The organism is Mycolicibacterium chitae (assembly GCF_900637205.1).
GTDB lineage: Bacteria > Actinomycetota > Actinomycetes > Mycobacteriales > Mycobacteriaceae > Mycobacterium > Mycobacterium chitae.
In genome coordinates this window covers 2910707-3133672 of record NZ_LR134355.1, presented here as the reverse complement: position 1 = coordinate 3133672, position 222966 = coordinate 2910707, and the positions used below count along the sequence as shown (strand labels likewise).

Annotated in this window: 236 protein-coding genes, 4 tRNA genes and 1 pseudogene (2 of these 241 only partly in view); 141 read left to right on the top strand and 100 right to left on the bottom strand. The window is 69.6% G+C overall.

The features are described 5' to 3' along the window. Positions 1-437, top strand: partial view of a DUF1707 SHOCT-like domain-containing protein gene (locus EL338_RS14860; RefSeq protein ID WP_126334453.1) — the 3' portion only. The gene continues 151 nt to the left of window position 1, outside the view; the window shows 437 of its 588 coding nt (coding positions 152-588); its start codon lies beyond the left edge, outside the window; the stop codon is at positions 435-437. A gap of 3 nt (positions 438-440) precedes the next feature. On the opposite strand, the gene EL338_RS14855 is transcribed toward EL338_RS14860, so the two are convergent. Further along, entirely contained in the window at positions 441-752 is a 312-nt protein-coding gene (locus tag EL338_RS14855; protein WP_235666528.1) for a PaaI family thioesterase, read from the bottom strand. A gap of 156 nt (positions 753-908) precedes the next feature. Here EL338_RS14855 and map point away from each other — a divergent pair, with 156 nt between their 5' ends. The 3 genes from map to EL338_RS14840 all read left to right on the top strand — a co-directional run bounded on the left by map (position 909) and on the right by EL338_RS14840 (position 3062). Then, complete coding sequence (gene map / locus EL338_RS14850; protein ID WP_126334452.1) at positions 909-1766, top strand: type I methionyl aminopeptidase; 858 nt, start codon at positions 909-911, stop codon at positions 1764-1766. After that, positions 1763-2425, top strand: a complete 663-nt coding sequence (locus EL338_RS14845) for a hypothetical protein (RefSeq protein WP_163792181.1) — start codon at positions 1763-1765, stop codon at positions 2423-2425. Before map ends, EL338_RS14845 begins: the two co-directional genes overlap by 4 nt. 73 nt (positions 2426-2498) lie before the next feature. After that, positions 2499-3062, top strand: a complete 564-nt coding sequence (locus tag EL338_RS14840) for an alpha/beta fold hydrolase (RefSeq protein WP_126334451.1) — start codon at positions 2499-2501, stop codon at positions 3060-3062. Positions 3063-3073: 11 nt separating this feature from the next. Here EL338_RS14840 and ngg read toward each other — a convergent pair whose 3' ends face one another. Together ngg and EL338_RS14830 are read right to left on the bottom strand one after the other, a co-directional pair. After that, positions 3074-4849: an N-acetylglutaminylglutamine synthetase gene (ngg, locus tag EL338_RS14835; RefSeq protein WP_126336875.1), complete on the bottom strand. Its 1776-nt coding sequence runs from the start codon at positions 4847-4849 to the stop codon at positions 3074-3076. A 2-nt stretch (positions 4850-4851) separates the two neighbouring features. Then, complete coding sequence (locus EL338_RS14830; RefSeq protein WP_126334450.1) at positions 4852-6666, bottom strand: N-acetylglutaminylglutamine amidotransferase; 1815 nt, start codon at positions 6664-6666, stop codon at positions 4852-4854. 182 nt (positions 6667-6848) lie between these two features. Between EL338_RS14830 and EL338_RS14825 the strand changes: the two are divergent. After that, positions 6849-6989: pseudogene (locus EL338_RS14825) on the top strand (gamma-glutamyl-gamma-aminobutyrate hydrolase family protein); the annotation flags it as partial. 13 nt (positions 6990-7002) lie between these two features. Then, positions 7003-7344, top strand: coding sequence for an ArsR/SmtB family transcription factor (locus tag EL338_RS14820; protein ID WP_126334449.1), 342 nt, complete (start codon positions 7003-7005; stop codon positions 7342-7344). A gap of 6 nt (positions 7345-7350) precedes the next feature. Here EL338_RS14820 and EL338_RS14815 read toward each other — a convergent pair whose 3' ends face one another. The 4 genes from EL338_RS14815 to EL338_RS14800 form a co-directional block, all read right to left on the bottom strand. Beyond that, complete coding sequence (locus EL338_RS14815) at positions 7351-7551, bottom strand: zinc transporter Slc39a7 (protein WP_126334448.1); 201 nt, start codon at positions 7549-7551, stop codon at positions 7351-7353. A 27-nt stretch (positions 7552-7578) separates the two neighbouring features. Continuing rightward, positions 7579-7887 (bottom strand): ArsR/SmtB family transcription factor, encoded by a 309-nt coding sequence (locus EL338_RS14810; protein ID WP_145965905.1) that lies wholly within the window; start codon positions 7885-7887, stop codon positions 7579-7581. 105 nt (positions 7888-7992) lie between these two features. Then, on the bottom strand, positions 7993-9408 hold the full coding sequence (gene mtr / locus EL338_RS14805; RefSeq protein ID WP_126334447.1) for a mycothione reductase: 1416 nt from the start codon (positions 9406-9408) through the stop codon (positions 7993-7995). A 1-nt stretch (position 9409) separates the two neighbouring features. Continuing rightward, positions 9410-10426, bottom strand: coding sequence for an alpha/beta hydrolase (locus tag EL338_RS14800; protein WP_126334446.1), 1017 nt, complete (start codon positions 10424-10426; stop codon positions 9410-9412). Between the two features lie 209 nt (positions 10427-10635). Between EL338_RS14800 and mqo the strand changes: the two genes are divergently transcribed. The 7 genes from mqo to EL338_RS14765 all read left to right on the top strand — a co-directional run bounded on the left by mqo (position 10636) and on the right by EL338_RS14765 (position 20490). Then, positions 10636-12108, top strand: coding sequence for a malate dehydrogenase (quinone) (gene mqo, locus EL338_RS14795; RefSeq protein WP_372940116.1), 1473 nt, complete (start codon positions 10636-10638; stop codon positions 12106-12108). Positions 12109-12110: 2 nt separating this feature from the next. Continuing rightward, the gene (locus EL338_RS14790) at positions 12111-12593 is read left to right on the top strand and encodes a GNAT family N-acetyltransferase (RefSeq protein WP_126336873.1); all 483 of its coding nucleotides are present in this window, start codon (positions 12111-12113) and stop codon (positions 12591-12593) included. Continuing rightward, entirely contained in the window at positions 12565-14421 is a 1857-nt protein-coding gene (locus EL338_RS14785) for a magnesium chelatase subunit D family protein (RefSeq protein WP_235666152.1), read from the top strand. The genes EL338_RS14790 and EL338_RS14785 overlap by 29 nt, the downstream gene beginning before the upstream one ends. Before the next feature lie 12 nt (positions 14422-14433). Then, on the top strand, positions 14434-15819 hold the full coding sequence (locus tag EL338_RS14780) for a cobyrinic acid a,c-diamide synthase CobB (protein ID WP_126334443.1): 1386 nt from the start codon (positions 14434-14436) through the stop codon (positions 15817-15819). Continuing rightward, a complete protein-coding gene (gene cobA, locus EL338_RS14775; protein ID WP_126334442.1) occupies positions 15816-17066 on the top strand; it encodes a uroporphyrinogen-III C-methyltransferase in 1251 nt (416 codons plus the stop codon). Before EL338_RS14780 ends, cobA begins: the two co-directional genes overlap by 4 nt. An 83-nt stretch (positions 17067-17149) precedes the next feature. Further along, complete coding sequence (locus tag EL338_RS14770) at positions 17150-18718, top strand: MFS transporter (protein ID WP_126334441.1); 1569 nt, start codon at positions 17150-17152, stop codon at positions 18716-18718. A 29-nt stretch (positions 18719-18747) separates the two neighbouring features. Further along, on the top strand, positions 18748-20490 hold the full coding sequence (locus tag EL338_RS14765) for a proline--tRNA ligase (protein ID WP_126334440.1): 1743 nt from the start codon (positions 18748-18750) through the stop codon (positions 20488-20490). 4 nt (positions 20491-20494) lie between these two features. Here the strand turns inward: EL338_RS14765 and EL338_RS14760 are convergent, their stop codons facing one another. Next, the gene (locus tag EL338_RS14760; protein ID WP_126334439.1) at positions 20495-20968 is read right to left on the bottom strand and encodes a ferritin-like domain-containing protein; all 474 of its coding nucleotides are present in this window, start codon (positions 20966-20968) and stop codon (positions 20495-20497) included. Continuing rightward, positions 20965-21486 carry a hypothetical protein gene (locus EL338_RS14755; RefSeq protein WP_126336872.1) on the bottom strand — a complete coding sequence of 174 codons (522 nt, stop codon included), beginning with the start codon at positions 21484-21486 and terminating at the stop codon, positions 20965-20967. Before EL338_RS14755 ends, EL338_RS14760 begins: the two co-directional genes overlap by 4 nt. A 143-nt stretch (positions 21487-21629) precedes the next feature. Here EL338_RS14755 and rimP point away from each other — a divergent pair, with 143 nt between their 5' ends. The 7 genes from rimP to EL338_RS14720 all read left to right on the top strand — a co-directional run bounded on the left by rimP (position 21630) and on the right by EL338_RS14720 (position 29277). Continuing rightward, complete coding sequence (gene rimP / locus EL338_RS14750; RefSeq protein WP_235666150.1) at positions 21630-22169, top strand: ribosome maturation factor RimP; 540 nt, start codon at positions 21630-21632, stop codon at positions 22167-22169. Next, entirely contained in the window at positions 22169-23212 is a 1044-nt protein-coding gene (gene nusA, locus EL338_RS14745; RefSeq protein ID WP_126334437.1) for a transcription termination factor NusA, read from the top strand. The genes rimP and nusA overlap by 1 nt, the downstream gene beginning before the upstream one ends. A 59-nt stretch (positions 23213-23271) precedes the next feature. Next, positions 23272-23631 (top strand): YlxR family protein, encoded by a 360-nt coding sequence (locus EL338_RS14740; RefSeq protein ID WP_308213140.1) that lies wholly within the window; start codon positions 23272-23274, stop codon positions 23629-23631. Between the two features lie 101 nt (positions 23632-23732). Continuing rightward, positions 23733-26486, top strand: coding sequence for a translation initiation factor IF-2 (gene infB, locus EL338_RS14735; protein WP_126334436.1), 2754 nt, complete (start codon positions 23733-23735; stop codon positions 26484-26486). Positions 26487-26491: 5 nt separating this feature from the next. Continuing rightward, entirely contained in the window at positions 26492-26992 is a 501-nt protein-coding gene (gene rbfA, locus EL338_RS14730; protein WP_126334435.1) for a 30S ribosome-binding factor RbfA, read from the top strand. Continuing rightward, positions 26967-27980: a DHH family phosphoesterase gene (locus EL338_RS14725; RefSeq protein ID WP_126334434.1), complete on the top strand. Its 1014-nt coding sequence runs from the start codon at positions 26967-26969 to the stop codon at positions 27978-27980. Before rbfA ends, EL338_RS14725 begins: the two co-directional genes overlap by 26 nt. Then, the gene (locus EL338_RS14720; RefSeq protein WP_163792179.1) at positions 27964-29277 is read left to right on the top strand and encodes an MATE family efflux transporter; all 1314 of its coding nucleotides are present in this window, start codon (positions 27964-27966) and stop codon (positions 29275-29277) included. The genes EL338_RS14725 and EL338_RS14720 overlap by 17 nt, the downstream gene beginning before the upstream one ends. A gap of 28 nt (positions 29278-29305) precedes the next feature. Here the strand turns inward: EL338_RS14720 and EL338_RS14715 are convergent, their stop codons facing one another. The 4 genes from EL338_RS14715 to EL338_RS14700 form a co-directional block, all read right to left on the bottom strand. Then, positions 29306-30118 (bottom strand): ABC transporter ATP-binding protein, encoded by an 813-nt coding sequence (locus EL338_RS14715; RefSeq protein WP_126334433.1) that lies wholly within the window; start codon positions 30116-30118, stop codon positions 29306-29308. A gap of 17 nt (positions 30119-30135) precedes the next feature. Continuing rightward, a complete protein-coding gene (locus tag EL338_RS14710; protein WP_126334432.1) occupies positions 30136-31170 on the bottom strand; it encodes an ABC transporter substrate-binding protein in 1035 nt (344 codons plus the stop codon). A 30-nt stretch (positions 31171-31200) separates the two neighbouring features. Continuing rightward, positions 31201-32070 (bottom strand): ABC transporter permease, encoded by an 870-nt coding sequence (locus tag EL338_RS14705; RefSeq protein ID WP_126334431.1) that lies wholly within the window; start codon positions 32068-32070, stop codon positions 31201-31203. Positions 32071-32238: 168 nt separating this feature from the next. Next, positions 32239-33261: a LacI family DNA-binding transcriptional regulator gene (locus EL338_RS14700; RefSeq protein ID WP_126334430.1), complete on the bottom strand. Its 1023-nt coding sequence runs from the start codon at positions 33259-33261 to the stop codon at positions 32239-32241. 188 nt (positions 33262-33449) lie between these two features. Between EL338_RS14700 and EL338_RS14695 the strand changes: the two genes are divergently transcribed. Genes EL338_RS14695 through EL338_RS14680 form a run of 4 tightly spaced genes read left to right on the top strand, consistent with a single transcriptional unit; the run spans position 33450 to position 37718 of the window. Further along, entirely contained in the window at positions 33450-34616 is a 1167-nt protein-coding gene (locus EL338_RS14695; RefSeq protein WP_126334429.1) for a Gfo/Idh/MocA family protein, read from the top strand. A gap of 44 nt (positions 34617-34660) precedes the next feature. Then, complete coding sequence (locus tag EL338_RS14690) at positions 34661-35812, top strand: dihydrodipicolinate synthase family protein (protein WP_435404935.1); 1152 nt, start codon at positions 34661-34663, stop codon at positions 35810-35812. Further along, a complete protein-coding gene (locus EL338_RS14685) occupies positions 35809-36636 on the top strand; it encodes a sugar phosphate isomerase/epimerase family protein (RefSeq protein ID WP_126334427.1) in 828 nt (275 codons plus the stop codon). Before EL338_RS14690 ends, EL338_RS14685 begins: the two co-directional genes overlap by 4 nt. Beyond that, entirely contained in the window at positions 36633-37718 is a 1086-nt protein-coding gene (locus EL338_RS14680; RefSeq protein ID WP_126334426.1) for a glycerate kinase, read from the top strand. Before EL338_RS14685 ends, EL338_RS14680 begins: the two co-directional genes overlap by 4 nt. An 89-nt stretch (positions 37719-37807) precedes the next feature. Here the strand turns inward: EL338_RS14680 and EL338_RS14675 are convergent, their stop codons facing one another. After that, on the bottom strand, positions 37808-38566 hold the full coding sequence (locus EL338_RS14675; RefSeq protein ID WP_126334425.1) for an enoyl-CoA hydratase: 759 nt from the start codon (positions 38564-38566) through the stop codon (positions 37808-37810). 47 nt (positions 38567-38613) lie between these two features. Here EL338_RS14675 and EL338_RS14670 point away from each other — a divergent pair, with 47 nt between their 5' ends. Further along, the gene (locus tag EL338_RS14670; protein ID WP_126334424.1) at positions 38614-38886 is read left to right on the top strand and encodes a DUF2277 domain-containing protein; all 273 of its coding nucleotides are present in this window, start codon (positions 38614-38616) and stop codon (positions 38884-38886) included. After that, positions 38883-39428, top strand: coding sequence for a DUF1802 family protein (locus tag EL338_RS14665; protein WP_126334423.1), 546 nt, complete (start codon positions 38883-38885; stop codon positions 39426-39428). The genes EL338_RS14670 and EL338_RS14665 overlap by 4 nt, the downstream gene beginning before the upstream one ends. A 171-nt stretch (positions 39429-39599) precedes the next feature. On the opposite strand, the gene EL338_RS14660 is transcribed toward EL338_RS14665, so the two are convergent. Both EL338_RS14660 and EL338_RS14655 read right to left on the bottom strand, forming a co-directional pair. Further along, positions 39600-41249: a CocE/NonD family hydrolase gene (locus EL338_RS14660; RefSeq protein ID WP_235666526.1), complete on the bottom strand. Its 1650-nt coding sequence runs from the start codon at positions 41247-41249 to the stop codon at positions 39600-39602. Between the two features lie 24 nt (positions 41250-41273). After that, positions 41274-41849, bottom strand: a complete 576-nt coding sequence (locus EL338_RS14655) for a DUF3558 domain-containing protein (RefSeq protein ID WP_126334422.1) — start codon at positions 41847-41849, stop codon at positions 41274-41276. A gap of 121 nt (positions 41850-41970) precedes the next feature. On the opposite strand from EL338_RS14655, the gene pptH reads away from it, so the two are divergent. From pptH to EL338_RS14635, 4 genes are all read left to right on the top strand, one after another. Next, on the top strand, positions 41971-42930 hold the full coding sequence (pptH, locus tag EL338_RS14650) for an ACP phosphodiesterase PptH (protein WP_126334421.1): 960 nt from the start codon (positions 41971-41973) through the stop codon (positions 42928-42930). After that, the gene (pptT, locus tag EL338_RS14645) at positions 42927-43589 is read left to right on the top strand and encodes a 4'-phosphopantetheinyl transferase PptT (RefSeq protein ID WP_126334420.1); all 663 of its coding nucleotides are present in this window, start codon (positions 42927-42929) and stop codon (positions 43587-43589) included. The genes pptH and pptT overlap by 4 nt, the downstream gene beginning before the upstream one ends. A 50-nt stretch (positions 43590-43639) precedes the next feature. After that, positions 43640-44482: a tRNA pseudouridine(55) synthase TruB gene (gene truB / locus EL338_RS14640; protein WP_126336869.1), complete on the top strand. Its 843-nt coding sequence runs from the start codon at positions 43640-43642 to the stop codon at positions 44480-44482. 86 nt (positions 44483-44568) lie between these two features. Continuing rightward, positions 44569-44988 carry a CBS domain-containing protein gene (locus EL338_RS14635; protein ID WP_126334419.1) on the top strand — a complete coding sequence of 140 codons (420 nt, stop codon included), beginning with the start codon at positions 44569-44571 and terminating at the stop codon, positions 44986-44988. 23 nt (positions 44989-45011) lie between these two features. Here the strand turns inward: EL338_RS14635 and mntR are convergent, their stop codons facing one another. Next, entirely contained in the window at positions 45012-45716 is a 705-nt protein-coding gene (gene mntR / locus EL338_RS14630; RefSeq protein WP_126334418.1) for a manganese-binding transcriptional regulator MntR, read from the bottom strand. Positions 45717-45839: 123 nt separating this feature from the next. On the opposite strand from mntR, the gene EL338_RS14625 reads away from it, so the two are divergent. The 6 genes from EL338_RS14625 (at position 45840) to EL338_RS14600 (ending at position 52619) form a co-directional block, all read left to right on the top strand. Then, the gene (locus EL338_RS14625; protein ID WP_126334417.1) at positions 45840-46814 is read left to right on the top strand and encodes a bifunctional riboflavin kinase/FAD synthetase; all 975 of its coding nucleotides are present in this window, start codon (positions 45840-45842) and stop codon (positions 46812-46814) included. 137 nt (positions 46815-46951) lie between these two features. After that, positions 46952-47221 (top strand): 30S ribosomal protein S15, encoded by a 270-nt coding sequence (gene rpsO, locus EL338_RS14620; protein ID WP_126334416.1) that lies wholly within the window; start codon positions 46952-46954, stop codon positions 47219-47221. 14 nt (positions 47222-47235) lie between these two features. Next, positions 47236-47730 (top strand): LppU family putative lipoprotein, encoded by a 495-nt coding sequence (gene lppU, locus EL338_RS14615; protein WP_435404934.1) that lies wholly within the window; start codon positions 47236-47238, stop codon positions 47728-47730. 291 nt (positions 47731-48021) lie between these two features. Continuing rightward, a complete protein-coding gene (locus tag EL338_RS14610; RefSeq protein ID WP_126334415.1) occupies positions 48022-50292 on the top strand; it encodes a polyribonucleotide nucleotidyltransferase in 2271 nt (756 codons plus the stop codon). After that, on the top strand, positions 50270-51598 hold the full coding sequence (locus EL338_RS14605; protein WP_126334414.1) for a M16 family metallopeptidase: 1329 nt from the start codon (positions 50270-50272) through the stop codon (positions 51596-51598). Before EL338_RS14610 ends, EL338_RS14605 begins: the two co-directional genes overlap by 23 nt. A gap of 4 nt (positions 51599-51602) precedes the next feature. Beyond that, entirely contained in the window at positions 51603-52619 is a 1017-nt protein-coding gene (locus EL338_RS14600) for a nitronate monooxygenase (RefSeq protein ID WP_126334413.1), read from the top strand. Here the strand turns inward: EL338_RS14600 and EL338_RS14595 are convergent, their stop codons facing one another. Next, positions 52620-53174 (bottom strand): DUF4334 domain-containing protein, encoded by a 555-nt coding sequence (locus tag EL338_RS14595; protein ID WP_126334412.1) that lies wholly within the window; start codon positions 53172-53174, stop codon positions 52620-52622. A gap of 64 nt (positions 53175-53238) precedes the next feature. On the opposite strand from EL338_RS14595, the gene EL338_RS14590 reads away from it, so the two are divergent. Next, positions 53239-53616 (top strand): YchJ family protein, encoded by a 378-nt coding sequence (locus EL338_RS14590; RefSeq protein WP_126334411.1) that lies wholly within the window; start codon positions 53239-53241, stop codon positions 53614-53616. Positions 53617-53619: 3 nt separating this feature from the next. On the opposite strand, the gene ald is transcribed toward EL338_RS14590, so the two are convergent. Further along, complete coding sequence (ald, locus tag EL338_RS14585) at positions 53620-54735, bottom strand: alanine dehydrogenase (protein WP_126334410.1); 1116 nt, start codon at positions 54733-54735, stop codon at positions 53620-53622. A 143-nt stretch (positions 54736-54878) separates the two neighbouring features. Between ald and EL338_RS14580 the strand changes: the two genes are divergently transcribed. Beyond that, the gene (locus EL338_RS14580) at positions 54879-56438 is read left to right on the top strand and encodes an acyl-CoA synthetase (RefSeq protein ID WP_126334409.1); all 1560 of its coding nucleotides are present in this window, start codon (positions 54879-54881) and stop codon (positions 56436-56438) included. Here EL338_RS14580 and EL338_RS14575 read toward each other — a convergent pair. From EL338_RS14575 to EL338_RS14560, 4 genes are read right to left on the bottom strand one after another with little or no spacing between them, the layout of a single operon-like run. Further along, entirely contained in the window at positions 56399-57655 is a 1257-nt protein-coding gene (locus tag EL338_RS14575; RefSeq protein WP_126334408.1) for a PucR family transcriptional regulator, read from the bottom strand. The genes EL338_RS14580 and EL338_RS14575 overlap by 40 nt on opposite strands. Positions 57656-57700: 45 nt before the next feature. Continuing rightward, positions 57701-59068, bottom strand: a complete 1368-nt coding sequence (locus EL338_RS14570) for a flavin-containing monooxygenase (protein ID WP_126334407.1) — start codon at positions 59066-59068, stop codon at positions 57701-57703. Beyond that, positions 59065-59967, bottom strand: a complete 903-nt coding sequence (locus tag EL338_RS14565; protein ID WP_126334406.1) for an alpha/beta hydrolase — start codon at positions 59965-59967, stop codon at positions 59065-59067. The genes EL338_RS14570 and EL338_RS14565 overlap by 4 nt, the downstream gene beginning before the upstream one ends. Next, positions 59964-60746: an enoyl-CoA hydratase/isomerase family protein gene (locus EL338_RS14560; protein WP_163792177.1), complete on the bottom strand. Its 783-nt coding sequence runs from the start codon at positions 60744-60746 to the stop codon at positions 59964-59966. Before EL338_RS14560 ends, EL338_RS14565 begins: the two co-directional genes overlap by 4 nt. Positions 60747-60857: 111 nt before the next feature. On the opposite strand from EL338_RS14560, the gene dapB reads away from it, so the two are divergent. Together dapB and EL338_RS14550 are read left to right on the top strand one after the other, a co-directional pair. Further along, the gene (gene dapB / locus EL338_RS14555) at positions 60858-61595 is read left to right on the top strand and encodes a 4-hydroxy-tetrahydrodipicolinate reductase (RefSeq protein WP_126334404.1); all 738 of its coding nucleotides are present in this window, start codon (positions 60858-60860) and stop codon (positions 61593-61595) included. Further along, positions 61595-62047, top strand: coding sequence for a hypothetical protein (locus tag EL338_RS14550; protein WP_126334403.1), 453 nt, complete (start codon positions 61595-61597; stop codon positions 62045-62047). The genes dapB and EL338_RS14550 overlap by 1 nt, the downstream gene beginning before the upstream one ends. 5 nt (positions 62048-62052) lie before the next feature. On the opposite strand, the gene EL338_RS14545 is transcribed toward EL338_RS14550, so the two are convergent. Beyond that, positions 62053-62799, bottom strand: a complete 747-nt coding sequence (locus tag EL338_RS14545) for an SDR family oxidoreductase (RefSeq protein ID WP_126334402.1) — start codon at positions 62797-62799, stop codon at positions 62053-62055. Between the two features lie 274 nt (positions 62800-63073). Between EL338_RS14545 and EL338_RS14540 the strand changes: the two genes are divergently transcribed. Further along, a complete protein-coding gene (locus EL338_RS14540) occupies positions 63074-63475 on the top strand; it encodes a flavodoxin family protein (RefSeq protein WP_163792365.1) in 402 nt (133 codons plus the stop codon). A gap of 63 nt (positions 63476-63538) precedes the next feature. On the opposite strand, the gene EL338_RS14535 is transcribed toward EL338_RS14540, so the two are convergent. Next, on the bottom strand, positions 63539-63709 hold the full coding sequence (locus tag EL338_RS14535) for a CsbD family protein (RefSeq protein ID WP_126334400.1): 171 nt from the start codon (positions 63707-63709) through the stop codon (positions 63539-63541). 117 nt (positions 63710-63826) lie between these two features. Between EL338_RS14535 and EL338_RS14530 the strand changes: the two genes are divergently transcribed. The 3 genes from EL338_RS14530 to EL338_RS14520 all read left to right on the top strand — a co-directional run bounded on the left by EL338_RS14530 (position 63827) and on the right by EL338_RS14520 (position 69908). After that, the gene (locus tag EL338_RS14530; protein WP_126334399.1) at positions 63827-64279 is read left to right on the top strand and encodes a hypothetical protein; all 453 of its coding nucleotides are present in this window, start codon (positions 63827-63829) and stop codon (positions 64277-64279) included. Positions 64280-64416: 137 nt separating this feature from the next. Continuing rightward, complete coding sequence (locus tag EL338_RS14525) at positions 64417-65577, top strand: CynX/NimT family MFS transporter (RefSeq protein ID WP_126336867.1); 1161 nt, start codon at positions 64417-64419, stop codon at positions 65575-65577. 71 nt (positions 65578-65648) lie between these two features. Beyond that, on the top strand, positions 65649-69908 hold the full coding sequence (locus EL338_RS14520; RefSeq protein WP_126334398.1) for an adenylate/guanylate cyclase domain-containing protein: 4260 nt from the start codon (positions 65649-65651) through the stop codon (positions 69906-69908). 1 nt (position 69909) lies between these two features. Here EL338_RS14520 and EL338_RS14515 read toward each other — a convergent pair whose 3' ends face one another. Beyond that, on the bottom strand, positions 69910-70647 hold the full coding sequence (locus EL338_RS14515) for a dienelactone hydrolase family protein (RefSeq protein ID WP_126334397.1): 738 nt from the start codon (positions 70645-70647) through the stop codon (positions 69910-69912). Positions 70648-70687: 40 nt separating this feature from the next. Between EL338_RS14515 and EL338_RS14510 the strand changes: the two genes are divergently transcribed. The 6 genes from EL338_RS14510 to EL338_RS14485 all read left to right on the top strand — a co-directional run bounded on the left by EL338_RS14510 (position 70688) and on the right by EL338_RS14485 (position 76561). Next, positions 70688-71488: a thymidylate synthase gene (locus tag EL338_RS14510; RefSeq protein ID WP_126334396.1), complete on the top strand. Its 801-nt coding sequence runs from the start codon at positions 70688-70690 to the stop codon at positions 71486-71488. Beyond that, positions 71485-71964, top strand: coding sequence for a dihydrofolate reductase (locus EL338_RS14505; RefSeq protein WP_126334395.1), 480 nt, complete (start codon positions 71485-71487; stop codon positions 71962-71964). Before EL338_RS14510 ends, EL338_RS14505 begins: the two co-directional genes overlap by 4 nt. After that, positions 71964-73166 carry a winged helix-turn-helix domain-containing protein gene (locus EL338_RS14500; protein ID WP_126334394.1) on the top strand — a complete coding sequence of 401 codons (1203 nt, stop codon included), beginning with the start codon at positions 71964-71966 and terminating at the stop codon, positions 73164-73166. Before EL338_RS14505 ends, EL338_RS14500 begins: the two co-directional genes overlap by 1 nt. 25 nt (positions 73167-73191) lie before the next feature. Then, on the top strand, positions 73192-73941 hold the full coding sequence (gene thyX, locus EL338_RS14495) for an FAD-dependent thymidylate synthase (RefSeq protein WP_126334393.1): 750 nt from the start codon (positions 73192-73194) through the stop codon (positions 73939-73941). Positions 73942-74028: 87 nt separating this feature from the next. Further along, entirely contained in the window at positions 74029-74877 is an 849-nt protein-coding gene (dapA, locus tag EL338_RS14490) for a 4-hydroxy-tetrahydrodipicolinate synthase (protein WP_235666525.1), read from the top strand. 7 nt (positions 74878-74884) lie between these two features. Continuing rightward, positions 74885-76561: a ribonuclease J gene (locus tag EL338_RS14485; RefSeq protein ID WP_126334391.1), complete on the top strand. Its 1677-nt coding sequence runs from the start codon at positions 74885-74887 to the stop codon at positions 76559-76561. Positions 76562-76571: 10 nt separating this feature from the next. Here the strand turns inward: EL338_RS14485 and EL338_RS14480 are convergent, their stop codons facing one another. The 6 genes from EL338_RS14480 to EL338_RS14455 all read right to left on the bottom strand — a co-directional run bounded on the left by EL338_RS14480 (position 76572) and on the right by EL338_RS14455 (position 81206). Next, positions 76572-77237, bottom strand: a complete 666-nt coding sequence (locus tag EL338_RS14480; protein WP_126334390.1) for a response regulator transcription factor — start codon at positions 77235-77237, stop codon at positions 76572-76574. After that, the gene (locus tag EL338_RS14475; RefSeq protein WP_126334389.1) at positions 77222-78694 is read right to left on the bottom strand and encodes a sensor histidine kinase; all 1473 of its coding nucleotides are present in this window, start codon (positions 78692-78694) and stop codon (positions 77222-77224) included. Before EL338_RS14475 ends, EL338_RS14480 begins: the two co-directional genes overlap by 16 nt. A 37-nt stretch (positions 78695-78731) precedes the next feature. Then, a complete protein-coding gene (locus tag EL338_RS14470) occupies positions 78732-79121 on the bottom strand; it encodes a hypothetical protein (protein ID WP_126334388.1) in 390 nt (129 codons plus the stop codon). A 68-nt stretch (positions 79122-79189) separates the two neighbouring features. Next, positions 79190-80023, bottom strand: a complete 834-nt coding sequence (locus EL338_RS14465) for an SAM-dependent methyltransferase (protein WP_126336866.1) — start codon at positions 80021-80023, stop codon at positions 79190-79192. 47 nt (positions 80024-80070) lie between these two features. After that, on the bottom strand, positions 80071-80892 hold the full coding sequence (locus EL338_RS14460; protein WP_126334387.1) for a mycofactocin-coupled SDR family oxidoreductase: 822 nt from the start codon (positions 80890-80892) through the stop codon (positions 80071-80073). Beyond that, positions 80892-81206 carry a putative quinol monooxygenase gene (locus EL338_RS14455; protein ID WP_126334386.1) on the bottom strand — a complete coding sequence of 105 codons (315 nt, stop codon included), beginning with the start codon at positions 81204-81206 and terminating at the stop codon, positions 80892-80894. Before EL338_RS14455 ends, EL338_RS14460 begins: the two co-directional genes overlap by 1 nt. A gap of 181 nt (positions 81207-81387) precedes the next feature. On the opposite strand from EL338_RS14455, the gene EL338_RS14450 reads away from it, so the two are divergent. After that, on the top strand, positions 81388-83979 hold the full coding sequence (locus EL338_RS14450; protein WP_179967209.1) for an FtsK/SpoIIIE family DNA translocase: 2592 nt from the start codon (positions 81388-81390) through the stop codon (positions 83977-83979). Between the two features lie 3 nt (positions 83980-83982). Here the strand turns inward: EL338_RS14450 and EL338_RS14445 are convergent, their stop codons facing one another. Further along, positions 83983-84528 carry an amino-acid N-acetyltransferase gene (locus tag EL338_RS14445; RefSeq protein WP_435404906.1) on the bottom strand — a complete coding sequence of 182 codons (546 nt, stop codon included), beginning with the start codon at positions 84526-84528 and terminating at the stop codon, positions 83983-83985. Positions 84529-84596: 68 nt separating this feature from the next. Here EL338_RS14445 and pgsA (EL338_RS14440) point away from each other — a divergent pair, with 68 nt between their 5' ends. The 4 genes from pgsA (EL338_RS14440) (at position 84597) to pspM (ending at position 87355) form a co-directional block, all read left to right on the top strand. Next, on the top strand, positions 84597-85166 hold the full coding sequence (pgsA, locus tag EL338_RS14440) for a CDP-diacylglycerol--glycerol-3-phosphate 3-phosphatidyltransferase (protein WP_372942308.1): 570 nt from the start codon (positions 84597-84599) through the stop codon (positions 85164-85166). Positions 85167-85216: 50 nt separating this feature from the next. Further along, positions 85217-85549 carry a transcriptional regulator ClgR gene (clgR, locus tag EL338_RS14435; protein ID WP_126334382.1) on the top strand — a complete coding sequence of 111 codons (333 nt, stop codon included), beginning with the start codon at positions 85217-85219 and terminating at the stop codon, positions 85547-85549. 119 nt (positions 85550-85668) lie between these two features. Beyond that, on the top strand, positions 85669-86496 hold the full coding sequence (gene pspA, locus EL338_RS14430) for a phage shock protein PspA (RefSeq protein WP_126334381.1): 828 nt from the start codon (positions 85669-85671) through the stop codon (positions 86494-86496). 31 nt (positions 86497-86527) lie between these two features. Continuing rightward, on the top strand, positions 86528-87355 hold the full coding sequence (gene pspM / locus EL338_RS14425) for a phage shock envelope stress response protein PspM (protein WP_126334380.1): 828 nt from the start codon (positions 86528-86530) through the stop codon (positions 87353-87355). Between the two features lie 41 nt (positions 87356-87396). Here pspM and EL338_RS14420 read toward each other — a convergent pair whose 3' ends face one another. Next, positions 87397-87813 carry a DUF5313 domain-containing protein gene (locus tag EL338_RS14420; RefSeq protein WP_126334379.1) on the bottom strand — a complete coding sequence of 139 codons (417 nt, stop codon included), beginning with the start codon at positions 87811-87813 and terminating at the stop codon, positions 87397-87399. Between the two features lie 66 nt (positions 87814-87879). After that, a complete protein-coding gene (locus tag EL338_RS14415; protein ID WP_126334378.1) occupies positions 87880-88332 on the bottom strand; it encodes a limonene-1,2-epoxide hydrolase family protein in 453 nt (150 codons plus the stop codon). 34 nt (positions 88333-88366) lie between these two features. Here EL338_RS14415 and EL338_RS14410 point away from each other — a divergent pair, with 34 nt between their 5' ends. From EL338_RS14410 to recX, 5 genes are all read left to right on the top strand, one after another. Continuing rightward, on the top strand, positions 88367-89530 hold the full coding sequence (locus EL338_RS14410) for a glycosyltransferase (protein ID WP_126334377.1): 1164 nt from the start codon (positions 88367-88369) through the stop codon (positions 89528-89530). Between the two features lie 10 nt (positions 89531-89540). Then, positions 89541-89735 (top strand): DUF3046 domain-containing protein, encoded by a 195-nt coding sequence (locus tag EL338_RS14405; RefSeq protein WP_126334376.1) that lies wholly within the window; start codon positions 89541-89543, stop codon positions 89733-89735. 13 nt (positions 89736-89748) lie between these two features. Next, entirely contained in the window at positions 89749-90432 is a 684-nt protein-coding gene (locus tag EL338_RS14400; protein ID WP_163792171.1) for an alpha/beta fold hydrolase, read from the top strand. 146 nt (positions 90433-90578) lie between these two features. Next, on the top strand, positions 90579-92723 hold the full coding sequence (gene recA / locus EL338_RS14395; RefSeq protein ID WP_126334374.1) for an intein-containing recombinase RecA: 2145 nt from the start codon (positions 90579-90581) through the stop codon (positions 92721-92723). Next, positions 92695-93249, top strand: coding sequence for a recombination regulator RecX (gene recX, locus EL338_RS14390; RefSeq protein ID WP_126334373.1), 555 nt, complete (start codon positions 92695-92697; stop codon positions 93247-93249). Before recA ends, recX begins: the two co-directional genes overlap by 29 nt. On the opposite strand, the gene EL338_RS14385 is transcribed toward recX, so the two are convergent. After that, on the bottom strand, positions 93246-93680 hold the full coding sequence (locus tag EL338_RS14385; RefSeq protein ID WP_126334372.1) for a MarR family winged helix-turn-helix transcriptional regulator: 435 nt from the start codon (positions 93678-93680) through the stop codon (positions 93246-93248). The genes recX and EL338_RS14385 overlap by 4 nt on opposite strands. A 51-nt stretch (positions 93681-93731) precedes the next feature. Between EL338_RS14385 and EL338_RS14380 the strand changes: the two genes are divergently transcribed. Further along, positions 93732-94349 carry a TIGR03086 family metal-binding protein gene (locus EL338_RS14380; RefSeq protein WP_126334371.1) on the top strand — a complete coding sequence of 206 codons (618 nt, stop codon included), beginning with the start codon at positions 93732-93734 and terminating at the stop codon, positions 94347-94349. Here EL338_RS14380 and EL338_RS14375 read toward each other — a convergent pair whose 3' ends face one another. The 4 genes from EL338_RS14375 to EL338_RS14360 all read right to left on the bottom strand — a co-directional run bounded on the left by EL338_RS14375 (position 94350) and on the right by EL338_RS14360 (position 97485). Continuing rightward, the gene (locus EL338_RS14375; RefSeq protein ID WP_126336865.1) at positions 94350-95156 is read right to left on the bottom strand and encodes an amino acid ABC transporter permease; all 807 of its coding nucleotides are present in this window, start codon (positions 95154-95156) and stop codon (positions 94350-94352) included. A 65-nt stretch (positions 95157-95221) separates the two neighbouring features. Beyond that, complete coding sequence (locus EL338_RS14370) at positions 95222-95902, bottom strand: amino acid ABC transporter permease (protein ID WP_126334370.1); 681 nt, start codon at positions 95900-95902, stop codon at positions 95222-95224. 24 nt (positions 95903-95926) lie between these two features. Continuing rightward, on the bottom strand, positions 95927-96739 hold the full coding sequence (locus EL338_RS14365) for a glutamate ABC transporter substrate-binding protein (RefSeq protein ID WP_126334369.1): 813 nt from the start codon (positions 96737-96739) through the stop codon (positions 95927-95929). Between the two features lie 17 nt (positions 96740-96756). Further along, positions 96757-97485 carry an amino acid ABC transporter ATP-binding protein gene (locus tag EL338_RS14360; RefSeq protein WP_163792363.1) on the bottom strand — a complete coding sequence of 243 codons (729 nt, stop codon included), beginning with the start codon at positions 97483-97485 and terminating at the stop codon, positions 96757-96759. A gap of 124 nt (positions 97486-97609) precedes the next feature. On the opposite strand from EL338_RS14360, the gene miaB reads away from it, so the two are divergent. Further along, the gene (miaB, locus tag EL338_RS14355; RefSeq protein WP_126334367.1) at positions 97610-99136 is read left to right on the top strand and encodes a tRNA (N6-isopentenyl adenosine(37)-C2)-methylthiotransferase MiaB; all 1527 of its coding nucleotides are present in this window, start codon (positions 97610-97612) and stop codon (positions 99134-99136) included. After that, a complete protein-coding gene (locus EL338_RS14350; RefSeq protein ID WP_126334366.1) occupies positions 99133-99720 on the top strand; it encodes an Rv2732c family membrane protein in 588 nt (195 codons plus the stop codon). Before miaB ends, EL338_RS14350 begins: the two co-directional genes overlap by 4 nt. 15 nt (positions 99721-99735) lie before the next feature. On the opposite strand, the gene EL338_RS14345 is transcribed toward EL338_RS14350, so the two are convergent. Next, positions 99736-101091, bottom strand: a complete 1356-nt coding sequence (locus EL338_RS14345) for a DUF349 domain-containing protein (RefSeq protein ID WP_126334365.1) — start codon at positions 101089-101091, stop codon at positions 99736-99738. Between the two features lie 101 nt (positions 101092-101192). Here EL338_RS14345 and EL338_RS14340 point away from each other — a divergent pair, with 101 nt between their 5' ends. From EL338_RS14340 to EL338_RS14290, 11 genes are all read left to right on the top strand, one after another. Continuing rightward, positions 101193-102065 carry a DMT family transporter gene (locus EL338_RS14340; RefSeq protein ID WP_126334364.1) on the top strand — a complete coding sequence of 291 codons (873 nt, stop codon included), beginning with the start codon at positions 101193-101195 and terminating at the stop codon, positions 102063-102065. 10 nt (positions 102066-102075) lie between these two features. After that, on the top strand, positions 102076-102756 hold the full coding sequence (locus tag EL338_RS14335; protein WP_126334363.1) for a class III extradiol ring-cleavage dioxygenase family protein: 681 nt from the start codon (positions 102076-102078) through the stop codon (positions 102754-102756). Beyond that, positions 102753-103661, top strand: a complete 909-nt coding sequence (gene miaA, locus EL338_RS14330; protein ID WP_126334362.1) for a tRNA (adenosine(37)-N6)-dimethylallyltransferase MiaA — start codon at positions 102753-102755, stop codon at positions 103659-103661. Before EL338_RS14335 ends, miaA begins: the two co-directional genes overlap by 4 nt. A 4-nt stretch (positions 103662-103665) precedes the next feature. Beyond that, positions 103666-104535 carry a diaminopimelate epimerase gene (dapF, locus tag EL338_RS14325; RefSeq protein WP_126334361.1) on the top strand — a complete coding sequence of 290 codons (870 nt, stop codon included), beginning with the start codon at positions 103666-103668 and terminating at the stop codon, positions 104533-104535. Positions 104536-104584: 49 nt separating this feature from the next. After that, on the top strand, positions 104585-105997 hold the full coding sequence (gene hflX / locus EL338_RS14320) for a GTPase HflX (protein ID WP_126334360.1): 1413 nt from the start codon (positions 104585-104587) through the stop codon (positions 105995-105997). Positions 105998-106074: 77 nt separating this feature from the next. After that, entirely contained in the window at positions 106075-107280 is a 1206-nt protein-coding gene (locus EL338_RS14315) for a thiolase family protein (RefSeq protein WP_126334359.1), read from the top strand. Between the two features lie 5 nt (positions 107281-107285). Beyond that, positions 107286-107702, top strand: a complete 417-nt coding sequence (locus EL338_RS14310) for a Zn-ribbon domain-containing OB-fold protein (RefSeq protein ID WP_372943467.1) — start codon at positions 107286-107288, stop codon at positions 107700-107702. 13 nt (positions 107703-107715) lie between these two features. Beyond that, positions 107716-109944 carry an acyl-CoA dehydrogenase family protein gene (locus tag EL338_RS14305; RefSeq protein ID WP_126334358.1) on the top strand — a complete coding sequence of 743 codons (2229 nt, stop codon included), beginning with the start codon at positions 107716-107718 and terminating at the stop codon, positions 109942-109944. Then, positions 109941-110534 carry a TetR/AcrR family transcriptional regulator gene (locus EL338_RS14300; RefSeq protein ID WP_126334357.1) on the top strand — a complete coding sequence of 198 codons (594 nt, stop codon included), beginning with the start codon at positions 109941-109943 and terminating at the stop codon, positions 110532-110534. The genes EL338_RS14305 and EL338_RS14300 overlap by 4 nt, the downstream gene beginning before the upstream one ends. An 84-nt stretch (positions 110535-110618) precedes the next feature. After that, the gene (locus EL338_RS14295; protein ID WP_126334356.1) at positions 110619-111779 is read left to right on the top strand and encodes an acyl-CoA dehydrogenase family protein; all 1161 of its coding nucleotides are present in this window, start codon (positions 110619-110621) and stop codon (positions 111777-111779) included. Positions 111780-111984: 205 nt separating this feature from the next. Then, entirely contained in the window at positions 111985-114210 is a 2226-nt protein-coding gene (locus EL338_RS14290; RefSeq protein ID WP_126334355.1) for an LGFP repeat-containing protein, read from the top strand. A 28-nt stretch (positions 114211-114238) separates the two neighbouring features. Here EL338_RS14290 and lexA read toward each other — a convergent pair whose 3' ends face one another. Continuing rightward, entirely contained in the window at positions 114239-114955 is a 717-nt protein-coding gene (gene lexA, locus EL338_RS14285) for a transcriptional repressor LexA (protein ID WP_126334354.1), read from the bottom strand. A gap of 216 nt (positions 114956-115171) precedes the next feature. Here lexA and EL338_RS14280 point away from each other — a divergent pair, with 216 nt between their 5' ends. Both EL338_RS14280 and nrdR read left to right on the top strand, forming a co-directional pair. Then, positions 115172-115684 carry a LysM peptidoglycan-binding domain-containing protein gene (locus EL338_RS14280; RefSeq protein WP_235666148.1) on the top strand — a complete coding sequence of 171 codons (513 nt, stop codon included), beginning with the start codon at positions 115172-115174 and terminating at the stop codon, positions 115682-115684. Between the two features lie 107 nt (positions 115685-115791). Beyond that, entirely contained in the window at positions 115792-116253 is a 462-nt protein-coding gene (gene nrdR / locus EL338_RS14275; protein ID WP_126334353.1) for a transcriptional regulator NrdR, read from the top strand. Positions 116254-116265: 12 nt separating this feature from the next. Here the strand turns inward: nrdR and EL338_RS14270 are convergent, their stop codons facing one another. After that, on the bottom strand, positions 116266-116961 hold the full coding sequence (locus EL338_RS14270; protein WP_126334352.1) for a PhzF family protein: 696 nt from the start codon (positions 116959-116961) through the stop codon (positions 116266-116268). Positions 116962-117005: 44 nt separating this feature from the next. After that, a complete protein-coding gene (locus EL338_RS14265; RefSeq protein ID WP_126334351.1) occupies positions 117006-117974 on the bottom strand; it encodes a proteasome assembly chaperone family protein in 969 nt (322 codons plus the stop codon). A 246-nt stretch (positions 117975-118220) separates the two neighbouring features. On the opposite strand from EL338_RS14265, the gene EL338_RS14260 reads away from it, so the two are divergent. After that, on the top strand, positions 118221-119276 hold the full coding sequence (locus EL338_RS14260; RefSeq protein ID WP_126334350.1) for a DUF4192 domain-containing protein: 1056 nt from the start codon (positions 118221-118223) through the stop codon (positions 119274-119276). Positions 119277-119286: 10 nt separating this feature from the next. Here EL338_RS14260 and EL338_RS14255 read toward each other — a convergent pair whose 3' ends face one another. The 3 genes from EL338_RS14255 to EL338_RS14245 all read right to left on the bottom strand — a co-directional run bounded on the left by EL338_RS14255 (position 119287) and on the right by EL338_RS14245 (position 121646). After that, positions 119287-119979, bottom strand: a complete 693-nt coding sequence (locus EL338_RS14255; RefSeq protein ID WP_126334349.1) for an iron-dependent transcriptional repressor DtxR — start codon at positions 119977-119979, stop codon at positions 119287-119289. Positions 119980-120113: 134 nt separating this feature from the next. Then, on the bottom strand, positions 120114-121073 hold the full coding sequence (locus EL338_RS14250) for a sigma-70 family RNA polymerase sigma factor (RefSeq protein ID WP_126334348.1): 960 nt from the start codon (positions 121071-121073) through the stop codon (positions 120114-120116). 150 nt (positions 121074-121223) lie between these two features. Continuing rightward, positions 121224-121646, bottom strand: a complete 423-nt coding sequence (locus EL338_RS14245) for a DUF3099 domain-containing protein (protein ID WP_179967208.1) — start codon at positions 121644-121646, stop codon at positions 121224-121226. 78 nt (positions 121647-121724) lie between these two features. Here EL338_RS14245 and EL338_RS14240 point away from each other — a divergent pair, with 78 nt between their 5' ends. Then, positions 121725-121961, top strand: a complete 237-nt coding sequence (locus EL338_RS14240; protein ID WP_126334346.1) for a DUF3039 domain-containing protein — start codon at positions 121725-121727, stop codon at positions 121959-121961. Here the strand turns inward: EL338_RS14240 and EL338_RS14235 are convergent. Both EL338_RS14235 and EL338_RS14230 read right to left on the bottom strand, forming a co-directional pair. Then, positions 121951-122931 carry a YihY/virulence factor BrkB family protein gene (locus EL338_RS14235; RefSeq protein WP_126334345.1) on the bottom strand — a complete coding sequence of 327 codons (981 nt, stop codon included), beginning with the start codon at positions 122929-122931 and terminating at the stop codon, positions 121951-121953. The two genes, EL338_RS14240 and EL338_RS14235, sit on opposite strands and share 11 nt — an antisense overlap. A gap of 60 nt (positions 122932-122991) precedes the next feature. Continuing rightward, a complete protein-coding gene (locus EL338_RS14230; protein ID WP_126334344.1) occupies positions 122992-123183 on the bottom strand; it encodes a DUF7455 domain-containing protein in 192 nt (63 codons plus the stop codon). Positions 123184-123311: 128 nt separating this feature from the next. Between EL338_RS14230 and EL338_RS14225 the strand changes: the two genes are divergently transcribed. Further along, entirely contained in the window at positions 123312-123671 is a 360-nt protein-coding gene (locus EL338_RS14225; RefSeq protein ID WP_126334343.1) for a DUF952 domain-containing protein, read from the top strand. A gap of 22 nt (positions 123672-123693) precedes the next feature. Here EL338_RS14225 and EL338_RS14220 read toward each other — a convergent pair whose 3' ends face one another. The 3 genes from EL338_RS14220 to ppgK are packed head-to-tail and all read right to left on the bottom strand — an operon-like array spanning position 123694 to position 126106. Continuing rightward, entirely contained in the window at positions 123694-125145 is a 1452-nt protein-coding gene (locus EL338_RS14220; RefSeq protein WP_179967207.1) for an RNA polymerase sigma factor, read from the bottom strand. Then, positions 125111-125275: a hypothetical protein gene (locus EL338_RS26180; RefSeq protein WP_163791832.1), complete on the bottom strand. Its 165-nt coding sequence runs from the start codon at positions 125273-125275 to the stop codon at positions 125111-125113. Before EL338_RS26180 ends, EL338_RS14220 begins: the two co-directional genes overlap by 35 nt. A gap of 54 nt (positions 125276-125329) precedes the next feature. Then, on the bottom strand, positions 125330-126106 hold the full coding sequence (gene ppgK, locus EL338_RS14215) for a polyphosphate--glucose phosphotransferase (RefSeq protein ID WP_126334341.1): 777 nt from the start codon (positions 126104-126106) through the stop codon (positions 125330-125332). Positions 126107-126164: 58 nt separating this feature from the next. On the opposite strand from ppgK, the gene EL338_RS14210 reads away from it, so the two are divergent. Continuing rightward, positions 126165-127052 (top strand): inositol monophosphatase family protein, encoded by an 888-nt coding sequence (locus EL338_RS14210; RefSeq protein ID WP_126334340.1) that lies wholly within the window; start codon positions 126165-126167, stop codon positions 127050-127052. 4 nt (positions 127053-127056) lie between these two features. Here EL338_RS14210 and cei read toward each other — a convergent pair whose 3' ends face one another. Then, positions 127057-127710: an envelope integrity protein Cei gene (gene cei, locus EL338_RS14205; RefSeq protein ID WP_126334339.1), complete on the bottom strand. Its 654-nt coding sequence runs from the start codon at positions 127708-127710 to the stop codon at positions 127057-127059. Between the two features lie 189 nt (positions 127711-127899). Between cei and EL338_RS14200 the strand changes: the two genes are divergently transcribed. Then, the gene (locus tag EL338_RS14200) at positions 127900-128202 is read left to right on the top strand and encodes a DUF4193 domain-containing protein (protein ID WP_126334338.1); all 303 of its coding nucleotides are present in this window, start codon (positions 127900-127902) and stop codon (positions 128200-128202) included. Positions 128203-128212: 10 nt separating this feature from the next. On the opposite strand, the gene EL338_RS14195 is transcribed toward EL338_RS14200, so the two are convergent. Next, positions 128213-128695, bottom strand: a complete 483-nt coding sequence (locus tag EL338_RS14195; RefSeq protein WP_126334337.1) for a DUF3093 domain-containing protein — start codon at positions 128693-128695, stop codon at positions 128213-128215. A gap of 25 nt (positions 128696-128720) precedes the next feature. On the opposite strand from EL338_RS14195, the gene dut reads away from it, so the two are divergent. Together dut and EL338_RS14185 are read left to right on the top strand one after the other, a co-directional pair. Beyond that, positions 128721-129185 (top strand): dUTP diphosphatase, encoded by a 465-nt coding sequence (dut, locus tag EL338_RS14190; RefSeq protein WP_126334336.1) that lies wholly within the window; start codon positions 128721-128723, stop codon positions 129183-129185. Continuing rightward, the gene (locus EL338_RS14185; RefSeq protein ID WP_126334335.1) at positions 129185-129928 is read left to right on the top strand and encodes a DUF3710 domain-containing protein; all 744 of its coding nucleotides are present in this window, start codon (positions 129185-129187) and stop codon (positions 129926-129928) included. Before dut ends, EL338_RS14185 begins: the two co-directional genes overlap by 1 nt. Here the strand turns inward: EL338_RS14185 and EL338_RS14180 are convergent. Next, positions 129925-130629, bottom strand: coding sequence for an alpha/beta hydrolase (locus EL338_RS14180; RefSeq protein ID WP_126334334.1), 705 nt, complete (start codon positions 130627-130629; stop codon positions 129925-129927). The two genes, EL338_RS14185 and EL338_RS14180, sit on opposite strands and share 4 nt — an antisense overlap. Before the next feature lie 143 nt (positions 130630-130772). Here EL338_RS14180 and EL338_RS14175 point away from each other — a divergent pair, with 143 nt between their 5' ends. Further along, entirely contained in the window at positions 130773-131144 is a 372-nt protein-coding gene (locus tag EL338_RS14175) for an OB-fold nucleic acid binding domain-containing protein (protein WP_126334333.1), read from the top strand. A 58-nt stretch (positions 131145-131202) separates the two neighbouring features. Beyond that, entirely contained in the window at positions 131203-131814 is a 612-nt protein-coding gene (locus EL338_RS14170; RefSeq protein ID WP_126336862.1) for a DUF3159 domain-containing protein, read from the top strand. Between the two features lie 3 nt (positions 131815-131817). On the opposite strand, the gene EL338_RS14165 is transcribed toward EL338_RS14170, so the two are convergent. Together EL338_RS14165 and EL338_RS14160 are read right to left on the bottom strand one after the other, a co-directional pair. Then, complete coding sequence (locus EL338_RS14165) at positions 131818-132483, bottom strand: potassium channel family protein (protein ID WP_126334332.1); 666 nt, start codon at positions 132481-132483, stop codon at positions 131818-131820. Next, positions 132480-133163 carry a potassium channel family protein gene (locus tag EL338_RS14160; protein ID WP_126334331.1) on the bottom strand — a complete coding sequence of 228 codons (684 nt, stop codon included), beginning with the start codon at positions 133161-133163 and terminating at the stop codon, positions 132480-132482. The genes EL338_RS14165 and EL338_RS14160 overlap by 4 nt, the downstream gene beginning before the upstream one ends. A gap of 95 nt (positions 133164-133258) precedes the next feature. Here EL338_RS14160 and EL338_RS14155 point away from each other — a divergent pair, with 95 nt between their 5' ends. The 3 genes from EL338_RS14155 (at position 133259) to nhaA (ending at position 137826) form a co-directional block, all read left to right on the top strand. Next, positions 133259-135253 carry an APC family permease gene (locus tag EL338_RS14155; RefSeq protein WP_126334330.1) on the top strand — a complete coding sequence of 665 codons (1995 nt, stop codon included), beginning with the start codon at positions 133259-133261 and terminating at the stop codon, positions 135251-135253. Next, complete coding sequence (locus EL338_RS14150) at positions 135250-136431, top strand: class I SAM-dependent RNA methyltransferase (protein WP_126334329.1); 1182 nt, start codon at positions 135250-135252, stop codon at positions 136429-136431. Before EL338_RS14155 ends, EL338_RS14150 begins: the two co-directional genes overlap by 4 nt. Before the next feature lie 96 nt (positions 136432-136527). Beyond that, on the top strand, positions 136528-137826 hold the full coding sequence (gene nhaA, locus EL338_RS14145) for a Na+/H+ antiporter NhaA (RefSeq protein ID WP_126334328.1): 1299 nt from the start codon (positions 136528-136530) through the stop codon (positions 137824-137826). Here the strand turns inward: nhaA and EL338_RS14140 are convergent. Further along, positions 137810-139039, bottom strand: a complete 1230-nt coding sequence (locus EL338_RS14140; protein WP_163792167.1) for a polysaccharide pyruvyl transferase family protein — start codon at positions 139037-139039, stop codon at positions 137810-137812. The genes nhaA and EL338_RS14140 overlap by 17 nt on opposite strands. A gap of 180 nt (positions 139040-139219) precedes the next feature. Between EL338_RS14140 and dxs the strand changes: the two genes are divergently transcribed. Then, complete coding sequence (gene dxs / locus EL338_RS14135) at positions 139220-141133, top strand: 1-deoxy-D-xylulose-5-phosphate synthase (RefSeq protein ID WP_126334326.1); 1914 nt, start codon at positions 139220-139222, stop codon at positions 141131-141133. 19 nt (positions 141134-141152) lie between these two features. Beyond that, complete coding sequence (locus EL338_RS14130) at positions 141153-142334, top strand: alpha/beta hydrolase family protein (protein ID WP_179967205.1); 1182 nt, start codon at positions 141153-141155, stop codon at positions 142332-142334. Here EL338_RS14130 and EL338_RS14125 read toward each other — a convergent pair. Together EL338_RS14125 and EL338_RS14120 are read right to left on the bottom strand one after the other, a co-directional pair. Continuing rightward, positions 142331-143602, bottom strand: a complete 1272-nt coding sequence (locus EL338_RS14125; protein ID WP_126334325.1) for an HRDC domain-containing protein — start codon at positions 143600-143602, stop codon at positions 142331-142333. The two genes, EL338_RS14130 and EL338_RS14125, sit on opposite strands and share 4 nt — an antisense overlap. A 1-nt stretch (position 143603) precedes the next feature. Further along, entirely contained in the window at positions 143604-144140 is a 537-nt protein-coding gene (locus EL338_RS14120) for a DUF3000 domain-containing protein (RefSeq protein ID WP_235666524.1), read from the bottom strand. 158 nt (positions 144141-144298) lie between these two features. Between EL338_RS14120 and hemE the strand changes: the two genes are divergently transcribed. The 3 genes from hemE to hemQ are packed head-to-tail and all read left to right on the top strand — an operon-like array spanning position 144299 to position 147437. Then, positions 144299-145360: a uroporphyrinogen decarboxylase gene (gene hemE / locus EL338_RS14115; protein ID WP_126334323.1), complete on the top strand. Its 1062-nt coding sequence runs from the start codon at positions 144299-144301 to the stop codon at positions 145358-145360. A 10-nt stretch (positions 145361-145370) separates the two neighbouring features. Next, on the top strand, positions 145371-146723 hold the full coding sequence (locus tag EL338_RS14110; protein WP_126334322.1) for a protoporphyrinogen oxidase: 1353 nt from the start codon (positions 145371-145373) through the stop codon (positions 146721-146723). Between the two features lie 21 nt (positions 146724-146744). Beyond that, complete coding sequence (gene hemQ, locus EL338_RS14105) at positions 146745-147437, top strand: hydrogen peroxide-dependent heme synthase (protein WP_126334321.1); 693 nt, start codon at positions 146745-146747, stop codon at positions 147435-147437. A gap of 4 nt (positions 147438-147441) precedes the next feature. Here the strand turns inward: hemQ and msrB are convergent, their stop codons facing one another. From msrB to EL338_RS14085, 4 genes are read right to left on the bottom strand one after another with little or no spacing between them, the layout of a single operon-like run. After that, positions 147442-147876, bottom strand: coding sequence for a peptide-methionine (R)-S-oxide reductase MsrB (msrB, locus tag EL338_RS14100; RefSeq protein WP_126334320.1), 435 nt, complete (start codon positions 147874-147876; stop codon positions 147442-147444). Continuing rightward, a complete protein-coding gene (aftC, locus tag EL338_RS14095) occupies positions 147873-149168 on the bottom strand; it encodes an arabinofuranan 3-O-arabinosyltransferase (RefSeq protein ID WP_126334319.1) in 1296 nt (431 codons plus the stop codon). The genes msrB and aftC overlap by 4 nt, the downstream gene beginning before the upstream one ends. A gap of 36 nt (positions 149169-149204) precedes the next feature. Next, a complete protein-coding gene (locus EL338_RS14090) occupies positions 149205-150764 on the bottom strand; it encodes an alpha/beta hydrolase (RefSeq protein WP_163792165.1) in 1560 nt (519 codons plus the stop codon). A 29-nt stretch (positions 150765-150793) separates the two neighbouring features. Then, entirely contained in the window at positions 150794-151567 is a 774-nt protein-coding gene (locus EL338_RS14085) for a pyrimidine reductase family protein (RefSeq protein ID WP_126334318.1), read from the bottom strand. A gap of 35 nt (positions 151568-151602) precedes the next feature. On the opposite strand from EL338_RS14085, the gene zapE reads away from it, so the two are divergent. Then, entirely contained in the window at positions 151603-152643 is a 1041-nt protein-coding gene (gene zapE / locus EL338_RS14080) for a cell division protein ZapE (protein ID WP_126334317.1), read from the top strand. Positions 152644-152682: 39 nt separating this feature from the next. Here zapE and EL338_RS26570 read toward each other — a convergent pair whose 3' ends face one another. From EL338_RS26570 to EL338_RS14070, 3 genes are read right to left on the bottom strand one after another with little or no spacing between them, the layout of a single operon-like run. Next, positions 152683-153279, bottom strand: a complete 597-nt coding sequence (locus EL338_RS26570) for a GNAT family N-acetyltransferase (RefSeq protein WP_235666147.1) — start codon at positions 153277-153279, stop codon at positions 152683-152685. Then, complete coding sequence (locus EL338_RS26565) at positions 153267-153773, bottom strand: DUF1942 domain-containing protein (protein ID WP_235666146.1); 507 nt, start codon at positions 153771-153773, stop codon at positions 153267-153269. The genes EL338_RS26570 and EL338_RS26565 overlap by 13 nt, the downstream gene beginning before the upstream one ends. Positions 153774-153829: 56 nt before the next feature. Further along, positions 153830-154543 carry a Clp protease N-terminal domain-containing protein gene (locus tag EL338_RS14070; RefSeq protein WP_126334315.1) on the bottom strand — a complete coding sequence of 238 codons (714 nt, stop codon included), beginning with the start codon at positions 154541-154543 and terminating at the stop codon, positions 153830-153832. 74 nt (positions 154544-154617) lie between these two features. On the opposite strand from EL338_RS14070, the gene EL338_RS14065 reads away from it, so the two are divergent. Further along, positions 154618-155328, top strand: a complete 711-nt coding sequence (locus EL338_RS14065) for a hypothetical protein (RefSeq protein ID WP_126334314.1) — start codon at positions 154618-154620, stop codon at positions 155326-155328. Positions 155329-155339: 11 nt separating this feature from the next. On the opposite strand, the gene EL338_RS14060 is transcribed toward EL338_RS14065, so the two are convergent. Continuing rightward, positions 155340-155951 (bottom strand): peptidoglycan endopeptidase, encoded by a 612-nt coding sequence (locus tag EL338_RS14060; protein WP_126334313.1) that lies wholly within the window; start codon positions 155949-155951, stop codon positions 155340-155342. Positions 155952-156340: 389 nt separating this feature from the next. Between EL338_RS14060 and EL338_RS14055 the strand changes: the two genes are divergently transcribed. Next, positions 156341-156748 carry a DUF4267 domain-containing protein gene (locus tag EL338_RS14055; protein ID WP_126334312.1) on the top strand — a complete coding sequence of 136 codons (408 nt, stop codon included), beginning with the start codon at positions 156341-156343 and terminating at the stop codon, positions 156746-156748. Between the two features lie 204 nt (positions 156749-156952). Here EL338_RS14055 and EL338_RS14050 read toward each other — a convergent pair whose 3' ends face one another. The 4 genes from EL338_RS14050 to EL338_RS14035 all read right to left on the bottom strand — a co-directional run bounded on the left by EL338_RS14050 (position 156953) and on the right by EL338_RS14035 (position 159628). Continuing rightward, on the bottom strand, positions 156953-157942 hold the full coding sequence (locus EL338_RS14050; RefSeq protein ID WP_126334311.1) for an LLM class flavin-dependent oxidoreductase: 990 nt from the start codon (positions 157940-157942) through the stop codon (positions 156953-156955). Between the two features lie 80 nt (positions 157943-158022). Next, on the bottom strand, positions 158023-158322 hold the full coding sequence (locus EL338_RS14045) for a hypothetical protein (protein ID WP_126334310.1): 300 nt from the start codon (positions 158320-158322) through the stop codon (positions 158023-158025). Positions 158323-158736: 414 nt separating this feature from the next. After that, entirely contained in the window at positions 158737-159027 is a 291-nt protein-coding gene (locus EL338_RS14040; RefSeq protein ID WP_126334309.1) for a hypothetical protein, read from the bottom strand. Between the two features lie 13 nt (positions 159028-159040). Continuing rightward, entirely contained in the window at positions 159041-159628 is a 588-nt protein-coding gene (locus EL338_RS14035; RefSeq protein WP_126334308.1) for a hypothetical protein, read from the bottom strand. A 457-nt stretch (positions 159629-160085) separates the two neighbouring features. Here EL338_RS14035 and EL338_RS14030 point away from each other — a divergent pair, with 457 nt between their 5' ends. From EL338_RS14030 to EL338_RS13970, 14 genes are all read left to right on the top strand, one after another. Continuing rightward, positions 160086-161267 carry a tyrosine-type recombinase/integrase gene (locus tag EL338_RS14030; protein ID WP_126334307.1) on the top strand — a complete coding sequence of 394 codons (1182 nt, stop codon included), beginning with the start codon at positions 160086-160088 and terminating at the stop codon, positions 161265-161267. A 265-nt stretch (positions 161268-161532) separates the two neighbouring features. Further along, positions 161533-161712 (top strand): helix-turn-helix domain-containing protein, encoded by a 180-nt coding sequence (locus tag EL338_RS14025; RefSeq protein ID WP_126334306.1) that lies wholly within the window; start codon positions 161533-161535, stop codon positions 161710-161712. Between the two features lie 354 nt (positions 161713-162066). Next, positions 162067-163329 (top strand): AAA family ATPase, encoded by a 1263-nt coding sequence (locus tag EL338_RS14015; RefSeq protein WP_126334305.1) that lies wholly within the window; start codon positions 162067-162069, stop codon positions 163327-163329. After that, positions 163326-163667, top strand: a complete 342-nt coding sequence (locus EL338_RS14010) for a hypothetical protein (protein WP_126334304.1) — start codon at positions 163326-163328, stop codon at positions 163665-163667. The genes EL338_RS14015 and EL338_RS14010 overlap by 4 nt, the downstream gene beginning before the upstream one ends. 2 nt (positions 163668-163669) lie before the next feature. Then, positions 163670-163852 (top strand): hypothetical protein, encoded by a 183-nt coding sequence (locus tag EL338_RS26175; RefSeq protein ID WP_163792163.1) that lies wholly within the window; start codon positions 163670-163672, stop codon positions 163850-163852. Beyond that, on the top strand, positions 163849-164106 hold the full coding sequence (locus tag EL338_RS26170; RefSeq protein ID WP_163792161.1) for a hypothetical protein: 258 nt from the start codon (positions 163849-163851) through the stop codon (positions 164104-164106). The genes EL338_RS26175 and EL338_RS26170 overlap by 4 nt, the downstream gene beginning before the upstream one ends. Continuing rightward, complete coding sequence (locus EL338_RS26165; protein WP_163792159.1) at positions 164103-164603, top strand: HNH endonuclease signature motif containing protein; 501 nt, start codon at positions 164103-164105, stop codon at positions 164601-164603. Before EL338_RS26170 ends, EL338_RS26165 begins: the two co-directional genes overlap by 4 nt. After that, the gene (locus EL338_RS14000; protein ID WP_126334302.1) at positions 164600-166066 is read left to right on the top strand and encodes a terminase large subunit domain-containing protein; all 1467 of its coding nucleotides are present in this window, start codon (positions 164600-164602) and stop codon (positions 166064-166066) included. The genes EL338_RS26165 and EL338_RS14000 overlap by 4 nt, the downstream gene beginning before the upstream one ends. Beyond that, positions 166063-167373, top strand: a complete 1311-nt coding sequence (locus EL338_RS13995) for a phage portal protein (RefSeq protein WP_126334301.1) — start codon at positions 166063-166065, stop codon at positions 167371-167373. The genes EL338_RS14000 and EL338_RS13995 overlap by 4 nt, the downstream gene beginning before the upstream one ends. After that, positions 167373-167951 (top strand): hypothetical protein, encoded by a 579-nt coding sequence (locus EL338_RS26560; protein ID WP_235666145.1) that lies wholly within the window; start codon positions 167373-167375, stop codon positions 167949-167951. The genes EL338_RS13995 and EL338_RS26560 overlap by 1 nt, the downstream gene beginning before the upstream one ends. Beyond that, positions 167948-168415, top strand: coding sequence for a hypothetical protein (locus tag EL338_RS13985; protein ID WP_126334300.1), 468 nt, complete (start codon positions 167948-167950; stop codon positions 168413-168415). Before EL338_RS26560 ends, EL338_RS13985 begins: the two co-directional genes overlap by 4 nt. Positions 168416-168429: 14 nt before the next feature. Then, positions 168430-168627: a hypothetical protein gene (locus EL338_RS13980; protein WP_126334299.1), complete on the top strand. Its 198-nt coding sequence runs from the start codon at positions 168430-168432 to the stop codon at positions 168625-168627. A gap of 102 nt (positions 168628-168729) precedes the next feature. After that, positions 168730-169575: a phage major capsid protein gene (locus EL338_RS13975; RefSeq protein WP_126334298.1), complete on the top strand. Its 846-nt coding sequence runs from the start codon at positions 168730-168732 to the stop codon at positions 169573-169575. Further along, positions 169575-169886 carry a hypothetical protein gene (locus EL338_RS13970; RefSeq protein WP_126334297.1) on the top strand — a complete coding sequence of 104 codons (312 nt, stop codon included), beginning with the start codon at positions 169575-169577 and terminating at the stop codon, positions 169884-169886. Before EL338_RS13975 ends, EL338_RS13970 begins: the two co-directional genes overlap by 1 nt. A 75-nt stretch (positions 169887-169961) precedes the next feature. Here EL338_RS13970 and EL338_RS13965 read toward each other — a convergent pair whose 3' ends face one another. The 5 genes from EL338_RS13965 to EL338_RS13945 all read right to left on the bottom strand — a co-directional run bounded on the left by EL338_RS13965 (position 169962) and on the right by EL338_RS13945 (position 171215). Then, positions 169962-170333 carry a hypothetical protein gene (locus EL338_RS13965; protein ID WP_126334296.1) on the bottom strand — a complete coding sequence of 124 codons (372 nt, stop codon included), beginning with the start codon at positions 170331-170333 and terminating at the stop codon, positions 169962-169964. A 102-nt stretch (positions 170334-170435) separates the two neighbouring features. Then, positions 170436-170510 (bottom strand) — tRNA-Val (locus EL338_RS13960). A 12-nt stretch (positions 170511-170522) separates the two neighbouring features. Then, positions 170523-170596: transfer RNA gene (locus EL338_RS13955), tRNA-Cys, on the bottom strand. A gap of 27 nt (positions 170597-170623) precedes the next feature. Next, positions 170624-170696 (bottom strand) — tRNA-Gly (locus EL338_RS13950). A gap of 108 nt (positions 170697-170804) precedes the next feature. Further along, complete coding sequence (locus tag EL338_RS13945) at positions 170805-171215, bottom strand: DUF6636 domain-containing protein (protein WP_126334295.1); 411 nt, start codon at positions 171213-171215, stop codon at positions 170805-170807. A 111-nt stretch (positions 171216-171326) separates the two neighbouring features. Here EL338_RS13945 and EL338_RS13940 point away from each other — a divergent pair. Continuing rightward, a tRNA-Val gene (locus EL338_RS13940) sits at positions 171327-171398 on the top strand. Positions 171399-171454: 56 nt separating this feature from the next. Here EL338_RS13940 and EL338_RS13935 read toward each other — a convergent pair. The 4 genes from EL338_RS13935 to EL338_RS13920 form a co-directional block, all read right to left on the bottom strand. Further along, positions 171455-172798: an NAD-dependent succinate-semialdehyde dehydrogenase gene (locus tag EL338_RS13935; RefSeq protein WP_126334294.1), complete on the bottom strand. Its 1344-nt coding sequence runs from the start codon at positions 172796-172798 to the stop codon at positions 171455-171457. Between the two features lie 13 nt (positions 172799-172811). Continuing rightward, on the bottom strand, positions 172812-173039 hold the full coding sequence (locus tag EL338_RS26940) for a Rossmann-fold NAD(P)-binding domain-containing protein (RefSeq protein WP_179967204.1): 228 nt from the start codon (positions 173037-173039) through the stop codon (positions 172812-172814). A 17-nt stretch (positions 173040-173056) separates the two neighbouring features. Beyond that, a complete protein-coding gene (locus EL338_RS13925) occupies positions 173057-173536 on the bottom strand; it encodes a DUF4383 domain-containing protein (RefSeq protein WP_126334293.1) in 480 nt (159 codons plus the stop codon). Positions 173537-173609: 73 nt separating this feature from the next. After that, positions 173610-174512, bottom strand: a complete 903-nt coding sequence (locus tag EL338_RS13920; RefSeq protein WP_126334292.1) for a hypothetical protein — start codon at positions 174510-174512, stop codon at positions 173610-173612. A gap of 91 nt (positions 174513-174603) precedes the next feature. On the opposite strand from EL338_RS13920, the gene EL338_RS13915 reads away from it, so the two are divergent. The 11 genes from EL338_RS13915 (at position 174604) to pdxT (ending at position 184717) form a co-directional block, all read left to right on the top strand. After that, entirely contained in the window at positions 174604-175245 is a 642-nt protein-coding gene (locus tag EL338_RS13915) for a PaaI family thioesterase (protein WP_126334291.1), read from the top strand. Continuing rightward, positions 175242-175658, top strand: a complete 417-nt coding sequence (locus EL338_RS13910; RefSeq protein ID WP_126334290.1) for a TIGR02611 family protein — start codon at positions 175242-175244, stop codon at positions 175656-175658. Before EL338_RS13915 ends, EL338_RS13910 begins: the two co-directional genes overlap by 4 nt. 88 nt (positions 175659-175746) lie before the next feature. Further along, complete coding sequence (gene thrS / locus EL338_RS13905) at positions 175747-177822, top strand: threonine--tRNA ligase (RefSeq protein ID WP_126334289.1); 2076 nt, start codon at positions 175747-175749, stop codon at positions 177820-177822. Next, a complete protein-coding gene (locus EL338_RS13900) occupies positions 177819-178391 on the top strand; it encodes an ATP adenylyltransferase (protein ID WP_126334288.1) in 573 nt (190 codons plus the stop codon). Before thrS ends, EL338_RS13900 begins: the two co-directional genes overlap by 4 nt. After that, the gene (gene pgsA / locus EL338_RS13895) at positions 178388-179086 is read left to right on the top strand and encodes a phosphatidylinositol phosphate synthase (RefSeq protein ID WP_126334287.1); all 699 of its coding nucleotides are present in this window, start codon (positions 178388-178390) and stop codon (positions 179084-179086) included. Before EL338_RS13900 ends, pgsA (EL338_RS13895) begins: the two co-directional genes overlap by 4 nt. Beyond that, positions 179086-180054: a phosphatidylinositol mannoside acyltransferase gene (locus tag EL338_RS13890; protein WP_126334286.1), complete on the top strand. Its 969-nt coding sequence runs from the start codon at positions 179086-179088 to the stop codon at positions 180052-180054. The genes pgsA (EL338_RS13895) and EL338_RS13890 overlap by 1 nt, the downstream gene beginning before the upstream one ends. Further along, entirely contained in the window at positions 180054-181214 is a 1161-nt protein-coding gene (locus EL338_RS13885; protein ID WP_126334285.1) for a glycosyltransferase family 4 protein, read from the top strand. Before EL338_RS13890 ends, EL338_RS13885 begins: the two co-directional genes overlap by 1 nt. Next, positions 181211-182263: an NUDIX hydrolase gene (locus tag EL338_RS13880; RefSeq protein WP_126334284.1), complete on the top strand. Its 1053-nt coding sequence runs from the start codon at positions 181211-181213 to the stop codon at positions 182261-182263. Before EL338_RS13885 ends, EL338_RS13880 begins: the two co-directional genes overlap by 4 nt. A gap of 155 nt (positions 182264-182418) precedes the next feature. Beyond that, positions 182419-183267: a pyridoxal 5'-phosphate synthase lyase subunit PdxS gene (pdxS, locus tag EL338_RS13875; RefSeq protein ID WP_235666523.1), complete on the top strand. Its 849-nt coding sequence runs from the start codon at positions 182419-182421 to the stop codon at positions 183265-183267. A gap of 11 nt (positions 183268-183278) precedes the next feature. Then, positions 183279-184133 carry an acyl-CoA thioesterase II gene (tesB, locus tag EL338_RS13870; RefSeq protein ID WP_126334282.1) on the top strand — a complete coding sequence of 285 codons (855 nt, stop codon included), beginning with the start codon at positions 183279-183281 and terminating at the stop codon, positions 184131-184133. Next, on the top strand, positions 184130-184717 hold the full coding sequence (pdxT, locus tag EL338_RS13865) for a pyridoxal 5'-phosphate synthase glutaminase subunit PdxT (RefSeq protein WP_126334281.1): 588 nt from the start codon (positions 184130-184132) through the stop codon (positions 184715-184717). Before tesB ends, pdxT begins: the two co-directional genes overlap by 4 nt. A gap of 1 nt (position 184718) precedes the next feature. Here the strand turns inward: pdxT and EL338_RS13860 are convergent, their stop codons facing one another. Further along, positions 184719-185288: a TetR/AcrR family transcriptional regulator gene (locus tag EL338_RS13860; RefSeq protein ID WP_235666144.1), complete on the bottom strand. Its 570-nt coding sequence runs from the start codon at positions 185286-185288 to the stop codon at positions 184719-184721. A 195-nt stretch (positions 185289-185483) separates the two neighbouring features. Here EL338_RS13860 and EL338_RS13855 point away from each other — a divergent pair, with 195 nt between their 5' ends. Further along, positions 185484-186338 (top strand): SDR family NAD(P)-dependent oxidoreductase, encoded by an 855-nt coding sequence (locus tag EL338_RS13855; protein ID WP_126334279.1) that lies wholly within the window; start codon positions 185484-185486, stop codon positions 186336-186338. Positions 186339-186344: 6 nt separating this feature from the next. Here the strand turns inward: EL338_RS13855 and EL338_RS13850 are convergent, their stop codons facing one another. Beyond that, positions 186345-187556, bottom strand: a complete 1212-nt coding sequence (locus EL338_RS13850; protein ID WP_126334278.1) for an acyl-CoA dehydrogenase family protein — start codon at positions 187554-187556, stop codon at positions 186345-186347. A gap of 105 nt (positions 187557-187661) precedes the next feature. On the opposite strand from EL338_RS13850, the gene EL338_RS13845 reads away from it, so the two are divergent. The 6 genes from EL338_RS13845 (at position 187662) to EL338_RS13820 (ending at position 192791) form a co-directional block, all read left to right on the top strand. Continuing rightward, positions 187662-188417, top strand: a complete 756-nt coding sequence (locus tag EL338_RS13845) for a YebC/PmpR family DNA-binding transcriptional regulator (RefSeq protein WP_126334277.1) — start codon at positions 187662-187664, stop codon at positions 188415-188417. A gap of 107 nt (positions 188418-188524) precedes the next feature. Further along, on the top strand, positions 188525-189097 hold the full coding sequence (ruvC, locus tag EL338_RS13840) for a crossover junction endodeoxyribonuclease RuvC (RefSeq protein WP_126334276.1): 573 nt from the start codon (positions 188525-188527) through the stop codon (positions 189095-189097). Continuing rightward, positions 189094-189687 carry a Holliday junction branch migration protein RuvA gene (ruvA, locus tag EL338_RS13835; RefSeq protein ID WP_126334275.1) on the top strand — a complete coding sequence of 198 codons (594 nt, stop codon included), beginning with the start codon at positions 189094-189096 and terminating at the stop codon, positions 189685-189687. The genes ruvC and ruvA overlap by 4 nt, the downstream gene beginning before the upstream one ends. Continuing rightward, positions 189684-190754, top strand: a complete 1071-nt coding sequence (gene ruvB / locus EL338_RS13830) for a Holliday junction branch migration DNA helicase RuvB (protein WP_126334274.1) — start codon at positions 189684-189686, stop codon at positions 190752-190754. Before ruvA ends, ruvB begins: the two co-directional genes overlap by 4 nt. Positions 190755-190799: 45 nt before the next feature. Next, the gene (locus EL338_RS13825; RefSeq protein WP_126334273.1) at positions 190800-192077 is read left to right on the top strand and encodes an HNH endonuclease; all 1278 of its coding nucleotides are present in this window, start codon (positions 190800-190802) and stop codon (positions 192075-192077) included. A gap of 36 nt (positions 192078-192113) precedes the next feature. After that, positions 192114-192791, top strand: coding sequence for an MFS transporter (locus EL338_RS13820; protein ID WP_235666143.1), 678 nt, complete (start codon positions 192114-192116; stop codon positions 192789-192791). Positions 192792-192810: 19 nt separating this feature from the next. On the opposite strand, the gene gabT is transcribed toward EL338_RS13820, so the two are convergent. Beyond that, the gene (gene gabT, locus EL338_RS13815; protein WP_126334271.1) at positions 192811-194151 is read right to left on the bottom strand and encodes a 4-aminobutyrate--2-oxoglutarate transaminase; all 1341 of its coding nucleotides are present in this window, start codon (positions 194149-194151) and stop codon (positions 192811-192813) included. Between the two features lie 198 nt (positions 194152-194349). Here gabT and yajC point away from each other — a divergent pair, with 198 nt between their 5' ends. The 6 genes from yajC (at position 194350) to EL338_RS13785 (ending at position 202480) form a co-directional block, all read left to right on the top strand. After that, positions 194350-194673 carry a preprotein translocase subunit YajC gene (yajC, locus tag EL338_RS13810; protein WP_126334270.1) on the top strand — a complete coding sequence of 108 codons (324 nt, stop codon included), beginning with the start codon at positions 194350-194352 and terminating at the stop codon, positions 194671-194673. A gap of 89 nt (positions 194674-194762) precedes the next feature. Beyond that, entirely contained in the window at positions 194763-196586 is a 1824-nt protein-coding gene (gene secD, locus EL338_RS13805; RefSeq protein WP_126334269.1) for a protein translocase subunit SecD, read from the top strand. 25 nt (positions 196587-196611) lie between these two features. Continuing rightward, the gene (secF, locus tag EL338_RS13800) at positions 196612-197874 is read left to right on the top strand and encodes a protein translocase subunit SecF (protein ID WP_126334268.1); all 1263 of its coding nucleotides are present in this window, start codon (positions 196612-196614) and stop codon (positions 197872-197874) included. A gap of 8 nt (positions 197875-197882) precedes the next feature. Further along, entirely contained in the window at positions 197883-199538 is a 1656-nt protein-coding gene (locus tag EL338_RS13795; RefSeq protein ID WP_126334267.1) for an ABC transporter substrate-binding protein, read from the top strand. After that, positions 199535-200065, top strand: coding sequence for an adenine phosphoribosyltransferase (locus EL338_RS13790; protein WP_126334266.1), 531 nt, complete (start codon positions 199535-199537; stop codon positions 200063-200065). Before EL338_RS13795 ends, EL338_RS13790 begins: the two co-directional genes overlap by 4 nt. A gap of 48 nt (positions 200066-200113) precedes the next feature. After that, positions 200114-202480: a RelA/SpoT family protein gene (locus EL338_RS13785; protein ID WP_126334265.1), complete on the top strand. Its 2367-nt coding sequence runs from the start codon at positions 200114-200116 to the stop codon at positions 202478-202480. A gap of 42 nt (positions 202481-202522) precedes the next feature. Here EL338_RS13785 and EL338_RS13780 read toward each other — a convergent pair whose 3' ends face one another. Then, positions 202523-202873 carry a DUF4190 domain-containing protein gene (locus EL338_RS13780; RefSeq protein ID WP_235666142.1) on the bottom strand — a complete coding sequence of 117 codons (351 nt, stop codon included), beginning with the start codon at positions 202871-202873 and terminating at the stop codon, positions 202523-202525. A 2-nt stretch (positions 202874-202875) separates the two neighbouring features. Further along, positions 202876-203760 carry a peptidylprolyl isomerase gene (locus EL338_RS13775; RefSeq protein WP_126334264.1) on the bottom strand — a complete coding sequence of 295 codons (885 nt, stop codon included), beginning with the start codon at positions 203758-203760 and terminating at the stop codon, positions 202876-202878. A 111-nt stretch (positions 203761-203871) separates the two neighbouring features. Here EL338_RS13775 and EL338_RS13770 point away from each other — a divergent pair, with 111 nt between their 5' ends. Both EL338_RS13770 and hisS read left to right on the top strand, forming a co-directional pair. After that, a complete protein-coding gene (locus tag EL338_RS13770) occupies positions 203872-204474 on the top strand; it encodes an MBL fold metallo-hydrolase (RefSeq protein WP_126334263.1) in 603 nt (200 codons plus the stop codon). Between the two features lie 13 nt (positions 204475-204487). Beyond that, positions 204488-205753 carry a histidine--tRNA ligase gene (gene hisS, locus EL338_RS13765; protein WP_126334262.1) on the top strand — a complete coding sequence of 422 codons (1266 nt, stop codon included), beginning with the start codon at positions 204488-204490 and terminating at the stop codon, positions 205751-205753. Between the two features lie 108 nt (positions 205754-205861). Here hisS and EL338_RS13760 read toward each other — a convergent pair whose 3' ends face one another. Continuing rightward, entirely contained in the window at positions 205862-206386 is a 525-nt protein-coding gene (locus EL338_RS13760; protein ID WP_126334261.1) for a hypothetical protein, read from the bottom strand. Between the two features lie 316 nt (positions 206387-206702). On the opposite strand from EL338_RS13760, the gene EL338_RS13755 reads away from it, so the two are divergent. Further along, positions 206703-207761: an IS110 family RNA-guided transposase gene (locus EL338_RS13755; protein ID WP_126332096.1), complete on the top strand. Its 1059-nt coding sequence runs from the start codon at positions 206703-206705 to the stop codon at positions 207759-207761. Positions 207762-207787: 26 nt separating this feature from the next. Here EL338_RS13755 and urtE read toward each other — a convergent pair whose 3' ends face one another. The 5 genes from urtE to urtA are packed head-to-tail and all read right to left on the bottom strand — an operon-like array spanning position 207788 to position 212550. Then, positions 207788-208483, bottom strand: a complete 696-nt coding sequence (urtE, locus tag EL338_RS13750; RefSeq protein ID WP_126334260.1) for an urea ABC transporter ATP-binding subunit UrtE — start codon at positions 208481-208483, stop codon at positions 207788-207790. Next, positions 208480-209238 (bottom strand): urea ABC transporter ATP-binding protein UrtD, encoded by a 759-nt coding sequence (urtD, locus tag EL338_RS13745; RefSeq protein ID WP_126336857.1) that lies wholly within the window; start codon positions 209236-209238, stop codon positions 208480-208482. Before urtD ends, urtE begins: the two co-directional genes overlap by 4 nt. 38 nt (positions 209239-209276) lie before the next feature. Beyond that, positions 209277-210392 carry an urea ABC transporter permease subunit UrtC gene (urtC, locus tag EL338_RS13740; RefSeq protein WP_126334259.1) on the bottom strand — a complete coding sequence of 372 codons (1116 nt, stop codon included), beginning with the start codon at positions 210390-210392 and terminating at the stop codon, positions 209277-209279. Beyond that, a complete protein-coding gene (gene urtB, locus EL338_RS13735) occupies positions 210389-211273 on the bottom strand; it encodes an urea ABC transporter permease subunit UrtB (RefSeq protein WP_126334258.1) in 885 nt (294 codons plus the stop codon). The genes urtC and urtB overlap by 4 nt, the downstream gene beginning before the upstream one ends. Before the next feature lie 8 nt (positions 211274-211281). Next, positions 211282-212550: an urea ABC transporter substrate-binding protein gene (gene urtA / locus EL338_RS13730; protein ID WP_126334257.1), complete on the bottom strand. Its 1269-nt coding sequence runs from the start codon at positions 212548-212550 to the stop codon at positions 211282-211284. A 306-nt stretch (positions 212551-212856) separates the two neighbouring features. Here urtA and EL338_RS13725 point away from each other — a divergent pair, with 306 nt between their 5' ends. Next, positions 212857-213174 carry an Rv2576c family protein gene (locus EL338_RS13725; RefSeq protein ID WP_494337273.1) on the top strand — a complete coding sequence of 106 codons (318 nt, stop codon included), beginning with the start codon at positions 212857-212859 and terminating at the stop codon, positions 213172-213174. 3 nt (positions 213175-213177) lie between these two features. Here the strand turns inward: EL338_RS13725 and helR are convergent, their stop codons facing one another. The 7 genes from helR to EL338_RS13690 all read right to left on the bottom strand — a co-directional run bounded on the left by helR (position 213178) and on the right by EL338_RS13690 (position 220804). Then, entirely contained in the window at positions 213178-215367 is a 2190-nt protein-coding gene (helR, locus tag EL338_RS13720; protein WP_235666522.1) for an RNA polymerase recycling motor ATPase HelR, read from the bottom strand. A gap of 53 nt (positions 215368-215420) precedes the next feature. Continuing rightward, entirely contained in the window at positions 215421-215897 is a 477-nt protein-coding gene (locus tag EL338_RS13715; protein WP_126334254.1) for a hemerythrin domain-containing protein, read from the bottom strand. Positions 215898-215915: 18 nt separating this feature from the next. Beyond that, complete coding sequence (locus tag EL338_RS13710) at positions 215916-216350, bottom strand: ketosteroid isomerase family protein (RefSeq protein ID WP_126334253.1); 435 nt, start codon at positions 216348-216350, stop codon at positions 215916-215918. Positions 216351-216385: 35 nt separating this feature from the next. Beyond that, complete coding sequence (locus tag EL338_RS13705) at positions 216386-217648, bottom strand: acyl-CoA dehydrogenase family protein (protein ID WP_126334252.1); 1263 nt, start codon at positions 217646-217648, stop codon at positions 216386-216388. After that, entirely contained in the window at positions 217645-218793 is a 1149-nt protein-coding gene (locus tag EL338_RS13700) for an acyl-CoA dehydrogenase family protein (protein WP_126334251.1), read from the bottom strand. Before EL338_RS13700 ends, EL338_RS13705 begins: the two co-directional genes overlap by 4 nt. Continuing rightward, positions 218790-220019, bottom strand: a complete 1230-nt coding sequence (locus EL338_RS13695) for an amidohydrolase family protein (protein ID WP_126334250.1) — start codon at positions 220017-220019, stop codon at positions 218790-218792. Before EL338_RS13695 ends, EL338_RS13700 begins: the two co-directional genes overlap by 4 nt. Before the next feature lie 128 nt (positions 220020-220147). Continuing rightward, positions 220148-220804 (bottom strand): TetR/AcrR family transcriptional regulator, encoded by a 657-nt coding sequence (locus tag EL338_RS13690; protein ID WP_126334249.1) that lies wholly within the window; start codon positions 220802-220804, stop codon positions 220148-220150. A gap of 128 nt (positions 220805-220932) precedes the next feature. Between EL338_RS13690 and EL338_RS13685 the strand changes: the two genes are divergently transcribed. Beyond that, entirely contained in the window at positions 220933-221805 is an 873-nt protein-coding gene (locus EL338_RS13685) for an LLM class flavin-dependent oxidoreductase (RefSeq protein WP_126334248.1), read from the top strand. Further along, positions 221802-222683, top strand: coding sequence for an acyl-CoA thioesterase (locus EL338_RS13680; protein ID WP_126334247.1), 882 nt, complete (start codon positions 221802-221804; stop codon positions 222681-222683). Before EL338_RS13685 ends, EL338_RS13680 begins: the two co-directional genes overlap by 4 nt. Here EL338_RS13680 and ypfJ read toward each other — a convergent pair. Next, positions 222680-222966: the final stretch of a KPN_02809 family neutral zinc metallopeptidase gene (ypfJ, locus tag EL338_RS13675; protein WP_126334246.1), read on the bottom strand. It continues 604 nt past the right edge of the window; 287 of the gene's 891 nt are visible here — the last part of the coding sequence; its start codon lies off the right edge, out of view; it ends in the stop codon at positions 222680-222682. The genes EL338_RS13680 and ypfJ overlap by 4 nt on opposite strands.

The window sequence follows — 222966 nt, the reverse complement described above, 5'->3', positions numbered from 1 at the left end:
TGCGCAGCGAACTCGACGTGCTGGTCGACGACCTGCCCGGGCCCGGCGCGATCGTCACCTCGGCCACCGACCGCGTCGAGTTGCGCGGCGTGATGGGCTCGCTGAAGCGGCACGGCGAATGGGCCGTGCCCACCCGGCTGGCGCTGGTCCGGCGGATGGGCACGGTGAACCTGGACCTGACCCGCGCGCGGTTCGCCGGCCCAATCGTGGTCATCGAACTGGATCTGAAGTTCAGCTCGCTGGACCTGCGGCTGCCCGAGGGCGCGTCGGCCTCCATCGACGACGTCGAGGTCATCGTCGGCAGCGCGAACGACTACCGCACCGACGCCCCCGGCGAGGGCCGCCCGCACGTCGTGCTCAGCGGCAAGGTGGTGTGGGGTTCGGTGGACATCCGCGGTCCGCGCACCCGGTGGCGCCTGCGGCGCGGGGCGCGCTGACGCTCACCGCCGATCCAGCACCGCGAAGCTCAGCGTGGACCGGGCGGCCAGGCGCTCGCGCGCCACGTCCGTGACGTCGACCCCGGTCACGATCAACCGCCGTCCGGCGCGCACGATCGTCGCCTCGGCGCGGGCCGGACCCTGGACCACCGGGGCCAGATAGTGGATGTTGAGGTCGGCGGTGGTGACGTCCTGGTCGGCGCCGACATGGCGACCGGCGAGCACGCCGCCGGCGATGTCGATCAGGGTGGCGATCAGGCCGCCCTGCAGCGCGCCCCGGACGTTGACCAGATCCGGCCGATTGTCCAGCTCCATCACCACCCGCTCGTCGGTTTCCACCACGGTGCGGTAGTCGAGCAGGTGGAGCAGATGCACAGTCTCGGTCACGCGCCAACGCTAGCAGCGTTCTCGTTGCCGGAGATTGCCACTCTCGCGGCGGCAACCCGGTCGCGGCCCGACTACCCTCTGGGTATGTCTGTTCGCGCTGCCCTCCGTGCCGGCGAGGTCTCGCCGACCCTGCCCGTGCCCAAGTCGATCCCGCGTCCCGAATATGCCTGGCAGCCGACGGTGCAGGAAGGCACCGAACCGTGGGTGCAGACCCCCGAGGTGATCGAGAAGATGCGGGTCGCCGGCAAGATCGCGGCCGGCGCGCTGGCCGAGGCCGGCAAAGCCGTTGCCCCCGGGGTGACCACCGATCACCTCGACCGCATCGCCCACGACTTCATGCTCGATCACGGCGCCTATCCCTCCACGCTGGGATACAAGGGCTTCCCGAAGTCGTGCTGCACCTCGCTCAACGAGGTCATCTGCCACGGCATCCCGGACTCGACGGTCATCGAGGACGGCGACATCGTCAACATCGACGTCACGGCCTACCGCGACGGGGTGCACGGCGACACCAACGCCACCTTCCTGGCCGGTGACGTCGCCGAGGAGCACCGCCTGCTGGTCGAGCGGACCCACGAGGCGACCATGCGGGCCATCAAGGCGGTCAAGCCCGGCCGGCAGCTGTCGGTGGTCGGCCGCGTGATCGAGGCGTATGCAAACCGGTTCGGCTACAACGTGGTTCGGGACTTCACCGGTCACGGGATCGGCACCACGTTCCACAACGGCCTGGTGGTGCTGCACTACGACCAGCCCGCGGTGGAGACCGTGATCGAGCCCGGCATGACGTTCACCATCGAGCCGATGATCAACCTGGGCTCGCTGGACTACGAGATCTGGGACGACGGCTGGACGGTGGCCACCAAGGACCGCAAGTGGACCGCCCAGTTCGAGCACACCCTGGTGGTCACCGACGACGGCGCCGAAATCCTGACCCTCCCGTGAGGGCGATCCCGGCGGTGCTCGCGGCGGTGCTGGTGGCCGCGTGCGCCCCGGTGCTCGACGGCACCCCCACCTGGCCCGGGGCGAAGCTGGACCGGGCCATCCTGACCGAGGCGGACTTCCCGACCGGCGTGCGGTACTCGAGGCTCGTCGAGGACCCGGGCCGCGCCGACGGCGCCGACTCGCCGCCCTCGATGGTCAGCATGCCGCCGGGGTGCTCGGACGGGCTGACCAAGGTGATCGCGGGCTCCGCCGAGCGCGGGCCGGGCAGCGCCGCGAAGTACGACGCCGTCTACGACGGCGCCCGCATCGCCATGACGGTGCTGTCCTGGCCGTTGGATTTGCCGGCACTCGAGCGGACCGCGGACCGCTGCACCACTTTCGAGGTGTTCTTCGACGACTCCTCGCCCGGGATCCCGATGACCACCACCCGGCTGACGGCCGACGAGCAGGACGGGGTCGATGCGCTGTTCTACCAGCAGACCATGACCCTGGCCGGCGAGGAGAGCAGCGTGTACATGGCCTTCGCCAACGTCGGCTCGATGGCCACCTTCGGCCTGGTGACCGCGGAGCCGAACACCGGGGTCACGGTGAAAGCGTCACTGCCGCAGACCTTTCTGGACGTGATGGCCTTGCAGATCGAGCGGCTCCGTGAGCTCTGAGGCCGGGCCCGCGGCGCGGGCAAAGCCGACAAAACCGGCACCGGCCGAGGAGAGCGCCCTGTACGGTGGCCGAATGCCTCCGACGACGATGACCGTCGACGGCTTCCCGATCCCGGTCGATGTCTCAGGGCCGGAAACGGGGCCGGTCGTGGTCCTGCTCGGCGCCGCCCAACAGGCGACCGCCGCGTACGAGGGTGTGTGCCAACGATTGCACAACGCCTCGCTGCGCACCGTGGTCATCGGCCTCGATCCGCGGCTGCGGTCCGATTCGGTGCTCGGCATCCTCGACTGGCTGGAGGTGCCGTGGGCCGTGCTGGTCGGCGACCGCGCGGGTGCGGACCTGGCGTGGGACCTGGCTGCGCGCCGACTCGACCGGTTCACCGCGCTCGTCGTCGTCGATCGGGGGCACCCGCGCGCCGCGGATGCCGACGGGCAGGTCCGGGACGCGGACTGCCCGCCCGTCGAGATCAACACCACGGCTCTGGTGAGCACCGCGGCCACGCGTGCGGTCGCCGTGGCCAGCCAGCAGTTCGTGTTCGGGGACTTTCGGGTGGTCGACCTGCTCGGGCGCCGCAACGCCGCGGAGTCGACGGCCCAGCTGGCCAGCGAGATCGTGTTGCGCACCAGCACCTGGTGAGCGCCGGGCGGCTATTCGGGGACGGTCGCCGCGGTCCAGGCCTGGGGGAGTCCGGGGTGGCCCGGGAACAGGAAGTCGACGAAGGCCGCGGCGGTGGGCTGCGGCTCGTGGTTGGCCAGCCCGGGACGCTCGTTGGCCTCGACGAACACGTACTCGTCGCGGGTGACGTCGGGGACCAGCAGGTCGATCCCGGTCACCGGGATGCCGATGGCCGCAGCCGCGGTGACGGCCACCCGGCACAGCTCGGGATTGACCTGATCGGTGACGTCGTGAATTGTCCCGCCCTGGTGCAGGTTGGCCATCCGGCGGACCCGGAGTTGGGTGCCCTCGGGCAGCACGTCGTCGAAGGACCAGCCGGCCTCGGCGACGGTGTCCTTGGTGATTGCGTCGATGGGGATGCGGGATTCGCCGCCGGTGGCCGCCGCGCGCCGGCGGCTCTGGGCCTCGATGAGCTCGGCCACGGTGTGGGTGCCGGTGCCGGTGATCTCGGCGGGCTTGCGCAGCGCCGCCGCGACCACCTTGCCGTCGATCACCACCAGTCGCAGGTCGTCGCCGGTGGCGCGCTGCTCGATGAGCACCTCGGGGTGCTGTTCGCGGGCGCGGGCCAGCGCGGCGTCCAGTGCCTCGTCGCTGCTGATGCCCACCGTGATGCCCTTGCCCTGCTCGCCGCGGGTGGGCTTGACCACCACATCGCCCACGTCGGCCAGGAAGGCGTGGTCGGCCTCGTCGAAGGTGGCCAGCCGTCCGCGCGGCACCACCACGCCGGCCTCGCCGACGATGCGCCGGGTCAGCCGCTTGTCGTCGCAGCGGCTCATCGCCACCGCGGAGGTGAACTCCGACAGCGATTCCCGGGTGATCACGCTGCGCCCGCCGTGGGTCAGCAGCATCTCGCCGGTCTCGGCGTCGAGCACCTCGACGCGGATGCCGCGGCGCATCGCCTCGTCGGCGATGATGCGGGCATACGGGTTGAGGTCGTCGACGGTCTCCGGGATGGGCGTGAACAGCGGCTCGTTGATCGCGTTCTTGCGCTTCACCGCCAGGACCGGGACCCGGGTGAAGCCCAACTTCTCGTAGAGGGCGATCGCGGCCGAATTATCGTGCGCCACCGATAGATCCATGTAGGAGCGGCCGCGTTCGCGGAACAGCGCCGCCAGCGCCTCGGTGAGCGCGGCGCCGATGCCGGGCAGCCCCGCGGTCGGGTCGACGGCCAGGGTCCACAGGCTTGAACCGTCCTCCGGGTCGGCGAACAGTCGCCGGTGGTCGACGCCGGTGACGGTGCCCACGATGGTGTCGTCGTCGCGCACCGCCACGAGGTAGTCGACCGCATCGGCATGGAGGTGGTTGTCCCAGATCACGTCGGTGGGGGCGGGCACCATGCCGCAGCGCACGAAGACGCGGTTGATCTCGTCGGCCTCCGCCGGGGACTGCAGCGCGCGGATGGTGAAGCCGTGGTGTGCCCGGGGTTCGTCGTGCGGTTCGGAGAAGCGCAGGCGGTAGGTGTGGCTGGGATCGATGAACAGTTCGTTGGGTGCCCGGGAGATCAGCACGTGCGATTCCCGGGCGTAGATGCAGATGTCGCGGCGGCCGGGGCGCTCGTGGGCCAGGGTGTCGGCGAGCACCCCCGGTTCGGCGAAGGTCTGGCCGAAAATCAGTCGGCCCCAACCCAGCTCGAGCACCACGTCGGAGGCCATCGCGTCCACCAGGTGCTGCGGGGAGGCGTCGTGCAGGCCCAACGTGATGGGTTCGCGGGCGGGGTCGCCGGGCGTGGTGGGCTCGACGGCGTTCATCGTCACGCGGCCGGTCCGCTGATGCCGTGGCGCTGCAACCAGAGTTCGAGCAGCGCGATCTGCCACAGTTCGTTGCCGCGCAGCGGCGTCAGCCGGCCGTTGGGGTCGGCCAGCAGGCGGTCCACGGCGTCCTGGGCGAACAGGCCGCGTTCCTTGGCGGCCGGGGCGTAGAGGGCATCGCGGACCATGTCCAGGTACGGACCCTCCAGGTGGGTCAGCGCCGGCACCGGGAAGTAGCCCTTCGGCCGGTCGATGACCTCGGACGGGATCACCTGGCGGGCGGCCTGTTTCAGCACGCCCTTGCCGTCATGGGCGGTCTTGAGCTCCGGCGGGCAACTCGCGGCCAGTTCCACCAGCTCGTGATCGAGGAACGGCACGCGACCCTCCAGGCCCCACGCCATGGTCATGTTGTCGACCCGCTTGACCGGGTCGTCGACCAGCATCACGGTGGTGTCCAGCCGCAGCGCGCGGTCCACGCCGGTCTCCGCACCCGCGCGGGCGAAATGCTCGGTGACGTAACGGCCGCTGGGGTCGTCGGCCGACACGACGTCGCCGGGCACGCCGCCCACCAACCGGTCCATCGCCGCCTGGTCGCGATCGAAGAACGCGCCGCGGTAACTGGTCACCGCGCCGTCGAGGGTGGCCGCCGACGGGTCGGCCATCGGCGGGTACCAGTGGTAGCCGGCGAACACCTCGTCGGCGCCCTGCCCGGACTGCACCACCTTGACGTGCTTGGACACCTCCTGGCTGAGCAGATAGAACGCCACGCAGTCGTGACTGACCATCGGCTCGCTCATCGCCCCGATGGCGCCGTCGAGGGCGGGCAGCATGCGTTCGGTGTTGATCCGGATCTGATGGTGGTCGGTGCGGAACCGCTTCGCGATGATGTCCGACCACTTGAACTCGTCGCCGGCCACGCCGCCGACGGATTCGAAACCGATGGAGAACGTCTGCAGCCCGGTCTGCCCGGCCTCCGACAGCAGGCCGACGATCAGGCTGGAGTCCACGCCGCCGGACAGCAGGCAGCCGACCGGGACGTCGGCGACCAGGCGACGCTCCACCGCGCGGCGCAGCGAATCCAACACCGCGTCTTCCCAGTCCTTTTCGGTCCAGTCGGAGCGGTCGTCGTGGCGGGTGAAGTCCGGGGTCCAGTAGGTGGCGGTGGTGCGGGTGCCGTCCGGCTCGATGGCCAGCAGGGTCGCCGGCGGGACCTTGCTGACCCCGCGCAGGATGGTCAGCGGCGGCGGCACCACGGAGTGGAAGCTCAGGTAGTGGTGCAGCGCGACGGGATCGATGCGGGTGTCGACGCCACCGCCGGCCAGCAGCGCCGGCAGCGAGGACGCGAACCGCAGCCGCCGGGAGTCCTCGGTGACATACAGCGGTTTGATGCCCAGGCGGTCGCGGCCGAGCAGCACGCGGCCGCTGTCGCGCTCGACGATGGCGAAGGCGAACATGCCGTGCAGGCGTTCGACGAAGCGGTCGCCCCAGTGGTGGTAGGCCTTGAGCAACACCTCGGTGTCGCTGTGCGAGAAGAAGCGGTAGCCGACGGAGATGAGCTCGTCGCGCAGTTGCTTGTAGTTGTAGATGCAGCCGTTCCAGGCGATCGCCAGGCCCAGGTCGGAATCGATCATCGGCTGGGCGCCGGCCTCGGAGAGGTCGATGATCTTCAGGCGTCGATGCCCCAGCGCGACGCGCCCCTGGGACCACACGCCCGTACCGTCGGGACCCCGGGGCACCATCACGGCGGCCATGGCGGCGACGGCTGCCACGTCAGGTGTCCTGCCGTCGAGTCTGACCTCACCGGTCGCTCCACACATCGGTTCGACCCTACCCCGATCCGCTTGTTTCTCCAGTTTTGCGTGCGCTCACCAGCCGGTTGGGACCGCTGATGCTGGTGATGTTTACCCGGGAAGTCGGGGTTCAAACCGCTTCCCGACCGGGTGCCGGGAGATGCTCGTCACATCGGGTTGGCGCGATGAAAATGGGCGCGCCGATCCTCGGGCTGATCGCCGCCGCGCACGCCGAGGACGGGGTCATCGAGGCCGTCGAGGTGCTGTGGCACCCGGAAGAACGGCTCGACGATCTGCGGTTGTTCGCCGCGGTGGTCGAGGCGGCCCGGGCGCGCGCAGTCCTGGATTAGATTGGTCACGACCATGGAACACGAGCACGAACACGAATCGGGACCGCCGCAGGTGCTGCTGGCGACCTCGGCGTTGGCCGATGTGGACATCGCCGGCTGGACGCAGCGCTTCGACCTGCTCTCCGATCCCGGCCGCCTCGAGATCCTGTTGGGCCTGCACCGCGCCCCGGGGATCTGCGTGGGTGACCTGGCCAACGCGTTGAACCGCTCGGAGAACGCCGTGTCGCAGGCGCTGCGCGTGCTGCGCCAGCAGGGCTGGGTGACCTCGACCCGGATCGGCCGGCAGGTCAGCTATCGCCTCGAGGACCCGACCGTGCACGACCTACTGCACTGGATCGGCGCGGCGCACGGTTGAGCCGCCTCAGGCGTGCTGGTGGGCGTGGTCCTCGACGAGGTCGCTCTGGTGGGCGTGCCGGTGCGTGTGCGCCTGACCGTCGTGAGTGTGGCTGTGCTCGTGCTCCACGTGCTCGTGATCGTGGCTGGTGTGCGCGTGGCTGTGTGAGTCCGGCCCATGGGTGTGGGCGTGCGCGTGCGGTTCGGCGTGGGTGTGTGGCTCGGACATGTCGGCTCTTTCCGTGGTGGGGCGCGATCAGGCCGGATCGCCCGGTAACGCGCGCATCGCGGGGTCGTGGCGGTGATGGCCCGGGATTCCCGGACCGGCGTGCTCGGCGTTGAAGACCGCGTCGACCACGAGTTGCCGCACGTGGTCGTTCTCGAGTCGGTAGATCACCTGGGTCCCCTCCCTGCGGGTCCGCACGAGGCGGGCCATCCGCAGCTTGGCCAGGTGTTGGGACACCGACGGCGCGGGCTTGCCGACGTGATCGGAGAAGTCGTTGACCGACCGCTCGCCACGCGTGAGCGCCCAGAGGATCTGGATGCGGGTGGGGTCGGCGAGCATGCGGAACACCTCGACGATGAGGCTGGCCTCGGTCGTCGGGTAGTAGGGGATTTCGGTGCGTCTGGTGGCGATCACCGCAACCAGACGCACCGAAATCGCACGAAGTCAGTGCCGCTTGGGCGACGGCCAGGTGGGTTCGCCGCACAGCGCCAGCAGGGCGTTCTCGATCACCTCCGGCAGCGCCGGGTGGATCCAGTACTGCCCGCGCGCCATCTCCTGCCCGCCCAGGCCGAAGCTCATCGCCTGGATCAACGGTTGGATCAGCGTCGAGGCCTGATGCCCCATCAGATGCGCGCCGAGGATCTGGCCGGTGTCGGCCGCCACGATGATCTTGCACACGCCGGTGGTGTCCTCCATGGCCCAGCCGTAGGCCACGTCGCCGAAGTCCTGCAGCTTGACCTTGATGTCGAGATCCATTGCGCGGGCCTCGTTCTCGGTCAGGCCGACGTAGGCGATCTGCGGATCGGTGAACACCGCCGAGGGCACATAGCGATGATCGGCGGCGGCCAGCGCCTCGACGTCATCCCAGTCCTGCAGCAGGTTGTGCCGCACCACCCGGGCCTCCAGGTTGGCGACGTGCTTGAGCTGATAATCCGAGGACACGTCGCCGAGCGCGAAAATGCCGCGCGCCGTGGTGCGTTGGTGGTCGTCGACCACCACCTGCCCGCTCTCGGTGACCTCGACCCCGGCCAGGTGTGCGTCGAGCAGATCGCCGTTGGGGCGCCGGCCCGTGGCGACCAGGACGGCGTCGGCGCTCAGCGTCGAACCGTCGTCGAGTTCCACGGTGGTGCCCGTGTCGTCGGTGCGTCCGCCGGTGACCGTGCGGCCGAACAGCACCTCCCACTTGCGGGAGGCGAGGTCGGTGAACCGCTCGCCGATGTCGTCGTCGCAGTGCGACATCATGGTGGCCCCGCGCAGCACCAGCGTAACCCGAGATCCCAACGCGGAGAAGACATGTGCGAACTCGGCGGCGATGAAGCCGCCGCCGATGATCACCAGGTGCTCGGGGAGCTCCGGGATGCGCATGATGGAGTCACTGGTGTGCCAGGCGATGTCGCTGGCGGCGATCGCCGGCGGGATCACGGCGCGCGCCCCGGCGGCGATCACCACCTGATCCGAGGTGAACTCGACACCGGACTCGGTGCGCAGCAGGTGGCGGCCGTCCGGGCGGGTGGGCCCGAACCGGGTGTGGCCGTCGAAGACCGTGACGTTGGGGGAGGACCGGCGATAGCGCTCACCGCCCAGGGCGATCGGATCGATGCGACCGAACACCCGCGAGACGATGTCGCGCCACCGCACCCCGTCGATCCGGGCGTCCACGCCGAAACGGGCGCTGTCGCGGATCGTCGCGGCCACCTCGGCCGCGTAGACGAACATCTTGGTCGGGATGCACCCGACGTTGAGGCAGGTGCCGCCGAAGGTGCCCTGCTCACAGATGGCGACACGCTTGGACTCGTAGCGCTCGTCCAGGATGGTGTTGCCCGAGCCGGTGCCGATGATGGTCAGATCGAAGTGGTCCACGTCAGCCCTGTCTGGTGTGTTCGGAGGAGTCGGGGGAGAAGGTCCCGAGGTAGCGGTCCAACCACCGGTCCAGTTCGGCGTAGGCCGCCGCGCGCGGCTCCGGCAGCGACAGGAACACGTCGTGCTTGGCGTCGGTGATCGGCGCGACGGTGGTGTGGTTGCCCACACAGCCCGCCCACCGGGCGATCTGTCGGACGTCGAGGACGGCGTCCCCGCGCTGCATCGCCTCGGCATCGTCGCGGGATTCGGCCACCGAGTGGTCCGACCGCAGGATCAGGTTGGGCACACCGACATCCAGCCCGCGGTGCAACCGGGCGTGCCCGCGCCGCACGGCGTTGAGCCAGCCGACCGTCACCGGAAAGCCACCCAGCGGCTTCCACTGCAGGTTGTAGTCGAACTCGCCGGAAAAGTCGCGGTGCAAGGTGGTGCCGTAGCCGCCCTCGGTCGGTTTCCGCACGACGCGGAGCTTGCGCAGCCGGGCCAGCGTCCGCAGCGCCGCCGAGGTGGGCGCGGCCCGCAGGATCGACGGGCCGTGCAGATCGAAGAACGGGCTGTTGAGCACCAGGCCGCCGACGCCCAGGGCGGCCGTCAGATCCCGCTGCCGCAGTCGATCGAGCCACAGCGTCACGATCAGCCCGCCCGCGGAGTGCCCCGACACGCACACCTGCGCGCCGTCGGTCTCGGCGGCGATGACCGCCAGGGCGCGCTCGAGTTCCCGGTCGTAGCGGGCCAGGTCGGTGGTGAAGTGCGGGGTCTGGCCGGACCGCCAGGATCGACCGCATTTGTGCAGGTCCAGCGCGTAATAGGTGAATCCGCGGGCCGCGAACCGATCGGCGGACTCGGTGTTGAAGAAGTAGTCGGTGTAGCCGTGCACACCGAGGACCGCGTGCCGGGCCCGCCCGGCCGGCCCACGGCGGACCAGGGTCGCGACGAGGTCGCCCTCGCCGTCGGGATCGGCGCCGAGTTCCAACGTGTGTTGGTGGTAGCCGGGCAGGACGTCGGCCTCCCATACCGTCACGCGTTCACCTTAGCCGCGCGAGCTGTCTGCCAGATCACCTGACTCGCCCGATTAATCGGCCGGGCGGCGGGCTAACCTGAGATCGAAGACAGGAGACCGGGACGCGCGAAGTACCTCGGTCAACCGACGACACGAGCGCGAAGGACCAACATCCGGTGTCAGACGCCAACGTAACCAAAACCGACGTAGTGCTGGTGGGCGCCGGCATCATGAGCGCCACCCTGGGGGCTTTGCTGCGTCTCGTCGAGCCGGACTGGTCGATCACGCTGATCGAGCGGTTGGACGGCGCCGCGGCCGAGAGCAGCGACCCCTGGAACAACGCCGGTACCGGTCACTCCGCATTGTGCGAGCTGAACTACACCCCCGAGCAGGCCGACGGCTCGATCGACATCACCAAGGCCGTCACGGTCAACGAGCAGTTCCAGGTGTCGCGCCAATTCTGGGCGCACGCCATCGAGAACGGCGTGCTCGCCGACGCGCGCAGCTTCATCAACCCGATCCCGCACGTGAGCTTTGTGCAGGGCGCCGAGCGGATCGACTACCTGCGTCGGCGCCGCGAGGCCCTGGTGCACAACCCGCTGTTCGCGGGCATGGAGTTCATCGATACGCCCGACGAGTTCGCCCGGCGGCTGCCCTACATGGCCGCCGGCCGCGACTTCTCCGACCCGGTCGCGCTGAACTGGGCCACCGACGGCACCGACATCGACTTCGGTTCGCTGTCCAAACAACTCATCGGCTACGGCGTCACCAACGGCACCACGGCGCTGTTCGGCCACGAGGTCCGCAACCTGTCCAAGCGCTCCGACGGCGGCTGGACGGTCAAGGTGCGCAACCGTCGCACCGGCGCCGACCGCAAGATCGAGACCCGCTTCGTGTTCGTCGGCGCCGGCGGCGACGCGCTGCCGCTGCTGCAGAAGTCGGGGATCGCCGAGGCCAAGGGCTTCGGCGGGTTCCCGGTGGGCGGGCAGTTCCTGCGCACCAGCAACCCCGCGGTCACGGCCGGGCACCAGGCCAAGGTCTACGGCTTCCCGCCGCTGGGTGCCCCGCCCATGTCGGCCCCGCACCTGGACACCCGCTTCATCAACGGCAAGCAGTGGCTGCTGTTCGGACCGTTCGCGGGCTGGTCCCCGAAGTTCCTCAAGCAGGGGCACTTCACCGACCTGCCGCTGTCGATCAAGCCCAACAACCTCGCCTCGATGGTGGGCGTCGGGCTGACCCAGATGAGCCTGGTGAACTACCTGCTCAGCCAGCTGCTGCTGTCGGAGGCCGACCGCGTCGACATGCTGCGCGACTTCGCGCCCACCGCCGTGGATTCCGACTGGGACCTGTCGGTCGCGGGTCAGCGGGTCCAGGTGATCAAGCCGGCCAAGGGTAAGGGTGGCACGCTCGAGTTCGGCACCACGGTGCTCTCGGCGGCCGACGGCAGCATCGCCGGTCTGCTGGGCGCCTCGCCGGGCGCCTCGACGGCCGTGCCCGCGATGCTCGAGGTCATGCAGCGCTGCTTCGGCGATCGCTACGCCGGCCCGTGGCAGAGCAAGCTCAAGGAGATGATCCCGTCCCTGGGTACGCCGCTCTCGGACAACCCGGCCCTGTTCGACGAGGTCTGGGCGTGGGGGACCAAGGTGCTGGGCCTCGAATCCGATTCGACCGCAAGAGATCCCGAGCCGGTGACCTTGTCGTGACGGTGGTGGTGCCGCGGCGGGTCTGGGCCAAGGATCTCGACGCGCCCACGCTGTACGAGCTGCTCAAGCTCCGGGTCGAGGTGTTCGTCGTCGAACAGGCCTGCCCCTACCCGGAACTCGACGGCCGTGACCTGCTCGCCGAGACGCGGCACTTCTGGCTCGAACAGGCCGAGGGGCCCGAACCGGGCACCGTCGTCTGCAATCTGCGCCTGACCGAGGAACACGCGGGCGGGGAGAAGGCCTTCCGGATCGGGCGCGTGTGCACCAAGCGCGAGGCCCGCGGGCAAGGCCACACCACCCGGCTGCTGCAGGCCGCGCTGGCCGAGGTCGGCGATTACCCATGCCGGATCAACGCCCAGACCTACCTGCAGGGGCTCTACGCCCGGCACGGCTTCCTGCCCGACGGCGAGGAGTTCGTCGAGGATGGCATTCCGCACGTGCCGATGCTGCGGGCGGGTGTGGCCCGAGTCGAACAAGCGAGGTAGCGACATCACCAGTTCATTTCCATTCAGCGCGATCGTCGGCCACGACCAACTGCGGTTGGCGCTCGTGTTGTGCGCGGTGCGCCCGGAGATCGGCGGGGTGCTGATCCGCGGCGAGAAGGGCACCGCGAAGTCGACGGCCGTGCGCGCGTTGGCCGACATCCTGGCCCAGATCGACGACGCCCGGTTGGTGGAGCTGCCGATCGGGGCCACCGAGGACCGGGTGGTGGGATCGCTGGACCTGCAGAAGGTGCTGCGCGACGGCGAACACGCGTTCTCGCCGGGGCTGCTCTCGCGCGCGCATCGCGGCGTGCTCTACGTCGACGAGGTGAACCTGCTGCACGACCACCTGGTCGACGTGCTGCTCGACGCCGCGGCGATGGGCCGGGTCCATGTCGAGCGCGACGGCGTCTCGCACTCCTACGAGGCGCGCTTCGTCCTGATCGGCACCATGAACCCGGAGGAGGGCGAGCTGCGCCCACAGCTGCTGGACCGCTTCGGGCTGACCGTGGACGTGCGGGCCTCCCGCGACGTCGACGTGCGCACCGAGGTCATCCGCGCGCGGCTGGCCTACGAGGCCGATCCGCAGGAATTCGCGGCGCGGTTCGCCGCCGCCGACACCGAGGTGGCCCAGCGGATCGCCGCCGCGCGGGCCCGGGTGCCGCAGATCACGCTCACCGACGACGACCTGCGCCGGATCGCGGCGTTGTGCGCGGCCTTCGACGTCGACGGGATGCGCGCGGATCTGGTGGTGGCGCGCACCGCGGTCGCGCACGCCGCCTGGCGGGGCGCCGATGCCGTCGAGGTGGAGGACATCCGGGTGGCCGCCGAACTGGCGTTGCCGCACCGACGTCGACGCGACCCGTTCGACGACCCCGGTCTGGACCCCGGCGTCCTGGACGAGGCGCTGGAAGACAGCGAGCCCGAGCCGGACCCGGACCCGCCCGGCGGCGGCAGCCCCGAACCCGGCGCGGACTCCGAACAGCCACCGGCCCAAGGAGAGTCACCGGCGGCCGGCCCGCCGCCGAGCAAGCCCAGTGCGCCGCCGGCGCCGGTCTTCCGCACCCGCGCGCTGCGCGTGCCCGGGGTGGGGGAGGGCGCGCCCGGACGGCGCTCGACCGCACGCAACCGCACCGGTGGGGTGGTCGGGGTCAGTCCGACCGACCGCGGCGACGGCCTGCACGTGTTCGCCACCATGCTGGCCGCGGCCGCCCGGTCGACGGGTCCGGGCCGGATCCGGCCCGCGGTCGACGACGTGCGGCAATCGATCCGGGAGGGTCGCGAGGGCAACCTGGTGATCTTCGTCGTCGACGCCTCGGGCTCGATGGCCGCCCGCGACCGGATGTCGGCGGTCGGCGGCGCGGCCCAGTCGCTGCTGCGCGACGCCTACCAGCGCCGGGACAAGGTCGCGGTCATCACCTTCCGCGGCGCCGACGCCCGGGTGCTGCTGCCGCCGACCTCGTCGTCCTACATCGCCTCGCGGCGCCTGGCCCGGTTCGACACCGGCGGAAAGACGCCGCTGGCGCAGGGTCTGCTGCGCGCCGCGGAGGTGGTGCGCCGGGAGAAGGCCCGCGATCGCACCCGGCGACCCCTGGTCGTGGTCCTGACCGACGGCCGCGCCACCGGCGGGCCGGACCCGTTGGGCCGCACCCGGATCGCCGCGGCCCGGCTGGTGGCCGAGGGGGCCGCGGCGGTGGTGGTCGACTGCGAGAACTCCTACGTGCGGCTGGGTTTGGCGGCCGAGTTGGCGACCGCGCTGGACGCGCCGGTGCTGCGGCTCGAGCAGTTGCGCGCCGACACCCTGACCGACGTCGTCCGCGACGCCGCCTGATCCGGATATTCGATGCCGCAGACTCCGCGCACCGCGCCGGCGGTGGTGATCGCCGCTCCCGCCTCGGGTAGTGGAAAGACCACGGTCGCAACGGGATTGATGGCGGCGCTCAAGCGCGCCGGGCACCGGGTGGCGGGGTTCAAGGTCGGACCGGACTTCATCGACCCCGGCTACCACGCGCTGGCCACCGGCCGGCCGGGACGCAACCTGGATCCGGTGCTGGTGCCGCCCGCCCAGATCGCGCCGCTGTACGCCCACGGCGCCACGGGCTGCGACATCGCGGTCATCGAGGGCGTGATGGGCCTGTTCGACGGCCGGATCGAGCCGGGCGTCACCGGGCCCGCGGCCGGATCCACGGCACAGGTCGCCGGGCTGCTCGGGGCGCCGGTGGTCCTGGTCGTCGACGCCCGCGGGCAGAGCCACAGCATCGCGGCGCTGCTGCACGGCTTCTCGACGTTCGACCCCGGCACCCGGCTCGCCGGGGTGATCCTGAACCGGGTCGGCAGCGCCCGGCACGAGCAGGTGCTGCGCCAGGCCTGCGATGCGGCCGGCGTCCCGGTGCTCGGCGCGATCCCGCGGGTGGCGGAGCTGGCGGTGCCGTCGCGGCATCTGGGCCTGGTCACCGCGACCGAACACGGCGGGCAGGCGCGCGCCGCGGTGCAGGCCATGGGCGAGCTGATCGGCCGCCACGTCGACCTCGCCGCGCTGCTGCGGGTCGCGGAAACCTCGGTGGCCACCGAGCCGTGGCGGGCCACCGACGCGATCTGCGACCCGGTGGCGGGCAACCCCGTGGTGGCCGTGGCCGCCGGGCGCGCGTTCACCTTCTCCTACGCCGAACACGCCGAGTTGCTGCGGGCGGCCGGCGCGCACGTCGCCGAGTTCGATCCGCTCGTCGACGCGCTGCCGGCGCACACCGCTGCGCTGGTGCTGCCCGGCGGCTTCCCGGAGCAGTACCCGGGCGAACTGTCCGCCAACGAGGCGCTGCGCCGCGGGGTGGCCGAACTGGCCGCGCGCGGGCCGATCTACGCCGAATGCGCGGGCCTGACCTACCTGATGAGCGACCTCGACGGGCACCAAATGTGTGATGTGCTGCACGGTTCGGCGCGGTTCACCGAGCGCCTGACCCTGGGTTACCGCGACGCGGTCGCCGCCGCGGACTCGGTCCTGCACGCCACCGGGGCTCGCGTGACCGGCCATGAATTCCACCGCACCGCAGTCGAATTCAATGCCGAGTACCCCGCGGCGTGGATGTATCGCGGCACCGACGGCGCCACGGTGCGCGACGGCGCGGTCCACGGCGGCGTGCACGCGTCCTACCTGCACACCCATCCCGTGGCGGAGCCGGCCGCGGTGCGTCGCTTCGTGGCCCATGCCGCAGCGTCTAAGCTCGGCGGGTGACCGATAACGCCTACCTCGTCGGCCTGCGACTCGCGGGCAAGAAGGTCGTGGTGGTCGGCGGCGGCACGGTAGCCCAGCGCCGCCTCGGCCTGCTGGTGTCCAGCGGCGCCGACGTGCACGTGATTGCCCGCGCCGCCACCCCCGCCGTCGAGGCGATGGCCGGCGCCACGGTGATCCTGCGCGACTACCGCGACGGCGACCTGGCCGACGCCTGGTACGTGATCGCCGCCACCGACGACGCGGAGGTCAACGCGGCCGTGGTCGCCGAGGCCGAGCGTCGACAGATCTTCTGCGTGCGGGCCGACATCGCCCGCGAGGGCACGGCGCTGACCCCGGCCACCTTCGAGTACGACGGGCTGGCGGTCGGGGTGCTCGCCGGCGGGGAGCACCGCCGCTCGGCGGCCATCCGCACCGCCATCCGGGAGGCGCTGCAGGCCGGCGTCATCGGCGAGGCCCACGACCCGGAGGGCCCGACGGCGCGCAAGGGCACGGTCGCCCTCGTCGGCGGCGGCCCCGGCGACCCCGAACTGGTCACGGTGCGGGGACGGCGGCTGCTGGCCCACGCCGACGTGGTGGTCGCCGACCGCTTGGCACCGGCCGAACTGCTGGCCGAACTGCCCGCGCACGTCGAGGTGATCGACGCGGCGAAGATCCCGTACGGCCGGGCGATGGCCCAGGACGCCATCAACGAGTTGCTGATCAGCCGGGCCCGCGCCGGCAACTTCGTGGTCCGCTTCAAGGGCGGGGATCCGTTCGTCTTCGCGCGCGGCTATGAGGAAGTCATCGCCTGCACCGAGGCTGGGATCCCGGTCACAGTCGTTCCCGGCGTCACCAGCGCCATCGGGGTGCCCGCGATGGCGGGCGTGCCCGTCACCCATCGGGGCGTCAACCACGAGTTTGTGGTGGTCAGCGGCCATCTGGCGCCCGATCACCCCGATTCGCTGGTGAACTGGCCGGCGCTGGCGGCGATGTCCGGCACCATCGTGCTGCTGATGGGCGTCGAGCGGATCGAACTGTTCGCCGAGGCGCTGCTGCGCGGCGGTCGGGCCGCGGACACCCCGGTGATCGCGATCCAACACGGCACCACCTCGGCCGAGCGGGTGGTGCGCGCCCGGCTGGACAAGATTGCCGAAACCGTTCGGGCAGAGGCCATCCGGCCGCCGGCGATCATCGTCATCGGGCAGGTCGTGGGGGTTCCGGAGGCGGCGGACGCGGCATCGAACTCGGCGTCTGACACGGCATTCTGAGCGGCCCGCGGAGGTCTCAGTTCGGTGTCACCCCGAACGCGCGAGCTTAAACTGCTCTTAATATTACTGTAGGGTAGCCGATTATGACGGCTCTCAACGATGCAGAGCGTGCGGAGTCTGCCAAGGCTGAAGGTCGCGCGCTCCCGGCGCGGGTGGGTTCGGCCCTCGAGCGGACCGGAAAGTCCCTGCCGACCTGGCTGCCGTCGCGTCGGTTCATCTACGCGGTGATCGCCATCGGTGGCATGCAGCTGCTGGCCACCATGGACAGCACCATCGCCATCGTCGCGCTGCCGCAGATCCAGGACGAGCTCGCGCTCTCCGATGCCGGCCGCAGCTGGGTGATCACGGCCTACGTGCTGACCTTCGGCGGTCTGATGCTGCTCGGCGGCCGACTCGGCGACACGATCGGGCGCAAGCGCACCTTCATCGTCGGCGTCGCGCTGTTCACCATCGCCTCCATCCTGTGCGGCATCGCCTGGGACGAGGCCACGCTGGTGGTCGCGCGGCTGCTGCAGGGTGTCGGCGCGGCGATCGCCAGCCCCACCGGCCTGGCGCTGGTGGCCACCACCTTCCCGAAGGGACCGGCCCGCAACGCGGCCACCGCGGTGTTCGCGGCCATGACCGGCATCGGCTCGGTCCTGGGCCTGGTGGTCGGCGGCGCGCTGACCGAGGTGTCCTGGCGGCTGGCCTTCCTGGTCAACGTGCCGATCGGCCTGCTGGTCATCTACCTGGCGCACACCACGCTGCGCGAGACCCAGCGCGAGCGGATGAAGCTCGACGCGGCCGGTGCGCTGCTGGCCACGCTGGGCTGTACCGCGGCGGTGTTCGGCTTCTCCAGCGGACCCGAGCACGGCTGGATCACCCCGATCACCATCGGCTCGGGGCTGGCGGCGCTGGTCTTCTTCGTGGCGTTCGTCATCGTCGAGCGCTCGGCGGTTAACCCCGTCGTGCCCTTCGAGCTGTTCAAGGACCGCAACCGGCTGGCCACCTTCGGCGCGATCTTCATGGCCGGCGGCGTGCTGTTCACGCTGACCGTGCTCATCGGCCTGTACGTGCAGGACATCCTGGGCTACAGCGCGCTGCGGGCCGGTATCGGCTTCATCCCGTTCGTGATCGGCATGGGTATCGGCCTGGGCGCCTCGTCGCAGCTGGTGCGGATGTTCCCGCCGCGCGTGCTGGTCATCGCCGGCGGCGTCATCGTGCTGGGGGCCATGCTGTACGGCTCGACGCTCAACGCCGGGATCCCGTACTTCCCGAACCTGGTGGTGCCCATCACCGTCGGCGGCATCGGCATCGGCATGATCGTGGTCCCGCTGATGCTGTCGGCGATCGCCGGCGTCGGATTCGACCAGATCGGTCCGGTCTCGGCCATCGCGCTGATGCTGCAGAACCTGGGCGGTCCGATGGTGCTGGCCATCATCCAGGCCGTCATCACCTCCCGCACGCTGTACCTGGGCGGTACCACCGGCCCGGTGAAGAACATGAACGACGCGCAGTTGGCGGCGCTGGACACCGGCTACACCTACGGCCTGCTGTGGGTGGCCGCCGTCGCCGTGCTGGTCGGCGCGGCCGCGCTGTTCATCGGCTACACCGCCAAGCAGGTCGCCCACGCGCAGGAGGTCAAGGACGCCCTCGACGCCGGGGAGCTCTAGCCCCGGCGCACTCAGTAAGCTGGCCCGCTGTGATCACCCGTATGTCGGAGCTGTTCGTGCGGACGCTTCGAGACGACCCCGCCGATGCCGAAGTCCCCAGCCACAAGCTGCTCATCCGAGCCGGCTACGTCCGGCCCATCGGGCCCGGGCTGTACAGCTGGCTGCCGTTGGGGCTGCGGGTGTTGCGCCGCATCGAGCAGGTGGTGCGCGACGAGATGGCCGCCATCGGCGGGCAGGAGATCCTGTTTCCCGCGCTGCTGCCGCGCGCGCCCTATGAGACGACGAACCGGTGGACCGAGTACGGCGACACCCTGTTCCGGCTGCAGGACCGGCGCCGCAACGACTACCTGCTGGGGCCCACCCACGAGGAACTGTTCACCCTGACGGTGAAGGGGGAGTACAGCTCCTACAAGGACTTCCCGCTGATCCTGTTCCAGATCCAGACCAAGTACCGCGACGAGGCCCGCCCGCGGGCCGGAATCCTGCGCGGCCGCGAGTTCGTCATGAAGGACTCGTACTCGTTCGACGTCGACGACGACGGGCTCCAGCGGGCCTACGACGCGCACCGCGCGGCCTATCAGCGCATCTTCGACCGCCTGGACGTGCGCTACGTGATCGTCTCGGCGGTGTCGGGGGCCATGGGCGGCAGCGCCTCGGAGGAGTTCCTCGCCGAGAGCGAGGTGGGCGAGGACACCTTCGTGCGCTGCCTGGAATCCGGCTACGCCGCCAACGTCGAGGCCGTGGTGACCACGCCGCCGGCGCCGATCCCGTTCGAGGGTTTGCCCGCGCCGGTCGTCCACGACACCGGCGATACCCCGACGATCGCGACGCTGGTCGACTGGGCCAACACCGCCGGCCTGGGCCGCGAGGTCACCGCCGCCGACACGCTGAAGAACGTGCTGCTCAAGGTGCGCCAACCCGGCGGCGACTGGGAACTGCTGGCCGTCGGTGTGCCCGGGGACCGCGAGGTCGACGACAAGCGCCTGGCGGCCGCGCTGGAGCCGGCCGAGCACGCGATGCTCGCCGACGAGGACTTCGGCCGGTACCCGTTCCTGGTGAAGGGCTACATCGGACCGAAGGCGTTGTTGGACAACGGTGTTCGCTACCTGGTGGATCCGCGCATCGTCGACGGCACCGCGTGGATCACCGGCGCCGACGCCCCCGGCAAGCACGTGGTCGACCTGGTGGCCGGGCGCGACTTCACCCCGGACGGCACCATCGAGGCCGCCGACGTACGCGACGGGGACCCCTCCCCGGACGGCGCGGGGGCCCTGGTCAGCGCCCGCGGCATCGAGATCGGCCACATCTTCCAGCTCGGCCGCAAGTACGCCGATGCGTTCTCCGCCGATGTGCTCGGCGAGAACGGCAAGCCGGTGCGCCTGACGATGGGCTCCTACGGCATCGGGGTCTCCCGGATGGTCGCCGTGCTGGCCGAACAGCACCACGACGAGCTGGGCCTGCGCTGGCCCAGCAGCGTCGCCCCGTTCGACGTGCACCTGGTGATCGCCAACAAGGACGCCGCCGCGCGCACCGGGGCCGGCGAGCTGGCCGCCGAACTCGACGGGCTGGGCCTGGACGTGCTGCTCGACGACCGGACCGCCTCACCCGGGGTGAAGTTCAAGGACGCCGAGCTGATCGGCGTGCCCTGGATCGTGGTGGTCGGCCGCGGCTGGTCCGAGGGCGCGGTGGAACTGCGCAACCGGTTCAGCGGCGAGACCCAGCAGATCGCCGTCGACGGTGCGGCCGCCGCGATCGCCGCGGCGCTGGCCTGACGCGCTATTCGGTGCCGCCGGGGAACGCCGTCGTCACCGGCCAGATCTTCAGCGTCTGCTTCCAGAAAGCGGCGTTGACCGCGCACTGGGTCAGCGCCGAGACCGCGTAGGCGCGCTCGTCGTGGTCGTCGGTCTGCTCGACCACGGCCCGCCACGCCACGGCGGCGTCGTTCTCCATGCGCACGGCCAGGTTGGCGGCGTCGATCGGCCCGTCGACCGCCATGGGGAGCTGATAGCCCGCGGCCACCAGCGGCGGGTCCACCGATCGGCGCGCCAGCATGTCCAGCAGCGCCTCGCGGTGTTCGCGGTGCGCGCCGATGGCCTTGGCCACCAGGTAGTTGTCCTCCGGGGTGGAGCGCGCCGACACGATCCCGTAGCCGTAGACGGTGGCGTGTGCGGTCACCAGGGCGTCGAACAGGGCCGCCGCGGGCGGTTCGGTCGGCCGCTGCGGTTCCGGCGAATTGACCGGCGAGGTCATGAGGCCCCTCCCGGGGTCGGCAGGGTGACGGTGACCGAGGCGGTGCAGGCCGCGGCGATCGAGGCCAGCAGGCCCGCGCGATAACCCGACAGGTCCGCGGCCACCCGGGTGGCCTCCTCCGCCGAGACGCGCAACGCGTCGACGACCTCGGCGACCGTGGGCGCGGGCGTCGGCGCCGCCGTGGCGTCCGGGGCGGCGGTGGCGGAAGTTGTCGTGGTCGGGCCGGCGTGGCCGGCCGTGCGGGCGATCTCGTCGGCCAGCGCCTCGGCGTGCTGGGCGCGCTCGGCGGCGATCTGGGTCAGCGCCGGCGCCAGGGCGGGTTCCGCAGCGGTCGCCGCGGCGCGGGCCAACTCGGCGTCCGCCTGGGCCATCTCCTGGGGTTTCTGCAGCGGATCGACCTCGGGTTCCCGCTCGGCGCCGCACGCCGTCGCGGTCCCGGCGGTCGCCGCGATCAGCGCCAGGCCGAGAACTCCGCGGCCGGCGCCCACCAACACGTCACGCCTGCGCACGCACCACATCCTGCCATCACCGCGGCGCGGGCCCGGGCGGAGGCGGCCGCCCGATCCGGTCAAGGGTCGGCGAATCCTGGCGTATCGTGGGGCATTGGTGTCGCGGGCAGCCGCGACTGCTGGCCGCACAACTCAAGATGAGGAGCCTTGCCGTGACGCAGCGCACCGGATCGACCGGGGGGCTACCCGCGCCGTCGCAGGTAATCGATCTCCTCGGTGCGGAATTCGAACGCGCGGGCTACGAGGTCGAGGACGTCGTCGTCGACGCCGCGGCCCGGCCGCCCAAGATCGTCGTGGTGGCCGACGGCGACACGCCCCTGAATCTGGACACCGTCGCCGAGTTGTCCCGGGCTGCTTCGGAACTGCTCGACCCCGTGACCGAGGCGAGCGTGCCCTACATCCTGGAGGTGACCTCGCCCGGCGTCGACCGCCCGCTGACCGCCCCGAAACACTTCCGCCGCGCGCACGGCCGCAAGGTCGAACTGACGCTGGCCGAGGGCTCCGCGCTGGTGGGCCGCGTCGCCGAGGTGGACGACGGCGTGCTCACGGTGGTGGTCCGCGCCCGCTCGGACTTCGAGCTGCGCCAGATCAAACTTGACGACATTGCCAAAGCCGTTGTCCAGGTGGACTTTTCCTCACCGAGCAAACGAGAGTTGGAGCTGGTGGGCCAAACCGGAAGAGGGGCCGATTAATGAACATCGACATGGCCGCACTGCACGCGATCGAAGTGGACCGTGGAATTCCGGCGGGCGAACTCCTCGAGACCATCAAGTCGGCGCTGCTGACCGCCTACCGGCACACCGAGGGGCATCAACCCGACGCGAGCATCGACATCGACCGCAAGACGGGCGAGGTCAAGGTCATCGCGCGCGAGCACGACGACGAGGGTCGCGTCATCAGCGAGTGGGACGACACCCCCGACGGGTTCGGCCGGGTCGCGGCGACCACGGCCCGGCAGGTCATGCTGCAGCGCTTCCGGGATGCCGAGAACGAGAAGATCTACGGCGAGTTCTCGGCCCGCGAGGGCGACATCGTCGCCGGGGTCATCCAGCGCGATGCGCGCGCCAACGCCCGCGGCGAGGTGGTGCTGCGGATGGGCAGCGAGACCAAGTACTCCGAGGGCGTCATCCCGTCGTCGGAGCAGGTGCCGGGCGAGTCCTACGAGCACGGCGACCGGCTGCGCTGCTTCGTGCTCGGTGTGACGCGGGGCGCGCGCGAACCCCAGATCCGGCTCTCGCGCACCCACCCCAACCTGGTGCGCAAGCTGTTCTCGCTGGAGGTGCCCGAGATCGCCGACGGCTCGGTCGACATCGTCGCCGTCGCGCGGGAGGCCGGCCACCGGTCCAAGATCGCGGTGACCTCCCGCGTGTCGGGGCTCAACGCCAAGGGCGCGTGCATCGGGCCCATGGGGCAGCGGGTGCGCAACGTGATGAGCGAGCTGTCCGGCGAGAAGATCGACATCATCGACTACGACGAGGACCCGGCGCGGTTCGTGGCCAACGCGTTGTCGCCGGCCAAGGTGGTCTCGGTGTCGATCATCGACCCCAACACCCGCGCGGCCCGCGTCGTGGTGCCCGACTTCCAATTGTCGCTGGCCATCGGCAAGGAGGGGCAGAACGCGCGGTTGGCCGCCCGGCTCACCGGCTGGCGCATCGATATCCGCAGCGACGCCGAAATCCCTGCTGAGGAGGCCGAACGTCCCGATTCCGCGCGCGGTGCGGCGCGCGAGGGTTAGCCGGCGAACCGCAAGCGACGCTGGTTCAGGGCACTGTTGCGGTAACGGTAGACTGAGCCGTGATCCAGCGCGAGAATTCGGTCCTCATCACACGGAAGCATCGCCGTACCGCCGGTCCGGTGCGGACGTGTGTCGGGTGCCGGAAGCGAGAGCTGGCCGTCGATCTGGTTCGGGTAGTGGCCGAGCTCGACAATGATGACCAACGCCAGCATGGCGTCGCCGTCATTGTTGACACGGCAGGTAATCTTCCTGGTCGGGGTGCGTGGTTGCATCCCGATCCGCAGTGCCTGCAGGAATCGCTTCGACGGCGAGCCTTTGCACGAGCACTGCGTATCACCGGTCCACCGGACACGTCCGCGGTGGTCGAGTACTTCGAGCACATCGAAGCACCCGATGACCTCGGTGAGAAGAACAGGTAGCGAAGAACATGAGCACACCGTGAAGTCCCGATGACCATGCGTCATAGCTAGAACCGAGGCGTCGGCCGACCACCGCTGCCGCCTCCAGATGAGGAGAAGTAGTGGCAAAGGCCCGCGTGCACGAGTTGGCTAAGGAACTCGGTGTCACCAGCAAGGAAGTCCTCGCTCGCCTGAGTGAGCAGGGCGAATTCGTGAAATCGGCGTCGTCGACGGTGGAAGCACCCGTCGCGCGTCGACTCCGGGAATCGTTCGGGGGCGGCAAGGCGGCCGAGAAGGCGCCGCAGAAGTCCGCCCCGGCACCCGCAAAAGCCCCGGCGAAGGCCGCCCCGGCCCCGGCTCCGGCGGCTCCGGCCGCGGCGGCGCCGGCGACCCCCGGCCCCAAGCCCGGCGGCCCCAAGCCGGGAGCCCCCAAACCCGCGGCTCCGACCCCGCCTCCGGCGGCCACCCCGCCCGCGGCGGCGACCCCGCCGGCCGCGGCCGCGCAAGCCCCGGCCGCCCCGACCCCCGGAGCCACCCCCGCGCCGCCTCGGCCCGCGACCCCCGGTCCCAAGCCGGGTATGCCGCGTCCGCCGCGCGTGGGCAACAACCCGTTCTCGACGCAGCAGCCGGTCGAACGCCCGGCCCCGCGTCCCCAGGGCCCGCGGCCCGGCCCCGGACCCGGCGGTCCGCGGCCCGGCCCCGGCGCCGTGCGTCCCGGCATCACGCCGGGCAACATGCCGCCCCGCCCCGCCACCGGTGCCCCCGGCCGCGGTGGCCCGCGTCCGGGCCCGCGGCCCGGTGGCGGTCCGCGTCCCGGCCCAGGTCAGGGCGGTCGTCCCGGCGGTGGCGGCGGCGGTAACTACCGCGGCGGCGGCCCCGGTGCAGGTGGCGCCGGTGCGGCGGCCGGTGGCTTCCGGGGTCGTCCCGGTGGCGGCGGTCGCCCCGGTCAGCGCGGCGGTGCCGCGGGTGCGTTCGGTCGGCCCGGCGGTGCGCCCCGACGCGGTCGCAAGTCGAAGCGGCAGAAGCGTCAGGAATACGACTCGATGCAGGCGCCGGTCGTCGGTGGCGTGCGGTTGCCGCACGGCAACGGCGAGACCATCCGGCTGGCCCGCGGAGCTTCCCTGTCCGACTTCGCCGAGAAGATCGACGCCAACCCGGCCGCGCTGGTGCAGGCGCTGTTCAACCTCGGTGAGATGGTCACCGCCACGCAGTCCGTCGGCGACGACACCCTGGAGTTGCTCGGCAGCGAGATGAACTTCAAGGTCCAGGTCGTTTCGCCGGAGGACGAGGACCGCGAACTGCTGGAATCCTTCGACCTCACCTACGGCGAGGACGAGGGCGGCGAGGAGGACCTCGAGTCCCGTCCGCCCGTGGTCACGGTCATGGGTCACGTCGACCACGGCAAGACCCGCCTGCTCGACACCATCCGCAAGGAGAACGTCGGCGAGGGCGAGGCCGGCGGCATCACCCAGCACATCGGTGCCTACCAGGTCACCGTCGAGCACGAGGGCGCCGATCGTCCGATCACCTTCATCGACACCCCGGGTCACGAGGCGTTCACCGCCATGCGCGCCCGCGGCGCCAAGGCCACCGACATCGCGATCCTGGTGGTCGCCGCCGACGACGGCGTCATGCCGCAGACGGTGGAGGCGATCAACCACGCGCAGGCGGCCGACGTGCCGATCGTGGTGGCGGTCAACAAGATCGACAAGGAGGGCGCCGACCCGACCAAGATCCGTTCGCAGCTCACCGAGTACAACCTGGTGGCCGAGGACTTCGGCGGCGAGACCATGTTCGTCGACATCTCCGCCAAGCAGGGCACCAACATCGAGAACCTGCTCGAGGCGGTCCTGCTGACGGCCGACGCCGCCCTGGACCTGCGGGCCAACCCCGACATGGAGGCCCAGGGTGTGGCGATCGAGGCGCACCTGGACCGCGGTCGCGGCCCGGTGGCCACCGTGCTCATCCAGCGCGGCACCCTGCGGGTCGGCGACTCGATCGTCGCCGGCGACGCCTACGGGCGTGTGCGCCGGATGATCGACGAGCACGGCGACGACGTCGAAGAGGCGTCGCCGTCGCGGCCCGTGCAGGTCGTCGGGTTCACCTCGGTGCCGGGTGCCGGCGACAACCTGCTGGTGGTCGACGAGGACCGGATCGCCCGCCAGATCGCCGACCGGCGCAGCGCGCGCAAGCGCAACGCGTTGGCCGCGCGCTCGCGCAAGCGGATCAGCCTGGACGATCTGGATGCGGCGCTGAAGGAAACCAGCCAGCTCAACCTGATCCTGAAGGGCGACAACTCCGGCACCGTCGAGGCGCTGGAAGAGGCGCTGCTGGGCATCGAGATCGACGACGAGGTGGAACTGCGCGTCATCGACCGCGGCGTCGGTGGGGTCACCGAGACCAACGTCAACCTGGCGTCGGCCTCGGATGCGATCATCATCGGCTTCAACGTGCGCGCCGAGGGCAAGGCCACCGAGTTGGCCAACCGCGACGGTGTGGACATCCGCTACTACTCGGTGATCTACCAGGCCATCGACGAGATCCAGAGCGCGCTCAAGGGCATGCTCAAGCCGATCTACGAGGAGAAGGAACTCGGCCGCGCCGAGATCCGGGCCATCTTCCGGTCGTCGAAGGTCGGCAACATCGCCGGCTGCCTGGTCACCTCGGGCATCATGCGGCGCAACGCCAAGGCGCGGTTGCTGCGTGACAACGTCGTGGTCGCCGAGAACCTGACGGTGTCCTCGCTCAAGCGCGAGAAGGACGACGCCACCGAGGTCCGCGAGGGCTACGAGTGCGGTCTGACGTTGACCTACAACGACATCAAGGAAGGCGACGTCATCGAGACCTACGAGCTGGTCGAGAAGGACCGCGGGTAGAGCAGATGGCAGATCCGGCACGGGCCAAACGGCTGGCCAAGCGGATCTCGACGATCGTCGCCTCGGCGATCGAGTACGAGATCAAGGATCCGCGGCTGGCGGGCGTGACGATCACCGATGCCAAGGTCACCGGTGATCTGCACGACGCCACGCTGTACTACACGGTGCTGGGCCGCAACCTCGACGAGGAACCCGACTACGTCGGGGCGGCGGCCGCACTGGAGCGCGCCAAGGGCGTACTGCGCACGAAAGTCGGTGCGGGGACGGGGGTTCGGTACACCCCGACACTGACCTTCGAGCGCGACACCGTGCCCGATGCGGCGCATCGGATGGAGGAGCTGCTGGCCCGGGCCCGGGCGGCGGATGCCGACCTGGCGCGGGTTCGCGAGGGTGCCAAGCCGGCGGGGGAGGCCGACCCGTACCGTGTCACTGGGGTGGAGGGCAACGAGGGGGCCCAACATACCGACTCCGAGGACACCGGTGACGGCGATCGAACCGACGACTGAGACCGCACCAGTAGGCGCCCGCGTCGACGCGCACGGGGCCGCCGACGCGCTGTCGCGTGCCCGCAGTGTCGTCATCGTCGCGCATGTCTATCCCGACGCTGACACCATTGGGGCGGGCCTGGCCCTGGCCCAGGTGCTCGAGCAGGCCGGCAAGCTGGTGACGGTGAGCTTCGCCGCGCCGGCGCTGCTGCCCGAGTCGCTGCAGAGCCTGCCCGGCGGTCACCTGCTGGCGCGCCCGGACCAGGTGGATCCGCACCCTGATCTGGTGGTCACGGTCGACATCCCGAGCGTGAGCCGGCTCGGGGGGCTGCAGGTGTTGCTGGGCCCGGACTCCGACGGCTCCCGGCCCGAGGTGCTCGTCATCGATCACCACGCCTCCAACCACCTCTTCGGCAGCGTGAACTACGTGGACCCGTCGGCGGATTCGACGACGCTGCTGATCGCCGAGTTGCTGGATGCCTGGGGCAAGCCGATCGACAAGTTCGTGGCGCACTGCCTGTACGCGGGCCTGATCACCGACACCGGATCGTTCCGCTGGGCCAGCGCGCGGGCGCATCGGCTGGCGGCTCGGCTGGTCGAACTCGGCGTCGACAACGCCTCGATCAGCCGCACGCTGCTCGACACCCACCCGTTCTCGTGGCTGCCGATGCTGTCGCGGGTGCTGTCGTCGGCGCAGCTGATCCCGGACGCGCTGGACGGCCGCGGGATGGTGTATGCCGTCGTCGCGCACCACGAATGGTCGGATGCGCGGCCCGAGGAAGTCGAGAGCATCGTCGACATCGTGCGCACCGCGCAGCAGGCCGAGGTCTCGGCGGTGTTCAAGGAGATCGAACCGGAGCACTGGTCGGTGTCGTTGCGCGCCAAGGCCTACGACTTGACCACGCTGGCAACGGGTTTCGGTGGTGGCGGGCATCACTTTGCCGCCGGCTATTCGACGAACGGTCCGGTTGCCGAGGTGGTCGAGGAGTTGCGTGTCGCCCTCGGGTGATCCGGAAGCGCCCTCGAGTCGTACCATCGCCGGACTGGCGCTGCCCGCCCTGGGCGTGCTGGCCGCCGAGCCGCTGTACCTGTTGTTCGACATCGCGGTGGTGGGCCGCCTCGGTGCGCTCGCCCTGGCCGGTCTGGCCATCGGCGGACTGATCCTGGCGCTGGTCGCCTCGCAGGGCACGTTCCTGTCCTACGGCACCACCGCGCGCTCGGCCCGGCACTACGGTGCCGGCGACCGGACGGCCGCCCTCGGCGAGGGCGTTCAGGCCACCTGGCTCGCCGTCGGCGTGGGATTGCTGATCATCGCCGTGGTGCAGGCTTTCGCGGCCCCCATCGTGACCGTGATCGCCGGCGCCGAGGACATCGCCGACGCCGCGCTGCCGTGGCTGCGGATCGCCATCCTGGGCGCCCCGGCCATCCTGATCTCGCTGGCCGGCAACGGCTGGATGCGCGGCGTGCAGGACACCGTGCGCCCGCTGCGGTACGTCATCATCGGCTTCGGGCTCTCGGCGGTGCTGTGCCCGCTGCTGGTCTACGGCTGGCTGGGGATGCCGCGGCTGGAGTTGGCCGGGTCCGCGGTGGCCAACGTGTGCGGTCAGTGGCTGGCCGCGGCGCTGTTCTGCCGCGCGTTGCTGGTCGAGCGGGTGCCGCTGCGGCCCAATCCGGATGTGCTGCGCTCCCAGGCGGTGATGGGCCGTGATCTGCTGTTGCGCTCGTTGGCGTTCCAGGCCTGCTTCGTCTCCGCGGCCGCCGTCGCCGCGCGGTTCGGCGCGGCGGCAGTGGCCGCGCACCAGGTGGTGCTGCAGCTGTGGAGCTTCCTGTCGCTGGCGCTGGATTCGCTGGCGATCGCCGCGCAGGCGCTGGTGGGCGCGGCGTTGGGCGGGGGGCGCGCCGCGCACGCCAAGGCCGTCGCTGGCCGGGTGACGCTGTTCTCCACCGCGGCCGCGGTGGGCCTGGCCCTGGTGATGGCCGCTGGCTCTTCGGTGTTCCCCAAGGTGTTCACCACCGATCAGGCCGTGCTGGACAGCATCGGGGTGCCGTGGTGGTTCCTGGTGGCCCAATTGCCGGTCGCCGGTGTGGTTTTCGCGCTCGACGGGGTACTGCTGGGCGCCGGGGACGCGAAGTTCATGCGCAACGCCACCCTGGCCAGTGCGCTGCTGGGCTTCCTGCCGCTGATCTGGTTGTCGCTGGTGTTCGACTGGGGCCTGTGGGGGATCTGGGCCGGGCTGTCGACGTTCATGGTGCTGCGACTGGTGTTCGTCGGCGCGCGGACGCTGTCGGGCCGCTGGGCGGTCTAGAGCGGGGGATCGGCCCGCGCGCGAAGGGTCAATCCGCGGCGGTGGGGCTGCCGAGCAGATCGCGCACTCGGTTGGCCACCCGGATGAATTCGGGCCGCTCCATTGTCTCCCCGTAAGCGCGCTCCGCCGGGAGGTCGACGTCCTGGATCTCGACGATGCGGCCGGGCCGGGGGCTCATCACCACGACGCGGTTGGCCAGATATACGGCCTCGGCCACCGAGTGGGTCACCAACACCACCGTGGTGCCGGTCTCGCGCCAGATGCGATGCAACTCGACGTTCATCTTCTCTCTGGTGAGAGCGTCCAGCGCACCGAACGGCTCGTCCATCAGCAGGACCCCGGGTTCGTGGAGCAGCGCGCGACACAGCGAAACGCGTTGCTGCATACCGCCGGACAACTCGTGGGGTAGGGCGCTTTCGAATCCAGTGAGTCCGGTCATCTCCAGCAGGTAATCGCAGCGCTGCTGGGCGGCCTTGCGGGGCATGCCGCGCATCTCCGCCTGCAACAGCACGTTCTTGCGCACGGAACGCCACTCCAGGAGCGCGGCGCGCTGGAATACGTAACCGATCCCTCGTTGCGGCCCCTGGACTGGTTTTCCGCGCAGCCGCACATCGCCGGCGGTGGATGCCGTGAGCCCGGCGATGACCTTGAGCAGCGTCGATTTTCCGCAGCCCGACGGGCCCGCGATGGAGACGAACTCACCGTCGGCGACCCGCAGGTCGATGTCCTGCAGCGCGGTCACGGTGCCGCGCTTGGAGGAGAAAGTGACGGTCAGATCGTCGATCGCGATGGCGTTTTCGGTCACGGCGGTTTCCGGTGGGGACAGTGTCGCAGCGGTCATGTCGTTGCCCTCTCTGTCTACTGATCGGTCTTGGGGGCGAACGACGATTCCCAGTATGCACCGGGCTCCTTGGCCGACTCCAAGAGTCCGGCCTCGGTCAGCGTGCTGATGGTGGTGGTCCAGTCCTCCGCCGAGTTGGCGCCGGGGGGCAGGTCGGCGGTGGCCGGAGTGGACAACAACGGAATGGTCTGCTGCCACTGCTCCAACAACACCTCACGCGGCGGCATCTGCGGGTCCTTGCCCACCATCGCCTCCACCGCGGCCTCTGGGTCGGCGACGGCGGCGGCGAACGCCTCGCTGGTGGCGTCGACCATCGCCTGCACCAACTCGGGCTCGTCGGAGATGGTGGCGGTGTGCGCGATCAGGCCGTTGCTGAAGAAGTTCAGGCCGGCATCGGAATAGCGCAGATAATGCACGGCGCGTCCGCTCTTGTCGGCGATGGTCGGTCCCTGATCGTGGGAGAAGCCGATCAGGCCGTCGACCCGGCCGGACATCAAGGCGGACATCTTGCCGGCCGCGTCCAGGCTCTGTTGGGTGACCGCGTCGGCGGGCACGTCGACCTTGTCGAGATAGATCGGGAAGGTGGTGGTGGGGGCGTCACCGGCCGATACCGCGATGGTCCGGCCGACGAGGTCCTGCGGGGTCTCGATGCCGGAGTCGGCGAACACCTGCACGGCCGACGGTGTGGTCTGCAGGAAGACCCCGGTGCTCTTGATGTCGACACCCTTGTCGATGTTGCTCAGGACTGCCGGTGCGTCGGCCCAGCCGAAGTCCACCTTCGAGGTGCCCACGGCCTGGGCGGTCTTGGTGGAGCCTTGGCCGGCGTCGATCTGGAGGTCGATGCCGTGCTCGGCGAAGATGCCCTCCTGGACGCCGTAGTAGAACGGGGCGTGCTCACCGTACGGGTACCAGTTCAGCATCAGCGTGGACGACGAGGCTGAACCGTCTGCGGCAGGGGCATCTTCGGTGCTGCTGCCGCAGCCGGCGAGGGCCAGCATGGCGGCCGTGGCCGTGGCCGCGGCGACGGCGATGTGGGTTCGGTTGACGGACATGGCGAAGCTCCTATTCGGTGGGATCGATGGTCAGGCGGTGGCCGAATTGACCACGCGGCGTGACGAGTGCCAGGGGATGAGCAATTTCTCGGCGATCTCGATGATCGCGAACAGGACGATGCCGAGTGCCGACATGATGATCAACGCCGCGAAAAGCATTGCCGTGTCGATATTTCCGTTCGCCTGCAGAATGACGTAACCCAAACCTTCGTTGGCCCCGACAAACTCGCCGACGACGGCGCCGGTGACCGCAAGGGTGGCGGCCACCTTCAGGCCGGACATCAGCTGGGGCAAGGACGCGGGCAGTCGGATCTTCGCGAAGGTCTTGAACCGGCTGGCGCCCATCGTCGACGTGAGCTCGAGGATCTCCGGATCGACCGAGCGCATGCCGGCCAGCCCGGAGATCACGATCGGGAAGAACGCCATCAGCACGGCGACCAGGATCTTCGGCGATGGTCCGAAACCCAGCCACACGATGAACAGCGGCGCCACGGCGATCTTGGGGATGACCTGCGCGAAGAGGATGAGCGGATAGACCGTCTTCTCCAGGTTGGCCGAGTACACCATCACCACCGCCATGAGCACGCCCAGGACGGTCGCGATCACGAAGCCGACCAGAGTCTCCCAGGTGGTCACCCAGGTGTGTTGCACCAGGTAGGCCGCGTTGTCGGCGGCGGCACTCCAGGTATCGGCGGGCGACGGGAGGATGTAGGGCGCGACCAGGTCCGCCGCGGTGACTGCCCACCAGCCGGCCAAGAGCGCGACGACGAGCGCCAGGGGACGCCAGACAGAGGCCGCGGTGCTGCGCGGGGAGAAGATCTTTCGCGCGGGTGGTCGGGTGCGCGTGGAGGCCGATCCGGCGTCCGGTTTGCGGGCGCGGGCCGAAGTGGTTGCCGCCATGGGGATGTCCTCAAGGTCGCAGTTGCACGGGTCGAACATGCTGCAAGAGCTCGTCTCGTCCCGATTGGGAATGCGCTTTCCGAAGCCGGACCGACGATAACGTGATGTCGCACACACTGTCAACCACATTGCGAGGTGCGCCGCCGGGCGAGGCCAGCGGGACCAGGCTCAGTCCAGTCGCGTGCTGTCGCGCAGGATGACCCGCCCCGGCGCACTTTCGCGCAGGTCGGTCGCGGTATCCAGTGCCAGTTCGACGGCGCGGACGCCGATCTGTTCGAGTTCGAGTGCGACGGTGGTCAGGCTGGGGGTGTGGTCCCGCAGGGTCGGGATGTCGTCGAAGCCGGCGATGCACACGTCCTGGGGGACCCGGAGGTCGAGTTCGCGCCAGGCGGCGATGGCCCCGATGGCCATCACGTCGGTGACGGCGTATACGCAGACCGGCGGGGCCGCGGCGCCCGACTCGAGTTGCAATGCCGCCGCCAGGCGCCGGGCCGCGGAGTACCCGCCGTCGCGGGTGAACTCTCCGGATACCTCGACCGCCGTGTTCAGCCCCAGCTTGCACAGCGCGTCGACGAATCCGTTGCGCCGATCCACCGCGGTGCGGATGTTGCCCGGTCCGCCGATCACGGCGAACTGTCGGTGACCTTCGGCTACCAGGGCATCGGCCAATTCGGCTGAGGCGGCATAGTTTTCGGGCTCGACGGCACCGCCAAAGGCGAGCGGCTGGCCGATCACCACCAGGCGTCCGCCGTTGGCGCGATAGCGGTCGAACTCCACCTCCAGTTCCCGATCGAGGTCGCCACTTTGCCGGGAGCCGGCCAGCACGATCGCGTCGGCGCGGTGGGCGATGAAGGTACTCACCGAGTCCCGTTCGATGTCGAAGTCCCGGCCGGTGCTGGCGAGCAGTACCTGTTTGCCCGCGACGCGAGCCGCGGCCTGGGCGCCGCGCACGATCGAGGAGAAGTAGGGGTCGGCGATGTCATGGACGACCAGGCCGAGCAGGCCGGTGGAGGCGCGGGCCAGCGCCTGCGCCTGCGCGTTCGGAACGTAGCCGAGTTCGCGTGCGGCGGCGCGGACGCGGTCGGCCACGCCCGCGCCGGGAACCCGCGACGAGCCGTTGAGCACGCGCGATGCCGTTGCTTGGGACACGCCTGCGCGCAGCGCCACATCCTGCAGTGTTACCGCCGCCATCGTCGCTCCCGGTCCAGTTCGATCGCTCCGTGGTTGACCGGAGCGTGTTTGCAGTTTACCGTGGAAAGCGCATTCCGAAGTGCTGACACCGCCGCGCACGCCTCGCTCGAGGTGCTTGCGCCGCGCCCCACCAGACCGCACTCGCCTCGGCCACGATCCGCCGGGCACACCAGACAAGGAATCTGCACATGTCTTCATCTCCCGGCGCCGGCCGGCCAACACTGCGCATTGCGATGAACGGCGTGACCGGCCGAATGGGCTACCGGCAGCATCTGCTGCGGTCGATTCTCCCGTTGCGGGACACCGGCCTGCGGCTCGACGACGGCACCCGGGTGACGGTGGAACCCATCCTGGTGGGCCGCAACGCCGACAAGCTCGCCGAGTTGGCCGCCGAACACGGTGTCGAGCACTGGACCACCGACGTCGAAGCGGTGATCGCCGATCCCACGGTGGCGGTGTATTTCGATGCGCAGGTCACCTCGCGTCGGATGGCCGCGTTGAGCGCGGCGATCAAGGCCGGCAAGAACGTCTACACCGAGAAGCCGACCGCGGAAACTCTCACCGAGGCAGTCGAACTCGCGCGGTTGGCCGAGAACGCCGGCGTGGTCGCCGGCGTCGTCCACGACAAGCTGTACCTGCCGGGCCTCGTCAAGCTGCGACGCCTGGTCGACGAGGGCTTCTTCGGGCGGATCCTGTCGATGCGCGGCGAGTTCGGCTACTGGGTCTTCGAGGGCGACGGCCAGCCCGCCCAACGCCCCAGCTGGAACTACCGGGCCGAGGATGGTGGCGGCATCACCGTGGACATGTTCTGCCACTGGAACTACGTCATGGAGGGGCTGCTGGGCCCGGTCGAGGCCGTCACGGCCCGGACCGTCACGCACATTCCCACCCGCTGGGACGAGCAGGGCCGGGAGTACGCAGCCACCGCCGACGACGCGGCCTACGGCATCTTCGAGATCGAGGGTGGCATCGTCGCGCAGATCAACTCCTCCTGGGCCGTTCGCGTCCATCGCGACGAACTCGTCGAGTTCCAGATCGACGGCACGCACGGTTCTGCGGTCGCCGGGCTGCGCGGCTGCGTCGCCCAACAGCGCGCGCACACGCCGAAACCGGTGTGGAATCCCGATCTTCCGGTGACGGAGAGGTTCCGTGACCAATGGCTCGAGGTACCCGCGAACGCCGATCTGGACAACGGATTCAAGCTCCAGTGGGAGGAGTATCTACGCGACGTCGTCACCGGGCGACCGCACCGCTTCGGCCTGTTGTCGGCGGCCCGCGGCGTCCAGCTCGCCGAGTTGGGGCTGCAAAGCTCGGCGGAGGGCAAGCGCATCGCCGTCCCGGAGATCGTGCTGTGACCGCCGCGACCGAGTCCGCCGTCGGTATCTCGCTCACCCTGCCGATCGGCGGTGTGCTGCGCGAGCACCAGCTCGGCCGGCCGGGGCCGTGGCGCCGCCCGGAAGCGCCGATCACCTCTCGAATCGCCTACGCCGCAGCCCATGTCGTGCCTAAGGTACTCGCGGACAACACGCCCGGCGCGCCGGCGGACCTGGATTGGGACGCCACCTTGGCCTATCGGCACCAGCTGTGGTCGTATGGCCTCGGCGTGGCCGACGCGATGGACACCGCGCAGCGGGGAATGGGACTGGACTGGGCAGCCACCCGGGAGCTGATCCGGCGCAGTGCGCGCGAAGCCGACGCCGTCGGTGGCCGGCTGGCCTGCGGCGCGGGTACCGACCACCTGGACGTGGCCGACCTCGCGGGCGGCGCTCGCGGTCTCGCGCAGATCACGGACGCCTACCGGGCCCAGATCGACGTGGTGCGTAGCGCCGGTGCGCAAGTCATTCTCATGGCGTCCCGGGCGCTCGCCCAGGTAGCCGGCTCACCCGCCGATTACCTGACGGTCTACGGCGCGCTGCTCGCCGAGGCGGACCGCCCGATGATCCTGCACTGGCTGGGGGAGATGTTCGACCCCGCGCTCCGCGGGTACTGGGGCGATACCGACATCGACGGCGCCACCTCGACGTTCCACCGGCTCGTCGAGGAGCACGCCGCCACGATCGACGGAGTGAAGGTGTCGCTTCTGGACGCCGAGCACGAGGTGGCGTTGCGACGGGCGCTGCCCGCGGGAGTGCGGCTCTACACCGGCGACGACTTCAACTATCCGGACTTGATCGTCGGCGACAGCACCGGCTACTCCGACGCGCTGCTGGGCATCTTCGCGGCGATCTATCCGGCGGCCTCCACCGCGCTGCAGGAGCTGGACTCCGGCGACGGCCCGCGGGCAAAGGAGATCCTGGAATCCACCCAGGCTCTGGGCCGGCACATTTTCGCCGCGCCGACGCGCTACTACAAGACGGGCATCGCCTTTCTCTCCTGGCTCAATGGCCACCAACCGGGCTTCGCCATGGTGGGTGGGCAGTCGTCGGGCCGCTCCGTCGCCCACCTCGCTGAGCTGTTCGTGCTCGCCGATCGCGCCGGTCTGCTCACCGATCCGGATCTGGCCGCCGGTCGCATGCGCAGCTTCCTCCTGGTGAACGGTGTCGTTCGATGACCGCGTTTGCCCGGCTGTCGCTCAACACCAAGACCACCAATTCCTGGACGCTGCGCGAGGCTGTGCAGGGTGCCGCCGACGCCGGCCTGCCGGCCATCGGTCTCTGGCGGGACCGGGTCGCCGAAGCCGGCCTGGACGTGGCTGCGAAGCTCGTGCGCGACAACGGACTTCGAGTGTCGAGCCTGTGCCGCGGCGGCTTTCTCACGGACGCCGGGGATGGCGCCGCGGCGTTGGACGACAATCGGCGCGCCCTCGACGAGGCCGCCGCGCTGGGCACCTCGGAACTGGTGCTGGTGGTCGGCGGGGTCCCGGACCGAGACCTGGTGGCCGCCCGCGCCCGAGTGGCCGAGCGGATCGCCGAACTGGTGCCCTACGCCGTCGAACGCGATGTCCGGCTGGCGCTCGAACCGCTGCATCCGATGTTCTGTGCGGACCGTGCGGTCATCTCGACCCTGGGGCAGGCGTTGCAGTTGGCTGCCCCGCATCCCGCGGCGGCCGTCGGGGTGGTGATCGACACCTTCCACGTGTGGTGGGACCCCGACCTGGCTGCCGGCATCGCGACGGCGGGTCGCCAGGGGCGGATCAGCTCCTTCCAGGTGTGCGACTGGCTGGTGCCGATGGCCGCCGACCCGCTGCTCTCGCGCGGCATGATGGGCGACGGCGTCATAGACTTCGGTGCCATCGCCACGCTGGTCGCGGAGGCGGGCTACGACGGCGACGTGGAGGTCGAGATTTTCAACGAGGCCGTGTGGGCCACCGATGGACGGGCCGTCATCGACACGATGAAGCGCCGATACGCCGATCTGGTGTTGCCCGCGTTGTGAAGATCCTGATCGCGCCCGATTCCTTCAAGGGCTCCGCGTCGGCGACCCAGGTGGCGGCCGCGCTCGCCGAGGGCTGGCGCTCGGTGCGCGCCGACGACAATCTCGTGACACTGCCGCAGGCCGACGGCGGGGAGGGCACGCTGGAGGCGATCGCCGGGTCGGCGAACTGGCAGTGGCGGCAGACCCAGGTGTGCGGGCCGCACGGACGGCCCGTGTCGGCGCGCTGGCTGCTGCACGACGACGGCCGCGCCGTCGCGGAACTCGCCGAATCCTCGGGCATCGCCCTGATGCCGCGCCTGGATCCCTGGGGTGCGACCAGCCGCGGGCTGGGCGAGGTGATCGCGGCGGCGTTGGCCGCCGGGGCGACGTCGGTGCAGGTGGGTTTGGGCGGCTCGGCGAGCACCGACGGCGGCGCCGGCCTGCTGATGGCGCTGGGGCTCGAGGCCTTCGACGCCCGCGGCAACCCGATCGGCGACGGCGCCCGCGGGCTGGCCGAGATGAAACACATTGACCCCGTGGGGCTTCCACCCCTACCGCGCGATGGCGTCGAGATTCTCGTCGACACCGAGGCGCCGCTGTACGGACCCCGCGGAGCCGCGGCCGTGTTCGGCCCGCAGAAGGGCGCGACGGCCGAGGACATCTCGTCGCTGGACGAGGGCCTGCGGCGGTGGGCGCGGCTGCTCGCCGAGGCGGGCTTCGCCGCCGACCCGGAGCAACCCGGCGCCGGTGCGGCCGGCGGGGCCGGATTCGGCCTGCTCGCCTGGGGTGCGCAGGCCGTGTCCGGATCCCAACGGATCGGCGCGCTCACCGGACTGCACGAGCAGCTGTCGGCCGCCGACGTCGTCGTCACCGGCGAGGGGCGCTTCGACGACACGTCGCTGGGCGGCAAGCTCGTCGGCCACGTGCTCTCGGCGGCGCGGGGCGCGGACGTCGCCGCAGTGGTCGTCGCCGGTCAGATCGCCACGACCGCCGCCGTCGCGACGGTGTCGCTCACCGAGCTCGCCGGCACCACCGAGGCCGCGATCGGTGACCCGCTGCGCTGGCTGCGGGCCGCGGGTGCGGTTGCCGCGCAGCGGGTTTGACCCCCGCGAACGTGCGCAGAATACGAGAATCCCTCGGCCTGTCGGCCGCGGACGCGCACGCTCGCGCTCGCGCTGGAAGGGATGGGTATCTAGCGGACCTGGCTGCGGCCGCGGTCCATCACCGACGCGCGGCTGGCGGCGACGTCGTCACCGCTGGTCGACCGCATCCAGGCGCGTGCGGCCTCGGCCTCGAGCCACAGCGCGCCACTGGTCTGCGCGGCGTCGATGCGGTGATACGAGTCCAGCAGCGCCCGCACCGCCTTCTGGTTGTTGCCCACGATCGAGGCGGCCACGGCCCGCGCCGCGTCCAGCAGCCCGTCGTGCGGCACCACCTCGGTGACCAGCCCGGCGCGCAGCGCGTCCTCGGCCGACAGGTAGTCGCCGGTCAGGCTCATCCGCCGGGCCAGCCCGACGCCGACCTTCTGCGGCAGCCGCACCGACAGCCCCCAGGTGGGCAGCAGCCCCACCCGGGCGTGGGTGTCGGCGAACGCGGCCTTCTCCGAGGCGATCAGCACGTCGCAGTACAGCGCGATCTCCAGGCCACCGGTGACCGCGGCGCCGTTGATCGCCCCGATCACCGGCTTGTCCATGTCCGGCCACTTCGGGGAGATGTCGGGCAGCTCGGTGGTGTCGCCGAGTTCCTTGAGGTCCAGGCCCGCGCAGAACACCGGGTCGGCGGCGGTCAGGATCACCACATCGACGTCGTCGTCGGACTGGGCGGCCGCCAGGGCGCTGAACAACTCGGTGCGCAGCGCCTTCGACAGCGCGTTGCGGGACTTCGGCCGGTTCAGCGTCAGGGTCCGGACCCGGTCGGTGGTGTCGATCAACAGGACGTCGGAGTCACTCATGGCCATCACGGTAGCCACCGACCCGGCACCGGCCTACGTTGGAGTCCATGTGCCGGAACATCACCGAACTTCGCGGGCTGCAGCCGGCGGCCACGCCCGCCGAGATCGAGGCCGCCGCCCGCCAGTACATCCGCAAGGTCAGCGGCATCGCCCGCACCTCCGAGGCCAACGCCGCCGCATTCGAGGCCGCGGTCGCCGAGGTCACCGCCACCACGACGCGGCTGCTCGCCGCACTGCCGCCGCGCCGTCAGCCGCCCAAGACACAGCCGCCGTTGCGCCGGCCGGAGGTGCTGGCGCGCATCGCCGCGGCCAACCCATGACCCCGGCCCTGAAGGAGTGGAGCGCGGCGGTGCACGCACTGCTCGACGGCCGCCAGCGGGTGCTGCTGCGCAAGGGCGGCATCCACGAGAAACGCTTCGAGGTCAGTGCGCAGGAATTCCTGCTGTTCCCGACGGTGGCGCACAGCCACGCCGAGCGGGTGCGCCCCGAACACCGCGACCTGTTGGTCCCCTCGGCCGCCGACAGCACCGAGGACGCGGTGGTGCTGCGCGCGGTCGCCACCGTCGTCGACGCGATCGCGGTGGATCGGCCCGAACGCCTGGCCGAACTCGCGGACCTGCACATCTGGACCGACGAGTCGGTGCGCGCCGACCGCCTCGACTTCCGGCCCAAGCACCGGTTGGCGGTGCTGGTGGTCGACGTACGCCCGCTCGACGAGGCGGTCACCGTGCCGCGCTCCCCGGAGTTCGGCGGCTGCAAGAGCTGGATCGAGCTGCCGGTGACCGGGCCGCTGGGCGGCCCGGTGCACTCGTCGGCCGAACTCGCCGAGGTGGCCGCGCGGGTCCGCGACACGGTCGGCTGAGCCGTCGGCCTCGTCGATGGCCTCCGGGGATCGGCTCCTCGACCGCAACCCGTCACCTGGGGGTGACGGTTACACACAGCCTGGGGCGAGTCCGGTGACCCTGTGGATAGTCGTCACTCCAAGGTGACGGCATTTGATCGAGAGGCCGCCGGAAACAGCCCTGACCCCCACCTAGGCCGGCCCCGCGGGCAGCAGCAACCGGGACGCGCCGCGCAGGTACACGGTGTGGGTCGCCGGGGCGGTGCGGGCCCCGTGCGCGGCGTCCTCGCCGGTCCCCAGGTTCGGGGCGTAGCGCGGGAACGAGCCGCCCGCCACCAGCACCCGCACGCGCGTGCCCGCCGCGAAGCGGTGCGCGATCTCGTCGAGTTCGATCCGCACCACCGGGTCGTCCGCGGTGCGCACCAGCCGGCGGTAGCCGTCGCTGATGTTGCGGGAGCGTCCTTTTCGGTCCACCTCGCTGACCCGGACGAACAGGTCGACGTGCGGGTTGTCCGACTCGTGCTCGAGCTCGATGACCGGCGCGCCGTAGACGTGCAGGTCGGCGCCCAGCGGCGCACTGGTGAAGCTGAGCACGTCGGGCCGCGTGGCGAGCTTGTCGTCGCGGCGCCGGCCCGCGCCGGGGGCCAGCAGCCGGCCGCCGACGGTCGGCGTGGGTCGACGCGGATCGAACGTGAACGACCGTGCGCCGGAGGTGGATTCGGGTGCCTCGTCGGTGAGCCCGGCGAAACCCAGGTGCAGCACGCGATCGCGCGTCGGCACCGGCGGCCACTGCGCAGCCTCGCGCCAACCGCCGCCGCCGGTGACGAAGTAGCGCACCGGCGCGCGTTCGGCGCCCGCGGCGTCACCCAGATGGCGCCCCAGCCAGTCCAGGCTCTCGCGTAGCACCTGCCCGGCCGCCCGGCCCGTCATGTGCGTGTGCGTCCATGGGCCCAGCGTCAGCGCCACCTCGACCCCGCGGTCGTGCAACCGGTGGTACTGCTCGATGGTCTGCTCCAGGAACAGGTCCTGCCAGCCACCAACGAGCAACACCGGCACGGTTGCGCGGTCGAGCCCGCCGTAGAACTTGTAGCGATCCCAGAACGGGTCGTCGATATCGGGGTGTTCGATCCATTTCTCCCACCACGGCGCGCCGCCGGCCAGCAGCGTGCGGCCCGAGGCGGCCAGCGGGGGTCGGCCGATGGCGCGCGCGACCTTGCGGCCCGCCCGCAGGTGGCTCAGCAGCAGCCGGACCCGGTTCGGTTCCTCCTGGTGGCTGATCATGTTGCTCCAGCCCAGGAAGTCGTTGGCGGCGAACGCGCCGGTGCCCCACGAGGAGGCGGCGAAGTTGTGCACGCCGACCACCACGACCGCGGCCGCCATGTCTGCGGGCGGATCCTCGAGCAGCGCCCACTGCGTCTGCCCCAGGTAGGACAGCCCGACGGTGCCGAAAGATCCCGTGTACCAGGGTTGTTCGCGTAACCAGGCGGCGGTGTCGGCGCCGTCGGCGGCCTCGTTGACGGGCGGCTCGAACTCACCGCCGGAACCGAACGTGCCGCGCACGCTCTGCAGGATCACGTGATAGCCGCGGGCGGCGTAGGTCTTGGCGTACAGGTTGGAGAACGGGAACGCCCGACCGTACGGGCCGCGCACCAGCAGCGTGCCCGCCGGCGTGGCGGTGTCGGGGGCGTAGTGGTCGGCCAGCAGTTCGACGCCGTCGCGCATCGGCACCGGCACGCGGCGTTCCACCTGGTAGGCGGTGGTCCGGGCGGGCACGCCCAGCAGTCGGGCGACCAACCCGCGGGCGTGCCCGCGGACGGTCAGGGTGGACGAATCCGAGGAGATCGGGGACACCCGGTCAGGTTACGTTCAGAACTTGTAGTGCGGCGTGAGTTGATGGGCCCGCATCAGGTTCTCCTGCATGCAGTCCGGCCGGCTCGGGGAGTGGATCGGCGAGTAGAACAGCGACTGCTGGATCACGCCGTAGTCGGTGCGGAAGGTGATCATGCAGGTGATCCACCACCGGTTGTTCCAGTCGGTGGGCTTCATCACCCAGAACTGCGCCGCGCGATGGCCGTTGATGTCCAGTTCCACGGCATCCGGCGGCAGCGACTTCTCGTAGGTCCGCCAGATGATGGCCTCGACGGCCATCTGGTACGGGCCGGCGTCGTACTTGCAGCGCAGGCTGTTCTCCTGCTCCGGCGGCGCGAACCCCAGGCCCAGACCGTTGATGACGTCCAACGGGATGTCTGTGCAGGGGTTGAACGGCTCCGGGTCGGTGAAGTCGATCACCGGGCTGCGGGGCGTGGAGGTGATCGGCGCGTCGGTGGACCGCAACGCCACCTCGGTGGGCGCGGGCCCGGCGGGCAGCGTGGTCTGCACGGCGACCAGCGCGGCGGTGAACACCGCCCCCAGCGCTGCGAACAACCGCATCTTGGCGACCATCACACCCCCTTCCTCGGCGACCGACCCTGCGGGGGAGTGTACAAGGAACAAACAAGAACCTGTTCTAGTTCGTCCCTATGGGCCGCGCCCCGCCCGAGACGGATGACTAGGCTGGATTGTCGTGACACCTGAGACTGCGACCAGATCGCGCCCCACGCTGTGGGCAGTCAGTGATCTGCACACCGGTCACACCGGGAACAAGCCGGTCACCGAGTCGCTCTACCCGTCCTCGCCCGACGACTGGCTGATCGTCGCGGGCGACGTCGCCGAGCGCACCGACGAGATCCGCTGGTCGCTGGACCTGCTGCGGAAGCGGTTCGCGAAGGTCATCTGGGTGCCCGGCAACCACGAGCTGTGGACCACGGGCAAGGACCCGGTGCAGGTGTTCGGGCGGGCCCGGTACGACTACCTGGTCAACATGTGCGACGAGATGGGGGTGATCACCCCCGAGCATCCCTATCCGGTGTGGACCGACGAGGGCGGCCCGGCCACCATCGTCCCGATGTTCCTGCTCTACGACTACACCTTCCTGCCCGCAGGCACGGCCACCAAGGCCGAGGGGCTGGCCGTCGCCAAGGAGCGCGGCGTGGTGGCCACCGACGAGTTCCTGCTCTCCAGCGAGCCCTACGCCACCAAGGACGCCTGGTGCCGGGACCGGCTCAAGCACACCCGCGAGCGGCTCGAGGACCTCGACTGGATGACGCCGACGGTGCTGGTGAACCACTTCCCGCTGGTGCGCGACCCCTGCGACGTGATGTTCTACCCGGAATTCTCGCTGTGGTGCGGCACCACCGAGACCGCCGACTGGCACACCCGCTACAACGCGGTGTGTTCGGTCTACGGCCACCTGCACATCCCGCGCACCACCTGGTATGACGGCGTGCGGTTCGAGGAGGTGTCGGTCGGTTATCCGCGGGAGTGGCGGCGCCGCAAGCCCTATCGGTGGCTGCGCCAGGTGCTGCCCGACCCGCAGTACGCGCCCGGCTACCTCAACGAGTTCGGCGGCCACTTCATGATCACCCCGGAGATGCGGGCCGCGTCCGAGAAGTTCCGGGACCGGTTGCGCAGCAGGCGATCATGACCAAACGCATCGCGGCGATCGTGCCCGATTCGGTGTACGCCGCCGAGGTCTTCGCCGACCCGCCCGGGCTGGTCCCGCTGCCCGAGGAGGAACCGCTGGTCGCGACGTCGGTGGCAAAGCGGCGCAACGAGTTCGTCACCGTGCGGCACTGCGCGCGCCTGGCGCTGAGCGACCTCGGGGTGGGCCCCGCGCCGATCCTCAAGGGGCCCAAGGGGGAACCGTGCTGGCCCGACGGCGTGGTCGGCAGCCTCACGCACTGCGAGGGCTACCGCGGCGCGGTGGTCGGCTCGAGCACCACGGTGCGGTCGGTGGGCATCGACGCCGAACCGCACGACGTGCTGCCGGACGGCGTGCTGGGCGCGATCAGCCTGGGCGTCGAACGTACCGAGATCTCGGCCCTGCCCGGCGGACTGCACTGGGACCGGATCCTGTTCTGCGCCAAGGAGGCCACCTACAAGGCGTGGTTCCCGCTCACCGAGCGCTGGCTGGGTTTCGAGGACGCTCACATCAGCTTCGACGTCGACGCCTCGGGGCGCGCCGGGGGGTTCACCTCCAGGATCCTAATCGACCCGGCCGCCAAGTCGGGTCCGCCGCTGACGACGCTGCGGGGCCGCTGGTCGGTGACCGACGGGCTGGCGCTGACGGCGATCGTGTTGTGAGCAAACCAGTTCCGCCGCCCGGGCTGGTCGTCGTCGACAAGCCGGGCGGGATGACCAGCCACGACGTCGTCGGGCGCTGTCGCCGCATCTTCGGCACCCGCAAGGTCGGCCACGCCGGCACCCTGGACCCGATGGCCACCGGCGTGCTGGTGATCGGCGTCGAACGGGCCACCAAGATCCTGGGCCTGGTGGCGGGGGCGTCCAAGACCTACACCGCCACGATCCGGCTCGGCCGGTCCACCTCGACCGACGACGCCGAAGGTGAACTGCTGCAGGAGATCTCCGCCGCGGACGTCACCGACGAGGCGATCGAGACCGCGGTCGCCGCGCTGCGCGGCGACATCGAGCAGGTGCCGTCGGCGGTCAGCGCCATCAAGGTCGACGGCAAGCGGGCCTACCAGCTCGCCCGCGAGGGGGAGACGGTCGAGTTGGCCGCGCGCCCGGTGCGCATCGACCGGTTCGACGTCACGGCGGTGCGCCGCGCCGGGACGGTCGTCGACGTCGACGTCGTGGTGGATTGCTCGTCGGGAACCTACATTCGCGCGCTGGCCCGCGACATCGGCGTCGCGCTGGGCGTCGGCGGGCATCTGACCGCGCTGCGCCGCACCCGCGTCGGCGGGTTCGGCCTCGATCAGGCCCGCACGCTCGAGCAATTGGACCAGGCGCCGCAGCTCAGCTACTCCCTCGACGAGGCCTGCCTGCTGGCCTTTCCCCGCCGTGACCTCACCGACGAGGAGACCCTCGACACCAGCCACGGCCGGCCGCTGCCGGCGGCGGGCATCGCGGGCACCTACGCCGCGGTCGCCCCGGACGGCCGGGTGATGGCGCTGCTGGAGGACCGCCCGAGCGGGCGGACGAAATCCGTCGTGGTGGTGCGTCCCGCAACGCTGTGAGAACGTCGGCTCAGGTCTCTTAGGTCCTCCCGGCCGACGACGTTGGTCCCTGCTCGGCGGGCGTCCGAACTGGCAGGATGAGCGGTATGACAAGCATTCCGGCCGCAGGTTCGATCGTCATCGCAGATATCACCGGGGACGCGGTGGTTCGCATCCCCACCGGGGCCAGCGTGCTCGCGGCGGCCGAGGCGCTCGTCGCCCACGACGTCGGCGTGGTCGTGGTCGGTGACGAGGTCCGACCGGTGGCGTTGATCAGCGAGCGCGACATCGTCCGGGCGGTGGCCGCCGCCCGCGATCTCGCGACGACCCCCGCGACCGAGGTGGCCAGTTCGAACCTGGTGTGGTGCGCGCCCGACACCACCGTCGAGCAGGCGGCGCTGCGGATGGCCGACAAGCACATCCGGCACCTGCTGGTGGGCGACGAGGGCGCCGTGAGCGCCATCGTCTCCGCGCGTGACCTGCTGGGCGTCTACGCCTCCGAGGCCGTGCGGGCCGACTTCGACTGACCGATTTCGACTGACCAGAACGGTCAGGCCACCACCCAGATGGCCTGGGCCGCAGGGCTGCCCAGGTCCACGGTGGTGTTCTCCCCGGCGTGCGACTCCACGGCCACCGAGATCATCCCGGCGAAGTCGCGACGGGCCAGCACCCGCAGTCGGGCGTCCAGGTTGATGCCCACGGTGTCGAAGTAGCGCAACATCTCGGGGTCGGAGTCGGAGATCCGGGCCACCGTGCCCTCGTCGCCGTTGTCGCAGTCCGAGAGTTGCCGCGCCGGCGGGGTGGGCACCTTGCCGTCGGCGGCCGGGATCGGGTCGCCGTGCGGGTCGCGGGTGGGGTAGCCGAGCTTGGCGTCCATCCGGTCGAGCATCCGATCGGACACGGCGTGCTCGAGCACCTCGGCCTCGTCGTGCACCTCGTCCCAGCTGTAGCCGAGTTCGTTGACCAGAAAGGTCTCGAGCAGTCGGTGGCGGCGCACCATGGACAGCGCCGCCGCGCGCCCCCGTTCCGTCAGCGTCACCGCACCGTACTTCTCGTGGTGGACCAGGCCCTGATCGGCGAGCTTGCGAATGGACTCCGAGGCGGTGCTCGCCGAGACGCCGAGGCGATCGGCCAGCAGCTTGGTGCTGATCTTCTCCGGCGCCCACTCCTGCACGGTCCAGATGACCTTCAGGTAGTCCTGAGCGACCGTGGTCAGGTCACTGGCACCACTGTCGAGACCATCGTTGGGACTCACGGCATCGAGTTTAGGCAATGGTCACCTCATTCGGGTCTTCAGTGTGATCCGCGTCGCCGCCCGGCGGGCCCGGACGGGTGACCCGAGCAGACGGCCGAGGCGTCGCACCGTAGGCTTACCGGCGTGCAGCGGTGGCGGGGACAAGACGAAATCCCCACGGACTGGGGCAGGTGCGTACTCACCATCGGTGTGTTCGACGGTGTGCACCGCGGACACGCCGAGTTGATCGCGCGTGCGGTGAAGGCGGGGCGTGCCCGCGGCGTGCCGGTGGTGCTGATGACGTTCGATCCGCACCCCATGGAAGTGGTCTTCCCCGGCAGCCATCCGGCGCAGCTGACCACGCTGACCCGGCGCGCCGAACTCGCCGAGGAACTCGGCATCGACGTCTTCTTGGTGATGCCGTTCACCGCGGACTTCATGAAGCTCACCCCGGAGCGCTACGTGCACGAACTGCTGGTCGAGCGGCTGCACGTCGTCGAGGTGGTGGTGGGCGAGAACTTCACCTTCGGCAAGAAGGCCACGGGCAACGTCGAGATGCTGCGCGACGCGGGGGAGCGGTTCGGCTTCGCGGTCGAGGCCATGTCGCTGGTCGCCGAGCACCAGAACAACGGCGTGACGTTCTCCTCGACCTACATCCGCGCCTGCGTGGACGCCGGCGACATGGCCGCGGCCACCGAGGCGCTCGGCCGTCCGCACCGGGTCGAGGGTGTCGTCGTCCGCGGTGACGGCCGCGGCAAGGGACTGGGTTTTCCGACGGCCAACGTCGCCCCGCCGATGCATTCGGCGATCCCGGCCGACGGCGTCTACGCCGCCTGGTTCACCGTGCTGGGCCACGGGCCCGTGATGGGGACGGTGATCCCGGGCGAGCGGTATCAGGCCGCGGTCTCGGTGGGCACCAACCCGACGTTCTCCGGACGGACCCGCACCGTGGAGGCCTTCGTCCTGGATACCGCCGCCGACCTGTACGGCCAGCACGTCGCCGTGGATTTTGTCGCCCGGGTCCGGGGCCAGGAGAAGTTCGACTCCGTCGAGGACCTGATCCAGGCCATGCACCGCGACACCGAGAAGGCCCGCAACATCCTGCGGGAGTCGCGCTAGGCGCCGGAATCGTCGTTTCGAGACCCCCGCTGTTAAACTCTGCGACGACAATCGGCGTGCGCTGCAGTTCGCGGTGGCCGCGCCGGATCCCGCAGGGGATATCAATGTTCGCGGACTGAAATAGATGGAGTGATTCCGTGGCGCTTACCGCCGAGCAGAAAAAAGAGATCCTGACCAGCTACGGGCTGCACGAGACCGACACGGGCTCGCCCGAGGCGCAGGTCGCGCTGCTGACCAAGCGCATCACCGATCTCACCGAGCATCTCAAGAAGCACAAGCACGACCACCACTCGCGGCGCGGACTGCTGCTGCTGGTGGGTCGTCGTCGCCGGCTGCTCAAGTACGTCGCGCAGGTCGACGTGGCGCGCTACCGTTCGCTCATCGAGCGGCTGGGTCTGCGGCGCTGACCCATCGCCGCGTCATCCCCGCCGTGATAGCGATCGCGGCGGCATGGGTGACCGGCTGCGCCGAGGTCCCGCCGGCCAACACGCGGGCCAACGACCTGGAAATCGGTGACTGCCTGCGGGTCGGCGGCGCCATCGACCGCCCCGAGGCCCACGAGGTGGCCTGCGGCAGCCCGGAGTCCAACTTCAAGGTGGTCGCCACGGTCAACGGTCCGGGGGGCGATCAGTGCCCGAGCGACGTCGACTCGTTCTACTCCCAGCGCGGCGGGCTGTCGGACAACGTCAGCACCGTCTGTCTGGACATCGATTGGGTGGTCGGCGGCTGCATGAGCGTGCACCCCGAGCATCACACCGACCCGGTGCGGGTCGACTGCGCCGATCGGGCCGTCCCGCACCGTCAGCGCGCCACCCAGATCCTCACCGACGTCGCCAATGTCGACCAGTGCCTGAGCGGGCAGGGCTACGCCTACGAGGAACGCCAATTCACCGTCTGCGTCGAGAACCAGCGTTGACGCGGCCCCACCTGCGGGTTTGACGGGATCGGAAACCTCGCGGTGTAGAGTAGGGCTGTTCCGCGCCCGTACCGGCCCGGGACTCGGTGCGGTTCGCGCAGACCGCGCGCACCGTTCCAGCGCGTCACTACATCCCCTGAAGTGGGAGGGGTCGCCGATGTTGGGCGGTCTTCGGTAGTGGCTGCCGGGGGAATTCCGGCAGCTTCGATCGACGGCCGCAGCCGCATCTGGGTGCCCTGACGCGTGACGACGCAAAACAGCTGAATTACCAGAGAGGGCATGCGGACATCTATGTCTGTTGCTGAAATTGACGAAGGCGTGTTCGAGTCGACCGCCGTCATTGACAACGGGAGCTTCGGCACCCGCACCATTCGTTTCGAGACCGGTCGGCTGGCCCAGCAGGCCGCCGGCGCCGTCGTCGCCTACCTGGACGACGAGACCATGCTGCTCAGCGCCACCACCGCGAGCAAGGCGCCCAAGGACCACTTCGACTTCTTCCCCCTGACCATCGACGTCGAGGAGCGGATGTACGCCGCCGGGCGCATTCCCGGATCGTTCTTCCGTCGCGAGGGTCGCCCCTCGACCGACGCGATCCTGACCTGCCGGCTCATCGACCGGCCGCTGCGTCCCACGTTCGTCAGCGGGCTGCGCAACGAGATCCAGGTCGTGGTGACCGTCCTGAGCCTGGATCCCAAGGATCTCTACGACGTGCTGGCCATCAACGCCGCGTCGGCCTCCACCCAGATCTCCGGCCTGCCGTTCTCCGGCCCGGTCGGCGGCGTGCGCGTGGCGCTGATCGACGGGCAGTGGGTCGCGTTCCCCAACGTCGAGCAGCTCGAGCGGGCCGTCTTCGACATGGTTGTCGCCGGCCGCGTCGTCGCTGACGGCGACAAGGAAGACGTCGCGATCATGATGGTGGAGGCCGAGGCCACCGACAACGTCATCGAGCTGATCGGCGGGGGCGCCGCGGCGCCGACCGAGACCGTGGTGGCCGAGGGCCTTGAAGCCGCCAAGCCGTTCATCGCCACCCTGTGCAAGGCCCAGCAGGCGCTGCACGAGGCGGCCGGCAAGGAGACCGTCGAGTACCCGCTGTTCCCCGAGTACGGCGAGGACGTCTACTACTCGGTGGCCTCGGTGGCCACCGACGAGCTGTCCGCCGCGCTGACCATCGCCGGCAAGAACGAGCGCAACGACCGCACCGACGAGATCAAGGTCGAGGTGCTCGAGCGTCTGGCCGAGACTTACGCCGGTCGCGAGAAGGAGATCGGCGCCGCCTATCGTGCGCTGACCAAAAAGCTTGTCCGCCAGCGCATCCTGACCGATCACTTCCGCATCGACGGCCGCGGCATCACCGACATCCGGGCGCTGTCCGCGGAGGTCGCGATCATCCCGCGCGCCCACGGCAGCGCGCTGTTCGAGCGCGGCGAGACCCAGATCATGGGTGTCACCACGCTGGACATGATCAAGATGGCGCAGCAGATCGACTCGCTGGGGCCGGAAACCTCCAAGCGCTACATGCACCACTACAACTTCCCGCCGTACTCGACCGGTGAGACCGGCCGGGTCGGTTCGCCCAAGCGTCGCGAGATCGGCCACGGCGCGCTGGCCGAGCGGGCGCTGATGCCGGTGCTGCCCAGCGTGGAAGAGTTCCCGTACGCCATCCGTCAGGTCTCGGAAGCGTTGAGCTCCAACGGATCCACCTCGATGGGTTCGGTGTGCGCCTCGACCCTGTCGCTGCTGAACGCCGGTGTGCCGCTGAAGGCGCCGGTGGCCGGTATCGCGATGGGTCTGGTGTCCGACGACGTCGAGGTGGACGGGGCGGTGGAGCGACGCTTCGTGGCGCTGACCGACATCCTCGGCGCCGAGGATGCCTTCGGCGACATGGACTTCAAGGTCGCCGGCACCAAGGACTTCGTGACCGCGCTGCAGCTCGACACCAAGCTGGACGGGATTCCCTCCCAGGTGCTGGCCGGTGCGCTGTCGCAGGCCAAGGATGCCCGGACCACCATCCTGGAGGTCATGGCCGAGGCCATCGACGCCCCGGACGAGATGAGCCCGTACGCGCCCCGGATCACCACCATCAAGGTGCCGGTGGACAAGATCGGCGAGGTCATCGGGCCCAAGGGCAAGGTCATCAACGGCATCACCGAGGAGACCGGCGCCTCGATCTCCATCGAGGACGACGGCACGGTGTTCGTCGGTGCCGCCGACGGGGTTTCGGCGCAGGCCGCGATCGACAAGATCAACGCGATCGCCAACCCGCAGCTGCCCAAGGTTGGCGAGCGGTTCCTCGGCACCGTGGTCAAGACCACCGATTTCGGCGCCTTCGTGTCGTTGCTGCCGGGTCGCGACGGCCTGGTGCACATCTCGAAGTTGGGCCGCGGCAAGCGGATCGCCAAGGTCGAGGATGTCGTCAAGGTCGGCGACAAGCTGCGTGTCGAGATCGCCGACATCGACAACCGGGGCAAGATCTCGCTGATCCTGGTCGACGAAGAGGACGCAGCGGCAGAGGCACCGGAGGGTACTCCGGCGTCCGCAGATGTTGCGACCGCCGACGCCTAGAGCCGACGGGGCGGCGCGCGACCACACGGCCGTGCGCCGCACCACCCTCCCGGGTGGTCTGCGTGTCGTCACCGAATTCGTGCCGTCGGTGCGGTCGGCATCGGTCGGGGTGTGGGTCGGCATCGGCTCGCGCGACGAGGGCCGCACCGTCGCCGGTGCGGCGCATTTCCTAGAGCACCTGCTGTTCAAGGCCACCCCCACTCGCACGGCGGTCGACATCGCCCAGGCCGTGGACGCGGTCGGCGGGGAACTGAACGCGTTCACCGCCAAAGAGCACACCTGCTATTACGCGCACGTGCTCGACAGCGATCTGGCACTGGCCGTCGACCTGGTGGCCGACGTGGTGCTCAACGGCCGGTGTGCCGCCGAGGACGTCGAACTCGAGCGCGATGTCGTGCTCGAGGAGATCGCGATGCGCGACGACGACCCCGAGGACACCCTGGGCGACGTGTTCATGTCGGCCATGTTCGGCGACCATCCGGTGGGCCGACCCGTGATCGGCAGCGTCGACTCCATCTCGGCGATGACGCGCTCCCAGCTGCATTCCTTCCACGTGCGCCGCTACACCCCGGAACGCATGGTCGTCGCGGTGGCCGGCAACATCGACCACACCGAGGTGGTCGAGCTGGTGCGCGAGCATTTCGGCCGGCGCACCGTGGCGGGCCGCATCGCGGCCACGCCGCGTGTCGGTGGCGGCCGGGTGCCCGGTGCGCCGCGGTTGGAAGTCGTCGGCCGGGACGCCGAACAGACGCATCTGATGCTCGGTGTGCGCGCCCCGGGGCGCAACTGGTCGCACCGCTGGGCGTTGGCCGTGCTCAACAACGCGCTGGGCGGCGGGCTGAGTTCTCGGTTGTTCCAACAGATCCGGGAATCGCGCGGGTTGGCCTACTCGGTGTACTCGATGGTGGACACCTTCGCCGACACCGGCGCGTTCTCGGTGTACGCCGGGTGCCTGCCGGAGCGCTTCGACGAGGTGGTAACCGTGGCCACCGACGTGTTGACGCAGGTGGCCGAGGACGGCATCACCGAACAGGAGTGCCGCATCGCCAAGGGGTCGTTGCGCGGGGGACTTGTTCTGGGCCTGGAGGATTCGGCCTCCCGGATGAACCGGATCGGCCGCAGCGAGATCAACTACGGCGAGCATCGCAGCCTGGACGATACGTTGGCGCACATCGACGCGGTGACCCTCGACGAGGTCAACGCGGTGGCCAAGAAACTGCTCACGCAGCCCTTCGGGGCCGCGGTGCTGGGCCCGGGCGCGTCCCGGAAGACACTGCCCCGGCGACTTGCGGCGATCCCCGGGTAGGGCGATGTCGTTCGCCCTGGCCGACCTCGCGGTGCCCCTGATCGGGGCACCGATGGCAGGTGGGCCGGGCACACCCGCGCTGGCCACCGCGGTGTCCGGCGCGGGCGGGCTGGGCTTCCTGGCCGCGGGATATCGCAGCGCGCAGCAGGTATCCGAGGATCTGCGCGCGGTCCGCTCGGCCGGCGCCGGCCCGGTCGGACTCAATCTCTTCGTGCCGCAACCCAGCACGGCGGACCCCGCCGAAATCGACCGCTACCGCGCCGAATTGGCGACGGTGGCGGCCCGCTACGGCGTCGAGTTGGGCGTCCCGCGCTGGGACGACGACGGTTGGACGGACAAGCTCGAGGTGGTCGCCGACCTGCGCCCGGAGGTGGTGTCGTTCACCTTCGCGCTGCCGGATCGCGCTGTGCTGCAGCGCCTGAGCGAGCTGGGCATCTGCACTCTGATGACCGTGACCACCGTGGCCGAGGCCCGCGCGGCCGTGGCCGGCGGTGCGGCCGGGCTGGTGGTGCAGGGTCCCGAGGCCGGTGGACACCGGGGGAGCTGGCGGCCCGACGAGCGCCCGGCGACGCAGCCGTTGGGGGATCTGGTCGCGGCGGTGCGCCACGTCGTCGACGTGCCGATCGTCGCGGCGGGCGGACTGGGCACGCCCGAGACGGTGGCCGCGGTGCTGGCGCGGGGAGCCGATGCCGCGCAGCTGGGCACCGCGTTGTTGCTCAGCGACGAGGCCGGCACCAATGCGGTGCACCGCGCGGCACTGAGCTGCGGGGAGCCCTCCGAAACCGCGGTGACGCGGGCCTTTTCGGGTCGCTACGCGCGTGGGCTGCACAATGCGTTCGTCGATCGCTTCGACGCCGTCGCGCCCGGGGGCTATCCCGAAGTACACCATCTGGCGGCCCCGCTCCGGCGCGCCGCGGTCGCCGCGGGCGATCCGGACTGGACGAACCTGTGGGCCGGTACGGCGTTCGCCGCCGCCGAGGCAGGCCCGGCCGCGGCGGTGATCGCCGCGCTCACACCCTGATCAGCGCACCGGCAGCGACTCGTCGCGGCGGAGCACGAAGAAGTACGGCCGCGCGACGCCCCGCAGGTCCATGGCGCCGATGACGGTCTGCTCGTCGAGCCGGCGGAAGACGTCGTTGATGGGCAGTTGGTCATAGATCATGGTCGCGGTGTCCACGTCGCGGTACCGGGTGGTGCGCAACCGCGCCTTGGGGCCGCGGGCGTGCAGCACTGGCCGCGCGGTGATGATGGTGTTGGTGAAGTTGCGTCGCTTGAGGGCGGGGAGCTTGCGGGCCAGGCCGAGGCCGCCGAACGCCAGCGCCGGGTTCAACGGCCACAGCGCGGTGCCGTCGGCCGTGCGGAACAGCAGCGGGTGCACGGTTTCGGCGTCCCCGAACTGCTTGCCCCACCAGCCGCTGGCCGCCAACAGGCCGTCGAGGGGGTGCCCGGTGGGCAGTTCGGCGCCGTGCCAGGTGCCGATCATGAACTCCGGGTCCACCGCGGGAGCGGCGTCGAAGACTGCGAGCGCGCCGTCGGTGCTGGTGGGGGCCTCGGGCAGGACATCGGAGAGCAGCATGGCCCCCACCCTACTTGACAGGTGTCAAGTATGAACAGTTCTGCCGGTCGGGCACACTGGGACGGTGCGTTCGACCGATCCCTGCCCCTGCGGCAACGACAGCGTCTTCGGCCACTGCTGCCTGCCGCTGCACGTCGGTGAACACCAGGCCGCCGGCGCCGAGGAACTCATGCGCGCCCGGTACAGCGCCTACGCCACCGGCAACCCGGACTACGTCTGGGCCAGCTGGCATCCCCGCACGCGACCCGCGCAACTCGACATCGACCAGGGCCCGCAATGGCTGGGCCTGCGGATCGTCGACACCGTGGCCGGCCGCCCCGGTGACGACCAGGGCGAGGTGGAGTTCATCGCGCGCCACGACGAGGGCGTGCTGCACGAGCGGTCCCGGTTCAGCGTGCGCGCCGGTCGGTGGTTCTACGTCGACGGCGACCTGCTGCCCTGAGGGTCAGGCCAAGAGTGTTGCGGGATCGGTGAAGGACAGCCCCAGGTCGTCGGCCACCTGCTCGGACAGCATCGCGCCCCGGTGGGTGGACAGGCCGTGGGCGAGCGCGGGATCGTCGCGGCACGCCTGCCGCCAGCCCTTGTTCGCCAACTCCAGCACGTAGGGCAGGGTCGCGTTGCCGAGCGCGAACGTGGCCGTGCGCGGCACCACCCCGGGCATGTTGGTCACGCAGTAGAAGACGCTGTCGTGCACGGTGTAGATCGGGTCGTCGTGCGTGGTCGGGTGGGAGTCGGCGAAGCAGCCGCCCTGGTCGATCGCGACGTCGACCAGTACCGCCCCGGAGTTCATCTGCTGGACAAGGGAATTGGACACCAGCTTGGGTGCTCGCGCGCCCGGGACCAGGACCGCCCCGATCACCAGGTCGGCGTTCTCGACCGCGGCCTGCAACTCGAGCGCCGAGGAATACCGGGTGTGGATTCGGCCGCAGAACTCGGCGTCGAGGGCACGCAACCGGGTGAGGTTGACGTCGAAAACCGTGACGTTGGCGCCCATCCCGGCGGCGACTCGCGCGGCGTTGTGTCCCGCGACGCCGCCGCCGATCACCACCACCTCGGCCGGCGCGACGCCGGGGACCCCGCCCATCAGCACGCCGCGTCCGCCTTGCGCCTTCATCAGATGATAGGCCCCGACCTGGGCGGACAGGCGGCCGGCGACCTCGCTCATCGGGGCTAACAACGGCAGGGCGCCGTCGGACAACTGGACGGTCTCGTACGCGATCGAGGTGGTGCCGGCGGCCAGGAGCGCCTCGGTGCACGGCGCGGACGCGGCCAGGTGCAGATAGGTGAACAGCGTCTGGTCGCTGCGCATGCGGACATACTCGGCCTCGACGGGTTCCTTGACCTTCAACAGCAGGTCGGCCTCGGCCCACACCGCATCGGCGTCGGCGACCAGCCGCGCGCCGGCGGCCGCGTAATCGTCGTCGGAGATCGCCGAACCCAGTCCGGCGCCCGACTCGATGAGCACCTCGTGGCCGTGCCGGGTCAGTTCGGCGACGCCGGCCGGGGTGATGGCCACCCGGAACTCGTTGTTCTTGATCTCGGTCGGTACTCCGATGCGCATCAGCCCACTTTAGTGACGCGCTTGTGCACGCGACCAAACTCTCGCTCCGCGAGCGGGCAGCTGCCACAACGTCCTGGACACGGGCTGCAACCCGATTAGGTTCGGGTTCAGGGGTTTTGCGATCCAGCGATGGTAGGAGCGGCATGTACGTGACCCAGGGACTGCACCGCGGAATGCAACAGACTCCCGATGTCACCATGACGATCTGCGGCGGGCGCAGCCAGAGCTTCCGCACCGTCGCCGAACGGGTGGCCCGGCTGGCCGGCGGGCTGCGCGAGCTCGGCGTCGCGGCCGGCGACCGGGTCGCCATGCTGGCGCTGAACTCGGATCGCTATCACGAGTACCTGCTGGCCGTGCCGTGGGCAGACGCGGTGCTGGCCCCGCTGAACACCCGGTGGAGCGCGGCCGAACTCGGTTATGCGCTGCGCGACTGCGAGGCGCGGGTGCTGATCGTCGACGACGCGCACCGCGGCCTGCTCGACGCCATCCGCGCGGAGTGCGCGCAGCTGGACGTTGTGGTGCACTGCGGGGACGCCGCGGCGCCGGCGGGGACGATCGACTACGAGGACCTGATCGCCGGGGCCGCCGCGATCGCCGATGCCCGGCGCGGGGGTGACGCGCTCGCCGGGATCTTCTACACCGGCGGGACGACGGGAGCGCCCAAGGGTGCGATGCTTTCGCACACCGCGCTGGGGACGTCCTGGCTCGGGGCGCTGGCCTCGGGTCATCTCTTCGGCGCCGGACGGGACACCCGGTATCTGCACGCCGCGCCGATGTTCCACCTGGCGGATCTGGCGGCCTGGGGCGCGGTGACGCTGCTCGGCGGCACGCATGTGATCGTGCCGCGCTTCGAACCGGGGGAGTTGCTGGGCGCCGTGGTGTCCCACCGGATCACCGATATCGCCCTGGTGCCCACCATGATCCAGACGGTGCTCGACCATCCGGGCCTCGACGCGCACGACCTGTCCAGCGTGCGCTCGATCCTCTACGGCGCCTCGCCGATGCCGCAGGCGCTGCTCGAACGCGCCGCGGCGGCCCTGCCGCGGGCGGCGTTCACCCAGGCCTACGGCATGACCGAGCTGGCCCCGATCGCCACGCTGCTCGGCCCCGAGGAACACCGGGACGCGACACTGCGGCGCTCGGCGGGCCGCGCCGCGCCGCACTGCGAGATCCGCGTGGTCGACGAGACGGGCGCCGAGGTGCCCCGCGGGACCGTCGGCGAGATCGTGGTGCGCGGCGCGAACATGATGACCGGCTACTGGAAGCGGCCCCCCGAGACGGCCGAGGCCATCCGGGGCGGGTGGTTGCACACCGGTGACGGCGGTTACCTGGACGAGGCCGGCTACCTGTTCGTCGTGGACCGCATCAAGGACATGATCGTGACCGGCGGCGAGAACGTCTACTCGGTCGAGGTGGAGAACGCGGTGGTCCGTAATCCCGCGGTGGCCCAGTGCGCGGTCATCGGCGTCCCCGACGAGAGGTGGGGCGAACGCGTCCACGCCGTCGTGGTGTTGCGTCCCGGCGGGGCAACGTCCGAGGAGCAGATCCGCCGGCACGCAAAGCAGTTCATCGCCGGCTACAAGGCGCCGCGCAGCGTCGAGTTCGTCGAGCAGTTGCCCGTGTCGGCCGCCGGCAAGGTTCTCAAACGCGAACTGCGCCAACCCTACTGGTCAGGCAGCGGGTCGTCGGGCAGCATGTCCTGACCGAAGGTCGCGGTCAGCAGCAGCGCCACCTGCAGGTCCAGGCGCCGTTCGTCGAGGGAATGGCCGAGCATCGCCTCGATCCGCTGCAGCCGGTACAGCACGGTGTTGCGGTGCATGAACAGCCGCTCGCTGGCCCGGCGCGTGCTGCCGCCCTCCTGCAGGAAGACCCACAGCGTCTCCCGCAGTTGTTCGGCGGCCGCGGTGCGGGCCGCGAGTTCCCCGAGGGCCCGGGCGACGAAGCGCCGGGCTTCTTCCTCGTCGCCGGCCAGCAGGGCAACGGTGGCCACCTCGGCGTGCAGGGTCAGCCGTGGCGGCGCCGGCATGCGGGCGGCCACTCGTCGCGCCCGCAGCGCCTGCTCGTGGCTGATGCGGAACGCGTCCGCACCGCAGGTGGTCTGCCCGACGGCGATCAGGACCTCGGAATCGGGGAGCTGCCCGGCGGACTCGACGAGGCGGTCGGTGTCCACGTCGCCGGCGATCCAGGCCCACATGGCCGACGTGCCCGCGGGCAGGTGCAGCATCCGGGGAACCCCGGCCCGCGAGGACAGCGAGCCGAGCGCGCGGCCCAGCGCGTTCAGTTGCAGGTCGACCTCCCCGTGCGACGGCATCCAAGCGATCAGGGCCGTCTGCGGGGCCCGCAGGTCGTGGTCGAGCTGGCGGCTGGCGTGGTCGACGGGAATGCGGTCGCCACGCAACAGCCGCTCCACCAACGCGCTGCGGCGCGCCGCCTCGCCCAGCAGCCAGCGGTCCCGCTCCCGCTCGTAGTCGGAAACTAACTGTGCGACAACGCGATCCAGGTACACGTTGAGTTCATCGAAGCTGCGGTGCAGCGCCTCGATGAACACCTGCTGATCGGTGAGCCGCTCGGCGAGCACGTCCATCCAGAGCCGGGAGAACAAGGTCTGCCCCACTCGATACGACTGGATCAGCGACTCCAGCGGCAGTTGGCGTCGCGCGACGGTCGAGGCGAATGCGATCACTTCGGGTCGAATGGGCACCTGTTCGGCGACCGCCTCGGCGCGGAACACCGACAGCATCGCGGCGACATTGCCGTAGGCGCTGGCCTCGACGTCGCGGATCAGGTCGTCGTCGTCGAAGAACTCCGGGACCGACCCGGCCAATTGCTCGCTGAGTTGCACGGCCACATCGTCGGCCCGGGCTTCCAGGTCGTGCGCACACGCCATGATCGCGTCGTGGGCGCTCAGGGAAGTGACCACCGTCACAATGCTACCGGGCGCAGTCCCGGGTCCGGTCCGAATCGCTCACGGCGCGGATACCAGCCCGGCCGAGCGACTGTCCGGCACACCCGGATTCGCACCGGCGCGCCGCGCCCGCCGCCGCCCCGCGCGCATCTCGCGGCGCAGCGTCTTGAGGTAATGGTTGTGATCCACCTGGATGGTGTGGCGGGCCGAAGCGATGAACCGCTTCCGTAGCCAGCGCTGATCGGCCTTGATCGCGCGGCGCATGTCCTCGACAGCCGGCAGCGCGCAGCGTCCGGCGAGCAGTTCTCCGATCCATTTGCCCTGCAGTTCGGCGAGCGGCTGAATGGCGCCGAGCGGTTGGCATAGCCCGACGAAGAACAAGCCGGGCCGGTCCGGGTCGATCACTCGGTGATACAGCGCGATGTGGTTGTCGGGGGCGCTGAGGAAGTCTTCGTCGAAGAACGGGAAGGTGATCCGGTAGCCCGTCGCGCAGATGATCACGTCGACCGGTTCGACCGTCCCGTCGACGAACCGGACCCGGTCGCCCAGCAGTTCGGCGATCTGCGGTTTGGGTGTGATCCGACCCAGCCGCAACTCGTCCATCACCCCGGCGGACATCGTCGGATGGGCATCGCCGAAGGCGTGGTCCGGGGTGGGGAGTCCGTAGTCCTGGCCGCGGCCGTTGGTCAGCCGCATCAGTGCCCCGAGCACTACGCGACCGGGCTTGTGCGAGGCGGAGTTCAACAGCCAGTTCGGCGGCGCCATGCCGAAGACGTACTTCGGCATGATGTGCGCGCCGCGACGGACCGACAGATACGTGGTGTCCGCCAGATGCGCGGCCTCGCAGGCGATGTCGACCGCGCTGTTTCCGATCCCCACCACCACGACCCGCTTACCGGCCAGAAAGGCCGAATCCCGGTAGTCCCGGGAGTGCATCAGGGTGCCGTCGAACGTGCCGGGAAACATCGGTTCCGGCATGCGCGCGTCCCAGTGGTGACCGTTGGCCACCAGCACGTGGTCGTAGCGTTGGGTGCGGCCGTCATCGAGTTGCACGTCGAAGCCGCCGTCGGCCCGCGCGGCGACGTGGGTGACCTCGGTGCCGAACTGAATGTGCCGGTGGAGACCGAAATGACGCGCATAGTCGTCGAAGTAACGTGCGAAGTCCCAGTGGCTCGGGTAGGCGGGCAGGTCGTCGGCCATCGGGAAGTCGCGGTAACCCATGTACCCCTTGGGAGCATTGGAACTGAGGGTGCGGTAGGCCGCGGCGACCCCGCTGGGGTTCTCGAAGACCCAGAGGCCGCCCACTCGATCGCTCTTCTCGAAGCAGTCGAACTCGATACCGGCCGCCTGCAAGCCGACACACGCGGCCAATCCCGCGGATCCGGCCCCGATCACGGCGGCCCTCGGGGAAGTCCGGCCAGGGGTCATGACACTGTCCTTTCTGAAAGTGACGACACGAAGGAGATCTGGTCGCCCACAACGGCATCGAAGACCGGCCCGCGGTCGTAGACGTCGAAGTGCCCCGCGCCGCCGTACTCGCGCACCACCGCCTTCGCGCGCTGCGCCGCGGCCTGTGCCAGGTCGGCCGGCGCATTGCGATCCCCGGCGGCGATCTGTACCAGCACCGGGGCGCCGATCCGGTGGGCGCGCAGAACCGGCCGGTACGCCGGTACGCGCAGCAGCATCCGGGCCGCGAACTCATTGCGCCACAGCGGGGCCCGCTCGGCCACCGCGAGGTAGCCGGGCAGGGCATCCGGGGTGGTCAGCATCGCCACGGTATGCGGCGCCCCGACCGCGGGCAGCAACACCGGCGCGGCCCCGGACCCGGCGGCGAGGGCGTCCCGCAGCGCGGCCGCGCCCAGCCGCACCGCGGTGCCCGCGGTGAGTTCGCGCCGCATCCGTAACAGCGTGCTCAATCCGTCGACGATCGGGGTGAGGGCGATGACCCCGGTCAGGTCGGTGCGCCCGGCCGCCACCGCCAGGACGTGACCGCCCGACAGCGAGGTGCCCCAGATCACCACGCCGTCCACCTGGTCCAGTTGGTGCGCGGCGTCGATCGCGGCGTGGTAGTCCCGGCGCTGGGCGGCGAAGTCGATGACCTGGCGCGGATAGCCGTCCGAGGCGCCGAAACCCCGATAGTCGAAGCACAGGGTGTCGATGCCGGCGGCGGCGAAACGTTCACCGAAGCCCACCAGGCCCGCGTCCCTGGTGCCGCAGAAGCCGTGTGCCATCACCACACACGGGCGGCGGTGGGGGCCGTCGGCCACGTAGTGCCACGCCGCGACCGCGGTGCCGGCAACGGGGATGCGCAGGTCGTGCCGTTTCATTTGCGGGCCTGCGGGCTGTTGGCTCCCGGTGCGGCGAGGAACTGCCGGTATGCCGCGAGGAACTCGGGCGTCTGGATGCACTGCCGCTGGGCCTGCAGTTCCGCGTCGAGCGTGTCGGCCCACAGCGGGCGTGCGGCGCGGTCGATGAGGCGCTTGGCCAGCCCGTTGGCGGTGGTCGAGCAGGCCAGCAGCTCGTCGGTCAGCGCGGCGGTTGCGGCGGCCAGTTTGGCCGCGGGCACCACGCGGTTGGCGATGCCGAGCCGCCCGGCCCGCGCGCCGTCGATCATCGCGGAGGTCAGGATCAGTTCTTTGGCCCGCCCGGCCCCGACCAGCGCGGCCAGCCGCCCGGCTCCGCCGACATCGGGGACCACGCCCATCCGGGTCTCGGGCAGCCCCATCGTTGCGTCCCCGGCGATGACCCGCAGGTCGCACGCCAACGCCAGTTCGAAACCCGCGCCGATGGCCCAGCCGTGCACGCTGGCCACGGTGGGGATCGGTAGCCGCTCGAGCCGGTCGTAGGCCGCGACGAAGGCGCCGCGGATGCGGTTGAGTCCCGCCGGTGTTGCCAGCCGGGCCAGCGTCGCCGCGTCGATGCCCGAGCTGAATCCCGGTCCGTCGCCGCGGACCACCACGGCGCCGACATCCGCCGCGGACTCCAGCTCGGCGACCGCCTCATCGAGGGCCTCGATGAGGCTCTCGTCCAGGGCATTCCGTCGCTCGGGCCGCGCCAGTACCAGATGGGCGACGCGGCCGGTGAGTTCGAGCCGGATGGAGGACATGCATGCAGCTAAGCGCCGTTCGGTGGCGTCGGCCATGGCGTCCTGCACAGAGATGGGCCGCGGTGTTGTGCAGTTTCGGCGTCCAATGGCCCGGGCATTAGGCTGCCAGGCATGCGAGTGGGAGTTCTGGGCGCCAAGGGTAAAGTGGGGGCGACGATGGTCGCTGCGGTCGAAGCGGCCGACGACCTCGACTTCACCGCCGGGGTGGACGCCGGTGACGACCTGGGCCGGCTGACCGACAGCGGCACCGAGGTGGTCATCGACTTCACCCACCCCGACGTGGTGATGGACAATCTGAAGTTCTTGATCGACAACGGGATTCACGCCGTCGTCGGCACCACGGGTTTCACCCAGGAGCGCCTGGATCAGGTCAGCGCGTGGGTCGAGGCCAAGCCGGGTGCCAACGTGTTGATCGCCCCGAACTTCGCCATCGGCGCGGTGCTGACCATGCACTTCGCCCGGCAGGCCGCGCCGTACTTCGAATCGGTGGAGATCATCGAGCTGCACCACCCGCACAAGGCCGACGCCCCCTCCGGCACCGCGGCGCGCACCGCGAAACTGATCGGTGAGGCCCGAAAAGGGTTGCCGCCCAACCCCGATGCCACCAGCACCGGACTCGACGGCGCGCGCGGCGCCGATGTGGACGGCGTCCCGGTGCACTCGGTGCGGCTCACCGGGTTGGTGGCCCACCAGGAGGTGCTGTTCGGCACCCAGGGGGAGACGCTGACCATCCGGCACGACAGCCTGGATCGCACCTCGTTCGTGCCCGGCGTGCTGTTGGGGGTCCGGGAGATCGGCAAGCATCCCGGGCTCACCGTCGGGATCGAGTCCCTGATGAACCTGGGCTGATGCGCACCCTGCGCACCCAGGTGCTGATCGGGTTCCTGTGTGTGGCCCTGCTGGTGTATTTCGTGCTGCTGGGACGCATCGCGGTGGCGCTGATCGCCGACGGGCGCGTTGCCCCGGTGGGCCTGGGCCTCGCGCTGCTGATCCTGCCGTTCATCGGGCTGTGGGCGATGATCGCCACGCTGCGCGCCGGGTTCGCGCATCAGCGGCTGGCCCGACTGGCCGCCGAGCAGGGGATGGAACTCGATGTCAGCGCGTTGCCGCGGCGGGCCAGCGGTCGGATTGAGCGTGCGGCCGCCGATGAGATGTTCGACACGGTGCGCGCCGAACTCGACGCCGACCCGGACAACTGGGTCCGGTGGTACCGGGTGGCCCGGGCCTACGACTACGCCGGGGACCGCACCCGTGCCCGCGCGGCGATGAAGAAGGCCGTCGAACTACACGAATCCCGGTAGGGCGCTCAGGCGGACATCCGGGCCAGATGATTGGGGCCGCCGACGTAGACGATCCCGGCGGTGCTCGGCGCGGTGGCCGCGTGGGCGATGGCCGTGGCGAACTCGGCGACGCCGCGGTGGGCCGACCGGCGGCGCGTCACCGTCGTGGCCGAGTCGCCGCCGTCGAGCAGCGTGAGCACGGCCTTGCCGTCGATCATGTCGCCGGAGACCACGGTGAAGTGGACGCCCCGGCGCTCGAACTGCGAACGCATGGCGTACAGCGCGGTCTCACCGGCGCGCTTGCTGGCCGCGACGGTGGCGTATCCCTTCGGCACCGCCTTGTGCGGGTAGAAGTGCGCCTGATGGCTGGTGGCGAAGACCAGATTGGCCCCGGCCGGCATCAGCGGCAGCGTCAGGCGGGCGAGTCGCTGCTGGGCGTCGTGATTGATCCGCATCGCGTGATTGGGGTCGATGCCGGCCTCCAATCCACCGGAGGCGTTGAGCACCAACGCATCCAGGCGGCCGAACCGCTCGGCCACGCCGTCGATCATCGCGGCCGTGGCCGCCTCCTCGGAGATGTCGGCGGCGACCGTGGAGGCCTGGCCGCCCGCGCTGCGGATCGCGTCGACGACGGCGTCGGCGCCCGCCGAGTTCTTCCGGTAGTTGACGATGACGTGGGTGTCGGGTCGGGCGAGGTGCTGGGCGACCTCGGCGCCGATTCCGCGCGAGGCACCGGTGACCAGCGCGACCCGGGTGTTGCTGTCTGATTGCATAGTGGCTCCTTCCCTGGCTGCCATACAGCGGGCTGGCAGGTCTGGTGTCGTGGCTCGTGGGGCGACGCCACCAGCGTTATGCGTACTGACCATACACCGAATTTAAGAAAAATAAGGGCCAATTAAGGCAACGGTTAGGTGTCCGCCGTGCTATGTCCGTGACCTTCGTGGGCCCGGGGTGGTATCGGTGGTGGCGGAAGAAGGTCGAGAAAGGGGCGGATCGTTGCCGCGGTTGCTGATCGTTCACCACACCCCATCGCCGCACTGCCAGGAGATGTTCGAGGCCGTGCTGTCCGGCGCGTCGGATCCTGCCCTCGCGGGTGTGGACGTGGTCCGTCGACCGGCGTTGTCGGTGTCGACCACCGACTGGCTCGAGGCCGACGGCTATCTACTGGGCACTCCCGCGAACCTCGGCTACATCTCCGGTGCCCTCAAGCACGCGTTCGACCAGTCCTACTACCCGCTGCTCGATGCGACCCGGGGACGTCCGTTCGGCCTGTACATCCACGGCAACGAGGGCACCGAGGGCGCCGAACGCGCGGTCGACGGCATCACCGCGGGTCTGGGTTGGGCGCGGGTGACCGAGACAGTGGTGGTGTCGGGCAAGCCGTCCAAGGACGACCTCGAGGCGTGCTGGAATCTGGGCGGCACCGTCGCCGCGCAACTGATGGGATAGTCCGGCGAAAACGGCGAGTCGGCCCGTCGCGCCAGGTGACAGGCCGACTCGGCGGGAACCGCATTACTTGAAGGCGTCCTTGACCTTCTCGCCGGCGTCCTTGAGGTTGGACTTGACCTGGTCGAGCTTGCCCTCGTTCTCCTGGCTCTCGTCGCCGCTGGCCCGGCCGGAGGCCTCCTTGGCCTTGCCGCCGAGATCCTCGAGCTTGTTCTTCGCCTTGTCCATGGCGCTCATGCGATCAACTCCTCTGCTCGCTGCCCGACCGGCGGCCGGGCTCGAGGTGTGTATGCCCGCCCGGCGTCGTCGGCGAAACATTCGGTGCCGGCGAGGCTGCGCGGTAGCCTCAGCGGCGTGCCCGGAATGGCTGAACTCGCGTTAGGCGCTGCGCCGATCGCCGGCGGCGCGCTGCTCGGACTGGTGGCAGGCAACTTCAAGGGCCCCGACGTGCGCGCGGCGATCCAAGCGGATATGGATCTGCTCGACCGGCTACCGCCCGAACAAGTAGAGCGGCGCGCGGCGCTGCAACGCTCCATCGACATGCGCATCGACGACATCGTCGCCGGGGTCGAGAAGAACCGTGAGATCCGCGCGCTGGCGGCCGGCTACAGCGGCAACTGGCGCGACATCGTGGTCTTCATCTGCGCGGTCCTGTTCACCATCGTGTGGTGGAACGTCAGCCACAGCCGGACGAACTGGATGCTGATGTTCGTCGTCCTCATCGGACTCTCGATCGTCGCGGCGATCTACGCCGCCCGCGGAATCTTCCGCAGCGTCGCGACTTTCATGCACTCCCGTCGACGCTGAGGGGCCATCCCGCCGGTACCGCCGCGGTGGGGCACCATGGCGTGGTGAAAGACGAGAGGCGCGCCGGCTTCCGGGCCGAGTACGAGCACGATCTCGAGCGCGAACTCGACGGCGCGGTGGAGATCCGTCCGCCGGTCATGGTGGCCGGCGGGGCGCTGCTGATCGTCGCGGTCATCCTGACCGCGCTGAACCTGCGTCCGGCGATCACCAGCGTCGGCCCGCTGCTGGGGGAGATGCGCGGTTCCCTGGGCGTCTCGGCGACCTGGGCCGGGGTGCTGACCACCCTGCCCGGACTGTGTTTCGCCGCGGCCGGCCTCACCGCGCCGTGGCTGTCCCGCCGCATCGGGTTGGGGCACGCGATCTCGGTGGCGCTGGGCGTGCTGACCATCGGACTGCTCGTGCGGGTGCTCGACGGGCCCTACGTCGTCATCGGCGGGACGCTGGTGGCCACCGCCGGCATCGCGCTGGCCAACGTGCTGATCCCGGTCGTGATCAAGGGTTCGTTCCCCGCGCGGATCGGGCTGATGACCGGGATCTACACCGCCGCCCTGCAGGGCGGCGGCGCGCTGGGTTCCGGGGTGACACCCCTGCTCGACGACGTCCTCGGCGGCTGGCGGGCGGCCCTGGGCAGCTGGGCGTTGGTCGCCGCCCTCGCCCTGCTGCTGTGGCTGTTGGGCGCGCGCCAGCTCGCTCGGGCCGCACCCGCCTCGGTCGACCCGGGGGTGCGGCCACGTTCGCTGCTGCGCAACCGCCTGGCCTGGACCATCACCCTGTTTTTCGGCTGTCAGTCGCTGCTGGCCTACATCGTGATGGGGTGGCTGCCCGAGGTGTTCATCGACCACGGTGTCAGCCAGACCAACGCCGGGCTGCTGGTGGGGCTGGTGTCGCTGCTGGCCGTGCCGATCAGCCTGGTCATCGCGCCGCTGGCGGCCCGGCAACGCCACCAGAGCGGGTGGATCGTGACGTTGGGCGCGATCGGCTTCGTCGGCATGATCGGGTTGGCGGTCGACCCCGGTGCCGCGCCGCTGCTGTGGAGCATCCTGGTGGGCCTGGGGATGAGCGTGTTCTCCCTGGCGCTGGCCGTCATCGCGTTGCGAGCGCGCACCCCCGAGGACACCGCCCAGCTGTCCGGCATGGTGCAGGGGTTCGGATATCTGCTGGCCGGCATCGGGCCGCTGCTGTTCGGCCTGCTGCACGACCTGACCGGTGGTTGGACCGCCCCGTGGACGATGGCCCTGGCGGTGTACGCGGTGCAGATGGTCGCGGGCGCGGTGGCCGGGCGCAACCGGTACGTGTGATTTCCGGTTAGGGACCCGACGGCCGCGACATTGCGCGATCATGGGGGGATTGACGGCGCTGGGGGGCGCTCATGGTCAGTCCGGTCAGCGAGGCCACCGGTCGGTGCGGGGCGTGCGGTAACGACCTGCGCGCGCAGGCGCGGTTCTGCGACGCCTGCGGTGCGCCGGTGTCCCCGCGCCCGCCGGTCGGCGAGCACAAGCAGGTGACGGTGCTGTTCGTCGACGTGGTGGGGTCGATGAGGCTGGCGGCAACCCTGGATGCCGAGCGCCTGCAGGCCATCATGAACGAGTTGTTCAACCGTGCGGCCGCGGTGGTGCAGCGCTACCAGGGCACGGTCGACAAGTTCACCGGCGACGGCCTGATGGCCCTGTTCGGCGCGCCGGTGGCGCTCGAGGATCACGCCCTGCGCGGCTGCATCGCGGCGTTGGCCATCCAGGCGGCGGCCAACGACTTCGCCGCCGAGGTGGCCCGATGTGACGGAGTCGCGCTGCAGATCCGCGTCGGGCTGAACTCCGGCGACGTGATCACCGGTGAAATCGGTTGGGGCCCAGGTGGGTACACGGCCATCGGCCATCCCGTCGGGATCGCGCAGCGGATGGAGGCGGGCGCCCGCCCGGGTGAGGTGCTGTGTTCGTTGTCCACCGCGCGCCTCATCGAGCATGCCACCCGGCTCGGCCCGGTCGAGGCCGTCGCGGTCAAGGGCGCGGACGCCCCGGTGCCGGCGCGGCAACTGCTCGCGGTGGAATCCGGTCAGGTGGTGTCGCGCCGCGACGACGGGGCGATGCTCGGCCGGGACGCCGAGTTCGACCGGCTGCGCGCGGTTTTCGAGGCCGGCGGCGGGCTGGTCGGGATCATCGGCGCACCCGGGTTGGGCAAGAGCCGGCTGGTCGACGAGTTCGTCGCGTTCGCCGCGGACCGCGGCGCCCAGATCGTCGTCGCTCGGTGCGAGTCGCACACCGCGGCGGTCCCGTTCCGGGTGCTGTCGCGGATGCTGCGCGCGTTGTTCGGGGTGGACGGACTCACCGACGATCAGGCCGCCGAGCGCATCGCCGGCTGCTTCGGCGAGAACGCGCCGTCGCCCGACGACATGCACATCCTGTTCGACGCGATGGGGATCGCCGCCCCCGCTCAGGAGGTCAGCGTCGACGGCCGGCGGCGTCGTCTGGTCGAGTTGATGGCGCAGGCGACCCGGATGCGCCCCGCGCGAACGGTGTTCGTCCTCGAGGATGCGCACTGGATCGACGCGCCCAGCGACGACGTCCTGGCCGAGTTCGGGTCGACACTGGCGGCGTCGTCGATGCTGGTCGAAACGTGCCGCCCGGAGTTCGACGGGGCGCTGCGCCGCCGCGCCGAGCACACGATCACGCTGCGACCGCTGACCGCGTCGTCGTCGATGCGACTGGCCCACCAGCTGCTGGGGCCCGACCCGTCGACGGCGGGTCTGGCCGACCGGATAGCCGTTGCCGCAGCGGGTAATCCGTTCTTTGTCGAGGAGATCGTCCGGGATTTGGCCGGTCGCGGTGTGCTCTCGGGCAGTCGCGGCGGTTATCGGCTCACCGGCGCCGTCGAGCGCATCGAGGTGCCCGCCACCGTCCAGGCCGTGCTGGCCGCCCGTATCGACCGGCTGGACGCGGAGGCGAAGTCCGTCCTGAACGCCGCGGCGGTGATCGGAACCCGCTTCGACATCGCCACGCTGCAGGCGCTGCGACCGGACGGGGTGACGGCGCGGTTGGCCGAGTTGGTGTCCGCGGAGCTCATCGACCAGATCGAATTCGTTCCGCGCCAGCGGTATTGCTTCCGGCACCCGCTGGTGCGCACCGTGGCCTACGAATCGCAGCTGAGCGCCAACCGCGCCCAGGCGCACCGCCGGCTCGCGGCGGCCATCGAGGCCCGCGATCCGGGCGCCGACGAGAACGCCACGCTGATCGCCACCCACCTCGAGGCCGCGGGCGCGCTGGTGGATGCCTACCACTGGCACATGCGCGCCGCGGAATGGCTGCGGTCCCGCGATCTTCTCGCCGCCCGCGCGCAGTGGGAGAGCGCGCAGCGCATCGCCGACCTGCTGGCCGATGACCACCCCGAGGCGGTCGCGCGGCAGATCGCGCCGCGCACCATGCTGACCTCGACGCTGCTGTACGTGGGCGGTGACGACATCCACGCCGAGCAGCGCTACCGCGAACTGCGGGAGCTGGCCCCGCGCATCGGCGATCGGCGCTCACTGGCGCTGGCCACCGCCGGTCGCATCTGGTCGTTGAACGTCAACGACATTCGCGTCCCGGAGGCCGCGGAGCTGGCGTCGGAGGTCGAGGAGATGCTCGACGGCGTGGACTGCGACGCGACGACGACGGCGATCGTCCTCAACGCGGTGGCCTTCGCGCGCTTCGCAAACTGCGATTTCCAGGCCGCCCTGCGGGCCGCGAAGGCTGTCGTCGACCTGCCGGGCGAGCCGGTCGAGCCGGAGCGGGTATCGGCCGACGGGCTGCGCGGAACCATCGAGATCTGTCTCGGCCGTGCCGAACGGGGCGGCCGGCGCCTGCGGGACATCGCGTCGGCGTCCGAACTGCACCCGGTGCGCCACGCGAGTGTGTTGATGTACCTGGGCTTTCTCACGGCGTTCGGCATGTACCGGGGCGACGAGTTGGTCCCCGTCATGCGGGACGTGCTCCACCGCGCCGAGGCGTTCGGTGACCTGTGCGGCATCAACATCGCCGAATGGACGTACGGCACCGTGCTGCTGTACGCGGCGGGCGGTCGCACGGCGGAGGTCGTCGAGGTGCTGACCCGGGCGCGGCAGCGGATCGAAGAGCACAAGATGGGTACCTTCGGGCTGCCGGTGCTCATCGCGGGCCTGGCGCGCGAGGCCGCCCGGACCGGGCGCCGCGACCACGCCCTGCACGAGTTGCGCACTCAGGTGGCTCTGCACCTGGCCAACGGGACGTGGCTATTCGTGGGCTACCCGGCCGAGCCGCTCGTCGAGTTGCTGCTCGAGCACGGGGCGGACGACGAAGTGGCCGAGGCCCGCCGCGTCCTGGGCGCCTGGCAGGTGCATCGGCCGGGCCTCGCAGTGTTGGACCTGTGGTGGTACCGGTGCTGCGCGCTGCTGGCCCAGGCCGACGGCGACCGCCGGGCGTACGACGAGCGGGCCCGGCGGTATCTGGAGCTGTGCGAGTTGGCGCGCCGCGGCCACACCGTCGTGCTGCGCACGCTGTCGAGCTGCGTGCCCATCGCGCGCGGCCTCGGCTTCTACGCCGACGCCATCGATCCCCGCATCGAGGAGATCGAACTCGACGACTGGAAGGGCACCAACCAACGCCGCGCCCTGGAGCTCGGGGTGGCCGTGTTCGCCCGGCGCGCCCCCTATGAGGCGGCCGATCTGGCCGACGCGGTCGCCGAAGCCCACCCCGACGCCGTGCTGGTGGACGTGAACTGCTGGGGCGCGCTGTCGGTCGCCGAGGTCGGGGGACTGCCGTGGGCGTGCTTCGCGCCGTACACCCCGCCGCTGCGCGCGTCCGGGGTTCCGCCGTTCGGGCTCGGCCTGCGCCCGCTGCCGGGGGTGGCGGGTCGGTTGCGCGACGCCGCGGCACGCGCTGTCGTCATCCGATCCGTCGAGGGCGTGATGCTGCCGCCGATCAACACGCTGCGCGCCCGACTGGCCGTCGGTCCCGTCGCGACCATGGACGAATTCCTGCGTCGGGCGCCGCTGCTGCTGGTCGCCAGCGGTACGCCGTTCCAATACCCGCAGACCGACTGGGGCGAGACGGTGGCGATGATCGGACCCTGCGTGCTGGACCCCGGGCCGAGCGCCGCGCCGGACTGGCTGAGCGCGATCGACCGGCCGATCGTCCTGGTCACCACGTCGTCGGAGAAGCAGGCCGACGACACGCTGGTGCGCACGGCGATCGCCGCGCTGGCCGACGAGCCCGTGCACACGGTGGCCACGCTGCCGGCCGGACTGCCCGACGGGTTGGCGGCCGGGGCGAACGCGACGCTGTGCCGGCAGGTCCCGCACGGCGCGCTGCTCGATCGTGCGGTGTGCGCGGTGACCCACGGCGGGATGGGCGTCACGCAGAAGGCGCTCGACCGCGCGGTGCCGGTGTGCGTGGTGCCCTACGGCCGCGATCAGTTCGAGGTGGCCCGCCGCGTCGAGGTTGCCCGGTGCGGCACCCGGCTGCCGGCCAAGAAACTCGCACCGGCGCGGCTGCGCGCCAAGGTGCGCGAGGCGATGACCATGACCGACGGCGCCCAACGGGTCGCGGCCGGCTTTGCGGCCACCGGCGGAACCGTCCGCGGCGCAGAGCTTTTCGAGCAGCGCGTCCTCGGCTCGGGATGATTCAGCTCAGGTGCCGGCCCAGGAACTCCGTGGTCGCCGTCCAGTGCCGGGCCGCGGCCTGCTCGTCGTACGGGGCGTTGTCGGGCACCGCGAAGCCGTGACCCGCCGCGTAGAACTCGATGGTGTGCGGCACGTCCGCGGCGGTCAGCGCGCGGTCCAGCGTCTCGGCCTGAGCCGCGGTGAACGACGCGTCCTTCTCGGCCCCACCGACGTAGATGGGGGCGCGCATGCGGTCGGCCAGCACGTGCGGGCTGCCGGCATCCTCGGACGCCAGCCCGCCGCCGTGGAAGGACAGCGCGGCGCCCACCCGGTCCGGTACCCGGCCCGCGACCACCAGCGACGTGCGCCCGCCCATGCAGTAGCCGGTGGTGCCGAACGCCTCACCCCGGACCTCTGGGCGCGCGGCCAGATAATCGAACAGCGCCGCGGCGTCGGCGGCCATCATGTCCGGGGTGACCTTACCGATCATGGAGAACAACCGGCCGCGTTCCTTGGGATCGCCGAACACCGTCGCCATGTCGAACGGGGCCCAGCCGGGATTGCGGTAGTAGACGTCGGGCACCACCACGGCGTAGCCGGCCGAGGCCAGGCGCTGGGCCATCTCGTCGAACGTCTGGCGCGGGCCGCCCGCGTCGGGATACATCACCACGCCCGGCCAGGGGCCGTCCCCGTCGGGCGTGGCGAAGGTGACGGAACAGCTGCCGTCGGGGGTGGTGACGGTGTCGGTGATGATCGGCATGCCTTCTGTTCTACCGTGCCCGCGACGGTAGGCTGGCCGAATGTCGATCGCCACGCCCTACGAAGATCTGCTGCGCCTGGTGCTCGAGACGGGAACCCCGAAATCCGACCGCACCGGTACGGGCACCCGCAGTGTGTTCGGCCACCAGTTGCGCTACGACCTGCGGGCCGGCTTTCCGCTGATCACCACCAAGAAGGTCCATCTGAAGTCCGTGGTCTACGAGCTGCTGTGGTTCCTGCGCGGCGATTCCAATGTGCGCTGGCTGCAGGAGCACGGCGTCACCATCTGGGATGAATGGGCCTCTCCGGCAGGAGATCTGGGGCCGGTCTACGGCGTGCAGTGGCGCTCCTGGCCCACCCCGTCCGGGGAGCACATCGATCAGATCAGCGCCGCGCTGGCGCTGCTGAAAGCCGACCCGGACTCGCGCCGCAACATCGTCTCGGCGTGGAACGTCGGGGAGATCCCGCAGATGGCGCTGCCGCCGTGCCACGCCTTCTTCCAGTTCTACGTCGCCGACGGCCGGCTCAGCTGCCAGCTGTACCAGCGCAGCGCCGACCTGTTCCTCGGGGTGCCGTTCAACATCGCCAGCTACGCGCTGCTGACGCACATGATGGCCGCCCAGGCCGACCTCGAGGTGGGGGAGTTCATCTGGACCGGTGGCGATTGCCACATCTACGACAACCACGTCGAGCAGGTCACCGAGCAATTGTCCCGTGATCCGCGGCCCTATCCCGAACTGGTTCTGGCGCAACGTGATTCACTGTTCGACTACACCTACGAGGATGTTGTGATCAAGAACTATGATCCGCACCCCGCGATCAAGGCGCCGGTGGCGGTGTGAGCGGACCCGCGCTGATCTGGGCGCAGTCCAGTTCCGGTGTCATCGGCCGCGACAACGCCATCCCGTGGCGGCTGCCCGAGGACCAGGCGCGGTTCAAGGAACTCACGCTGGACCACTCGGTGGTGATGGGCCGGCTGACCTGGGAGTCGCTGCCCGCCCGAGCGCGCCCACTGCCGGGGCGCAAGAACGTCGTCGTCACCCGGCAGGCCGACTATCGCGCCCCCGGCGCGCAGGTGGTCACCGACTTCGAGCAGGTGCCCCTGGACGACGCCTGGGTGATTGGCGGCGTGCAGATCTACGCATTGGCGCTGCCGCTGGCGCGACGGTGCGAGGTCACCGAGATCGACATCGACCTGCGCCGCGAGGACGACGACGCGCTGGCGCCGGTGCTCGACGAGAGCTGGACCGGAACGGTCGGGGACTGGCAGACCAGTTCGTCGGGCCTGCGTTACCGGTTCCTGACCTACCGGCGCTGATGCCGACGCTGCGGGTGGACCAGGCGCGCCGGATCGCGCTGTCCGCACAGGGCTTTCACGAGTCCAAGCCCGCTGCGTCGGTGACCCGGGCGCATCTGCGCCGACTGATCTCGCGGATCCAGGTGCTGCAGTTGGACTCTGTGTCGGTGGCGGTGCGCGCCCACTACGCGCCGGTGTTCAGCCGGTTGGGTCCCTACGACCGCGATCTGCTGGACCGGGCGGCCTGGAGTCACAGCGCGCGCTCGCCTCGCCTGCTGGTCGAGTACTGGGCGCACGAGGCCGCGCTGATGGCCGTCGAGGACTGGCCACTGCTGCGCTGGCGGATGCGCGGATACACCCACGGCCGGTGGGGCACCGAGACCGTCCGCAAGAACCCACGGTTGGCCGACGACATCGTCGCCGCGATCGCCGAACTCGGGCCGTCGACGGCGGGGCAGATCGAGACGTACCTGGAGGCCGAACCGCGCGGGGGTAAAGGTCCCTGGTGGGGGCGCAGCGACACCAAGTGGGTGGCCGAGGCGCTGTGGTCGTCGGGGGTGTTGACCACGGCCACCCGGGTGGGTTTCGCCCGGCACTACGACCTGACCGAACGGGTGCTGCCCGCCGAGGTGCTGGCCCGCGAGGTCGACGACGCCGAGGCCGTGCGCGAACTGACGCTGCGAGCGGCGACGGCCCTGGGCGTGGGCGCCGAGGCCGACATCCGCGACTACTTCCGGCTGGGCGCCGCGCAGGTCAAGCCCGCGCTGGCCGATCTGGTGGCCGGCGGCCAGCTCGAGGCCGTGCAGATCGACGGCACACCGGCGTATCTGCGTGCGGGACAGAAGATTCCCCGCGTCGATCGCGGCACGGCGCTGCTGTGCCCGTTCGATCCGCTGGTGTTCTTCCGGCCGCGGGTCGAGCGGCTGTTCGACTTCCACTACCGCATCGAGATCTACACACCCGCGGCCAAGCGGCGCTACGGCTACTACGTGTGGCCGTTCCTGCTCGACGGGCAGCTGGTGGGCCGGGTAGACCTCAAGGCCGACCGGGCCGGTGACACGCTGCAGGTGCTCGGCGCGTTCGGCGAGGACGGCGCCGACCGCGCCCGCGTCGCGCCGGCGTTGGCGGCCGAACTGCACACGATGGCCGGCTGGTTGGGGCTCGGCGGGGTCACTGTCGGCGCGCGCGGCGATCTGGCCGCGGCGTTGGCAACCGCGACCTGACCGGCCCTCACGTTAGGCTCAGCGCGTGGCCGAGACTGCCCCGCTGCGCGTGCAGCTGATTGCCAAGACGGAGTTCACCGCGCCGCCGGACGTGCCGTGGAGCACCGACGCCGACGGTGGCCCCGCGCTGCTCGAGTTCGCCGGGCGGGCCTGCTACCAGAGCTGGGACAAGCCGAATCCGCGCACCGCGACCAACGCCACCTACCTCAAGCACATCATCGACGTCGGGCACTTCTCGGTGCTCGAACACGCCTCGGTGAGTTTCTACATCACCGGAATCTCGCGGTCCTGTACCCACGAGCTGATCCGGCATCGGCACTTCTCCTACTCGCAGTTGTCGCAGCGGTACGTTCCCGAGCACGACGCCGAGGTCGTGGTGCCGCCCGGCATCGACGGCGATCCGGAACTCGAGCGGTTGTTCCTGGCCGCCACCGATGCCAGCCGCGCGGCCTACACCGAGCTGATGGCCAAGCTCGACGAGAAGCTGGCCGGCGAGGCCGGCACCGTGCGCCGCAAGCAGGCCCGCCAGGCCGCGCGATCGGTGCTACCGAACGCCACCGAGACCCGCATCGTGGTGACCGGCAACTACCGGGCCTGGCGGCATTTCATCGCCGTGCGGGCCAGCGAGCAGGCCGACGTCGAGATCCGTCGGCTGGCCATCGAATGCCTGCGCCAACTGGTTGCTGCGGCGCCGCAGGTGTTCGCCGATTTCGATATCTACACCCTCGCCGACGGCACGGAGGTGGCCACGAGCCCGTTGGCGACCGAGGCGTGAAACCGAGTTGATTACGCGCGGTACCCTTACGCGGTGAGCACCAGCGGATTCGACGTCAGCGCACGTTTGGGCACCGTGCTGACTGCCATGGTGACGCCGTTCGGCCCGGACGGCTCGCTGGACACGGCCACCGCGAAGAAGCTCGCCACCCACTTGGTGGACGCCGGTTGCGATGGTCTGGTCATCTCCGGCACCACCGGGGAATCGCCCACCACCAGCGACGATGAGAAGATCGAGCTGCTCTCGGCGGTGCTGGACGAGGTCGGCGACCGGGCCCGGATCATCGCCGGGGCCGGCAGCTATGACACAGCCCACAGTGTGAACTTGGCCCGGCGCAGCGCCGAGGCCGGTGCCCACGGGCTCCTGGTGGTCACGCCCTACTACTCGCGGCCCCCGCAGTCGGGTTTGCTGGCGCACTTCCGCACCGTGGCCGACGCCACGGATCTGCCGAACGTGCTGTACGACATTCCGCCGCGCTCGGTGGTGCCCATCGAGTGGGACACGCTGCGGCAGTTGGCCGAGCACCCGAACATCGTCGGGGTCAAGGACGCCAAGGGCGACCTGCACGGCAGCGCCCAGATCATGGCGGAGACCGGACTGGCCTACTACTCCGGCGACGACGCCCTGAACCTTCCGTGGCTGGCGGTCGGCGCCGTCGGCTTCATCAGCGTGTGGGGACACCTGGCCGCCGCCCAGCTTCGAGAGATGTTGTCGGCGTTCAACTCCGGTGACATCGGCACCGCGCGCAAGATCAGTGTGGCGCTCGGGCCGCTGAACGCCGCGCAATACCGCCTCGGCGGTGTGACCCTTTCCAAGGCCGGGCTGCGGTTGCTGGGCTTCGACGCCGGCGACCCGCGGCTGCCGCAAGTCCCGGCCACCGACGAGCAGATCCAAGCGCTGGCCGCTGAAATGCGTGCGGCGGCGCTGCTTCGATAGGACTCCCATGAATACCGATCTGGCACCGCCGTCGCCGTTGGCGCCCGGCGGGCTGCGGGTGACGGCGCTCGGCGGCATCGGCGAAATCGGCCGCAACATGACCGTGTTCGAACACCTGGGCCGGTTGTTGATCATCGACTGCGGCGTGCTGTTCCCGGGCCACGACGAGCCGGGCGTCGACCTGATCCTGCCCGACCTGCGACACATCGAGGACCGCCTCGACGACATCGAGGCGCTGGTCCTGACCCACGCGCACGAGGACCACATCGGGGCCATCCCGTTCCTGCTCAAGCTGCGCTCCGACATTCCGGTCGTGGGGTCGAAGTTCACCCTGGCGCTGGTGGCCGCCAAGTGCCGCGAGCACCGCATCAAGCCGAACTTCGTGGAGGTCGCCGAGGGGCAGCGCAGCACGCACGGCGTGTTCGAATGCCAGTACTTCGCGGTCAACCACTCGATCCCGGACGCGCTGGCGATCGCCGTGCACACCGGGGCCGGCACCGTGCTGCACACCGGCGACGTCAAACTCGATCAGTTGCCACTCGACGGCCGACCCACCGACCTGCCCGGCATGTCGCGGCTCGGCGACGCCGGCGTCGACCTGTTCCTGTGTGACTCCACCAACGCCGAGCACCCCGGCGTCGGCCCGTCCGAGAGCGAGATCGGGCCCAACCTGCACCGGCTGATCCGCGGCGCCGAGGGCCGGGTGATCGTCGCCTGCTTCGCCTCCAACGTCGACCGGGTGCAGCAGATCGTCGACGCGGCAGTGGCATTGGGGCGCAAGGTCTCCTTCGTCGGGCGCTCGATGGTCCGCAACATGGGCATCGCCCGCGAACTCGGCTTCCTGACCGTCGCCGACGACGACATCATCGACATCGGCGCCGCCGAGATGATGCCGCCGCAGCGGGTGGTGCTGGTGACCACCGGCACCCAGGGTGAGCCGATGGCGGCGCTGTCCCGGATGTCGCGCGGCGAGCACCGCAGCATCACGCTCACCGACGGCGATCTGATCGTGCTGTCCAGCTCGCTGATCCCCGGCAACGAGGAAGCCGTCTACGGGGTGATCGACGCGCTGGCCAAGATCGGTGCCCGCGTCGTCACCAACAGTCAAGTGCGCGTGCACGTTTCCGGACACGCCTACGCCGGCGAGCTGTTGTTCCTGTACAACGGCGTGCGGCCCCGCAACGTCATGCCGGTGCACGGCACCTGGCGGCACCTGCGGGCCAACGCCAAGCTGGCCGCCAGCACCGGGGTGCCCGAAGAGAACATCGTGGTGGCCGAGAACGGCGTCAGCGTCGACCTGGTCCACGGCGTCGCGTCCATCGCCGGGGCGGTACCGGTGGGCAAGATGTTCGTCGACGGGCTCATCACCGGCGATGTCGGCGACGCAACGCTGGGGGAGCGGCTGATCCTGTCGTCGGGCTTCGTGGCGGTCACGGTGGTGGTCCACCGCGGGACCGGAAAGCCCGCGGCCCCACCGCATCTGCACGCCCGCGGTTTCTCCGAGGATCCCAAGGCCTTGGAGCCCGCCGCGTTGAAGGTGGCCGCCGAGTTGGAGAACCTGGTGGCCGACAGCGTCACCGACCCGGTGCGGATAGCCCAGGCGGTGCGGCGCGCGGTCGGCAAGTGGGTGGGCGAGACCTACCGGCGCCAGCCCATGATCGTGCCGACCGTGCTGGAGATCTGAGCCGGCGGTCTCAGGGCAGCGCCTCGAGCCGATAGCCCATCCCGCGCAGCGTCACGAACCGCTCGGCGCCCAGCTTGCGGCGCAGATACCGGACGTAGACGTCGACGACGTTGGAACCCGGGTCGTAGTCATAACCCCACACCTGGCTGAGCAGCTGTTCGCGGGAAAGCACCTGGCCCGGATGACGCAAAAAGGTCTCGGCAAGGGCGAATTCGCGCGCCGACAGGTCGACCGTGCGGCCGTCGACCTCGGCGCGGCGGGTCCGCAGGTCCAGGCTCAGCCCGCCGTAGGACAGCACTGTGAGTTCGCCGCCCCGTTCGGTGGTCAGCCGCAGCCGGATCCGGGCCAACAATTCCTCGAACCGGAACGGCTTGGGCATGTAGTCGTCGGCGCCGCCCTCGAGGCCTGCCACGGTATCGGCGACGCTGGTGCGCGCGGTGAGCATTACCACCGGCAGCTGGTTGTTCTCCGCGCGCAGCCTGCGCAGCACCTCGAATCCGTCCATCCGCGGCAGGCCGATGTCGAGCACCATCAGATCGAAGTCGCCGGTGCGCGCGTAGTCGTAGGCCGACACCCCGTCGGTGACCTCGGTGACGGTGAAACCGTTGGCGGTCAGCCCCTTCCGGATGAACGACGAGATGCGGGGTTCGTCTTCGGCGATCAGGATGCGGGCCATCGGTCCTCCAGGACGGCGGGAATGGTGATGGTGAACGTCGCGCCCCGACCCTGGACGCTGTCGAGCAGCACGTCGCCGCCGTGCGCGACGGCGATGGCCCGCACGATCGACAGACCCAGGCCGGCGCCCTCGCCGACCTGCCGGCCGCCGCTGCCGCGCGCGAACCGGTCGAAGATGCGGGCCTGATCCTCCGGGCTGACGCCGGGCCCGGAGTCCGACACCCAGAACCGCAGCCAGCCGCCGGAGAGTTGCGAACCAATGCCGATGCGCCCGCCGGGTTCGGTGAACCGGCTTGCGTTGTCGGCCAACGCGACCAGGGCCTGGGTGATGCGCTGCGGGTCCAGCACCGCGGTGACGTTGGCGGTGGTCTCCAGCACGAAGTTGCGCTCGGCCAGCCGGGAGAGCTTGACGAACGCATCCTCGGTGAGCACCGCGACGTCGGTGTACTCCGGTTGCAGGAAGGTCGGCTGCTCGGAGTGCGCGAGCACCAGCAGGTCGGTCACCATGCGGTTCATCCGGGTCAACTCGTCGTCGACGAGCGCGACGGTCGCGGTGATGTCCTCCGGGTCGGCCGGGTCGAGGACCTCCAGGTGGCCGCGGACGATGGTGATCGGGGTGCGAAGTTCGTGCCCGGCATCGTCGATGAACCGGCGCTGGGCGGCGACCCCGGCCTCGATCCGGTCCAGCATGCCGTTGAGGGTGGCCACGAGTTCGTTGATCTCGTCGCGCTCGCCGCCGCGGCGCATCGGAATGCGTTGCGACATATCGGTGTCGGTGATGGTGCGCGCGGTGTCGACCACGTCGTTCAGCGGATGCAGGATGCGTCCGGCCAGCAGCCACGCCGCGCCGGCGGCCAAGACCACCGTCACCGATCCGACCAGCAGCATCATCCGGGCGGCGTTGTCGGCCGCCTCGCGTTCGGCGTCACCGAGGTAGGCGGCGACGATCACGCCGCGCGAGTCGTCGCCGTCGAGGGAGACCGGGATCGCCAGGTAGCGGACCTCGCCGGCCTCGGGGTGCTCGTAGCGGCCCTCGGTGGGCTCGGTGACCGAGGCGACGCGCTGCCGGAAGGCCTGATCCTTGGCCAGCACCTCGGTGGCGCCGGGTTCCTGACGGCTCTGGGTGCGATAGACCCCGTCGACGTAGCCGAGGAACTTCTCGTTGGGGCGGGCGATGTTGTAGGCGATCGCCTCGTGGATGACCTCGTCGATGCCGGCGAACGGGGCCCCGGTGCGCGGGTTGACCCCGGGGGCGCTCAGTTCGCCGAACTCCTCGACCTCGACGCGCAGCGCCTCGTCCATCCGGGCGTTGATGCTCGACTTCAGCAGCAGCCAGGTCGCCAGCGTGACGATGCCCAGGGCCGCCATCACCAGCAGCAGCACCCAGCCGATGATCCGCGTGCGGGCGGTGGTGGGGAGCATCCGGCGCCACCTCGTGGTGCGGGTGCGCTCGGTCATGCCCGCCATCCTGCCCGGAACCGGGAACTGACGTTGCTCAGTCGTCCCAGTCGTCATCATCCCAATCGTCGTCGTCCCAGTCGTCGTCATCGTCCCAGTCGTCATCCCAGTCGTCACCGCCCTGGTAGCGCGGTGCGCCGCCGGTGACCGGCGGGGGAGCGGGCGGGTTGATGGTCTGAATGGCCGGGGGCGGCTGCGGCACGTCCGGGGGACCCACCGGGGCCGGCGGTGAGACGCGTTGTTGGGCCGGCGGCGCGGTAGGCGCGGCCGGGGGTGCGCCGGGGACGTCCGGACCGGGACGCTGCGGGGTCTGTACGTGGATGGGCCGCAGCGGCTCTTCGGCGGCCGTGGGCTGCAGCGAGACCACCGCGAACCCGACGCCGGCCACGGCGGCCGCCGCCACCACAGTTCCGAGGATCTTCCGCATGCTCACCACTGTGCTGCGGCGGGGTGGACCCAAGGTGAAACCCAGATGAGAGGGTTCTCATCTACCGATCACGGCAGGTCGGCGTGGGCCATCCACTCGATGGACGACGCGCTCTGCTCGCGGCCGGCGGGCCGGATGTAGGTGTCGCGGTAATAGCTGGGCCCGGCCTGCTCGATCAGCCGCCAACCGCGCTCGCCGAGATATTCGTGCAGCCGCTCGGGCTCGAGCCCGCAGTGCCACAGCGGCCGGGCACCCAGGAACTTCTTGTGCAGCGACTGCGCCCCGTAGAGATTGGTGCCGTCGATGAAGTCCTGGCGGACATAGCTGAACAGCAGCCGACTGCCCGCGGCGGCGCCGCGCAACTGCTCGAACAGCGCCGCCACCGCTTCCGGCCGTAGATACTGCGTCACGCCCTCGCAGATGAAGAAGGTCCGCCGGTGCGGGTCGTACCCCTGGTCGCGCAGTGCGGCCAGGAGGTCATCGCGTTCCAGGTCGGCCGCCACCAGGCGCACCGACGGCGGTACCTCGCCGAGGGCGCGTCGGACCGTGGCGGCCTTGCGTTCGATGTTGACCGGCTGATCGACCTCGAAGACCGGCAGATCGCTGTGCCGGGCGACCCGATAGGCGCGCGTGTCCAGGCCGGCGCCGAGGATCACCGCGGCGTCGAACTCGTTGAGCGGGTCGGAGAACCGCTCGTCGATGAACCGTTTGCGGCACACGATGCTGGCCCACAGTCCCGGCGCCCGCCGGTCCGAACTGCGGATCATCGCGCGGCGCAGCGGGGCCAGGCGGCCGGCCCGCACCAGGGCGCGCAGGGAGGCGGGCAGGAACGCGGCGGCCAGGTCGTCGTCGACCAGTCGGCGCCCGGGCGGCTCGTGGTGTTCGATCGCGGCGAGGGTCATCGGACCGAAGGCCGTCTGCGCAGCGTGGGCGGGCACCGGTGGGACTCTCAGCGCTTGTTCACGTACCCGGCGTCGACGGGCAGGGCTACGCCGGTGACGTAGCGGCCGGCGTCGGAGGCCAGGTAGTACGCGGCGTTGGCGATGTCCTCGACCTGCAGGGTCTGGACCGGCAGCGCATTGCCCATGTCCGGCCCGCCCTGGGTCTCCTGGGCCAGGCCCGCCAGCCACGACCGGGTGAAGTCGTTGTCGATCATCGGGGTGTCGACGCCGGCCGGATGCACCGAGTTGACCCGAATGCTGAACTGCGCGAGGACATTCGCGTAGACCCGCATGAGCCCGACGATGCCGTGCTTGGCGGCGGCATAGCCGACCGAGCCCGCGACCGGGGAGCCCAGGCCGACCAGGCCGGCCACCGAACTCGTCAACACGATCGCGCCGCCGTTGCCGAACTTCACCATCGGCTTCATGGCGACGTCGACGGTGTTGTAGACACCGGTCAGGTTGACGTCGATCACGTCCTGCCAGGCGCCCTCGGCGGCCATCGGCGCGATCCCGGCGTTGGCGATCACGATGTCGAGCCGGTCGCCGAGTTCGGCGGTGCCGGTGCGCAGCGCGGTCTTGAGCGAGTCGCGGTCCCGGACGTCGGCCTGCAGTGCGACGATCCGCGATCCGGTCTCCTCGACGAGCTTGACGGTGGCCTCGAGGTCGTCGGGGGAGGCCAGCGGGTAGGGCACCGACTCGATCTGCGCGCACAGGTCGACGGCGATGATGTCGGCACCCTCGGAGGCCAACTTGACGGCGTGCGCGCGGCCCTGGCCGCGGGCGGCGCCGGTGATGAATGCGGTCTTGCCGCGCAGACTGTCGCCCATCAGCCGCGCAGCTGTCCCTTGGTGGGATCGCCGGCGACCACCGGCGCAAGCATCTTGATGTCGGGCGCGCCGTCGAGCAGTTCACCGACGGCGCCGAACATCTTGCTCACCGCCGGGGCGGTGCTGTGCGTCTTGAGGGCCTCCTCGTCGGCCCACTGCTCGATGAACACGAACGTGTTGCCGGCCTCGTGCAGCGCGTACAGCTCACAGCCCGGTTCGGCGTGCACCGCCTCGAGGGCTTCCTTACAGGCGTTGCGGACCGCGTCGACGGATTCCGGCTTGGCGGTCATGGTGGCAACGACGACAACGGGCATGCGGGCTCCTGGCTCGGTGACAGTGTGCAGGGGGCGGTGTGACGTCCCACACGATAGTCCGCGCCATATCGCCGACGAGGGCGCCGGTCCGGGCTACGCGGGGATAACGATTCGCCGAGACCAACTCGTGACCAGTGTGGCGGATGGTGCAGATGAGGTAGTTGCGACTAGGCTTGGGCCCATGGCTAGTAAGACCGCTGCGCGTTCTGCCGGTAAAACGAGCAGGTCAGGGCCTCGGTCGGGGGCCGGATCCAAGTCCGGCTCGAAGACCGCGGCGCGATCCAAGCGGCCGGCTCCACCGCGTAAGAAGGCCCCGGCGCGACGCCCGCAGCACGGGCCGTCGCCGGTGGCGGCGGCCGGGGTCGCCGTCGGTCGCGCCTCCCGGGCCACCTGGCTGATGCTCGCCCGCGGCGCGGGCAGCACCGCGCGGTCGGTGGGCCGGGCCCGCGACATCGAACCCGGCCACCGTCGCGACGGCATCGCGTTGGCCCTGCTGGGTGTGGCCGTGATCGTCGCCGCGAGCTCGTGGTTCGACGCGGCCCGACCGGTCGGCGCCTGGATCGACGACGTGCTGCGCGCCGTCGTCGGTGCGTCGGTGGTGCTGCTGCCGGTGCTCATCGCGGTGATCGCGATCGCGCTGATGCGCACCTCGCCCGACCCCGAATCCCGGCCCCGGCTGATCCTGGGCGCGGCCATGGTGGCCCTGCCGGTCCTGGGGCTGTGGCATCTGTGGTCCGGCTCGCCGGAGGACCCGGCCGCCCGCGCCGAGGCGGCGGGCTTCATCGGATTCGTCATCGGCGGGCCGCTGTCCGACGGGCTGACCGTGTGGATCGCCGCGCCGTTGCTGTTCATCGGCGCGATCTTCGGCGTGCTGCTGCTGACCGGCACCACCATCCGCGAGGTCCCCGCCACCCTGCACCACATGTTCGGCTCGCGACTGCAGCGCGACTACTACCACGACGACTATGACGACGCCGACTACTACGACGACGCCGAAGATGTCGCGGGCGAACCCGATGCCGAGGACTTCTCCGACGGCTACTACGACGATCCCGCGGCCTACCGCGACGAGCCGCCGACGTGGCCCGGGGGCACCCCGTACGACAACTACCCGCTGGACGACGCCGCCGACGCGGGTCTCGAAGATGCGCCGACGGTGCCCGAACCGGCGGTGGCCGCCAAGCCGCGCAAGCGCAAGCCCGCCAAGCCGGCGCCGACACCCGTGGTGACCCAGGCGCTGGACCGTGTCGTCGAGGGCCCCTATGTGCTGCCGTCGCTGGAACTGCTGGTCGCCGGCGATCCGCCGATGCGGCGCAGCGCGGCCAACGAGCAGATGGAAGACGCGATCTCCTCGGTGCTGCAACAGTTCAAGGTCGACGCCGCCGTCACCGGGTGCACCCGCGGACCCACCGTCACCCGCTACGAGGTCGAACTCGGGCCCGGGGTCAAGGTCGAGAAGATCACCGCGCTGCATCGCAACATCGCCTACGCGGTGGCCACCGAGAGCGTGCGGATGCTCGCTCCCATCCCCGGCAAGTCCGCGGTCGGCATCGAGGTGCCCAACACCGACCGGGAGATGGTCCGGCTGGCCGATGTTCTGACCGACCCGGGAACCCGAAAAGACCACCACCCATTGGTGATCGGACTGGGCAAGGACATCGAGGGCGACTTCATCTCGGCCAACCTGGCGAAGATGCCGCACCTGTTGGTGGCCGGTTCGACCGGCTCCGGTAAGTCCAGCTTCGTCAACTCGATGCTGGTGTCGCTGCTGGCGCGGGCCACCCCGGAGGAGGTCAGGATGATCCTGATCGACCCGAAGATGGTGGAACTCACGCCGTACGAGGGCATTCCGCACCTGATCACCCCGATCATCACCGAGCCGAAGAAGGCCGCCGCCGCGCTGGCCTGGCTGGTCGAGGAGATGGAGCAGCGCTACCAGGACATGCAGGCCTCCCGGGTGCGCCACATCGACGTGTTCAACGAGAAGGTGCGCTCCGGTGAGATCACCGCGCCGCTGGGCAGCAACCGCGAATACAAGCCCTACCCATACATCCTGGCCATCGTCGACGAGCTCGCCGACCTGATGATGACCGCCCCGCGCGACGTCGAGGACGCCATCGTCCGGATCACCCAGAAGGCCCGCGCCGCGGGTATCCACCTGGTGCTGGCCACCCAGCGCCCGTCGGTGGACGTGGTGACCGGTCTGATCAAGACCAACGTGCCCTCGCGCCTGGCGTTCGCGACGTCGTCGCTGACCGACAGCCGTGTCATCCTCGACCAGCAGGGCGCCGAGAAGCTGATCGGCATGGGCGACGGCCTGTTCCTGCCGATGGGCGCCAACAAGCCCATCCGCCTGCAGGGCGCGTTCATCACCGACGAGGAGATCCACGCCGTCGTCGAGGCGTGCAAGGACCAGGCCGAGCCGGACTACACCGAGGGCGTGACCGCGGTCAAGGCCGGCGAACGCAAGGACGTCGACCCCGATATCGGCGACGACCTCGATGTCTTCCTGCAGGCCGTCGAACTCGTGGTGTCCTCGCAGTTCGGGTCGACCTCGATGCTGCAGCGCAAGCTGCGGGTGGGCTTCGCCAAGGCGGGTCGCCTGATGGACCTGATGGAGACCCGTGACATCGTCGGTCCGTCCGAGGGATCCAAGGCCCGCGAGGTCCTGGTCAAGCCCGACGAACTGGCGGGGACGCTGGCGCTGATCCGCGGCGGCGGACAGGATGAGACCGCCGAGGCCGACGCCGGGGACGACGAACCGGACTTCTGACGGCTACAGGATGAGCAGCATCCGGGTGTTGCCCAGGATGTTGGGCTTGACGTAGCTCAGGTCCAGGAACTCGGCGACGCCGATGTCGTAGGAGCGGCACATCTCCTCGTACACCTCGGCGGTCACCGGGGTGCCGTCGATCTCGTGGAAGCCGTGGCCGCTGAAGAACCGGGTCTCGAAGGTGAGCACGAACAACCGTTCCAGTTGGAGCTCGCGCGCCACCTCGAGCAACTTGGCCACGATCGCGTGCCCGACACCGCTGCCCTTGACCTTGGGGTCGACGGCCACGGTGCGCACCTCGCCCAGATCCGACCACATCACGTGCAGGGCGCCGCAGCCGACGACCTCGCCGTCGAGCTCGGCCACCCAGAATTCCTGGACCGCCTCGTACAGCGTGACCAGGTTCTTCTCCAACAGGATCTTGCCCGCGTAGGTATCCACGAGACGCTTGATCGCCGGCACATCGGAGGTGCGGGCGCGACGCACTGTCGGGGCGGTGGATTGCGGGTGGCTCACGGGTGGACAGTATCGGTTGTCGGGGCCGGGCATGCCACCGATATTCTATGGCCGTGTCGGGGCACCCTGAAACTGAACCGGCGGCCCGGCGCCCTCCGGTGATGAACATCGCCAACCTGCTGACCGCACTGCGACTGGTGCTGGTTCCCGTGTTCCTGCTGGTGCTCTTCGCCGGCGACGGCCACGAGTTCGCCAACCGGATCGCGGCGTTCACGATCTTCGCCGTGGCGGTCATCACCGACCGGCTCGACGGCCAGCTGGCCCGCAAGTACGGCATGGTGACCGAGTTCGGCATGCTCGCCGATCCGATCGCCGACAAGCTGTTGATCGGCTCGGCGCTGATCGCCCTGTCGATGCTGGGGGATCTGCCGTGGTGGGTGACCGTGGTGATCCTGGTCCGCGAGATCGGCATCACGGTCCTGCGCTTCGCGGTGCTGCGCCGCGGGGTGATCCCCGCCAGCCGCGGCGGCAAGCTCAAGACCATGGTGCAGGCGGTCGGCATCGGCCTGTTCGTGCTCCCGCTGCACGCCTGGCCGCCGGTCTGGCACACCACCGCGTGGGTGGTGATGGGGCTGGCCATCGTGCTCACGGTGTTCACCGGGCTCGACTACCTGGTCTCGGCGGTCCGCGATATTCGTCGGGCGCCGCGGGAACCAAATCCGACGCAATAGACGTTGTTCCCCTCAGAGCCCGACGAAGTCCGCGTAGTGAAGGAGAACCGATGACGTTGTTGCTGCGCGAGGTCATTGGCGACGTACTGCGTCGCGCCCGAGCGTCCCAGGGCCGCACCCTGCGTGAGGTCTCGGACTCGGCCCGCGTCAGCCTCGGCTACCTCTCGGAGGTCGAGCGTGGCCGCAAGGAGGCCTCCAGCGAGTTGCTCGGCGCCATCTGCTCCGCCCTGGACATCCCGTTGTCGCGGGTGCTCTCCGACGCCGGTGAACAGATGGCCCACCATGAGTACGCCGAGTTGGTCTCGAAGGGTTCGCCGCGCGTCGACGCCGGCACCAAGGTCGTCATCGGACCGGTCAATCCGGTCGCGATGGCGGTCGCCTGATCTGCCGCGACGCGCCATTTGAAGTAGGGGAGTGTGTCGAACCTTCCCGAACCGATAAATTGGTCTGCGCAGGCTGAGTCAGACCACAGAGCATCGACAACGTTAGGCGGCAGGAACTCATGGCCAATCCGTTCGTAAAGGCATGGCGCTACCTGATGGCGCTGTTCAACTCGAAGATTGACGAGCACGCCGACCCCAAGGTTCAGATTCAGCAGGCCATCGAGGAAGCGCAGCGCCAGCACCAGGCGCTGTCGCAGCAGGCCGCCCAGGTGATCGGCAACCAGCGCCAGCTCGAGATGCGGCTCAACCGCCAGCTGGCCGACATCGAGAAGCTGCAGGCCAACGTCCGCCAGGCGATCACGCTGTCGGACCAGGCGACCGCCGCCGGCGACGCCGCCAAGGCCACCGAGTACAACAACGCCGCCGAGGCTTTCGCCGCTCAGCTGGTGACCGCCGAGCAGAGCGTCGAAGACCTCAAGACTTTGCACGACCAGGCCCTGCAGGCCGCCGGCCAGGCCAAGAAGGCCGTCGAGCAGAACGCCATGGTGCTGCAGCAGAAGATCGGCGAGCGCACCAAGCTGCTCAGCCAGCTCGAGCAGGCCAAGATGCAGGAGCAGGTCAGCGCGTCGTTGCGGTCGATGACCGAGATCGCCGCGCCCGGCAGCACCCCGAGCCTCGACGAGGTCCGCGACAAGATCGAACGCCGTTACGCCAACGCCATGGGCGAGGCCGAGCTGGCGCAGAACTCGGTGCAGGGCCGCATGATGGAGGTGCAGCAGGCCAGCGTCGAGATGGCCGGCCATTCCCGGCTCGAGCAGATTCGCGCGTCGATGCGCGGTGACTCCTTGACCTCGGGGACGACCTCGGGGAGGGCCTCCGGAACCGCGCAGCCCGCCCCCGCGACTCCGGCCAGCGAGGCCGCCCCCGAGAAGCCGCTGGGCCAGTAGCCCGGGCCGGCAGGAACACGAGAAGGTCGATATGGCGGTCAAGCCCATAGCCAAGCAGTGGCGCGCAGTACTGCAACGTGGGCTCGACGGTGCCAGCGAGGCCGCCGACGTGCTCGCCCACAAACTGAAGTTGGCCGCCGACCCGCGGGCCCGGCTGCTGCGGAAGCGGAAGTGGGCGTTGCGGATCGGCCTGCTGTTCAGCTTCGCGACGGTCTTCTGCATCCTGGTGACGGTGTTGTTGGCCAGCTGGAGCACGCCGGCCTGGGCGCTGCTGATTCCCGGCCTGCTCGCCGCCGGGGCCGCGTTCCCCGCCACGCTGGCGTTCCTGCGCTACCGGTGGCTGCGCTCCACGCCGCTGCCCGCGCAGCGCCCGGCCAGCACCCGGCGGCTCCCACCGCACGGTTCGGCGGCCCGCCCGGCGATGTACGCCCTGGGCGCCTCCGAGCGCGGCCTGTTCTCGCTGCTGGGTGTGATGGAGCGCGGCAACCTGTTGCCCGACGGGGAGATCCAGGAACTGACCGCCGCGGCCAATCAGACCGCGACCGCGATGGCGGCCACCGCGGCCGAGGTCGTCTCCATGGAGCAGGCGGCCACCACGACACCGAAATCGCGGACCTACCTGGTGCCCACCATCAACGCCTACACCGCCCAACTGGGGGTGGGTGTCCGGCAGTACAACGAGATGGTCACCGCCGCAGCGCAATTGGTGTCCGCGGCCAACGGCAACGGCGCCGGGGCGCCGTCACCGCAACTGCTGGCCTCGCAGCACCGGTATCGCAGCGAGTTGACCGACGCCACCGACCGGCTGCTCGGCTGGGCGCAGGCGTTCGACGAACTCGGTCAGCTGCGCCGAGCCTGAGCGGTCCGGCTCAGACGTGTGATTCTCAGACGTCGTGATTCTTAGACGTCGTGGCTCGACGGCGGTCCGCTGCGCGGGCCGTACTTCTCGGCGTAGGCCTGGTGGACGTGGGCCTTCTTCTGCCGGGAGAGCTCGTCGACCAGGGCGGGGTTCATTCCGTGCACCCGCAGCATGTGCCGCCGCCACACCTTGTTCAGTGCGTGCGAGAAGTACACGAACGGGATCAGGATCGGCACCGTCATGCCCAGGTGCACATACAGCGACGTGGGGATGAACCAGAACGGCAGCAGGATCAGCACCGCCGGGATGAACATCCGGACCATCATGCGACGCGTCGCACCCGGTCCGGCCAGGTCGTTGCGCACCCAAGCGCGCATCGAAGCAGGTAGCCGACCGCCGTAGCAGTACTTGACGTATTGCCAGAGGTTCGGCTTGGTAGCGGCGGCGTTAGTGGTCATATCACTGCTCACGGTCGGCGATTGGTTAGCTGTGAAAATGCTAGCAACCTGCGGCAATGACGGCGGTCACAGCGTCGGGCGCAACCCTGGGACGATCGCGCCCAGCAGGCCGCGCAGCAAACCCTTGGTCATGTCGTAGAAGTCGAAGTAGTCGCGCCACAGCGTGATCCGCCCGTCGCGGACCTCGAAGACCCCGCACACCCAGAACTGCATGCGGACCGGGCCGACGGTGATGACGTCGGTGCGCTCGTTGAGCACGGTGCCGCCGTCGGCGGCCGTCCGGTGGATCTTCAGGTCGAAGCCCAGGCTGGGGCGCTGCATCCCGGTGAACAGCCTCATGGCGCGCCGGCTGCCGTGGATCGTCGGCAGGCCGACGTTCTGATAGACCACGTCGTTGTCCAGCAGCGACTCGGCGGTGTCGAGGTCCTTGTCGCGCAGCGCGGAGAAGAATTTGTCCACGATGGCGATGTCGGATTCGGCGGTGGTGTGGCCTACGAGACCGTTGGTCTGCTCCGTCATGGGGACAGCCTAAAGCGTGTGGCAGGCTGTGGCGATGCGTATCGCCGTGGTCGCCGGCCCCGATCCCGGACATGCCTTCCCGGCGATCGCGCTGTGCCGCAAGCTGCGGGCCGCCGGAGCCGAACCGACCCTGTACACCGGCGTCGAGTGGCTCGAGACCGCGCGGGCGGCCGGGATCGCGGCCGCCGAGCTGCTCGGTCTGGACCCCACCGACGAGGACGACGACGCCGACGCGGGGGAGAAGATCCACCGCCGGGCCGCGCGGATGGCGGTGCTGGGCGCCGAGCCGATCGCCGCGCTCGCCCCCGACCTGGTGGTGTCCGATGTCATCACCGCGTGCGGCGGGATGGCCGCCGAACTGCTCGGTATCCCGTGGGTCGAACTCAACCCGCACCCGCTCTACCTGCCGTCCAAGGGGCTCCCGCCGCTGGGCAGCGGGCTGGCGCCGGGCACCGGGTTGCGCGGCCGGCTGCGCGATGCCGTCATGCGCAAGCTCACCGAGCGCTCCTGGCGGGCGGGGTTGGCGCAGCGCGCCGCGGCCCGACAGAGCATCGGTCTGCCCGCCGACGACCCGGGGCCCGTGCGCCGGCTGATCGCCACGCTGCCCGCGCTGGAGGTGCCGCGCCCGGACTGGCCCGCCGAGGCGGTGGTGGTGGGTCCGCTGCACTTCGAGCCCACCGCGGAGGTGCTGACCCCGCCGCCGGGGGACGGACCGCTGATCGTGGTGGCGCCGTCGACGGCGACCACCGGGGCCCTCGGGATGGCGGAACTGGCGCTGCAGACCCTGATCCCCGGGAAGACCCTGCCGGCCGGCGCCCGGGTCGCGGTCTCCCGGCTCGGCGGCGCCGACCTCGAGGTGCCGCCGTGGGCCGTGGTCGGCCTGGGCCGACAGGACGAACTGCTGGCCGGGGCCGACCTGATGATCTGCGGCGGTGGCCACGGCATTGTCGCCAAGACCCTGCTGGCCGGGGTGCCGATGGTGATCGTGCCGGGCGGGGGCGACCAGTGGGAGATGGCGAATCGTGTTGTGCGCCAGGGCAGTGGCCGGTTGATCCGGCCGCTGGGTGCCGAGGCGCTGGTCGACGCCGTCGAAGAGGTGCTGGCCGCACCGCACCATGCCGAGGCCGCGCGCGCCGCAGGGGCGTCGATCGCGCAGGTCGCCGATCCGGTACGGGTGTGCCAGGACGCGATTCGGTAGATTCGTCGACGTGCGGTTGACCGAATTCCACGAACTCGTCGAGGGGCAGTTCGGCCCGGTTCGCGGCGCCTCGTTGCTGGTCGATCACGTGCTGAGCACCGTGGGTGGCCGCACGGCGGCCCAGGCCATCGAGGACGGGGTGGAACCGCGCGCGGTGTGGCGGGCGTTGTGCGCGGATTTCGAGGTCCCCCGAGACCAATGGTGAAAGTATCGCCGGAGTGAGCACTTTCGTCCTGGTCCACGGCGCCTGGCACGGCGCGTGGTGCTGGGAACGGCTGATCCCCGAGCTGCAGGAGCGCGGTCATCGCGCCGTCGCGATGGACCTGCCCTGCGACGATCCCGCGGCCACCTTCGAGGACTATGCCGACGCGGTGGTGGCGGCCATCGATGTCGAAGACCCGATCGTGGTGGGCCATTCGCTGAGCGGCAACGTGCTGCCGCTGGTCGCCTGGCGCGCGCCGGTGCGCCACGCGGTGTACCTGTGCGCGATGATCCCGGAGCCGGGACGCAGCCAATCCGACCAGGAACGCGCCGGCGGCATGACCGATCCGGCCTATCTGAAGGGCCTGAGCCGCGCCGACGGTTGCACCTTCTGGAGCGACCACGACCTGGCGCGCACCCTGCTCTACCAGGACTGCGAGCCGGAGGCGGCGGACGCGGCCGTGGCCCGGTTGCGGCCCCAGGCCTACGGTCCGCCCACCGCGGTCTGGACGGTGGATCCGCTGCCGGCCGTGCCGTCCACCGCGATCGTCGGCAGCGACGACCGGATACTGCGTCCGGACTGGTCACGACGGGTGGCCCCGCAGCGGCTGCACGCGGAGGTCCGCGAATTGCCGGGCGGGCATTCGCCGTTCCTGTCGCGGCCGGCCGAGTTGGCCGACGTGCTGCACGGCCTCGGCTGAAAACACGCGGCGCGCCTACTTGCGTTCGAACACCTGTTCGTTACTGTGGTCAGCGTTCGGCCGACGAGTTTTGTCGGTGGGCTGTTCTAACGTCACAGCCAACCGACCGAGACCCGGTCAACCACGACTACCGGAGAGGCACCATCATGGCGCAGGCCCCCGATCGCGAGAAGGCCCTCGAGCTCGCTCTCGCGCAAATTGAGAAGAGTCACGGCAAAGGCTCGGTGATGCGGCTCGGCGAGGAGGCGCGGCAGCCGATCGCCGTGATCCCCACCGGGTCCATCGCGCTGGATGTCGCGCTGGGTATCGGCGGCCTACCCCGTGGCCGCGTCATCGAGATCTACGGCCCGGAATCCTCGGGTAAGACCACCGTCGCGCTGCACGCGGTGGCCAACGCCCAGGCCGCCGGCGGGATCGCGGCGTTCATCGACGCCGAACACGCGCTGGATCCCGAGTACGCCAAGGCGCTCGGCGTGGACACCGACGCGCTGTTGGTCTCCCAGCCCGACACCGGTGAGCAGGCCCTCGAGATCGCCGACATGCTGATCCGCTCGGGCGCGCTGGACATCCTGGTGATCGACTCGGTGGCCGCCCTGGTGCCGCGCGCCGAGATCGAGGGCGAGATGGGCGACAGCCACGTCGGCCTGCAGGCCCGGCTGATGAGCCAGGCGCTCCGGAAGCTCACCGGTGCCCTGAGCAACTCGGGCACCACGGCGATCTTCATCAACCAGTTGCGCGAGAAGATCGGCGTGATGTTCGGGTGCTTCAACTACAGCACGCGGGTTCAGTTGGCCGACGGCACCACCGAGAAGATCGGCAAGATCGTCAACAACAAGATGGACGTCGAGGTGCTGTCCTACGACCCCGTCGCCGACCAGGTCGTGCCGCGAAAGGTCGTGAACTGGTTCAACAACGGCCCGGCCGAGCAGTTCTTGCAGTTCACCGTAGAGAAGTCGGGCGGTAACGGACGTTCGCAGTTCGCCGCTACGCCCAACCACCTGATCCGCACCCCGGCAGGTTGGTCGGAGGCCGGCGACCTCATCGCCGGGGACCGGGTCATGGCTTCCGAGCCGCATCGACTCAGCGATCAGCAGTTCCAGGTGGTGCTCGGCTCGCTGATGGGGGATGGGAATCTCTCGCCAAATCGACGTGACCGCAACGGTGTTCGTTTCCGGATGGGCCACGGCGCCAAGCAGGGCGATTACTTGCAGTGGAAGACGGATCTGCTGGCCAACATCGCGCACTCGGCGCATGAGAACGCCAAGGGTGCCCGGTTCGTTGATTTCACACCCTTGCCGGAGTTGGCCGAGTTGCAGCGCGCCGTGTATCTGGGGGACGGCAAGAAGTTCCTGTCCGAGGAGTATCTGAAAGCGCTCACCCCGTTGGCGCTGGCCATCTGGTATATGGACGACGGCGGTTTCACCGTCCGCTCAAAGGGTCTACAGCAGCGAACCGAAGGCGGCAGCGGCCGCATCGAGATCTGTGTCGAGGCCATGAGTGTGGGCTCTCGCGATCGTCTGCGTGACTATCTGCGCGACACGCACGGCCTGGACGTCCGGCTGCGCCACGCGGGTGCGGCGGGCAAGGCGATGCTGGTGTTCACCACCGCGGCGTCGGCGAAGTTCCAGGAAATCGTGGCGCCCTACATGGCACCGTCGATGGAGTACAAGCTGCTGCCGCGATTCCGCGGCCAAGGCACGGTCGCCCCACAGTTCGTTGAGCCCACCGAGCGACTGGTCCCGGCGCGGATCCTCGACATCCACGTCAAGCCGCACACCCGGTCGATGAATCGCTTCGACATCGAGGTGGAGGGCAACCACAACTACTTCGTCGATGGCGTGATGGTGCACAACAGTCCCGAAACGACAACGGGTGGAAAGGCTTTGAAGTTCTACGCCTCCGTGCGCATCGACGTCCGACGGATCGAGACGCTCAAGGACGGCACCGACGCGGTCGGTAACCGGACCCGCGCCAAGATCGTCAAGAACAAGGTTTCGCCGCCCTTCAAGCAGGCCGAGTTCGACATCCTCTACGGCAAGGGCATCTCCAAGGAGGGCTCGCTGATCGACATGGGCGTGGAACACGGCTTCATCCGCAAGTCCGGGTCGTGGTTCACCTACGAGGGTGAGCAACTCGGCCAGGGCAAGGAGAACGCGCGGAACTTCCTGCTGAACAACAAGGACGCGGCCGCCGAGATCGAGAAGAAGATCAAGGAAAAGCTCGGCATCGGTGCCGTGCTGACCGACGACGCGAGCGACGACGGTGTCCTCCCGGCCCCGGTCGACTTCTGATTCCGCCGAGGCCGGGCCGGCCACCGAGGTCGACCCGGCCAAGCGCGCCGAGCAGGCGCGGGCGCTGTGCCTGCGCCTGCTCACCGTGCGGGCCCGCACCCGCGCCGAGCTGGCCGAGCAGCTGAGCAAGCGCGGCTACCCCGACGACATCGCCGCGACGGTGCTGAACCGGCTGGTCGAGGTGGGGCTGCTCGACGACGCCGACTTCGCCGAGCAGTGGGTGCGATCGCGGCGGATCAACGCCGGTAAGGGGCGCCGCGCGTTGGCCGCCGAGTTGCGCACCAAGGGCGTCGACGACGAGGTCATCGACGACGCGCTGGCCGGCATCGATGCCGGCGCCGAGCGGCAACGCGCCGAGGAGTTGGTGCGCGCCAAGCTCCGTCGCGAACGGCTGTCCGACGACGATGACGTCAAGGTGACCCGGCGCCTGGTCGGCATGCTGGCCCGGCGCGGCTACAACCAGGGCATGGCCTTCGACGTCGTCAGCGTGGAACTCGCCGCGGAGCGGGAACGTCGCAAGGTCTAGGTGTTCTGCTCGCCGTCCTCGGCGAATCGGCGAAGGGCCCGCAGAAAGGCGGCGCGATCACCGGCCGGTAGCCGTGACAGCCAACGCTCTTCGCCGCGCTGAATGGCTGATTGTGCCGAATCCTTCACTCTGCGACCGGAATCGGTGAGGGCCAGTAGGCGGACCCGGCGGTCGGCCGGGTCGGGATGCCGTTCGATGTAACCCCGCGCCTGCAGTTCGTCGAGGGTCGGGATGATCCGCGTCTTGTCCGCGTTGATCGATTCCGCCAGGGCTGCCTGGCTGCGCATCGGCCCTCGGTCGAGTGCGACCAACACGCTATAACCCCACATCGTCAAACCGTGCTCAGCCAGAATCGGCACCTCGGCGGCCGCCAGGTCGCGCAGGAGGGGGGCCAGCATGGCGGCGAGGTCGGGTCGCGGCGGCGATGTCATACCGCGATATTAGGCATTGCCATATGGTAAGCAGATGCATACGATAGGCGTATGCATATTGATGTCGACCTTCGTACCTTTCATCGCACCGCCGTGCAGACCTCCGCCGACCTCGTCGCGGCGGTCACCGTCGAGGATTTGGGCCGGGCTTCCCCCTGCGGGGCATGGAGCCTGGGGGAGTTGCTGATCCACATGACGGCGCAGCATCGCGGATTCGCCGCGGCCGCGCAGGGTCGCGGAGCCGACCCCGAGGCGTGGGATCCCGCCGCCGTGACCGACGCGGTGATGCGGGATCCCGCAGGCGCCTATGCCGCGACGGCCGCCGAGGTGATGCGCGCCTTCGCCGCCGAGGAAGCGCTCGCGGCGACTTTCACGATCCCGGAGTTCGGGCCCGGCGCGCAGGTCCCCGGCGCGCAGGCGATCGGGTTTCATCTGGTGGACTACGTCGTGCACGGCTGGGACGTCGCGCGGTCGCTGGATCGGCCCTACGTGATCGCCGACGACGTCGTGCGGGCCACCCTGCCCATCGCCCTCGCGGTGCCGGACGGCGACTTTCGGGATGCGGACGGCTCACCGTTCGGTCGGGCGGTCGCCGTCTCCGAGCCCGCGAGCGATCTGGATCGCCTGCTGAGTCATCTCGGCAGGTCCCCGGCGTGGCCAGGGCGATGATCAGTCGCCGGGCTGTTCGGCCGGTTGCTCGGCCTCCATCGGTTCCGGAGCCCGCCGCGACCGTCGCAGTCGGCGTTCGACGCGCACCGCCAGCGCCGAGAGCCCGAAGTTCACCGCGATCATCAGCACCGCGATCACGATGAGCGCGGGAATGTAGTTGCCGTACGCGGAGCCCACCACCGTGCCCTGGCGGACCATCTCCACGAAGGTGATCTGGTAGCCGATCGCGGTGTCCTTGAGCACCACCACCAGTTGCGAGATCAGCACCGGCAGCATCGACGTGATCGCCTGCGGCAGCAGGATCGCGCGCATCGTCTGACCCCACCGCATGCCCAGCGAGGCCGCCGCCTCGGCCTGTCCGCGCGGCAACGCCTGCACGCCGGCGCGCACGATCTCGGCGATCACCGCGCCGTTGTACAGCGTGAGGCCGGTGATGACCCCGGCCAACGCCACATGCTTGGAGGCGAACAGTCCGTACTGCGCGTACAGGAAGTAGGCGAAGATCATCATGATCAGCACGGGCACGGCGCGGAAGAACTCCACCAGCACCGAACTGACCCACCGCACAACGGCATTCGGTGCCAGCCGGCCCACGCCGAGCACCAGGCCCAGGATCAGCGCCAGCACGATCGAGATCGCCGCGGCGGTCAGCGTGCCCTGGATGCCCGGGAGCACATAGGTCTGCCACAGGTTGGCCGTCAGGAACGGCTGCCACTTCTCGGCGGTCAACTGGCCCTTGTCCGCCAGCCCGGAGTAGACCACCCAGGCCACGAGCACCAACACCACCACCGTGACGGCGGTGATCATGTGGTTGCGCACCCGCGCCCGCGGACCCGGGGCGTCGAAGAGGACGGTCGCGGCGCCGGAAGCACTCACCGTGCCACCGCCATCCGCTTGCCGAGCCACCCGAACAGCAGCCCCATCGGCAACGTCAGCACCACGAAGCCGATCGCGAAGATGGTGCCGACCGCGATCAGGGCCGCGGTGTTCTCGATCATCTCCTTCATCAGCAGGGCCGCCTCGGCGACCCCGATGGCCGAGGCGATCGTGGTGTTCTTGGTCAGCGCGATCAGCACCGAGCCCAGCGGGATGATGACCGCGCGGAAGGCCTGCGGCAGCAGGATCAGGCGCAGGTTCTGACCGAAGGTGAGGCCCAGCGACCGGGCAGCCTCGACCTGCCCGAGCGGCACCGTGTTCACCCCGGAGCGGACGGTCTCACAGACGAAGGACGCCGTGTAGAGCGTCAGCCCCAGCACCGCGAGCCGAAAGTTGCTGTCGGCGACCGACGTCGGCGAATCGGCGTCGACCAGCGTGAATCCCAAGGTCTGCGAGACCCCGAACGAACAGAACAGCAGGATCAGCGTCAGCGGCGTGTTCCGCACCACGTTGACGTAGCTGGTGCCGATCCAGTTGAGCACCGGCACCGGTGCCAGCCGCATGGCCGCCAGCACCGTGCCGATCACCAACGCGCCCAGCGCCGAGTACAGCGTCAGCTCGAGGGTCACCACGAACGCCGCCAGGATCTGTTCGTGGTACTCGGTCAAGACCTCCACTGATTACCCGGCCCGTGCGCGATCTCAGTACCGATCGACCGCGGGCGGCGTCGGGGTGGCGATGCCGGCCGGGCCGAGGTTCTCCTCGAACGCCGTCTGCCAGGCGCCGTCGGCCTGCATCTGCTCGAGCGCGTCGTTGATCTTGCCGCGCAACTCGTCGTCGCCCAGCTCCAGCCCGACGCCGTAGCGCTCCTCGGAGAACGGCTCGCCGACGATCTTGAACGCCCCCGGGGTCTGCGCGGCGTAACCGGCCAGGATCACCTCGTCGGTGGTCAGGGCGTCGACCGCGTTGTTCTTCAGCGCCTCGACGCACGCGGAGTAGGTGTCGTACTGCTGCAACTGGACACCCGGGAACTCGTCCTTGATCTTCTGCGCCGGGGTGGACCCGGTCACCGAGCACAGCTTCTTGTTGTTCTCCAGCGAATCCTTGCCGGTGATGTCGGTGTTGTCGGCGCGCACCAGCAGGCTCTGGCCGGTGATCAGGTACGGCCCGGCGAAGTCGACCTTCTCCTTGCGCGCGTCGGTGATCGAGTAGGTCGCGACGATGTAGTCGACCTGACCGTTCTGGATCAGCGTCTCGCGTTGGCCGGAGGGGGCTTCCTTCCACTCGATCTGCTCGGGGGTGTAGCCCAGCTTGTCGGCGACGTAGCGGGCCACGTCGACGTCGAAACCGCTCATGGTGCCGTCGGGGTTCTTGATGGCCAGACCCGGCTGGTCGAACTTCGTGCCGATGACGATCTTGTTCTCGTCACCGCCGCCACCGCACGCGGCCAACGACAGCGGGAGCACCGCGGCGATCGCGGCGGCGGCCGCACGACGGAATCGGAAGGTGGGCATGGGGTTTCCTTTCGCCATCAGTGGTTGAGGATCTTTCCAAGGAAATCCTTGGCGCGGTCGGTCTTGGGCCGGGAGAAGAACTCCTCGGGTGGGGCGTCCTCGACGATGGCGCCGTCGGACATGAACACCACGCGGTCGGCGGCGCGCCGCGCGAAACCCATCTCGTGGGTGATGACCAGCATGGTCATCCCGCCGTCGGCCAGCGCGCTCATGACCGCCAGGACCTCGTTGATCATCTCGGGGTCCAGCGCACTGGTGGGCTCGTCGAACAGCATCACCTTGGGATTCATCGCCAACGAGCGCGCGATCGCCACCCGTTGCTGCTGCCCGCCGGACAGCTGGGCGGGATACTTGTCGGCCTGATTGGCCACCCCCACCCGCTCCAGCAGCGCCATCGCCTCGGTGCGGGCCCGCTCCTTCGGGGTCTTGCGGACCTTCGTCGGCGCCAGCGCGACGTTGTCCAGGATCGTCTTGTGGGCGAACAGGTTGAACGACTGGAAGACCATCCCGACGTCGCTGCGCAGTTCGGCGAGTTGGCGTCCCTCGGCGGGCAGCTCCTGACCGTCGATGGTGATGGTGCCCGAATCGATGGGTTCGAGCCGATTGATCGTGCGGCACAGGGTGGACTTCCCGGAGCCCGAGGGCCCCAGCACGACGATCACCTCACCGCGCCGCACCTCGAGGTCGATGTCCTTGAGGACGTGGAGGTCACCGAAGTGTTTGTTGACCGCACGCATGGAGATCATCGGCACGTCGTGGTCAGCGGCGGCGGCCATGGGGCATGACCTTACCCAGTAATCGCCCGATTCGCGTGCAGGTGGGCCAGCGGGCGAATTGGGTCTGGCCGAGCCCCCTCCGTACCATGGACGGGTGACTTCGGCCTGTGCATCCACGACGCAGACGCCTGCGGCGTCGGCGGAGTCGACCCGCACCTATCAGGTTCGGACCTATGGCTGCCAGATGAACGTCCACGACTCGGAACGGCTGGCGGGCCTGCTCGAGGCCGCCGGGTACCGGCGCGCCGCCGAGGGCACCAACGCCGACATCGTGGTGTTCAACACGTGTGCCGTCCGCGAGAACGCCGACAACAAACTGTACGGAAACCTCAGCCACCTCGCGCCGCGCAAGCAGCGGGACCCGAACATGCAGATCGCGGTCGGGGGCTGCCTGGCGCAGAAGGACCGCGACGCGGTGCTGGGCCGCGCGCCCTGGGTCGACGTGGTGTTCGGCACCCACAACATCGGGTCGCTGCCCGCGCTGCTCGAACGGGCCCGGCACAACCGCGAGGCGCAGGTGGAGATCGCCGAGGCGCTCGAGGAGTTCCCGTCGGCGCTGCCGGCCGCGCGCGAATCCGCTTATGCGGGCTGGGTTTCGATCTCGGTGGGCTGCAACAACACCTGCACCTTCTGCATCGTGCCCGCGCTGCGCGGCAAGGAGGTGGACCGCCGGCCCGGCGACATCCTGGCCGAGGTCGAATCGCTGGTCGGCCAGGGCGTGCTGGAGGTCACCCTGCTGGGCCAGAACGTCAACGCCTACGGCGTGTCGTTCGCCGACCCCGAGACCCCGCGCGACCGCGGCGCCTTCGCCGCGCTGCTGCGCGCGTGCGGCCGCGTCGACGGCCTGGAACGGGTCCGCTTCACCTCGCCGCACCCGGCGGAGTTCACCGACGACGTCATCGAGGCCATGGCCGGCACCCCCAACGTGTGCCCGACGCTGCACATGCCGCTGCAATCCGGTTCCGACCGAGTGCTCAAGGCCATGCGGCGGTCCTATCGCGCCGAGCGGTTCCTCGGGATCATCGACCGGGTGCGCGCCGCGATGCCGCACGCGGCCATCACCACCGACATCATCGTCGGCTTCCCCGGCGAGACCGAGGAGGACTTCCAGGCCACCCTGGACGTGGTGCGGCGCGCGCAGTTCGCCAGCGCGTTCACCTTCCAGTACTCCAAGCGCCCCGGCACGCCGGCCGCCGATCTGCCCGATCAGCTGCCCAAAGCCGTTGTGCAGGAACGTTATGAACGACTCATCGCAGTTCAGGAGGAGATTTCCCTGCAGCAGAACACGGCGCAACTCGGCACCACCGTCGAGATCCTCGTCGCCGCGGGGGAGGGCCGCAAGGACACCGCGACCGCCCGGATGAGCGGACGCGCGCGCGACGGCCGGCTGGTGCACTTCGCGCCCGGCGCCGCCGCGGTCCGTCCCGGCGACGTGGTGACGACGGTCATCACCGGGGCCGCCCCGCATCACCTGATCGCCGACGGCGTGCTGCTCGGGCACCGACGCACCCGCGCCGGCGATGCGCACGAGGCCGGCCTGCGCCCCCGCACCGTCGGCCTCGGATTGCCGGGCCTCGGCGCGCCGGCGGCGGCGCCCGCGACTTCGGGGTGCAGCCGATGAGCACGCAGGGACCGGACGGATTCGAGGGCTACCGCGCCGACATCGAGGCGGCCGAGCGGCGGGTGGCCCGCGAGATCAACCCGGGCGCAAGGGCTTTGGTGGTCGCCATCCTGGTGTTCGTGCTGCTGGCCTCGTTCATCCTGCCGCACACCGGCGACGCCCGCGGCGTGGACGTGCTGCTGGGCAACGCCGCCGCCCAGGATGTCGGGGTGGCCATGCCGCACCGGTTGTTCGCCTGGTTGGCGCTGGTGTTCGGTGTGGGCTTCTCGATGCTCGGGCTGCTGACCCGGCGCTGGGCGTTGGCCTGGGTGGCGCTGGCCGGGTCCTGGCTGGCCGCGGCCGTCGGCATGCTGGCCGTGTGGACCCGGCAGACCGCGGCGGCGGGGGACCCTGGCCCGGGCATCGGTCTGGTGATCGCCTGGGTGGCCGTGATCCTGCTGGCGTTCCACTGGGCGCGCGTGGTGTGGACGCGCACCGCCGTGCAGTTGGCCGCCGAGGACGCCCGCCGCCGGGAGGCGGCCGAGCGGCAGTCCAAGGGACTCCTGGACAACCTGCCGCCCGAAGAGCCCCCCGCCAACCCCTAGCTGGGTACTGCGGGTTCAGCGCTTCTTGGTCAGCGCGCCCTCGGCCGCGGCGGCCCACTGCCGCCACTGCTCGGCGTTGGCCCGCGCCTCCTCGGCCTCCTTGGTGCGGCCCGCGGCCTCGGCCTTGGCGGCCTGCTTCTCGTACTGGGCGACCCGGTCGCGGAACTGCTCGGCGCGCGCCTGGGCCTGCGGATCGGTCCAGCCCGCCTCCGCGGCATCGCGGACCTTCTTCTCCACCGCGCGCAGTCGCCGCTCCAGATCGGTGCGCTCGCGGGGGACCTTGCCGACGGCGTCCCACTTGTCGCCGAGGGCGCGGAACGCCGCGCGGGCGGCGTCGGCGTTGGACGTGTCGATCTTCTCGGCCTCGACCAGCAGGGCCTCCTTGGCCGCGGCGTTGGCCTTGAACTCGGCGTCGCGTTCGGCGGTCACCGCGTTGCGGGCCGAGAAGAACGTGTCCTGGGCGGCCTTGAACCGGCGCCACAACGCGTCGTCGACCTCCTTGGACGCGCGCCCCGCGGCCTTCCACTCGGTCAACAGGTCGCGGAACGCCCCGCTGGTGGGGCCCCAGTCGGTGGATCCCGACAGCGCCTCGGCGCGCTCGCAGAGTTTCTCCTTGGCCTGCCGGGCCCCGGCGCGTTCCCGGTCCAACTCGGCGAAGTGCGATCCGCGGCGCCGGTTGAACGTCTCCCGCGCCGTCGAATAGCGCTTCCACAGCGCGTCGTCGGTCTTTCGGTCCAGACCCGTGATGGTCTTCCACTCGTCGAGGATCGCGCGCAACCGGTCGCCGGCGGCCTTCCACTGGGTGCCGTTGGCGGCCAGTTCCTCGGCTTCGGCGGCCAGGGCCTCCTTGCGGGCGGTCTGCGCGGCGCGGTGCTCCTCGCGCTTGGCCTTCTCCTCGGCGGCCGCGGACTCGGCGTGTTCGGCGATCTTGGCCAGCCGCGCCGCCAGCGCGTCGATATCGCCCAGCACGCTGGCCGTGGGCAAGGTTTCGGCCAGCGTCGCCGCGGCGGCCTTGATCTTGCGGGCGTCGCCGGTACCGGACTCCAGCCGGGTCTCCATCAGCGTGACCTCGGTGGCCAGGTCCTCGAAGCGCCGACCGAAGTGCGCGAACGCGGCCTCGGCGTCGCCGGCCTGCCACGACCCGATGACCCGCTCACCGGCCGAGCTGATCAGCCACACCGTGCCGTCGTCGTCGACGCGGCCGAACTGATGCGGGTCACTCGACGGCACCACCGGGACGGCCGCCGCCGGGTGGGGTCCCGGCCGCGGCCCGGGCCTCGGGGTCGGGCCCGGCATCGGCCGTGGGGCCGGGGTCGGCCGTGGGGCCGGGGTCGGGGACGTTTCGCCGTGCGTCGGATCTTGTGTGGTCATGACCTGCCCGTACCTACTCTCCACGCGGATCCCTCCGCGCACTGCCGCGCGACGCGGCGCCTTGTCTTCCAAGGGTATTGAAGCAGGTAGTCTCGCCGGACATGGCCAAAGCCGACATCGCCGCGCTGTTGGCGCTCGCCGCGGCCGTGTTCATCGCCCTCGGCGACGTGGTTCATCAACGTTCGGCGCACCAGGTCACGGACGCCGAGATCGGTCGATCGGGGCTGTTCCTGCGGTTGCTGCGCGACCGGGTCTGGTGGCTCGGCAGCGCCGTGGCGGCCGTCGGGTTCGCCCTGCAGGCCGCCGCGCTGGGCCTGGGTTCGGTGCTGCTGGTGCAGGCGGTCCTGGTCACCTCGCTGCTGTTCGCGCTGCCGCTGAGCGCCCGCGCGGCGCGTCGGCGCGTGACCGGTTCCGAATGGACCTGGGCGGTGCTGCTGGCGGCGTCGGTCGTCGTCATCGTCACGGTCGGCAACCCGACGGCCGGCCAGACCCGCGCGTCGGCGCACGGCTGGGCTGTGGTCGCCGCAGTACTGGTGCCGCTGCTGGGGCTCGGACTGTGGGGCGCACGGCGGTTCGGCGGGTCGGTGCGCGCGGTCCTGCTGGCGTTGGTCTCCGGCGCGCTGTGGGGGGTGTTCGCGGTGCTGACCAAGACCGTGGTGGGTTTGCTCGGCGCCGGGATCCCGGCGCTGCTGCGGGCCCCGGAGCTCTACGCCTGGGTGGTCGTGGCCGTCGCCGGCACGGTCTGGCAACAGTCGTCGTTCCGGGCCGGGGCCATCACCGCGTCGCTGCCGGCGATGACCATCGCCGAACCGCTGGTGGCCTCGGTGCTGGGCATTGCGCTGCTCGGCGAGACGCTGCACCCGGGCGAATCGGGCTGGCTGGTCCTGGCCGCGGCGGTGGCGACCGTGGTGGTCGCGACCGTCGCGCTGGCCCGCGGGGAGGCGAGGACCACCAGCGGCGCCGGGGCCCGATAGCGTTGATGCCGTGTTGACGGCCGTCGCGATCATCCCCTCGGCGCCGGTGCTGGTGCCGCAACTGGCCGGCACCGCCGCCGACGAACTCACCGCCGCCCGCGAGGCCATCCTGGCCGCCGCGGCGGCGCTGCCCGACCGCTGGATCGCGGTGGGGACCGCACCACGGGCCGCGACCGTGGGCCCGCAGGCGGCGGGCACCTTCGCCGGCTACGGCGCCGACGTGCCGGTCCGGCTGTCGCCGAGCGCCGCGGAATCCGCCGAACTGCCGCTGTGCGCCCTGATCGCCGGCTGGGTCCGCGGGCTGGCGGCCCCGGCGGCGGTCGCCGAGGTGCGCTGCCTCGCCGCCGACGAGGACAACGCCGCGGCGGTGGCCGCCGGGTCGCGGCTGCGCGCCGAGATCGACGCCCAGGACGGTGCGGTCGGGGTGCTCGTCGTCGCCGACGGCGCCAACACGCTGACCCCCGGGGCTCCCGGCGGCCACGACCCGGACTCCGAGGTGCTCCAGCGGCGCCTCGACGACGCGTTGGCCGCCGGGGACGGCGCGGCCCTGGGCGGCCTACCGGTCGGGATCGTCGGCCGGGCCGCGTTCGCGGCGCTCGCGGGCCTGGTCGAGACACCCGCGCGCGCCGAGGAGTACTACCGCGGTGCGCCCTACGGGGTCGGCTACTTCGCGGGTGTCTGGCGGCCGTGAGACCCATCGCGGTGATCGGACCCACCGGCACCGGCAAGTCCGACCTGGCGCTGGACCTGGCCGAACGCCTGGGCGGGGAGGTCGTCAACGCCGACGCCATGCAGCTGTACCGCGGGATGGACATCGGCACCGCGAAGCTGCCGGTCGATGACCGCCGCGGGATCCCGCACCATCAACTCGACGTGCTCGACGTCGTCGAGACCGCCACCGTCGCGCGGTATCAGGCCGCCGCGGCGGCCGACGTGGAGGCGATCGCCGCGCGCGGCGGCCCGCCGGTGATCGTCGGTGGCTCCATGCTCTACCTCCAATCGCTGCTGGATGACTGGGCGTTCCCGGCGACCGACCCGGCGGTGCGCGGACGCTGGGAGCAGCGGCTGGCCGAGATCGGCACGGCCGCGCTGCACGCCGAACTGTCCCACCGCGACCCCGCGGCCGCGGCGGCCATCCGTCCCACCGACGGGCGCCGGATCGTGCGCGCGCTCGAGGTCATCGAGCTCACCGGCCAACCCTTCGCCGCCTCGGCCCCCACCATCGGCGCGGCACCGCGCTGGGACACCGCGATCATCGGATTGGACTGGGACACCGAACTTCTCGACGAACGGCTGCGGCTGCGCACCGCCGCGATGTTCGACGGCGGCCTGGTCGAGGAGGTGCGCGGCCTGTGCGAGGTGGGGCTGCGCGACGGCGTCACCGCCGCCCGGGCGCTGGGCTACGCCCAGGTGCTCGCCGACCTCGACGCCGGTGGCGACGGGGACGGCGCCCGCGAGCCCACGTTCATCGGTACCCGCCGCTACGTCCGGCGCCAGCGGTCGTGGTTCCGTCGCGACCCTCGGGTCCGTTGGCTCGACGGGTCGGCCGACGATCTGCTCGGTCAGGCCCTGAGCGTGTGGCGGCACGTATCCTGAACAGGTGAAGTTCGCCAAGGGCCACGGCACGCAGAACGACTTCGTGCTGCTGCCGGATCTGACCGCCGAGGTGGCGCTGTCCGCGTCGGCGGTCGCCGCGCTGTGCGATCGCCGCCGCGGGTTGGGCGCCGACGGTGTGCTGCGGGTGACCACCGCCGGCGCCGCGACCGCCGCGGGGATGCTCGAGGCGCTGCCGGACGGGGTCGGCGCCGACGACTGGTTCATGGACTACCGCAACGCCGACGGGTCGATCGCCGAGATGTGCGGCAACGGGGTCCGGGTGTTCGCCCACTACCTGTGCGCGGCCGGCCTGGAGTCCCGCACCGAGTTCGTCGTCGGGACCCGGGCGGGTGCGCGCGGTGTGGTGATGAATGCGGTCGGCGCGGTCGACGCCGAGGTCACGGTGGACATGGGTAAGGCCAATGCGTTCGGGGCCGGCGCGGCCACCGTCGGGGGCCGACGGTTCAGCGGGTTGGCCGTCGACGTCGGGAACCCGCATCTGGCCTGTGTGGACCCGACGCTGACCGGTGCGGAACTCGCCGCGCTGGACGTCGCGGCGCCGGTGCGCTTCGACGCCGCGCAGTTTCCCGCCGGCGTCAACGTCGAGGTGCTCACCGCGCCCGTCGACGACGCGGTGAGCATGCGCGTGCACGAACGCGGCGTGGGGGAGACCCGGTCCTGCGGCACGGGCACGGTGGCCGCCGCGGTGGCCGCGCTGCGTCATCTCGACGCCGATACCGGGACGTTGACGGTGCGGATCCCCGGCGGTGCGGTGCGGGTCACCATCACCGAGGCGACCAGCTACCTGCGCGGCCCGTCGGTACTGCTGGCACACGGCGAGTTGGCCGCCGACTGGTGGAGCGCGCAGACTTGATATTCGTTGGCGGGTACCACCTCGGACATGCCATCATCGGGCACTGCCCATGACTGACGAATCGCGTTTTCCCGTCCAGCCCACCGCCGGTGAACTGGCCCTCGACGACCGTACGGCGCTGCGCCGGGTCGCCGGGCTGTCGACCGAACTCGAGGACATCTCCGAGGTCGAGTATCGCCAGCTGCGCCTGGAACGCGTTGTCCTGGTGGGGGTTTGGACCGAAGGCAGCGCCGCCGACGCCGAGGCGAGCCTGGCTGAACTCGCCGCGCTGGCCAAGACCGCCGGCTCCGAGGTGCTCGAGGGGCTGATCCAGCGTCGCGACAAGCCGGATCCGTCGACCTACATCGGTTCCGGCAAGGCCCAGGAACTGCGCGAGGTGGTGTTGGCGACCGGCGCCGACACCGTCATCTGCGACGGCGAACTGTCCCCGGCGCAGCTCACCGCGTTGGAGAAGGCCGTCAAGGTCAAGGTCATCGACCGCACCGCGCTGATCCTCGACATCTTCGCCCAGCACGCCACCAGCCGGGAAGGCAAGGCGCAGGTCTCGCTGGCGCAGATGGAGTACATGCTGCCGCGGCTGCGCGGCTGGGGCGAGTCGATGTCGCGGCAGGCCGGCGGCCGCGCGGGTGGCGCCGGCGGCGGCGTGGGTACTCGCGGTCCCGGTGAAACCAAGATCGAGACCGACCGGCGGCGGATTCGCGAGCGAATGTCCAAGCTGCGTCGCGAGATCAAGGAGATGAAGAAGATCCGCGACACCCAGCGCGGTGGTCGTCGGCGCAGCGATGTGGCCGCGGTGGCCATCGTGGGTTACACCAACGCGGGCAAGTCCAGTCTGCTCAACGCGCTGACCGGGGCCGGGGTGCTGGTCGAGGACGCCTTGTTCGCGACGCTGGAACCCACCACGCGCCGTGGCACTTTCGACGACGGTCGCCCGTTCGTGCTCACCGACACGGTGGGCTTCGTCCGGCATCTGCCCACCCAGTTGGTGGAGGCCTTCCAGTCCACGCTCGAAGAGGTGCTCGACGCCGACCTGCTGGTCCACGTCGTCGACGGTTCGGACGCCAACCCGATGGCGCAGATCTCGGCGGTGCGTGAGGTGGTGGGAGAGGTCATCGCCGACCACGACGGCCGGCCGGCCCCGGAGTTGTTGGTGGTCAACAAGATCGACGCGGCCGACGAGCTGGCGCTGGCCAAGCTGCGCCGCGCGCTACCCGGCGCGGTGTTCGTCTCGGCGCACACCGGTGAGGGACTGGAGCGGTTGCGGCAGCGGATGGGGGAGTTGGTCGAACCCACCGACATCTCCGTCGACGTGACCATTCCGTACGACCGCGGCGACCTGGTGGCGCGGGTGCACGAGATCGGCCGCATCGACGCCACCGAGCACACCGCGGCCGGGACACGGATCAAGGCGCAGGTCCCCGCGGCGCTGGCCGCCGGCCTCAGCGAGTTCGCGACGGCCTGACGTCCCCGCCCGGGGGGTAAAACCGAAATCAGGTTCTCATTCTAGTACGCTGCCCGGATGACGAAGGGACGGCGCAGATGGGGCTGAGGGGTGAAGCCGCGATAGTCGGCTTCCACGAACTGCCGGCGGAGCGGAAACCGACCGGAAAGCCGGAGTTCCTGCTCGAGCAGTGGGCGCGGCTGGCGGCCGCGGCGGTGGCCGACGCCGGGCTGAGCGTCACCGACGTCGACGGGCTGGTCACCACCGGGGTCTTCGAGTCCGAGATTTTCGTCCCGTCCACCGTGGTCGAGTACCTGGGCCTGAAGGTGAACTTCGCCGAGTACGTCGACCTGGGCGGGGCCAGCGCGGCCGGCATGGTGTGGCGCGCGGCGGCGGCGGTCGAACTGGGCATCTGCGAAGCGGTGCTGTGCGCGATCCCGGCGAACTACCTGACCCCGATGCACCCCGACCGGCTGCCGAACATGGGCGACGCGCTGCACTTCGGCGCGTCGAGCTTCCGGTACGGCTCCCCGCAGGCCGAATTCGAGATCCCCTACGGCTATCTGGGGCAGAACGGGCCCTACGCGCAGGTGGCGCAGATGTACGCCGCCGCCTACGGCTACGACGAGCGCGCGATGGCCAAGATCGTCGTCGACCAACGGGTCAACGCCAACCACACCCCCGGCGCGGTGTTCGCCGACAAACCGGTGTCCGTCGAGGACGTGCTGGCCAGCCCGATCATCGCCGCGCCGCTGCACATGCTCGAGATCGTCATGCCGTGCATGGGCGGTTCGGCGGTGCTGGTGACCAGTGAACGCCTGGCGCGCAAGGGCAAGCACCGTCCGGTGTGGATCAAGGGCTTCGGGGAGCGGGTGCCCTACAAATCGCCCGCCTACGCCGAGGACCCGCTCAACACCCCGATGCAGCACATCGCGCCGCGGGCCTTCGCCATGGCCGGGGTGACGCCGGCCGACATGGACATGGTGTCGATCTACGACTGCTACACCATCACCGCCCTGCTCACCCTCGAGGACGCCGGGTTCTGCGAGAAGGGCAAGGGCATGCAGTTCGTGTCCGGGCGGGATCTGACCTTCCGCGGCGATTTCCCGATGAACACCGCGGGCGGCCAACTCGGCTACGGTCAGCCGGGCAACGGCGGCGGCATGCACCACGTGTGCGACGCCACCCGCCAGCTGATGGGCCGGGCGGGCCAGACCCAGCTCGCCGACTGCAACCGGGCCTTCGTGTCCGGCAACGGGGGCGTGCTCAGCGAGCAAGAAGCCCTTGTCCTGGAAGGGGATTAGCCGCCATGACCGCAGCCATGACCAGGCCCGTGCCGCTGCCCACCCCGGTGTCACAGCCGTATTGGGACGGGTTGGGCCGCCACGAGGTGTGGATCCAGTACTCGCCGTCGCTGGACCGCTACGTGTTCTATCCGCGCGTGCTGGCACCGGGCACCCTGGCCGACGACCTGGAGTGGCGCCAGATCTCCGGGGCCGGCACGCTGGTCAGCTTCGCCGTCGCGCAACGGCCCGTCGCGCCGCAGTTCGCCGATGCGGTACCGCAGCTGCTGGCGGTCGTCGCCTGGGACGAGGGGCCGCGGTTCGCCACCGAATTGGTGGACGTCGAACCCGACGAGCTGGCCGTCGGGATGCCGGTGACGCCGGTGTTCGTGGACGGCCCCGACGGCGGGCCCACGCTGCTGAAGTACACGGCCCGCCGATGAGAGGATGCGCGTCGTGGCACTGGCGATGAGCGAGGAACAGAGCGAACTGACCGCCGCGGTGGCCGGCTTCGCGCAGCGCCACGCGCCGCTGGACAAGGTCCGGGCCGGTTTCGAGGACCTGGCCGCCGGCCGCGCACCCGAGTTCTGGGATGCGTTGGTGGCCCAGGGCTTTCACGCCGTCCACCTGCCGGAGTCCTGCGGTGGCCAGGGCGGCGATCTGCTCGACGCGGCCTGCGTGCTCGACGCCGCCGGCTACGCGCTGCTGGCCGGCCCGCTGGTGCCGACCGTCATCGCCGGGGCGATCGCCGCCACCGCCGATCCCGGGCCGGCCGCCGAGGCCCTGCTGGCCGACATCGCCGCCGGCGCCCCGGCCGCCGTCGTCCTCCCCGAGGCCGGGCAACTGCGCGCCACCCCCGTCGACGGCGGTTGGTCGCTGCGCGGCGAGGTCGGCCCCGAACTCGGAGTCTGTGCCGCGCAGCGCATCCTGGTCAGCGCGCGCACCGACGCGGGGGACACGATCTGGGTGGTGGTGAACCCGGCCGACGCGGGCGTCGGGGTCACCGCCGCGGCACCGACGGACCTCACCCGGGACGTGGGCACCCTGCGGGCCGCCGATCATCTCGTCGCGGGTGCGGCGGTGATCCCGGGTCTCGACGTGGCGCGGGCGCGCTGCACCGCGGTGGCGGCGTTGGCCGCCGAGGCCGCCGGCATCGCCCGCTGGTGCGCCGACAACGTCATCGCCCATCTCAAGGTTCGCGAACAGTTCGGCAAGCCGATCGGCGCCTTCCAGGCGTTGCAGCACAAGGCCGCCCACCTCTACGTCCAGTCCGAACTCGCCGCCGCCGCCGCGTGGGACGCCGCCCGGGCCGCCACGGCGCCCTCGGCGCAGCAGCGCGAGGTGGCCGCGGCCGGCGCGGCGATCGTCGCCAATGCCGGGCTGCCCGACCTGGTGCTCGACGCGCTGACGATGTTCGGCGCCATCGGCTACACCTGGGAACACGATCTGCACCTGTACTGGCGCCGCGCCATCAGCATCGCGGCGGCCGGCGGATCGGCGGGCAGTTGGGCGCGCGCGCTCGGCGAACCCGACGCGGTGGCCCGCGACTTCTCGGTGACGCTGCCGGAGGCCGAGACCGAATTCCGCGCGCACGTCGTCGAAATCCTGGGCCGGGCGGCGCAATTGCGTAACGACACCCCGGGCCGGCAGAGCCCGGACTACCTCAACCTCTACAGCGGCGCGCAGCGTGATGTGCTGGCCGACGCGGGGCTGCTGGCCCCGCACCTGCCGGCGCCGTGGGGTATGGCGGCCACCGCTGCCCAGCAGCTGATCATCGCCGAGGAGTTCGAGAAGCACCCGGAGGTCGTCCGGTCCTCCCTCGGCATCGCCGAATGGATCCTGCCGACCATCCTCGCCGCCGGTACCGAGGCGCAGAAGGAGCGCTTTGCGCAGCCCATCCTGCGCGGCACGGTGGCCTGGTGCCAGCTGTTCAGTGAGCCCGGCGCCGGGTCCGATCTGGCGTCGCTGAGCACCCGCGCCACCCGCGTCGACGGGGGTTGGCGGATCGACGGGCAGAAGGTGTGGACCTCCTCGGCGGACCGGGCCGACTTCGGTGCGCTGCTGGCCCGCACCGATCCGTCCGCCGCCAAGCATCGCGGGATCGGGTACTTCCTGGTCGACATGACGACACCGGGCATCACCGTGCGCCCCCTGCGGACCGCGACCGGTGAGGCGCACTTCAACGAGGTGTTCTTGGACGACGTGTTCGTCCCCGACGACATGCTGGTGGGTGGCCCGACCGACGGCTGGTCGCTGGCGGTGGCGACGATGGCCAACGAGCGTGCGGCCATCAGCGGCTACCTCAAGGACGACCGGGAGGCCGTGCTGCGGGCGCTGTTCGACCGTCCCGGCGTCGACCGCGACGGGTTGACGCGCGCGCTCGGCGAGGTCCGGGCGGCCACCAACGCGGTGGCGGCCCTGGGCCTGCGGGACATCCTCAACCGGCTGGCCGGCCACTCGCCGGGGCCGGCCACCAGCATCGCCAAGGTCGCGACCGGCGTCATCCTGCGCCGGATCGGCACGGCGGCAATGGAATTCGCGGGACGCGGCTCGATGGTGGAGCAGCGCGACGGCACCGCGCTGGCCCATGCGCTGCAGCTGCCGGCCGAATTGATCGGCGGGGGGACCATGGAGGTCCAGCTCAACATCATCGCGACCGTGATCCTGGGGCTCCCGCGGAAATGACGGCGGCCTCGGGCACCGACCTGCCCGCCTACAAGCAAGCGCGGCGCTCGCAGATCGTCGCGGCGGCGATGGCGGCGCTCAAGGTCCACGACTACGACCAGATCCAGATGCGCGACATCGCCGAGGACGCCCAGGTGGCGCTGGGCACGCTGTATCGCTACTTCAGTTCCAAGGAGCACGTCTACGCCGCGGTGCTGCAGGAGTGGGCCCGGCCGGTGTTCGTCGCCGAGGGGGCCGACCCGCGACCGGCGGAGGCGCGGGTGCGGGCCAAGGTGGCGACCATCCTGGCCAGCTTCGAGCGGTGGCCGGGCTTCTTCCGGGTCTGCATGCTGCTGCAGAACTCGACCGACCCCAACGCCACCGCGCTCATGGCGGAGTTCTCCGACGCCGCCGTCGACACCCTGGCGCGCGACTTCGCCGCACTGGGCGAACAGGCCGCCGCCGACGCGGCCGTCATGCTCTGGGCCGTCGTCAACACGGTGCTCTCGGCGGCGATCCTGCGCGGCGATCCGATGGCCGACGCGGCCCGGATCAGCAACGCCTTCGTCGACCTCATCGCGCCGCGGTTGGCCGCCGCCGAACAACGCTGATCCCCGATTCTCTACCAACCACCCGGTTGAGATATCGTCGGACCAGAACCTGACCGTTTGATCAAACTTTTCGTCGGAGGCCCCGTGAGCAACGCCACGCTGTATCAGCGCACCCTGTTCGAGCCCGAGCACGAGCTGTTCCGGGAGTCCTACCGGGCGTTCCTGGACAAGCACGTCGCCCCGCACCACGAGCAGTGGGAAAAGGACAAGATCGTCGACCGCAGCGTCTGGCTCGAGGCCGGCAAGCAGGGCTTTTTGGGCATGGCCGTGCCCGAGGAGTACGGCGGCGGCGGCAACGACGACTTCCGCTACAACGCGGTGATCGGCGAGGAGAACACCCGCGGCCGCTACAGCGGGCTCGGGTTCACGCTGCACAACGACGTCGTGGCGCCGTACCTGCTGCGCCTGGCCACCGAGGAGCAGAAGCAGCGCTGGCTGCCCGGCTTCTGCAGCGGTGAGCTGATCACCGCCATCGCGATGACCGAGCCGGGCACCGGCAGCGACCTGCAGGGCATCAAGACCCGCGCGGTCAAGCAGGGCGACCACTACGTCCTCAACGGCTCCAAGACGTTCATCACCAACGGCATCCTGTCCGACCTGGTGATCGTCGTCGCGCAGACCGACCCGGACAAGGGCGCGCTGGGCTTCTCGCTGCTGGTCGTCGAGCGCGGCATGGAGGGCTTCGAGCGCGGCCGGCACCTGGACAAGATCGGTCTGGACGCCCAGGACACCTCCGAGCTGTCCTTCACCGATGTGAAGGTGCCTGCCGAGAACCTCCTGGGCGAGGAGGGGCAGGGCTTCATCTACCTAATGCAGAACCTGCCTCAGGAACGCATCACGATCGCCATCTCGGCCGCCGCGGCCATGGAGGCGGTCCTCGAGGAGACCATCGAATACACCAAGGAACGCAAGGCCTTCGGCAAGCCGATCGGCAGCTTCCAGAACAGCCGGTTCCTGCTGGCCGAGCTGGCCACCGAGGCCACCGCGGTCCGCATCATGATCGACGAGTTCCTCAAGATGCACATCGACTCGCACCTCTCGGCCGAGCAGGCCGCCATGGCCAAGTGGTACGCCACCGAGGCGCAGGTGAAGCTCATCGACCGGTGCCTGCAGCTGCATGGCGGCTACGGCTACATGCGTGAGTACAGCGTGGCGCGCGCCTATCTGGACGCCCGCGTGCAGACCATCTTCGGCGGCACCACCGAGATCATGAAGGAAATCATCGGGCGCAAGCTCGGAGTCTGATAGCGGCCATTAGCCGCACGGGTGTTGAATCACCGTCGGATATCAATAACGCGCAGACCGGTCGCGGCTGCACGTTATTCACGACAGCAGTGGGTATTGTCTGCAAAATGACCTCAATATGGCTTCACGCTGCGCCGATACGGGGAGCGGTCGCGGCGGGGTCGCTTTGCGGAAGTGCAGCGGTCGGAAAGCGTGGGTGGGTTTGATGACACGGCAGCGAATGGCATTCGGCTTTATCGGCCGAGCGGTAATGGGATTGGCGTTGGCGGCGGCCACCGCGGTGCTGTACGCACCCGCGGCCACCGCCTCGCCCGAGAGCGACGCCGCGGCGGCCATCGATGCGGCGTGGAACGCCGCCGGTGGGGACGCATCACAGTTGGGTCCGCGCGACGGTGGGGTCTATCCGGCGGGGGCGGGCTTCGGTCAGAATTTCGCCGGCGGCGCGATCTTCTTTTCGCCGGCGACCGGCGCGCGGACCATGCACGGCGCCATTCTCGAGAAATACCGCGCCCTCGGTGGCCCCGCGGAAAGCGATCTCGGCTTTCCGAAGATCGATGAGGGCCCGGGCCGGGTGAGCCCCGAGAGTCGCAACTCGACCTTCAATGCCGGCGACAATCCGGTGATCTTCTGGACCCCGGAGACCGGGGCCTGGGTGGTGCGCGGCGCCATCAACGCGGCCTGGGATCAGGTCGGCGGGTCGTCCGGGATCCTCGGCGTGCCCATCGAGGACGAGAGCTACGACGGTGATGTCGTCACGCAGCGCTTCACCGGCGGTCTGCTGTCGTTCGACACGCGGACGCGGACCTTCACCACCGAACCGCCGGAACTCGCCGGTCAGCTGGCGGACCTGAACATCCCGTCGGACCCGGCCTCGGCGATCGCCGCGGCCTGGCGCGCCAATGGGGGAGCGGACGGACCGCTGGGCGCCCGCGCCGGTGGCCCGTACCCGATCGGTGCGGGCGGCACCGCCCAGGACTTCGCCGGCGGCAAGGTGTTCTACACGCCGGAGACCGGGGCCTTCGCCGTCACCGGGGACATCCTGGCCAAGTACGAGTCGGCCGGCGGACCGGCCGGCGACTTCGGTTTCCCCGTCGCCAGCGAGGCCGACGGCGGCGTGCCCGACAGCCGGGTGCAGGCGTTCTCCGCGCCCGACAATCCGGTGATCTTCTGGACCCCGGACCACGGCGCGGTCATCGTGGGCGGCGCGATGAAGGCCGCCTGGGATGAGCTCGGCGGCGCCACCGGCGAGTTGGGCGTGCCGACCGGCGACCAGAACACCGAGGGCACCACCGTCACCCAGCAGTTCAGCGGCGGTGAGCTCGCCTGGAACAGCGCCGACAACACGTTCAGCAGCGACCCGGCCAACCTCGCCGAATCGCTGGCCGGACTCGAGGTGCCCAACGCGCCGGTGCCCAGCACCCCGCCCGCGGCGCCGGAGCCCGCCGACGAGGGCGGCGTCACCTGGCAGAACTGGTGGCTGTGGTGGATCATCCCGCTGGCCCTGCTGCTGCTGGGCTCGCTGTACGCCTGGATGGCGATGAGCAAGCGCCGCTCGGACCGGTCGGAGCCCGACTTCGACGAGGACGCCGACGACGCCCGGTATGACACCCGCTACGGCGAGGACGCCCGCTACGGGGAGGATCCGCACGACGGGCACGAGGGTCACGAGGACTTCCGCGGGGAGTCCAGCCGCTGGTCGTCGCGCTCGGACTTCGCCGAGACCGACGACGACGGTTACGACGACGGCGGCTACGACGAGGGTGGGAACTACGGCAAGGGCGGCTACCTCGCGCCGCCGGTGTGGTCGGAGCGCGAGGCCGAACCGGCCACGACCCGCTTCGACGAACTCGGCGACGACGGGCTGTTCACCCACCACGGCGGGGTGCAGGACTCCGGGCTGGCCCACCTCGACGACGACTTCGAGGAGCCGATCGCCGACGAGGATCCCGACGCGGTGGACACCGCCCCGACGCGGGTCGTCGGTGCGACCGACGACCAGCCCGAGCCTTCCGGTGGGCGCCATTCGGCCTTCGGTGACGAGTCGCGCCGTTCCTGGGATGCGCCCGAGGACGACGACTACCTGCCGGGCCCGGGTTCGCTGTTCGCGCCGGTCTACGGCGCCGCGCCGCCGCCGGCCCCCGAGTACACCGACGACGTTCGGTTCGGTGCCCACGCAGAGGCCCCGGCACCGCCGGAGCCCGCCGAGCAGGATCGCGATGCGGGGCCGCCGCCGGACGCCGGCGCACCGCCGGCCATCCATCTACCGCTGGACGATCCGCACCGGGCCCCGGACGGCTACCCGATCAAGGGCAGCATGCGCACCGGCCGGTATCACGTCCCGGGCACACCCGGTTACGACGAGACCGTCGCCGAAATCTGGTTCGCCAGCCCGGAATTGGCCGAGGCGAACGGCTTCAGCCGGGCCGACTAGGGCCGTCGATCAGATCTAGGGCCGTCGATCAGATCTTGCGGATGACGGTGACGACCTTGCCGAGCACGGCGGCGTCGTTGCCGGGGATCGGGTCGAACGCCGGATTGTGCGGCATCAGCCACACCTGACCGGCGTTGCGCTTGAAGGTCTTCACGGTGGCCTCGCCGTCGATCATGGCCGCGACGATGTCGCCGTTGTCGGCCACGCTCTGCTGCCGGACCACCACCCAGTCGCCGTCGCAGATCGCGGCGTCCACCATGGATTCGCCGACCACCTTGAGCAGGAACAGCGAGCCCTCGCCGACGAGTTCGCGCGGCAGGGGGAACACATCTTCGACGGCCTCCTCGGCCAGGATGGGCCCGCCGGCGGCGATCCGGCCGAGCACCGGCACGAAGGTGGGCTCCGGCAGGGCGTCCGAACCGGCCACGTCGGTCACCACCGCGGGCTGGGCGTCGTCCACCCCGCGCACGTCCACGGCGCGCGGACGGTTCGGGTCCCGGCGCAGGTAGCCCTTGCGCTCGAGCGTTCGAAGCTGGTGTGCCACTGAGGAAGTGGACGTCAACCCAACCGCGTCGCCGATCTCTCGGATGCTGGGCGGGTAGCCGCGGGTGGTCACCGAGGCGCGGATCACCTCGAGGATGGTGCGTTGCCGTTCGGTGAGCGAGGTGTCGCGCGCGCCATCGCGTTTGGCGCCGGAACCTGACTTGGCGTCTGCGGGGGTGCTGCCGGATTCGGTGTCAGCCATGGCAACGAATTTAGCCCTCCCGACCTGGATAATCAAACATGTGTTCGACGTGTGTCGGATCGCCGGGTCGAACTTCTTGTCGGAGGTCGGGTTTATCGTTCGGCTACGGTTCGATCACATGTTCGGTTTCGGGCTTTCCTTCGAACAGATGGTCGATTAGCTTTCGAACATAGGAGCGAACGGATGTACGGCTCGCATCGACCGGAAGGATCGGACATGACACACACCAGCGTTTACCCCCAGGCGTGGGAGACCGCATTCGCCGCCGCACCGGCGGAGTTCGACGCTGGGCAGCCGCGGGCCCCGCGCCGGGGCCGGGCGCTGCCCAGGGTGGTCGACGGCGGCCGTCCCGGACCGAGCCGCCCCGCCCCGATGGCGCCGCGGTATCGCGGCACCGGCGTCCGGATGTCGCGGGCCGTGCACACCCGGCGCCCGGCCAAACAGGTCCGGCCCGTCACGATCGTCGGCCTGGCGCTGTTGGCCGGCCTGATCACGATGTGGCTGGGCGCGGTGGCGCAGTTCGGCGAGGCGGTGCGCGACGCCTCGGCGCCGGTGCCGAATCAGCTCGCGGTGGTCCAGGTGAAGTCGGGGGAGACCCTGGCGCACCTGGCGGCCCGGGTCGCACCGGAGGCGCCGGTGAGCAGCGTGGTCGACCGGATCCGTGAACTCAACGAGCTGCAGTCACCGGTGATCGATGCGGGCCAGACCCTCATCGCCCCGGTCGGCTGAGTCCGATGACGGTCGTGGAACTCGGCTCGGTGACTCGCGCCAGATGGGCGCGGGTAGTCTCTGAGACGACCAGTTCATCTCAATGCCGGGGCGATGAAGGAGTGGACATGCACTGTCCTTTCTGCCGTCATCCCGATTCGCGCGTGGTGGACTCCCGCGAAACCGACGAGGGGCAAGCCATCCGCCGGCGCCGCTCGTGTCCGGAGTGTGGGAAGCGGTTCACCACGGTGGAGACCGCGGTGCTGGCCGTCGTCAAGCGCAGCGGCGTCACCGAACCGTTCAGCCGGGAAAAGGTGATCAGCGGCGTGCGTCGGGCCTGTCAGGGCCGTCAGGTCGACGACGATGCGCTCAACGTACTGGCCCAGCAGGTCGAGGACGCTGTACGCGCCTCCGGTCCGGAAGTGCCCAGCCACGAGGTCGGGCTGGCCATCCTGGGTCCGCTGCGCGAACTCGACGAGGTGGCCTATCTGCGGTTCGCCTCGGTGTACCGGTCGTTCAGCTCCGCCGAAGACTTCGAACGTGAGATCCAGGACCTGCGCCGCCACCGCGAGGGCCTGGCCGCGGGCTGATCGACGGCCCCCTCAGTCGAGGTGGCGCACCCCGTCGTCGACGACGGCGCCCGCGACGCGCACCCATCCGTCCGAACTCCACTGCGTCTCGATCCGCGAGCCCTTGCCCTGGATGATGACGAGATCCTGGCTCAGATAGTCGGTGATCCGCACCGCGGCCGAGCCGGTCGCCTCGTCCTCGGGCACTCCCATGTCGGGCGCGAACATCCGCGCGCGGATTTCTCCGGCGTTCTTGTCGGTCCACGTCCACAGGTAGTGGTCGACGTCGTCGGGAAAGTCGTCGGGATCGGCGGCCAGCACCTCCTCGACGGAGGCAAGGTCGTGGATCGCGAACTCGGGGGCCCACTCGGCCCGCGCGCTGATGGCCGTCAGCTGTTCGGCCCCGACGTCGTAGCTGATCTGGACGATACCCGCCGGAACCCGCAGCGTGTGGATCGGATGGCCCTGGGCCCGTAGCCACCAGGCCGCCCCCACCGTCGGGTGCCCGGCGAACGGCAACTCGGCGGCGGGCGTATAGATGTGGGCCGTCGTGCTGGCCTTGCTGGCGGCCGGCAGGTCGATGAATACGGTTTCGCTGTAACCCAATTGAGTGGCGAGGGGCTGGCGATCCTCGGGCGGCACGGTCGCCGCGTCCACCACGCCGAGCGGGTTACCGAATTCTCCCGCCGAGTCGGTGAACACCCGCAGCACTGTCACGTCGGTAGCCATGGCCCGACTCTACTGCCGACCTCCGGTGGCGTTCGGCCGCCGAGCTAATCGTCGTCGGCGAACGGGTCCTTCCCGCCGTCGTTGGACTGCTGTGCCAGAAAGCGTTCGAACTCGGCGCCCAGTTCGTCGCCGCTGGGCAGATCCTCGTCGCGGGCCAGCAGCGAACGGTTCTCCTGTGCGGCCATGAACGCGTCGTACTGCTGCTCCAGCGCGCTGACGACCTGGGCGACCTCCGCGCTGGCCTCGACCTGCTCGTCGATCTTGGCGCGCACCTCGGCGGCGGCCTGGGTCAGCGCCTGGGTCGGCAACTCGAGCGCGGCCGAGCGGGCGACCTCGTCCAGCAGCGCTTGGGCCGCGGCCGGGTATTCGGTCTGGGCCAGGTAGTGCGGCACGTGCACGGTGAAGCCCACGACCTCGTGACCGTGCTGGGCCATCCGGTACTCCAGCAGGCTCGAGACGCTGCTGGGTACCTGGACCTCACCGACCCACGGCGTGTGCTCGGTGATCAACTCGCGGTCGTTGGCGTGCGCGGTCAGCGAGATCGGACGGGTGTGCGGTACCGCCATCGGGATGGCGCCCAGCCCGATGGTGCGGCGGACGTCGAGGCGTTCGGCGAGCAGGCGCACCGCGCTGATGAAGCGCTCCCACTTGAGGTCCGGCTCCAGGCCCGCCAACAGCAGGAACGGCGTGCCGACGCTGTCGCGCAGCGCGAACAACGACAGCTCGGGGTCCTCGTAGTCGGTGAAGCGGTCGGTCTTGAACGTCATCAGCGGTCGCCGGGAGCGGTAATCGAGCAGCTCGTCGATCGCGAACGACGCCACCAGCTCGGTGTCGAGGGCCTCCTTGAGGTGCGCCGCGGCCAGCTTGACCGCGTGCCCCGCGTCGGAAAAGCCCTCCAGCGCGTGCAGCAGCACCGGCCCGCGGCCGTCGGCGTTGGACAGCTGCGGCGCGGGAAACTCCAACTCGTACATACCGGTCTGCTCGGGCTGATCGTGACCTGGTACGTGAGCCATATGTCTCGCCTCCTCGTTACGACTGGGCAACCCGTCGGCTACCGGCCGTACCTCTAAGTGTCCCTCAAAACGTCGCAGCAAACACATCGGGACTGCGACATACCGATCTCAACGCGCACCGGCGCGCTCGCAGTCCCGGTTTCGCCCAATGCGGAATCACTCACAGTTCGACTTTCCTCCACAACATGGCGGCCTACCGGGCGCACGAGAGCCGACGGCGACGGTGCCGGTTGCGACCGTTCGGGCATGACACCGAAGAACCCCGATTTCGTGCTCAATCGTCCGGCGGCGCTGATCGCCGCCGTGCCCGCGGTGCTGGGCTTCGCCCCGCAGAAATCCCTGGTCCTCGTCGGCGTGGACCGCGGCCAGATGGGCGCGGTCATGCGCGTGGATCTGACCGACTGCCTCGGCGGCGACCTGGACCATCTCGTCGACGTCGCGTCGGCCTCCCACGCCGACGCGGTGATCGCGGTGATCGTCGACGCCGAGGGTGCCGCGTGTCGGCTGTGCAATGACTCCTACCGGGAGCTCAGCGAGGACCTCGGCGAACTGCTCGCCGATAACGGCGTCGTACTGCTCGACACCCACGTGGTGGACCGCATCGCGGCCGGCGGCCGCTGGCACTGCGTCGACGGGTGCGGTGCCGGCGGGCGGATCGACGATCCGTCCTCCTCGCCGCTGTCGGTCGCGGCGGTGCTCGACGGGCGTCGGCTCTACGGCAGCCGTGCGGAGTTGCAGGAAGTGATCGCGGTCGACCTGGAACGCGATCCCGCGGCAATCGCGCGGACAGTAGCCGAACTGGCCGCCGCCGAGCAGGCCGCGCCCGCCGAGGACCCGGACGTGGCCCGTGGTCGTACGGTCCGCCGGATCATCGCGGCGATGGACCGGCTCGCCGCGGGTGCGAACCTGACCGATGCCGACCTCGCGGCGCTGGCCTACGCGCTGACCGACCTGATCGTCCGGGACATCGTGTACGGCCTGGCGGTGGGCGAGGCCGCGGCCCGGGCGGAGGCGCTGTGGGTGCTGCTGGCGCGGGGATTGCCGGGGCCGTGGCGCGCCGAGGCGCTGACCCTGCTGGCGTACTCCGCCTATGTGCGCGGCGACGGACCGTTGGCGGGGGTGGCGTTGGAGCAGGCGCTGCGCGTGGATCCCACGCACCGGATGGCGGGACTGCTAGATGACGCGCTGCAGTCCGGGCTGCGGCCGGAGCGGATCCGTCAGCTCGCCTCGACCGGGTACCGGCTCGCGCGGCAACTCGGCGTGGAGTTGCCGCCGCGGCGACCGCCCCGTGCCGCGGGGTGACCGCGCGGGTCTAGACCTTCTCGACCTTCACCGCGTGCGCCATCTCGTGGGGGAGATCCACGTTCTCATGGCCGGGGATCACGATGGTCACCTCGCCGGGCGGGTTCACGATGGCGGTGACGCGGGCGTTGGGCACCACGCCGGCGTCCTTGAGTCGGCTGATCAGCATGATGTCGCCCTGGACGTGTTCGGTCAGCTGGCGCACCACGACGGCGACCGGGGACCCTGCGGGCAGCTCGGTGAGCCGCACCAGGTTGTAGTCCTCGAACCGGTCGGACGGGCCCAGCCCGAGTTCGGAGAGACCGGGGATGGGATTGCCGAAGGGGGAGACGGTCGGGTTGTCGAGCACGGCGACCAGGCGGCGCTCGACCTCCTCGCTCATCACGTGCTCCCACTTGCACGCCTCCGCGTGCACGTCCTCCCACGGCAGACCGATCACGTCCACCAACAGGCGCTCGGCCAGCCGGTGCTTACGCATCACGGCGACGGCCAGCGACCGTCCCTTCTCGGTGAGTTGGAGGTGCCGGTCGCCGGCGACATTCAGTAATCCGTCGCGCTCCATCCGCGACACGGTCTGGCTCACGGTCGGCCCGCTTTGTTCCAGCCGCTCGGCGATTCTCGCGCGCAGCGGGATCACGCCCTCTTCCTCGAGGTCGTAGATCGTCCGCAGGTACATCTCGGTGGTATCTACAAGGTCGTTCATCTGGCACCCTCCGTCGGCACAAGTCTACTTGGCTAGCTGCGCGTTCGGACCCGCAACGTCGGCGCGGCGCCCACACGGCAGTGTGCCCGCCGAGGGGAGCGGCGGGCACACTGAAGTGCGAAGACGGTTTCGCGTCAGCTGGCGTAGGAGCGCAGGCGGTCGGCCCGGTCGCCGTGGCGCAGCTTGGACATGACCTCGCGCTCGATCTGGCGGACGCGTTCGCGGGACAGCCCGAACAGCTTGCCGATCTGGTCCAGCGTGCGCGGTTGGCCGTCGTCGAGGCCGAACCGCAGCCGGATCACCTGTTGCTCGCGCTCGTCGAGCGTGGCCAGCACATGCCGGATGTCGGTGTGCAGCAACTCGGCGATCACGGCGTTCTCGGCGGACAGCGCCTCGGAGTCCTCGATGAAGTCGCCCAGCGGGGCCTCCTCGTCGGAGCCCACCGGCATGTCCAGGCTCACCGGGTCCCGGCTGTGCTCGAGCAGGTCGTTGATCTTCTCGACCGGGATGCCCGACTCCTCGGACAGCTCCTCGTCGGTGGCCTCGCGACCCAGCTGCTGATGCATCTCGCGCTTGATCCGGGCCAGCTTGTTGACCTGCTCGACCAGGTGGACGGGCAGTCGGATGGTCCGGCTCTGGTCGGCCATGCCGCGGGTGATGGCCTGACGGATCCACCAGGTGGCGTACGTGGAGAACTTGAAGCCCTTGGCGTAGTCGAACTTCTCCATGGCGCGGATCAGGCCCAGGTTGCCCTCCTGGATCAGGTCCAGCAGCGGCATCCCGCGGCCCGTGTAGCGCTTGGCCAGCGACACGACCAGGCGCAGGTTGGCTTCCAAGAGGTGGCTGCGGGCGGCCTGGCCGTCGCGAACGACCTCGGCGAGGGCGCGCTTGCGGGTCTCACCCAGGCGCTTACGCGTCGCCAGCAGATGCTGGGCGTAGAGCCCGGCCTCGATCCGTTTGGCGAGTTCCACCTCATCGGCGGCGTTGAGCAACGCCGTCTTGCCGATACCGTTCAGATACACCCGTACCAAGTCGGCGGCTGGGCTCTGAGCGTCCAGATCGCGATCGATCCGGGGTGCGGCGGCATTCGCCATATCGGCCTCCTTAGAGTGGCTCGAACTGTCAATGGTTCTAACGCCCTAATGGAGCAAAGAGTTCCCACAACGCCGCGGTTTCACACCCTCTGACGTGCACAAATGCCGCGCTGACCTGAGAATGCGCTGAGAATAGATCCAGAAGGATCCTCAGCCAGGGGATTCGGTGTCCGAGCGCGCCGATTCGGTCGGACGGGGGGCCTCCGGCGCTGGCTCGTCGGCGTCGATGTAGGTCGGTCCGATCGCCGGGTAGTCGGCGGCGGCGAGTGTGGCGTGCGGCGAGGGGGAGTACCGGCGGGGTTCCTCGGCGCGCCGCGGCGGGCGGTCGTTGGCGATCAACACCGCCATCCACGGCAACGGGATGGAGATCGCGACGATCCCCAGGGAGATCCAGCCGTTCTGCCAGACGCTGTAGGCCCACGCGGCCAGCAGCAGCGCGGGGACGCGGCAGGACATCATGATCAGGTACTTGCGGACGCGCTGCCGATGCTCCTCTTCATAGGGGATGGCTGCGCGCGTGATGAGTACCGGCCGACCTTCGTCGTCGAAACCCAGCTCCTGGCTGTGCTTCATTCCTCCACTCTTGCACAGTTGGGCGCCTGTGGTCAGACCGGTTCCCCGGCCGTAATTTTCTGCGGCAGAATGTCATCTATGCAGACCCAGACGATCGAGCGCCCAGACACTGATGAACGCGTCGACGACGGGACCGACGACGATCGGCCGAAGTTCTTCCACTACGTCAAGAAGGACAAGATCGCCGAGAGCGCCGTGATGGGCACCCACGTGGTCGCGCTGTGCGGTGAGGTCTTTCCGGTCACCAAGTCCGCCAAGCCGGGCTCCCCGGTGTGCCCGGACTGCAAGCGCATCTACGAACAGCTCAAGAAGTAGACCGCGAGGGCTCCTCGCGCGGCGGCGGCTGATCCGGTTCGAGCCGCTGGCCGTTCTTCTGGTTGGCCTTTTCCTCCAACCAGCTACGCAACTGACGAGTGTGGGTGTCTGGCGCCGGCCACTCCTCCTCGACGGCGTTGTTGAGTTCGGCGCCCAGCATGATGGCGAACCCGAGGAAGAACGCGAACAGCAGGAAGGCGATCGGTGTCGCCAGCGCCCCGTAGGTGTAGCCGGTCCGGGTGATCGAGCTCAGGTAGATGCGCAGCCCGACCGTGGCGATCATGAACACCGTGGTGGCCAGCAACGCGCCCAGGATCAGCCGGTGCGTCGGTAGCGGCCGCGGCAGCGACACTCGGTACAGGATGGTGATCGCGATGACGAACCCCAGGGCCAGCGCCGGGTAATAGCCGAAGCGCAGCACGTCGGCCCAGCTCTCCGGGATGTACTCGGCGACCTTGCGCGGACCCAGCGCCAGGAACGGCGCCGTGACGATGATGATCAGCAGCCCCACCACGTAGAGGCCCAGCGCGTAGAAGCGCTGCCGCACCGGGTGCCGCAGCGGCGTCTGGTCGTGCGCCTCCACGATGGCGTCCACGAACGCCGAGATCGCCGACGAGCCCGCCCACAGCGAGATGACGAAGCCCAGCGACACCACCTCGCCGCGCGCGCCCTGCACGATGTCGCGCATGGTCGGCTCGATGATCTCGGTGACGATGTTCTGCGAGAAGAAGCTGCCGGCCGTGCTGATCAACCGGTCCTCGATCGTGGCCAGCGTGTCCGGGCCGAACAGCGGGGCGATGTAGGCCAGGCTGCCCAGCATGCCGAGTAGCAGCGGCGGGAGCGACAGCACCGACCAGAAGCCGGCTTGGGCGGACTCCGAGAAGATCGAGTCGTCCCACGCCTTCGACAGCGTCCTTTTGGAAACGCGCCAGATGTGGTGTCGGGAAGGCTTGCTGGTCTGGTCACTCATGACCAGACCAGCATTCCTGACTTCCGGTGAATCTGCGAAGCGAGACGCTCCGATGGCGGGTTACGCCTCGACGGGGCTGGTCTCGAGCACTGCGGCGAGTTCGACCAGCTTGGCCTCGTGCTCATTGGCGTGGTGCTGGCAGAAAAGCAGCTCTGCTCCGGACGGCAGCGTCGCGCGTACGCGGGCGGCAGCCCCGCAGCGGTCGCAGCGATCAGCCCGCGTCAATTCGGGACTGGTCAGAGTTGCGGTCATGGCGCCTCCGTTCGTTGCTTGATCTCTACTGTGTCAGACGTACGGCGTTCCGGCGTTGTTCCCTAGGCGTTCATCGGTGTGTCGCGTCTCACCTTCGCTTCGGCGTGGCGCTGCGGCACGCTGATGTCATGTCCGAGCCTAGCCGTGAACTGGTCCACCTCTGCGCGCGGTCGGATTGGGCGGCCGTTCCCCCCGCCGGGCCGTACCGGCCGCCGTCGCTGCAGGAGGTGGGTTTCATCCATCTCTCGACCCCTGAGCAGGTGCATCTGCCCGCCAACCGGCTCTACGCGGGCCGCACCGATCTGGTACTGCTGTACCTGAATCCGGAACTGCTGACGGCGCCGCTGCGCTGGGAGCCCGGCGTACCCGGCGATCCGGACGGGATGCTCTTCCCGCACCTGTACGGCCCGCTGTCGACGGCGGCAGTGAGAATGATCACCCCGTACCTGCCGGACGCCGAAGGCCGGTTCGCACCGCTTCCCGGTTAGCCAGCCGCCGGGATCGGAACCGCTAGTCCAGGTAGTCGCGCAGCACCTGAGACCGGCTGGGGTGGCGCAGCTTCGACATGGTCTTGGACTCGATCTGGCGGATCCGCTCGCGGGTGACGCCGTAGACCTGACCGATCTCGTCGAGCGTGCGCGGCTGACCGTCGGTCAGGCCGAACCGCAGCCGCACGACACCGGCCTCGCGCTCGGAGAGCGTCTCGAGCACCGACTGCAGCTGATCCTGCAGCAGCGTGAAGGACACGGCGTCGACCGCGACGACGGCCTCGGAGTCCTCGATGAAGTCGCCGAGTTGCGAGTCGCCCTCGTCGCCGATGGTCTGGTCCAGGGAGATCGGTTCACGCGCGTACTGCTGGATCTCCAGCACCTTCTCCGGCGTGATGTCCATTTCCTTGGCCAGCTCTTCGGGCGTGGGCTCGCGGCCCAGGTCCTGCAGCAGTTCGCGCTGGATGCGGCCGAGCTTGTTGATGACCTCGACCATGTGCACCGGGATGCGGATGGTGCGGGCCTGGTCGGCCATGGCGCGGGTGATGGCCTGCCGGATCCACCAGGTGGCGTACGTGGAGAACTTGTAGCCCTTGGTGTAGTCGAACTTCTCGACGGCGCGGATCAGGCCCAGGTTGCCCTCCTGGATGAGGTCCAGGAACGCCATGCCGCGGCCGGTGTAGCGCTTGGCCAGCGACACCACCAGGCGCAGGTTCGCCTCGAGCAGGTGGTTCTTGGCGCGATCGCCGTCGCGGCAGATCCATTGCATGTCGCGGCGCTGGGCGGCGGGCAGCTTCTCGCCCTTCTCCACCAGCTCCGACATCAGCTGGGTGGCGTACAGGCCGGCCTCGATGCGCTTGGCGAGCTCGACTTCTTCCTCGGCGTTGAGCAGCGCGACCTTGCCGATCTGCTTCAGGTAGGCGCGGACCGAGTCCGCCGAGGCGGTGAGTTCGGCGTCCTTGCGGGCCTGCCGCAGCGCCTCGGACTCTTCCTCGTCCCAGACGAAGTCACCGGAGGCCTTGTCCTTCTCGGACGGCTCGGCGATCTCGTCCTCGTCGTCGTCCTCCTTGGCCGCCTTGGTCTTCTTGGCGCCCGCGGCGGTGCCGGACTCCTCGGCGCCGCTCTCCTCGTCGTCGAGCTCCTCGAGGTCGTCGGTCTCCAGCTCGGCGTCGGCCTCGAGCTCGTCGCCGGGTTCGGCCTCGAGATCCTCGATGTCGGTGTCGAGATCCTCGGCGGCGCCGTCGGTGTCGACGGCCCCGGCGGTCGCCTTCTTGGCGCGACTGCGAGTGCTCGTACCGGCCTTGGCCGCCGCCTTGCGGGGCGCCGCCTTCTTGGCGGGCTGCTTGGCCGCGCCGGCGGCCTTGGTGGCCCGCTTGGCCGGCGCGCGCTTGGCCGGGGTGCCTGAGGTGGAGGCTTTGGTGGCGGTGCGCTTCACCGGCTCATCGGTTGCCGGGGTTGCTTTCGTCGCTGCCACGTACACCCTTTCGATCGTGCTGGCTTGCGGTGCGCAGGGCATGCGCCACCGAAGCGTCGGCATCTGGAATGTCGGCGTCAGTCTCTGTTTCGAGCTTCACCGCTATTCGTTGGGCGGCCGCCTCGACCATTGTAACGACAGTGCGCCGCCACGCCGCGCCGAGCAAGGAAATCCGCGCGTCCCGCTACCCGGTACCGTCGCCGTGCGCGGCCATGGCGGCGCCGACGATGCCCGCGGTGTTCTGCAGCGCCGCCGCCACCACCGGGGTCCGGTTGCCGAGCAGCGGCACCCATTTGTCGGCTTTGCGGCTGATCCCGCCGCCGACGATGATCAGGTCCGGCCAGATCGCGTTCTCGACGGCCACCAGCACCTTGGTGACTTCCTTGGTCCAGCGTTCGTAGGACCAGTCCTTGCGCTCCTTGATCGACGAGGCGGCGCGGTGCTCGGCCTCCTTGCCGTCGACCTCGATGTGGCCGAACTCGGTGTTGGGCAGCAGCAAACCGTTGTGGATCACCGCCGAACCGATTCCGGTGCCGAACGTCAGCAACACCACCACGCCGGAGTTGTTGCGCCCCGCGCCGAAGCGTTCCTCGGCTAGCCCGGCGGCGTCGGCGTCGTTGAGGACGGTCACCGACTGGCCGCCGAGGGCCTTGCTGATCACCTCGGCGACGTTGGTGCCCAGCCAGGCGTCGTCGACGTTGGCCGCCGTGCGCACGATGCCCTCGGTCACCACGCCGGGGTAGGTGACGCCCAGCGGGCCGGTCCAGTCGAAATGTGCGACGACGGCGGCGATGGTCTCGGCCACCGCGTCGGGCGTGGCGGGTTGCGGGGTGGCGAGCTTGAAGCGTTCGCCGACCAGTTTGCCGGTGTCGAGGTCGACGATGCCGCCCTTGACGCCGCTACCGCCGACGTCGATACCGAACCCGTGGTTGGGTGCGGGACGGGGGTCTTGCGCGGTCATGGCGGCTCCTGGCGACGGCGTGGCGGTCAGCGCTACAAACATAGTGCTTCGGCACCGGATGTGTTGCGATGGAACGGTGATAAACACTGCTTTGCCCGCTGGTCAGGACGTCGCGACTCTACGAAGGGTGGCCGAGGCGCTGGCCGCCGAGGCCGCCGAGTTCGTGCGCACCCGCCGCGCCGAGGTCTTCGTGACCGCGCCGGTGGCCGATGCCGTCGCCGCCAAGAGCGACCCGACCGATCCGGTCACCATCGTCGACACCGAGACCGAGGCCCTGTTGCGGGCCCGGCTGGCCGAACTGCGTCCCGGCGACGCGATCCTCGGTGAGGAGGGCGGCGGTCCGGCGCAGGCGGCCGCCCCGGGCGCGGTGACCTGGGTGCTGGATCCGATCGACGGCACGGTGAACTTCGTCTACGGCATCCCGGCGTACGCGGTATCGGTGGCCGCGCAGGTCGACGGGGTCTCGGTGGCGGGCGCGGTGGCGCACGTGTCGACCGGTGAAATCTACTCGGCGGCAACGGGTTTGGGCGCTCACGTCACCGGCGGCGGTGGCACCGTGGCGTTGCGTTGCAGCGCCGTGTCAGAGCTGGGGATGGCGCTGGTGGGCACCGGATTCGACTACTCGGCGCGGCGCCGCACCGAGCAGGCGCGGTTGCTGGCCGCGCTGCTGCCGACCGTGCGCGACATCCGGCGCATCGGGTCGGCGGCGCTGGATCTGTGCCTGGTGGCCGCCGGGCGCCTCGACGCGCACTACGAGCACGAACTGCACGCCTGGGACTGGGCGGCCGGAGCGCTGATCGCCGCCGAGGCCGGCGCGACGGTGTTGGTGCCGGAGCCGGGCGCGGGGAGCGGGACCGGACTGGTGGTGGCCAGTGCGCCCGGGGTCGCCGATGCGCTGCGCGCGGAGTTGCAGCGGCTCGGCGCGTTCGAGTTGCTGTCGGAGTAAGGGCTCAGCAGCTCGCGGAGTGGATCTTGCTGAGCAACTCCGAGTCGGCCGGTTCGGTGGCGTCGGGGCGCAGACCGGCGAGCACCGCGTCGATGTCGTCGCTGTGGGTCAGCGCCCCGAACTCCGTGCCGATGGCCAGGTCCACCGAGTCGTCGTCGCGCCCGTCCTGGAACAGTTCGGTGCACGGGGCGACCAGCCATACCGCCGCGGCGGCGGCCCGTCCGTTGGAGCCGAACCGGATCTGGCCCTGGCAGGTCAGTCGGGCGCCGGCGTAGATCGGGTCGTTGGCCGCGGTCGGCTGGGCGAACCCGAGGTCGCGCAGCGCCCCCGAGATGTCGCCGGCCTGTCCGCCCTGACCGCTGGCATTGAGCACGTTGATCTTGGTCTCGGCGAGCTTGGCCGGCATCACCTCGGCCATGTCGGTGCGCGACACCTGCTCGCCCAGCGAGGGGGCCTCGCCGCCGTCGGCGGGGGCGGGTGGGGGATTGCACACCGCGACGTCCTGGACGTCCTCGGGGCGGGTCAGCGCGATCATCCACACCATGGCGGTGACGACGGCCAGAACGGCCACGGTGATGACACCGGGATAGATGTTGCGGCGACGAAACGGCAATCCGCGCTTGTCGAAGGCGGTTCCCTCGGTGATTTGTGCGACCACGCCCGAACTCTAGAGCAACTTCGCGGTGTGGTCGGCAACGGAATCGGGGACACTTCCCCCGGGGGTGTGACATAACTCACACTCCATTAGTCGGCAATGGGGGCACGAATCATTTGGCGCAGGCGTTCGGCACTGGTACAAAGCCTTGCTGCAGCACGTTGCGCAGGGGGACGACGAGGGGAAGAGGTTATGGCTACCGACTATGACGCGCCGAGGCGCTCCGAGACCGATGAAGTTTCCGAGGATTCGCTCGAGGAACTGAAGGCGCGCCGCAACGAGGCGCAGTCGGCGGTCGTCGATGTCGACGAGTCCGAGACCGCCGAATCGTTCGAACTGCCCGGGGCGGACCTCTCCGGCGAGGAACTGTCCGTTCGCGTGATTCCCAAGCAGGCCGACGAGTTCACCTGTTCGAGTTGCTTCCTGGTTCAGCACCGCAGCCGGCTGGCCAGCGAGAAGAACGGGCTGATGATCTGCACCGACTGCGGGGGCTGACCAACTCCGATCAACTGCTGAGCGCCGCCAGGACCTTGTCCGGGTGCCGGCAGCTGACCAGCCAGTACGGCGTCGGGTCGTCCGGATCGTCGAGCACCGCCAGCACCATGGGGCCCACCCAGCCGCGGTGCAGCACGTAGGCGGTCGGATCCAGCTGACGACCCAGCGCCGCCGACTTGGCCGAGCGGGGGACCTCCGCGGTGCGGGAGATCACGCTCACCGGCAGGTGTGCCGGGCCCGCGCACAATTCCACCTGGCCGTCGCGGGCGACCACCGCCACCTCCATGCGGCCGAACCACAGCAACACGCCGGCGGCCACCACGAACAGCGCGGCGAACGGCACCCACTGCGGCACGTCGGACTCCGACAGGGCCCGATTGACCTGGGCGGCAATGATCGCCGCCAACCCGAAGCCCAGCGGCCACCACCACCACGGCACCCACAGGCGCTCGCGGTAACGCACCGTCTGGGAGGTCACACCGGACTTCGACACGCGGCCAAGGGTAGTCTGTGGCCTCGTGTCCACTCGTCTGGCGGTTGTTCGCCTGGACCCCGAGCTTCCACTGCCGCAGCGTGCGCACGCGGGCGACGCCGGGGTCGATCTGTTCAGCGCCGAGGATGTCGACCTGGCGCCCGGCCACCGCGCCCTGGTGTCGACCGGAATTGCGGTGGCAATCCCGATGGGGATGGTCGGCCTGGTTCATCCGCGCTCGGGATTGGCTGCGCGCGTGGGGCTTTCGATCGTCAACAGCCCGGGCACCATCGACGCCGGGTATCGGGGCGAGATCAAGCTTTCCCTGATCAATCTCGACCCGACCGAACGTATCCTGATCAACAGGGGTGACCGCATCGCCCAGCTGCTGGTGCAGCGGGTCGAACTGCCCGAGCTCGTCGAGGTCAGCTCGTTCGAGGAGGCCGGGCTGGCGGACACCACCCGTGGCGATGGTGGCCACGGTTCCTCCGGAGGACATGCGAGTCTGTGATGGCATTTGATAAGCGCAAACAGGACGACACCGCGGCCGAGGCGGCCGCCGAGATCGACGACGACGAGGACTTCGACGGCCCGTTCGACGTCGAGGACTTCGATGATCCGGTGACGGCCGCCCAGGGCCGCCTGGATCTGGGCTCGGTGCTCATCCCGATGCCCGAGGCCGGGCAGGTGCAGGTCGAACTCAACGAGGCCGGCGTGCCCAGCGCCGTGTGGGTGGTGACGCCCAACGGTCGGTTCACTGTCGCGGCCTACGCGGCCCCCAAGAGTGCCGGGCTGTGGCGCGAGGTGGCCGGCGAGCTGGCCGACTCGCTGCGTAAGGACTCGGCCAAGGTCAGCATCGAGACCGGCCCGTGGGGTCGCGAGGTGGTCGGCGAGGCCTCCGGCGCGGTCCGGTTCATCGGCGTGGACGGCTACCGCTGGATGATCCGCTGCGTGGTCAACGGCACCCACGAGACCATGGGCGCCCTGGTCGAGGAAGCGCGAAATGCCTTGGCGGACACGGTGGTCCGACGCGGCGACACCCCGATGCCGGTCCGCACCCCGCTGCCGGTGCAGCTGCCCGAGCCGATGGCCGCCCAGCTGCGCGCGGCCGCCGAGCAGCAGGCCGCGGCGCAGCAGGCCGCCCAGGAGCAGGCCGCGCCCCCGGAACCGCCGCAGCCGCCGAACCCGGCCGCGCGCCGGTCGGTGTCGGCCATGCAGCAGCTGCGCGGCACCAACACCATCACCGGCGGCTAGCCGGACAGTTCGCGCAGCGCCGCCACGCAGGCGGCGCCCAATGCGGAGGGGTCCGCGCCGATCTGCGCCAACGTGACGGTGCGCAGCGCCGCCGTCGGCGCGTTCTCGACCCACTCGACGCCGACGTGCAGCGGATGCACCGGGTCGTCGGAGGCCGAGGCCACCGCGAGCGGCGTGCGCAGCCGGGTCAGCTCGGCGCGGGTCGGGGCGACGTAGCCGGCGGCCTCCTCCATCGCGTCTGGGAGCGCGGGCCACAGGCCCGCCCAGGACCGGGTCAACTCGTCGGCCAGCCACGCCGGACTGGACTGTTGCATCAGCGCGGTGGCCGCGGCCAGCCCGTCGCTGCGCAGCTGGTGGGCCGACAGGCGCGCGGTCGCGGCGGCCGGCGCCTCCCGCGGATCGCCCGACCATGCGGGCAACGCCGCCAACACCGCCACCGCGCAATCGGGGTGCTCGAGCGCCCAGGCCAGCGCTACCGCCGCACCCAGCGAAACCCCGCCGACGGCGACAGGGCCGACGGCGGCCGCGTCGTCCAGCGCCCGGCGGTAGCCCGCGATGAGCGTGCCGGGTTCCGGGGCGGGGGCGACCAGCACGGCGCCCACGGAGCGCAGTGCGGGCCCGAACGCGCGCCGGACATAGTCGTCGTCGGATCCGGTGCCGGGCAGCAGCACGGTCCGCACCCCGCGGAGGTCAACAGGCATCCAACGATGGTGCCTGGCGCGGTCGACGGGCCCGTCGCGGGGGCGGGGCAACCGGGTGGGTGGTGGGTGGGTTGGGCCACGTGGCAATCGGGAACCCGGAGGTCTACGGTGGCAGGACAACACGCGAGGAAGCAGGAGTGGCCATGGCTACGGCCGAAGGTTATCTGCGTCGGCTCACCCGTCGATTGACGGAGGATCCCGAACAGCGCGACGTCGAGGAACTCACCGACGAGGCCGCGCACACCGGTGCCCAACGCGCGATCGACTGTCAGCGCGGTCAGGAAGTCACCATGGTCGGCACGCTGCGTAGTGTGGAGACCAACGCCAAGGGTTGCGCCGGTGGGGTCCGCGCCGAACTGTTCGACGGAACGGACACGGTCCTGCTGACGTGGCTGGGGCAGCGGCGGATCCCCGGCATCGAGTCCGGACGTTCCCTGCTGGTTCGCGGCCGGCTCGGCAAGCTCGAGAACGGCACCAAGACGATCTACAACCCGCACTACGAAATCCAACGCTGACCGGACTCCTGAAACTTTGACAGACAAACGCACCGGCGCCCAGGGCCTGCTCGACCAGATGGGCGGCGTGAGTGGGCTGATCTACTCCTCGCTGCCCGTCCTGGTCTTCGTCCCGATCTCCTCGCTGTTCGGCCTGATCCCGGCGATCGTCGCGGCGCTGGCCGTCGCGACGGCGATCCTGATCTTCCGCCTGGCGCGCCGCGAGACCGCGCAACCGGCCATCTCCGGGTTCTTCGGCGTCGGCATCTGCGCGCTGATCGCCTACCTGATGGGCGAATCCAAGGGCTACTTCCTGCTCGGCATCTGGACGTCGCTGTTCTGGGCGGTGGTGTTCGGCGCCTCGGTCCTGATCCGCCGGCCCATCGTCGGCTACATCTGGGGTTGGACCAACGGGCACGGCCAGCAATGGCGCGCCGTGCCCCGCGCGACGCGGGCCTTCGACCTGATCACGCTGGTGTGGGCGGCGCTGTTCGCCTCCCGGTTCGTGGTGCAGAACCATCTCTACGACGCCGATCAGACCGGTTGGCTGGGCGTGGCCCGGATCGCGATGGGTTGGCCGCTGACCGCGGTGGCCGCGCTGGGCACCTACCTGGCGATCAAGGTGGCGCAGACCGCGGTGCGCAACGCCGACCGCGAACCGGCCAAGGCCGAGGCCGACGCCGCCGAGTAGGGGTTACGGCGACGGCGGTCGCAGCAGCGCGCGCAGTTCGTCCTCGACCTCGGTGGTCGCCACCAGCAGCAACTCGTCGCCGCCCTCGAGCGGTTCGTCGTCGGCCGGCACGATCACCCGGTGCCCGCGCAGGATGGTCACCAGCGCGGCGTCGCGCGGCAACTCGAGCTTGCGCACGGGTTTGCCGCCCCACGGCGTGTCGTCGGGCAGGGTGATCTCCACCAGATTGGTCCCGCCCTTGTGGAACTGCATGATGTGCACCAGGTCGCCGACGGCCACCGCCTCCTCGACCAGGGAGGCCAGCATCCGCGGGGTGGACACCGCGACGTCGACGCCCCAGGACTCGTCGAACAGCCACTCGTTGCGCGGATCGTTGACGCGGGCCACCACCCGCGGCACCGCGAACTCGGTCTTGGCCAGCAGCGAGAGCACCACGTTGGCCTTGTCGTCGCCCGTCGCGGCGATCATCACGTCGAACTGCTCGGCGTGCACCGACTCCAGCAGCGACAGCTCGCAGGCGTCGCCGAGGCGCCAGTGCGCGGCCGGGATGGCGTCGACGTCGATGTGCTCGGCGTTGCGCTCGATGAGGGTGACCTCGTGGGAGTTCTCCAGCAGTTCCCGGGCGATGGAGCGGCCCACCGCCCCGGCGCCGGCGATCGCGACCTTCATCGATCCTCCCCGGCCTCGAAGTCCGCGGACGGGGGCAGCGCGGCCACCGCCAACGCGTCGGCGGCGCCGTCGGCGATCGCCGCGATGTACACCTGATCGCTGGCCTGCAGCACGGTCTTGGTGTCGGGCAGCACGCCCTCACCGAAGCGGATCAGGAACGCCACCCGGGCGCCCGTGGCGCTCTCCAGGTCGGTGACCGGCCGGCCCACCCAATCCTCGTGGAGGCTGACCTCGGCGACGGCGACCGAACCGGTCGGGTCGCGCCAGCGTGTCGTCTCGGCGTCGCGGGTCAGCGCGTTGAGCAGGCGGTCGGTGGTCCAGGGCACGGTGGCCACGGTCGGGATGCCGAGGCGTTCGTAGACGGCGGCGCGCTTGGCGTCGTAGATGCGGGCCACCACGCGTTCGACGCCGAAGGTCTCCCGTGCCACCCGCGCGGAGATGATGTTGGAGTTGTCGCCCGAGGACACCGCGGCGAAGGCACCCGCACCCTCGATCCCGGCCCGCAGCAACACGTCCCGGTCGAATCCCATCCCCAGCACCCGTTCGCCGGGGAAGTCCGGGGACAGCCGCTGGAACGCGGCGCTGTCCCGGTCGATCACGGCCACGTCGTGCCCGATGCGGGCCAGCGCATCGGCCAGTGACGCACCGACCCGGCCGCATCCCATCACCACTACGCGCACTGTGCGACACCCTTTCGGCTCGGCTCGGCGGCTCGCGATCTGACGCTACGCCGGAACGCTACCGCCGGCGGCGGTTGGGCATACTCTTGGACCTCGTGTCCAAGCTTTCGACCGCCACCCGGCGGTTGCTGTTGGGTCGGCCGTTCCGCAGTGACCGGCTCGGCCACACGCTGCTGCCCAAACGGATCGCGCTGCCGGTGTTCGCCTCCGACGCGATGTCGTCGGTGGCCTATGCGCCGGAGGAGATCTTCCTGGTGCTGTCGGTCGCGGGACTCAGCGCCTATGCGATGACGCCGTGGATCGGGTTGGCGGTGGCCTTCGTCATGCTGGTGGTGGTCGCGAGCTACCGGCAGAACGTGCACGCCTATCCCTCCGGCGGCGGCGACTACGAGGTGGTGACCACCAACCTGGGGCCCACCGCCGGGGTCACGGTGGCCAGCGCGCTGATGGTGGATTACGTTCTGACCGTTGCGGTCTCGATGTCGGCAGCCATGTCCAACATCGGCTCGGCGGTGCCGCTGGTGGCCCAGCACAAGGTGTTGTTCGCGGTGCTGGCCATCGTGTTGCTGATGTCGATGAACCTGCGCGGCATCCGCGAATCCGGGCTCGCCTTCGCCATCCCCACCTACGCGTTCATCGTCGGGATCTTCGTCATGCTCGGCTACGGTCTGTTCCGCATCTACGTCCTGGGCGACGAGGTCCAGGCCGAATCCGCCGGGTTCGAACTGCATTCCGAGCACGGCGAGATCCTGGGCTTCGCGTTGGTGTTCCTGGTCGCCCGGTCGTTCTCGTCCGGTTGCGCCGCGCTGACCGGGGTGGAGGCCATCAGCAACGGGGTGCCGGCCTTCCGCAAGCCGAAGGCCAAGAACGCCGCGACGACGCTGCTGATGCTCGGCGGCCTGTCGATAGCGCTGCTGATGGGCATCATCTTGCTGGCCAACAAGATCGGCGTCCAGATCGCCGAGGACCCGGCCACCCAACTGGTCGGCGCCCCGGCCGACTACCACCAGAAGACGCTGGTCGCCCAGCTCGCCCACGCCGTGTTCGGCGGCTTCCACATCGGGTTCGTGCTCATCACCGTGGTCACCGCGCTGATCCTGGTGCTGGCCGCCAACACCGCGTTCAACGGTTTTCCGGTGCTGGGATCGATCCTGGCCCAGGACAGCTATCTGCCGCGCCAATTGCACACCCGCGGTGACCGATTGGCGTTCTCCAACGGCATCCTGTTCCTGGCGGTGGCGGCCGTGGCCATCGTGGTGGCCTTCCAGGCCGAGGTCACCGCGCTCATCCAGCTCTACATCGTCGGGGTGTTCGTGTCGTTCACGCTGTCGCAGATCGGGATGGTGCGGCACTGGACCCATCACCTGAAGTCGGAGACCGATCCCGACGAGCGGTCCAGGATGGTCCGGTCGCGGGTGGTCAACACCGTCGGTGCGGTCTGCACCGGCACCGTGCTGCTCGTGGTGGTCATCACCAAGTTCCTGGCCGGCGCCTGGATCGCGGTCGCCGCGATGGGCGCGCTGTTCATCCTGATGCGGGCCATCCACCGGCACTACGCGGCGGTGGCCCAGGAACTGGCCCGCGATGAGGCCGAGGCCAGCGAGGTCACCCTGCCGAGCCGCAACCACGCGGTGGTGCTGGTGTCCAAGCTGCACCTGCCGACCCTGCGGGCCCTGGCGTATGCCCGCGCCACCCGGCCGGACCTGCTCGAGGCCATCACCGTCAGCGTCGACGACGCCGAGACCCGCGAGCTGGTGCACAAGTGGCAGGACAGCGAGGTGACGGTGCCACTGAAGGTGATCGCCTCGCCGTACCGCGAGGTCACCCGGCCGGTGCTGGACTACGTCAAGCGCATCACCAACGAGTCCCCGCGCACGGTGGTCACCGTGTTCATCCCGGAGTACGTGGTGGGCCATTGGTGGGAGGGGGTGCTCCACAACCAGAGTGCGCTGCGGCTCAAGGGCAGACTGTTGTTCATGCCCAACGTGATGGTGACCTCGGTGCCCTGGCAGCTCAACTCCTCGGATCGGGTGAACATCTCGCGCCCGGGTTCGGCGCCCGGCGACACCCGGCGGGGCATCATCAAGTGACCGAACTGATTCTGACGGCCACCGCACCGGCCAACGGCGGCAGCGTCGTGGCCCGCCACGACGGGCGGGTGGTCTTCGTGCGGTACGCGCTGCCCGGGGAGACGGTCCGCGCGCGGGTCAACGACCAGCGCGGATCCTATTGGCACGCCGACGCCGTCGAGGTGCTCGAGGCCGCCGACGACCGCGTCGCCTCGCTGTGCCCCATCGCCGGTCACGACGGCGCCGGCTGCTGCGATCAGGCGTTCGTGGCGCCCGAGGCGCTGCGCCGGATCAAGGGCGAGGTGGTGGCCAATCAGCTGCAGCGCCTCGGCGGCCACGACTGGCAGGGGGTGGCCGAACCGGTGGGCGACGGCGCGCCGACGGGGTGGCGCAGCCGGGTCCGCCTGACGGTGGGGCCGGACGGCCGCGCGGGCATCCACCGCTATCACAGCGCCGAGTTGGTCACCGACCTGCGCTGCGCGCAGTTGGTCGACGGGCTGCTCGACGACCTGCCCGAGGACCGGTTCCGCGCCGGCGATCAGGTGCACGTGGTCCGCGACGACGACGGCGCCCGACACGTGGTCTGCGGCGGGCCGCGCCGCAAGACCCGGGTGGTCGAGGGCGAGTACGAGACCGTGCAGCGGGTCGGCGATCGGAGCTGGCGGCTGCCGGTGACGGCGTTCTGGCAGGCCCATCGCGACGCACCGGCGGCCTACAGCGCGCTGATCGCGCAGTGGGCGCAACTGCAGCCGGGGGCGACGGCCTGGGATCTGTACGGCGGGGCCGGATTGTTCGCCGCGGTGCTGGCCGACGCTGTCGGCGCCGAGGGCCGGGTGCTCAGCATCGACACCTCCCGGGCCGGCGGCCGGGCCGGGCGCGCCGCGCTGGCCGACCTGCCGCAGATCCGGTTGGTCACCGACTCGGTGCGCCGCGCGCTGTCCGACGGGGGAGCGGCGGCCGGTGATGCCGCCGAGGTCGCCGTCCTCGATCCGCCGCGCACCGGGGCCGGCCGGGAGGTCATCGATCTGCTCGCCGCCACCGGGGTGCCGCGGATCCTCCACATCGGTTGTGAGGCAGCCTCTTTTGCGCGGGACATCGGACTGTACCGGGAGCGCGGCTTCACCGTGGAGCAGCTGCGGGTCTTCGACGCGTTCCCGCTCACCCACCACGTGGAGTGCTTCGCGCTACTGACGCGCTGAGGCGGGGGCGGCCCGGTCCCATTAGGCTGTCTCGCGGTGTGCCGGGAAGTCTGGTCGGCGTTGATGCACGGTGCCGTCGATCAGCAAGGGGTTTTGATGTCCGAGCCATCCACCGTCCGGCTGCTGGCGCGCGGTTCCTGGCGCGAGGCCGCCCGCGTCGCCGACGTGCTGCGTCGCGAGACGGTCGGGGGGATCATCTTGTTCGCCGCGGCTGCGGCGGCCCTGATCTGGGCGAACTCGCCGTGGTCGGGGGCCTACGAGCGGCTCTCGGCGGTGACGGTGGGCCCGGCGTCGCTGCACCTGGACCTCAGCCTGGCGAGCTGGGCCGCCGACGGGTTGCTCGCGGTGTTCTTCTTCGTCGTGGGCCTGGAACTCAAGCGCGAGTTCGTCGCCGGCGACCTGCGCAACCCGGCGCGCGCGGTGCTGCCCGTCGTTGCCGCGGTGGGCGGCATGGCGGTCCCGGCGCTGATCTTCTGCGGCGTCCAGCTCGCGGCGGGCTCCGGGGAGACCCTGCGGGGCTGGGCCGTGCCCACCGCCACCGACATCGCGTTCGCCGTCGCCGTGCTCGCGGTGCTGGGCAGCCACCTGCCCATCGCGCTGCGGACGTTCCTGCTGACCCTGGCCGTCGTCGACGACCTGCTGGCCATCTCGGTGATCGCGGTGTTCTACACCGAACACCTCGAACTGGCCCCGCTGGCCGCGGCGCTCGTCCCGTTGGGGTTGTACGCCCTGGCGGTGCGCCGCGGCGTCGGACAGCTGTGGGTGCTGTTGCCGCTGGGGGCGGCGACCTGGGCGCTGGTGCACGCCAGCGGGATCCACGCCACCATCGCCGGGGTGGTGCTGGGGTTCACGGTGCCGGTGCTGGGTAAACACGCGGCCACCGAGCGGCTCGAGCATCTGGCCCGTCCGGTGTCGGCGGGGTTCGCCATCCCGGTGTTCGCGTTCTTCGCCGCGGGGGTGTCGATCCGCGACGTCGGGATCGGCGACGCGCTGCAGCAGCCGGTGCTGCTGGGGGTGCTGGCCGGGCTGGTGCTGGGTAAACCGATCGGTGTGCTGGGCACCACCTATCTGCTGGCGAGGTTCACCCGCGCCAGCCTCGACGACGAGTTGGCCTGGCGCGACGTGCTGGGGGTGTCGATGCTGGCCGGGATCGGGTTCACCGTCTCGCTGCTGATCGGCGAGCTGGCCTTCGGCTACGGCACCCCGCTGGGGGATCAGGCCAAGCTCGGCGTGCTGTGCGGGAGCCTGCTCTCGGCGCTGCTGGCCGCCACGGTGCTGTTGAGTCGCAACGCCGCCTACCGCCGCATCCACGCCGCGGAGACCCTCGACGCGGACCGCGACGGCATCCCCGACGTGTACCAGCGCCGCGACGATCCGCCTAGCGGCGCCGGCTGAGTTCGCGAATTGCCTTGGTGGCGCGGTGGATCCGGGTCGGCGCCGGCGGGTAGAGGGCCGCGGCCAACGCCAGCTTGTCCGTGCGCAGCTGCGCCACCGCGGCCTCGGTGAATCCGCCGTCGGTGGGCGGTTGTTGCGGCAGCACGGCGGTGGTGCTGAGCTGCCAGCGCGAGCCGGCGTCCCGCAGCGACTCGTGCTTGATCGGGTAGTAGTCGGTGCGCCCGGCGACCGCGACCCCGCTGGCACCGGCGGCGGCCGCGAGCAGGTGCAGGTGGAAGCGGGTGCTGACCCAGGTCTGACCGGCCCGGGCGGGCACCCCGCGGTTCCACAGTTCGGTGAACGGCACGAACAGCGCCCCGGGCAACTGGTCGGCCACCCGGTCGTAGACCTGCCGATCGGCTCCGGGCAGCGCCTCGACGAAGGCGACGTCCTCGCCGCGCAGTCGCCAGTCCCGCACCACCTGTGTCACGGCCTCGGTCAGGGCATCGATGCCGCGGCCCCCGTCGAAGTCGTCCATCAGGTCCGACTGCAGGCAGAAAACGAAGTCCCGGGCAACGGTGGGTGAGGTCTCGTCGTACACGCCCTCGTCGGCCACGCCGAGCCAGGCGTCGTCGCCGGTGTGCGTGACCTGGCAGGCGGTATCGGCGAGCGTCTCGAGCGAGGGCCGGTCGCGCACGTCGAACAGCGTGAAGTGCGAGCCGAGCTTGCGCAGCCAGGCCCGGCGGCCGTCGTCGCCGGCGGGCAGCAGCCCCTGGCCGGTGGCCACTGCGCGCACACCGTACCGCTGCACGGCCGCCGAGGCGGTGGCCAGCAGCGACAGGTGATGCGACCAGACCGTGTTGAGGTAGCCGCCGCCGACCAGGTGCACGGTGTCGGCGCGGGCGAGCAGTTCGATGCCGGAGACGATCCGCGGCAGCCGACCGGGGTTGTCCAGCACGTCGGCGGCGAAGTCGACGGCGGTATCGGCGGGTTGTTCGGCGGTCTCGAAGCAGATGCGCCACACGGTGTCGACGAAGGTGACCCGCGGGTGCGAGCGGGCGAGCAGCACGGCGGCCTGACCTGGGGTGTGGCAGTCGACCACCACGTCGGTGTCGGGCCGGGTCCGGGCCAGATGCCGCAGCCAGGACCGCAGGATGAACTCGTCGCCGAAGTTGGGGTTACCCGCGGGGGCGACGAGGTAGATCAGTTTCGGGTCGGTCGGGGGGAGGCTCACACCCACAGTCAGACCTCCATCCCGGTGATTACCTGTGGCATTGCTGTGAGAATGCTGGTGGTCAGCGTACTTCAGCACGGTCGGTTCCGAGTACTGATGGCTACCCACTAGTCCCAGGGGCCACGCCGGGGACGTGGATCTCGACGCGAGCAATTCCGGTGTTCTGCGTAGACTGACGGGATGCTTCAACAGATCCGCGGTCCCGCTGATCTGCAGCACCTTTCGCAGTCACAACTGAGTGACTTGGCTCACGAGATCCGCGATTTCCTGATCCACAAGGTTGCTGCCACCGGTGGACATCTGGGCCCGAACCTCGGCGTCGTCGAGCTGACGTTGGCGTTGCATCGCGTCTTCGACTCGCCGCACGACCCGATCATCTTCGACACCGGCCATCAGGCCTACGTCCACAAGATGCTCACCGGTCGGTGCCCCGACTTCGACTCGCTGCGCAAGAAGGACGGCCTGTCGGGCTATCCGAGCCGCGCGGAGAGCGACCACGACTGGGTCGAGTCCAGCCACGCCTCGGCCGCGTTGTCCTATGCCGATGGCCTGGCCAAGGCCTTCGAGCTCAGCGGGCATCGCAACCGGCACGTGGTGGCCGTCGTCGGTGACGGCGCGCTGACCGGCGGCATGTGCTGGGAGGCGCTGAACAACATCGCCGCCGCCGAGCGGCCGGTGGTGATCGTGGTCAACGACAACGGCCGCAGCTACGCGCCGACCATCGGCGGCCTGGCCGACCACCTGGCGGCGCTGCGCCTGCAGCCCGGCTACGAGAAGCTGCTGGAGAAGGGCCGCGCCGCGGTGCGCGGCATGCCGATCATCGGCGAAATCTGCTACCAGTGCATGCACAGCGTCAAGGTCGGGCTCAAGGATGCGCTGCAGCCGCAGGCCATGTTCTCCGAGCTCGGACTGAAGTACGTGGGCCCCATCGACGGCCACGACGAACACGCCGTCGAGGCGGCTCTGCGGCACGCGCGCGGTTTCAACGCCCCGGTGATCGTGCACGTCGTCACCCGCAAGGGCATGGGCTTCGGGCCCGCCGAGGCCGACGAGGCCGAGCAGATGCACGCCTGCGGCGTCATCGACCCGATCACCGGGCTGGCCACCTCGGAGTCCGCGCCCGGCTGGACCGCGACCTTCTCCGACGAGCTGATCCGGCTGGCCCGCAAGCGCCGCGACATCGTGGCGATCACCGCGGCCATGCCCGGTCCCACCGGCCTGGCGGCCTTCGGCCAGCAGTACCCGGACCGGCTGTTCGACGTGGGCATCGCCGAACAGCACGCGATGACCTCGGCGGCGGGGCTGGCCATGGGCGGGATGCACCCGGTGGTGGCCATCTACTCGACCTTCCTGAACCGGGCCTTCGACCAGGTGATGATGGACGTCGCGCTGCACGACCTGCCGGTGACCATCGTGCTCGACCGCGCCGGGGTCACCGGGCCCGACGGTGCCAGCCACAACGGCATGTGGGACCTGTCGATCCTGGGCGTCGTGCCGGGCATGCGGGTGGCCGCACCGCGCGACGCCGCCACGCTGCGGGAGGAACTGGGCGAGGCGGTGGCCGTCAAGGACGGCCCGACCGCGCTGCGCTTCCCGAAGGGCGATGTCGGGGTCGACGTGCCGGCGCTACGGCGCCTCGACGGCATCGACGTGCTGGCCGAGCCCGCCGACGGTCTGGCCGCCGATGTGCTGTTGGTCGCGGTGGGGCCGATGGCGACCATGGCGCTGGCCACCGCGCAGCGGTTACACACCCAGGGCATCGGCGTCACTGTCGTGGATCCCCGCTGGGTGCTGCCCGTTCCGGAGGTTCTCGGCCGGCTGGCGCGCGAGCACAAACTGGTGGTGACCCTCGAGGACAACGGGGTCGCCGGCGGGGTCGGCTCGGCCGTGTCGGCCGCGCTGCGCGGCAACGAGATCGACGTGCCGTGCCGCGATGTCGGTGTGCCCCAGGAATTCCTGGAGCACGCGTCGCGCGGGCAGGTGTTCGACGAGATCGGCCTGACCGATCAGCACCTCTCCCGGCGCATCACCGGATGGGTTGCCGCACTGGGCAGCTCGGTCACCGAATCGGAAGTGAGCGGACATCTCGACTGAAACGCGTACCGCCCCCGCAATGTTCGTCACCCGGCTGCTGGGCGCGGTCTTACTCTGCGTGGCCGCGCTGGTGGTCACCCCCGCCGTCGCGGGTGCGGCCACCCCGAACTGGTCCGGGCTGGACGCGCGCCACTACGACGGCCCGATCCCGGCCCCCGGCGAGCTGATCCGGGCGGTCCCGCTGGATCCGGCCCTGTCGATCACCGGTGCGGGCTCGGCCTATCGCATCCTGTACTCGACCACTGATCAGCACGATCGCCCCGCCGTGGGGACCGCGGCGGTGTTCGTTCCCAAAGGTGTTGCCCCGCAGGGCGGCTGGCCGGTCATCGCGTGGGCCCACGGCACCGTCGGGCTCGGCGACGACTGCACGCCGTCGGCAAAGCCGCGCAGCGACCGCGACGACGAATACCTCTCGCACTGGCTGGACCAGGGCTACGTGGTGGTTGGCGCGGACTACGCGGGCCTGGGCACGCCCGGCCTGATGAGCTACCTCAACGGCATCACCACCGCGCACGGCATCGTCGACTCCGTGCTGGCCGCCCACCACCTGGACCTGCCGCTGTCCCCGCGCTGGGCCGTCGTCGGCCAGTCGCAGGGCGGGGGAGCCGCCATCGACACCGCCCGCTGGGCCACCGAGTTCAGCGTGGGTTCCGGACTGGACTACCGCGGTGTCGTCGCCACCGGCACGCCCGCCAACGTGGTGAGCCTGGTGCAGCGGGCCGGGCCGGACATGCAGGTGCCGGACCTGGCGCCGATCGCCAACGCCTACACCGCCTACATCGTGGCGGCGCTGCGCGAGGCCGGCCCCGAACTCGACCTGGACGCGGTGCTGACACCGGCCGGCCGGGCCGCGGCCGATCAGGCCGAGACCCTGTGCACCCACGACCTGGCCGACGCGCTGGCCGACATGACCATCCCCGGTTTCTTCACCGCCCCGGTGGCCTCGATCCCCGGGTTCGACGCGTTCGTGCAGCGCTACATGGGCACCCCGCAGGACGGGTTCGACCGGCCGATCTTCCTCGGCGTCGGCCTCCAGGACCGCGATGTGCCGCCGGAGTTGACGCTGAAGTTCCACGACACGCTGGTGGCCAACGGCCAGGACGTGACGCTGAAGGTGTACCCCGACGACGATCACAGCAGCGCGGTGCTCGCGTCGATGGCCGACTCGACTCCGTGGCTGCGCGGCCAGTTCGCCGACTAGTCGGGATCGGCGCCGGGGTCCGGCGCGGCCGTCAACGCCGCGGTCAGCACCGGCACCACCAACTCGCGTTGCCAGCGCCGCGCCCCGCCGGCGCGCAGGAACTCCTCGATAGCCGACGCGGGATCCTCGGTCGCGGCCCAGTCCCAGCACAACCGACGCACCAGGTCGGGTGACGCCAGATTTTCGGCGGGCACGTTGACCCGCTCGGACAGCGCGGCCAACCCCGCGCGGGCGGCTTCGAGCCGAGCGGCGGCCTCGGGCTTGCGCTTGCTCCACCGCACCGCCGGCGGCGGGCCGTTCTGCGGCTCGTTGCGTTGCGGCGGATCGGCGGTGGTGCGCCCGGCCTCCAGGGCGTCGAGCCAGGTCTGGGCGCTGCGGCGCTGCTTGGGTCCGCCGAACACCGGCAGCGCGACCAGTTCCTCGACGGTCTTCGGGTCGGCCAGGGCGGCCTCCACGATCGCCGAATCGGGCAGCACGCGGCCCGGTGCGATGTCGCGGCGGCGGGCGATGTGGTCGCGCACCTGCCACAGCTCGCGGACCTCGGCGAGTGCACGCGGGGTGCGCACCTTGTGGATGCCCGAGGTGCGACGCCAGCGGTCGCGCCGGGTGGGTGCGGCCTCGTAGGTCCGCAGATGCTCGAATTCCTCTGCGGCCCAACCGGTCTTGTTCTGGGCCTCCAGCTCGGCGGCAATGGCGACGCGCAGTTCGAGCAGCACCTCGACGTCCAGGGCGGCGTAGTTGAGCCACGCGTCGGGCAGCGGCCGCTTGGACCAGTCGGCCGCGCCGTGGCCCTTGGCCAGCCCGAGACCGAGCAGGCGCTGCACCATGGTCGCCAGGTTCACCTTGTCGAAGCCGGCCAGCCGTCCGGCCAGCTCGGTGTCGTACAGCGCGGGCGGGCGGATGCCCAGCTCGGCCAGGCACGGCAGGTCCTGATCGGCGGCGTGCAGGATCCACTCGTCCTCGTCGAGCACCTCGGCGACCGGCCGCAGCGTCGCCAGCGGGTCGCGGCCGTGGCTGACCGGGTCGATCAGCACCGTGCCGGCGCCGGCCCGGCGGATCTGGATCAGGTAGGCGCGGTTGGAGTACCGGAAACCGGAGGCGCGCTCGGCGTCGACCGCGAACGGGCCGTGCCCGCTGCCCAGGAACTCGGCGGCCTCGGCGATCTCGTTGGCGTACACCGACACCGGCGGCACGCCGTCGGCCGGAGCGGTCAGTGGAACGGGCGCCTCGGCCTCCTCGGCCGGCTCCGTCGGTTCGGGTTCACTCATCTCAGGCGCGCGACCGTGACCCCAGGTCGGTGACCCCCGCCGGGGGCAGCCCGGCCGCGTGCTCGAGCACCTCGCAGAACGCCCGGACGTGGGTGCCCAGATCCGGGGTGATCGCCGTCCACGACGCCCGCAGCTCCAACTGGTGGGCGCGCGGCGGCCCGGAGATGTCCCCGTAGCGCACCGAGGTCGTCGACGTGACGGTGCCCCCCAGCGCGGTCACGTGTTCGGCGCGCGAATCCAGGGCGTCGACCAGCCAACTCCACGCCACCTCGGGCAGCAGCGGATCGATCGCCTCGCTGGAATCCAGGTCGGCCTGGATGTAGGCGACCAGGCGCATGGTGCCGGACCAGGCCTCCGAGCCGTCCGGGTCGTGCAGCAGGATCAGCCGGCCGAACGCGTCGCCGTCGGACTGCTCGGGCACCACGGCGGGCTCGGGTTGTTTCACCTCGGCGCCCACGGCATAGCTGTACGGCGCCAGCCGCTGCGGAGGGCGGATGGGGCCGAGCTCGATCTCCGGGCGGACGGCGACATCGCTCATCGCCGCAACCGCCGCGCGGAATTCTGCCGGGTCGCCGGACGTCACGGCGATTCACGGTAGCCCTGTTGGCCCTGCTACGCGCGCAGGCGCGCCGTTTTCATGTCGACCGCGTCGAGAGGTTTTGGTGGGTTCTCGTCCCGATGGCAGCATGAGGACCGATGAACAACCGCCGTGAACTACCCAACTCGCCGTATCTGGCCGCCGTCAGCGGCAGGACTCCCAGCCACCTGCCGGTTTGGTTCATGCGGCAGGCGGGCCGGTCGCTGCCGGAATACCGCGAACTGCGTGCTCAGCACAAGATGCTGGACTCCTGCTTCAACGCGGACCTGGTCACCGAGATCACCCTGCAGCCGGTCCGGCGCCACCGCGTCGACGCGGCCATCCTGTTCTCCGACATCGTCGTCCCGCTGCGCGCGGCCGGGATCGATCTGGACATCGTGCCCGACGTCGGTCCGGTGATCGCCAGCCCCATCCGCACGCTGGCCGATGTGTCGGCGGTCAAGCCGCTCGAGCCCCATCAGGTGGCGCCGGTCACCGACGCGGTCAAGAACCTGGTGCGCGACCTCGGCGAGGTGCCGCTGATCGGGTTCGCCGGTGCCCCGTTCACGCTGGCGTCCTATCTGATCGAGGGCGGTCCGAGCCGCAACCACGAGCACACCAAGGCGATGATGCTCGGCGCGCCCGAGGCCTGGGCCGCACTGATGACCGCGCTGACCGACGTCACCGTCGAGTTCCTGCGGCTGCAGGTCGAGGCCGGCGTCGACGCGATCCAGATGTTCGACTCCTGGGCCGGGGCGCTGTCGCTGGCCGACTACCGCGCCCACGTGCTGCCCTACAGCGCGCAGGTGTTCGCCCGGATGGCCGATGCGGGCGTGCCGATGACGCATTTCGGCATCGGCACCGCCGAACTGCTGGGCGCGATGTCCGAGGCGCTGGGTTCGGGGCCGAGTCGGATGGTCGGCGTGGACTGGCGCACCTCGCTGGTCGACGCCGCCGGCCGGGTGGGTCCGGATCGGGCATTGCAGGGCAACCTGGACCCGGCGGTGTTGATGGCCGGCTGGGAAGCCGTCGAGCGACGTGCCCGCGAGGTGGTCGCCGACGGCCGCGCCGCGGTCGCCGCCGGCGTGACCGGCCATGTGTTCAACCTCGGCCACGGGGTGCTGCCCACCACCGACCCCGGTGTACTCACCGACCTGGTGGCCCTGGTGCATTCCTTGTGATGAGGCAACCGTGACCGCGGCGTTCTGCATCGTCGGCGGCGGCATCTCCGGACTGGTCGCCGCCTACCGGTTGCGGCGGCTGGTGGGCCCGGACGCCTCGATCACGGTTTTCGATCCCGCCGACCGACTCGGCGGGATCCTGCGCACCGAACGCGTCGCCGGCCAACCGCTGGACGTGGGCGCCGAGGCGTTCGTGGTGCGCCGCCCCGAAGTGCCCGAGCTGCTGGCCGAATTGGGTTTGGCGGCAAGTCAATTGGGCACCACCGGGGTGCGTCCGCTGCTGTACTGCGGGGCGCGGCTGCATTCGCTGCCCGCCGAGACCGTCAACGGCATCCCGAGTTCGGCGGCCTCGATGCGGGGTCTGGTCGACGACGACGTGTTGGACCGGATGGCCGCCGAACCGGCCCGGCCGCTGCGCTGGCTGCGCGGCGGGGACCCGTCGGTCGCCGAGATCGTCGGCGACCGGTTCGGCAACCAGGTCGTGGCCCGCGCCGTCGACCCGATGCTGGCCGGGGTGTACGCCGGCTCGGCGGCCACCATCGGCATGCGCGCGGCGGTGCCCACCGTGGCCGCGGCCCTGGACCGGGGCGCGCCCAGCCTCACCGACGCCGTGCGCGCCGCGCTGCCGCCGGCCACCGGTGCGCCGGTATTCGGCGCGATCGACGGCGGCTACGAGGTGCTGCTGCGGGCGCTCGTCGAGCAGAGCGCGCTGCGCTGGGTGCAGACGACGGTCGCGGCGGTGACCCCCGACGGTCGGGGCTGGGATGTGCGCGACGACGAGGGCGCCCACCACCGGGCCGACGCGGTCATCCTGGCGCTGCCGGCGCCGCGGTTCGCGCCGCTGATGACGCAGATCGCCCCGCGCAGCGCCGCCGCGGCGGCCCGCGTGAGCACGGCCTCCTCGGCGGTGGTGGCCCTGGCGGTGCCGGGCGGCACGCCGCTGCCGCAGCGCTCGGGGGTGCTGGTGGCCTCCGGGGAGCGGTTGCACGCCAAGGCCCTGACGCTGTCGAGCCGCAAGTGGGGCCGCGTGGGCAACGCCGAACTGCTGCGGCTGTCGTTCGGGCGCCACGGCGACTCGATCGCGCGCAACGCCTCCGACGACGACCTGCTGGCCTGGTCGCTGCAGGACCTGCGCACGGTGTTCGACATCGAGGTCGACCCGGTCGAGGTCCGGGTGCAGCGCTGGCTGGACGCGATGCCGCAGTACGGCCCCGGCCACGCCGAGGTCACCGCCGAGATCCGCGCGGGGCTGCCGCCCGGGCTGGCGGTGGCCGGCAACTACCTCGACGGCATCGGGGTGCCGGCCTGTGTGGCCGCGGCCACCCGCGCCGCGGCCGAGGTGGCCGGGTGGGTGTCGCGTTAGGCGCAGTGGCACCATGGAGCCATGGCCAAGCTGGATTACGACGCGCTGAATTCCATGACGAGATACATGATGATCTCGGTGTTCGCCGCCCAGGCGGAGGCGTTGGAGCAGGATCGTTCCGGCGTCATCTCCGAGACCACGACGTTCCTCAAACAGCAGGAGGACAACGGCGTCGTCGTCCGGGGCCTCTACGACGTGGCCGGCTTCCGCGCCGACGCGGACTTCATGATCTGGACGCACTCCGAGCGCGTCGAATCCCTGCAGGCCACCTACCGCGACTTCCGGCGCACCACGCTGGGCCGGGCCAGCGACCCGGTGTGGAGCGTGGTCGCCCTGCACCGTCCCGCCGAGTTCAACAAGAGCCACGTCCCGGCGTTCGTCGCGGGTGAGGATCCCGGCGACTACGTCTGCGTCTACCCGTTCGTGCGCTCGCTGGAGTGGTACCTGCTGCCCGACGACGAGCGCCGCAAGATGCTCGTCGAACACGGCATGGAGGGCCGCGAATACCCCGACGTGCGGGCCAACACGGTGCCGGCGTTCGCGCTCGGCGACTATGAGTGGGTGCTGGCGTTCGAGGGCCCGGATCTGGCCCGCATCGTCGAGTTGATGTGGAAGCTGCGCTACACCGACGCGCGCCGGCACGTCCGGGAGGAGACCCCGTTCTACACCGGGCCCCGGGTCAGCGCCGAGCAGTTGATCACCGCGCTGCCGTAGCGCGTCAGACCTTCTTGGGGACCAGCGTCAGCGAGATCGAGTTGATGCAGTAGCGCTGATCGGTCGGCGTCGGGTAGCCCTCGCCGGTGAACACGTGGCCGAGGTGGCTGTGGCAGCTCGCGCACAGCACCTCCACGCGCCGCATGCCGTGCGAATCGTCGGGCCGCAGGATCACCGCGTCGGACTGCGACGGGTCGAAGAACGACGGCCACCCGCAGTGCGAATCGAATTTCTCTGTGCTGCGGAACAATTCGGCGTCGCACGCGCGGCAGTTGTAGACACCCTCGGTGTGGGTGTCGACGTATTCGCCGACGCCGGGGCGTTCGGTGCCGGCCTGGCGCAGCACCGCGAACTCCTCGGGGGTCAACTTCTGGCGCCACTCGTCGTCGGAGAGCGCGACCTTGGCAGGGGGAAGCTCCGTGGGCTGACGGCTCATCATGTGTCCACGCTAGCGCGCGGCCGGTCCGCCGTCATCCAAGGCGGATCAATGCCCTGCTCGAGGCGTCCTTCGGCCTTGGCGTCGAGGTAGCGGAAGTACAGCACGCAGAACACCACGACCAGCAGCAGCGACCAGCCGTAGGTGATCTTCATGTACTCCAGGAACCGGCCCGTGGTCGGCCAGTGCCACAGCAGGTAGCGGTCCATCGTCAGGAAGCCGTAGATGGCCAACCAGGCCGGCCAGTTGCGCAGCACCGAGTTGCGCAGCACCACCGTCATGAGGAACGGGAACAGCATCATCGAGTAGTAGGCCTGTCCCAATGACAGCACCAGGAACGACGCGGTGAGCAAGACCCCGGACGAGGTCAGCGCCCAGAACAGCGGATCCCGGGTGCGGTAGTACCGGTACAGCAGCACCAGGCTGCCGATCGCCAACAGCAGGAACAGGATTCGCAGCGCGAGGATCAGCCAGGTCGGCAGCCCGTAGTAGATGCCGTTGCCCAGGATCGAGGAGTTGAAGTAGTCGCGGGTGCCCAGGATGTAGGGCACGGTGCGGTGGAGGAAGTTCATCGGGTCGGCCACCAGCGGCCAGGCCGCGGCGTTGAACACCAGTGGCACGCCGAACGCGCCGACCAGCGGCCGCCACTGCCGGTTGAGCACGGGCAGCAGCAGCAGCGGCGCCAGCGACGGCTTGACCACCAGGGTCAGACCGATCGCGACGCCGGACAGCCATTCGCGGCTGCGGCGGCCGTCGAGCAGCCACAGGAAGAACAGCACCTCGGCCAGCAGGATGAAACCGTTGATGTTGGTGAACACCAGCGTGCTGGTCACCGACTCGGTGACGAACATCGCCAGCAGCAGCGCGGGGGCGGCCACCGAGGTCACCGGCAGCTTGAACAGCCGCAGCAGGAAGTACGCGGCCAGCACGATCGCCACGGTGCTCAGCGCGATGAACCAGTAGCGGGACGCGTCGACCGGCAGATACCCGAACGGGGCCAGCAGCAGCGTGCCGCCCGGCGGGTACAGATAGTGCGGGTCGACGAAGTCGAAGTTGCCGGTGTAGACCGGCTGGCCCAGCTTGAAGTTGATCACCGCGGTGTACACCGGGCCGAAGTCGTCGGTGATGTAGCCGTTGGTGGCCAGCACGTAGCTGCGATGGAAGATCGACAGGATCGCGATCGGCCACAGGATCGAGCGCAACACCGCGGCGGTGCCCGGCGCGCTGGTGCGCGGGCGGAAGGCGCCGAGCAGGGCGTTGCGCGGGCCTGGCTGGGTCGAATCAGGTGCCGTCACGCACCGCAACCTACACCGGCGCGCAGCGGCGACGTATCAGGCGGGGCAGTACGTGTCCGTCGACGGCGCCTCACCGCTGGCCAGATAGCCGAGCAGCGCCGGCATGGCGCAGGGGGAGTAGACGCTGGCGCCGTGACCGATGCCCTGCCACATCACCCGTTTGCTGCTGGCGCCCGCGTTGATCAGGGTCGCGGCGGTGGCCGCCACCCCCTCGGTGCCGACGATCGGATCGTTCTGCACTCCCAGCAGCAGCACGTCCATGTCGAGGTTCTCCGGCTCCTTCGGCGCCTTGCCGCTGGGCCAGTTCAGGCACTTCACCAGGTCCAGCGCACCCACCGCGCCGAACTGCGGATAGACCTTGGGCCAGGCGACGACGAGTTCGCGGACCCGGTCGGGGGTGGGCCGGTTCAGCGCGTCGCTGCAGCGGTTGATGAACTGCCCGTCGCTCTGGCGGATCGCCTGCGCGCGGTTGATCAGTTCCAGGACGGGCCCGTCGTCGCCGGCGCGCGCCGCGGCCAGGATGTCGGCCAGTGAGTTGGTCGCGGCCACCCGGTCCCCGTCGGGGAAGCCCAGCGCCGTCACGATCCCGGTGGTCAGGGCCGCGACCGAGGCACCGCCGGGCCCACGGCCGTTGCGCGCGGCGTCGAGCAGCGCGTCGACGGCGGCCTTGGGGTCCGGACCCAGGGCGCAGCCCGCCGCCGCGCACTGGGCGGCGAACGCGTCCAGGGCGGCCTGCTGGCCCTTGACCCGCTGGTCGGCGGCGGCCTCGGAGCTGATGCCCAGCGGCATTGGCGAATCGAGGATCAGCCGGGAGACCTTGTCGGGGTGCGAACCGGCGTAGGCCAGCGCGATCTGCGCGCCGTTGCCGATCCCGACCAGCGCCAGCGCGGGCACGTCCCACAGGTTGCGCAGCCGTTCGAGGTCCTCGGCGGCGTGCGCGTTGTCGTAGGCCGAGTCGCCGGGGGCGATGATGTCGGTGCAACTGGTGGTCGCGGTCATGGTGATCGCGCCCAGGTTGGCCACCGGGTCGTCGCCGGGTTCGAACTGCGTCTGGTCGTGCATCTCCTGCCGGTCGAACAGATCCCGGCAGTCCACCGGGCTCGAGCGGCCCATCCCGCGGCGGTCGACGGCGACGATCGGATTGGTGTCCAGGATGTCGGCGCCGGCGCGGGACAGCCAGTCGGGCAGCTGCCGGGAGGTGGGGATGTCGGTGCCGGTGGTGAAGACCAGGGGCCCGGCGTCGGCCGGGGTGGCGGCGGACTGGGCGCGCACCACTCCGATGGTCAACGTGCCGCTGGCGCCGCTGATCGGGTCGAGGTCGGCGTCGTAGGTGGCGCAGTCCAGCGTCACCCCGGGCGGGGCGGGCACGCCCGCGTCCTCGAACACCCGCGTCGTGCACTCCTGCCAGGCCATGTCGGTCTGCGGGGCGGCGATCGGCGGCGGACCGGCGGGCTCCTCGGTGGTGGCGTCGGGGTCGCTGACGTTGCGATCCCGTTCGGTGGCGTAGCGGGGATCGGTGCCGATCAGCGGTGCGCAACCCGCCACGAGCGCGGTCACCGCGACAACGATCATCGCGAACGGGGCCTGCCGGATCATGCCGCCAAGCGTAGCGAGGGGTGCGGCGGTCACTGGTTGCGCACGTAGCGGGTGTAGAGATAGCCGGCGTCGTCGGCGAGCAGATGCGCGCGTCGCAACGCGGTGTGGGCCTGCCCCGGACCGGCCGCGATGCGCGGTGCCTGCCCGCCCAGCAATGTCGGTGCCAGCGACAGGCACAGCTCGTCGAGCAGGCCCGCGTCGATGAAGCTGCCGTGCAGGCGGGGGCCGCCCTCGGTGAGCACCCGCAGCAGCCCGCGCCCGGCCAGCGTCGTCAGCATCGTCGGAATGTCCACGGCGCCCGCATCTTTGGCCGAGCAGTCGATCACCTCGGCCGCGGCGCCCAGGCGCGCGCGGGTGGCCTCGAGCGCGACCGTCGCGGTCAGCACCAGCGGGGTGACCTCGGTGTCGGTGAACACCCGCATATCGCGGTCCAGGTCGCCGGAGCGGGTGACGATGGCGATCGGCGGGACCTCCGCCTGTCCGCGGGCCTGCCGGGTCTGGCGCGCCGCGGCCGAGAGCTTGGCCCCGCCGTAGTTCTCCACCCGCACGGTGCCGGCGCCGACCACCACGACGTCGGCGAGTTCACGCATCAGCGCGAACAGCGCGCGATCACCGGGGCTGCCGAGCCCACCGGACTTGCCGTCGGCGCTGGCCCCGCCGTCGATGCTGGTGATGAAGTTGGACCGCACCCAGCAGCGAGTCAGCCGATCCGGGTAGGAGTAGAGGTCGCAAAGCCGTTGCTCGTCGACGAGCCCGGTCCCGCCCAAGAGTGTGAGTTGTGTCCCAGCGACAGGTTCGGGCATGAAGACGATTGCAGCACGTGGCTACAGTTCTGGCCATGGTCGCCCCCCATCTCGTGGACCGGCATCCGACGGTGTCGCCGGAACGGTTGATTGCCCAACTGGTTCCGCCGCCGACGTTTGTCGATGTCAGCTTCGGCAGTTATCGGCCCGATCCCGCGGAGCCGTCGCAGGCCGAGGCCGTCATCGCCTGCGGGCACTTCTGCGAGCAGGCGCTGACCCGGCGGGCCGGTAAGAAGAAGCTGTTCGGCAAGCGGGAGGTGCTGCCGGGGGTGGGCGTGTACCTCGACGGCGGTTTCGGCGTCGGCAAGACGCACCTGTTGGCCTCGACGTACTTCACGTTGGCGGCCTCGGAGTTCGGCGACGACGGCAACAAGGCCGCGTTCGCGACGTTCGGCGAGCTGACCCAGCTGGCCGGGGTGTTCGGCTTCACCGAATGCATCGAGTTGCTCGCCGACTACGTGGTGGTCTGCATCGACGAGTTCGAACTCGACGACCCGGGTAACACCACGCTGGTGTCGCGGATGCTCTCGCAACTGGTCGAGCGCGGCGTGTCGATCGCCGCGACGTCGAACACGCTGCCCGAGCAACTCGGCGAGGGTCGCTTTGCCGCCCAGGACTTCCTGCGCGAGATCAACACGCTGTCGCAGATCTTCACCACGGTGCGCATCGAGGGGCCCGACTACCGGCACCGCGGCCTGCCGCCGGCGCCCGAGCCGCTGACCGACGAGCAGGTGGCCGAGCGGGCCGGGCGCGTCGAGGGCGCCACGCTGGACGACTTCGACGCGCTGTGCGCGCATCTGGCGACCATGCATCCGTCGCGCTATCTGACCCTGATCGAGGGGGTGCAGGCGGTGTACCTGACCGGGGTGCACGCGCTCGACGATCAGAACGTCGCGCTGCGGCTGGTGTCGCTGACCGACCGGCTCTACGACGCCGGCGTGCCGGTGGTGGCCTCGGGCGCGAAGCTGGACACCATCTTCAGCGAGGAGATGCTGACCGGCGGGTACCGCAAGAAGTACCTGCGTGCGACGTCGCGGCTGCTGGCGCTGACCGCGGCCGGAATGGAGCTCGGCTAGTCAGGGTTTCTGGTCCTGCATCTCGTCGAGGCGGCGGTGTCATCCGCCGTGACGGCGAGTCGCGGATGAATCCGCTGTGTCGCGCACCATGACTTCGCGCACCATCACGTAGTCGTGCTCGAGCCGCGAACCCAGCATGAACGTCTTGGTCCCGCTGATGGTGAACCCGTGCTTGGCGTAATACCGTTGGGCCCGTTGGTTTTCCTGGTTGACGCCCAGCCACACGCTGCGGGCACCCAGCCGCGCCGCGTGCGCGAGGGCCGCGGTCATCAGCGCCGCGGACACCGTGCCGCCGTGCGCCCGGGGCAGGACGTACATCTTCGACAGCTCGACGGCCGGCCGCTCGGTGACGGCGCGCTGCACGTCGGGATCGTCGGACACGCCGCGAATCAGCATGGCGTAACCCAGGATCGGGCCGTCGGCGGCGCGGGCGAGCAACACCGCGCGCTCGGGGTCGGCGACGTAGTCGGCGAAGCGCTGCGCGGACAGCTGCGTGGCGACGAACTCCGCGATGTCGTCGGCACCCGCACCCGGCGGGCAGGCCAGCGGAAAGGTCTGGGCCGCAACGTCGGCCAGCTCGGTCAGTTCCTCGGCGGCGCCGGTGGCCGCGACGACGCGAGGGCTCAGACGTTCCACTGGGCCAGGCGGATACCGCTGGTCTTGTCGGTGATCACCACGTTGGAGACCAGGTCCCGGTAGCAGTCCCAATAGACGAAGCCCGCCACGGTCGAACCCTGCGGCGCGTTGTTCAGGGTGTTCTTCAACGCCTCGGGGCCGTCGCTGTTGCGCGGTTGGTAGGCGTCGCCGGTGGGGGTCACCCCGTTGAAGACCAGCGAGGTCGCCAGCGCGTACGGGTTGGGCACCTGCACGGCCTGCACCACCACCTCGGCCTTCCACACCTGATGGCGCGGCGGGCGGGGCGGGTAGCCGAAGCCCGGCGGGATCTCCGAGGGCACGATGCTGCGGACGGTGACGTCGGCGATCATGTCGCCGTTCTGCACCCGCAGCGTCTCGCCGAGGCGCCCGATGGGGATGTCGGCCGCGGCCGCCGTCGGCAGCAGCGGTGCGGACACCCCGCCCAGCACGGCGACCGAGAGCGTTGCCAGGACGGTGATAAACCAACGGCGCATCCACGCATGATGGCATATCGGCAGGCGGCGATCGCGGGTTGTCCGAAAGCCCGGGCTCAGGCCTCCGGTGGCGTCAGGGCCGCCAGCGCCGCGGCGAGATCGGCCTCGAAGGCTTCCTTGTCGACGCCGATCCGGCGCAGCGGACCGGGCTCGGCGCCGTCGTGCTCGTACTCCAGCAGCGCCAACACCATGTGCTCGGTGCCGATGTAGTTGTGCCCGAGGCGCAGCGCCTCGCGGAACGTGAGTTCCAGCGCCTTCTTGGCGGCTCCGCTGAACGGGATCAGCTCGGGTGGTTCGGCGTTGCCCGGCGCGACGTGCGCTTGCCGGCGCAACTCGTCGAGGTCGATTCCCTGGCGCTGCAGGATTGTCAGGGCCAGGCCGGTGGGGTCGTCGAGCAGGCCGAGGATCAGGTGGTTGGGGCTGATCTCGTCGTGGCGGCCGGCGCGGGCGGCGCTTTGGGCGGCGACGACGGCGGTGCGGGCGCGCGGGGTGAAGCGGGCGAAGCCCTCGTTGGGGTCCATCGTGTCGGCCTTGGGGACAAAGCGCTTCTGGGCGGCCTGCTTCGTGACGCCCATGCACTTGCCGATCTGGGTCCAGGAGGCGCCCGAGCGGCGCGCCTGATCGACGAAGTGTCCGATCAGGTGGTCGGCCACCTCGTCGAGATGCTCGGCGGCCAAGACGGCGTCGGTGAGCTGGTCGAGCGAGTCGGAGTGCACGGACTTGATCGCCTGGATGAGGGTGTCGAGGCTGACGGGCTGAGGAGGAGTCATGCGTCAACCCTAGGCTGACGATGGCGAATCGACAACCTTGGGTTGACGGGGCCGCTCGCTTAAGATCCGGCGTTGTGGCCGATGACCTTCCCGCCGCGCTGGCCGACGAAGTCTCGGTGGCGCTGACCTCGCTGGTGCGGTTGACGTTGCCGCCCGAGCGCTGGCCCGCGGTGGCCGAGGTGGTGCACCGCATGGACGACGCGGTGTGGCTGGGCGAGGAGGCGGCGCTGCGCACCGAGCTGAAGAAGCTGCGTGCGGCCGTCATCGGGACCACGCCGCGGCCCCGTCCCGGCGAAGGCAGCGCGCCGGTGGTCAACCCGCTGTCCTACCGGACCACCGACTACCTGGGGCGCACGCCCGTCCGATGGATCTCCATCATCATGGTCACCGGGGCCGCCGTCCTGGCCACGCTGCTGATCCTGCTGATGGTGGTGCTGGCGTTCGGCGAGCGTGACAGCGCACCGCCCGCGGCGCCGACCACCACGGTCACGGCGCCGGAACCCGTCGAGGTGCCCGAACCGGCTCAGCAGCCCGACGATTCCGGCGGCGGTGCATCCGTGGCCAGCGTCGGCCTGTTGGCCTTGGCCGGGATCGGCGGGTTCGTGTTCGTCATCTGGCGCCGCCGCGCCCGCGCCCGCAGGGGCGCGGCGCAACCGGAGGCGCCCGAAGAGGAGATGACGATGTATCTGCCGCATCCCACCGACCGGGTGCCGGTGCCGACGGAGGTGCGCGAGTCAGTGCAGCGGTTGGTCGACGAACTCGAGCGGCGCCGCGACGAGCCTTAGATGATGCGTCTTTAGATGCCGACCGGGGCCGGGGGCGGCGGGGGCAGCATCGGGTCTGCCGGCGGCAGCGGCGGGGCGGGCGGCGGCGGGAGCATCGCGTCGGCCGGAATGATCTCGGGGCCCGGGGGCGGCAACGGCGCGGGGGCCGGCGGCGGGGGAGGCGGCGGCAACATGGTGTTGGCCTCGACGATCACCGGCGCGGGCGGGGGCGGCAGCATCGGGTCCGCGGGAGCCGGCTCGGCACCGGCCATTTCCTCCGCCGGCAGATACATGTGCTTGGTGAACTGCGACTGATAGGCGCCGCCGCCACCGATCTTGACGCCGCCGCCCTCACCGCTGGAGACCGGGGTGCCGTCCGGCAGCGTGACGGCGGTGTGGCCGCCGTTCCAGCCGATCACCAGAGCGTTGGGGGCGGTGCCGTGCTTGAAGCCACGGGCGAGCAGGGCGCGCTCCTGATTGCCGGTGTGGAACCGGTCCCCGTAGATGGGGCGGCCGGAGGCGGCGTTGGCGACCCAGGAGGCCAGGCCCGAGCAATCGGTGCCGTTGGGCGAATCCCCACCGGGCACGTAGGGCGTGCCCGACACCTGGTTGACGAGCGTCAACAACGTGGCTAAAGCAAACATGCGGCGGGACGTTAACAACAAGTTTTCCGGGCCCGCAAAATTTGCGGCGTCGATTACTCTTCGCGGGAATTGTGACGCGCATTACCAAATCTCGAACGGGCTTGAATGCAATTGTCGGCCCGGAGTGCGCGGATTATGGCGATGAAAATACCAGTTCAACGGCGGTTTGGGAAGTCGCATCGGGTTGTGCTGACGTCCGCTGCGGCAGGTCTCCCCAGATTAGGGCTTCGCGACCTGACATGTTTGCTGTAGTTGCAGAACTGTTACCTATGCCATAGTTTCGGGCGATTTTCGCATTCGGTTCGTGAATGTTCTGTTGCCGTTCCGAGTTCAACCCAAACAGCCAACTTCGACGTCCTCGGGTGCGCCCAACTCCTAGGCTTCGCCCCATGGCGATCGACCGCGCAGCACTCGTCGTCGGGGCCCTGCGGCTGGCCTCGGGGGCGTCGTTCCTGGTGGACCCCCTGCGGGCGAACCGGCTGTGGGGCGAATCCGAGGATCCCGGCCCGTCGGCGCGGCTGCTGCTGCGGTCCATGGGCTACCGCGACGCGCTCATCGGCGGGCTGTTGGCCGGCGCGGCGCTGCGGGGCCGCGACACCCGCGGCTGGTTTCTGGCCTCCGGCGGCGCTGACGCGTCGGACTTGTTGGGCGGCTGGAGCGTGCACGGCGATCTGAAGCGCGGTCAGCAGGTCATGGGCCTCGGCGGTGCCGTCGTCGGGATCGGCGTGGGGCTGTGGGGCGCGACGCGACGTCGCGCTGCCCCGAAAGTGATTGACCGCCAAGGGCTATCGGACTAACGTGGCTCTCTTCGCCGTTGGCGCGGAGTTGTCCTCAGGGGGTCCACGTGTCGGCTCAGCATCCTTCGCGGTCGTGGCGCGGCTGCGCGATGTGTAAACCGCACAAGCGGCGCGGCGCCGGTCGCGCCACCAAAGAACCCGTCGCCGTCGTGCGCAAGCTCGGCAAGCGGCGCCGGTTGAACCGGCGCGACCTGGGGGAGTAGCTCAGAACCAGGTCTTGGCCAGCAGCTCGAGTGACCGGTCGCGCACCGCGGGGTCGAACGCGTAGGTGACGGTGATCAGTTCGTCGGCGCCGGTGCGTTCGACGAACTCGTCGAGCTGCGCCTTGGCGGTCTGCGGGCTGCCCACCGCGGTGAACTCGAGCATCGGGTTGGTGCCGCCGCCCTGGGCGGCCAGCGTCTCCGGGTCCACCGGCGGCTGGATCTTGCGGCGCCGGTTGCGCTGGATGTCGAGGAACATCCGCTGCACCACGGTGAATTCGCGTCGGGCTTCTTCGTCGGTGTCGGCGACCATCACGTTGATCCCGGCCATCACATAGGGCTGGTCGATCTGAGCGGTCGGCGCCTCGGTGGAGAACATCTCGCGGTAGGTGCGGATCGCCGCGTCGAGTTGATCGGGCGCGAAGTGCGAGGCGACCGAGAACGGCAGGCCCAGCTGTGCGGCGATCGCGGCGCCGTTGACGGTGGAGCCCAGCACCCAGATGGGGACCTCGGTGCCGGCCGACACGGCCGAGACGATCGGCGCGCTGTGCGCGGTGCCGTCCGCGCTGAACCAGCCTTGGAGGTCATAGATGCTCTGGGCGAACGCCTGGGGTTCGGCCGAGGAGCGGCTGAGCGCTTGCGCCGTCATCATGTCGGTGCCCGGGGCGCGGCCCAGGCCCAGGTCGATCCGGTTGCCGTGGATGTTGGCCAGGGTGCCGTACTGTTCGGCCACCGTCAGCGGCGCGTGGTTGGGCAGCATCACGCCCCCGGAGCCCACCCGAATGCGCTCGGTGACCGAGGCGGCCTGCGAGATCAGCAGTGCGGTGGCGCTGGCCGCGAGGTTCGGGGTGTTGTGGTGCTCGGCGAACCACAGGCGCCGGTAGCCCAGTTGGTCGGCCAGGCGGGCCGATTCCATCGAGGCGGCGATCGCGTCGCGGGCGGTGGCGCCCTCGGCGATGGCGACCAGGTCGAGAATGCTCAGTGGCACAGACAAATCAGCCGGTTTCCTTACTCACGCGGAAGTGGTTGCACTTCTTGGTGATAACGAAACCGGCTGCTACTTCGTTCCTTCTTCTATGCCGAAGGCGAATTCTGCGCGCTGCGCTCCTGCGTCTCGCGCAGCCACAGCAGGTGATCCTCGGCGTCGGCGACGGCGCGATCGACGTCGGTCAGGCTGGTCAGCCCGGTGATGAATTCCTCGCCGTCGGCGGTGAACAGCACCCAGCCGTCCGGGCGCGGCTTGCCGTCGCGGGTGGCGCCGGTGGTCGCCGTCGAGCGGTACGCCAGGATCGGATCGCCGGCGGCATTGAAGGGCGCCGCCTCGTGCTCGGGGGCGTAGTCCACCTGGATGGTGGGGTGCGGATCGTTGCTCAAGAGGACTCCATAGATGTTGTCCCCGCATTGAAACACCGCGGGCGGCGATCCGGCGGTGTCCCTTTTTGGCGGTCCAGCGGTGTGACGTGGGCCGGTCGACGATGAGGCGGGTTGGCAACGGGCCGGGAGAACACGGATGAAGTGCGTAAACAAATCTTGGGTAGTCCGGCGGAAACCCTCCACGTGGTCGCTTCCGAGGGCCCAATCTAGCGGGGGTGTTGTTCATCACGTCAGCTAAAGCGCGACATAGCGGTCTGCCTTCACAGACGTAGAAACGATCCCGCTGCGGGGAGTCTTTAGAATGCTTCGTCGCTGGCCGAGCGCCGGCGATCTAGGTCTCTGACCGAGTCGGACGCGTCAGGGCGTGCTTGATGCTGCTCAGCGGGTGCCGGTGCTCTGACCTGGCTCTGGCAATCAGTTCTCCGAACACATGAAGTTGCTCCCGTCATATACCGAGCTCACCGCTGAGTCGATAAGGCCGACGGCTTCTTTCTCGCCGATCCCGTACTGGTCTTGGAGTTGCTTGGCCAGTCTGTAGAAGGCATCGCCGGTCGGTCGGGCATCGGTACCTTCCACGAGGCGGCAGGCCGACCCTGGCTCAGGGCCTTGACCCGGTATGGCACTGGCTATGGGAGGGACACCAAATAGGAAGCCGGCTGCCGTGGCGGCGATGACCAATGACTTGGCGTTCATGTCCGTGTCCATTCCTTCGTCCTGGCTAGGGCTGCTGCTGGGCTATGTGGACACCTGTGCCGTCCATGATTTCGACCCAGTTGATTTCCTCTGCCCACACCTCCCTGGCCGAGCCGATGAATCGGGCGATGTGCGTAGCAGCGTTTTCTCCGAGCTGCTTGTCGAAGGGATCGGAGCGGTCGACCTGAAGGGTGACCCGCAGGATGCCGTTGCTGAAGTCGAAGTTGTTGACGTAGGGCTGCCAGCAGCGCGCTGGGTCCAGGGTTGCATCGGCCAGGCAACGCTCTGCATATGACGACCACGGGCCCTCGAACATCAGCGACGTCTTCATGTACTGTTCGGCAACTTCGGCGATCTGCCCATCCCTAAGTGCATCTTCGGCGACCTGCTCATCTGTCGGAGTTACGCGATCCGGTGCAGGTGGTGGAACGACGTCCTCGGTCGGTACCGAGGTGGTGGCCTCGTCTGCCTTCGATTCGTCGCTGCTGTCCTCTCCAGTGGCCAAAGCGACCACGATGAGCAACGCCAAAATGATGCCGATGCCGATCAGGATCTTCTTGTTGAGACCGCGACGCCGCTGCTCCTGTGGTGTCGTCGTGCCGTTCTCAGCCATCGCCCCCTCCACGTTGTGTCCTCTTCCGGCGGACCATAGTTGATTGGTCCGACACTTCCGTGGGGATCGGGGAAGTCCCCAACTAGGCGTGGCTGGCTGGCAGCAACATGGGTTAGATGAGTGCGACGATTACGTAGTTGCAGGAGTCCGAAGGCTCTTTGATCGCTGAATTCTCACCAAGGTCGGCAATCCGCGCCCAAATTGTTCGGATTTGTCGAACTGCCGATTCTGACTTTTTAACGAATTTGCACACAGGCTGCATAAATGCTGGTGCGCGATACTGGGATTGAACCTGTATCTTTGCGTTCTCCCCGCTAGTCTGTTGACCAGCTTCAACAAGCGGTTTACCTGCTGATATGCGACACAGTACCCACAGGAAACGCAGGAATCAAGTATCTTTTTCGGCATCTGATGTCTATTGTTATTGCCCATATATTGCCCAAACGGGGGAGAGCTAGTGGCACGGCAGAGGCGTAGTTTCGGGCGCATCCGACAGAGGTCCTCCGGTCGCTGGCAGGCCGCTTACACCGCCCCAGACGGCAAGACGTACTCGGCGCCAAGCACGTTCGCCGCCAAGGTCGACGCCGAAGCATGGCTGACCGACCGCCGCCGCGACATCGACCGCGAACTCTGGTCACCCCCGGCCGACACCGAGCAACGCAAGAAAGCGGCAACCCGTAAGAAAGCCGCCGCCCTCAAGTTCGAGGACTACGCCGCCAAATGGGTCAACACCCGCATGGTCCGCGGACAACCGCTCAAGCCCCGCACAAAAGACCACTACACCAAGCTCCTCTCCCAGCACATCAACCCGACGTTCGGAGCCAAGCCGGTCGCCAGCATCACCCGAGAATCCGTTGAACGCTGGTACCGCAAGCTCGACCCTGACACCCCCACCGTCCGAGCGCACGCCTACTCACTGTTGAAGTCGATCCTCGGGACCGCCATCACCGACGACAAGCTCCTCGACGCCAACCCCTGCCAGATCCGGGGAGCGGGTTCAACCGAACGCCGAATCAAGCCGCGCCCCCTGGACCACAACGAGCTCGCCGCGCTCGTCGCCGCGATGCCCGAAGATCTACGAGCCATGACCCTCCTGGCCTCGTGGGGTGCGCTCCGGTTCGGTGAACTCGTCGCGCTGCGCCGCTGCGACATCACCGGAGATGTGGTGATGGTCCGCCGCGGCGCGGTACGCCTCAAAGGCGAATGGATAGAAGCCGACCCCAAATCCAGCGCAGGCCGGCGAGACGTGGTCCTGCCCTCCAACATCCTCCCGGCATTGCAACACCATCTCGACACGTTCGTCGACCCGGACAAAGACGCGCTGCTATTCCCCGCCCGCGGAGGCGGCTACCTCCAGCCATCCACCTTGTACCGACATTTCTATAAGGCCCGCGCCGCCGCCAAGCGTCCCGACCTACGGTGGCACGACCTCCGACACTCCGGTGCAGTCCTGGCCGCCCAAACCGGCGCCACGCTCGCGGAACTCATGGCTAGGTTGGGGCACTCGACACCACAAGCTGCGCTGCGTTATCAACATCAAGCCCAGGGCCGAGACCGGATAATCGCACAGCGCATGGCCGCCGCACTGAGCAACCTGGCCGCCGACACGCCCGAAACGGACCCGGGCGAAAACTCTTAGAATTTCTCGGCTCTGCGGGCGCCGTTTCGGAACTCCCGCTGTCGCACACTGCCTCTGACCTGCGATTTCAATGCTTGATTGTTGGATGCAACGGGATACAGTTCGTATCCAAATCGAGAACAACTTAGAACAACCTAGGACAACCTAGGACAACCTCGACATATCGCTGCCTGTGGACTGAAACATTAAGAACCGCAGCATATTCCACAAGTTATCCACATTCGGTAGTCGACCAGGTTCGCGTGCAACATCTACCGTCACTTTCATGACGAACCCGACAGTTGCGGAATCGCTGCTAACGCTCCAGCAGGCCGCCGCCTACCTCAATGTCACCGACCGCACCGTGCGCAATTACGTTGCGCGGGGACTCATTCCAGCCCAACGCGTAGGGCCGAAGCTCCTACGTATCCGCCAGAGCGACCTCGACACATTCACAGGCTCCTAGGCATATCCACCGGCTGCACGACCGGAAGGGAACTTCAAACTTGTTGCCTACAAAAGAAAACCGCCCCGCGGGCAACGGGGCGGAATCCAGAACAGCGGGATGCACTCAGTATATCTACGGACTCAGACAACGCCGCGCCGCGACGTACCGGCTGCCCGTCCTTGACTGCGGATGCCGAGACCCCTGGACCTGCCACTGCGCTACCCCCGAGCTGACGGCCGACTCAGCGGTCGCTGCCGCCGACCACCTGCGCCGCCACGGCCTTTCGCCGCTGTTCAGCGTAAGTCAAGGCCGCGCACTGTGGCGCGGGGGTCACCGCGACATCGCCACCCTGTGCGTTCAGCAGGTGAGCGCATGACCCGTCCGATCACAAACACCCCCGAGCAAGTGGTGGAGGACATCGCGGGCTGGATCGAGAACTATGTCGACATCCTCGATTGCGCCACGGGAGCCGATCTCACCCCTGTACTCACCGCAACCAAGCGACTGGCCGCCAAGGTAAGCGCAGCCATCGAACCGGCACTACTCGATGGACTGCTGAACGCCGCCGACCTCGATGCCATGACGTTCGATCCGCTCACAGAGCATGTTCCCGGCCTCATAGTCGAGGGCTTCACTCTGTTTGTCGGACCGCCCAAGGTCGGAAAATCATGGCTCTCTGGTGACATCGCCTGCGGATGCGCCAGCGGTGGCCGGGTATTGGCAGCGATACCGGTATCCGCACGCCCCGTCCTCCTCATCTCGCTCGAGGACAGCAAGCGCCGCCTGCAATCCCGCTTGAAGAAGATCATGCGCGGCGAGCCGCTGCCCAGGAACCTCGACGTACTGACCGAGGTGCATCCCAAGATCCTCTTGGCGGCCATCACGGAGTGGCTACAGCGGCACCAGGATTCGGCGCCACTGGTCATCCTCGACACCCTCGGCAAAGCCCGCCAGCAGTCCGCATCCAACGCCAACCAGTACCAGGAGGACTACGGGTTCGCCGGCACTATCAAAGAGGTCATCGACCAGGTGCCCGGAGCCGCGCTCATCGCAGTGCACCACACCCGGAAGCAAGCGGCCGAAGACTTCCTCGACACCGTCTCCGGCACTCAGGGCATCGCCGGGGCTGCCGACTCGGTTCTCGTCCTTTCACGCAAACGCAAGAGCGACGAGGGCGTCCTGTCGGTTACCGGCCGCGACATCGAGGAGAACGAGTACGGGGTCAAGACCGAAGGCGGACTGTGGTCCCTCGACGGCCAAGACATCCTCGACGCCGCCGCCACCATCGACACACGACGTGAACGTGCCGCTGAAAACAAGTTGGGCGACCGCAAGCTCGAAGCGGTCAAGTTCGTCAACAGTCGAGAGTCGACCACGCCAGCGGAGCTGGCCGCTCACCTCGGCATCGACAACAGGATCGCCGGAACGCGGCTCGGCGAACTCTTCAAGGACGGCCATATCGCCAAGCCTGCTCAAGGTCGCTATGCCCCACTACCCCGTGAAAGTCGTGAAAGCCGTGAAACGGCAGGTCAAGGGAATGTCACCCCATCTGCGGTTTCACGCGATTCACGGGATTCACGGCCAAATGTGACACCTCTGTTCGCAACCAACCAAGAAGAAGGAGATCCAGCATGACCAACAACGAGATCCCATCCGAGGCCATCATCGTCGGGGACGACGGCCTACCTATCGGGCACGTCAACTTCGACCAACTCACCAGCGACGCCACCCTGCTGATGTACGCCATGGCAGCCACCGCGGGAGACGACGACGCCACCGACGAGGTAGCCATCAAATGGTCCGGCACCCACGACCCGGACTACTTCGGATACCTCGCCGCCAGCGCGCTATCCCTGATGACCCGATGCATCCTGGCGCCCACTCTCGACGCCGCCGCTGCGGCCGGAGTCGACCTGCGGCCCGGCCTCAAACGTGCCAGTGCTGACGCCCACCGCAACCTCGGAGGTAAGTGACCATGACCACGACACCGAACGATCTCCCGCAGCGCGCCGAGGACGCTCTGCGCCTGGCCCGCCTCAACCTGCGGACCCGATTCCAAAAGCTCGCCAGCTCCACCAAGAGCATGGATGTCGAGACCATCGAGATCTTCCACGATGCTCTCGACGCCGCCCGGAGCGCCAATAGGGAGGCACGTTGACCACCCAAGAACCCGAGTACGTCCGCCTCCGAGTACCCGTCGACACCATCGAGCAGACCGTGGACAAGGTCGTCCTGGCCATCATGGCCGACCCCGACACCGACGGCGTCGCGCACTACCTCGTCGTCAACACCGACGACCTCGGCTGCTACAAGCTCAAGCTCACCGACGACGCCACAGCATCCCTGCTCGCCCAATGCGTCGCACACAACGACCTCGGCGAACGACTCCTGCGCGAACAGGACACCCAGTGATCGCCCGCCCCTGCACCGGCTGCGGCGACATCATCGCCACCGGGTCACGGTGTGCTGACTGCCGACCCACCCGCGCCAGCACCCCACCCCGCTCCCACGTCGCCTACGCCAACAACGGCAAGTGGAAGAACCTCTCCAAACGGCTCCGCAAGGCCAGCCCATTCTGCGAGTTCTGCGGCGGCACCGACCATTTGCAGGTCGACCACATCATCCCCGAGAGCATCGCCCCCGAACTGGCCTACACAGAGGAGAACCTGCGCGTCCTGGACCGCGACTGCAACAACCCCCGCCAGGCCACCTACACCCACGAGGAGGCCCAGACGGTCCTCGCACGCCTACACGCGACCTACCGACGCCGACCCACCCGAGCCGGCCGCGACCGCATCGCAGCCGCCGAGCGCGCCCTCGCCGACCTGGGGGGAGGCCCCAAAGCGCAGGTCAGACCGACGGCCGGCAAGGCACAGAGGGCGTTACATACCCTAGGGGGGTATGGGTGAAAGCGGGTCCGAAGGCTGCGGTTGACGACTCTGCGCTGCCGTGGCGGCCTCGGTCGAAGGGATCGGCCCGGTTCGCCAAGTTCTGCGAGACGTACATCAAGGTGCCGAAGGGGACCGGGGCACGGTCGCCGTTGCGGTTGCGGTCCTGGCAGCGGGATCTGGTCGGCTCGGTGCTCGACGCAGACCCCCGTCCGCGCACTGCGGGATGGATGCTGCCGCGCGGGCAAGGGAAGTCGAGTCTGACGGCCGCGTTGGGTGTCTATGAGCTGTTCGAGGGCGGTGAGGGTGCCACGGTGTGCGTGGTCGCCGTCGACGAGCGCCAGGCCGGGATCGTGTTCAACATCGCCCGCCGCATGGTGGAGCTTGACGAGGATCTGTCGTCGCGGTGTCAGGTGTTCAAGGAACGCTTGTATATCCCGAACACCGACAGCACCTTTCACTGCCTGCCGGCCGAACCGAAACGCCTTGAAGGTCTGGACTACACCCTGGCCATCCTCGACGAGGCCGGCGTTGCCAACCGGGACTCCTATGAGGTGCTGACGCTGGCGCAGGGCAAGCGGGAAATCTCGACGCTGGTGTGCATCGGGACCCCGGGGCCGAACCTCGACGATCAGGTGCTGCTGGATCTGCGGTCCCACGCCGCTGACAACCCCGAGGACACCTCGCTGGTGTGGCGAGAGTACTCGGCGGCCGGATTCGAGGACCACCCACCGGATTGCTCGCACTGCTGGGAGTTGGCCAACCCGGCGCTCGACGACTACTTGCACCGTGATGCTCTCCATGCGTTGTTGCCGCCCAAGACGCGGGAGGCGACGTTCCGGCGTGCCCGGTTGTGCCAGTTGCCCATCGACAACGACGGCGCGTTTCTGCCGCCAGGAGTTTGGGACAGCTTGTCCACGAATGAGCCGGTCCCGGTCGGTGTCGACGTGGTCCTGGCCCTCGATGGCTCGTACAACGGCGACACCACTGCGTTGCTTGTGGCCACGGTGTCACCGGAACCGCACTTCGATGTGGTCCGGGTGTGGGACCCGAAGGGCGACACGGACTACCGGGTACCGGTGGCCGAGGTCGAGCAGACCATCCGGGAGTCCTGCAAACGGTGGCGGGTGCAGGAGATCTGCGCGGACCCGTTCCGGTTCACCCGCACATTGCAGGCACTGGAGGCGGAGCGGTTGCCGATTGTGGAGTTTCCGCACTCACCGTCTCGGCTGACCGCTGCGACCACGGATTTGTACAAGGCGTGCGTAAACGGTGCGCTGACCCACTCCGGGCACCCGACCCTGGCCGCTCACGTCGCGGCTGCGGTGATCAGGGAAGACCCGCGCGGGATGCGACTGGACAAAGCCAGTCGGTCGCGTCACGCCCGAAAGATCGACTGCGCCGCCTGCCTGGTGATGGCGCATTCACGTGCCACCTGGCGCGCAACCAAGAAGAAGAACCGAGCAAGGAGTTTCAAACGATGACCGACACACTGACCCTGCTGCTGCAACGACTCGACGAGCAGAAGCCCCGCTATCACGACCTGGAGATGTACTACGCGGGCACACAACCATTGTCCTTCCTGGCGCCCGAGGCCCGCGAAGCGTTGGGCAGCCGGTTCGCCCGGATCTCGTCGAACCTGCCCCGGTTGGCGATCACCGCGCTGACGGAACGGTTGCGGCCCATCGGATTCGATGGCGTCGACGTGTGGGCCGACTGGCTGCGCTGCGACATGGACGAGCTGTCCCGCACCGCCCACCGTGAGGCCCTGCTGCTCGGCCAGTCCTATCTGATCTGCTGGACCGACAGCTACGGCCGGCCCCTGGTGACCGTGGAATCCGCCCACCAGATGACCGCACTGCGTGACCCGGGCACTCGCCGCCTGACCTACGCGATCAAGAGGTGGGAAACCGCGACGACGACCGAGGCCATCGTCTACGGCCCGGAGGTCATCACCCGCTACCGCGCCAATTCCACTGGGGCTACCACCGCAGGATTCAAGACCGTTGACGAGATCGCCAACCCGCTCGGTGTGGTCCCAGTGGTGCGGCTGCTGAACTCAGATCGCATCCTCGATGAGGGTGTCTCGGAGATCGAGGACCTGATCCCGCTCGTCGACGCGCTCAACAAGCTGCTGGCCGACATTCTGGTGTCCTCGGAGAACGCTGCCCGCCCACGTCGTTTCGCCACCGGCATCGAGCTCGAGGAGGTCCCGGTCCTCGACGAAGACGGGGAGGAGACCGGGGAAACCGAGTCGGTCAACCCGTTCCCGGAGTCCGACAAGATGATGATCTCCGAGAACGACAGCAGTCGCTTCGGCCAGCTCGACGCCGCGGACCTCACCGGCTACGAGCGGGCCGTGGATGTCATCACCCAGCAGATCAGCGCGGTGTCCGGCCTGCCGGCCCACATGCTCGGCATCACCCACGACAACCCTGCCTCGGCCGACGCGCTGCGGGCCGCGGAGTCGTCGCTGACCGCCCGCGCCGAGGCACGGCAAGCCCAGTTCGGCCGCAGCTGGGAGGATCTGGCGCGGCTGATCGTCGGGGTCCGCGACGGCGCTGATCCCCAGCAGGTCGATGTCCGGGTCGAGTGGGCAGACCCGTCGACCCGCTCCGAAGCTCAGGCCGCCGACGCGGTGACGAAACTGTTCGGCGCTGGCCTGCTGCCCGCCTCCTATGCCCTCAAGCGGTTGGGCTACACCGACGAGCAGGTGGCCGAGATCCGGGCCGCACGCCGCGCTGAAGCCCTCGACGCCCAGGCCATCGACCTCACCCGGCTGGTGTCCTGATGACCCCATACCAGGAACGGCTGCTGGAGTTGGCCATCGAATCGGAGTCCGCGGCGATCAGCTTGTGGTGGCGCATCGACGAGATCGGCGACGACGTGTTCTCTGCGCACCTGGCCGCCGTGGTCGCCATGCACAACGCGCAAGCCGCCTCCCTTGCCGCGACCGCGTTCGCCGCACAGGCCACGGTCGCGGTCGGTTCGGCGATACCGGTCGCCGTGACCGACCTGCGAGATCGGGACATCAACCGGCTCGCCAAAGCCGCCACCACCGTCATCGAAGTAGCCAGGGAATCCCCGGTCCCGGAGAACATCATCGGCCGCCTGGCCCGCGCCGAACCCCTCAAAATCGCATCCGACACCTACCAGGAACAGGTCGCCAGCTCCGAGCTGGTGGAGGGCTGGACCCGAGGCATGGACGCCGACCCGTGCCAGCTCTGTCAGTGGTGGTCCCGTGAGGGCCGGGTCTGGCCCAAAGCCCACCCGTTCCAACGTCACACCGGCTGCGCGTGCGTACCGATCCCGGTATGGCGCAAGGAAATCCAATCAACGATGTACACGAGACAAAGGAGAACCGCATGACCGACCATTTTCCCGGCGCCGAGAAAGTCGACGATAACGAGATCCCCGGGGGATCGGATTTGAAATCCGACCAAGTTGCCGACAGCGGGCAGCCCGACGCCGAGGCCGGCCAAACCGAGGCAGGCCCCGACGACGAGCCCGACACCTTCCCACGGTCCTACGTCGAGGAACTGCGCCAGGAGAACGGCAGATACCGGCAACGCGCCCAGCAGGCTGATGAGTACGCCCGCCGGCTGCACACCGAGCTGGTCCGGGCGACGGGGCGGTTGGCCGACCCGACCGATCTGGCGTTCGACCCCGACCACCTGGACGACAGTGACAAGCTGTCACGCACTATCGACGAGCTGCTGGCCTCAAAGCCGCACCTGGCCGCCCGCAAGCCCACCGGGGACATTGGGCAGGGAATGTCAGGGGGTACCTCTACCGTCGACCTCGCCGCCATCCTGCGCGGCAAAGCCGGATAGAGGGGAAGAGCACCATGTCGACATCGAAGGCCCAATACGAGGCCGCCGAAGCGCTGTACAAGGCAATTACGGAAGAGGTCGCCCGCGCCAAAGACTTCGGCACGCCTGCCGCGGTGCTCGAACAATTGGCGCACGCGTACTCGCTCGTTGCCGAGGCACGAGTAATTGATCCGGATGCGCCCAAGAAGGGCCGCGGCGCGTTCGTAGGCTAATACCCCCGAGGGGTATCATGATGGGGTCGGTCCTGGTGGCCGGCCCCATCGTTGTCCTGGTGGCACGGGTTCCTCGAATCCCTCTGTCGATAGGACACTCTCATGGCCCTTGGTACCGGCGACATCGCCGAACTGTTGAACGACCAGGTTGCATCCCTGCTGGTGCAGCCCCTCGAAGCGCAATCGGTGGTGCTGTCCTCCGGTGTGCGCATCTTCGACTCCGCAGGCGTACTACGCATCCCGAAGCTCACCGGCAGCTCGGCGGTCGGCTACGTCGCAGAGAACGCCGAGATCCCCTCGACGCACGAAACCACCTTCGACGAGATCGTGCTGATGCCGACCGACCGCAAGTCGATCAAGGTCATCGAACGATTCAGCCGGGAATCGGTGCGTCAGTCCGTCATTGGCCTCGACGCCGTTCTCAAGGCCCGCCTGGTCAAGGTCGTCGGTGACAAGCTGGACTCCGAACTGCTCGCCGGCACCGGAGCATCCGACGGCATCACCGGCATCATCAACCAGAACGGAGTCGAAACCGGGGTCTTCAACGCGGCCGACCCGGACACGATCCTCGACGGCATCGCCACGCTGAACGCCAACGAGGTCACCCCAAACCGGATCTTCCTGTCCGGCGCGGATTTTAGCTCGATGAGGAAGATCAAAGAGTCCACCGGCAGTAAGCGGTATCTGCTGCAACCCGATCCGTCACGGGAGGCCGGCTACACGCTGTTCGGGGTCCCGGCGACCGTCACCAACAAGCTGACCGCCGGCACTGCCGTCATCGCGGACATGTCGACGGTGGCCGTCGTGCGCGACACCGCCCCGTCCATCACGGTCCTGACCGAACGCTACGCGGAGTTCGACCAGCTCGGCCTGCGCGTCACAACCCGCTACGACCTCGGCCTGCTGCACCCCGAGGCTGTCGTCGTCCTCGGTGAAGACGGCTCGTAATGGCCGAAGTCAACCCGGCAACCGTCTCCGCGCTGCTCGATCCCAACGAGGCCAGCGCGGAGACGGCCGTGCCGATCATCACCGTCATGGCCAAGGCCTACACCCGTGGCAACGGCTTCACCGGCAATGAACCCAACGACGACATTGCCGCCGCGATCACCACCGCAGCAGCGCGGCTGGCCGCCAACGGAACACAGATCCCCGTGGACTTCACCACCGGCCAGTTCGGAAAGTCGCTTAGGGGAGCGTTCACCGGCTGGACCACCGCAGAACTCGCCGTCCTGAACCGCTACCGGAGACGAGCCGCATAGGCGACAGTAGCCGGCCCCGCCACCTTGAGTGATGGCGGGGCCGGATGGGGTCTGCTGCTAAATCTTGCTCGCGTTTCAAACGCGACCCTGTGGCTTCGGGTGACGGGGGCAGGAGTCCCAATGCTCACAGGTGGAGCAGCCGTTGCCGGCCCACTGCTCGGCGAGGTCAGCGGCGGCGAGGATTGCTTTCGCGATGCGGCGTGCATCGGCGACGGTGTGACCGCTGTCGTTCAAGTAGACGTGCGGGCCGTCGTCGCCTTCCGTGGCGACGGTGCCATCTTCGAACTGGGTCACAACGCAGCGGATGTCTTCTTTGCCCCGACTGAACTCCGGGGACCAGACGCACCGGTAACCAGGCGCACCGTCGGTCGGCGACTGCCAGTCGTCGGTGTAGCTGGCGTCAGCGCCAGGCGGGGGGGCGATGTCGGGATGGGCTGTGGTGGTCATGGCAATCTCCTCGATCCGTAGTCGAGAGGAGGACGCTATTGCCCGTTAGTTGCCCAAGGTCTTGGCGACCGGTCCGGTATGCCGTTGGACCTGCGGCAATGCTGGTGCGCGATACTGGGATTGAACCAGTGACCTCTTCCGTGTCAGGGAAGCGCTCTCCCGCTGAGCTAATCGCGCCGGGTCGAAAATTGGAGGTGGAGACGGGAATCGAACCCGTGTGCACGGCTTTGCAGGCCGTTGCCTCACCACTCGGCCACTCCACCGCTGGGGTTGATGCCACTGCACCTTCGAGCGGATGACGGGATTCGAACCCGCGACCCTCACCTTGGCAAGGTGATGCGCTACCAGCTGCGCTACATCCGCGTGCCACGAGCGAGATCGTCGCTCGTCGCGAAGCAGAACACTAGTCCACGCGGGCACGCAGACACAAATCCCTTGCTCGCCAGCGTTGATCGGCGCCGCCGACCGGGCTCAGAACAGGTCGTAGGCCTCCCTCGAAATGGTGAACCCGCGGCCGTCGGAGTTACTGCACCGCATCCCGGCGGGCTCGCTGTTGCAGGACAATCCGCCGCTGGCGTGGAACTGCCCGTAAGGCAGCGCGGAACCGGCCCCCAGGGTGGTGTCTCCGGCGCAGACGAACTCGGCCGGCCCGTGGGCGTCGAGGCTGATGCCCTGTCCGTAGCCGGTCTGGCTCGGGCAGTCCGCCGGCCGCGGTGGCGGGGCCCAGGTGCGCTCGTTGATGTCGCAGCGCACATATCCGGGCTCGATGAAGCAGCCGATGTTGCCGCTGGGCGAGGTGAAGAATTCGATGTCGGCACCAGCGGCCGGCGCGGTGGCCAGCGTCCCCAACAGGCACGCGGCCAGCACGATCAGACGTTGCATGGCGTCAAGATAATCCGCAGGTCGGGCCCGCGGAGTCCGAATGGGATATCGATTCTGGGCCGCCCTGATCGGCGTGCTAGTCTTCTGCCTCGTCCAATCCCATGGCATTCCGGTCCCGTAGCTCAGTGGGAGAGCGTCCGCCTCACACGCGGAAGGTCGCTGGTTCGAAACCAGCCGGGACCACCCCGAACACGAACGGCGGCCCACCCGGGCCGCCGTTCGTCGTTTCGGCGCCGCGCCTATCCGATGCGGATCAGCTTCTTGTTCACGAACTCGTCGATCCCGAAGCGGCCGAGCTCCCGTCCGAAACCGGACCGCTTGACCCCGCCGAACGGCAATTCGACGCCCTCGGCGCCCACGCAGTTGACGAACACCATGCCGGCCTCGATCTTGTCGGCGACCCGCTTGGCCTGCTCGGTGTCGGTGGCGTACACGTAGGAGCCCAACCCGAACGGGGTGTCGTTGGCCAGTTCGACGGCCTCGTCCTCGGAGGACACCTTGTAGACGGTGGCCACCGGACCGAACAGCTCCTCCTTGTAGGCCGGCGAGTCCGGGGTGACGCCGGTGAGCACGCCGGGCGGGAAGAACGCGCCCTTGCGGTCGCCGTTGGACACCAGGTTGGCGCCGTTGTCGACGGCCCGCTTGACCTGTTCGGCCAGCCGGTCGGCGGCGGCCACCGACGACAGCGGGGCCAGCCCGTCGGCCTTCTCGAGCACCTTCTTGGTGAACTTGTCCAGGAAGTCGTCGTAGATGCCCTCGGCGACGATGATCCGCTTGGCGGCGTTGCACGCCTGTCCGGTGTTCTCGAAGCGGCCCTCCACGGCGGCCTCCACCGTGGCGTCCAGGTCGTCGGAGCCGAGCACGATGAACGGGTCGGACCCGCCGAGTTCGAGCACCACCTTCTTGAGGTTGCGCCCGGCGACCTCGGCCACCGCGGCCCCGGCGCGTTCGGAGCCGGTCAGCGAAACCCCTTGCACGCGTGGGTCGGCGATGGTCTCGGCGATCTGCTCGTTGGTGGCGTAGACGTTGACGTAGGCGCCCGGCGGGTAGCCGGCGTCGTCGAAGATCTGCTGCAGCGCGGCGGCGGATTCGGGGCACTGCGGGGCGTGCTTGAGCACGATCGTGTTGCCCAACGTCAGGTTCGGGCCCGCGAAGCGGGCCACCTGGTAGTAGGGGTAGTTCCACGGCATGATGCCCAGCAGCACGCCGACCGGCGAGCGCCGGATCAACGCCGAGCCCTCACCCTCGAGCAGCGTGATGGGCTCGTCGGCCAGGAACTTCTCGGCGTTGTCGGCGTAGTACTCGTAGATCGCCGCGGAGAACTCCGCCTCACCCTTGGCCTCGTCGTAGGGCTTGCCCATCTCGCGGCCGATGATCTTGGCCAACTCGTCGGCGCGTTCGGCGTGCAACTGGCCGACCTTGCGGATCAGTGCGGCCCGGTCGGCCACCGAGGTGGTCTTGGACCATTCCCGGAACGCCGTGCTGGCCGCGGCCAGCGCCTGTTCCATCTGCTCGTCGGTGGCGGTCGGGTACTCCTGGATGGTTTCCCCGGTCGCGGGATCGACGACGGCGTAATGGCTCATGACGGGATCTCCTTCACGGTGCGCTCGGACGGTTCCGATGCGGCCAGCCTATGCGGCTCAGGACCCGGTGTACCCGGTCTTTCGGCGAGCGAAATCCGTCAGGCCGACAGGCCCGCCGCACGGGCGTACCGGCGGCCAACTGATCGCCGACGGCGTCGAGCGTCGCGGCCATCATCTTCGACTGAAACGGCCCGGGCGCAACGGCATTCACCAAGCTCTTCGGCGCCAGCACGTGGGCCATGTCCGCAAGCTAGACCGTCATTCGATGATCCCGGTGCTGCTGCGGGTGGTCAGCTCCGCGCCGCCCTTGCCGAGCGTCAGGCCCAGCGCCGCCATCAGCGCCGCCAGACCGAAGTGCAGCCAGTTGTCGGCGGTGTTCACCGGCACGAAGTTGGCCGCCGAGTCCTGGCCGATGACCACTCCGTAGACGCCGAGCGCCGCGTAGAGCACGGCACTGACCAGGAGATACAACCTGGCCTGCACGAACGTCCGCGACAGCGCCGGCCCCGCCACACCGAATGCCAGATGCACCAGGTTGTGCAGGATCGACACGTGGAAGATGCCCAGCAGCATCGCCCCGGAATGGTGGCCCGCGAAGGTCAGCTGGTCGAAATTCGTGGTGATGCCCGGGACGAAGCCCAGGATCCCGACCACCAGGAACACCGCGCCGACGACCAGAGCGGCAAGTTGGACCGGAGCCCGACCGGTGTGCGGTCGTGAGGGGGAAGAGGTGGCCATGATTGCTCCTGCGACGACGGATGTGGTGCCACAGCAGTTCTCCGGAACGGCCCGTTTCAAACATTCCCGCCGGTCAGGCCAGCCGCGTGGGCGGCACCTCGTCGTCGCCCTCGAGGAACTCCCGGATCCGGATGAAACCCTCGTGCCGCCACGCCTGGATCACCCACACCAGCGCGATCACCGGCAGCGGACCCAGCGCCGCCCACCACCGCGCCCCCGGGGGCACCAGGTCGGCGATCATCATCGCCCGCGGCACCCCGTCGACGAAGGCCGGCAGCCACTCGTTGAGCAGGATCGTCAGCATCCGGGTGGTCTCGAACGGTCCGATCAGGGTCGCCACAGACCAGGACACGCACGCGATGATCAGCGCCCACGGCCACGCCAACATCAGCGACTGGTCGTCGACGATGTCGGCCGCCGAGCGGATGGATTCGGCGATGAACGCGAAACCCAGCACCGCCAGCAGGACGCCGACTTGGGCGGCCAGCAGATCCTCGATCACCGAGTTGGCCAACTCGTCGCCGCGGCGGGTGGGCAGCCCGATCGCCAGCGACAGCAATCCGGCCACCAGCGCGAGCAGAGTCAGGTGCGAACTGGAGTCGCCGACCCGGCGAAACGAATCGGTGAGGATGCGGGTGACCAGGCGCGACGAGGCCCGCGGTCCGGTGCGGTACAGGATCATCACCACCAGCCCGGAGATCACGACCGAGGTCAGCCACGCGACGATCGCCGTGCAGATGATCACCAGCGCCAGTGAGCCGATCAGCGGCACCAACAGCGCATCCTCTTCGCTGTCGCTGCGCACCACCAGCAACGGCACCACCCCGATGGCCAGCACCCCGACGGCGCGCACCAGCAAAGGGAAGGTGAACAGCGTGATGTCGCCGGCGTCGAAGTCGGGGTCGCGCCGCCGAATGCCGTCGACCTCGGCGGCCAACACCGAGCGCGCGTTGCGCAGCGACATTTTGCCCGGCATGCCCGAATCCTAGGTAGCCCGACCGGTTCGCAGGGCGTCCCACGCCGGTCCGGCAGCAGCGCCGCGCCGGGCAGGCAATACGGTGGTCAGCGTGGTCAACGATCAACGGCACTCCGGTGGCGGTTTCAACGTTCCGGAACCGACCACCAAGGGCGGACCGGATTTCGGCAGATTCGTTGCCGGCGTGCGCCGCCTGCAGGACCACGCCCGCACCATCGACGCGCCCGACGAGGTGATCACCGAGGCCGCCGACCTGCTCGACAAGCTCTCGGCCCTGCTGACCCCGTACGACGGCGACGAGTGGACCACCCCCTCGGGGCGGCGCTTCGACCTGCCGAACCGCGGCGGTGTGCTGGGTGTGCCGTCGGAGTTGGCCAAGACCGGCGAGAACGAGGTGTCCGGCCCGGTCCGGTTCAACCGGTTCTACCTGGGCCGCAACGGCGCCGCCCACGGCGGCAGCCTGGGCCTGCTGTTCGATTCGGTGCTCGGCTACACCGCGGCGGTGCTGACCGGCGGCATGCATCAGCGGACGGCGTTCCTGCACGTCGACTACCGCAAGATCGTCCCGGTCGAGAAGACGCTGCGCGTGCAGGCCCGACTGGCCGGCGAGGAGGGCCGCAAGATCTTCGTCGAGGCCAGCCTCTACGACGATGACGACCCGGGCCAGGCCGGGGCGGTGTTGCTGGCCGAATCCCACGCCTTGTTCGTCAAGCTCAAACCCGGTCAGCCGTGACCCCGGAGTTTGTCCGCACCTGGCAGCGTTGGCGCGACGGTCTGCGCCGCCGCCCGGTGGCCAACGCCGTCTACCGCACCGTCCTCGGCGCCGTCGGGACCCTGGTGCTGGCCGTCGGCATAGTCGCCATCCCGTACCCGGGCCCGGGGTGGGCCATCGTGTTCCTGGGCCTGGGCATTCTGGCTACCGAGTTTGCCTGGGCCAAGCGGGTGCTGAGGTTCGTGCGGGTGCGCTACGACCGGTTCATGGCCTGGTTCTGGCTGCAGGGTCTGTGGATCCAGATCGTGGGCGCGCTGTTCACCGCGGCCGTCGTGCTCGGCACCCTGTGGGTGTTGGGAGCGCTCGGCTGGGGCGCGGCTCTCGTCGGCCTGGATTGGCCGTGGCTCCAGAGCCCGCTGGGCATCGGGTCATGAGTACAACTGCGCAGACCCGCCCCGATAGCATGGTCGCCGTCTGCACCCCCGCATACCTGGCCCGCATTACAAGACTGGAGATACGCCGATGAGCGCCCCCGCACACCCCGACGCAGCAGCCCCGATCCGGGTTCCTGCCGGGACCACCGCGGGCGCGGCCGTCCGCGAGGCCGATCTGCCGGGCCGGGGCGCCGCCAACGCGATCGTGGTGGTGGCAGATCCCGAGGGCAAGCTGCGTGACCTGAGCTGGGTCCCGGACGTCGACGTGGAGGTGACGCCGGTGGCCGCCGACACCGAGGCCGGCCGCAGCGTCATTCGGCATTCCGCGGCGCACGTGTTGGCCCAGGCCGTGCAGGAGATGTTCCCCGAGGCCAAGTTGGGCATCGGCCCGCCGATCACCGACGGGTTCTACTACGACTTCGACGTCGCCGAACCGTTCACCCCGGAGCATCTCGAGGCGCTCGAGAAGCGGATGCGCAAGATCGTCAAGGACGGTCAGCTCTTCGAACGTCGCGTCTACGAGTCCAAGGACGAGGCGCGCCGCGAACTGCAGTCCGAGCCCTACAAACTCGAACTCGTCGACGACAAGTCCGGTGACCCGGACGTCATGGAGGTCGGCGGCGACGAGCTGACCGCCTACGATAACCTCAACCCGCGCACCCGGGAACGGGTTTGGGGTGATCTGTGCCGCGGCCCGCACATCCCCACCACCAAGTACATCCCGGCGTTCAAGCTGACCCGCAGTTCGGCCGCCTATTGGCGCGGCGATCAGAACAACGCCAGCCTGCAACGCATCTACGGCACGGCGTGGGAGTCGCAGGAGGCGCTGGACCATCACCTCGAACTGATCGAGGAGGCGCAGCGGCGCGATCACCGCAAGCTCGGCGTGGAGCTCGACCTGTTCAGCTTCCCCGACGAATTGGGTTCGGGCCTACCGGTTTTCCATCCCAAGGGTGGCGTGATCCGCAAGGAGCTCGAGGACTACTCGCGCAGCAAGCATGCCCAGGCCGGCTACGAGTTCGTCAACACCCCGCACATCACCAAGGAACAGCTCTACGTCACCTCGGGGCACCTGGAGTGGTACGCCGAGGGCATGTATCCGGCGATGCACATCGATGCCGAGTACGACGCTGACGGGCAGCTGCGCAAGCCGGGGCAGAACTACTACCTCAAGCCGATGAACTGCCCGATGCACCACCTGATCTACCGCTCGCGCGGTCGGTCTTACCGCGAATTGCCGTTGCGGCTCTTCGAGTTCGGTTCGGTGTACCGCTACGAGAAGTCCGGCGTGGTGCACGGCCTGACCCGGGTGCGCGGGATGACTCAGGACGATGCGCACATCTACACCACCCGCGAGCAGATGCGCGACGAGTTGGCCTCGCTGCTGCAGTTCGTGTTGGACTTGTTGAGCGACTACGGGTTGGACGACTTCTACCTGGAGCTGTCCACCAAGGATCCCGACAAGTATGTGGGTTCGGATCAGGTGTGGGAGGAGGCCACCGAGACGCTGCGCGAGGTCGCGGAGTCCTCGGGGCTGCACCTGGTGCCCGACCCGGGCGGCGCGGCGTTCTACGGGCCCAAGATCTCCGTGCAGGTCAAGGACGCGCTGGGCCGTAGCTGGCAGATGTCGACCATCCAGCTGGACTTCAACATGCCCGAGCGATTCGAGCTCGAGTACACCGCGGCCGACGGCAGCCGGCAGCGGCCGGTGCTGATCCACCGGGCGCTGTTCGGTTCCATCGAACGGTTCTTCGGCGTGCTCACCGAGCATTACGCCGGCGCGTTCCCCGCCTGGCTGGCCCCCGTGCAGGCGGTCGGCATTCCCGTCGCCGACGCCCACGTCGAATATCTGGAAGACGTTGCCGCGCAGCTGAAGTCGCACGGCATCCGGGTCGAGGTGGACTCCAGCGACGACCGGATGGCCAAGAAGATCGTCAACCAGACCAACATGAAGGTGCCGTTCCTGCTGCTGGCCGGCGACCGCGACGTCGAGGCGTCGGCGATCAGCTTCCGCTTCGCCGACCGCACCCAGGTCAACGGAGTGCCCCGGGACGCCGCGGTGGCCGCCATCGCCGGTTGGGTGGCCGACCGGCGCAACGACACCCCGACCGCGGAGCTCGTCAACGAACTACTCGAGGCGGGCGGCTGCGGGAGCGCGCAATGACCGACGACGAGGGGCAGTTGCGCGATTCCGGTGTGGGCAAACCCGATCACCTGCAGCGGCTGTGGACCCCGCACCGGATGAACTACATCGTCGGGGCGCTCAAGGAGGGCGGCTCCGCCGCGGCGTCCGGCTCGGCGGCCTCCAAGCAGCCGTTCACCGACATCCCGCACATGGCCGACGAGGACGGGCTGGTGGTGGCTCGCGGCGAGCTGGTCTACGCCGTGCTCAACCTCTACCCGTACAACCCGGGTCACCTGATGGTGGTGCCGTACCGGCGCGTCGCCGAGCTCGAGGACCTGCACGCCGACGAGAGTTCGGAGCTGATGGCGTTCACGCAGAAGGCGATTCGCGTGATGAAGTCGGTGTCCAAGCCCGACGGGTTCAACGTGGGGCTCAACCTCGGCCGCTCGGCCGGCGGCTCGCTGGCCGAGCATCTGCACATGCACATCGTGCCGCGGTGGAGCGGCGATGCGAACTTCATCACCGTGATCGGTGACGCCAAGGTGATCCCGCAACTGCTGCGCGACACCCGCGCCCTGCTGGCCGAGGAATGGTCCCAGCTGCCGTGAGCGATTTCTACCTGATGACCCGGGCGGCCTACGCCAAACTCAGCCGCCCGGTCGCCAAGGTGGCCCTCAAGGCCGGGCTGACCCCGGACAGCATCACCATCATCGGCACCGCGGGCACGGTGATCGCCGCGCTGACGCTGTTCCCGGTCGGGCAGTTGTGGTGGGGCGCGGTCGCGGTGTCGTTCTTCGTGCTGGCCGACATGCTTGACGGTGCCATGGCCCGGCAGCGCGGCTACGGCACCCGATTCGGCGCCGTGCTCGACGCCACCTGCGACCGCATCGCCGACGGCGCGGTGTTCTGCGGGTTGCTGTGGTGGGCCGCGTTCGGGTTGCAGAGCACCCCGCTGGTGGTCGCCACCATGATCTGCCTGGTCACCTCCCAGGTCATCTCGTATGTGAAGGCGCGCGCCGAGGCCACCGGGCTCAGCGGTGGCGGCGGCCTGATCGAGCGACCCGAACGCCTGATCATCGTGTTGGTCGGCGCCGGCCTGTCGGATCTGCCGTTCTTCGGACTGCCGTGGCTGCTCGACGTCGCGATGTGGGTGCTGGCGGTGGCCAGCATGGTCACCGTGGCCCAACGGGTGCACGCGGTGCGCAGTTCGCCCGGCGCCATCGACCCGCTGCCCGACGGGCAGTCGATCGCCGGTGAGCCCGACGGCGGGTCGCCGCCCCCGCCCGAACCGAGCGAGCACTGATGTCGACCCCCACGTCGGGCCTGCCGGGGGTGCCCAGGGTGCGGGGTCTGACCACGCCGTTCAGCGGCCAATTGTCGGACTGGGGTTACGCGGCGGGTTGGCGGCTGGTGCGCGCCATGCCGGAGACCCTTGCCCGCAACGCCTTTGACGCCGGGGCGTTGTACGCGTCGCGGTCCGGCGGTCCCGAGCAGCTGCGCAAGAACCTGTCGCGGGTGCTGGGTGTGCCGCCCGCCGAGGTGCCCAACTCGCTGATCCGCGCGGCGCTGGCCTCCTACGCCCGCTACTGGCGCGAGGCGTTCCGGCTGCCGTCGATGGACCTGCAGAAGCTCGGTGAGCGCCTCGACCCGTGCCTGCACGGCCGCGAGCATCTCGAGGCCGGCATGGCCGCGGGGCGCGGCACCATCGTCGCGTTGCCGCACAGCGGCAACTGGGACATGGCCGGGGTGTGGTTCGTCCAGCACTACGGCAAGCTCACCACCGTCGCCGAGCGGCTCAAGCCCGAGTCGCTGTACCAGCGCTTCATCGACTACCGCGAGACCCTCGGGTTCGAGATCCTGCCGCTGACCGGCGGGGAGCGTCCGACCTTCGAGGTGCTCTGCGAGCGGTTGCGCGCCAACGGGATGATCTGCCTGATGGCCGACCGCGACCTGACCCGCAGCGGTGTACAGGTGGACATGTTCGGCGAGGCGACGCGGCTGCCCGCCGGCCCCGCGCGGCTGGCGCTCGAGACGGGCGCCACGCTGTTGACGGCGCATCTGTGGAACGAGCCCGAGGACTGGCGATTCGAGGTGTCCGGGCCCGTCGACGTCAGTTCCGGGGACATCACCACCATCGCCCAGCAACTCGCCGACCGCTTCGCCGCCGGGATCGCGGCGCATCCCGCAGACTGGCACATGCTGCAGCCGCAGTGGATAGCCGATCTGTCCGACGAACGACGAGCACGACTGGACGACGCGGGGGAGCGTTGATGCGCATCGGAATGGTGTGTCCCTACTCATTCGATGTCCCGGGCGGGGTGCAATCGCATGTGCTGCAACTCGCCGAGGTGATGCGCGCCCAGGGGCACGAGGTCAGCGTGCTGGCGCCGTCGTCGAGCGATGTGACGCTGCCGGACTACGTGGTCTCCGGCGGCAAGGCGGTGCCCATTCCCTACAACGGTTCGGTGGCCCGGCTGCGGTTCGGCCCGGCCACCCACCGCAAGGTCAAGAAATGGCTCGCCGAGGGCGATTTCGACGTGCTGCACCTGCACGAACCCAATGCCCCGAGCCTGTCGATGCTCGCGCTGCAGGCCGCCGAGGGACCCATCGTGGCCACCTTCCACACCTCGACCACGAAATCGCTGACGCTGTCGGTGTTCCAGGGCATCCTGCGGCCCTATCACGAGAAGATCGTCGGCCGGATCGCCGTGTCGGATCTGGCGCGCCGCTGGCAGATGGAGGCGTTGGGCTCCGACGCGGTCGAGATCCCCAACGGCGTCGACGTGACCGCCTTCTCCGACGCCGTCCCGATGCCCGGCTATCCGCGGCCGGGCAAATCGGTGCTGTTCCTCGGCCGCTTCGACGAACCGCGCAAGGGCATGGCGGTGTTGCTGCGTGCGCTGCCGGCGCTGGTCGACCGGTTCCCCGAGCTGGAGATCCTCATCGTCGGCCGCGGCGACGAGGACGAATTGCGCGGCGCGGCAGGTAAATTGGCCAAGCACCTGCGCTTCCTCGGGCAGGTCGACGACGTGGAGAAGGCCAGCGCGTTGCGCAGCGCCGACGTGTACTGCGCACCCAACACCGGCGGGGAGAGCTTCGGCATTGTGTTGGTGGAGGCGATGGCCGCCCACACCGCGGTGGTCGCCAGCGACCTGGACGCCTTCCGGCGCGTGCTGGTCGACGGCCGCGCGGGACGGCTGGTTCCGGTCGACGACTCCGCGGCGCTGGCGGCCGCGCTGATCGAGGTGCTGGACGACTCCGCCGAGCGTGCGCGGCTGGTCGCCGCCGCCGACGACGCGGTGCAGCGCTACGACTGGTCGGAGGTTTCCCGGCAGATCATGCGGGTCTACGAGACGGTGGCCGGCCCCGGCATCAAGGTCGGGGTCTCCGGTGCCGCCGGCCGCAGCGAGCTGTCCGGGGGCCGGCGGTGACGCTGTGGCTGGTGCTCGCGGTCGTGGTGGCCGTGCTCGCCGTCGCGTTGATCGGCGGGTGGGCCTACCAGACCGCCAACCGGCTGGACCGCCTGCACGTGCGTTACGACCTGTCCTGGCAGGTGCTCGACGCCGCGCTGGGCCGGCGCGCCGTCGTCGCCCGGGCCGTCGCGGGCAGCGCCAGCGACACCGTCGGGGACAGTACGCGGCTGGTCGCCCTGGCCGACGCCGCCGAACGGGCGCCGCGCTCGACCCGGGAGGCCGCCGAGAACGAGCTGTCGGCCGCGTTGGCCGCCGTCGACATCGCCCGGCTGCCGACCGCCCTGGTGGCCGAGTTGGCCGACGTCGAGGCCCGGGTGCTGTTGGCCCGGCGCTTCCACAACGACGCGGTGCGCGACACCCTGGCGCTGCGGGAACGCCCGGTGGTCCGGTTGCTGCGCCTCGGCGGGCACGCCCCGTTGCCGGGGTACTTCGAGATCGCCGAGCGCGCCGAGATCGGCCCGCCGGCCGGGGAGGCCACCGTCCGCAGCTCGGCGCGGGTGGTGCTGCTCGACGAGGGCGGCAGCGTGTTGTTGCTCTGCGGTGTCGACCCGGCGATCACCGACGGGTCCGCCCGGCGCTTCTGGTTCACCATCGGCGGGCAGGCGCGGCCCGGGGAACGGCTGGTCCAGGCCGCGGTGCGGGAACTGACCGAGGAAACGGGACTGCGGGTGCCGCCGGCCGAGATGGTCGGGCCCGTGTGGCGCCGCGACGCGATGATCGACTTCAACGGCGCGGTGGTCCGCAGCCAGGAGTACTTCTTCGTGCACCGGACCCGGCGCTTCGAACCCTCGACGGCCGGCCGCACCGACCTCGAGCACCGTTACATCCTCGGGCACCGGTGGTGTGATGCTGCGCATATCGCCGAGCTCGTCGCGGCCGGGGAGTCGGTGTACCCGACGCAGCTCGGGGAGTTGTTGGCCAGCGCGAATGACGTCGCGAGGACCGGTGCGCACTCCGGCGCGGCGGACACCGAACCGGCGGAGCACCGGCTGCGCGCCATCCACTGATCGGCCGTGGGATTTCGGCTTGCCGATCAGCATTAGACTCGATCAAGGACCAATCGAGGGAGACGAGACCAGTGGACAGCCGAGAAGGCCAGGTCGCTCACACCAACGGGTCGGCCGCCAGCGGCCAGACCGGAACCGCCCGCGTCAAGCGCGGCATGGCGGAGATGCTCAAGGGTGGCGTCATCATGGACGTCGTCACCCCGGAGCAGGCCCGGATCGCCGAGGGCGCCGGCGCGGTGGCGGTGATGGCCCTCGAGCGGGTCCCCGCCGATATTCGTGCCCAGGGCGGGGTGTCGCGGATGAGCGACCCGGACATGATCGAGGGCATCGTCGCGGCGGTCACCATCCCGGTGATGGCCAAGGTCCGCATCGGTCATTTTGTCGAGGCGCAGATTTTGCAGAGCCTCGGGGTCGATTACATCGACGAGTCCGAGGTGCTGACCCCGGCCGACTACACCCACCACATCGACAAGTGGAATTTCACCGTGCCGTTCGTGTGCGGTGCGACGAACCTGGGGGAGGCGCTGCGGCGGATCACCGAGGGGGCGGCGATGATTCGCTCCAAGGGTGAGGCCGGCACCGGTGATGTCTCCAACGCCACCACCCACATGCGCACCATCGCCGGTGAGATCCGGCGGCTGTCGTCGCTGTCGCCCGATGAGCTGTATGTGGCGGCCAAGGAGCTGCAGGCGCCCTATGAGCTGGTCGCCGAGGTGGCCCGCGCCGGCAAGTTGCCCGTCACGCTGTTCACCGCCGGCGGCATCGCGACCCCGGCGGATGCGGCGATGATGATGCAGCTCGGCGCCGAGGGGGTGTTCGTCGGGTCGGGCATCTTCAAGTCCGGTGATCCGGCCACCCGCGCGGCGGCGATCGTCAAGGCCACCACCTTCTACGACGATCCCGACGTGCTCGCGCGGGTGTCGCGCGGCCTGGGCGAAGCCATGGTCGGTATCAACGTCGAGGACATCGCGCAGCCGCACCGGCTCGCCGAACGCGGCTGGTAGCCGCGGCGCCGATGGCGATCGAGGAGATCCTCGATCTCGAACAACTCGAGGTCGACATTTACCGGGGCGGGGTGTTCAGCCCCGAATCCGGGTTTCTGCAACGGACTTTCGGTGGCCACGTCGCGGGCCAGTCGTTGGTGTCTGCCGTGCGCACGGTGGACCCCGAGTTTTTGGTGCATTCGCTGCACGGCTACTTCCTGCGGCCGGGCGATGCCCGCGCCCCGTCGGTGTACCTCGTGGAGCGCATCCGCGACGGCGGATCGTTCTGCACCCGCCGGGTCAGCGCCATCCAGCACGGGCAGACCATCTTCTCGATGTCGGCGTCGTTCCAGACCGATCAGAGCGGCATCGAGCACCAGGACGCCATGCCGTTCGCCCCGGGTCCCGAGGATCTGCCGGGCTTCCGCTCCGGCGGGCACTTCGACGACGCCGGCTTCGCGCAGTTCGACGAGTGGGATGTGCGGATCGTTCCGCGCGACGAGTTGACCGCCCGCGACGGCAAGGCCTCCCAGCAGCAGGTGTGGTTCCGACACCGCGACCCGCTGCCCGACGACCCGGTGCTGCACATCTGCGCGCTGGCCTACATGAGTGACCTGACCCTGCTGGGCTCCGCGCAGGTCAAACACCTCGACGAACGCAAGCACCTGATGGTGGCCTCGCTCGATCACGCCATGTGGTTCATGCGGCCGTTCCGCGCCGACGAGTGGCTGCTCTACGACCAGTCGTCGCCGTCGGCCTGCGGCGGGCGCGCGCTGACCCAGGGCAAGCTGTTCAACCGCTACGGCGAGATGGTGGCCGCGGTGATGCAGGAGGGCCTGACCCGCTACCGGCGCGACGACGCCGCCGCGGCGAAGCCCGCGAAGTGAGCGCGCCCCGGGTCGGGGTGCTCGCGCTGCAGGGCGACACCCGCGAACACCTCGCCGCGCTGCGCGAGGCCGGCGCCGACGCGTCCACGGTGCGCCGCCGCGCCGAACTCGACGCCGTCGACGCCTTGGTGATCCCCGGTGGCGAGTCCACCGCCATGAGCCATCTGCTGCGCGAGTTCGACCTGCTCGAACCGCTGCGGGCCCGGTTGGCCGATGGCATGCCTGCTTACGGGTCGTGCGCCGGGATGATCCTGCTGGCCTCGCAGATCCTGGACGCCGGCGTGCCGGGGCGCGCGGCCGAGCCGTTGGGGGCGATCGATATGGCGGTGCGCCGCAACGCCTTTGGCCGCCAGGTCGACTCGTTCGAGGAGGATCTGGAGTTCACCGGAATCGACGGCCCGGTGCACGCGGTGTTCATCCGGGCGCCCTGGGTCGAGCGGGTCGGCGACGACGTCGAGGTGTTGGCCACCGCCGGGGAACACATCGTGGCGGTCCGGCAGGGGCGCATGTTGGCCACCTCGTTCCATCCGGAGATGACGGGCGACCGCCGGGTGCACAAGATGTTCGTCAACTCGCTGTCCTGACTCAGGTCTCGCGCGGTGCGCGCAACCCCAGGGTGCGCCGGCCCGCGGTGACCAACTCGTCCTGTACCCGGGCGAGATCGTCCCCGGCTTCGGGGTAGTCCACCCCGACGGCGGCGGAGATGCCGGCCATCACCACGGCCGCCTTGACCTGACCGCCCAAGCCCGGTTCGACGTCGGCGAGCAGCGCCAGTTGACGCTGCACCAGCGCGCTCCAGTCCGGCCGGCCGCGCAGGAAGTCAGCGACGCCGGGATCCCCGGTGAGGACCGGGATCAGGGTGCGGCGGGTCACCGCCAGCGCCGCAAAGCCGGTCAGCATGGCGTCGGCCCGGGCGCGCGCGCCGCGCACCGATTCGGCGGCGGCCACGAGTCGGGCGAGATCGGCCATGACCGGTTCCAGGATGGCCTCGAGGAGCTCGTCACGGGTCCGGAAGTGGTGGTAGATAGCAGATTTCGTGAGGCCCAGGTCATCGGAGATCATCTGTAGCGAGGTGCCGGCGACGCTGTGCCGGTGGAACGACTCCACGGCGGCGGTCAGGAGTCGCTGTCGAGTGCCCTCGACCGGCCGACTCACAGGGCCGCCCATAATGTAGTGCTGCTAACAATCCCCGGCGCACTGACCATTCGTACAGTATAGAGCTGTACGATTGGTCTGTAACTAGCTATACGTTTGGTTAGTTTTTAGACCGGTCCCTGCCGAACTCACCGAAGCGGTCACCGAGGCCGCAGCCAGCTGCCCGGAACGGGCCATCAACCTGAAAGAAGAATCATGACAACCGATTTCGCCCGCAAGGACCGCGCCGCCTTCGGCCTGTCCGGCAAGGTGGTGGTCGTCGTCGGCGGCGGGCAGATGCCGGGTGACACCACCGGCAACGGCCGGGCCACCGCGATGCTGGCCGCCCGGCACGGCGCCGAGGTGGTGGCCGTCGACATCAACTTCGACTCCGCCCAGGAGACCGCCAACCTGATCATCGCCGAGGGTGGCAAGGCCTACCCGGTGCAGGCCGACGTCGCCGAAAAGCAAGACTGCCAACACATCTTCGACACCGTCATGGCCCGCAGCGGCCGGGTGGACGGCATGGTCTACAGCGCCGCGGTCAACCCGCCGTTCGACCTCGGGACCAACTCGATGACCACCGAGAACTTCAACCGCGGTATCAACGTGAACATGCTCGGGGCCTACCACTGCAATCTCTTTGCGGCCGAGTGCATGCAGAAAAACGAGGGGGCCAGCGCCGGCAGCATCGTCAACTTCTCCTCGATCGCCAGCCTGAAGAACGAGATCGGGCTGAACATCGGGATCATGCCTTACGCCCTGGGCAAGTGCGGGCTGAACTACATCACCGAACTCACCGCGGTGCAGTTCGCCGACGCGGGGGTGCGGGCCAACACGCTGATGCTGGGCCCCATCGACTCGACCCTGGGCAACCACGATTCCCAGGAACTGTTCGGGCACACCCCCGACGAGGTCGACGAGGCCTACGGCGAGGTGGTCAAACTCAAGATGGGCCGGGCCAGCACCTGGGAGACCGCCTACGCCGCGCTGTACCTGCTGGCCGATGAATCCCGGTTCATGACGGGCCAGCAGATTCGCCTGGACGGGGGAGCGGCGCTGGTGCGCTGAACCCGGTCAGCGGATCGGCAGCCCGGTGATCGCGCGGCTCATCACCAGACGCTGGATCTCGCTGGTGCCCTCGAAGATGGTGAAGATCTTCGCGTCGCGGTGCATCCGCTCCACCGGGTAGTCGCGGGTGTAGCCGTTGCCGCCGAGGATCTGGATGGCCTCGTCGGTGACGTAGACCGCGGTCTCGCTGGCCACCAGCTTGGCCATCGACCCCTCGGCGTTCTCGAAGGGTTTGCCGTTGCGGGCCATCCAGGCCGCCCGGTAGACCAGCAGGCGGGCGGCGTCGATGCGGGCGTTCATATCGGCCAGCTTGAACGCCACCGCCTGGAAGTCGCCGATCTTGCGGCCGAACTGCTCGCGCTCACAGGCATAGTCGCGGGCGTACTCGTAGGCGGCCCGGGCCACCCCGACCGCCATCGCGCCGACGGAGGGCCGGGTGCGCTCGAAGGTGGCCATCGCGGCCTGTCCCGCGGTCCGCTTCCCCTCGCGCGCCTTGGCGATGCGGGCGTCGAACTTGTCCTTGCCGCCGAGGATGAGCCGGCCCGGGATGCGCACCTCGTCGAGGACCACCTCGGCGGTGTGCGAGGCGCGGATGCCGTGCTTGCGGAACTTCTGGCCCTGGCTGAACCCGGGGGTGGCGGGCGGGATGATGAACGATGCCTGACCGCGGCTACCGAGCTCCGGGTGCACCGACGCGACGACGATGTGCACCTCGGCGATGCCGCCGTTGGTGGCCCAGGTCTTCGTCCCGTTGAGCACCCACTCGTCGGTGGCCTCGTCGTAGCGGGCCCGGGTCAGGATCGAGCCGACGTCGGAGCCGGCGCCCGGTTCCGAGGCGCAGAAGGCGGCGACCTTCGGGTCCTCGACGGTGCCGAACATCTGCGGCAGCCATTCCCCGATCTGTTCGGGGGTCCCGCCGCCGGCCAGTGAGGCCGCGGCCAACCCGGTACCCAGGATGGACAGCGCGATGCCGGCGTCGCCCCAGAACAGCTCCTCGAAGACGGTGACCATGCCCAGCCCGGACGGCTCGGCGGCCTGTTCGGCGAACATCTCCATCGAGTAGAGGCCGATCTTGGCGGCCTCGGCGATGATCGGCCACGGGGTCTCTTCGCGCTCATCCCATTCTGCGGCGGCCGGGCGCACCACGTCCGCGGCGAACTCGTGCACCCATTTCTGCACGTCCAACAGGTCCGAGGGCAACTCCAGGGAGAAGGTCATGGCGGTTACCTTACTTAGGAGTAAGTTGTCTGGCCAGGCGGGTGCGACGGGGCGTACCCGTAGACTGGGCCACCGACGAATTACCAGACAGAGGGCGGAATCTGAATGAGCGGCCATTCAAAGTGGGCCACGACCAAGCACAAGAAGGCCATTGTCGACGCGAAGCGCGGCAAGATGTTCGCCAAACTGATCAAGAACATCGAGGTCGCGGCCCGAGTGGGCGGTGGTGACCCGGCCGGTAACCCCACCTTGTACGACGCCATTCAGAAGGCCAAGAAGTCCTCGGTCCCCAACGACAACATCGAGCGGGCGCGCAAGCGCGGCGGAGGTGAAGAGGCCGGCGGCGCCGACTGGCAGAACATCACCTACGAGGGATACGGGCCCAACGGGGTCGCCGTGCTCATCGAATGCCTCACCGACAACCGCAACCGCGCCGCGGGCGAGGTCCGGGTCGCGATGACCCGCAACGGCGGCAACATGGCCGACCCGGGTTCGGTGGCCTACCTGTTCTCCCGCAAGGGTGTCGTCACGCTGGAGAAGAACGACCTGTCCGAGGACGACGTGCTGACCGCGGTCCTGGAGGCCGGCGCCGAGGAGGTCAACGACCACGGCGACTCGTTCGAGATCATCTCCGATCCGGGTGACCTGGTCGCGGTGCGCACCGCGCTGCAGGACGCCGGCATCGACTACGACTCGGCGGAGGCCAGCTTTCAGCCGTCGGTGACCGTGCCCGTCGACCTCGAGGGGGCCCGCAAGGTGCTCAAGCTCATCGACGCGCTCGAGGACAGCGACGACGTGCAGGACGTCTATACCAACATCGACATTCCCGACGACGTCGCGGCGCAACTCGACGAGGAGTAGGGACCCGGGCCGGACCGCGGGGTGCGTGTCCCTGCGCGGTCCCGTCGCGATGGGGCGCTAGGGTAGTTCGAACACATGTTCTGGCTAGTTTGCACCCAGGAGGGCCTGTGCGCGTGATGGGAGTCGACCCCGGGTTGACGCGCTGCGGACTCTCGATGATCGAGAGCGGCCGCGGCCGGCAGGTGGTGGCCCTGGACGTCGACGTGGTCCGCACGCCGGCCGACCAACCCCTGCACCGGCGCCTGCTCACCATCAGCGACACCGTCGAGCACTGGATGGACACCCACCGCCCCGACGTCGTCGCCATCGAGCGGGTGTTCTCCAACCACAACGCCAACACCGCGATGGGCACCGGCCAGGCCGGCGGCGTGATTGCGCTCGCCGCGGCCCGCCGCGACATCGACGTGCACTTCCACACCCCCAGCGAGGTGAAGGCCGCGGTCACCGGCAACGGCCGCGCCGACAAGGCTCAGGTCACCACCATGGTGACGAGAATCCTCGAGCTGCAACAGAAGCCGACCCCCGCGGACGCGGCCGACGCGCTGGCACTGGCCATCTGCCACTGCTGGCGGGCCCCGATGATCGCGCGGATGGCCGCGGCGGAGGCGATGGCGGCCGAGCAGCGCCGCAAGTACCAGGCCACGCTCAAGGCGAAAACCAAAGCTAAGGCGTCGCGATGATCTCGTCGGTACGCGGCGAGGTCATCGACATCGCGCTGGATCACGTCGTCATCGAGGCGTCCGGCGTGGGCTACAAGGTGATGGCCACCCCGTCGACGCTGGCGACGGTACGCCGCGGGGACGAGGCACGGCTGATCACCGCCATGATCGTGCGCGAGGACTCGATGACGCTGTACGGCTTCGCCGACGCCGACGCGCGGGATGTGTTCACCACGCTGCTCGGGGTCTCCGGGGTGGGGCCGAAGATCGCCATGGCGACGCTGGCGGTCTACGACGCCCCGGCCCTGCGCCAGGCCCTGGCCGACGGCGACATCACCGCGCTGACCCGGGTGCCCGGGATCGGCAAGCGCAGCGCCGAACGGCTGGTGCTGGAGTTGCGCGACAAGATCGGTGCGACGCCGGCGGCGGTCGCGGCCGCCGGGGCCGCCGGACCGGGCGTGCGCGCTCCGGTCGTGGAAGCCCTTGTCGGCCTTGGTTTCCCGGCCAAGCAGGCCGAGGAGGCCACCGACAAGGTGCTGGCGCTCGACCGCGATGCCACCACGTCGAGCGCGCTGCGCTCCGCACTGAACCTGTTGGGTAAGAACAAGTGAGCCGCTTCGACGGCGACGACGACATCGACGAGGCCGAGGAGCGCGAGGTCTCGCCCGCGTTGACCGTCGGCGAGGGGGACGTCGACGCCAGCCTGCGGCCCCGGTCGCTGCGCGAGTTCATCGGTCAACCGCGCGTGCGCGAGCAGCTGCAACTGGTCCTCGAAGGCGCCAAGAACCGCGGCGGCACACCGGATCACATCCTGCTGTCGGGCCCGCCGGGCCTCGGCAAGACGTCGCTGGCGATGATCATCGCCGCCGAACTGGGATCCTCGCTGCGCGTCACCTCCGGTCCGGCGCTGGAACGCGCCGGGGACCTCGCGGCGATGCTGTCCAACCTCGTCGAGCACGACGTGCTGTTCATCGACGAGATCCACCGCATCGCCCGGCCCGCCGAGGAGATGCTGTACCTGGCCATGGAGGACTTTCGGGTCGACGTGGTGGTGGGCAAGGGGCCCGGCGCGACGTCGATCCCGTTGGAGGTGGCGCCGTTCACGCTGGTGGGCGCGACCACCCGCTCCGGCGCGCTGACCGGCCCGCTGCGCGACCGGTTCGGCTTCACCGCCCACATGGACTTCTACGAGCCGGTGGAACTCGAGCGGGTGCTGTCCCGCTCGGCGGGGATCCTGGGCATCGACCTGGGCGCGGAGGCGGGCGCGGAGATCGCCCGCCGGGCGCGCGGCACGCCGCGCATCGCCAACCGGTTGCTGCGTCGGGTGCGCGACTACGCGGAGGTGCGCGCCGACGGCGTCATCACCCGCGACATCGCCAAGGCCGCCCTCGAGGTGTACGACGTCGACGAACTGGGACTCGACCGGCTGGACCGGGCCGTGCTGACGGCGCTCACCCGCAGCTTCGGCGGGGGACCGGTCGGGGTGTCGACGCTGGCGGTCGCCGTCGGCGAGGAGGCCACCACCGTCGAGGAGGTCTGCGAACCGTTCCTGGTGCGCGCCGGCATGATCGCCCGCACCCCGCGGGGCCGGGTGGCCACCGCGCAGGCCTGGACGCACCTGGGGCTGAGCCCGCCGCCGGGGGCCGTCGGGCTGGGTCAGCAGTCGATCTTCGACTGACCTGGGGTTTCTGGCCTGTCGGTGGGTGGTGCCATGCTCGAATGCATGTTCGAAGTGGTGGAGTTGGGGCCGGATGCCGATGAGGCGGCGTTGGTGGCCCATATCGGTGAGTTGGAGACGTTGAAGGCGGTGGCGGCGGCGGCGCAGGCGCGGGCGACGGTGGCGTTGGTGTCGGCGCGGGCGGCTGATGAGGTGGCGCGTGGGGTGCCGGTGGGTCGGCGGGGGCGTGGGTTGGCGACCGAGGTGGGGTTGGCGCGGCGGGATTCGCCGACGCGCGGTAATCAGCATTTGGGTTTTGCCAAGGCGTTGGTGCAGGAGATGCCGCATACGTTGGCGGCGTTGGAGGCCGGGGTGATCTCGGAGTGGCGGGCGACGTTGATCGTGCGGGAGTCGGCGTGCCTCGATGTGGAGGATCGCCGGGTGTTGGATGCCGAGTTGTGTGGTGATGTCGCCAATCTGGAGGGGTTGGGGGATCGGCGGATCGCTGCGGAGGCCAAGGGTATTGCGTATCGGTTGGATCCGCAGGCGGTGGTGGATCGGGCGGCGCGGGCGGCGCGGGATCGGACGGTCAGTGTGCGCCCGGCCCCGGACACGATGACGTATGTGACGGCGTTGTTGCCGGTGGCCCAGGGGGTGTCGGTGTATGCCGCGCTCAAGCGGGAGGCTGACGTGACCTGTGATGGGCGGTCTCGGGGTCAGGTGATGGCCGACACGCTGGTGGAGCGGGTCACCGGTCAGTCGGCGGAGGTGCCCACTCCGATCGCGGTCAACCTGGTGATCTCGGATGAGTCGCTGCTGGCCGGTGATGAGCACCCCGCGCGGGTGGCCGGCTACGGGCCGGTGCCGGCGGGGGTGGCGCGTCAGTTGGTGCGTGGGGCGGTCGATGACGAGCGATCCCGGGCGATGTTGCGGCGGTTGTACAAACACCCGGTTTCAGGGGCGCTGGTGGCGATGGAGTCGCGGGCCAGGATTTTTCCGAAGGGGTTGGCCGAGTTCATCCGGCTGCGTGATGACACGTGTCGGATGCCGTATTGCGATGCGCCGATCCGGCATACCGATCATGTTGCCCCGGCCGCGGGTGGCGGGGTGACCTCGGGGGTCAATGGGCAGGGCTTGTGTGCGGGGTGCAATTACGCCAAGGAGGCGGGCGGTTGGAAGGCCGCGGCCGCGGTGGACGACCAGGGGCGGCACAGCACCGAGTTCGTCACCCCGACCGGGGCGCGGCATTACTGCACCGCGCCGCCGCTGCCGGGACGACGTTTTGTCGAGGTCAGTGAGATCGAAACCCACATCGCCATCGAGATCGTGGGTCACGCCGCCTGATTCCGGGTATGCCCATCGGCAGCGATGGGAGAAATCATGAACACCAACGACACGCCGGCACGTCCTCGCGGAAGCCGGTTCCACATCGCCCGCAGTCGCGGCGCGGCGAGCGGGTTGCTGCTGGTCCTGCTGGGTATTTGGGGAGCCCTGATCCCGTTCGTGGGGCCCTACTTCAACTTCGCCTACTCCCCGGACCGGGCGTGGGTCTGGACCGAAGCCCGCGGCTGGCTCGAGGTGCTGCCCGGCGCGGTGGCCGTGGTCGGCGGTCTGATGCTGCTGATGACGCGAAACCGCGCCACCGCCATGCTGGGCGCCTGGCTGGCCGTGGCCGCCGGGGTGTGGTTCATCGTGGGCCGCGCCTTCGCCTCGACGCTCAACGTCGGCGAGATCGGGGTTCCGGCCGCGGCGACACCGGCCAAGACCGTCGCGCTGGAGCTGGCTTATTTCTCGGCGCTGGGCGCGTTCATCGTGTTCCTGGGTGCCGCGGCGGTCGGCCGGCTCTCGGTGCGCACCGCCCGGGATCTCGAATATGCCGAGCGGCGCGTGGTGGTGGATCACGACGAACCGATGATGGCCCACGACGAACCGCACCGGGTGGGGGAGCGCAACGGCGAGTCGGTGCCCGAGCCGACCACCGTTCGCCGGACCCGGCCCAGCTTCAAGGACCGGATGTCCGATCGGTTGCACCGGCGGCACACCCCGGTGCCGCACTGACGGATAAAGCTACGGACGACTACAGGTCGGCCAGCACCAGGGCGAGCACGTCGAGCGCCTCGATGAGCAACTCGTCGCTGATGGTCAGGGGCGGCAGGAAGCGCAGCACGTTGCCGTAGGTGCCGCAGGTCAGCACCACCACGCCGGCGGCGTGTGCCGCGGCGGCCAGCTTCTTGGTCAGCTCCGGGTCCGGTTCTGCGGTACCGGTCTTGACCAGCTCGACGGCGATCATCGCGCCGCGCCCGCGGACGTCGCCCAAGCGGTCGTCGTCGGCCTGCAGCCGGCCCAACCGGTCCTTCATCAGCGTCTCGATCTGCCGGGCCCGCTCGAGCAGCCCGTCGCGTTCGAGGGTCTCGATGGTTGCCAGCGCGGCCGCACATGCGACCGGGTTGCCGCCGTAGGTGCCGCCGAGGCCGGAAACGTGTGGCGCGTCGACGATCTCGGCGCGGCCGGTGACCGCCGAGAGCGGCAGTCCGTCGGCGATGCCCTTGGCGGTGCAGATCAGGTCGGGCTCGATGCCCTCGTGTTCACAGGCGAACATCGCCCCGGTGCGCCCGAAACCGGTCTGCACCTCGTCGGCGATGAACACCACGTCGTTGTCCCGGCACCACGCCAACAGCGCCGGCAGGAACCCGGGGGCCGGGACGATGAAGCCGCCCTCGCCCTGGATCGGCTCGATGATCACCGCCGCCAGGTTGGCCGCGCCGATCTGCTTGTCGAGCACGTCGATGGCGCGCTCGGCCGCCAACTCGCCGTTGGCGCCCAGTTCCTTGTCGACCAGGCCGTCGCGGTAGGGATAGGACAGCGGCGCGCGGTAGATCTCGGGAGCGAACGGGCCGAACCCGCTCTTGTAGGGCATCGACTTCGCGGTCAGCGCCATCGTCAGATTGGTGCGGCCGTGATAGGCGTGGTCGAACGCGACGACGGCCTGCTTGCCGGTGTAGGAGCGGGCGATCTTGACGGCGTTCTCCACGGCCTCGGCCCCGGAGTTGAACAGCACCGACCGCTTCTCGCCGGATCCCGGGGTCAGCCGGTTGAGGTGCTCGGCGACGGCGACGTACTCCTCGTAGGGGGTCACCATGAAGCAGGTGTGGGTGAACCGGGCGGCCTGCGCCCCGACCGCCTCGACGACTCGGGGTGCGGCGTTGCCGATGGTGGTGACCGCGATGCCCGAGCCCAGATCGATCAGTCGGTTGCCGTCGACGTCCTCGATGATGCCGCCGGCGGCGCGCGCGCAGAACACCGGCATGGTGGTGCCGATACCCGCCGACACGGCGGTATGTTTGCGCGCGGCCAGTTCGAGCGAGCGCGGGCCAGGGATTTCGGTGACGAGCAGACGGCTCTGTTCCAGGTCGGTCACGCCTCGAGCGTAGTCTGGCCACGCGTAGGCCAGACCGCGTTTTGCGCCACGGCGTGAGCTCAGGGCGACCGGTCGGGTTTACCGACGTGCCGCAATGGCACACTATGCACATACGAGGCCCGTTGACCTGCTGCCGAGCAAGCGGGACGCGACTTCATCACAGACCGCTTCACAAGCTCGAGGAGACGTTGGAACGCCATGGAAATCATCACTCTGTTACCGCTGATCATCATCCTGGGCGCGTTCATGTTCTTCGCGTCCCGCCGTCAGCGCAAGGCCATGCAGGCCACCATCGACCTGCACGAATCGCTGCGCATCGGTGATCGGGTCCACACCACCTCCGGCCTGGAGGCCACCATCACGGGGATCACCGACGACAACGTCGACCTCGAGATCGCTCCGGGCGTGATCACCACCTGGATGAAGCTGGCCATCCGCGACAAGATCGTGCCCGAGGTCGACGAGCCCGAAGACGAGATCGAGAGCACCGACAGCGACACGTCCTTCGACACCGGCCGCTGACAGACAACTGAGCGAAGGGGCGGGCACGTACCCTTTGCGGTTGCGGGCGAACCGACCGCCCGGGACGAACTCGGAGGAGACACAAAAACGTGGCATCGTCTACGGCGCCGGTGCATCCGTACCGCTACCTGTCGCTGTTCCTGGTATTGCTCATCGGAGCATTCCTGCTGGTGTTCTTCACCGGGGACAAGCAGGCACAGCCCAAGTTGGGCATCGATCTACAAGGTGGTACCCGCGTCACGCTGACGGCGCGTACCCCGGACGGCTCCGCGCCCACCCGGGAAGCCCTGCAGCAGGCGCAGCAGATCATCACCTCGCGCGTCGACGGCCTGGGTGTCTCGGGGTCCGAGGTAATCATCGACGGCGACAACCTGGTGATCACCGTCCCGGGTAACGACGGCAACGAGGCGCGCAACCTCGGTCAGACCGCGCGGCTGTTCGTCCGCCCCGTCGTCCAGGCGATCCCCGTCGACCAGTTGCGCGCGGCCGCCGAGCAGGGCGGTGCGGGCGCACCCGGGCAGCAGCCCGGACAACCCGGTGCGCCCGGCCTGCCGGGGATGCCCGGTCTACCGGGCATGCCGGGGGCACCCGAGATACCGGGTCTGCCCGCCGAGCAGGTGCCGCCGGCCGCCCCCGCGCAGCCGGCTCCGCCCGCCGACGCCCCGGCCCCGCAACCCCGGCCCTACCCGCTCGAGCCCGCGCCCAGCCCCACCCCGGCGCCGAATCCGGACGAGGCTCCGCCCGCGCCGGACGCGCCCGAGGCCACCGAGGACGCGTCCACCCCGCCGGAGGCCCGCAAGGACCTGGCCGGACGGATCAACTTCGAGAAGCAGCTGCGTCAGAACGCCAACCAGAACATCCTGATGTACCTCGCGGTGCCGTATGTGGCCGAGCGGTGCGGCCAGGAGGACGTGCTCGCCGGCAACGACGACCCCGCGCTGCCGCTGGTCACCTGCTCCACCGACCACACCACCGTCTACGTTCTGGACCCCTCGATCATCAGCGGCGAGGACATCAAGAACGCGACCTCCGGCTTCGACCAGCAGGGTGGCCAGTACGTCGTCGACCTGGAGTTCACCGGCGGCGCCGTCGACACGTGGGCCAACTTCACCGCGGCCAACGTCGGCACCCAGACCGCGTTCACGTTGGATTCGCAGGTGGTCAGCGCACCGCAGATCCGCCAGGCCATCCCCGGCGGCCGCACCCAGATCACCGGCGACTTCAACGCCACCAGCTCCCGGGAGCTGGCCAACGTGCTCAAGTACGGTTCGCTGCCGCTGTCCTTCGAGTCCTCGGAGGCCGAAACCGTCTCCGCCACACTGGGATTGTCCTCGCTGCGGGCCGGCCTGATCGCCGGCGCGGTGGGCCTGGTCCTGACGCTGGCCTACGCGCTGCTCTACTACCGCGCGCTCGGCGTGCTGGTGGCGCTGTCCCTGGTCGCCTCCGGCGCGTTCGTCTACGCGCTACTGGTGCTACTGGGCAGATACATCGGCTACACGCTGGACCTGGCCGGTATCGCCGGTCTGGTCATCGGCATCGGTATGACGGCCGACTCGTTCGTGGTGTTCTTCGAACGCATCAAGGACGAGATCCGCGAGGGTCGAACATTCCGCTCCGCGGTACCCCGCGGTTGGGCGCGCGCCCGCAAGACCATTCTGTCCGGCAACGCGGTCAGCTTCATCGCCGCGGCGGTGCTCTACTTCCTGGCCGTCGGCCAGGTCAAGGGCTTCGCCTTCACCCTGGGCCTGACCACCATCCTCGACGTCGTCGTGGTGTTCCTGGTGACCTGGCCGCTGGTGTACCTGGCGTCGAAGTCGGCGACCATGGCGAAGCCGGCGTTCAACGGCCTCGGTGCGGTGCAGCAGATCGCCCGCGAACGTCGAGCGGCCGCGCATTCGGCGGGACGGGGGTAACGCGGTGGCCAGCAAGAAGAGCGAGATGACAACAGATTCCGACCTCGAAGTGACCGAGAGCAACGCCGAGGAGGCCCCGGCCACCGACGCCGCCCTGCCGCAGCACGGCTTCTTCACCCGCCTCTACACCGGCACCGGCGCCTTCGAGGTCGTGGGTCGGCGCAAGATGTGGTTCATCATCAGCGGGCTGATCGTCGCCATCGCCATCGGGGCAATGCTGCTGCGCGGCTTCAGCTTCGGCATCGACTTCGAGGGCGGCACCAAGATCTCGATGCCCCGCGGCGAGGTCACCGTCGAGCAGGTCGAGACCGCCTTCACCGACACCATCGGCACCGAGCCGGAATCGGTGGTCATCGTGGGCAGCGGCGCCTCGGCCACCGTGCAGATCCGCTCGGAGAGCCTGGACAACGACCAGACCGCGGCGCTGCGCGAGGCCCTGTTCGAGGAGTTCCAGCCGCTCGGCGCCGACGGGCAGCCGACTCCGCTGGCGGTCAGCGACTCGGTGGTCTCGGAAACCTGGGGCGGGCAGATCACCCAGAAGGCGCTGATCGCGCTGCTGGTGTTCGTGCTGATCGTCACGGTCTACATCACGATGCGCTACGAGCGCTACATGGCGATCGCCGCCATGGCCACGATGTTCTTCGACCTGATCGTCACCGCCGGTATCTATGCGCTGGTGGGTTTCGAGGTCACCCCCGCGACGGTCATCGGATTGCTGACCATTCTCGGCTTCTCGCTGTACGACACCGTCATCGTGTTCGACAAGGTCGAGGAGAACACCGAGGGCTTCGAGCACACCACCCGGCGCACCTACGCCGAGCAGGCCAACCTCGCGGTCAACCAGACCTTCATGCGCTCGATCAACACCAGCGTCATCTCGGTGCTGCCGATCATCGCGCTCATCGTGGTCGCGGTGTGGCTGCTGGGCGTCGGCACGCTCAAGGACTTGGCGCTGGTGCAGCTGGTCGGCGTCATCGTCGGCACCTACTCGTCGATCTTCTTCGCCACCCCGCTGCTGGTGTCGCTGCGGGAGCGCACCGAGAAGGTGCGCAACCACACCCGGCGGGTGGAGCGCAAGCGGGCCCGCGCGGCCGGCAACACCGATGCCGACGAGCCCGCCGACAAGGGGCGCGACGAGGACACCGCTGCGGCGGCCGGCGACGACTCCGGCGAACCGGCGGCGGCGGTGGCCGGCACGCCGGCACCCGGGGCGCGGCCGAGTCGGCCGTCGCGGCCCTCGGCCAAGCGCACCGGGCGTCCCTCGGGTAAGCGCAACCCGCGACCGTAGGTGTGAGCATGGCGCGATTCCGACGACGGCCCGCCGCCGTGGCGGTGGCGGCGATCGCCGTGCTGGTGGCGTCGCTGGTCGGCTGCGGCAGCGGCGCCCAGGACGAGATCGACTACGCCGTGGACGGCACGTTGACCACCTACAACACCAACACCGTCGTCGGCGCCGCCTCCGCGGGCCCGCAGGCGTTCGGCCGGGTGCTCAGCGGGTTCGGCTACCACGGTCCGGACGGTCAGGTGGTGGCCGATCACGACTTCGGCTCCATCTCGGTGGTCGGGCGCGAACCCCTGGTGCTCGACTACCAGATCGCCGACAACGCCGTGTATTCCGATGGCAAGCCCATCACGTGCGACGACATGGTCCTGACCTGGGCGGCCCAGTCCGGGCGGTTCCCGGCGTTCCAGTCGGCCAGCCGCGCGGGCTACATCGACATCGCCACCATCGACTGCGCGCCGGGCCAGAAGCGGGCCCGGGTGTCGTTCGCGGTCGACCGCAACTTCGCCGAGTTCACCCAGCTGTTCACCGCGACCAGCCTGATGCCCTCGCACGTCATCGCCGACGAACTGGGCCTGGGCGAGGGCGGGGTCACCAACGCCATCCAGGCCTACGACATCCCGCAGATCGACCGGATCGCCGGGTTGTGGAACACGCTGTGGGACCTGAAGCCCGGCATCGACCTCAAACACTTCCCGTCCTCGGGGCCCTACCGGATCGACGCCGTGCGCGAGGACGGTTCGGTGGTGTTGGTGACCAACGAAAAGTGGTGGGGCCCGGCGGCGGAGACGCCGCGGGTGACGGTCTGGCCGCACGGCATCGAGGTCCAGGACCGGATCAACGACGCCACCTTCGACGTCGTCGACATCGCCGCCGGTTCGTCGGGCACGCTGACCACGCCCGACGGCTACGAACTGGTGGAGTTCGCCTCGGCGGGCATCGAGCAGATGATCTTCGCGCCGCAGGGCCCGCTGGCGGCCGTTCCGGCCCGCCGCGCGGTGGCGTTCTGCACCCCGCGCGACGCGATCGCCCGCAACGCGGAAGCGCCGGTGAGCAATTCGCGGCTCAACCCGGCCGCCGAGGATGCGCTGACCCAGGCCGAGGGGATCCCCGAGGCCGGGCAGTTCCTGATCGGCAACCCGGATGCCGCCCGCGAGGCCCTCGACGGGGAACCACTCAACGTGCGGATCGGCTATCAGACGCCGAACCCGCGCCTGGCGGCCACCGTCGGCTCGATCGCCAAGACCTGCGCGCCGGCCGGCATCACCGTGCAGGACGCCGGCGGGGAGAACGTCGGGCCGCAGGCCCTGCTCGACGGGCAGATCGACGTGCTGATCGCCAGCACCGGCGGGGCCACCGGCGCCGGATCCAGCGGCGCCTCGGCCGTCGACGCCTACACGCTGTTCGCGGGCAACGGCGACAACCTGTCGCGCTACGCCAATGGCCAGATCGACGGCATCATCAGCGCGCTGGCGGTCACCGTCGACCCCAAGGAACAGGTCCGGTTGCTGGCCGAGGGGGCGCCGGTGCTGTGGGCCGACATGCCCACGCTGCCGCTGTACCGCCAGCAGCGCACCCTGCTGATCTCGTCGAAGACCTACGCGGTGAGCAGCAACCCGACCCGCTGGGGCGCCGGGTGGAACATGGACCGCTGGGTGCTGCGCAAATGAGCGACGGCGACATCGGCGCGCTGGTCGCGGCGATGACCCGAGAGGTCGCCGACTTCCCCGAACCCGGCGTGCTGTTCAAGGACCTCACCCCGCTGCTGGCCGACAGCCGCGGCCTGGACGCGGTGACCTGCGCGCTCGCCGAGGCCGCGGTGGGCGCCGACCTGATCGCCGGCCTGGACGCGCGAGGTTTCCTGCTCGGTGCCGCGGTGGCCATCAAGATGGGGACCGGCGTCCTGGCCGTGCGCAAGGGCGGGAAACTGCCGCCGCCGGTGCACCGCGAGGAGTACACCCTCGAATACGGGACCGCGACGCTGGAGATCCCGGCCGACGGCATCGACCTGTCCGGCCGCTCGGTGTTCGTCGTCGACGACGTGCTGGCCACCGGGGGCACGCTGACCGCGGCGGTGCGCCTGTTGCAGCACGCCGGGGCCACGGTCCCGGGTGCCGCGGTGGTACTGGAACTCTCGGAACTGGGCGGACGCACGGCCGTGGCGCCATTGTCGGTGACCAGCCTGCACACCGTCTGAGATCCCGGGGACTAGTCTGGGGTGCTCAGGCGTTTGGTTTGAGCGGAGGTGACGGACGTGGCCGAGGAGCAGCAGTCGGTGGCGGCCGTGGAGAACAGCCCCGTCGCCGTCCCGCCCGCGGAGCCGACGCCGGCGCCGGCCTCGGAACGGCCGGCCACCAGCGCATCGCGGCGGGTCCGGGCCCGGCTGGCCCGGCGGATGACCTCGCAGCGCAGCACCATCAACCCGGTGCTCGAGCCGCTGGTGGCGGTGCACCGCGAGATCTACCCCAAGGCCGATCTGTCGATGCTGCAGCGGGCCTACGCCGTCGCCGAGGAGCGGCACGCCACCCAGATGCGGCGCTCGGGTGACCCGTACATCACCCATCCGCTGGCCGTGGCCAACATCCTGGCCGAACTCGGCATGGACACCACCACCCTGGTCGCCGCGCTGCTGCACGACACCGTCGAGGACACCGGCTATTCGCTGGAGACGCTGACCACCGACTTCGGTGAGGAGGTCGCCCACCTCGTCGACGGGGTCACCAAGCTGGACCGGGTGGTGCTCGGGACCGCCGCCGAGGCCGAGACCATCCGCAAGATGATCATCGCGATGGCCCGCGACCCGCGGGTACTGGTGATCAAGGTCGCCGACCGGCTGCACAACATGCGCACCATGCGGTTCCTGCCGCCGGAGAAGCAGGCCCGCAAGGCCCGTGAGACGCTGGAAGTCATTGCGCCGCTGGCGCATCGGCTGGGTATGGCCACCGTCAAGTGGGAGCTCGAGGACCTGTCGTTCGCCATCCTGCACCCCAAGCGGTACGAGGAGATCGTGCGGCTGGTGGCCGACCGGGCGCCGTCGCGCGACACCTACCTGGCGCGGGTGCGCGCGGAAATCGTTGCCACACTGAACGCTTCGCGGATCGACGCGACCGTGGAGAGCCGTCCCAAGCATTACTGGTCGATCTATCAGAAGATGATCGTCAAGGGCCGCGACTTCGACGACATCCACGACCTGGTGGGCGTGCGGATCCTGTGCGACGAGATCCGCGACTGTTACGCCGCCGTCGGCGTGGTGCACTCGCTGTGGCAGCCCATGGCCGGCCGGTTCAAGGACTACATCGCCCAGCCACGGTTCGGGGTGTACCAGTCGCTGCACACCACGGTGGTGGGCCCGGAGGGCAAACCGCTCGAGGTGCAGATCCGCACCCGCGACATGCACCGCACCGCGGAGTACGGGATCGCCGCCCACTGGCGCTACAAGGAAGCCAAGGGCCGCAACGGGGTTCCGGTCAGCCACGCTGCCGCCGAGATCGACGACATGGCGTGGATGCGCCAGCTGCTCGACTGGCAGCGGGAGGCCGCCGACCCGGGGGAGTTCCTCGAGTCGCTGCGCTACGACCTCGCGGTGCAGGAGATCTTCGTCTTCACCCCGAAGGGCGACGTGATCACGCTGCCCACCGGGTCGACACCGGTCGACTTCGCCTACGCCGTGCACACCGAGGTCGGTCACCGCTGTATCGGTGCCCGGGTCAACGGGCGGCTGGTGGCCTTGGAGCGCAAGCTCGAGAACGGGGAAGTGGTCGAGGTTTTCACCTCGAAGGCGCCGAATGCCGGGCCGACGCGGGACTGGCAGGGCTTCGTGGTTTCGCCGCGGGCCAAGGCCAAGATCCGGCAGTGGTTCGCCAAAGAACGCCGCGAGGAGGCGCTGGAATCCGGCAAGGACGCCATTGCCCGGGAGGTGCGCCGCGGCGGGTTGCCGTTGCAGCGCGTGGTCAACGGCGAATCGATGGGCGCCCTGGCCCGCGAACTGCGCTACGCCGACGTCTCCGCGCTCTACACCGCCGTCGGCGAGGGGCACATCTCGGCCCAGCACGTGGTGCAGCGGCTCATCGCGCACCTCGGCGGCGCCGACGACGCCGAGGACGAGATCGCCGAACGGTCCACCCCGTCCAATCTGCCGGTGCGCCAACGCAGCAGCGACGACGTCGGCATCTCGGTGCCCGGCGCCCCCGGTGTGCTCTCCAAGCTGGCCAAGTGCTGCACCCCGGTGCCCGGCGACGAGATCATGGGGTTCGTCACCCGCGGCGGGGGTGTCAGCGTGCACCGCACCGACTGCACCAACGCCGCCTCGCTGCAGGAGCAGTCCGAGCGCATCATCGAGGTCAAGTGGGCCCCGGGGCCGACCTCGGTGTTCCTGGTGGCCATCCAGGTCGAGGCCCTCGACCGGCACCGCCTGCTCTCCGATGTCACCCGGGTGCTGGCCGACGAGAAGGTCAACATCCTCTCGGCGCAGGTGACCACCTCCGACGACCGGGTTGCGGTCAGCCGCTTCACCTTTGAGATGGGCGACCCCAAACACCTCGGTCACGTGCTGAACGTGGTCCGCAACGTCGAGGGCGTCTACGACGTCTACCGGGTGACTTCTGCCGCCTGACGATGCCGGGTGAGGAACGAACCCGGGGGAGGAAGAAGGCAGTCAGATTCCTGCGGCGTAGGCGCTGTAGCTGATGCGCGCGGTGTCGTCGGGCCCGTACGGATTGTTCTCCCGCGGCGCCATCGAGATCAGGATCAGCGCGAACACCAGGAACAGGATGACTGCGGCCACCATCACGTAGCCGATCGCCAGACCCGCGATCGCCAGCCCGCGCCCCTCCTCACCCGTGCGCTTGATCTGCGACAGCGAGATGTGCCCGAACACGATGCCCAGCGGCGCGAAGATCAGCGAACCGACCAGCGCCACGATGGCCATGGTGTTCGTCGGGCGGCGCGGCGGCGGACCGTAGGGCCCCGGATAGCCGGGACCGTACGGATAGCCGGGCTGGCCCACGGTCAGTCCAGCGCCAGGGAGGTGATCCTGACCTCGTTGGCCGGGGCGCCGTCAGCGGCCCCGCCCTCGACGCCGGCGTTGGCGATCCGGTCCAGGGTGCCCAGGCCGGTCTCGTCGATGGTGCCGAAGACCGTGTACTGCGGCGGCAGCTGCGAGTCGGCGTAGACGAGGAAGAACTGGCTGCCGTTGGTGCCGGGGCCGGCGTTGGCCATCGCGAGGGTCCCGCGCGGGTACACCACGGGGCTCTGCGCGGCCGGGCTGCCGGCGGGGTACTGGTCGGTGGGGTACTCGTTGGCGAACTGGTAGCCCGGCCCGCCGGAGCCGGTGCCGGTGGGGTCACCGCACTGCAGCACCGACAGGCCCGGGGTGGTGGTCAGCCGGTGGCAGACGGTGTCGTCGAAGTAGCCCTGCTGCGCCAGGCTGGCGAAGCTGTTGACCGTGCACGGCGACTTGCCGTTGTCCAACATCAGGCCGATGTTGCCCTGGTTGGTGGCCATGCTGGCGCTGACCTGCGCCGGCTCGGTGGGCACCTCACCGGTGCGCGGCGCGTCGACGGGCTTGCTGGGCTCGCGCGCGGCCGGGTACTGGCAGTCGGCGCCGGTGTCGGCGGTCGGGGTGAACGCCGGCAGCTGACCGTCGGCGACAGGCTCGTTGACCGGCGCGGATTCGGCGGCGAACGGGTCCCCGGCGCCGCTGTCCGCCGTCGTGGCCGAGTCGTCCCTGGTCAGCAGCACGGTGGCGACGACGGCCGCGATCAACACGACGACCGCGGTGGCGCCGCCGATGATCGCCATCATCCGACGCTTCTTGGCCTGCGCCTCGCGCCGTTCGAGTTGGCGTTCGAGCTTGCGTTTGGCGGTCTCACGTCGCTGTTCGTTAGTCGGCACTGCCGATGCCCTCCCACGTCTGCCTGCTGGATGTGCTCGAAACGAGTGTGCCAGCTGCCGCTGAGGATGCGCTGTCCGACCCGCGCCGAGGTGGGTGGGACACTGGGTGCCGTGCTGATCACCGGGTTTGCCACCGGCGCCGCCGAGACGAACTGTTATCTGGTGGCGCCGCGCGCCGGTGGCGCCGCCCTGGTCATCGATCCGGGGGAGGACGCCGTGCCGACGCTGGAGTACTACTTCGCGGTCAACGAGCTGAGCCCGGCCGCTGTGCTGCTGACCAGCGGTCGACGCGAGGTCACCGGGTCGGCGTTCGACCTGTGCGCCGGCTGGGACATCCCGGTGTATCTGCATCCGGCCGACCGCGACCTGCTCACCGACCCGCCGGAGATCCTGCGCGACCTCACCGACGGGGAGATCCGGCTGGCCGAGATCGTGGTCCACGTCGATCACACGCCGGGGCACACGGCTGGTTCGCTGGTCTACCGGGTGCTCGCCGACACCGACGAGGGCCCGGCCACGGTCGCGTTCACGGGGCACACGCTGGGCTTTCGCACGGTTGGCGGACCCGGATGCGATAGTGACCGCCGGCAACTGCTGAGATCGATCAGAGAAAAACTGCTGGTACTCGACGACGACACCGTGGTACTACCGGCGCACGGCACCTCGACGACCATCGGCGACGAACGTCGCCATAACAAGCACCTCGACGCGTGAAGGATCAGGCTGCGTGAGCGAATCACCGTCCTTTCAGGGCCCCAAGGGCGTACCCGACTATCTGCCGCCGGACTCGGCGCAGTTCGTGGCCGTCCGCGACGGTCTGCTCGGGGCCGCGCGCCGCGCCGGCTACGGCGACATCGAGTTGCCGATCTTCGAGGACACCGCTCTGTTCGCCCGCGGCGTGGGGGAGTCGACGGACGTGGTGTCCAAGGAGATGTACACCTTCGCCGACCGCGGTGAGCGCTCGGTGACGCTGCGGCCCGAGGGCACCGCCGGGGTGATGCGCGCGGTCATCCAGCACGGACTGGACCGCGGCGCACTGCCGGTGAAGCTGTGTTACTCCGGGCCGTTCTTCCGCTACGAGCGGCCGCAGGCCGGCCGCTACCGGCAGTTGCAGCAGGTCGGTATCGAGGCCATCGGCGTCGACGATCCGGCGCTGGACGCCGAGGTCATCGCGGTGGCCGACGCCGGGTTCCGGTCGCTCGGGCTGGACGGGTTCCGGTTGGAGATCACCTCGCTGGGCGACGACACCTGCCGGCCAGCGTATCGAGAACTGTTGCAGGACTTCCTGTTCAAGCTCGACCTGGACGACGCCACCCGTGCCCGCGCCGAGATCAACCCGCTGCGGGTGCTCGACGACAAGCGCCCCGAGGTCCGCGCGATGACCGCCGACGCGCCGGTGATGCTCGATCACCTGTCGGATTCGGCGCGCACCCACTTCGACAGCGTGCTGGCGCACCTGGATGCGCTGCGGGTGCCCTACCAGATCAACCCGCGGATGGTGCGCGGGCTGGACTACTACACCAAGACCACGTTCGAGTTCGTCCACGACGGCCTCGGCGCGCAGTCCGGTATCGGCGGCGGCGGTCGCTACGACGGGTTGATGCAGCAACTCGGCGGTCAGGACCTCTCCGGCATCGGCTTCGGGTTGGGGGTCGATCGCACCGTGCTGGCACTCAAGGCCGAGGGCAAGGAGGTCGGCGCGACGTCTCGGGTGGACGTGTTCTGCGTGCCGCTCGGCGAGCAGGCCAAGTCCGCGCTGGTGGTGCTCGCGGCGGAGCTGCGCGCCGCCGGGGTCCGCGTCGACGTGGCCTACGGTGACCGCGGGCTCAAGGGTGCGATGCGGGCCGCGGACCGTTCGGGGGCCCGGCTGGCATTGGTGGCCGGGGATCGCGACATCGAGGCCGGCACCGTCGGGGTGAAGGATCTGGGTGCGGGGGAGCAGGTCGACGTCCCCGCCGACACCGTCGTCACCGAGGTCCTCGCCCGCCTCTAGTTTTTATCGCGAGCCATTCCTAGCGCGACTACCCCCAAGCGCGAGCGTGCGCGCCCCCGGGCGACACGCCGACCATTTTTCGTGGTCTGCGCACCCTCGCGCCGGTCGTCAGCGGCCCTGGGCGACCGCGTTGAGCACGTCGTGCACCTCGCGGACACCGCCGTCGAAGGGGCTGCCGCGCTTGAGCACTCGCGTGCCGTTCGGGGTGACCGCGACCAGCTTGGGCGAGCTCGACGTCAGCTGCAGCCGGCGTTCGAAGCGCACCTCGCCCAGCGGCATCAGTGCGCCGCCGGAGGAGCTGAACAGCCCGAGCTTGCGGTCCAGGACGGCCGCGGGATGGCAGCTGCCCAGCGGTTGGCTGCGACGCGTCCGCACCTGCCGCACCAGCCACACGGTCGCCGCGGCGGCGAGCAGCCCGGCCACGACGAACGCGAGCGCAACGATCGTCGAAACGGTGCCGATCACCAGGGCGGCCACTCCGAAGCCGAGCAACACGACGCCCAGCAGCCCCAGCACGAACGCCAGGATGCTGGCCGGGCCGGTCTGCCGGTCGATCACAACCACGCGGCGACCGTCATCGGTGACGACGAGACCGCCGGTGTCGGCCAGGATCTCGTACTTGGCTTCGCTCATAGCGGCGAGCCTGCCATCTCGACCCAGCGCGAGGGTGCGCAAACCACGAGAATTTCCCGGCGTGTCGCTCGGGGGCGCGCCCTCAGTGTCACTGTGGTGATTGCCGCGTTGCGGTGGTTGGGTTCTTCTCACCTGGTGTCTGGCTCAGACGCGCACTGCTGCTCTTCGGGGTTGGCTAGCGAGCATTGTGCCGATATCAGGTGGGAAGGACCGACCGGCGTGACTTGATAGGAGCGTGGCATCGCCCCCACTGAGATGTGTCCGCCGGCCGGCCCAACCTTCTACCCATCCACATCTGAGGAAAGAAGGCACCTCCATGGTGGTTCTTGGAGCCGATGTACACAAGCGCAGCCACACCTTCGTCGCCGTCGACGACCGGGGCCGCAAAGCAGGAGAAAAGACCGTCCCCGCCACCACCGAAGGCCATCTCAAGGCGTTGGCTTGGGCCAAGACCAACTTCGGTGAGGACCTGCTGTGGGGTATCGAAGACTGCCGCAATCTATCAGCGCGCCTGGAGCGGGACCTGTTGTCGGCGGGTCAGAAGGTCGTGCGGGTCGCACCGAAGCTGATGGCCCACGAACGCGCCGGCGCACGCACCCAAGGCAAATCCGACCCCATCGACGCGCTGGCCGTGGCCCGCGCAGTCCTGCGCCACCCGGATCTGCCCGTAGCCGCTCACGACGAGGTCTCCCGCGAACTCAAACTGCTCGTCGATCGACGCGAAGACCTTGTCGCCCAACGCACCTCGACGATCAACCGACTGCTGGGCCGCATCCACGAACTCGACCCCACCCAAATCTTGAAGAAGAAAGCACTCACCCGCGCCAAAGCCCAGACCGCCATGGCCGCCTGGCTGGCCACCATCGACGGGCTACTCGCCGAGCTGGCCACCGACGAACTCGGTGACATCATCCGGCTCACCCTGAGCATCAACGAACTCGAGAAGCGCATCGGCACCGCGGTGCGGGCAGTGGCCCCCCAGCTGCTGGCACTGCCCGGCTGCGCCGAGTTGACCGCCGCCAAGATCGTCGGCGAAACCGCCGGCATCACCCGCTTCAAAAACGAAGCCGCGTTCGCCTGCCACACCGGCACCGCCCCCATCCCGGTCTGGTCAGGCAACACCGCCGGCCGGGTACGTCTGAGCAGAGCAGGCAACCGACAACTCAACGCCGCCCTCTACCGCATCGCCCTCACCCAGACCCGCCTAGCCGACAGCCCCGGCCAGACCTACTACCGCAAACGCATCGACCAGGACGGCAAAACCAAAGCCGAGGCACTGCGCTGCCTCAAACGACGCCTGGCACGAGTCGTCTACAACCGCCTCCACGCCGACGAACAATCACGACACCACACCCACCAAACCGCCGCCGCTTGACATAGGAGCAATGCTCGCGCAGGGGGCTAAATGGCGAGGGCGGCGCGGACGTCCGCCTCGGAATCGCGGCCGCCGACACCGGTGGACGTCACCCGCCCCGCCTCCAGCACGTAGTACCGCTGCGCCGACTCCAGCGCGAACCCGATGTGCTGTTCGACCAGCAGCACGCCCAAATCACCCCCGCGGGTCAACTCGGTGATGGCCTGCTCGATCTCGGCGACCACCGACGGCTGGATACCCTCGGTCGGCTCGTCGAGGATCAACGTCCGCGGCCGGGTGATCAGCGCGCGGGCGATCGCGAGCTGTTGGCGCTGGCCGCCCGACAGCAGCCCCGCGCGCCGGCCCAGCAGCTCGCGCAGCGCGGGGAACAGGTCGAGCTGCGCGTCGATCAGCTGCTTGCCGCCCTTGCGTCCGTCGGCGACCACCTGCAGGTTCTCGGCGGTGGTCAACTGCCCGAACGACTGCTGCCCCTGCGGGACGTAGGCCAGCCCGCGCGCCACCCGCGCCGAGGGGCGCAGCCGGGTGATGTCCTCGCCGTCGAAGAGCACCTTGCCCGCACCGCACTTGAGCAGGCCCACGGCGGCGCGCAGCAGCGTGGTCTTGCCCGCGCCGTTGTGGCCCAGCACCGCGGCCACGCCGTCGGACGGCACCTCGAGGCTGACGCCGTGGATCACCTCCGAGCGGCCGTAGCCGGCGTGCACATCGATCAGCTGCAGGGTCATGGGGTGTCCTCGATTCCATTCGCGGCCGCGGTGCCCAGGTAGACCTCCTGGACCTTCGGGTTGGCCTGCACCTCGGCGACGGTCCCCTCGGCGATGACCTGCCCGCGGGCCAGCACCGTCACCGACGTCGCGAACGCGCGCATGAAGTCCATGTCGTGCTCGACGACGACGACGGTGCGTTCGGCGCCGATGCGGCGCAACAGATTGCCGGTCTCCTCACGTTCCTCGGCGCTCATCCCGGCCACCGGCTCGTCGAGCAGCAGCACGTCGGCGTTCTGCACCAGCAGCATGCCGATCTCCAGCCACTGCTTCTGACCGTGGGCCAACACGCCGGCGGGGCGGTCGGCCAGCGCGGTCAACCCGATGGTGGTCAGGGCCTCGTCGATGGCCGGGAGCACCCCGGCGCGTCGGCGCAGCAGCGTCCGCCACGACCGGTCCGCGCCGGCGGCGATGTCGAGATTCTGCAGCACGGTGAGCTTTTCGAACACCGACGCGGTCTGGAACGTCCGTCCCACACCCAGTCGGGCGATGCGGTGCACCTTCTTGCCGAGCAACTCGACGCCGGACTTGCTGACCGAGCCGGTGCCGGGCACCAGGCCGGTGATCGCATCGATCACGGTGGTCTTGCCGGCGCCGTTGGGACCGATGAGGAATCGAAGATCGCCCTGGAACAGCGTCAGGTCGACGCCGTCGACGGCCTTGAAGCCGTCGAATTCGACGGTCAGGCCCCGTACTTCGAGGTACTCGGTGCCCATGCCGACGTTGCCGCCGGCCACCGGTCGCAGTTCGGTACTCACAGTCGTGCCCCCGCCGTCTCGGGTGCCGGCTCCGGATCGGGTAACGGATCCGGTGCCACGGGTGCTCGATCCGCGCGCCGACGACGGGTGAACAGCGCACCCAACCCGGCCAGCCCGGCGGGGAAGAAGCCGACGACGATGATGAACAGCAGACCCTGGGCGTAGATCCATTCGGACGGAAACCGTTCGGAGAACAGCGTTTGCGCCCAGGCGATCCCGATCGCCCCCAGCACCGGACCCAACAGCGTGGTCCGGCCGCCGATCGCGACGGCGATCAGGAACGCGATCGAGGGCAGGATGCCGATCTGGGAGGGCGCGATGAACCCGACGATGGGGGCGAACAGCGCGCCGGCGATGGCGGCGAACAAGGCGGCCACGCTGTAGGCCACGACCTTGATGTTGGCCGGGTCGTACCCCAGGAACCGGACCCGTTCCTCGCCGTCGCGCACGGCCACCAGCAGCTCGCCGTAGCGGCTGACCATCAGCTGTCGCGCGATCGCGAGGACCGCCAGCAGCACGCCCGCGGCGATGAAGTACAGCATCCGGCGGTTGGCGGGATCGTTGAGCGTGAAGCCGAAGAACGTCTGGAATCTGTTGAGCCCGTTGGAGCCACCGAGGGTGGTCTGGCCGACCAGCAGGATGGCCAGCGCCGCGGCCAACGCCTGCGACAGGATCGCGAAGTAGGCGCCCTTGACCCGCCGCTTGAACACCCCGAAGCCGAGTGCGGCCGCGATCGCGGTGGGCACGATCAGGATGGCCAGCACCGTGAACAGCGGGGAGGCGAATGGTGCCCAGTATCCGGGCAGCACCCGGATCCCGGCGATCTGCATGAAGTTCGGCACCGCGTCGCCGTGCAACTGCGCATCGGCGATCTTGAGGTGCATGGCCATCATGTAGCCGCCGAGACCGAAGAACACGCCCTGGCCGAGCACCAGCATGCCGCCGCGACCCCAAGCCAGCCCGATACCGACGGCCACGATGGCAAAGCACAGGAACTTGGCGAACATGCCGAGCCGAAACTCGGACAGCACCAGCGGTGCCAGGCCGAACAGCAGGACCGCGGCCGCCCCGAAGCCGGCCCAGGTCTGCCAGCGTCCCAACAGTTTTCTCATACGAGGCTCCTTGTCCGGACTGTGAACAGTCCCTGCGGGCGGGCCTGCAGGAACACCACGATGAGCACGAAAACGATCACTTTGGCCAGCGACGCGGTGGTGCTGTACTCGATGAACGAGTTCAGGAATCCGAGCGCGAAGGCGGCGATCACGGTGCCCTTGATCTGACCGAGGCCGCCGACCACGACCACCAGGAACGCATCGATCAGATAGCTCTGGCCGATCGTCGGGCTCGTCGAGCCGATCAGCGTCAGCGCCACCCCGGCCACCCCGGCCAGGCCCGAGCCGATGAAGAACGTGGTGACGTCGGTGCGGCGCGACGAGATGCCGCTGGTCTCCGCCAGATCCCGGTTCTGCACGACGGCGCGGATCCGCCGCCCCATCGGGCTGGCCTTGAGCAGCGCGGCCAGCGCCGTGACGCACGCGATGGCCAGCACCAGGATGAACAGCCGGGTCTTGGGCACCACCGTGCCGAAGATCTCGACACCGCCGGACAGCCACGTCGGGGCGATGACGTTGACCGCCGGGGCGCCGAACAGGTCGCGGGCCACCTGCTGCAGCACCAGTCCGACACCGAACGTCACCAGCAGCGTGTCCAGCGGCCGGTGATACATCCGCTGGATCAGCGTGGTCTCCAGCAGCACCCCGAGCAGACCGCCCACCACGAACCCCACTACCAGCGAGATCAACAGGGAAGCACCGGCATTGGAAACGATCTGCTGCATGACGTAGGCGGTGTAGCAGCCGGCCATGATGAACTCGCCGTGCGCCATGTTGATGACGCCCATCTGCCCGAACGTCAGCGCCAACCCCAGGGCGGCCAGCAACAGGATCGAGCCCAGGCTCAATCCCGTTGCCAGCTGCCCGATCAGGACATCCATCTAGGCGCTCAGCCGGCGAGGCCGCTGGCCCACGGATAGGACTCCAGGTAGGGGTCCGGCTCGATCGGACCCTGCGACTCCCAGGTGGTGTAGATCAGCCCGTCGGGCCGGATCTCGCCGATGCGTGCGGTCTTGGTGATGTGGTGATTGTCGCCGTCGATGGTGACCAGCCCCTCCGGGCCGGTGAAGCTCACGCCGTCGGCGTTGTCCTGAATATCCTTGACGCCGAACGAGTTCGCCTTCTCCACGGTGTTCTTCCACAGGTGCACCGAGACGTAGGCGGCCTCCATCGGATCGGAGGTGACCCGGTCGGCGCCGTACTTGTCCTGGAAGGCTGCGACGAACGCCTGGTTCTCCGGGGTGTCGATGCTCTGGTAGTAGTTCCACGCGGTCAGCTGCCCGTCGATATTCTGCGCCCCGATGCCCTTGACCTCCTCCTCGGCGATCGACACCGAGATCACCGGCATGGTCTGCGGATTCAGCCCGGCGTTGGTGTACTCCTTGAAGAACGCCACGTTCGAGTCGCCGTTGAGCGTGTTGAACACCGCGCCGGCCTCGGAGGCGCGCACCTTGTTGACGATGGTGGAGAAGTCGGTGGAGCCCAGCGGGGTGTAGTCCTCGCCCTTGATCTCGAGGTCGTTGGCTTCGGCGTAGGCCCGGATGATGCGGTTGGCGGTCTGCGGGAACACGTAGTCGCTGCCCACCAGGTACAGCGACGTGACACCCTTTTCCTTCAGGTAATCGAGCGCCGGCACGATCTGTTGATTGGTGGTCGCCCCGGTGTAGAAGATGTTGTCGCTGGACTCCAGGCCCTCGTATTGCACCGGGTAGTACAGCAGCGCGTCGTTGCCCTCGAAGACCGGCAGCATGGCCTTGCGGCTCGACGAGGTCCAGCCGCCGAAGACCGCCGCCACGCAGTCGTCCTTGATGAGCTTCTCGGCCTTCTCGGCGAACACGGTGGGCTCCGAGGCGCCGTCCTCGCCGACGACCTCGATCTGCTTGCCCAGCACGCCGCCGTCGGCGTTGATCTGCTCGACGGCCAGCGCGATGGCGTCGCGCACCGTCACCTCGGAGATGGCCATGGTGCCCGACAGCGAGTTCAGCGACCCCACCTTGATGGTGGGGCCGTCGGTGTCCACGCAGGAGGGGCCGCCCTCGGTGGCAACGGTGTCGGTGGCCTTGCTGCCGCAACCGGCCAGCGTCAGCGCGGTGGCGCAGAGCAGGGCGCCCGCGGCGACCGCCGGCTTTCTCAGACAGGGACGCGAAGAACTGGGCATCGAGAGCCTTTCGTGGACGACGGTGCGAGCACCCCGGGCGGGTGTCGGACCGGACGTTATGGCTCCGGTGTTTCTGTGAAATATCTGTATGTCACGAACGCATTAACGACTTCTTGGTCCGGCGTTCACCGGCCCGTGAGGTCGCCGGGACGCGACCCCAATTCCGGGTGTAACGATGCGGTAGCGTCGAAAGATATGACGAACATGGGAAAAGCGACTCGTAGGATCGGCGCAGCAGCGATGGCGGCGTCTGCCGCATTTGCGTTCACGCATGGCACGTCAGCGGCCGAACCGGCGGAACATCAGGTGCGGTACACGCTCACCTCGGCGGCGCCGTACGAATTCGATCTCTTCTATCTGACGACGCAACCGGCGAGCATGGAGGCCTTCAACGCCGACGCGTACACCTACGCCAAGCGCGAGAAGGTGAGCGTGGCTCCCGGCGCGCCCTGGGTCTTCGAGACCACGCTGGCCGACCCGCAGTGGGCGATCCTGCAGGTGAGCAGCACCACCCGTGGCGCCGTGGGTGCCCCCGGCGCGCACTGCGACATCGCCGTCGACGGCGAGGTCGTCACCCAGCACGACGATCCCTACAACGTGCGGTGCCAGCTCTCGCAGTGGTGAGTGCTAGCCCCTAACCAGCCCGGCAAGGGCTTCGGGCAGCGGATCGCGGTGCAGGACGCCGAGGCGCTGCGTCGCGCGGGTGAGCGCGACGTAGAGTTCGGCCGCGCCGCGCGGCCCGTCGGCGAGGATGCGCTCGGGTTCGACGACCAGGACGGCGTCGAACTCGAGGCCCTTGATGTCGGCGGGTGCCACCGCGCCCGGCACGTCGGCCGGTCCGATCACCACGCTGGTGCCCTCGCGCCCGGCTTCTTCGGCGACGAATGCCTCGACCGCGGCGACCATCTCGTCGTCGTCCCGCACCTGTCGTGACCAGGGCGGCACCCCGGTGGCTCGGACCGATTCCGGGGGCCGGACCGTGGGCGCGAAGTCGGCGAGCACGGTCGCGGCGACCGCCATGATCTCCGCCGGCGTGCGGTAGTTGACCGACAGCGGGCGGTACTCCCAGCGGCCGGCCACGTACGGATCGAGCATCGCGCCCCACGACGTTGCCCCGGCCGCCGAACGGCGCTGGGCCAGATCGCCGACGACGGTGAAGGATCGGCCCGGGCAGCGGCGCATCAGCACCCGCCAATCCATCTCGGACAGCTCCTGGGCCTCGTCGACCACGACGTGCCGGTAGGTCCAGTCCCGGTCGGCGGCCGCGCGTTCGGCCAGTTCGCGGTGGTCGCGTTCGGTGAACCGGTCGGCGAGGTCCTCGGCGCCGATGAGGTCCTGGGCGATGAGGTGGTCCTCGTCGTCCATCAGGTCCTCGCGGTCGATCATCAGGTCCAGCACGCCGGCCGCGTAGGCGGCCTCCTCCCGGCGTTCGGCCTCGGCGGCCCGCTCGGCAGCCTCGGCCTCCTTGCCGCGGCCCAGCAGATCCACCAGCTCGTCGAGCAGCGGCACATCCGAGACTGTCCAGGCCTCGCCGTCGGCCCGGAACAGCGACGGGTCCGCGCCGGCGGCGCGCAACCTCTCCTGGCTGGTGTAGAGCTGCGCCAGCAGGGATTGCGGGGTCAGGGTCGGCCACAGCTGGTCCAGCGCGGCCGCGAACCCGGCGTGTTCGTCGAGTTCGTCGAGCAGTTCGGCGCGCAGATGTTCCCAGGCGGCCTTGTCGTCGCGGGTCAACCAGCCGCGCCCGATCCTGGCAATCGCCCGCTCGGTGAGCACCCAGGTGACGACGTCGATGAACACCGCGCGGGCCTCGTTGTGCGGCAGTTCGCTGGCGCGGGCCTCCTCGATGGCCCACTGCGCGGTCTCGGCATCGATGCGCACGTCGACGTCGGCCAGTTCGATCGGCAGCGGCTCGACCGGGACGCGCTGATGATCGGCGATGGCCGCGGCCAGCACGCCCAGGATCTTGCGCGAACCCTTGTGCCGGGCGGCCTCGGGCCCGTCCTCGGCCGTCACCCGCAGCCCGGGCACCAGATCGCCGGGCGTCATGAACACCACGTTCGACTCGCCGAGCGACGGCAGCACCCGGCTGACGTGATCGAGGAAGGCGGGGTTGGGGCCGACGACCAGGACGCCGTGGCGTTCCATCCGCTCCCGCTGGGTGTAGAGCAGGTAGGCGACACGATGCAGCGCGACGACGGTCTTGCCGGTGCCCGGACCGCCCTCGATGACCAGCACCCCGGGGTGGTCGAGGCGGATGATCTCGTCCTGCTCGGCCTGGATGGTCGCGACGATGTCGCGCATGCCCTCGCCCCGCGGGGCGTTGACGGCGGCCAGCAGCGCGGCATCGCCGGTGGCCTCCTCGGCGTCGGGCCGGCCGAGCAACTCGTCGGTGAAGTCGACGATCTGCCGTCCGCGGGTGTGGAACTGGCGGCGACGCCGCATGCCCTCCGGGCTGGCGGCGGTCGCGACGTAGAACGCGCGCGCCGCCGCGGCACGCCAGTCCAGCAGCAGCGGCTCGTAGGAATCCTCGTCGTCGAACAGACCGAGGCGGCCGATGTAGCGGCGTTCCCCGGTCTCGGTGTCCAGCCGGCCGAAGCAGAGTCCGTCGTCGGCCACGTCGAGGCGCTGGATGCGTTGGGTCATCGCGCGCACCTCGGCGTCGCGGTGTACCAGCGTGCCGCCGTCCTGGGCGTCGATCGGGGCGCGCAGCGCCTCGCGGTGTCGCTGTTTGGCGCGGGCCCGCTCCTCGTCGAGGCGGGCGTAGAGGTCGGCCACATAACCGCGCTCGCGGCGCAGTTCGGCGTCGTATCCCTGAATTGTCCTGTGCTCCTTCGTGCGCGAGTGCTGCGCTGCCGGAGCGCCTGCTCGTCCTATTGTCCCTCGGCGATCATCGACCGGCCGGGGTGCGCTCGATGCCAGGCAGCGATCGCGGTGTCCCATTCGTCGCCGTCGAGGTTGGTCAGGGCCGCCGGGAACAGCCCGTCCTCCTCCTTGGCGATGTGTTCGTACAGTTCGTCGAAGGCCACCCGGACCCGGTCGCGGTCTTCGGCGCGGGTGACATCGACGGTGTCGAGCAGCGCGCCGAGTTCGCGATGCTCGGCGATCAGCGGCGTGATGTGCTCACGGAACATCTCGTCGCGGCCCATCACCGCGAACAGGCCGGTCTCCTCGCCGAGCCAGTGCGAACGCAGTTCCGCGGCCATCGCGGCCAGTTCGGTGCGCGCCCGCGGATAGTCACCGGCATCGAAGGCGCTGATGGCCGCGCCGCCGTGGTTGATGACGCGCTCGTGCTCGGCGATGTAGTCCCGCAGCAGGGGGATGTCCCGGCATCCACAGTACTGACACACGACGCGTGCCCTCGCGGATCAGCGCTGCTCGACCTGACCGAACTTCATGGCGTCCATGTTCCAGTAGCCGCGCAGATTTGTCAGCAGACCGGCCTCGTCGACCCGGTAGGTGAAGATCCCGCGGACGTCGCTGGTGACGCCGCCCTCGAACTCGAAGTGCAGGTTCAGGATGTGCGCGATCTCCTGCGGCGAGCTCGACGGGAACGTCTCCTCGCAGGTGATCCGGCGGGCGACGGCCTTGGCAATGGTGTTGTCGTAGAACTCGTAGACCTTCTCCTTGCCGCGCACCCCGGTGCCGTCGGCGTTGGTGGGCGCCTGGCCGATGGGATCCTCGATGAGGACGTCGTCGGCCATCAGCGCCAGCCACGCCTCCCGGTCGTTGGCGTGGACCGCAGCCCAGGACGCCTGGGATGCCGCCAGGGCGGGGGAGATGTCGGTGCTGGTGTCGGTCATGGCCGATACTTTACGTTCGCTCACCCGCGGCGCTGTCAGGATCGTCCGCGTTTGACCTCGTTGAACGGCACGCCGCGGTCGGCGGCGAATTCGCGGGGGAACCCCAGCACGCGTTCGCCGATGACGTTGCGCGCCATCTCGCTGCTGCCGCCGCCGAGCGATCCGGTCTGCCGCGACAGGTAGCGCACCCCGATGTCGAGCATCCCGGCCAGCTCGCCGCCCTCGTCGACGACACCCGCGGTGCCGGCGATGGCCAGCGCGGTGTCGACCTCGAGTTCGGTGGTCTCGGCGTGGAACAACCGGATCAGCGTGCCCGCGTTCGGCGGCAGGGAGCCGTTGGCGATCGCCGCACCCACGTGGTCGATCAGTTGCTTCTTGACCAGCCGGCGCACCAGCGCGCGCCCGGCCAGGTCCTGCACCCGCGCATCGTCGCCCTGGCCGGTGAGCTCGGCCAACCGGACGTGATCCGGCGGCATCTCGTTGGCGTTCTCGGCGCCGGTGCCGCTGGCGAACTCGGAACCGCCGCCCACGGCCCGGCGCTCGTGGTGCAGCTGGCGGCTGGCCACGGTCCAACCGTCGTTGACGTCGCCGACCACCGCGTCGTCGCCGAGTTCGAGGCCGTCGAAGAACTCCTCGCAGAATTCCTCGTTGCCGTTGACCTCCTTGATGCGCCGCATGGTGATCCCCGGTGCGTTCAGCGGCACCAGGAACATCGTCAGGCCCTGGTGCTTGGGCACGGTCCAGTCGGTGCGGGCCAGCATCAACCCGTAGTCACCGGCGAAGGCGCTGGTGCTCCAGGTCTTGGCGCCGTTGATGATCCACTTGTCGTCCTTGCGGTCCGCCCGGGTGATCACCCCGGCCAGATCGGAGCCGCCGCTGGGCTCGGACAGCAGCTGCACCAGGATCTCGTCGCCCCGGATGGCCGCCGAGATGCGGTCCCGCTTCTGCTGCTCGCTGCCGACGTCGAGGATGGTCGCGGCGCAGATGGTGAACGACGGCGTGTTGAGGATCAACGGCATCTCGTAGCAGCGGCACTCGTCGTTGAACGCCTTCTGGTAGGCGAAATCCAGGCCGAGGCCGCCGTACTCGCGGGGGAAGCAGATGCCCGCGAAACCGCCGGCGTACAACCGCTGCTGAAGTTCCTTGGCACGGTCCCAGGACTGCTGGTCGGCGCGTACGGAGAACGGCGGATTGTCCGGATCGATCCGCGGCATGTTCTCGGCCAGCCACGCACGGGCGCGGGCGGCGAACTCCGCCACCGACTCGGTGGTCTCGGGCGCTGTCACCGTCTCGGTCATGAGGACGTATCCGACTTCCTACTCAGGGCGTACACGGCGCGGTGATGGTCTTCCGGGGAGCCGAACATGGCCCGGTACAGCGACACCCGGCGCAGGTACAGGTGCAGATCGTGTTCCCACGTCACGCCGATGCCACCGTGCAACTGCACGCAGTCCTGCAACATCACCGGGGCGCGTTCGGCCACATAGGCTTTCGCGACGCTGACCAGCAGCGGCGCGTCGGCGGCCCGGGCGGACACCGCGGCGACCGCACCCGCGGTGGTGCCGCGCGCGGCCTCGAACCACATCTTCATGTCCGCGGCGCGGTGCTTGAGGGCCTGATAGGAGGCCAGCGGCCGGCCGAAGCTGTGCCGGTCGGTCAGCCACTGATTGGTCATGGTCAGCACCGCGTCGAGGATCCCGACGATCTCGGCGCACTGCAGGACCAGCGCGATCTGACGTTGCCGCTCCAGGATCGCCGGTGTCTGCGCGGCGTCGCCCACCGCGGCCGACGCGTCCACGGTCACGCCGTCGAATTCGACTCGGGCGTAACGCTTGACCAGATCGACCGACTCCTGGGCGGTGACGGTGACCCCGGCCGCGTCGGTCGGCACCACGAACTGGCGCAGCGCGCCGTCGCAGCGGGCCAGCACCAGCAGCGCACCGGCCTCGGCGCCCGCCTCGACCCGGTCCTTGACGCCGTCGATGCGGAAGCCGGCGTCGGTCGGCGTTGCGGTGGTGGTGATCTCGGCGTCGTCCCGCAGGCTCAGCGGCCGCCGCGGCTCGTAGACCGCCCAGGACGCCACCAGTTCACCGGAGACCAGCGCCTCGATGGTGTCCTCGTGGCCCTCGGGGGCCTCGGTCAGCGCGGCGAGCACGGTGCTCACCGGATGCAGCGGTCCAGGGGCCACCGAAGTTCCGATCTGCTCGGCCACCAGGGCAAGGTCGGCGACCCCGTCGCCGGAAACGCTTCCGCCGCCGAGTTCTTCGGGGACCAGCAGGCTGGCCCACCCCAATTCGGCGGCGCGCTGCCACCACGCGGACTCGAACGAGGTTCCGGCGTCATGCAGCCCGCGCACGTGGGCCAGCGACGCTTCCTTGTCCAGGAAGGCCCGCGTGGTGGACGCGAACAGTAGCTGTTCCGGGTTGGCGGCGAGGTCGGTCATGCGATGACGAGGGCCGGCACGTCGGGGTTGTGCACCTTCTTGTTCTCGACCTTGAACAGGTCGACCAGGTTGCCGCCCATGACCTTTCGGATGCCCTCCTCGTCGAGGCCGTGGCGCTCCAGGTCGTCGACCAGGTTGATCGGATCGGACAGGCCCTCCGGGTGCGGCCAGTCCGAACCGAAGATGACCCGGTCGATGCCGCACAGGTCGGCCATCTGCTTGAAGTTGTCCTCCCAGAACGGGGCGACGTACACGCACCGCTTGAAGGCCTCGATCGGATCCTCCGGGAACTCTTGCGGCATCTTCGAATAGACGTCCTTGAACTGGTAGAAGAGGTAGGGCACCCAGGAGGCGCCGTTCTCCACCGACAGGATGCGTAGGTCCGGATTGCGGGTCAGCGCGCCGTGGCAGACCAGCGCGGCCATGGTGTCCTCGATCGGGCGCTTGCCCATGGCCACCATGCGGAACGAGGTCGGCTTGAACGGCAGGAACTCGTCGGCGGGTTCCCAGTCGTTGAGGTACTGCGCGTAGCCGCTGTCGGAGGCGTGCATGCAGACCGGGATGCCGGCCTTGACGCAGGCGTCCCAGAACGGGTCGAACTCGGGCAGGCCCATCGAGCGGCTGCCGCGGTAACCCGGCACCGGCGCGGGCCGGACCAGCACGGTCTTGGCGCCCCGCTCGAGGCACCACTCCAGCTCCTCGAGGGCGCGGTCGACCACGCCGAGGTTGATCACCGGCGTCGAGAAGATGCGATCGGAGTAGTTGAACGACCAGGTCTCGTACATCCACTGGTTGAGCGCGTGGATGATGTCGAGGATCAGGTCCGGGTCGTCCTTGAGTCGCTCCTCGACCAGGCTGGCCAGGGTGGGGAACATGATCGTGTAGTCCAGGCCCAGACCGTCGAGCACCTCGAGGCGGGCTTCGGGATTGCGGAAGGCGGGGATCGCCTTCATCGGCTTGCCCATCACCTCGCGGTAGCTCTTGCCGCCGCTGCCGTGCCGGAAGTACTCCTCCTGGGCGCCGGGGCGGGCGACCACCTCGAAGGTGGGGTTGGGGATGTAGTCGCTGATCTGGTTGCGCACGACGATCTTGGTCCGGCCGCGCACATCGATGTAATCGATGACGCCCTTGCGGTTTTCGGGCAGGAACTGAGTCAGGGCTTCCTGCGGCTCGTAGAAGTGGTTGTCGGCGTCGAACACCGGATAGTCGAGATTCCGTGACGGCATGTTGGGCTCCTGGCATGTCGTTTATCGGTAAGCGGTAATGGCATTACCGGCACTGGTAACGAGATTACCACGCGGTGTCGTACCGCTGCCAGAAGCGATTGACGCCCAGCGTTGTCCCTGATCAGGGGTTATTTCAGCAGGCCGCGGAGGCTGAATTCGTAGACGTGCCGGCCGTCGATCGGCACGCCGTTGAGTTCGGCGCCCAGATCGCGTAGCCGAAGCGCCCCCAGCGCGGTGTGCATCAGGATCGTGGCGTCGGTGGCCACGTCCAGGTCGGACCGGAACACGCCGTCGGCGATCCCGCGCCGCAGGATGTCGATGACCAGCCGGTTCAGCGGTGCGAGCACCTTGGCGAACTCCTTGGGGCGGGTCTCGAGCAGGTGGTCGTTGTAGTACGTCAGACCGCGGTTGATGCCCTCCTGCGTGGTGGACTCCGCGGGCGCGCTGACCCGGTCGACCAGCAGGCGCAGCGCCTCGTCGCTGGGCAGATCCGCGGTCTCGGCGGCCCACCGCTCGGTGGCGTCGGCCATGATCTTCTCGACCAACGCCAGCAGCAGTTCGTCCTTGGTTGCGAAGTGCTGGTAGAACGCCCGCAGCGAGGTCTTGGACCGCTCGACGACCTCCAGCACGGTGAAGTCCGTGCGGCCCGTCTCGCCGAGGATCGCCAGCGCCGAACGCATGAAACTCTGCGCACGCGCCTGCGATTTTGCGCGCGCCGGATCGGTGGCAGCAGGCGCGTGGTCGGCCTGCGGTTGCCGCGATTCGGCTCCGCTCACCTTGGCCATCGCCCACCCCTACCGGTCGTGCGCGGCGCCGGAAGGACCGCGCGTGTGGTGCCCGAGGGTACCGGTTTGCCCACTCGCTGTGCGAGTGCCTAGCGCGCGTGGCAGTCGAAGGTTACTGTCTTGGACCCATGGCCGAATGGTTTCTTTTCCTGCCGCAGGTGCGGATGGGAATCGACGACGTGGTGCTGCGCGCACAGACCGCCGAGCACAACGGATTTGACGGCATCGCCTTCATCGACCACCTTGAGCCACCTGGCGCCACCCATCAAAGCATCTGGGAGGCAATGACAATCGCGACCTGGGTGGCCGCGCGCACCGAACGACTCAAGATCGGCCACCTGGTGCTGTGCGACGGGTTCCGGCATCCGGCGGTGCTGGCCAAGCAGGCCGTCACGCTGGCCGAGGCCTCCGGCGGCCGCTTCGAACTCGGCCTGGGGTCGGGCTCGTGGCCCGCGGAGTTCGCCCGATTCGGGATCGACGATGGGGACGACGCGAAGGCGCGGGCGCGTCGACTGGCCGCCGACGTGGCGCTGATCCGGGAGTGCTGGGGGAGCGACGGCGTCACCGAGCGCACGCAGGAACCCGTTCCCGCCCAACCCATTCCGCTGCTCCTCGGCGGGACGGGGAAGACCACCCTCGAACTGACCCGCAAGTACGCGGACTGGTGGAACATCCCCTCGCATCAACTGGAGCGCCTCGATGCGCTGCTGCCGACAGTCGGTGACGCACGGGTATCGATGCAGCAGATGGTCGGCTTTGCCGGTGCGCAGGCGGACGCCGGCGCGGTCGCCGAGGCGGCCCACCGTCGCTTCGGTCACCTCGGTGACGGTCTGGTGTGTGGCACGGCGCCGCAGTTGGTCGAGCACTTCGGTGCGCTGATCGACAAGGGCGTCGAGCGGTTCTACGTCTGGTTCGCAGATTTTGCCGCCCCGGCCACCCTGGCCGAATTCGCGGACACGGTAATGAAAGTCATCGCCCGATCAGGAGGAAGCACAGCGTGACAACGGAATCCAATCAGATCGTCTGGACGGTCGAAGGGCTCGTCGACCTCTTCGACGTCGAGTCGACCGAGGCCGATCGGTTCGCCGCGCCCACCGGCCCGTCCGGGGAGGACGAGCGGCAGGTGGTCGAGGGCAGTCAGGTCCTGTCCCAGGCTCTGGTCGCGGTCGCCAAGCGCTTCCCGGAGAAGTCGTTGCGCTCGGCGTACGCCGTGTTCAGCCGCGTGGTGATGGTCGGCGCCCCAGTGGAATTGGCCATCGACGTGGTGCAGGAGGGGCGCTCGACGGCCACCGCCGTGGTCACCGCGCTGCAGAACGGCAAGCGGTGCATCACCATCACCGTGCTGTGCGACGTGCCGACGCCCGACGTCATCACCCACCATCTGCCGCGGCCCGACGTCAAGTCGCCGGCCGAGTCCAACGTCTCCGAGATGCCGATGGTCGGGCGCGAGCTACGCCTGGTCGACATCGTCGACGTCAACAGCCCCGACGAGGTCGGCCCGCCGGAGATCCACGCCTGGCTCAAGTACGACCCGATCCCGCAACGTGACGACCTGGCCAAGGCGCTGATCGCGTACTTCACCGGCCACCTTGGCATTTCGACCACCATGCGGGCCCACGAGGGCATCGGCACCAGCCAGGCACACCTGACGGTCTCCACCGCGCCGATGACGATCAGCATCAGCTTCCACGAGCCGGTGCGCTGGGACGGCTGGCTGCTCTACTCCCACGAGAGCACCCAGGTCGGCGCCGGTATGTCCTACGTGCGCGGCACCGTGCACACCGAAGACGGCGCGCTGTTGGCGTCGTTCAGCCAGGACGCGCTGATCCGTCCGCTGCGCACCGCCGACACGGCGATCGCGGAGCAGTCCCGCCTCTAACCGCCGAGGTTGGCGGCGCTGAAGGTGTCGCACTGGTTCGGATCGCCGGTCTGATAGCCGACGGTGAACCAGTGCTGACGCTGCGCCGAGGACCCATGCGTCCAGGACTCGGGGTTGACCCGGCCGGTGGCCGTCTGCTGGATCCGGTCGTCGCCGACCGCTTCGGCGGCCGACAGCGCGTCGGCAATGTCGCGGTCGCTCAACGGTTCCAGGTAGTTGACGTCGGTGCCGGGCTGCTTGGTGATGGCCGCGTAGTGCGCCCACACCCCGGCGAAGCAGTCGG

What these genes read in the sequence shown, in the direction of transcription:
- EL338_RS14855 (WP_235666528.1), bottom strand. Translation starts at nt 752, where the DNA reads ATGGAGCTGGACAATCGGCCGGATCTGGTCAACGTCCGGGGCGCGCTG.
- map (WP_126334452.1), top strand. Translation starts at nt 909, where the DNA reads ATGTCTGTTCGCGCTGCCCTCCGTGCCGGCGAGGTCTCGCCGACCCTG.
- EL338_RS14840 (WP_126334451.1), top strand. Translation starts at nt 2,499, where the DNA reads ATGCCTCCGACGACGATGACCGTCGACGGCTTCCCGATCCCGGTCGAT.
- ngg (WP_126336875.1), bottom strand. Translation starts at nt 4,849, where the DNA reads ATGAACGCCGTCGAGCCCACCACGCCCGGCGACCCCGCCCGCGAACCC.
- EL338_RS14830 (WP_126334450.1), bottom strand. Translation starts at nt 6,666, where the DNA reads ATGTGTGGAGCGACCGGTGAGGTCAGACTCGACGGCAGGACACCTGAC.
- EL338_RS14820 (WP_126334449.1), top strand. Translation starts at nt 7,003, where the DNA reads ATGGAACACGAGCACGAACACGAATCGGGACCGCCGCAGGTGCTGCTG.
- EL338_RS14815 (WP_126334448.1), bottom strand. Translation starts at nt 7,551, where the DNA reads ATGTCCGAGCCACACACCCACGCCGAACCGCACGCGCACGCCCACACC.
- EL338_RS14810 (WP_145965905.1), bottom strand. Translation starts at nt 7,887, where the DNA reads ATGCTCGCCGACCCCACCCGCATCCAGATCCTCTGGGCGCTCACGCGT.
- mqo (WP_372940116.1), top strand. Translation starts at nt 10,636, where the DNA reads ATGAGCGCCACCCTGGGGGCTTTGCTGCGTCTCGTCGAGCCGGACTGG.
- EL338_RS14780 (WP_126334443.1), top strand. Translation starts at nt 14,434, where the DNA reads ATGCCGCAGACTCCGCGCACCGCGCCGGCGGTGGTGATCGCCGCTCCC.
- EL338_RS14770 (WP_126334441.1), top strand. Translation starts at nt 17,150, where the DNA reads ATGACGGCTCTCAACGATGCAGAGCGTGCGGAGTCTGCCAAGGCTGAA.
- EL338_RS14760 (WP_126334439.1), bottom strand. Translation starts at nt 20,968, where the DNA reads ATGACCTCGCCGGTCAATTCGCCGGAACCGCAGCGGCCGACCGAACCG.
- EL338_RS14755 (WP_126336872.1), bottom strand. Translation starts at nt 21,486, where the DNA reads ATGTGGTGCGTGCGCAGGCGTGACGTGTTGGTGGGCGCCGGCCGCGGA.
- nusA (WP_126334437.1), top strand. Translation starts at nt 22,169, where the DNA reads ATGAACATCGACATGGCCGCACTGCACGCGATCGAAGTGGACCGTGGA.
- rbfA (WP_126334435.1), top strand. Translation starts at nt 26,492, where the DNA reads ATGGCAGATCCGGCACGGGCCAAACGGCTGGCCAAGCGGATCTCGACG.
- EL338_RS14715 (WP_126334433.1), bottom strand. Translation starts at nt 30,118, where the DNA reads ATGACCGCTGCGACACTGTCCCCACCGGAAACCGCCGTGACCGAAAAC.
- EL338_RS14710 (WP_126334432.1), bottom strand. Translation starts at nt 31,170, where the DNA reads ATGTCCGTCAACCGAACCCACATCGCCGTCGCCGCGGCCACGGCCACG.
- EL338_RS14705 (WP_126334431.1), bottom strand. Translation starts at nt 32,070, where the DNA reads ATGGCGGCAACCACTTCGGCCCGCGCCCGCAAACCGGACGCCGGATCG.
- EL338_RS14700 (WP_126334430.1), bottom strand. Translation starts at nt 33,261, where the DNA reads ATGGCGGCGGTAACACTGCAGGATGTGGCGCTGCGCGCAGGCGTGTCC.
- EL338_RS14695 (WP_126334429.1), top strand. Translation starts at nt 33,450, where the DNA reads ATGTCTTCATCTCCCGGCGCCGGCCGGCCAACACTGCGCATTGCGATG.
- EL338_RS14685 (WP_126334427.1), top strand. Translation starts at nt 35,809, where the DNA reads ATGACCGCGTTTGCCCGGCTGTCGCTCAACACCAAGACCACCAATTCC.
- EL338_RS14675 (WP_126334425.1), bottom strand. Translation starts at nt 38,566, where the DNA reads ATGAGTGACTCCGACGTCCTGTTGATCGACACCACCGACCGGGTCCGG.
- EL338_RS14670 (WP_126334424.1), top strand. Translation starts at nt 38,614, where the DNA reads ATGTGCCGGAACATCACCGAACTTCGCGGGCTGCAGCCGGCGGCCACG.
- EL338_RS14665 (WP_126334423.1), top strand. Translation starts at nt 38,883, where the DNA reads ATGACCCCGGCCCTGAAGGAGTGGAGCGCGGCGGTGCACGCACTGCTC.
- EL338_RS14655 (WP_126334422.1), bottom strand. Translation starts at nt 41,849, where the DNA reads ATGGTCGCCAAGATGCGGTTGTTCGCAGCGCTGGGGGCGGTGTTCACC.
- pptT (WP_126334420.1), top strand. Translation starts at nt 42,927, where the DNA reads ATGACCAAACGCATCGCGGCGATCGTGCCCGATTCGGTGTACGCCGCC.
- truB (WP_126336869.1), top strand. Translation starts at nt 43,640, where the DNA reads ATGACCAGCCACGACGTCGTCGGGCGCTGTCGCCGCATCTTCGGCACC.
- EL338_RS14635 (WP_126334419.1), top strand. Translation starts at nt 44,569, where the DNA reads ATGACAAGCATTCCGGCCGCAGGTTCGATCGTCATCGCAGATATCACC.
- EL338_RS14610 (WP_126334415.1), top strand. Translation starts at nt 48,022, where the DNA reads ATGTCTGTTGCTGAAATTGACGAAGGCGTGTTCGAGTCGACCGCCGTC.
- EL338_RS14605 (WP_126334414.1), top strand. Translation starts at nt 50,270, where the DNA reads ATGTTGCGACCGCCGACGCCTAGAGCCGACGGGGCGGCGCGCGACCAC.
- EL338_RS14600 (WP_126334413.1), top strand. Translation starts at nt 51,603, where the DNA reads ATGTCGTTCGCCCTGGCCGACCTCGCGGTGCCCCTGATCGGGGCACCG.
- EL338_RS14595 (WP_126334412.1), bottom strand. Translation starts at nt 53,174, where the DNA reads ATGCTGCTCTCCGATGTCCTGCCCGAGGCCCCCACCAGCACCGACGGC.
- ald (WP_126334410.1), bottom strand. Translation starts at nt 54,735, where the DNA reads ATGCGCATCGGAGTACCGACCGAGATCAAGAACAACGAGTTCCGGGTG.
- EL338_RS14580 (WP_126334409.1), top strand. Translation starts at nt 54,879, where the DNA reads ATGTACGTGACCCAGGGACTGCACCGCGGAATGCAACAGACTCCCGAT.
- EL338_RS14570 (WP_126334407.1), bottom strand. Translation starts at nt 59,068, where the DNA reads ATGACCCCTGGCCGGACTTCCCCGAGGGCCGCCGTGATCGGGGCCGGA.
- EL338_RS14565 (WP_126334406.1), bottom strand. Translation starts at nt 59,967, where the DNA reads ATGAAACGGCACGACCTGCGCATCCCCGTTGCCGGCACCGCGGTCGCG.
- EL338_RS14560 (WP_163792177.1), bottom strand. Translation starts at nt 60,746, where the DNA reads ATGTCCTCCATCCGGCTCGAACTCACCGGCCGCGTCGCCCATCTGGTA.
- dapB (WP_126334404.1), top strand. Translation starts at nt 60,858, where the DNA reads ATGCGAGTGGGAGTTCTGGGCGCCAAGGGTAAAGTGGGGGCGACGATG.
- EL338_RS14550 (WP_126334403.1), top strand. Translation starts at nt 61,595, where the DNA reads ATGCGCACCCTGCGCACCCAGGTGCTGATCGGGTTCCTGTGTGTGGCC.
- EL338_RS14545 (WP_126334402.1), bottom strand. Translation starts at nt 62,799, where the DNA reads ATGCAATCAGACAGCAACACCCGGGTCGCGCTGGTCACCGGTGCCTCG.
- EL338_RS14540 (WP_163792365.1), top strand. Translation starts at nt 63,074, where the DNA reads ATGTTCGAGGCCGTGCTGTCCGGCGCGTCGGATCCTGCCCTCGCGGGT.
- EL338_RS14535 (WP_126334400.1), bottom strand. Translation starts at nt 63,709, where the DNA reads ATGAGCGCCATGGACAAGGCGAAGAACAAGCTCGAGGATCTCGGCGGC.
- EL338_RS14525 (WP_126336867.1), top strand. Translation starts at nt 64,417, where the DNA reads ATGGTGGCCGGCGGGGCGCTGCTGATCGTCGCGGTCATCCTGACCGCG.
- EL338_RS14520 (WP_126334398.1), top strand. Translation starts at nt 65,649, where the DNA reads ATGGTCAGTCCGGTCAGCGAGGCCACCGGTCGGTGCGGGGCGTGCGGT.
- EL338_RS14515 (WP_126334397.1), bottom strand. Translation starts at nt 70,647, where the DNA reads ATGCCGATCATCACCGACACCGTCACCACCCCCGACGGCAGCTGTTCC.
- EL338_RS14510 (WP_126334396.1), top strand. Translation starts at nt 70,688, where the DNA reads ATGTCGATCGCCACGCCCTACGAAGATCTGCTGCGCCTGGTGCTCGAG.
- EL338_RS14500 (WP_126334394.1), top strand. Translation starts at nt 71,964, where the DNA reads ATGCCGACGCTGCGGGTGGACCAGGCGCGCCGGATCGCGCTGTCCGCA.
- dapA (WP_235666525.1), top strand. Translation starts at nt 74,029, where the DNA reads ATGGTGACGCCGTTCGGCCCGGACGGCTCGCTGGACACGGCCACCGCG.
- EL338_RS14485 (WP_126334391.1), top strand. Translation starts at nt 74,885, where the DNA reads ATGAATACCGATCTGGCACCGCCGTCGCCGTTGGCGCCCGGCGGGCTG.
- EL338_RS14480 (WP_126334390.1), bottom strand. Translation starts at nt 77,237, where the DNA reads ATGGCCCGCATCCTGATCGCCGAAGACGAACCCCGCATCTCGTCGTTC.
- EL338_RS14475 (WP_126334389.1), bottom strand. Translation starts at nt 78,694, where the DNA reads ATGACCGAGCGCACCCGCACCACGAGGTGGCGCCGGATGCTCCCCACC.
- EL338_RS14470 (WP_126334388.1), bottom strand. Translation starts at nt 79,121, where the DNA reads ATGCGGAAGATCCTCGGAACTGTGGTGGCGGCGGCCGCCGTGGCCGGC.
- EL338_RS14465 (WP_126336866.1), bottom strand. Translation starts at nt 80,023, where the DNA reads ATGACCCTCGCCGCGATCGAACACCACGAGCCGCCCGGGCGCCGACTG.
- EL338_RS14460 (WP_126334387.1), bottom strand. Translation starts at nt 80,892, where the DNA reads ATGGGCGACAGTCTGCGCGGCAAGACCGCATTCATCACCGGCGCCGCC.
- EL338_RS14455 (WP_126334386.1), bottom strand. Translation starts at nt 81,206, where the DNA reads ATGCCCGTTGTCGTCGTTGCCACCATGACCGCCAAGCCGGAATCCGTC.
- EL338_RS14450 (WP_179967209.1), top strand. Translation starts at nt 81,388, where the DNA reads ATGGCTAGTAAGACCGCTGCGCGTTCTGCCGGTAAAACGAGCAGGTCA.
- EL338_RS14445 (WP_435404906.1), bottom strand. Translation starts at nt 84,528, where the DNA reads ATGCCCGGCCCCGACAACCGATACTGTCCACCCGTGAGCCACCCGCAA.
- pgsA (WP_372942308.1), top strand. Translation starts at nt 84,597, where the DNA reads ATGAACATCGCCAACCTGCTGACCGCACTGCGACTGGTGCTGGTTCCC.
- clgR (WP_126334382.1), top strand. Translation starts at nt 85,217, where the DNA reads ATGACGTTGTTGCTGCGCGAGGTCATTGGCGACGTACTGCGTCGCGCC.
- pspA (WP_126334381.1), top strand. Translation starts at nt 85,669, where the DNA reads ATGGCCAATCCGTTCGTAAAGGCATGGCGCTACCTGATGGCGCTGTTC.
- pspM (WP_126334380.1), top strand. Translation starts at nt 86,528, where the DNA reads ATGGCGGTCAAGCCCATAGCCAAGCAGTGGCGCGCAGTACTGCAACGT.
- EL338_RS14420 (WP_126334379.1), bottom strand. Translation starts at nt 87,813, where the DNA reads ATGACCACTAACGCCGCCGCTACCAAGCCGAACCTCTGGCAATACGTC.
- EL338_RS14415 (WP_126334378.1), bottom strand. Translation starts at nt 88,332, where the DNA reads ATGACGGAGCAGACCAACGGTCTCGTAGGCCACACCACCGCCGAATCC.
- EL338_RS14410 (WP_126334377.1), top strand. Translation starts at nt 88,367, where the DNA reads ATGCGTATCGCCGTGGTCGCCGGCCCCGATCCCGGACATGCCTTCCCG.
- recA (WP_126334374.1), top strand. Translation starts at nt 90,579, where the DNA reads ATGGCGCAGGCCCCCGATCGCGAGAAGGCCCTCGAGCTCGCTCTCGCG.
- EL338_RS14385 (WP_126334372.1), bottom strand. Translation starts at nt 93,680, where the DNA reads ATGACATCGCCGCCGCGACCCGACCTCGCCGCCATGCTGGCCCCCCTC.
- EL338_RS14380 (WP_126334371.1), top strand. Translation starts at nt 93,732, where the DNA reads ATGCATATTGATGTCGACCTTCGTACCTTTCATCGCACCGCCGTGCAG.
- EL338_RS14375 (WP_126336865.1), bottom strand. Translation starts at nt 95,156, where the DNA reads ATGATCACCGCCGTCACGGTGGTGGTGTTGGTGCTCGTGGCCTGGGTG.
- EL338_RS14365 (WP_126334369.1), bottom strand. Translation starts at nt 96,739, where the DNA reads ATGCCCACCTTCCGATTCCGTCGTGCGGCCGCCGCCGCGATCGCCGCG.
- EL338_RS14360 (WP_163792363.1), bottom strand. Translation starts at nt 97,485, where the DNA reads ATGATCTCCATGCGTGCGGTCAACAAACACTTCGGTGACCTCCACGTC.
- EL338_RS14350 (WP_126334366.1), top strand. Translation starts at nt 99,133, where the DNA reads ATGAGCACGCAGGGACCGGACGGATTCGAGGGCTACCGCGCCGACATC.
- EL338_RS14345 (WP_126334365.1), bottom strand. Translation starts at nt 101,091, where the DNA reads ATGACCACACAAGATCCGACGCACGGCGAAACGTCCCCGACCCCGGCC.
- EL338_RS14340 (WP_126334364.1), top strand. Translation starts at nt 101,193, where the DNA reads ATGGCCAAAGCCGACATCGCCGCGCTGTTGGCGCTCGCCGCGGCCGTG.
- hflX (WP_126334360.1), top strand. Translation starts at nt 104,585, where the DNA reads ATGACTGACGAATCGCGTTTTCCCGTCCAGCCCACCGCCGGTGAACTG.
- EL338_RS14315 (WP_126334359.1), top strand. Translation starts at nt 106,075, where the DNA reads ATGGGGCTGAGGGGTGAAGCCGCGATAGTCGGCTTCCACGAACTGCCG.
- EL338_RS14310 (WP_372943467.1), top strand. Translation starts at nt 107,286, where the DNA reads ATGACCGCAGCCATGACCAGGCCCGTGCCGCTGCCCACCCCGGTGTCA.
- EL338_RS14300 (WP_126334357.1), top strand. Translation starts at nt 109,941, where the DNA reads ATGACGGCGGCCTCGGGCACCGACCTGCCCGCCTACAAGCAAGCGCGG.
- EL338_RS14290 (WP_126334355.1), top strand. Translation starts at nt 111,985, where the DNA reads ATGACACGGCAGCGAATGGCATTCGGCTTTATCGGCCGAGCGGTAATG.
- lexA (WP_126334354.1), bottom strand. Translation starts at nt 114,955, where the DNA reads ATGGCTGACACCGAATCCGGCAGCACCCCCGCAGACGCCAAGTCAGGT.
- EL338_RS14280 (WP_235666148.1), top strand. Translation starts at nt 115,172, where the DNA reads ATGACACACACCAGCGTTTACCCCCAGGCGTGGGAGACCGCATTCGCC.
- nrdR (WP_126334353.1), top strand. Translation starts at nt 115,792, where the DNA reads ATGCACTGTCCTTTCTGCCGTCATCCCGATTCGCGCGTGGTGGACTCC.
- EL338_RS14270 (WP_126334352.1), bottom strand. Translation starts at nt 116,961, where the DNA reads ATGGCTACCGACGTGACAGTGCTGCGGGTGTTCACCGACTCGGCGGGA.
- EL338_RS14265 (WP_126334351.1), bottom strand. Translation starts at nt 117,974, where the DNA reads ATGGCTCACGTACCAGGTCACGATCAGCCCGAGCAGACCGGTATGTAC.
- EL338_RS14260 (WP_126334350.1), top strand. Translation starts at nt 118,221, where the DNA reads ATGACACCGAAGAACCCCGATTTCGTGCTCAATCGTCCGGCGGCGCTG.
- EL338_RS14255 (WP_126334349.1), bottom strand. Translation starts at nt 119,979, where the DNA reads ATGAACGACCTTGTAGATACCACCGAGATGTACCTGCGGACGATCTAC.
- EL338_RS14250 (WP_126334348.1), bottom strand. Translation starts at nt 121,073, where the DNA reads ATGGCGAATGCCGCCGCACCCCGGATCGATCGCGATCTGGACGCTCAG.
- EL338_RS14245 (WP_179967208.1), bottom strand. Translation starts at nt 121,646, where the DNA reads ATGAAGCACAGCCAGGAGCTGGGTTTCGACGACGAAGGTCGGCCGGTA.
- EL338_RS14240 (WP_126334346.1), top strand. Translation starts at nt 121,725, where the DNA reads ATGCAGACCCAGACGATCGAGCGCCCAGACACTGATGAACGCGTCGAC.
- EL338_RS14235 (WP_126334345.1), bottom strand. Translation starts at nt 122,931, where the DNA reads ATGAGTGACCAGACCAGCAAGCCTTCCCGACACCACATCTGGCGCGTT.
- EL338_RS14230 (WP_126334344.1), bottom strand. Translation starts at nt 123,183, where the DNA reads ATGACCGCAACTCTGACCAGTCCCGAATTGACGCGGGCTGATCGCTGC.
- EL338_RS14225 (WP_126334343.1), top strand. Translation starts at nt 123,312, where the DNA reads ATGTCCGAGCCTAGCCGTGAACTGGTCCACCTCTGCGCGCGGTCGGAT.
- EL338_RS26180 (WP_163791832.1), bottom strand. Translation starts at nt 125,275, where the DNA reads ATGGTCGAGGCGGCCGCCCAACGAATAGCGGTGAAGCTCGAAACAGAG.
- ppgK (WP_126334341.1), bottom strand. Translation starts at nt 126,106, where the DNA reads ATGACCGCGCAAGACCCCCGTCCCGCACCCAACCACGGGTTCGGTATC.
- EL338_RS14210 (WP_126334340.1), top strand. Translation starts at nt 126,165, where the DNA reads ATGTGTTGCGATGGAACGGTGATAAACACTGCTTTGCCCGCTGGTCAG.
- EL338_RS14200 (WP_126334338.1), top strand. Translation starts at nt 127,900, where the DNA reads ATGGCTACCGACTATGACGCGCCGAGGCGCTCCGAGACCGATGAAGTT.
- EL338_RS14185 (WP_126334335.1), top strand. Translation starts at nt 129,185, where the DNA reads ATGGCATTTGATAAGCGCAAACAGGACGACACCGCGGCCGAGGCGGCC.
- EL338_RS14180 (WP_126334334.1), bottom strand. Translation starts at nt 130,629, where the DNA reads ATGCCTGTTGACCTCCGCGGGGTGCGGACCGTGCTGCTGCCCGGCACC.
- EL338_RS14175 (WP_126334333.1), top strand. Translation starts at nt 130,773, where the DNA reads ATGGCTACGGCCGAAGGTTATCTGCGTCGGCTCACCCGTCGATTGACG.
- EL338_RS14170 (WP_126336862.1), top strand. Translation starts at nt 131,203, where the DNA reads ATGGGCGGCGTGAGTGGGCTGATCTACTCCTCGCTGCCCGTCCTGGTC.
- EL338_RS14165 (WP_126334332.1), bottom strand. Translation starts at nt 132,483, where the DNA reads ATGAAGGTCGCGATCGCCGGCGCCGGGGCGGTGGGCCGCTCCATCGCC.
- nhaA (WP_126334328.1), top strand. Translation starts at nt 136,528, where the DNA reads ATGTCCGAGCCATCCACCGTCCGGCTGCTGGCGCGCGGTTCCTGGCGC.
- dxs (WP_126334326.1), top strand. Translation starts at nt 139,220, where the DNA reads ATGCTTCAACAGATCCGCGGTCCCGCTGATCTGCAGCACCTTTCGCAG.
- EL338_RS14130 (WP_179967205.1), top strand. Translation starts at nt 141,153, where the DNA reads ATGTTCGTCACCCGGCTGCTGGGCGCGGTCTTACTCTGCGTGGCCGCG.
- EL338_RS14125 (WP_126334325.1), bottom strand. Translation starts at nt 143,602, where the DNA reads ATGAGTGAACCCGAACCGACGGAGCCGGCCGAGGAGGCCGAGGCGCCC.
- EL338_RS14120 (WP_235666524.1), bottom strand. Translation starts at nt 144,140, where the DNA reads ATGAGCGATGTCGCCGTCCGCCCGGAGATCGAGCTCGGCCCCATCCGC.
- hemE (WP_126334323.1), top strand. Translation starts at nt 144,299, where the DNA reads ATGAACAACCGCCGTGAACTACCCAACTCGCCGTATCTGGCCGCCGTC.
- hemQ (WP_126334321.1), top strand. Translation starts at nt 146,745, where the DNA reads ATGGCCAAGCTGGATTACGACGCGCTGAATTCCATGACGAGATACATG.
- msrB (WP_126334320.1), bottom strand. Translation starts at nt 147,876, where the DNA reads ATGATGAGCCGTCAGCCCACGGAGCTTCCCCCTGCCAAGGTCGCGCTC.
- EL338_RS14090 (WP_163792165.1), bottom strand. Translation starts at nt 150,764, where the DNA reads ATGATCCGGCAGGCCCCGTTCGCGATGATCGTTGTCGCGGTGACCGCG.
- EL338_RS14085 (WP_126334318.1), bottom strand. Translation starts at nt 151,567, where the DNA reads ATGCCCGAACCTGTCGCTGGGACACAACTCACACTCTTGGGCGGGACC.
- zapE (WP_126334317.1), top strand. Translation starts at nt 151,603, where the DNA reads ATGGTCGCCCCCCATCTCGTGGACCGGCATCCGACGGTGTCGCCGGAA.
- EL338_RS26565 (WP_235666146.1), bottom strand. Translation starts at nt 153,773, where the DNA reads ATGCGCCGTTGGTTTATCACCGTCCTGGCAACGCTCTCGGTCGCCGTG.
- EL338_RS14070 (WP_126334315.1), bottom strand. Translation starts at nt 154,543, where the DNA reads ATGACTCCTCCTCAGCCCGTCAGCCTCGACACCCTCATCCAGGCGATC.
- EL338_RS14060 (WP_126334313.1), bottom strand. Translation starts at nt 155,951, where the DNA reads ATGTTTGCTTTAGCCACGTTGTTGACGCTCGTCAACCAGGTGTCGGGC.
- EL338_RS14055 (WP_126334312.1), top strand. Translation starts at nt 156,341, where the DNA reads ATGGCGATCGACCGCGCAGCACTCGTCGTCGGGGCCCTGCGGCTGGCC.
- EL338_RS14040 (WP_126334309.1), bottom strand. Translation starts at nt 159,027, where the DNA reads ATGGACACGGACATGAACGCCAAGTCATTGGTCATCGCCGCCACGGCA.
- EL338_RS14035 (WP_126334308.1), bottom strand. Translation starts at nt 159,628, where the DNA reads ATGGCTGAGAACGGCACGACGACACCACAGGAGCAGCGGCGTCGCGGT.
- EL338_RS14025 (WP_126334306.1), top strand. Translation starts at nt 161,533, where the DNA reads ATGACGAACCCGACAGTTGCGGAATCGCTGCTAACGCTCCAGCAGGCC.
- EL338_RS14015 (WP_126334305.1), top strand. Translation starts at nt 162,067, where the DNA reads ATGACCCGTCCGATCACAAACACCCCCGAGCAAGTGGTGGAGGACATC.
- EL338_RS14010 (WP_126334304.1), top strand. Translation starts at nt 163,326, where the DNA reads ATGACCAACAACGAGATCCCATCCGAGGCCATCATCGTCGGGGACGAC.
- EL338_RS26175 (WP_163792163.1), top strand. Translation starts at nt 163,670, where the DNA reads ATGACCACGACACCGAACGATCTCCCGCAGCGCGCCGAGGACGCTCTG.
- EL338_RS13995 (WP_126334301.1), top strand. Translation starts at nt 166,063, where the DNA reads ATGACCGACACACTGACCCTGCTGCTGCAACGACTCGACGAGCAGAAG.
- EL338_RS26560 (WP_235666145.1), top strand. Translation starts at nt 167,373, where the DNA reads ATGACCCCATACCAGGAACGGCTGCTGGAGTTGGCCATCGAATCGGAG.
- EL338_RS13985 (WP_126334300.1), top strand. Translation starts at nt 167,948, where the DNA reads ATGACCGACCATTTTCCCGGCGCCGAGAAAGTCGACGATAACGAGATC.
- EL338_RS13980 (WP_126334299.1), top strand. Translation starts at nt 168,430, where the DNA reads ATGTCGACATCGAAGGCCCAATACGAGGCCGCCGAAGCGCTGTACAAG.
- EL338_RS13975 (WP_126334298.1), top strand. Translation starts at nt 168,730, where the DNA reads ATGGCCCTTGGTACCGGCGACATCGCCGAACTGTTGAACGACCAGGTT.
- EL338_RS13970 (WP_126334297.1), top strand. Translation starts at nt 169,575, where the DNA reads ATGGCCGAAGTCAACCCGGCAACCGTCTCCGCGCTGCTCGATCCCAAC.
- EL338_RS13965 (WP_126334296.1), bottom strand. Translation starts at nt 170,333, where the DNA reads ATGACCACCACAGCCCATCCCGACATCGCCCCCCCGCCTGGCGCTGAC.
- EL338_RS13945 (WP_126334295.1), bottom strand. Translation starts at nt 171,215, where the DNA reads ATGCAACGTCTGATCGTGCTGGCCGCGTGCCTGTTGGGGACGCTGGCC.
- EL338_RS13935 (WP_126334294.1), bottom strand. Translation starts at nt 172,798, where the DNA reads ATGAGCCATTACGCCGTCGTCGATCCCGCGACCGGGGAAACCATCCAG.
- EL338_RS26940 (WP_179967204.1), bottom strand. Translation starts at nt 173,039, where the DNA reads ATGGCCCACGTGCTGGCGCCGAAGAGCTTGGTGAATGCCGTTGCGCCC.
- EL338_RS13925 (WP_126334293.1), bottom strand. Translation starts at nt 173,536, where the DNA reads ATGGCCACCTCTTCCCCCTCACGACCGCACACCGGTCGGGCTCCGGTC.
- EL338_RS13920 (WP_126334292.1), bottom strand. Translation starts at nt 174,512, where the DNA reads ATGCCGGGCAAAATGTCGCTGCGCAACGCGCGCTCGGTGTTGGCCGCC.
- thrS (WP_126334289.1), top strand. Translation starts at nt 175,747, where the DNA reads ATGAGCGCCCCCGCACACCCCGACGCAGCAGCCCCGATCCGGGTTCCT.
- EL338_RS13900 (WP_126334288.1), top strand. Translation starts at nt 177,819, where the DNA reads ATGACCGACGACGAGGGGCAGTTGCGCGATTCCGGTGTGGGCAAACCC.
- EL338_RS13890 (WP_126334286.1), top strand. Translation starts at nt 179,086, where the DNA reads ATGTCGACCCCCACGTCGGGCCTGCCGGGGGTGCCCAGGGTGCGGGGT.
- EL338_RS13885 (WP_126334285.1), top strand. Translation starts at nt 180,054, where the DNA reads ATGCGCATCGGAATGGTGTGTCCCTACTCATTCGATGTCCCGGGCGGG.
- pdxS (WP_235666523.1), top strand. Translation starts at nt 182,419, where the DNA reads ATGGCGGAGATGCTCAAGGGTGGCGTCATCATGGACGTCGTCACCCCG.
- tesB (WP_126334282.1), top strand. Translation starts at nt 183,279, where the DNA reads ATGGCGATCGAGGAGATCCTCGATCTCGAACAACTCGAGGTCGACATT.
- EL338_RS13855 (WP_126334279.1), top strand. Translation starts at nt 185,484, where the DNA reads ATGACAACCGATTTCGCCCGCAAGGACCGCGCCGCCTTCGGCCTGTCC.
- EL338_RS13850 (WP_126334278.1), bottom strand. Translation starts at nt 187,556, where the DNA reads ATGACCTTCTCCCTGGAGTTGCCCTCGGACCTGTTGGACGTGCAGAAA.
- EL338_RS13845 (WP_126334277.1), top strand. Translation starts at nt 187,662, where the DNA reads ATGAGCGGCCATTCAAAGTGGGCCACGACCAAGCACAAGAAGGCCATT.
- ruvA (WP_126334275.1), top strand. Translation starts at nt 189,094, where the DNA reads ATGATCTCGTCGGTACGCGGCGAGGTCATCGACATCGCGCTGGATCAC.
- EL338_RS13825 (WP_126334273.1), top strand. Translation starts at nt 190,800, where the DNA reads ATGTTCGAAGTGGTGGAGTTGGGGCCGGATGCCGATGAGGCGGCGTTG.
- EL338_RS13820 (WP_235666143.1), top strand. Translation starts at nt 192,114, where the DNA reads ATGAACACCAACGACACGCCGGCACGTCCTCGCGGAAGCCGGTTCCAC.
- yajC (WP_126334270.1), top strand. Translation starts at nt 194,350, where the DNA reads ATGGAAATCATCACTCTGTTACCGCTGATCATCATCCTGGGCGCGTTC.
- secF (WP_126334268.1), top strand. Translation starts at nt 196,612, where the DNA reads ATGACAACAGATTCCGACCTCGAAGTGACCGAGAGCAACGCCGAGGAG.
- EL338_RS13795 (WP_126334267.1), top strand. Translation starts at nt 197,883, where the DNA reads ATGGCGCGATTCCGACGACGGCCCGCCGCCGTGGCGGTGGCGGCGATC.
- EL338_RS13790 (WP_126334266.1), top strand. Translation starts at nt 199,535, where the DNA reads ATGAGCGACGGCGACATCGGCGCGCTGGTCGCGGCGATGACCCGAGAG.
- EL338_RS13760 (WP_126334261.1), bottom strand. Translation starts at nt 206,386, where the DNA reads ATGAGCGAAGCCAAGTACGAGATCCTGGCCGACACCGGCGGTCTCGTC.
- EL338_RS13755 (WP_126332096.1), top strand. Translation starts at nt 206,703, where the DNA reads ATGGTGGTTCTTGGAGCCGATGTACACAAGCGCAGCCACACCTTCGTC.
- urtE (WP_126334260.1), bottom strand. Translation starts at nt 208,483, where the DNA reads ATGACCCTGCAGCTGATCGATGTGCACGCCGGCTACGGCCGCTCGGAG.
- urtD (WP_126336857.1), bottom strand. Translation starts at nt 209,238, where the DNA reads ATGGGCACCGAGTACCTCGAAGTACGGGGCCTGACCGTCGAATTCGAC.
- urtC (WP_126334259.1), bottom strand. Translation starts at nt 210,392, where the DNA reads ATGAGAAAACTGTTGGGACGCTGGCAGACCTGGGCCGGCTTCGGGGCG.
- urtB (WP_126334258.1), bottom strand. Translation starts at nt 211,273, where the DNA reads ATGGATGTCCTGATCGGGCAGCTGGCAACGGGATTGAGCCTGGGCTCG.
- urtA (WP_126334257.1), bottom strand. Translation starts at nt 212,550, where the DNA reads ATGCCCAGTTCTTCGCGTCCCTGTCTGAGAAAGCCGGCGGTCGCCGCG.
- EL338_RS13710 (WP_126334253.1), bottom strand. Translation starts at nt 216,350, where the DNA reads ATGACCGACACCAGCACCGACATCTCCCCCGCCCTGGCGGCATCCCAG.
- EL338_RS13705 (WP_126334252.1), bottom strand. Translation starts at nt 217,648, where the DNA reads ATGACCGAGACGGTGACAGCGCCCGAGACCACCGAGTCGGTGGCGGAG.
- EL338_RS13700 (WP_126334251.1), bottom strand. Translation starts at nt 218,793, where the DNA reads ATGACCGACCTCGCCGCCAACCCGGAACAGCTACTGTTCGCGTCCACC.
- EL338_RS13695 (WP_126334250.1), bottom strand. Translation starts at nt 220,019, where the DNA reads ATGCCGTCACGGAATCTCGACTATCCGGTGTTCGACGCCGACAACCAC.
- EL338_RS13690 (WP_126334249.1), bottom strand. Translation starts at nt 220,804, where the DNA reads ATGGCCAAGGTGAGCGGAGCCGAATCGCGGCAACCGCAGGCCGACCAC.
- EL338_RS13685 (WP_126334248.1), top strand. Translation starts at nt 220,933, where the DNA reads ATGGCCGAATGGTTTCTTTTCCTGCCGCAGGTGCGGATGGGAATCGAC.